The organism is Solibacillus kalamii, from assembly GCF_002174535.1.
GTDB lineage: Bacteria > Bacillota > Bacilli > Bacillales_A > Planococcaceae > Solibacillus > Solibacillus silvestris.
The window spans coordinates 1-214,822 of the sequence record NZ_NHNT01000003.1; the positions used below are offsets into that span (position 1 = coordinate 1).

Genomic DNA, 214,822 nt, shown 5'->3' on the forward strand with positions numbered 1-214,822 from the left:
TCCACGATAATCTTCATTAGTATATACACTTGCTTCGTCTGCTTTTGAGGTCTGTCTTGCACTACAACAAATTGAAACAACTTTGTTGTCTTCAACAATAATAAAACAAGGTTGCTTATAAGCAAAGTCCTCAAAGGTATATGGGAAATAGGGTTTTAAAAGTTCTTTGTTTTCAGTTGTTACTTTAATTGCTTTTGTAGAAGTCTTGTCCTTAAGATCAGGAAACGCATATGTTGGTCCAAAAGATAAATCATTTAATGTCTGATCTAAGGTTATAATCTTTATTACTTCTGCTATATTAGTGGGATTTTTCCTTATAACATGTTCTATTCTCTCTATAATTTCTGCATTTAACGAATTTAAATACCTTACTACACTACCATCTCTGGTAGCACCAATAAATATTAGTGGTGCAACATCAAATGGTGGTTCATTTATCACCGTTATTCTATTATCAGTATTGTGGTTAAATAACACATCCACATGATACCTCATCAACTCTAAATCAGATAACATATACATACCCCCGCTAAAATTTCGTTACTCTAAATATTCAAGGTCCACCTATCATTTTCCTACAGTAGATATATATTTTTTAATTCAAAAATATGATCCTATTACTGGAAAGGCACAATTCTTTTTCAAGAATCGCACCCGTTAGTTGAAGAATTATATTATATTATATTATATTCTTTCCCATATTTTCTCTACGTTTCTTAGCACTTTACCATTAAAAGTTAATTTATATATATCTGGCATATCGAGATTTTGCCAAAAAGAAAAATCATACTGGCTATCAAAGAAATTCATGATTAAAACCATTATATTTCCATGTGTTCCTATAACAACATTTTCACCTTTGTATTTCTCTAATATATTCAAAGTGGTTTCTACACCTCTTTTTTGAGCGACGATGTTAGACTCTCCACCTTCCCATGAAAAACTGTAGTCCTCCCATACTTTTGTTATTGCAAGATTAAAATCGTTGGCTGGGACTGTGGTTAAGGTACGTTCTTTAAAACCATCTAAAATTTCAACTTCTGTATTTATGTATTCTGCTATGCCTTTGACAGTTTGAACAGCTCGTTTATACGGACTTGAAACAACAATACCAATTTCCTCTGTTTTTAATAATTTTGTAACAATTGTTGCACCATCAAAACCTCTTTCCGATAAAGGTCTATTTAATTCATTTGGTGTATATATAGAATGTGCGTGCCTAACAAAATATAAATTAGTCAATTTATCAGCTCCTGTTGTTGTATTAACCTGCCCCATGAGCTTAAGTACCTTGTTTCACAATCCCACATAAAATTTTAACATAAATATCCAGATACCTTTTAAGAAGTTATTCAACAATATGGCCCTATAACGGAAAAACGCGATCTTCTTATTGAAGAATCGCTTGTGGAATAATTAGGAGTATTAAATCTATGCGTTCACAAAGTTAAGTACAAGAAAATTCCAAACATCGCTTAGGGAACTTTATTATTCCATTTTATGTCTATATTGAAAATTGAAAGTTTAATGGGGGCATCATTATGTGGGTCATATTAGGTCTTATCGCAATAATAGCAACTTTTATTAACCTTTATATGTATGCAACAGGCAAAGATTACAAACTTGCGATGGCAATGGGGTTATCATTTACAGCATTAACAGTTTGTGCTGATTACAGTTATCTGAATACATGGATAAAAGTGGAGGATTGGGCAGCTTTATCTGATGTAGTACCAGGTATGTCTAGGGCATTTTGGTTTTTAACAATTGTTTCTATTTTATTAAATATAGCACCTGTACTTTTCGATTTAAAAAACAAAAAATAAATTACCAATAAATCACCTTGAATTAATACAATGATTTTGAGAGATACAGATAGCAGCAACTTATCGCTTTATTTGGCACATTTAAGTTAGGCTATACAAGCTCATTAAAAAAACGTTCGCAAATGAAAGTTTGTTAACATTTCAAACAGCGACAAGCACTGTTAAATCAGTGTTTGTCGCTGTTTTTATTAGAAAATAACGCTCTGAGATATCATTTTAAAAAGAACTTCTCAATTCACTCGATTTGAATGGAGTAACATATAAATAGAATCAGATTGAAAAGATACAAAACTTTTCCAACGAATATTACCTAATAACCAATAGTTTCATGGTAAAATTTTGAAGAGGTGTTTTATGAAAAAAATATTATTAGGTTTAATTTCTTTATTTTGTTTAGCTTCACTAGTTGGGTGTATCAAACAGGTTAAGGAGGTGGACGGTGAATTTTTATTAGGGCAATTCGGTACTGATTGGAAAAAAGAAACTTTTTATTTGGTAGCACCAATTCAATGGACAGGTGAATCCCCGATAACACTAAAATCGATTGAATTCGTTAAAGATTATCCCGACTCGCTTACTACATACGAAGAAGATGGTATAAAGTATGAGATTTTCGGAGCAGAACCATCTATGAAAACTGGTTTATATGATGAATCGTATGGAAGAGAATTAAAAAACATAAACGGTTTAGAAATTAATGGTGAAGGAAAAATTGTTATAAAATTTTTGCTTGGTGATGTAAAAGTAGATAATGCACGCAGATTAAAAATTAAATTTGATAGTAACGGAGAAGAAGTTGAAAAAATTGTTGTATGGAAAACACTTGAACTATTAACAACGGAGACTCGTTAAAAATTATTTATTTTGTTCTCAGCAATCTTTAAATTGTAAAGATTATATATATAAACTAAATCTTAATAAAGTTCCTAAATCAAAGTATGGTGTCAAAAGAAAATCGGTAAACGTTGTTGTAGCAGTGTTTACCGATTTTTTATTGAAACATTGTTTAAACGGGATTTTATGCAAGTCAATGAAGCTTACTAAAGCAGCTTTTATACTTGCTGGGCATAATCTTTAAATTGCATAAAAACTGTATAGCAATTCTTACTTTGATTTGGGAACGTTATTTTGTATGATGTTGTATGCTTTATAGATCTTTATTGCAATAAAGTACGGGATAATTTAAGCAAATTTTAATTTAAATATCCTTTTTTAAAAAACGCTTTAAATTAAAAAAGCCAATTGTTCCACAAGATAGCAATGCAGACATAAACCAATTATCTCCCCAACTTACAACAACACTATATAAACAGGCTATTGCAACAGTTAAGGCCGCATAATTTTTGCGCCATTTCTCAAGTTTAGATTTTTTTTATTACTCAATCTTTATCCCACCTTTGCTCATAAAGTCACCAATAGTGGCATTTAAGAACATTATTAAGATTTAATATAATATATTGATTTAAGGGCACACACCATTTAACTTTTTTTTCGCGAATCCCCTTCACAATTTGTGAAACCCTAGCTGCTGTAAGGTTTAACTCATTGGCTATTTGTTTTTGTTTTAAGCCCTCTGTAAGTAAATTATCTACCTTTAATCCCAGACTGGTTAGCTTGATAATCCGAGTCTGGCACCTACTTCTGCATACTCTATATCTTTTCTTTCTGCATTCCAATTATCCCCTGTTTGTCCGTCCCATATCGCTCCTGTTTCAACGAAACCGACAGACGCAAACAACTTCCGAGCGACTTCGTTTACCATCCAATATGATGTAGCAACTGCATCGGCTTTTCCTTGTGGAAACGACTTTATGTAATCAATAACTTTTATCATTGCTTGTTTGCCAAATCCTTTGCCTTGATGCTTTTTATCAATCATAAAGCGATTAAGTCCATAAGTAGATTTATCTCCATATTTTTCACATAAAAATGCACTTTCCGCCAGTTCGAAAAATCCAATATCGACATATCCTATGACTTCATCATTGTTGCATATAGCGAAAATCATAGGAGGTTTTTCGTCGTTGAGTATCTTTACATAGGCTTTAGCCAAACAATATATACTGGAATCGACATTTCCTTTCTGCTCGTCTGTTATGCTTAACTTCAACACTGCCTCAAAATTATCGTGGGTAATTTTTCTTAATTCAATCATTTTTCTTCCCTACTTCCGAAAATATAAATTCGCTGCATCTGTTGCACTAACCTGCCCCGTTAGTTCAAGTACATTGCTTCACAAAATTAACATAAATAACCAAATGTTTCTTATTGAGAGTTATTCCACAATCTGGCCCTTAATGGAATAACTTTATTATCCCTTATCAGGTTTAATCCACAAGGAAAACCGAAATCCTTCTTTATAGACAGAGAGAGGAAATTCCGGTTCATCTTTTTTATACACGTTTAAACTTTTTTCAAAACGGTACGACTTTTTTATAAAACAAATTAACTTTAATCAAATCCACACAGTTTTTATATCGTTAATTCGGATAGTTCTTGTCTGATTGTACGAATATGGTCTTCCATCAATCCTTTTGCTCGGTCGCTTTCTCCCCGGCTAATCGCTATAAATATCGCGCGGTGTTCTTCTAAAGTCCGGGCATAATTTTTTTTTGAAGATAATCGATGCTTTCTTGTTACTTCGATTGTACTTCGCATATGCGATGCAAAGGATGAAATTAATTGAGCAAGCACACTGTTATTCGCTGCTGCCGCAATTGCCATATGGAAATCCAAATCAGCTTGTATTCCGATTTCTTCATCATCGGTATTTTTCATCGCTTCCAATGTGCGCGCAATTTTTTCGATATCTTGTCCTGTTGCACGTAATGCAGCAAGTGCAGCACATTGAGATTCCAGGATTAGACGTAATTCGAGCATCTCATACAAAGTCGTTTGGTCTGTTTTTAGCGCGACGCTTGTCAATTGCTGTTGAATAATCTGTTGCTCATTGGTTTTTATGAAAGTTCCATCACCATGGCGAATTTCGACAAAATCACTTAGTTCCAGTAGTCGGAGTGCTTCGCGTATCGATGTCCGACTTACACCGTATTTTACTGCAAGCTCGCGTTCCGGCGGCAGTTTCTCCCCCGCTTTTAATATTCCGGTAGAGATTTCAGTCTGGATCTTTTGAATTATAATCTCATACACTTTTTGTTTGTTTGCCGAAGTCACGTTCTTCACACCTTTACTATTTTACTAAAAATAAACTTAAGGCTGGAACAAACGAAATAATGAATACACATACAACCATCACAATAATAAATGGAACGATGGCCCGCATGATTCCTTCAAATTTCGTTCCGGCAATTTTATTTGCCACAAATAAATTTAACCCGACTGGCGGCGTAATGTAACCAATTGCCAAATTCACAATCATAATAATACCGAAGTGAACTAAGTCCAGTCCAAGTGCCGCAGCAACCGGTGCTAAAATAGGCGTCAATATTAAGATCGCCGCCGCTGTTTCCATAAAGGTACCGACAATTAGCAAAATGACGTTGATGATGAGCAATGCAAAAATCCAGTTATCTGTAATACCAAGTAATGATTCAGTAATTTGCATAGGTATACGCTCGCGTGTCAAATAGTAGGCAAAAATAGAGGCGCCGGCAATAATGAAAAGAATCGTTGCACTCATAATCGTTGCCGATGAAAATATATGATATAAATCTTTCAATGTAATTTCACGGTATATAAATACTCCGACAATCAATCCGTAAACAACCGCAACAAGGGCTGCTTCCGTTGCCGTAAAAATACCGCTGTAAATGCCGCCTAATATAATTACTGGCATCAAAAGTGCCAAAATTGAATCTTTAAATGCAATGAAAAATTCTTTGAAATTATGTTTTTCACCACCACCATATCCTTGTATAATCGAAATAACATAAACTAGAATCATTAGCGCAGCCGTAACTAAGATACCCGGAATGATACCGGCCAAAAACAGGTCACTAATCGAAACACCTGCAGTTACACCAAATAATACGAGCGGTACACTTGGAGGGATAATAACACCAATCGTTCCCCCGGCAGCCTGTATCGCTGTGGAAAAATTTTTATCGTACCCTTTTTTGACCATTGCAGGTATCATAATCGCCCCGACAGCTGCCGTTGTTGCAGCAGCACTTCCGGATAATGCCGCAAAAAAGGCACAGGCAACAATGGAAACGAGCGCCAATCCTCCGCGAACCCGACCGAGCATTACTTCTGCCAAGTGGATTAGACGACGTGAAATTCCGCCTGATTCCATTAACTTACCTGCTAACAGGAAAAATGGTACCGCCAGTAATGGAAAAGAATCAATGGAATTAAACATACGCTGAAAAATCGCTACAATAGGCATTTCACTTTGTGTGACAAAAAACAGTGTTGCGGCCATTGCAAGTGCAATCGCAATCGGAACATTAATAAAAATCAACAAGAGTAAAACAATGAAAAGAATCATATCTGCCATTACGATAATTCTCCTTTCAATTGTTTGACGGTTACATAAAACAGATTCACAACGAGAATTATGCCGCTGATCGGAATAACAGAATAGACAATCCCCATTGGAACCTGCATTACAGCTGATGGCTGATCCATTACCCTCATCGACAGTTCATACCCTTTTACGACCATGAGCACGAAAAACACTAAACATACTGCTGCCGCTATCACAATTAAAACCTGTTTCAACAAACCTTCTGTGCGATCAACGAAAAGTTCCATCCCGATATGTGCTCGTTTCGCCAATGCATACGCAGCACCTAAAAAGGTCATCCAGATCATCGAGTACCTGGACAATTCCTCGGTCCATGCAATGGAATAGTTGAAAAAGCGCAAAGTAATTTGACAAAATACAGATACTACAAGTACGACCATTAAGGCAATCAATGCAATATGTACAACTTTATTAATCCCTTCTACTAATTTCACCATATTTTTTCTCCCATCCTACTGCTCACTTAAAATACGCTGCAATAATTGCTGATTTTCCGAACTATCATAAACTTTCATAATCTTGTCTCGGAATGCCCCTGTATCAACTTCTTCAACAACTTCCATTCCGTTTTCCTTAAGTCGCTGAAGTGCCTTTTCCTCCATATCGACAACGAGTTGACGTTCATAGGCACCGATTTTTTCGCCTTCTTCCATGACGATATCACGCAGATCCTCCGGCAGGCGATTATAGGCATGTTCACTCATCATGAATACCGCTGACGAATAGGCATGACTTGTTAACGTCATATACTTCTGATTGGCATCGTACAGTTTATAGCTGTCAATTACTAGAATAGGATTTTCCTGTCCATCCACTACTCCGGATTGGAGTGCTGTCAATGCTTCTGTCCAAGCCATCGGAGAAGGGGTTACACCTAGTTCATTAAATGCGGAGATGAAAACTTTATTTTCCTGTACGCGTAATGATAATCCTTCCAGATCTTCAGGTGTCGCAACAGGTTTTATGCTATTCGTGACATGACGGAAACCATTTTCTCCCCAAGACAGGCCTATGATTCCGATTTCACGCAGTTGAGCAAATAGATCTTCGCCAATATCTCCCTCTAAAATATTGACGGCCGCATCACGGTCATTAAATAAAAACGGTAAATCGAGTACCGCAAAATCTTTGACAAAGTTCATGATAGGTCCTGATGTTGAAACGACAAGGTCAACTGAACCGAGCATGGCCCCTTCGATTAATTCACGCTCAGCACCGAGCTGACTTAATGGAAAAGTCTCGATAATTACCCGCCCGTCTGTACGTTCTTCCACTCGTTCTTTTAACTCTTGCATCGCCAATTCAAATGGATGATCAGCAGCAAGTGAATGTCCCGCATATAAAACATACTGCTCTTTTTCATCGGAAGTGGAGCATGCAGTTAACAGCATGCTCCCAAGGATCAATCCTGCGATGTATAGTATTTTTTTCATCTTTTAATCCCCTAATCAATAAAAATTTTGCCAGGATTCATAATGTTGTTCGGATCGAGTACCCGTTTGATTTCTTTCATCCAAATGTAGGCAGCTCCGTGTTCCTGTTGCTGATACTTGGCCTTGCCGACCCCTACACCATGTTCTCCGGTGCAAGTTCCTCCAAGCGACAGTGCGTATTCAACAACATGTTCATTTAATTCTTTTGCTCTTGCAATCTCTTTCTGGCTTTCCATATCAACCATCAGCAAAATATGGTAATTGCCGTCTCCAACATGGCCGACAATCCCCGCGTCGATTTGCAAACTTTCAATTTTTTCACGGGAATTTTGAATGGCATCAGGCAAGGAATTGATCGGAACAACGACATCTGTGGACATCAGTTTTTTTCCCGGTGCGGAATGAATATATGTATAGGCCAAGTTGTGGCGAAGCTCCCATAATTGATTACGCGCACGTTCATCCTGTTCAAATGCCAGCTCGATACAGCCATTGTCATTCAATAATTCAGTCGCAAAAATGACATCTGACTTCAATCCTGCTTCATTTCCATGAAACTCCAAAAATAATGTCGGTGTTTCGGGGAAATTTGTACCGGAAGCAAAGTTTACTTGTTCGATACTGCGTTTGTCGACAAGTTCAATTCGTGCCATTGGAATTCCCGCTTGTTTTAATGAAACAACAGCATCCACTGCCTGCTGGATCGTTTCAAATGTAGCGCGGCCCGCAATAATTTTTTCCGGTATCCCGTAAACACGTAATGTTAATTCCGTGATGACCCCAAGTGTCCCCTCTGAACCTACCATTAAACCATTCAAGTGATAGCCTGATGATGATTTTGCGGCCAATCCGCCGGTATGGATCACATCACCATTTGCCAACACCACCTCTAAATCACGGACTTGGTCTCGCATAATGCCGTATCGGACAGAAGTTGTGCCGCTCGCATTTGTCGCTGCCATTCCTCCTAATGTCGCATCTGCACCTGGATCGACAGAAAAGAATAAGCCGTATTTTTTTAATTCTTTATTGAGCTGGCTGCGGGTTACCCCTGGTTGGACCTTTACTAGAAAATCATCGGGACGTACTTCTAATACAGCATTCATCATCGATAAATCAAGAGAGATTCCTCCCTTATAAGGAATTACATGACCTTCTAAACTCGTACCAAGACCAAATGGTACTACCGGAATTCGCTGATCATTTGCCAGTGCTACAATTTTGCTGACTTCCTCTGCTGTCTTCGGAAATACTACAACATCCGGTAAATGCGGTTCATGATAAGATTCATCCTTCCCGTGTTGGGTACGTAATACTTCATTCGTTGTGACCTGCTCATGTGATAAAAGTTGCTGCAATTGTTCAATGTAATTCAAACCAATTCCTCCTCACTTTTGTTGTCGGACCTTTGGAGCTTTGGTCCAACCAACTCTTAATAATTAGAATATATTTATTTTTCTAAAAATACAAACTATTTATTTTTTATACTGTATTTTCCATAAAAAAAGAGCTGACGTTTAAATGTCAGCTCCTGTTTTCCCTTCTTATTTCATACCTTTAATTTGTACGTGAATCGTTTCGGGCTCAATACCGAAATGCAATGAAAATTCTTCAGCAATTTCCTTTTGAAGTTCATAGATATAGCTAGGCACATCATAGGAAACAGGCGATTTTAAATAAACACCGATTGTCATTTGGGGTACGCCATCTGTATGAATCTGCGCTATTTCGAATTTTGCCAGTCTTTCCTGCTTTACAAGTACATGATCCAATACATCTGTAAATACAGTACGGGAAATATAGACACTGTTTTGATGAAAATCAGGTTGTACGATCGTCGTTTCTCCGAGCTTTACTTGTGAAGAGGAGAAGATTTCCTTTCCCCGCTGAATCAGGCGTTTAAAAAAGTTCTGTTCTACTTGGCGGTATGGAACAGGCATCACATGTTTGCCCTGAATTTCCCGCACATATTTGGCAATGCGAATTTCCTTTTCTGTACGGATATTATGAACATAATGGAATTCATCGATTTCACCAAGTTGTAACCGGCTTGCAATTCTTTTTGTCATTTTGTCGGAAGTACCGATCAGTAAAATGGACTTCACTTCATGGGACATAATTGCCTGTACGATTTCAGCTTTATGTATATCATCATCCAAAATGGCCCGGCGTACTGCTTTTAATGTATTTTTCTCAAATTTTGCCGACGTTCCCGCGACTTTTTCACCGTTAATAATAAGTATGCCGTCATCAATAATGGCCTCGATTTCATTGTCATATGCAAATTGCAAAGCGCTCGTACTTTTACCTGTCCCGCTTGGCCCGCTTAAAGAATAGATTTTCATGCTGCACCTCTTAATCAATTATTATGCTGTTAATAATATTTCCTGTACCTATATTGCTATTCCACTACGGTTTCGTGCTTTATGTAGTGAATTAATTCTCTTTTCTGATTTCCTCCCCATTATACGTGATGTGTATGATAAAATGGTGCTTACAATTGAAAGTTTTAAGGAGTGTTAAAATTGAATATCCAACCGTCTAAAAAAATGTCATTATTTGTGCCGGCTATATTTGGTGACTTAAAAAAACATGCTAAATTACAAGAGCAAAAAGGAACGGAACTCATTGATTTAAGCCTTGGGAGTCCTGATATCGCTCCTGCAGAGAATTTACGACAAAAAATGTCCGAGCTTACTGCGCTCTCGTCTTCTTACGGCTATACTTTAACGGGTATTCAAACATTTAATGAAGCGGTATGTCGTTATTATAAACGAGTAAACAATGTAGATTTGGATCCGGAAACAGAAGTTGTCCAAACAATTGGTTCTCAGGAAGGTTTAGTCCATCTTCCAGTCGCATTCTGTGATCCCGGTGATATTGTACTTACTACAAATCCTGCCTATGTTGCTTATGATGCGGGGATTCACTTGGCAGGCGCAACACCTTATTATATGCCATTAACAAAGGAAAATCAGTATTTGCCTGATTTAAAAGCCATTCCAGAAGATATTCGTCAAAAAGCAAAATTACTAATTTTAAACTTGCCGGGTAACCCAGTACCGGCCATGCCATCAATCGCGTATTTTGAAGAAGTGGTGGCCTTTGCGAAAAAGTATAATATTATTGTTTTGCACGATGCGGCTTACTCTGAATTTTACTTTAAGGGGGATGCCCCAATCAGCTTCCTTGCCACACCTGGTGCGAAAGAAGTCGGATTGGAAATTAACTCTTTATCGAAAAGCTTCAGTCTTGCTGGGACTCGTATTGCCTACATAGTTGGAAATGCCGAATTAGTGGCGATTATGAAGCAACTGAAATCGAACTTGGACTTTGGTATTTTCGAACCGATTCAGCAAGTAGCGGCTTTAGCATTGGACAATGCCGAACAAGTTACAAGTGTACTGAGAGAAACTTTCTCTGTACGCCATAAAACACTTATGGAAGGCTTAACATCGATCGGCTGGGAAGTTGCACCAAGTGATGGCGGGATGTTTGTATGGGCAAAATATCCTTATGATATTACATGTATCGACTTTGCCTATAAAGCGATCGAACAAACTGGTGTCGTTATGGTACCGGGTACAGTGTTTGGCACAGCCGGTGAAGGTTATATGCGACTCGCATTAGTACAGCCTGTCGAACAACTCCAGGAAGCGGTTAAACGACTGTCTACAATAAAATTATAAACAAAAAGGCGTTGCTGTATGTAATAATCAGCAACGCCTTTTTAATTATTCCATAGCGCTATACGTAATAACACCTTTTTCTTCGATTTCTACACCGTCTAAAAATACAACGGTCGTTTGGAAAATCAGCTGCTCATCTTTACCGCATACCCAGCGTTCGTCTGGAATAATCTCAAATGGGATTATTTCCCCATCTTTTGATCGAATCCCCCCAACTAACTGAAACGAGTGCTTTCCGACAATTGAAAATTCACCATCCATCTCTTCACAAAGGACTAATAATGAAATGTAATCAATTTTATCCTCTTCATCTTCTGTAAGAGATGTAACATAAACGGAACCGTTTAATATGTCACCTTCTACAAGCTCTGTCTTTTCGATGACAGTTTCAACCTTCACGCCATTTTCTTCAAGTGATGTTAGCCATTTGCTTAACATGTATACTCCTCCATTTAAATATGTAATTGATAAAAGATTTTAAAAAGGGAGCGTGTTAAAAGTTTTCGCTTTTAACACACCCCATCTTTACAATTTCCTGTTTTCTTATTTCAATTCTTCATACAGGTTCGTCTCGTCAGATTGGAAACGATTGTAACGTTGTTTAAAGAGTCGATACGTATGTGAAATGAGAACTTTGATTAAAGCATAACCAGGAATACCTAGCACGACACCTGGAACTCCAAATAAAGAACCAGCTGTTAATAATACAAAAATAATCGTAATAGGATGGATACTTAATGATTTACCCATAATTTGAGGGGAAATAAACTTCCCTTCGATTAATTGTACAATTGTCCATACAATAGCTAACTTTACTAACAGCCATGGTGAATTTACAATCGCAATAATTGCTGCAGGAGTTGCGGCAATAGCTGGTCCCAAATAGGGAACAACACTTGTGATCATTGCGAGGAAGCCAAGTAGTAAAGCATATGGCATTCCAATAATTAAAAAGCCGATTGTCATCATGACACCAATACAAAACGATACTAAAATCTGGCCTTGTATGTAAGAGCTAATCTGCTTGTCCATATCATGCAATACATCTCCAATTCGCTTACGCATAAGCGGCGGAAATAGGAGTAAGATGAAGCGCGGCATTTTATCCCCTTCATATAATAAATAAAATGTAATAAACGGCACGATTACGAGCGATAAAATGATACCTGTAACTGTTGACAGGAATCCTGTAATACCAGTCGCAACTCCAGTCGCTAAACTACCTAAAGTTACCTTTACTGTTGTAATAAAACTATCAGTAAAGTCCGTTAAAATCTGATTGTAGTCAAAGTTAATCTTTTCAAAATACTCGCTGAAGTGAGAGTTGTTTAAAAATGCTAATAAATCATTTGCAAGTGCCATTAAAACAACAGGAAATTCCTGTACTAAGTTTGTAAACTGATCACGTAAAAACGGGAAAACCAGTAAGACAAGCAATGTGATCAAAGCAATAACTACAATATACAAAATTAGAATCGCTAAGGCACGCGGCACTTTCCATCTTACTAAAAGCTTCAATGGCGGGCGTAATAAGTAAAACAAGATAACCCCTAATACACCAGGCAATATGATGACTTCAAATAATACATGTAACGGCTCGAATATAAAGGAAATTTTATCGTAAACGAATACCGTACAGCCAACCAATAAGATGATCACTAATAAGAATAATAAATTTTTACCACCTAAAAATCGAATAAATTTAGAAGAGAAAAATCTAGACGTTTCCTGGGGTAAAGAATTCACTTTATTCATTTCATTTTTTCTCTCCAAAAGACCACCTCAATATTTCAACTATATTTAATTTATAATTTATTTTATCATGAAAAACGGATGCACACGTAATGCTTACTCGTTTAAATTTAAAAAATCATGTAAAATTTGCGAATTTTTCGCCACATCAATTTCCAGTACTTCCCCAGCATGTCGGTAGTTGTTAATTTTATAGGTACCTTCTGCTGGAATCGTCATTTTTTCAACATTGATTTCACCGCTCGAAACTGCTTTTAATGCTGTTTTCAGCTGGTCTTTACTTGTTAAATCAGTCGTAATATAACCTTGGGTAGCACCGATAAATTTTGGCAGATTCGCAACATTTTTTGGTGATAAGAATTCATTTTTCAATGCTTCGATTACTTTTTGCTGACGTGCTACACGGCCAAAATCACCTTCAGCATCCCCACGGAAACGGGCATAGCCAAGCAGTTCTTTACCGTTTAAGTTTTGAAGGCCCTTTTCAATCTCTACATAGATTAATCCACCCATCTTTTTTTCAACATCGATTTCGATACCGTTTGGAGCCAAAATATCAATCAATGTTTCAAAGCTTTTAAAATCAATCATTGCATAATGGTGGATCGGTATATCGAACATATTATTTAACGTTTCCTGAAGTAACGGTACCCCACCTAAATAATAGGCCGTATTCAGTTTATACGATTGATAACCGGGAATTTCCGCATAAATATCACGCATAAACGATACGAGCTTCATATCGTTCGTTTTATGGTTCCATGAAAGAACCATCATCGTATCGGAACGCGATTTTTCTTCACCTCGGGTATCTACACCTAAGATTAAATAATTTTCTATAGTCGGATGATTGTCATCTGGTTCAAAGCCTTCTACTTCAATTTTATTACCGCTTGCCAATTCCTTCCCCTTATTAAATTGGATATAGCTATATCCAATTGCACTAATAAGCAAAAGAAATACCACTACGAAGAGTAACCGGCCTTTGCGCATTTTTTTCTTTCGATAGCGGGTTTGACGCGTCTGTTCTTCCATTCCTACAACTTCCTTTCTATTTCTGTGAAGTTTAGACGATTTACATTAAATTTAGTTGCAAATTACTTATAGTATACCATTTTATGCACATTTTCTTCCTAATTAATGAAATGTCAGCATATCTTTTTTTCAATTTTTTGCTATAGAATATTATATGCGCTTACAGGAAGTTTAATAAATTGAATGTCATTCTTATCCATGGTAGAATACAGCATATTTAACTGCTTTATAGAAATTTAAAGTTTAAGGTTGAATATGTTTTTACTGGTTTATGAGGAGTGATACAGAATGGAAAAGGCTACATTTGCAGGTGGTTGTTTTTGGTGTATGGTCAAACCTTTTGATCAATGGGAAGGCATCGAAAAAGTAACAAGCGGTTATATGGGTGGTCATGTGGAAAATCCTACATATGAAGATGTAAAGCGTGGAGACTCTGGACATGTTGAAGTTGTCGAGATTGAATTTAATCCAGAGCTTTTCAGCTATGAAAAATTATTGGATATATATTGGATGCAAATTGATCCAACAGATGCTGGCGGTCAGTTCCAAGATCGCGGTGAGTCGTACAAAACAGTTATTTTTACGCATAGCGATGATCAATATAAGGCTGCACAGAAGTCAAAGAAAGACTTGGCGGAAAGTGGACGTTTCAAAAAACCGATTGTCACTGAAATTCAACAGGCACAAACTTTTTGGCCAGCGGAAGATTACCATCAAGACTATTACAAAAAAGAAGAAGCACATTATCAAGAAGACCGGGCTAAATCAGGACGCGATGAGTTTATTGATACTCACTGGAAGGAAAGTTAAAATTTCAGCATAAAAAGGAACGTACCACTCGAAATTTCGAACGGTACGTTCTTTTTAAGTTAATTTTGATTGAATTAAATAAAAATCTCATTGAAAGCTTTATAAATAAATTTTTTGTAAATTGTCTCGGGAAAGTCTTCTACACCATTTTTGGCAAAAATGATATCACGTTTCGCGGCAACTTCATCTTTCTCATAGTAAGAAGCTAATGCCCGTACAGCAAAGAATTGATAATATTTGGCTAGATCAATGGGATGGTGTAAGTAGTCAGGAATGGTTAAAGCAGTACCGATTTGGAGTGCTTTCGAGTAGTTTTGTAATTTAAATTCCGCATACATCTCTTCACCGATGAAGATAGGATTTTTAAATAAAAATAAGTAATCCTGCAGTTTTGTTTTATAATGGTCAATTTCCGGAACGATTTGTGTGTATTTCTTTTCAACAATGTTCATATAATGCAGCTTGCTGTATAAATAACGTACAGATATCGCCGGATCGTCAGCAAACTCTGATAAAAGCATTAATTTTTCTATGTACTCTTTACATTTATTAATATCCTCATTTGCAATGGATTGAATAAACAACAAATGATAAAAGCGGTCCATGCGATAAAATATTTGCTTCTTTTTTGCCATATTTAATGCCTTTTGTAAATAATGATCTGACATTCTGGTATTATCTACTGCCGAATAGGAAATCGTTAAATTATAGTATAAATCAAGGATTACCATCGGGTCCATCATCAGTTCAAAAGGTTCAATCCGTTTTTCTCCTTGCTTTAATATAGCTAATGTTTCATTGTAGTTACGCTGTTCGATCGCAGCCTGGCATAAATAAAAATAACAGCGAAGCATTCGACTATATGCATGAATCTCTTCGTATTGATCGATAAACTTCCAATATTCATCAAGTGATTTGGCTTTGTTAATCGTACGGTTCATTAAAAAATAAACTTCTCTTAATCGAATTTGTTCATAGTTTGTACCTTGAATTTCCGATAAATACGGTTCGATTTTTTCGATTATTTTTATCGTAAGTGATTGGAGTTCTTCAGGGTCGCGAATGAGCTTTCTACGCTCTACATCTTCTTCGATTGTGGTATACAAATTTCTGAGCATTGTGAGTGTCCCGTCATCTATCAGATAATCGACATCGACATTTAATTGATTGGCAATAAAACGAAGGCTTTCCATTGAAGGTTGTGCTTTACCATTCTCAATTAAACTTAGCATACCTTTCGTTAAACGTTCCCCTACTACCTCTGTTTGAGTTAATTTCTTCTGTTTTCTCAGCTTTTTGATGCGTTCACCTAGTATATTCAATATTTCACCTACACTTCTTAACTGAATATTCTTATTAAACTATGAATACAGAATTTTTACAATATCTTAACTTAAAGTTTAATGATTTAAACGCCAAAATAGTTAAAAAAGAATGTACTGCACTTGGCAATACATTCCTTTAGTATAGTGAGATAGCAATTTCAATGAGTAAATTGAATTTATTCGTTAAAAGTATTTTTCGGTATAAACATTATATCTTTAAAATTTTTGGAAAAAGTTTAATTTTAAATAACATTAGCTCTGTTACTATTTAACAAACTATTATGAATTTGCAATAATCGCCTCAATAAAGGTTTTCCCGTACTTTTCCAGTTTGCTTTCCCCAACACCGCTAACCTCTATAAATTGAGTGCTGTTTTTAGGTTTTCGTACACACATATCTTTTAATGATTTATCTGAAAAAACAACAAATGGAGGCACTTTCTCATGGTCGGCGATTTCTTTCCGTATTTTACGAAGCACTTCAAATAGTGGATCATTAGGCTCGACGGTTGATTCAATAATCCGTGCTTCCTTACGTAATACCTTTTTTTGCCCAAGTAATACTTCTTTTCCCGAATCAGAAATGGATAACGTAGGGAACTGTCCATTATTTACAACAATCAGTTTTTCTGAAATTAAAAATTCGATAAAATTGGCGATTTCTTTCGCATTCATTGCCCGTAAAATGCCATATGTCGGCAACTTTTGGAAGTTGAATTCAAGTACTTTTTTGCTGCGCGACCCTGCTAATACTGAAGCTGTTAGCTGCTTCCCGAATTTTTGCCCCATTCTAACGATACAGGATAATACTTTTTGGGCATCAGTTGTCACATCCAGTTGCGGACGGTTATCTGTACAATTTGCACATCTGCCGCAATCTTGCCCTGCTTCGTCTCCAAAATATTCGATAATATAACTTTGTAGACAACGCTCTGTATGACAGTAATCAATCATGGCATGCAGCTTTTGCAGTTCAAAAGGAATTCGAGAGCGATCTTGTGCCTGATCGATTAAAAAACGCTGCGTTTGTTCGTCGGAAGAGCTGTAAAGTAATATACACTCACTATCCAGTCCATCACGTCCTGCACGGCCGGCCTCCTGATAATAGCTCTCCATATTACGAGGCATATTATAATGAAGCACATAGCGCACATTTGTTTTGTTGATTCCCATTCCAAAAGCATTTGTTGCGACCATTATTTGAACTTCATCATTTAAAAAGCGATTTTGTTCATATGTACGATCTTCCTCAAACATCCCGCCATGGTATTTTCCTGCTGAAAATCCTGCTTTATTCAGCATTTCATAGACCGATTCCACCGATTTTCGAGTTGCCGCATAAATAATACCCGCTTCATTTTCATTTGCCTTCACATATTTTTTTATATAGGCTTCTTTGTTTTCTCCAAGTAAAACAGAAAACGATAAATTTTCACGTGCAAAGCCGGTAATGAAAGTATTTTCCTTTTCAATGGAAAGAAGCTGTTGAATGTCGGCACTCACCTCTTCAGTAGCCGTTGCAGTCAATGCAATAACGGTTGGTTTCTTATCCCATAAATGTAGCAGTTGCTGAATTGAACGGTAACTTGGACGAAAATCATGCCCCCACTGTGATATACAATGGGCTTCATCAATGGCTAATAATGGTACATTTATTTGTGCTAGTTCATTGCAAAAGCGCTCATTTTCAAGTCGTTCCGGTGCAATGTACAGCAACTTGATTTTTCCGCTTTGCACCCCATACATAACATTTTGCACTTCTTCATAACTGAGCGAACTATTTATATAAGCCGCTGAAATTCCGCTGGATACAAGCATATCTACCTGGTCTTTCATAAGAGAAATCAGTGGTGAAATAACAAGTGTCGTTCCTTCCATACATAGTGCTGGAATCTGATAGCAAAGGGATTTACCGCCGCCTGTAGGCATAATAACAAGCGTATCGTTATTATTTAATACATTATCGATAATTTGAGTTTGACCAGGACGAAAAGAGTCATAACCAAAATTTGTTTTTAAATGTTGTAATGCTAGTGAAATCATAATCCCTCCTCAATAACTTCAATTTCTCTATTATACATGCAAATAAAAATTCGTAAAAGGACTTCAAGTTAACATAATATATTTATAGTATTTTAGATAATGTTGGTGAACATAATAAAATCTTCAGTCCCCTTTTTCAATTGTTTTCGATATATTTAGAATAAAACCCTTTCTAAATAGGCAAACAAATTATTTGCATGATTTTCTTCTTTCCTTTATTTCTTAGTGACTTTTTTTGTTTTATAAATTTAATATATACTGTCGGATAATATGTATAATGAAAATGAGAATTGCCGAATTGCAATTCTCATTTTCCAAATATGGCGATAATATAATTTTTACTTTTCGAGTTGGTACAGCCGTCTAAAACAAGATGATTTTCTTCGAACCCTATAGAACTGCATGTAAATTGCTCCGTTTTCAACAGCAATACCTTTGTCTTCATGTTTTAAATTCCATAAATTTTGCCTACAGTTCATTGAATAGCCGGGAGCTGACCTATTAAAAATAAATGGAATGGAGGTACTGTTTCTATTCCCTGCTTATTGGAAAGGTGAACTTTTGGTACCTTTACTTCCAGTCGTTGCTCGCCTTTTAAAAAATTTTCACCGATTACTTTAAAATGCTGCTGTTCTTGTACAAATGTGAGACGCCCGCACCTCTTTTTTTGTCCGTCCTCCCCATTTACAAAATAATAGACCCCTTCTTTTCGCGCATCCTTTACTTAATAACCTTTAATGTGTTCCTATATTTTGTGCAGCGCTTGTACCCCATCATCCGAAGCGGGGTAAATAATTTCCGTATGTATTTAACCCTTACCATAATTGTATTATGTAAACTAAATTTACTTACTTGAATAAAAAAAGTGACTGAACGGATTCAGACACTTTTCCATTATACTGTTTTCTTTCGCTTTTGCATCCCGATGATCGAAAATGACATAAAAGCGAATAATATGACGGTAAACCATTTCTTAATGTAATGAGTACCGGTCATATCATACACAATACCAATGATGAGGCGGACGATCGTACGCATCATAAAATCACCCGATAATACCATTGAACTCCATTCATTCGCTTCAGCCTTAGTTTTTGCTTCATCTATTGGAAGGATTAAACCAATTGGGAATTATGCCTCGTTTCTCTTTTACTATCTGGAAAGCAAAACCCATTAAAAATGTGTGACAACTAATTAATCACGTTTAGTGAGATTCATTTATTTCCGATACGCTGTTATTTAATTTAGCACTAAGACATGCTATAATAGAAACATTGTGTGCAAAAGAGAATTCTCTTTTTTAAGCAATCGAAAATACAACGAAACAATTCAAGGAGGTACTTGCATGATTCAAGTATCAGGTGTAGGTCTACGTTATGGTGACCGTAAATTATTTGACGATGTAAATATTAAATTCACTCCAGGTAACTGTTATGGTCTAATCGGAGCAAACGGTGCTGGTAAATCGACATTCTTAAAAATCTTATCTGGTGATATCGAGGCACAAGAAGGCCACGTATCAATGGGTAAAGATGAGCGTCTTTCAGTATTAAAGCAAAACCACTTCGAATACGATGAATTCAACGTATTAGATACAGTTGTAATGGGTAACAAACGTCTTTGGGAAGTAAAAGCTGAAAAAGATGCAATCTATATGAAACCGGAAATGACAGACGAAGATGGTATGCGTGCTGCTGAACTTGAAGGCGAATTCGCTGACATGAACGGTTGGGAAGCTGAATCTGATGCTGCCACACTTTTAAACGGTTTAGGTATCGGCGATGACTTGCACTACATGATGATGGCTGACTTAGAAGGTTCTGACAAAGTAAAAGTATTACTAGCGCAAGCTTTATTCGGTAAGCCGGACGTATTACTACTGGATGAGCCTACGAACCACTTGGACTTAAAAGCGATTAAATGGCTGGAAGAGTTTTTAATTAACTTTGAAAACACAGTAATCGTTGTATCCCATGACCGTCACTTCTTAAATAAAGTATGTACACATATCGCTGACTTAGACTTTGGTAAAATTCAGCTTTATGTTGGTAACTACGATTTCTGGTATGAGTCAAGTCAATTAGCGCAAAAAATGATGGCAGACCAAAACAAGAAAAAAGAAGAGAAAATTAAAGAATTAAAAGAATTCGTTGCACGTTTCTCTGCAAACGCATCGAAATCTTCTCAAGCAACGTCTCGTAAAAAAATGCTTGATAAGATTGAGCTGGATGACATCCGTCCTTCAAGCCGTAAGTACCCGTTCATCAACTTCCAAACTGGTCGTGAAATCGGGAATGACGTATTAACAGTTGATGGCTTAACAGCTTCACAAGATGGCGAAACATTATTCAAAGACATCCGCTTCTCAATGAACAAAGAAGATAAAATTATCCTTTTAGGTTCACCAAATGCAAAATCTGCATTTATGGATATTTTAATGGGTCGTAAACAAGCAGATGCCGGTACGTATAAATGGGGAGTTACAACATCTCAAAGCTACTTCGAAATGGATCACGACCAATACTTTGGCGGTAACGAAAAGTCATTAGTTGAATGGTTACGCCCTTATTCTCCGGAAGATGAAACTGAATCGTTCTTACGTGGTTTCTTAGGCCGTATGCTATTCTCTGGTGAAGAAGTGAAGAAATCTCCTGCTGTACTTTCAGGTGGAGAGAAAGTTCGCTGTATGCTTTCAAAAATGATGCTTTCAAACTCGAACGTATTATTATTGGATGAACCAACAAACCACTTAGACTTAGAATCAATTCAAGCACTGAATGAAGGTTTAATCCGCTTTAAAGGTGCGATGATCTTTACATCACATGACCACCAATTCATTCAAACAATTGCAAACCGCGTAATCGAAATCCGTGAAGACGGTTCTATTTTAGATAAACCATTAACCTATGATGAGTATCTAGAGTGGAAAGATGCACAAGGTTTAAATTAATAAATGAGAAAGAAGGATGCAGTTAATCTGCCATCCTTCTTTTTATTTAGCTACTTATTCAGTAATCTTATCTTTATAAATAATTTGGAAAAATTATGTAAAAACAAAAAAACTGCGTACTTCTATACGCAGCTTCGGAATTTTTACTATTATAGTTTGATTACATTCGATGCTTGTGGTCCGCGGTTGCCATCAACAACTTCGAACTCAACTTTTTGTCCTTCTTCCAATGTTTTGAAACCTTCACCTTGAATTGCAGAGAAGTGCACGAATACATCGTCTTCCCCTTCTAATTCAATGAAGCCAAAACCTTTTTCTGAGTTAAACCATTTTACTGTACCTTGTTTCATCACTTAATACCTCCAAAAATAAAAGTTAACAATTAAAAAACCAAATAAAAAAACACATATTACAAGAGTACCGATCAACTAACTCGATTACTGTTTGTAATATGTGAAGCCATTGTATTCGGTCAATCTTTCAATTGTTAAATATAGTATATAGATCATAATAATGACTGTCAATTACCATTTGGCAAATTAAGCAAATTTTCAATTTAATGTAGTTATCGTGTAATCGCTTCTGGCGTTAGTACAATAATGCCATGATATATTTGGGCATCATCATCACAGGCTTCACAAAATTCACATTCATCCTCTGACCAAAATGCATAAAATCGTTCATTTTTATGTGCTTCAAACTCATATTTGTTACGAAACTGAGCAAGCAAATGATTCAATGCCATTTGGAATTGCTGCTCTGTATCAAATTGTTTCGTTGATACAATATACTCTTCCCAACCGTCAAATTGCCACCAAGGCTCATAATCTGCCTTCATATAAATAATTTTATACATATACATTATCCTTTCTTTCTCTATATTTTATACACATTTACCCCCATTGTCTAATAATGCTCATCATAATTAGGGGAAGATTGGAAATGATAATATTTGTTCCGCTTTTCAAATCTTTTTACTTTTTAATAGAGCCAAAACTTGTTACGATTAATAAAAAGCCGCCATAATAAGTTCAGGTAATATATGTGGCTTAAAATAATAATTCCGCTAATATTTCTGCGATATTGTAAGAAACAGTGAAACTTTTTTACGTTTCATACGTATCAATAGTATCGAGTAAAGGAGGTATGACAATGCTTGGTCCTATAAATTTTCTAACACGCCATCTAATTAATGTATTGGTTTTTTCGACAGCTGCCACACTAACGTTTGTTAATTTTACCGGCATAACAACGATGCTGGCATTACCTCTTGGAGCAGCAGCATATTTCATCAGTAATAAAATAACATACGCTATTCAGAAAACAACACAAAGTAAAAAAATTGGGCTTTCTAAATCGGAATACAATTTAATCGAAGCACAATTAAAACAGGCCCGTTCACATATTCAGGCATTAAATCAGCAATATGTCAGAGTGCGTTCGGTACGTGCTTTTAAGCAAATAAATGAAATGTCCAAACTAGCAAAACGTATTATCAATATTGTGCAAACAAACCCTCAAAAGTTTTATGCAGTGGAAGATTTCTTCTATGCACATCTTCCTTCAGCCGTACAGCTGTCTGATAAATATACGTTACTGACAAAGGAACAAGTACCTGGTACGGATGTACATTTAGCGTTGGAGGATACACGCAGAACGCTGAAAGATCTCCAAATAACAATGGAATCGGATTTAAAAAGTGCTTTATCTTCGGATATCGAAAACTTAAAAATTGAACTCGACTTTGCTAAATTGTCGAATGAAAAGCGTAAAGATCGATTAAAAATCGGCGGTGAGTAACAAATGAATATGACAAATAATCCATTTGATGCCTTTACAGCAAGTGAAAATGTTGACTTGCAAGTAAGTAAAGAACAATTTGCGGTGAACGTTGCAAACAATGCAGCCTCACCGCTTTTCGCATCATTATCCAATGATATGAAACAACGGGTATTGCAATTAGCCCAAAATTTAGAGCCGAAAAATTACGAAACAGTTCTTTCATTTGGTTTACCTGCACAAGAAGCATTGAAAAAATTTACAACACAAATGCTGCAGTATATTCAGCGCAAAGATGTCCGGAAAGTCGGTGAAGTATTATCCGATTTAATGCAGCATTTAGAAATGATTGACCCGGATGCATTAATCGAACAGGAAAAAGGGTTCTTTGCAAAACTCTTCAGCCGTCCGACACAGTCTATTCAAGAGATTATGACCCATTATAACAAATTGAGTAAACGCATCGACCGCTTGAGCATCCAATTGGAATATAACCAAAATGCGTTATTAAACGATTACCAGTTTTTGAATAAACTATATGCAATAAATGAAGACTATTTCCAGGAAATTAATGTTTATATCGCGACATTGGAAATAAAAAAACAGCATATGCGGGATATCGTCCTACCTTCAATGCAAAAAGAAATTGTAGAAGGTCAAAATCCTTTTAAACAGCATGAATTGAAAGACATTGAAATGCAAATCGAGTGGATTGACCGCCGTATGTATGATCTGGAACTATCGCGGGAAGTGGCAATCCAATATGCACCGCAAATTCGAATGATTCAGCAAACGAATCAAATGTTAATCGAAAAAATTCAAAGTTCGATTATGACGACTATCCCTCTATGGCAGTCCCAAATTGCGATGTTATTAAATATGAACAATCAGCGTCGTGCAATACGATCTCAGGAACGGCTAATGGATGCTTCGGAACAATTGATGCGTAAAAACGGTAAAATGCTGGAAGTGTCCAAAAAAGCGGCGAATCGCCCTGCATTATCCCATAGTGACATTGACAGGTTTAAACAGACCCAGATGCAATTACTGCACGATATTGAAGATACATTACGTGTACATGTAGAGACAGACGAAAAGCGCCATGAAATTGAGCATACAATATTAGAACAGAAATAAAAAAGGTGTGTGAAAAGCCATAATGACTTTTCACACACCTTTTTATTTTTAAGCGAAGTAGTCTTTGTAAAATCCGCCAACTTCACCCGTGTTGTCGATTACAAAAATGAATTCTTCTGTTTCGTTTTTCACTTCATATTCTTTACCTACTGTTAATACGTTTGATACTAAATATTTTGATGCGTCTGTATGTACACACTTTACTGTGCGAATTGTCGGTGCATCTTTCCATTTTAAATGTAGCATGTTGTTCCCTCACTTTTAACTAATATCGATACTCTCCTATTTTATATGATTTTCCTGCCAGTGGAAAGCGCGTTGTAGTAAAAATCAACTTTTCTTGTTTCTTATTTAAATACATAGGCGCCGTACACATTAGAAATTGATTTAATTTATCGCTGTTTCCGGTATTTGATTGAACTACTATTCCATGTTAAACTTTCAAACAGAGGTGGAATTTATGGCATTTGGTAGTATTCCAATGTGGTTTTTCGCAATTGTAATTGCTTTTGCAATTGTATTTATTTTAATAAGCGAATGGAATTCACGAAAATAAGCTCGCATTTGACTGCGAGCTTTTTGCTATTACCTTAATGTTCGTTTCAAAAACTCTTTTGTCCGGTCGTGTTTTGGGTTTACAAGCAATTGTTCAGGAGTGCCTTCTTCTACGATAACCCCTTTATCCATGAAGACAATGCGGTCAGAGACTTCCTTGGCAAACTCCATTTCATGTGTAACGATCAGCATTGTATTTCCTTGGTCCGCCAGGTGGCGCATTACCTTTAATACTTCCCCCACCATTTCAGGATCAAGCGCTGATGTCGGCTCATCAAACAGCATTACATCGGGATCCATCGCTAATGCACGGGCGATAGCGACACGTTGTTTCTGTCCACCGGATAAATGTTTCGGTTTCGCATTTTTATAGGCACTCATACCGACAAGCTCCAAATATTTCATCGCATTTCGTTCTGCTTCCTCTTTTGAACGCTTCAACACTTTCATTTGGCCAACAATACAGTTATTAAGTACATCCAAATTATTGAATAAATTGAACTGCTGAAATACCATCCCTAAATGTGTACGGTACTTTTCAATTTGATGAACGTCATTTAAAATATTTTCACCGTTATAGATAATTTCCCCTGCTGTTGGTGTTTCGAGTAGATTAATGCAGCGTAACAAGGTAGATTTCCCTGAACCTGAAGAGCCGATCAATGTTACGACTTCCCCTTTGTTTACCTGGAAATTTACATCTTTCAATACTTCATGATCACCGAATTTTTTATTTAAATGGTTAATATCAATTACAATTGTCATTTTATTCACCATCCTTATCTAGCTTGTTGCCTGTAATGAGCTCCACTTTATAAGAAGACGGACCGTCCATCTTCTTCTCGAATAATAGTAAGAAGCGAGTTACAGTAAATGTCATTATAAAGTATAAAATTGTCGCGATAAAGAATGCTTCAATATATTTATAATTACTGCCCGCAATTGAGTTTGCAGTAAAGAACAGTTCCACAACCGAAATGACACTTAATACAGATGAATCTTTAATATTCATAACGAACTGATTCCCTGTGGCAGGCAAAATATTGCGTGCTACTTGCGGCAGGACAATATGAATCATCGTTTGCAGGTGATTCATTCCAATCGCCTGTGCAGCCTCAAATTGGCCTTTATCTATTGAGACGATACCACCACGCACATACTCGGCCATATAGGCTCCTGTGTTTAAGCTGATTACGATGGAAGCTGCTAGAAAGCGGTCAATATCAATTCCTAAATAAACGAGACCGTAAAATACGACCATTGCCTGTACCATCATAGGCGTGCCTCTGAAAATTTCCACATAAGCCGTTAAAATAAAATTAACTACTTTGAGAAGCGCCGTTTTAATATTTTTTTTGCGTTGTGGAATTGTGTGTATAATTCCAATAAAAAATCCGATCAGAGTTCCGCAAATTGTCCCGATAATTGCCAATAGAAGTGCAGTCCAAGCACCACGTACGAATAAATCCCAGTTGTTCGTAAACAAGTTCCATGATGATTCTAAAAATGCCATCGCCTTGTCCTCCATTTCTTTCTTTGTTTCTACTATTTATGTATGAAACCATAATTTTAATAGAAAAAGGTTGTCTTCCGTTTGCCGGCAAGACAACCTCATCAAAACTGTTAATGCGACACAAATTATTGTGCTGCTGGTTGATTTGCAATTGCGTCTTCCATTAGTTGTTGACGCTCTTCTTCCGAAATTTCAGCTAATACTTTGTTAATTTGTTCACGTAAATCTGATCCCTTTTTCAAACCTACTGCTACAGCTGTTGACGCTTCGTCTGCTTCGAAGTTTGGCTCAGGCACGATGTATTTAATATTATTCAGTGCCATTTCAGCAGAAATACCTTCTGGACGTTCTGAAACATATCCATCAATCGCACCTGACTGTAATTGCACTCGCATAGCACCAAAATCAGTTGCCGCTACTTGTTTTTGAACACCTTCGATTTGGTCGATTACATTATAATGTGTTGTCGCTTGCTGACCTGTAATTTTTGCACCTGCAAAGTCAGATAACGAAGTTGCATTTGCATATGGACCGTCTTCTTTTACAACAATGACATAGTCACTTGTGTAATAGTTTTCTGTGAAATCAATTACTTCCTTACGTTCAGGCATTGGTGACATACCTGCGATTACCAGATCAATGGCACCTGATTGTAATGATGGAATTAAGCCATCCCAGTCTGTTTTAACAATTTGTAATTCCATGTCCAGACCTTCTGCAATTTTTTTCGCAATTTCCACATCATAGCCTGCTGCATATTCCTTTGAACTTGCAATTTGAACTCCGCCATTGGCATCATCTTTTTGTGACCAGTTAAAAGGGGCATACGCTGCTTCCATACCAATTTTAATAACTTTTTTGTCTGAATCAGAACCGCTTGTAGTACCTTCATCGCTTGAACCACACGCTGCTAACAATAGCATTGTCATAGCAGTCAGTAAAATTAATAGTCTTTTTTTCATAGAAAATCTCTCCTTTTTTGTTAAATTTCGGGGTTAACGTATACAAAAAACGACCTAAAAGAAGAACTTTAGGTCGTTTAAATTATAATTAGCCCGAATCCTCTACAGTTCCCATTTTGAGATAGCACAACTCAACCATCAGGGATATAGATGATTGAGACAGTTCTGCAATTGTTCACTGCAGACCCAGCATTGTAAAATTGAGCATTTACAACACTTCGGCGATATTTCCTTCTCTTATATTTCACAGCCAGCTCATGGCTCCATATAAGACTGTTAAGTATCGCGCCTCTACCTCACGAGAAAGTGAGGTTTTGATATGAAATTGATATGTTTATATTACATTATTGCGACATTTCCGTCAACAATCATTTTTCTGAAAGTTAGCTGTAAAAAAAGCTAATGCGCAATATATAACATACTGCGCATTAGCATAGAAGATACTATTAAGAATTTAATAATAAATCTTCTGGGTTTTCGATCATTTCTTTAACTGTTTTTAAGAAGCCAACAGAATCTTTACCATCGATGATACGGTGGTCATAAGATAATGCTACATACATCATTGGACGAATTTGAACTTCACCATTAACAGCTACTGGACGGTTTACGATTGAGTGCATACCTAAAATACCAGCTTGAGTACCGTTCATGATTGGTGTAGACATTAATGAACCGAATACACCACCGTTAGTGATTGTGAATGATCCGCCAGCCATGTCGTTTAAGCCTAATTTTTTGTCGCGTGCTTTACCAGCTAATTCCGCAATGTTTTTCTCGATTTCAGCAAAGTTTTTCGCATTTGCATCACGAACTACTGGTACTACTAAACCTTCTTCTGTTGATACAGCAATACCGATATCGAAGAAGTTGTTTAAGTGAATTTCATCACCGTTAATTTGTGCATTTACATATGGATATTTCTTTAATGCTGCTACTACAGCTTTTGTGAAGAATGACATGAAGCCTAATTTAATATCGTTAGCTTTCACGAACTCATCTTGTTTACGCTTACGTAATGCCATAATGTTCGTCATATCAATTTCGTTGAAAGTAGTTAACATTGCAGTTGATTGTTTAACTTCTAATAAACGTTTTGCAATTGTTTGACGACGACGGCTCATTTTTTCAACTGTTACACGGTCTGTATCAGCTGCTGGTGTAAAGATCATTGGACCATTGCCTGCTGCTGGTGCTGGAGCTGCTGCTGGAGCCGCTGGAGCTGTACCATGTGCTGCAACGTCTTGTACACGTACACGACCTTGTGGATCAACTGGTGAAATTGCTGCTAAGTCGATACCTTTTTCACGAGCTAATTTACGTGCTGCTGGTGAAGCGATTACACGCTCACCTGAAGTTTCTTCAACTGCAACTGGTGCTGGTGCTGCTGCTTTAGGAGCTTCTTCTTTTGCTGGAGCTGCTGCTGGAGCTTCTTCTTTTGCAGCTGGTGCTGGTGCTTCGCCTTCGCCTGCTTCAACTACTGCGATTACTTGTCCAACTAATACAGTATCGCCTTCTTCAGCTAAAATTTGTTTTAAAACGCCTGCTTCTTCAGAGATAATTTCAGCATTAACTTTATCAGTTTCTAACTCAACGATGAATTCGCCTTTTTCTACGCGATCTCCAACTTTTTTCACCCATTGGGCAATTGTTCCTTCAGTAATTGATTCTGCTAATTCAGGGACTTTAATTTCAGCCACGTTCATATCCTCCTTTAATTACGCTACACATTCATTGTATAGCAAGCCACTTCTATTTTAAATAGAAGCAGCTCTTTTTAAACAAATCATTTATTACTTTTCAAGTGCTTCGTTCACTAATTTAGCTTGTGCTGCTTTATGTGAATCGCCATCGCCTTCAGAAGTAGAGCTCATTGCAGGACGTCCTACATAGCGTACTTTTTTTCCTTCAGCGATATCATATAATGTTTCAAGAACATATGTCCATGAACCTTGGTTTTTTGGTTCTTCTTGTACCCAAACGATTTCTTTAACATTCGGGAAGCGAGCGATAATATCTTTCACTTGTTGTGCAGGGAATGGGTAAATTTGTTCCACACGAATAATGTGTAAGTGATCAAGCCCTTCGCCGTCTTTCACACGTTCTGCTAAATCGATCATTACTTTACCTGTACCAAGTACTACTTTTTCAACCGCTTCTGTGTTTTTGCCTAAACCTTCTTGCTCGATTACTTCCTGGAAGCGACCATTTGCAAGTTGTTCAGCAGTAGCTGCAGCAAGTGGATGACGTAAAAGTGATTTTGGAGAAACCACTACTAATGGACGTACACCTTCTGTACCTAATAAAGCAGCTTGACGGCGTAATAAGTGGTAGTAGTTGCCTGCATTTGAACAGTTTGCTACGAACCAGTTATTTTCTGCAGATAATTGCAGGAATCGCTCCATACGGCTTGATGAGTGCTCTGGACCTTGACCTTCATAACCATGTGGTAAAAGAAGTACGAATCCAGATTTTTGACCCCATTTAGCACGTGCACTTGAGATGAAGTTATCAAACATTACTTGCGCCATGTTTGCAAAGTCACCGAATTGTGCTTCCCATACAGTTAGTACATTTTGGTTTTCTAAATTGTACCCATATTCAAAACCTACTACACCTGCTTCTGTAAGTGGTGAGTTGTAAACTGTAAATGAAGCGTTTGCACCTTCAATATGATGTAATGGTGTAAATTCAGCACCGTTATTTTTGTCATGTAATACTAAGTGACGTTGAGAGAACGTACCACGCTGTGCATCCTGACCAGTGAAACGAACCGGTGTGCCATCTTGCGTAATTGTTGCATATGCTAAAGTTTCAGCATGACCCCAGTCAATTTTACCTTCAGTAAACGCATCACGACGTTTTGCTAAAATTTTACCTAACTTGTTTTGCGGCTCAAAACCATCTGCAAAGACAAGTAAATCTTCATTTACTTTAGCTAAACGCTCAGCATCTACTTTAGTATCGATTTCAGGGAATTCGATTTTTAGTTCTTCCGGCATATTAGGCGTTACATGCTCGTCTTTTTCTGCCATTTCTTTAACATGATCATACGCAGCTTGCATTTCCGCATAAATAGCAGTATCTAGAGCTTTTACTTCATCAGCAGATAAAATGCCGGCTTCTGCTAGTTCTGCACCATACAATGCACGAATCGGTTCATGTTTTGATACTAATTTATATGTTTCAGGGTTTGTTACTGTCGGATCATCCGTTTCATTATGACCGTAACGGCGGTAACCGATTAAGTCGATAACGATATCCTTTTTAAATTTCGCACGGTATTCCGCTACAAAGCGACCAACAGCTGCCACTGTTTCAGGGCTGTCAGCATTTACATGAATAACCGGAATATCATAGCCTTTTGCAGGGTCAGATGAATAAATAGATGAACGTGAATCATGCAACTCAGTCGTGAAACCGATCATGTTGTTCGCGATAATCTGAACTGTACCACCTGTTGTAAATCCTTCTGTTTGAGAGAAGTTGAATCCTTCTGTCACAATCCCTTGACCAGCAAATGCCGCGTCACCATGTAAAATGATACCGAATGCATTTGATGGATCATGTTTAGCCGTTCCTGCTGCAGATACATCATCTTGAGCTGCACGAACAGAACCGATTACAAGCGGGTTCCCTACTTCTAAGTGTGATGGGTTATAGGCTAATTTAACGTTCAATCCAGAATCATGAGTGTAAGATGCACCCATATGGTATTTAACGTCTCCAGTCCAGCCTTTTGTAATTTCTAATTTACCATCTTCAGGGAAGAATAGATCATTTGAAACGTGGGCGAAATCAGAGAACATCATATCGTATGGTTTGTTTAAAACGTGTGTTAATACGTTTAAACGTCCACGGTGGGCCATACCAATTCGAACATTTTTTACACCTTTAGTTTCAGATGATTTAATAATTTCATCTAAAAGGATGATTTGTGTGTCTAAACCTTCTCCAGAGAAACGTTTTTGACCAACAAATGTTTTATGAATGAATTTTTCAAAGTTTTCAATGCGTGTTAATCGCTCTAAAACTGCTTTCTTTTCTTCAGGTGATAACGTTGCTTTAAACGCTCCGCCTTCAACTTGAGCTTCGATCCATGCACGTTCTTCCGCATTTTGTAAATGTGCAACTTCTACACCTATTTTATCTGTATATACAGATTTTAAATAATCAATTGCTTCCTTACCGTTTGTAACACCTGCAGGAACATTTGCAAAAAATACTGATGCAGGAATAGCTTGAAGATCGGCCGCTGTTAAATTGAATACGCTTTCTTCAATGCGTGAAGTGTCTAATTGACGATTTTTTAGTGGGTATAAATCTGCTGCTAAATGGCCGTTTTCACGAATTGATTCTGCCAATTTAACTGCTGCTAATACTTTTTTGTAGTCTCCAGTACCTGTTACTGCTGCAGTTGCAACCGGTTGTTGACCATCTGCAAATACAGGACCACCGTATGCTTGGAATAATTCTACTAGTTCCGGTTCTACTTCTTCAGGAGATTGCAGGAATAAGTCATATTGCTCTAGTACATAACCTAAGTTAGGACCAGAAAACGCTGACCATGGAGAACCTGCAGGTAATACATTGTTCGACATGAAAATAACCTCCAAATTTTGCCTTATGGCTGTTCCAATAATTTACTCAAAAAAGGATAATATTGTATATTACAATACAAAAATTTCCTTCTTTTGTAAGTAGATAAATTAAGTATTCTCTTTTTATCTACTAAATCAAAGCAAATAATATTTTATCATTCTTCCACACGGACTAAAAGCACATTTATAAACGTCGGAAGAACATTTTTTCCATCTCAATCTTACTACTCTTCACAAAAAATACAACTCTTTTTATCAAATTAAGCAATTTTTTTCGTGAACTATTGAAATAGTAATTAGATTGACTAAAATTATTCATTTTTTAAGAAGTTTTAGGTAAAAAAAGGTACCTTTCTGCAATTTACTTTCTACATCAATTTCCACTTCATATTTATCTGCAAGCATTTTTGTAATACTCAACCCAAGTCCAGTACCTGCAACTTTGTTTGTACGTGATGCATCCACCCGGTAAAACCGGTCGAAAATATGCGGTAAATGCTGTTCTGAGATACCGATCCCATTGTCTTCTAACGTAACTAAGATTGTCGATTGTGAATCATTATAATTGATATTCACATTAAGATTCGGAACATTGCTATTATATCGTATACTATTACTCAAAATATTTCTAAAGATTTGCGCTAAGGCATGCTCAGTAATGGCGGCTGCCGACTTTTCACCGGTAACTGTCAAATGAAATTCAGCGGCAGGATACAGCTGCAATAATTCTTCTTTTACTTGTTCGTATACTTGTTCTATATCAGCAGAAGCATGTTCATCCGCTTGCTCCCTACGTGCCAATTGCAATAGTTCTTCTATCATTTTTCTCATACGTGCAATTTCAGTAATAGAAGTATTTAATGATTCTTCCATTACTTCCGGTTCATCTTTACCCCATCGTTTGATTAATGATAGATGGCCTTCAATTACTTGAATCGGTGTTCGCAGTTCATGCGAGGCGTCTGCAACAAATTGCTGTTGCTTTGTAAATGAAATTTCAAGTTCATTCATTAATGTACGGTACATATGAAGTAAATCGCCAATCTCATCTTTTGCCGTATAATCAAATTTAGGCTGTTCAGTAAAACCGTTTTTTCTGACAAAGCTCATTGCGTCACGTAACTGGACAAGCGGTTTCATTAGCATATTCGCCAAGTAGTAGCTGATCATAACCGAAAATAAAATGGCACCAAAACCAATAATAAAAATCGTCGTCAAAATATAATTCATCATCGATTGAAATGCTGCCAACGGATGAATTAATTGCATAATCCCTTGAAATTGTCCGATTTGAACGACTCGGTGGATGATAAAGCTTTCAGATCCAGCAATCGTCTGTTTTTCGATCATCGTCGAAAAGTAATTTTGATTTTGTGGCAGCTGTGCAGCCGGTGCCGCATCATTAATTCGCATTACTTCGATACCATCCAGATTAAATACGCGTACCGTTTGTTCCTGATTTAAAATGGCTTTCATCAGAGCCGTGTTATTCTGCAGTGCCTGTACTGTAACAGTGTTGCCCTGTGATTCAAAGTAGGTTGTCATATCATCGACCGTCCGCAATGCATTTTTCTCTTCATTATGAATAAGCCAAGTTTGCAAAGCGATATACAGTACAACAGATATTAGGGCATAGCTTACAAAGATCGTTACACCTACCGCAAGCATCCACTTTGATTTTAAAGAAAGGTTCAAAAGTTTGTTTTTCATCATCCTCACCCGCGCATCACATAGCCAACCCCACGTACGGTTTCAATGTACGGAGTATGATCTGTTTGCAGTTTTGTACGCAAATGGCGAATATATACATCGACTACATTAGTTTCTACCTCAGTATCAAATCCCCAAACCTCTTCTAAAATACGTTCCCGTGTACATACAAGGTTTCTGTTTTCCACAAGCAATTTCAATAGATCGAATTCTTTTCTTGTAAGTTCGATTTTATTGTTTTCAAATATTACTTCATAAGCATCTACGTCGATTTCCAACTCCCTTAAAATGAGTTGTTTTGATTTTTGGGCAGGCTGCACTCTCCTTAAGATTGAACGGATCCGCGCCAATAATTCTTCTATCGCAAAAGGCTTCACAACATAATCATCTGCTCCCGCATCCAATCCTGAAACGCGGTCCATTACTTCATCACGTGCTGTAATAAGGAGAATCGGTACATTGCTTGTTTTTCGTATTCTTCTACATACTTCAATCCCATTTAATTGCGGTAGCATTACATCGAGCAAAATACAGTCGAATTGTTCACTTACAGCCAATTCCAGACCAGTTCTCCCATCATATGCAACAACCGTTTCAAATTGCTCGTGCTTAAGCTCCAGTTCAAGGAAACGTGCTATATTTTTTTCGTCTTCAATTATTAAAATCTTCTGTTTCATCAGCTTCCCTCTCTATCAGCAATATATATCATAATTAGTGTACCATTTGTATTTTACAAAAAAAAAGAATACGGAGTATATTTCCGTATTCTTGCAAGTGCTAATTGGAAGACTGCTTTGCCTTGTATAATGCTTGATCCGCTAAATCGATAAGAACGTCTAAACTTATACTGTGTTTTGGATAAATCGAAATCCCCATCGAGGCTGTAGGTGAAAAATGGCTACCTCTAATCAACCATCCGATTTGCAGATTTTCTTTAATCCTGTCCATAATGTGAACAAGTTGGACGGAACGTTCTTTTTCGAATATGGACAACCCTGTTAAAACAATGAGAAATTCGTCACCACCCAACCTTATAACAAGGTCTTCATTTCGTACACTGCGAACGAGCGAATTCCCGAATTGAATTAAAAACTCATCCCCAACATCATGTCCGTATATATCATTTACTTCTTTAAAATTATCTCCGTCAAGATATAAAATTGCCAGGCAAGTACCTGTCTCGTCTGCCTCCTTTTTAAGAAGCGGAAAGTCCTTGTACAGTTTCCGGCGATTACCGAGCTGCGTCAAACTATCATGATAGGCTAAATAAGTTAATTTATCTTCCAGTTCCTTGCGCTCGGTAATTTCTCTTGAAACCATGACAATTTCCGTAATTTCATGATGTGACAAAGCGAACGTTAACGTGTAATTCCCTTCCGTCCAAATCGTACTATTATCTTTTTTATACAAAAGCAATTCAATTTTTTGTTCTTGTACTACATCAACTGTTTCCGGGTTCAATGCTTCGTGCCACAGTTCAACACTTTCCGGCTTCAGCAATCGATCGTACGGTAAACCGATAAGCTCTTCTTCCCGGTAGCCAAGTTTCCTTGAATAGGAAGGTGAAGCATATTTAATTTTGCCGTAGCGGTCTGTTACGACAATAAAATCATTTGTGTTTTCAGTAATCGCTCTGAAATTTCGTTCAATTATATATAGCTCGGACATTAATTGTTTTTCAGATGAAATATTATATTGAACCATTAAAAACTGCTCCACTTCCCCGAGTTCATTTTTCAGGGGAATCATAGTAGAGTCCACCCAATATATCTCACCATTCTTTTTACGATTGCACACTTCCTCACGCCAGATTTCTTCTTTACTTGCTTTTTGCCAAAAACTCATCGAAGCTGAATCGGATAGATACGTTGAGTGAAGAATATGATGCGGTTTACCAATTAATTCATCATGCGTAAAGCCTGTATTTTCAATAACCCGCTCATTAATATCGATTATATTTCCATCTACATCTGTAAATATAACGTCAGCCAATGAATTAATCGCATTTTTGAACATTTCCAGACCATGTGAAGCTGTGCGCAATGCCTGTCCTTGTTTAATAAATTCTGTAATTTCCTGCAATATGATAAATACTGCGATATTTTCACCATTGCTTGTCAACGAGGAAAAGGAAGCAGTAAAACAACGCCGCTCATTATGTTTATCGATGAAAAACAGCATTTTCGATTGAACATTTTCTCCCAGCAGAGCCCGTTTTATATAACTATTCAATTTTTTTGCCGTTTTTCTGTCTATAAAAGGCATGTCTAACATAGTGATCCGGGAAGCATCTTTCACTTGAATATTAAACTCTTCCAAAAATGTTGGGTTTGCTTCAAGTAATTGCAGTTCATTGGAAACTAATATCGTGGATAAAAATGAATTAGAAAATATGGAACGCATAAATAAATATTTATCTTCTAAATCAAGGCTCATCGATACTTCTTTCGTCATGGCCAAAATATAATTTTTCCCGTCTTGTATTACTGGAATAGTTGTCGTTCTTTGTTTTCGAACATTCATTTTTTCATAAGTAAAATCTTCAAATTCAACTTGTCTGTTTTGTTCGATTGTTAAATCATAATAGTGAATAATCGTCTTTGCTAAATGGGACGGGATTACCTGTTCGATCGTTTTGCCGCAGGGATTCGTATTAATCAGATTTACTGCAGCATCGTTGACAAAAATATAACGATACTTTCCATCTATTTTTTCCATGAAGAATACCGCATCATTACTTTTTTTGAATAACAAATTCAATAAATCCATTGAATAAATGGAACTCATCATCCTTGTCCCCCCACTATACTGATGTTTACAGAAAGCTTTCTATTTTATCTTTCACAAAAAGTTTGCATTTCTCATATTGAATTTGCTCTTCTGCTAGCTGAAAATGAACCAATTGAATTTTTTCGTCTTGAAGTTCATATTCATAATCCCCCAGTACCGTTGCATTTCCGATTAGTGCCAATTCCCATCTGTCACCATAGTTCTTAACTTCACACTGAACAAAACCTCCGGGATTATAGACGGTTACTTTACTGTTCGTAATAAATCCTTCAATAGAAGCAATAAGTGCAGAGGCAGTCATTGCCGTACCGCAGGCATTTGTAAAGCCTACCCCCCGTTCAAAAGTTCGGACGAATATTTCATCAGGAGATAACGGCTGGACATAGCTGACATTCACTCCATCCGGGCAATATTCATTTTCACTGTTCAAATAGGCAGCGAGCTGTTCTTGGTGTAACGTATTTTCCATATATTTATGATCAACGATTCCGATTAGATGCGGATTTGGTACAGATATCGCTGTAAAAGGAATATCCATTGAAAAAGCAGGAATAATTTCATGGCGCAATTGTTGTCTATTGTCTACCTTCATTGGCAATGATACTAGTTCAAATGAAATGGGTGAGATTTCTACAGAATATGTAGGTAGTTGTTCAAAAATGGATGCTTCTCGTTTTACTTTCAGACAGGCATGCATTGTTTCGATAACCGCTTCATCTACATTTAATTTTTCGCAAACATACCGCGCGACACAGCGTAACCCGTTCCCGCACATCGAAGCTTCCGAGCCGTCCGCATTAATGACACGCATTTTTGCATCTGCAACGGAAGATGGGAGCACGATTAATAAGCCATCCGCTCCCCCATCATTGGAGTGATGACAAAGCTGTTTCGCGATATTCACAAAATTAAATTGTTCATCATATAATGCTTCGTATAAATAAAATGTATTTCCCGAACCATGTACTTTCGTTAATTGGATACTCATATTTTGTGCCTCCACGTTCTCTCTTATTTTATTATATTATACTGTCAAAAAATTCATCTTGTCATTAATAGTTTTTATTGACGCATTTTTCTGAATATATCGACTTTTAGCAGAAAAAAATGTTTTTTTCGAGCTTGAAAGTTGCGACAAGAGAATATATTATAATAAACTGTAGATATATTTCTTATTTCGATATTGTTATTAATTGTCTAGGATAGAGCGAGACATACGAATTATGCATAATAGTTTAACGTCAAATTCTTTTAGGTAAGATCAAGCTCGAAATGACTACTGCCTTATGATAAAGAACCTTTTAGCATTAGAAGATTATTTGCACCATTTCTTTAACAACAGGCTCTACCATTTTCTTCTTAAAAGGAGGCGTTTCACATGTTAAAACAGAGAGAACTTCATGAAACAGCAGAATTATACGAATTATTACGTCATCCGTCTGTGTTTCCATTCGTACGTCAGAAAGCGACTTCAGCAGAAGAGTACTTATTTATGACTAAACAATTGATAGAAGAAGAGCAAAACGGATTAACGATTTCACGTACAATTGTAGATGATTGGGGTGCTCCAATCGGAACAATCAGTATTTTTGATATCCAAGATGGCGCCGGCTTCTTAGGAACATGGATCGGCAAACCATATCAAGGCATCGGTTATAATCAGAAAGCGAAATTAGCGTTTTTAAATGAACTATTTTTCGACTATGATTTCCATACCGTTTTCTTACGCATCCGGGAAGAAAATGCACGCTCACAAGCAGCCGCATTGAAATTACCTTATGTAGTAGATGCCGAGCAAACAAATCCGTCTCTTTACAATGAAATTAATCAAGGTGTTAATAAATTCCGTCTTTTTAAAATTCCTAAAGATCTGTTCTATTTAACAACTGCCAATACGCTCGAGCAAGCAGAAGAACAGGCAATGTAAAAAGGAAACTTACATTTGTGACGTGAACATCATCTTTACGCTTATATGATAAAGGCGTCATAAATATTCCAGAACGAAACAAGGGGCTACCTTAAAAGTATGAACTTTTAGGTAACCCCTTTTTATTGATTATTTTTCATATTGAGTAATTAAGGCAACCATTTCTTTTGGAGTTTTCGGATGTTCGACTTCGAGCATCTGATCAATCATTTCTTCCGCTTTCTGTTCAAGCATTTGTATTGCTTCCATGAATGATTCTTTTGTCAATTGTTCCTCGTCCAATACATGTGCAAAGCCTTGTTTTTTAAACAAGTTGGCATTTAATATCTGATCACCACGGCTTTTTGCTGCAGAAAGAGGAATGAGCAGCATCGGTTTATGCAACGCCAAAAATTCGAAAATCGAGTTCGAACCAGCACGCGATACAACAAAATCGGTTGCATACAGTAAATCCGGTAATTCTGTTGTCACATATTCAAACTGACAGTAGCCTTGCAGATTTTCCAATTTTTTGTCGGCGTTCCCTTTACCGCACAAATGGATAATCTGATACTTCTCTAATAGTGATGGCAAATTTTCACGAAGCGCATCATTAATAATAACAGATCCTAAGCTTCCACCCATTACAAGCAGAACTTTTTTTTCGGCTGTAAATCCACATAACGCCAAACCACGCTCACGATTTCCTTCAAATAGCTGCTGACGGATAATCGAGCCAGTGCAAGTTGATTTGTCGTTCGGTAAATGTTTCATCGTTTCTTTGAAAACCGTAAAGATATGGGACGCGAATGGCAGTGAAATTTTATTTGCTAAGCCAGGTGTCACATCCGATTCATGGACAACAACCGGAATATTTGCCAATTTTGCCGCAATAACGACTGGCACTGAGACAAAGCCACCTTTAGAAAAAATTACAGTCGGCTTAATTTTTTTGATGATCGAAAAGGCTTGTGTAACACCTGCCATCACTTTAAACGGATCTGTAAAATTCTGTACTGAAAAGTATCGGCGCAGCTTTCCGCTCGAAATACTGTGATAAGGCAATGAGGGAAATGCATTTGTAATAAGCTCCTTTTCAATCCCATCATGAGAGCCTATATAATGCACATTATACCCCGCTTCCTGCAATGAAGGGATAATCGCTTCATTTAATGATACGTGACCGGCCGTACCCCCGCCTGTTAAAATAATTGTTTTTTCGTTCATAAACTTCTCCTAACAAAGCAAATGTCATTGCATCTATTTTATGCAACAAGACATTTCAACATGCTTCGATATATATCTTATTTATTTGATGTAACATTTTATTTTCAATGATTATTTTTACTACTCTTTTTATAGTTCCTTTTATATTATTTAATATTTGTTCCTGTTTTGTTATTCTAAAAAAATAATTTTACTGTTTATCACTTCTATTCATGCGAATTATACACCTTTTTTTATAAGGCTTTTAAAAGTATACCGTATATTGTAGCACATTTTGGCACTTTATAAAGCATTTCTCTAAAAATGGGTGTTTTCACATACAAAATTATAAAGGCCAAAAGAAATAATAAATTTCCCTAAAAATATTTCTATTGTTTTAAGTATTCGCTCAATAATAAAATAATACCCGAAATAAAAAAACTACCCTTCTCATGTTGAAAAGGATAGTATCTTCATCAAATTACTTTTTTATAAATTGTTGCGTCCAGATATTACCGTCCTTCACATAGCCAACACCAATATGAGTGAAGTCTTTATTTAAAATATTAGCGCGGTGACCTTCAGAGTTCATCCATGCTTGCACAACTTCTTCCGGTGTTCTTTGGCCTTTGGCGATATTTTCACCAGCTGATTTATAAGCAATGCCCAATGCTTTTAAGCGGTCAAACGGGCTGCCGAATGTTGGTGAAGTATGTGAGAAGTAATTTTTATCTTTCATATCCTGAGATTTTTCACGTGCCGCTGCCATTAATGGGCGGTCAATTTGTAGTGCACTTAAACCATTTTTAGCACGTTCTGCATTTGTTAATGCAACAACTTTTTCTTCAATCGCTAAAATTTGATCTGTAGCTGTCAATTCTTTTTGTTCTTGAACTGGAGCCTGTTCAGTTTTAGGTTGTGTTGCAGGTGTTTGTGACTGTGTTTCTGTCGTTGTTGGAGCAACAACTTTTGGCGTTTCGTTGTTTACAACGTTTGTTGGCTCTTTTTCTACTTTCTTGTTAACCTCTTTAGAAGACTCTTTGCTGACATCTTCTGTTGAAGCCGGTTTTTTAACTGTATTTGTCGACACTTCCTGTTTAACGATTGTCCCTTTTTGAGGTGTCGTTTTTACAAGTTTAAAATAATTATTAAGCTTTATTTTATAGTTATATGTTGATTGAACATGATTAGTAGTTGTTGTTGATTTGCCCCCTTCAATTGCATTAGAGCTTGCATTAGCAACGGGTGCTTGAGTTGCAAAAAGTATTACTGCACAAAATGGTAGAACTAATTTTTTCATTTTGTACGCCTCCTCTCGTGATTTCATCGTAAATGAAAAAACGAAAAAAAAAAGGCCTATAAATTGGTAAACTGTCCACCTACCAACTTATTAGCCTTAAAATCTTATATTTTACTCATAATTTGCGATAAATTTATCCAATTTCCTCAAACATTTCATCTGAAAAGCTATTGACGTATTATGATAGTTAGATAATTTCCAGAGTGTTAATGTTCTCCCCAATGATGACTAAATTCGGTTCCATTTTAATATATTCCGGCAGCCATTGGACCATTCCGTAAGCATACTGGAACAGCATTGGATTTTTGATTCCCTCAATCGGAACATAGCCTTTCATACGATAAACGGTATCCGGTAATGAACGAACCCAGTTTTCAAACTCTTCCTGTGTAAAGCTTGTATCAAATCGTACAAGTCGCGAGCCTAAATTGAAGCTTTCGCCAATACGTGCTGTCACAATATCATCTTTGGATACACGGGCAGTTGACTGGATATTTTGCAATAACTTTAATGGAACACGGCCATTTGTCGTTTGGAGGATGAATGCATTTGCATTAAACCCTTGCAATTCATAGACAACTTGCGCTTGTTCCGATTCCGTTAGTAAGTCCGTTTTATTTGCCAGTAACAGATGAGCATGACGAATTTGTTCCATAAAAAGAGAACGTACTTGTGGAGTAAGGTTTGATCTGTCCAACCATAACCGACTGTCCGCCACCGTCACAATTCCTTTAATATTCAACTTATCCGCAAATAAAGGCGAATAAACCGCATCCAGTGCTTCTACAGGGTGTGCAGCGCCTGTTGTTTCTATAATAAGGACATCAAATTCCTGATCGTGTAAAAGGGACTGGATTTGCGCTTCTGTTTTTTCTGCTCCACTGCAGCAAATACAGCCTTCCAACATTTCCTTCAATGGCACATCCTCTTCTACCGCCTGTGAATCAAATGGAAGCTTGCCTAATTCGTTCATAATAACAGCCGGCTTTAAATTGGCCTCCTTCAACTGGCGAATGACATTGGTTAACATGGACGTTTTGCCGCTCCCTAAAAATCCGCTAAATAAATATACATCCTTCATAAGTTCACTTCCTATAATAATGGGCTGGCAATAAAGTGTTTTTCACTTTTTACCAGCCCGCTTTTTTTTATTCGTTTGTCGTTTCTTCAGGTTTAATATCCAATAATTCTTTCGCTTTTAAGATTTGAGGATCTTCTGTTTTTAGCTTTTCGCTAATTGCATCCATTAAGGCATATGTTGTATCACCTGTTAAAATACCCGTAACTTCTAATTTATTATCTTGCTGATATGCTTTTAATGCAGCTTCAGTTGCTCCATCAAATTGTGTATCAACTTTACCTGGCTCATATCCCAATACTTCCAGGATACGTTCAGCTGTTTTGATGGAAGCATGATTTGCTGCTTTTTCATATTGCTGGTTCGGATCGATATAAGGTAAAGAAGCATAATCCGGGTAGTCAACTTTTACATCTGGTGCAATACCTTTTTCATTCACCCAATTGCCGTCTGGAGTTAACCATTTACCTGTTGTGAATTTTAAGTTTGCCCCGTCTTCCATATAAATGATTTCCTGCATTGTCCCTTTACCAAAGGAATTCAATCCTACAATTTGGGCACCTGCAGATTCTTTTAGTGCACCTGCTAAAATTTCAGATGCAGAAGCACTTCCTTCATCGATTAATACCGTTACCGGAAGATTATACTTAGAACGATTATCCGCAGTCACAATTTGAGGTGCTGCATCTCGTTCTTGAATTTGAACGATTGTTTTTCCTTCCTCAACAAACAAGTTTGAAATGTCGATTGCCGCCTTTAAATAGCCGCCTGGATTTTGACGAACATCTAAAACAATCCCTTTCATACCTTGTTTTTCATATTCAATTAGCAACTTTTCCAGTTCTACTGCTGTGTTTTCACTGAAAGAAGTGATTTGGAAGTGTGCAATACCTTCTTCATCAATATCGCCATACACCGTTTCTACCGGGATATCATCACGCACGATCGTCATATCAAAGCTCTCAGCATCTCCGCGTTGAATTGTCAAAGTGACTTCAGAACCTTTTTCACCACGAATCAGCAACACAGCTTCTGTAGAGCTCATGCCTTTGACGCTTTTCCCGTCAACCGCCAATACCATATCTTTCGGTTGTAAACCGGCTTTTTCGGCAGGCGTATTTTTAATTGGGGAAACAATCATTATATAACCATTTCGTTCTTGGATTTCCGCACCAATTCCTTGAAAACTAGAAGACAGGCTTTCATTAAATGAACTAGCCTCATCTTTATTCATATAATCAGAATAAGGGTCTCCCAATGCATCAAACATCCCGTTGATTGCACCATATACCACTTCTTCTTCATTTATGTCTTCATAATATTTTTGCTGAAGTGCATCATACGCATCATATAGTTTTTTGAATTCCGCCCGTTCCACCGGTTCTTTAACTTCTACAACTTTGTTTTCACCGAATGTTAACGCAAAAATTGTTAAACCGGCTGTACATAAAATTGTCAGGAAAATGACCATTATGAATGCAAATGGTTTCATGCGTAAATATTTTCCTGCCGGTTTAGTAATTTGCTCTTCGTTTAAACCGTTTTGATCCTCATCTCTTTTTTGTTCATCCATTTCAATTTCACCACTCTCATTTTTACACTGTCTGATGTCACACTATACCAATAATATCAGTTTACAAGCGACTAGAAAAGGATAGACGTTAATTTTTTTATTTCGTTTCATATTTAATAGAAAAAAGCAGCGATTTTCGCCATAACGCGGCATCGCTGCTTGATTTATTATTCTGTTTTAGCTTCATTTATAACTTCATTTGGTATATTGATCTCTTTTACTTCATCAAATTTCGAATAGACAATGTTCGCATCATTTTCAATCGTTGTTTCCTGGCCTTCGATATTTGTGACAATCTTGAGGTCCATATCCATTTCTTTTATATCAAATGTATCTTTTGCAACGACAATATTATATTGTGAATCTTCAAAGGTCATGTTCTCAAGAATTTCACCATTAACCTCCATTGATTCACCTAAGCTTGCCCCCATTTGTGAAACTATGAACTGTTTGAACTCATCCCCTTCAATGTTCAGTGTTAACAAATAATTCTCATCGTCCTGTTCAAAGCTGAAATCATCGATAAATTGCTCAAGCTGTTCAAGTTGTTCTGATGCATCTGCCTGGGCACCGGTTTGCGCTATTAATTGTTCATACTGCTCATCCGGCATTTTCAGCCATTCATTCGTATCGCCGTTCAACATGTAAAAGCCGTCTTCTTCGGTCATATACATTTCTATCGGCATATCCATTTTTTCATCGCCCATATCCATCTTAACGGTTCCTTTTGAATACATCGCCATCGGTTTTTGCTGTATATCCATTGCCAAGTTTGAATTGCTTGTAATTTCCATCGTTTGACCTTCCATAACGAAGCTCGTCACCTGATCCATCGTTGTTTCAGCATGAACACTTTTCAAATTTTGCTGGCGCTGCATGGCATTCTCATATACTTGCTGTAATGTTAAATTGGCTTCGCTATCTGTACCTTCAACCGGTTCTGCTGTATCTCCGCAGCCTGCAACTAGTGCAATCGATAATGTAGACATCGCGAATACGTATTGTTTTTTCAAATGATTTCAACCCTTCCTAGATAAACTTCTCCTATCCATACCCTAATTTGGTTTATTAATATCTTTAATTTGGAAATAAGATTAAATGAATTTTATTATGAATTGAAAATATTGTATGGATAGAGTGCATTTTTTAAGGAATGACGGATAAAATAAAAAGTGTCTACAGGCATAGACACTTTTTATTCTTCACCAATTTAACTTAATACCGTATTGTTCATTTAAGAACACATGCAATTCTTTGTAAGTGCAAAGGGCAATGCCGATGACAATTTCGTTTTCATTCATGTCTTTTTCGATTTTGAGGTTGTTATCAAAAATGTGAAAGTTCATCGGCAAAGCTCTAATATCCACACTAATGTTATGTGCGGCTTTGTTGCGCCAATAATTCAGCAACCATAAGTTTTCGAACAATTTTTGTTCGATTAAGCCTAATGCATAAACAGCATATACTTTAGTGCTGTAATTAGAACTCGCCATCGGGATATAAGTTGACTGATCCTTGAAGCTTCGTACTTTCGGCAGCTTTTCCTGAATCAAATGGTTAATGGCATTTTCACAAAACAGACTAACCGTGACAATATTCGCTAACGGATCCACTGTGCTTGAGATTCGATCAATAAATTTCTTTGCTACTTCCTGACTCATCCCCTCACTCCTTTTTACTTTTTTGGCCGTCATCTTATGTGCTTTAAAATTGTCGGTATCTCAGTTTGCCCACAACACAAATTCCATATGCCAAAGATTCGCTAAGAAAATTTTTTGGAATTTTTATACGCCATTCGTTAAGTACTAATGTGCTTTATAGGTATACATAAAAAAACACACCACAATTGTGATGTGCAAGAATAATTCATTATTTCGTGTACATCTACATTCGTCTATTTCCTCAACAATTTAATCTGGCGTTCCATTCTTTTATCTGCTTTATGATCACGAACTACCAAAATTGCATGTATAACTGCCGGAATCCATATTAAAAAACATAGAAAAAAGTTGATTAATGCTTGTATTGGTTTACCGCAAATTAATACAGCTAACGGTGGAAAGAAAATAGCTAATAAATACATCATGATGAGCACCTGCTTAATAATGTTTACTTTTAGCATTAGTCTACCCATTAATTTGTCCAGTATTATAATCATTTTCCTTTACTGAAATGATGTACGGTGCTTTTCAATTACCTTTATATAGAAAAAGTGCCTAACAAGTTATAACCTGTTAGGCACTTAACGTTATAAATTAACTTACAATACGTTGTTATTTTAATCCTGGATTGCCGCTTCCAACGCAATAACCATCATGTCATTGAACGTAGTTTGACGTTCTTCTGAAGTTGTTACTTCACCAGTTAGGATGTGGTCAGATACAGTTAAAACTGTTAAAGCCTGACGACCGAATTTCGCTGCTAATGTGTATAGTGCTGAAGTTTCCATTTCAACAGCTAATACGCCATATTGTGCTAATTTTTCGTTTTGTGCTTCATCAGAATAGAACATATCTGCCGTGAAGATATTCCCTACACGTACGTTTAAATTCGCTTCTTTTGCTGCATTATATGCTTTTAGTAATAAATCAAAGTCTGCAGTTGGTGCATAATCGATAGTTCCGCCGAACACAACTCGATTCATGTTTGAGTCTGTAGATGATGTTTGTGCAATAATAACGTCACGTACTTTCACGTCTTTTTGAATTGCACCACAAGTACCTACACGGATTAATTTTTGTACACCGTATTCTTGAATTAATTCAGTCGCGTAAATTGAAATCGATGGTACACCCATGCCTGTCCCTTGTACAGAAATGCGTTTTCCTTTATACGTACCTGTGTAGCCAAGAATATTACGTACTTCGTTGTATTGTACAACATCTTCTAAAAATGTTTCGGCAATATATTTTGCACGTAATGGATCTCCTGGTAATAGTACAATTTCTGCAATTTCGCCTTTTTTGGCATTAATATGAACGCTCATCAAAAAACCTCTTTTCATCATAATTCTTCTAAATTGTAAACGTTTTCGTATAAACATTCAATCGTTAGACGTCTTGCTTCACAAAAAAATTTGCATACAAAACAATATTTGGACAAAATAACGAATTTTTTACTATGATGCATCATAATTTCACTATACCCCATCTGGCGTATTACATGCAAAACATCACTTATATCGAAAATTTATTTTCATATAAATCCCATAATTGATCAAAAGCACCGATAGTCAAATATTCGTCGGATTGAAATTCAATATAATTCGTAAGTTCTTCAAAGCTATCGGACATTTTAGGAAAGGCGTGATCCAGAAACATGCTTTCAGCAAAACGCACCTTTTCATCCGACCATTCTCCCCCTCTATATGTTAGTGCAAAATGATAAAAAGATTTTTTCAAAATTTCCCCTCCTTTATACATTTTTTCTCAATATATAGTGAAAATTTACCATACATGTAGTAAAATAGTTAAATATAGAATTTTCAGAAAGTGGTGAATTATTTGCGAAATAACAATAAAACTAAACCTATTAAAGAAAAACTAAGGAAAAACCCTAGTAAACCGAAAGCCCTATTTCACTTCTTTCATCTCATACGAGGGAAAATTTTAATTGCTTTCACTATTTTAATGGCAATTATTATTTCTATGCAAATTTTATCGTATATCAATATAACAAACTTGGAAAAAAACTTGCGAGAATTTGCTGCAGAAAATTTAAAACAGCAGATGCATATTAATAATTTAGCTTCCGATATTGCAAAGCTATCAAGCCATGAGCAAACTTACTTAATTACAGGCGATGAAAAATTTCTTCAATTATATGAAGAGTCGAAGGAACGAATACATACAAACTTAACTTCTATTGAAACTTCATTTAAAAATCAGGACGAAGAACTGAAAATCTTAGGCTTAATACAACAGTTTTACACCAATTATTTATCCTTTTCTAAATCGACAATAGAAATCCGTCAAAAATATGGCTTTGAAAATGCCGCTAAACTTTTTGCGAATAGCGGAAGCCAAAATTTTAAAGGATATATTGATGAAAACACAGGGAAACTGATACAAATACTCGAACAGCGTAACGAAAAAACAATTTCGGAATTGGAACAATTTGCTTCCGCCTCTAAAATATCAATTTTTGCCTTATCAGGTTTTGCTGTAATTTTAACCATTTCATTAGGCTATATATTATCTAAATCGATTCGAAGAAATACGAAAAAGATCAATGAATCGATTCTGGAAATTGCACAGGCTGGCGGTGACTTAACACGTCGCGTAAATGTTAAAACAAAGGATGAATTTTCAATTATCGGAAATTCTACGAATATTCTAATCGAATCAATTTCGACATTGGTTAAACGGGTTTCAAACCTTGCTGAGAATGTATCCGGGAGTTCACAGGAATTAATGGCACTCGCAGATGAAAATGCTCGAACAATTGATTTCATTGCTGATTCTACGATGAAAATCGCGAGCGACAGCAGCGACATTCTAAACAGTATTGGAAGTGCCGGCAATGAAATGCAAAAATTGGAACAATCGATGCACGTATTAGACGAAAAAGCACGAGAGGTTCAGCAGGCTGCCTATGAAATGAAAGAAGCCGCGTATCAAGGAAGCAAATCGGTCACCCATTCATCAACCGTCATGCTCGAAATCGAAGAAACAATGGCATCGACCTCGGATACGGTGGAAAAATTGGGGGAAAAATCGAAAGATATCACCTCTATTATAAGTACAATTACAGCGATTTCTGAACAAACAAATTTACTTGCATTAAATGCGGCGATTGAGGCTGCACGGGCCGGTGAACATGGACGAGGATTTGCAGTTGTTGCAGCGGAAGTTCGAAAACTTGCCGAACAATCCCAAAAGGCTGCAAAGGAAGTATCGGCAATTGTAGGTTCGATTCAAACAGAGGTGAAGTCGATTATCGAACAAAACCACACGGGTGTTCAAAAAGTAATTCGTGGAGTGGAAGTGACAAATGAGACGACCGGTTCTTTACAAAATATATTAATGCAAACAGACAAAACTTCTGATATCTTAACACAGATGGTTGCTCAAATCGAACAAACATTAAATAATAGCCATGGTGTGACAACTTCATTTGTACATGTTGCCGCTATTGCGGATAATACTGCTGTCAATACAGAACGCAGTGCAGCTGCCGCATCTAAAGGTTCCGCTTCCATGGAAGAAATCAATGCATCCGCCGTTGAACTAGCTGCTCAAGCGGATCAGCTGCGAAGCGTTGTCAATGAATTCAAAATCTAATTGATAAATTAAAAAAATACAACTCGCTTATGAAATTCCATAAGCGAGTTGCTTTTATTCAAACAATGATTTATATTCACCGTAGCCTTCTTTTTCAAGGTCTTCAACCGGAATAAAGCGCAATGCTGCTGAGTTGATGCAATAACGCAATCCGCCCAATTGTTGCGGACCATCCGGGAATACGTGCCCTAAATGTGAATCAGCTGTTTTACTGCGTACTTCCACACGACGCATACCGTGTGATGTATCAAAATGCTCGGTAACTTCAACTTGTTCAATCGGCTTTGAAAATGATGGCCAGCCACAGCCAGCATCATATTTGTCTTTCGAGCTGAAAAGCGGCTTTCCTGATACAATATCCACATAGATACCATCTTCAAACACGTCATTGTATTCATTACGGAATGGTGGTTCCGTACCTTGATTTTGTGTAACATGATACTGCATCTCTGTTAACTCTTTTAATCGTTGTTCTTTATTCATTTATTTCGACCCCCAGTGTTTTTCAATAAATCCTGCACGTCCAGAACCAACCGAATAGCGTTCATAATGTGCCGGGTTCTTCTTAAAGTAGTGCTGATGATAATCTTCTGCTGCGTAAAATGGCTTTGCTTCCAGAATTTTAACGGCAATTGGTGATTTGAATTTTCCGCTAGCATCCAGTTTTGACTTGGATAATTCGGCAATCTGCTTTTGTACATCATCATGGTAAAAAATCGCCGTTGTGTATGATTCGCCTCGATCATAAAATTGACCGCCCGCATCTGTAGGATCGATCAGTGTCCAATAAAGTTCAACCAGTTTTTCATACGGATAAATTTCCGGATCAAACGTAATTTGGACTGCCTCAAGATGGCCTGTTGTTTCACTGCATACTTGCTCGTATGTCGGGTTTTCAACATGCCCGCCAGTGTAACCGGAAATGACTTCTATAATACCGGGCTGTTGATCAAACGGCTTTACCATACACCAAAAGCAGCCCCCTGCAAATGTTGCTTTTTCATACGCCATTAAAATTACCTCCTGTTTTACTTCGTTTGGTTTGGAATAACTACTTCCAATTCTATTTTATCATTCGCTAAATCGATTTCCTTCGCGCGCACCCGGGAACCACTTGCGATATTGATTCGTGACAGGTCCACATAAATTTCTTCGTCGTTTGGCTTCACCGTAATCCAATTAGGAAAATTAACCGCATCATCAATCATTTTCAGAACGGTTTTCGGAGGGATATTTACCTTGCCGACGTGGACAGCTTCTTGACTCAGAGTGATATTCCCGTTATTAACAACAGGAATGAAGTCCATCTGAATCGGCAAATCGATATTAAAGACAGTTAATGTACTGTATAAATAAATTTTATCGTCCACTGTCAGCTCTACCGGAACCGGTGACTGGTTCATAGCTTCCGATAAATATTGTTTTGCGATTGCTTCGAATTCTTTAGCTGTCGTTTCCACAGTCAATATATTACCCTCAATTGGGAGTGGCGGCTGTTCTGTTGCTTGTTCTACATCAGCAGTTATAAAGTAGAGCAATGTGGCGAATGAAATGAGTACTGCTCCAGCCAATAATAAAAATGCGATTTTCCATTTGTTCATCTTCTCACTCCTCAAATCCTAATAAACCGTCTGACATCTGCTCAATATCACATTGTTGCATTGATTCAATGATGCGTTTTGTCATACGATCATATCCCGTGCTATTCGGATGAAAGAAGTCTACATGATATACCATATCCTCATTTGATACAAATAAATCCTCTACAGAGACAAAACATGCATTTTCATCTGTTGCAGCAAGCTTTTCAATTTCATCATTCCACTCCGATATAATCGGATCGAAAGGTGTAATCTCATCTACTACGATCGAAAAAGGATTATAGAACCCAACTAATATAATCGGTACCTCAGGATTTACTTTACGAATTTCTGCAATAACCTGCTCGTAACGTTTAGCGAATTTTGGTAATTCCTTATCAAACATAGACTTTTTCATTGAAAACAAATTCTTTTTTACAATTTTCATCACATCATTACCGCCGAGCGTAATCGTTACCAAATTTGCTTTTTCCAGCTCTTCATCATAATGGCCATGCTTAAGTAAATTCAATAGTTGATTACTGCGTCTCCCATTTTTACCGCGATTATCAAGCTCTACTTCTTCTACCATCGGCCATTTTTCCAGCTCCTGCTGCAGACGAATCGTATAGCCATAATCTTGGGTTTCATCTCCAACACCCCTTGTTAGCGAATCACCTAATGCTAAATAAAAAACCGGTTGTGCATTTTCTTCCTTACGATCAGACCAGTCTAGTTGAAATACATCATTGATAATATCAAAAAAGCTCGTATTAATTGTTTCTTCGTTTTCGGCTTCTGTTTCTGATATAGACAAATCATTTTGTTCACCGGATGACTTGTCGGACTGTTGTGCTTCTTCTATTTGTGGGTCAATTGTAACGGAGCATGCGGACAAGAAAATGACAGCTAATGATGTGAGTAATAACCGCCACATGCAACTTCCCCCTTTTTACTTTGTTATTTCATTATAAAATATTTTCCTTATCTTTAGGAATGATATGCCTATAAAAATAGTGATATATCAGAAAATACTTTTTATTGCTTTACAAAAAAGGTAATTCTAAAGTTAAAATTCTTTAGAATTACCTTTTACCTATTCTGTATAATAAATAAAGCCGATTGCACCTTCACCCGTATGTGTACTGATAACCGGAGAAGTAAAGGCAACTTCCACTTGTCCTGTATAGCCTGCTGCTTTTACTTGTTCGATCAGCGGATTCACTAGAGTATCCATTGAATTCGCATGTGAGATGCCGACACCTGCTACTTTTTTACCTTGAGTATCCTTTTCAAATTCACTCATCAAATATTTCACTACTTGCTTATAGCTGCGTGGTTTCGCACAAATCGTCACTTCCCCAATATCCAAGTGACCAATTGGCTTAATATTCAGTAAAGAACTAACAACTGCCTTACCTTTTCCGATTCGGCCGCCCTTTACCATATTTTCTAACGTATCCAATGCAACAAAAAGACGTGTGTTTTCACGTACACGATTCACTCCGGCAACAATTTCCTCCACTGTAGCCCCTGCATTACGTAATCGGATTGCTTCACGAAGCTGGAATGCCAATCCAAAAGCAATATAACGTGAATCAATTACAGTTACGTCAGAATCACTCATTTGAGAAGCCTGATTCGCTGACTGATATGTACCGCTCATACTGCCTGTCATATGGATTGATATAATTCTAGATCCATCTTTACCGAGCTCGTCATATAGTTCTTTAAATGCACCAGGTGACGGTTGAGAACTTTTTGGAAGTTCTTTTGCTGTTTTTAATAATTTAATAAATGTATCCGGTTGCAAATTTACGCGATCTGTATACGTTTTTTCATCAATTTGTACTGTTAGTGGTACTACATGAATTCCATGTTCCTGAATTTCCGCGTCTGTTAAATCGCAAGTTGAATCTGTTACGATATGAATTTGACTCAAAGAAAACACATCCTTTTTCTATCTTCCTTACTATTATAAAGAAATCATATTTGTTTACCAATATGACATTTGTCATTGAAGAATGACCCCGTTTATCACGATTTACATATGACATATAGCAGTATAACATCATGACATCCATCTATCACGAATATTTTGGATAGGAACTATACTAATATAAAGGAGCGTGATGACACATGCACAATTTAGACGCATTTGACTATAAAAACTGGAAAGAAGAACTTTGGAATGCCATAACTCATGGTATAGGCCTTGCCATCAGTATACCTATTTGCATCCTATTAATTGTCCATTCAGCTGTAAACGGCACTGCGATACATATAACTTCCTACGCTATTTTTGGCTCTTCATTGATTTTGCTGTTTCTAATGTCGACATTATTACATAGTGTTCCGGAAAAATATAAACGGTTCTTTTCTATACTGGACCATTCTTCAATATATATATTGATTGCTGGTACCTATACCCCGTTTTTACTTATAGCAATCGGGGGCGTGACAGGCATTGTCATGCTATGCATTATCTGGTTTATTGCAATACTAGGCGTTGTGTTCAAATGTCTGTTCATTCATCGATTCGAAAAATTATCGTTGGTCCTATATATTTTCATGGGGTGGCTAATCATTTTCGCCATTCGACCATTATATGAATTTTTGACGTTTGATGGTTTTATGCTAATGCTCATTGGGGGGCTGCTATTTACATTTGGCGCGATTTTTTACGCTTGGACACGCCTTCCTTACAATCATGCAATATGGCATTTATTCGTTATCGCAGGCTGCGGATGTATGGTGGCTTGTATATATATCTACTTGATTTAAAAGAAAAGTACTTTGGGCATAATTCAAAAACGGCACTTTTCTCATGGAGAAAAGTGCCGTTTTTTCGCTATGCTTAAAAATTGATTTCCATTCCGGGACGCTTTCCGCGGGCACTGCCTGAGCCTGTAGTCTCAGGCTTCGTGCTGTTCCTGCAGGAATCGCCCTACATTCCAATCAATTTTTTACTTCTGTCACATCGTCCTTTTTTATAAATTTATTTTTCATAAATACAATACTGGAATGTATATCCTTCATCAGACTCGATTGGGTCGAGGCATGAGATTTGTTTCCAGTTATCGTATGACGGAAAATAAGTGTCCCCTTTAAAACTATGGTTGATGAATGTAATATATAACCGATCGGCAATGGCCATGGACTGCTCAAAAATTTGAGCACCACCAATGATCATCACTTCCGCTTCACCTTCAACAAGCACCAAAGCTTCTTCCAGACTACCTACTATTTCAATACCTTCTGCTGCAAAGTCTTTATTTCTTGTAATGACAATATTTCTACGTCCCGGTAACGGTCGGCCAATTGAATCATATGTTTTACGGCCCATAATCATCGGTTTTCCCATTGTCATTTCTTTAAAGTATTTCAAGTCTCCCGGTAAATACCACGGCAAATCGTTTTGATAGCCAATAACCCGTTTTTCATCATGTGCAACGATTAATGAAATCATCGTAATCCCCCTTTATACCGCAATCGGTGCTTTAATTGACGGATGCGGATGATAGCCTTCCAGCGAAATATCTTCCATTTCAAAATCAAAGATCGATTGCTTTTCTAAATTAAGCTTTAAGGCCGGCAATTGCTTCGGTTCACGTGCAAGCTGTTCTTTTACTTGTTCAAAGTGGTTTGAATAAATATGTGTATCAGCCATACTGTGCACAAACTCGCCTACCTCCAAACCACATTCATGGGCAATTAAATGCGTCAGCAATGCATAGCTCGCAATATTAAAAGGTACACCTAGGAATGTATCAGCACTGCGCTGTGTCAGCATACAGCTTAATTTACCGTCTGCCACGTAAAACTGGAACATCGCGTGACATGGTGGTAAAGCCGCTTTACTGCCTTTTCCTCCCGCATCGATTACATCTTCCGGATTCCAGGCATTCACGATAATTCGACGCGAATCCGGATTATGTTTAATTAAATCAATTGCATCTTGTAACTGATCGATTGATTCACCCTCTGAAGTTGTCCAATTGCGCCATTGTTTCCCGTAAACATTACCCAAATCCCCGTATTTTGAAGCAAATTCATCATCATGCAGCACGCGTTCGCAAAATGTAGAAAGCTCTGTTTGATACTGTACATTAAACGCTTCATCAACAAGTGAGCGTCGTCCAAAATCGCTCATATCAGGTCCGCCGTACTCTTCTGATTCTACCCATTTTTTAAATGCCCATTCGTCCCAAATATGGTTATTATTCTGCAGTAAATAGCGAATATTTGTATCCCCTTTTATAAACCAGAGAAGCTCACTTGCTACAAGTTTGAATGGTACACGCTTAGTCGTTAAGAGCGGAAAGCCTTCTTGTAAATTAAACCGCATCTGATAGCCGAAAACACTGCGTGTCCCTGTTCCTGTACGGTCAGATTTGTCGGTACCGTTGTCCAAAATATATTGCAATAAATTTAAATATGTATGATCTGCATGTGTCATTGTTTTCACTCCTAAAGAATGTTCTTCGTATATTATATAGAGTTATGTTGAGAAAAACACGCCAATCTGCAAAATCGCTCGAAAAGCCTACTTAGAGAATACTTACTGATTCAAATAAAACAATATGTATAAAAAAGAGTACAATAAAAGGCGCTACTCGTCTTTCGTCTGCTGAGTAGCGCCTTTAGTCAAATGTGTCTAAGTCATCGTATAGCTCAATCGTTTGCGTCAATTTTTATGTTGCCTCCCTAAGAATTGTTTTGTTGTTTTCCAGAATTTGAATCATTTGAAGTAAAATTTTTTCCTCAATTTTTTGAGTACCATTTACTTCTTTCGCAATAATTTTTGTTAACTCTAAAATTGTATTTACGTCGAGCTTATGTTTTTCCGCTAATTGGAATGCTCGCCCTAACTGACCGGTTATCATCGGCAGTCCTCCTTTTTACTATAGTATACAAATATTATACCTCGAGTTACATAAAAATTCACCTTTAAATTTTAAATTTTTTGTAAACAGATCAAAAAAATAAAGGGACACCTTTTTGTTGCATAGTAATAATATGATTAATTGTCGGATACTCTATTACCAACCTTAAATAAATAACTTTCACTGTATTTATTACGAAAACAGAACTATATATTTCCCACGTTAATTCTCCTGATATTAATTCCTTTTTTAATTATTTTTATTTTCAAAAGGACAATTTTATTCGTATTTTGATACATTTTCTTTTACAAAAAAAGAGTATAAACAAACGGTTACCGGGAAAAATACGAACAGAAATAGATACTTGAATTTCTTTCGTATGAGTATTTTGCATACAAAAGAATTTCTTTATCTAAAATAAAGGAGATGTTTTACATGGGAACATTATATAGAATTGCCCTTGTACTTGTAATTATTGGGGCAATTAACTGGGGACTTATTGGCTTTTTCAAATTTGATTTAGTCGCATCGTTATTTGGCGGCCAAACTGCCGGATTATCACGAATTATTTACGCACTCGTTGGTCTAGCAGGTCTTGCTTGTATTCCATTGCTAATGAAAAACCTTGATGAAGAGGACACTGCAACCGTTACGCATACAAGAACTTCCAACAGACCGAACTATAACATGGAAGCAGGAAAAGAAGCAGATTTCTCAGAATATTCTAAGCAAAAAAATAAAGACAACAATAACGAGAAATAACTCAACAAATGCAAAAGACCAGGCTCTTTAAAGAGTACCTGGTCTTTTGCATTTACCTTCTCTCCGCATATTCTTTTGCAATTTATAATAAACCCGTTATGATCTTTATCCATCCAAATATAGAGATCCATAATATAATACTTAAGATCAAGCCATTAAATAAACCTAAAAAAATCTGTTTTCCAAGATCACCACTCCCCTTAAATTAAAGGTTGGCAAATCACGGTTTATTTAAGCTTTTAATCGTTTGGTTTCTGTTGGTAATGGATGGAAATGAATATCCCAACAATTTGATTTGACTGCAATTTTCTAGGACTACCATTTAAGCTGTGTATTTTTCGGTCAAACAGAGTAATCGTTACCGATCTTAAGCATTTTTTTCTAAATAGCACCATGTGTATTTGTAATTTGGTTCTTACTTAGAATTCTTAAAATACAGCAAGAAAAACTAAGAGTTCTTAGAAGTATCAATGACAAACTAACTAAGTAGGCGTTTTAACGGCAATAAAAAATTCACAAAGTCTATTACATTTATCGGTACGTGAATTATTTTGTAAGATGCTACCTCTTCGTCTGACTCTTCAAAAGATGATTGCTAACCCCTACTGTAAGATATGCTCCAATGTTTTAAGTCAAAAAAAACACCCGGCAATATATGACGGGTGCAGCTTTTTGCTATGATAACCACTTAGGCGGTGTGTTTTTCGACCAGTAAATCTCGCCAAGGTCATAATGCTTTGAATAGTTGTCTTCAAACGTATGGTAGTGGAAATTGTAATAATAGCCATCAAAAGGACGATTCTCTGTTCGTACATGAAATCGAATTACGTCTGTTTTCGATTGACCGTCAACAATGTGGAAGATTTTTTCTGAATAATCTCCACTCGGTTTTTCGGAAACCGTTAAGTTACGCAGTTTTTCATCGCCAACTCGTTCCACTGTCATTGCAATAGCTTCCTCGATTTTCGGGAAAATATTCGTTTCAAATTGTTGTTCAATAACCGGTCCGACTTTTGTGCCAAATTTTATGTATGATTGTTCTTTTGCAGCTGACACAAAGTCATCGGTCGTTGGCAGCGGTTTTTCATCAACGATAATATCATCCAACTGATAGGCAGCTGAAATATGGTTGTCGCTTGGACGATCCAATACAGATTTATCAAGACGGTCTTCATCAAAATTTGCCCAAATTTCATGCTTTGGTGTAATTAAACCAAACGATAATAACGCGACGGAAACAACGAGAGATTTGTAGATCCATTTCTTCAAGTCTATCACCCACTTTTATTATGTATAATTTTAAAACGCTCTTACTAATATATACGAATATTATAACAAATAGTTTCATCTTTATTGTAATCATTGTACAATAAAAAAGGAAGATATTGTAGGTTATATTAAGGGAGGTTCTAAAAAATGGACATTGTTATGGGTCTTGGATTATTACTAATGCTTGGGTATATGACTTCTTTATGCTTCACGGACTAATAATTTTTTATGTGCCATCCAATAAGATTTGGATGGTTTTTAATTGGAAAATTGGACAAGGGGCCCCCAATTATTGGGGACCCCTTTAGTATTTAATAGATAGATTTATAAATAAATGAAAGTCTCAACCCGATCTTCCGGGGAATTTTTATTTTATTCGGAGTGCATAACTCCAGTTTTAACCGCGGTAAAATTCTACTAATCTCTTCTAACTTAAGCAACATAGTCCCAACCTGCTACTATGTCCTTGCAGCCCTGAAGCTTGCGCCAGTGTGAATAAGTATCTTCAAAAACACTAGCAGAAATGCCAATTCATTTATAGCACTATCTAAAATAGCACAAAAATAATCATAACACATATGTTCGTGTTTGTAAAATTTATTTGGGCCCGTGCAAATTTTCATAATGTCCGCTATACTTGAAAAATCGGAATTTAAAAGGAGTTATGTATAGATGAATGAAGTTGAAACAACATTATCAATCCAAATGAAACGGATGGCTGTTACACTGCTGGATATGCAGCATAGCCGTTTTGTATCTGCAAGTGAGACAATGGATTTATCCGCACTCCAATCTGAAGTGTATAATCAGTTCTTTGAATCATACATAGATGCTACATTGAATAGTCCTAAATCTGTTGCATGTAAATTTTTAGACCGTGACAATGATATTGTTACAAAAATGAACCGTTATGTAGAATATCCGGATGACACACACTTCTTATCACTGGCCAATGATTTATCAAATAAACTGTATCAAATTATGCAGACGGTATCGAACAGTAACGGTTCGGTATTTGTCGCGCATATTGAGCTGATTGGCGAAGATTATATTCTGCTGTTAAAGCTGGATCCTAAAGATGCTGTTCAGATCGACTTGGAAACATTACATTTGAAAACGATCGAAAATATTTTACCTGACGTATCAAGCCGTGTACAAAAGTGTGCACTTATTCGAATGGACTATGATCCGCTTGAAGAAAATGTTTATGTACTGGATAAGCAATCAGATGGCGAACCGGCGAAGTTTTTCATGGAAACTTTCTTGCAGGCTACTCCAATCGCATCCGACAAAAAGAAAACAAAAATGCTCATGAAGGAATTGTATGAGAAAATTGCGGAATCACTTAACGAAGAGCAGACTCCCCACCTTCAAAGAGCGATTGACGAGGAATTTGAACACGGCAAATATATTGAACTCGACGCATCAGTGCATAATATTTATGAAGCGATTGCACCTCCTGAGAATCGGGAAGATTTTGTTGAGCAAGGAGCCAAGCTATTTATCAATGAGTTCACCGACCGCAATCCCGACTTCACGCCTACTTTTGAAGTAAAACGCGATGATTTGCATGTTGTCTATAAATCAGTAGAAGGTGAAATCTTCTTCCGTTACGATAAAGGATTGGACAATATTGATGTTAAGCACGATCAAGTGAGTGGTACGTATACGATTACTGTACGTGACGCGGATACATTTGGATTTACGCTCCACAAAAAACCGCTATAAACTTTTTTTAAAACATTAAAGGGCTGTGTGAATTTTTCACACGGCCCTTTTCGTATATTACTTCGATGTTAATGCAATAAACTCCGCAACATCTTTTTCACAAAGTGCGATTCCTTTTAACCAGAAATCTTCTTTTGTTATGTCTTCACCTAAGTGCTTCATCGCCAACTCTTCAACTGTCATGACAGCCGTATCACGCAATAAGGCCATATACTTTTCTTCAAAGCCTTTCCCTTCTTCTTTTGCTTTCGCATAAATGCTTAATGAGAATAAATAACCGAACGTGTACGGGAAGTTATAGAAAGGTACACCAGTAATATAGAAGTGCATTTTAGAGGCCCAGAAGTGCGGATGTGTTTCGCCTAACCCGCCTGCATGTGCTTCAATTTGCGCTTCTTCCATAAGTTCGTTCAAGCGTTTCGTTGATACAATCCCTTTTTTGCGTTCCTCATAAAATCGAGTTTCAAACAAGTAACGCGCATGGATATTCATAAAGAATGCGACAGAACGCTGAATTTTATCTTCCAGTAATGCAATCTTTTCTTGTTCAGTTGTTGCTTCTTCGACCGCTGCATCTGCCACGATCATTTCAGCAAACGTTGAAGCCGTTTCAGCAACATTCATTGCATAGCGGCGGTTCAATGGATGAACAGGACGCAGTGCATAAGTATGGAAAGCATGTCCCAATTCATGTGCCAATGTTGAAACATTGGACATCGAACCCGAGTAAGTCATGAAAATACGTGATTGCTCAGATAATGGCATTCCTGTACAGAAACCGCCTGGACGTTTATTGTCACGGTCTTCCGCTTCAATCCAGCCATCTTCAAATGCTGTGCGTGCAAAGCTTTCCATTTCAGAACCAAAGCGTCCGAAATGCTTCAGAATAAATTCGGCACCATCATGATAAGACATTGTAGCTGTTGAATCCGTAACCGGCGCATCAAAGTCAAACCAGTCCAATTGTTCTGTACCTAACAGGTTTGCTTTATGCTGCAAATAACCGGCAAATGTCGCCTTACGAGATGTAATGGCACCCCACATAGCATCGATTGTTTCCTGCTTCATACGGTTAATTTGAAGCGGCTCTTTTGTTACCGAGTCCCAGCCGCGCTTTTTATAGACGGCTAATCGGAAACCAGCTAAATGGTTCAATGTTTTCGCGAAGAATTCTTCACGCTCTGTAAACACTTTTTCCAATGCATCAAATGCCGCTTTACGGACAGTTCGGTCTTTATGAGAACTTAAATTATTCGCTTGTCCAACAGAAAGTAATTTCTTTTCGCCATCCACTTCAACTTCCACTTTAATATCGCCGATCAGCATGTTGTAAAGCTGGCCCCAAGAACTGTACCCATCAACACCTAAAGCGGAAATTAGCGCTTCTTCTTCTTCAGATAAGGACTCTTTCGATTTTTCGCGCCATTCCGTCAAGATGAACTCGAATTGAGCTAATTCAGCTGTTTCCAATAATGCTTTAAAAGTTGCCTGATCGATCTTACCCAATTTTTGATTAAAACTTTCTAAAATCGGTGATGAATTTGCGGCTATACCAGATAATTGGCCTTGCAATAATAGTGCCTCGCGATCAGTTGTATCTTGTGCAGTCAAGCAAGAAAGCACTGCCCCTGCCTGAGAAATGTGCAGCATTACCTCTTTGATGCTTTCCAATATCGATTGGATTTCTAATGCAGCATCACTATTTTGTGGAACTTCAAATTTGTCAACTTTCTCTTTTAATACTTCTAGTTTAGGAGTCAAACTTTCAATATGCTCGATTAATTGTGGAGAAGCACTACCACCAGGGAAAAACACATCCAAATCCCAAACTTCAGGATATTTTACATTCACCATTTCATTACCCACTTTCTGAATTGTAGTTCAATTCTTATTTTACTAAAAAGTTAGTTAAAATGCTCGAAAATATTTCGGTTTTTGAAATAAAAAAGCTAGCCTGTATGTCGGCTAGCTACAAGATTATAATATCGGTGATAATAAACGCGAAACGGATTCTCGAACTTTCGTCCATGTTTTGCGTTCATCATATTGCTCCTTCGTTAATTCAAAACTCTCCTCAATATCGGCTTCAAACAGCTTCCTGCATTGTATCGCCAAATCGGCATCATATAGAATGGCGTTAATTTCAAAATTCAGGCTAAAACTTCGTACATCAATATTTGCGGTTCCAATTGTCGCCACTTCATCATCAATGACAATCATTTTTGCATGAAGGAAGCCTTTTTTATAACGATACACTCGACCGCCAACCTCCAATAAATCGCCGCTGTATGCTGAATTGGCTCCATATACAAAAGCATGATCGGTTACTTCAGGCGTCATGATACGCACATCAACACCTGATGAAGCAGCAATTTGTACCGCATGCATAAATGGCTCATCCGGAACAAAATACGGGGATTGAATATAAACATACTTTTTGGCACTTAAAATCATCCGAATATAGCTGTTTTTAATCGATTCAAAATCCGTATCTGGGCCGCTCGACACAATTTGAACAGGTGTATCCGAATCTACTGTAAATGACGGGAAATATCTTTGTTCGATTTCAGTCAGCTCTTCTTTTTTCGCCTGGTACCAGTCGAATAAAAAATGTGCCTGCATGTTGTAGACCGAATTGCCTTCTATTCTCAAATGGGTATCGCGCCAATACCCGATTTCATCATCCAGACAGGCATATTCATTTCCGACATTAAATCCACCGATATACCCGATCCTCCCATCAATAATAATGAGCTTCCGGTGATTTCGGAAATTGATACGCGGATTAAAGAGTTTAAAATAGGATGAAAAATATGCTTCTACCTGTCCACCGGCATCCGTTAACTTTTTCAGATCCTTTTTGCGTAATGTGCGCGACCCTAAATCATCGTACATCATCTGTACTTCGATACCTTCTTTTGCTTTTTTCACAAGTGCGTTAAATATACTTTTTCCGACATCATCCATTTTATATATGTAGTATTGAATATGAATGGTCTGTTTTGCATTTTCGATATCTTCAATAACCGAACGGAATTTCTCTTTCCCTTCTGACATTATTTTGACATCATTTTTCGAACTTAATAAAGAATGGTTATAATCAACGTTCATCTTGATTAACGCTTCATGCTTTTTTGTAATGGCATTGGGAAATTCATATGTTCCATCTTCCAGCGCATTCTTTTGTTCCTGGAATATTTCCAATGTTTCCTCCTGCTGTACTGCATGCCACCGCACAAAATGTTTTTTCTGTAAATTCCTACCGATCAGTAAATATAAAATAAAACCAAAAATCGGTAAGAAAAAGAGTACAAATAACCACGCCCATGTAGATGAGGCGCTTTTCCGGCTGATGAATATTAATACGAGGGCAAACACAATGTTCAAAGCAAACAAGGTGACGGTTAAAATACCAGTGACTGTCATGAAATTCATCTCTTTTCATAATTAATTATAAGAGAAAGCAACTACTAAATGTTATAAATTACTAGTTTTTTCTACTATTTTACTATTCCCTGTAAATATATATTTAAGACACAGAAATGCATATTTTAAAGGAATTCACTCATTAATCGAGTGAGTATTTGCTTTTAGCGTAAAAATGAAAATACCGCTTACCTCAAAAGTAAGCGATAATTTGATACTAGTCTCCATTTTTGCCATTTTGAAACGTTCATAGCGCTGTAATCTCTTCACTTCATTCATTATAGCTCAAACTTCCTTACAATCAATGACTGTTCTAATTAACAGATCGAATAAAAAAGCAGATGCACAATATCTGTACATCTACTTGTGATTTATCCCGCATTAACGGGTAGTAATTTATTTACCTCAAAAGTGTAAGGGTAGAGGCAAGACTCCCACTCTAGACTTAAACATGGCGAAAAGGCAGGCGGGAAATCAACTACCCGTAAAAGCCCGATTGGTTCGGGCCAACACGTTGTTGGTCACACAAGCGTTGTCACAGGACGTGACGGTTTTAGCTTGTGTTCCTTCATTTATTGGGGAATGTACCCCCCACTGATTGAAGTTTCACTTTATCTCATTTTCTTTAAGCTTTTCGATACTTGCTTCCACTTACGTTTTTCTGCAAGCTGTGCATCCGTATTCGCCTTTTTCTCGATATAAGCAAGCTCCCGCTGTAGTTTAAAATAGCTTGTTAAACGTGCAGCATCAAGTTCCCCTTCTTCAACTGCCTGCAAGACAGCACAACCGGGTTCATTTTTATGCTGGCAATCCCGGAATCGGCAGTTTTCCGTAAGCTGTTCAATATCAGAAAAACTTGCATTCAGACTGTCTCCCTGATCCCATAGCTGTAACTCCCGCATTCCTGGAGTATCGATCAGGCAAGCTCCGGATGGTAACACAACAAGTTCCCGATGTGTTGTCGTATGGCGGCCTTTTGCATCATCTTCACGGATTGTAGACACTTTCATTTGTTCTGAGTTTAATAAAGCATTCGTAAGCGTTGACTTTCCGGCACCAGAAGAACCGAGTAATGCCGCTGTTTTCCCTTCCGTTAGTAGCGCATGTAATGGAGCCATTCCTTCACCTGTCTGTGCACTTACCGTTAAAATATCCACACCAAATGCGACCGATTCGATTTCACTCAAAAATGGTGTGACTTCCTTACACAAATCCGATTTTGTTAATACAATAACCGGTGTTGCCCCCGAATCCCATGCAGCTACTAAATAACGTTCTAAACGGCGTATATTGAAGTCATCATTTAAACTCATGACAAGTAAAATGAGATCTATATTTGTCGCCACGATTTGTTCATCGATTTCCAGACCGGCCATTTTTCTTGTGAATTTTGATTTCCGCTCAAATAAATGATGAATTATGGCACGGTCTTCTCCCGGCATTTGTTCAATAATGACGAAATCGCCTACAGCCGGGTAATCTTTTCTTGAAAAGGCATGGTATGCAAAGTTTCCGGATACCGTTGCCAAAAACTCTCCCTGTTCTGTCAGGACACGATAGGAATGTTTATGTTCGAGTATGACGCGTCCAACAAGTTTTGTGGACGTATCAATGGATAAAGTTTGTAGTTGTGTATCAAAAAAAGTGGTGAAACCTAATTGTTGTAAATTCAATAGAATTGCCTCCTAATGGCGTATGATATTTTGTTTTCAGGCAAACAAAAAACCTTATGACCAGCAATTTTGCTCGTCATAAGGTTTCATACGCACAGTAAAGAAGCGTGACTCTTCTATATTAGAAGGCACTATTGTGGCGAATGTCATATGACAAGCATAATTGCATTGTTTCAATCTCATGTAATTTAGTCATATTCATCACCATCTTTCTCCATTAGTTATTCCAACTATAACAATAGATAGAATGTTTTGTCAATACAGTTCGACGGTCTATTACAAAATAATTAACAGTTCGTTCTACTCTGCTGCATTAGCTGATGATTCCATTCATTATTGAATCTTCTCGAATATTATGAAACAATTATTTTATTCGTTATGATCATAACAATAAATAGAAATTATTAAAAAGAGGGATTCTAGATGAACATTCGATTAATACAATGTACTACCGAAAGTTTAGACGCTTTACAAACAATCAGCCGTGATACGTTTTACGAAACATTTCATGAGCAAAATAGTGAAGAGAGTATGACTGCTTATTTGAATGATGCTTTTTCAGTAGAAAAACTGACAGCTGAGATCAAAAATAAACACTCTCTATTTAAGTTACTGTATGTAAATGAAGAGCTGGCAGGTTATTTAAAAATCAATACAGACGAAGCACAGTCCGAACAATTGGGGCAAGAAACTCTGGAAGTGGAACGAATTTATATTTTAAACCGTTTTCAGAAACTTGGTTTAGGGAAAGTATTAATGAACGAAGCGATCAAACTGGCCCATGAAAAGAACAAAAACAAAATTTGGCTCGGCGTATGGGAAAAAAATCTGAATGCCATTGCGTTCTATGAGAAGGCTGGCTTTGAAAAAACAGGCTCTCACTCATTTTTCATGGGTGAAGAAGAACAAAAAGATTTTATTATGACTAAACATTTGTGAGGGAAAATAATGTACATTCCAAAGCAGTATCAATTAACAGATGAACAAAGGATTCGTCAGATTATTAATGAGTATAGTTTTGCGACAGTTGTTTCCCTTCACCAAGGTGTACCGACTGCCACGCATTTACCGCTCTATTTAAGTGAAGACGGGAAGTTTATTTACGGTCATTTTGCACGCGCTAACACCCAATGGAAAGATATTATCGATCAGCAGGTGCTCGCCGTTTTCAATGGCCCGCATAGCTATATCTCTTCTTCCTGGTATGAAACGAAAGATTCTGTACCTACGTGGAATTATGTGGCGGTTCATGTAAAGGGATTTATCGAACTGATGGAGGATGAAGAGGAAATCCGCCTATCCCTTCACCATTTGATTGATAAATATGAAGTGCATAATAGTTCCTATGATGTAAATGCTGTTGATCCGAAATATATGAACGGCTTATTAAAAGGCATTGTGCCATTTAAAATTCGGATTAGTTCAGTTGAAGCTACGGCAAAATTAAGCCAAGGCCATTCTAAGGAACGCCAAAAACTTGTCATCGATGAATTACTAAAACGGAATGACAGTTTTGATGAAGAAATCGCAAAATTAATGATGGAAAATTAATGGATTGTAAAATGTTTGAATTGTTTAAATAGTCTTATATTTTAATTGACACCCATATCCTAATATGGTAAATTTATCTCGAATTCAAGGTATAGAACTTCTTGGGTTTCATAATAGTTGGGAGGAATTTATCATGGTAAAATGGCAAATCGATCAGGCACACTCAACAATTGGTTTTGAAGTCAAGCATATGATGGTATCGAAAGTTAAAGGTCAGTTCACTAACTATTCAGCGGATGTAGAAGTGGATAATTTAGAAGATTTAACATCGGCACAAATTGAAATTACGATCGATACGACAAGTATTAATACAAACAATGAAGATCGTGACAACCATTTAAAATCAGCGGAATTTTTTGATACTGAGCAATTCCCTGACATTAAATTTAAATCGACAAGCATCACAAAAGATGGTGATGACTATAAAGTTTCAGGCGATTTGACGATTAAAGATGTAACGAAACCAGTCGTATTCGATGTAGAATATGGCGGTAAAGGAACAAATCCATGGGGTGTTGAAGTTTACGGTTTTGAAGCGGAAACGAAAATTGACCGTGAAGAATTTGGTCTTACATGGAACGCAGCACTTGAAACAGGTGGCGTATTAGTCGGAAAAGATATTAAAATTAAAGTAGAACTTGAATTAAACCCAGCACAATAATTAGTAAGAAGCAGCCGTAGCTATTATGTATACGGCTGATTTTTTTGTGCAACTTTACATATTTTATAGCGTCAAGTTAGAAAACATTATTTTCCATTTAGGTGTGGGGTGCTATTTTGCGAAATTTTTGGTCTGCCATTACCTTATTCACTTTATGTTTGGCCTTTATCGGCGTTTGCGAGCGATGGGATCGTTTGGAATTCGGGGAGAACTTGATGGCCCATTAGGATTTAAAAAACAGCTTTATTACGAAAGATATGCCGAAAATGCAAATATTCAATGGCTGACCGATGAGATTGTCATTATTAATGGACACAAAATCAATCTAAAAAACGGGGAAACATTAGGTTATAAAATCAAAACGAGGTGAAGGTAATGCAATCGGCAATAATTTTTGATATGGACGGCACTTTATTTCAAACTAATCTTATTTTAGAACCGGCACTCGAGCGTACCTTTGAGTATTTACGCCAAAATAATCTTTGGACAGGTGCTACCCCTATCGATGAATACCGAGAAATAATGGGTGTTCCTCTTGATGTTGTATGGAAGACGTTGTGTCCGAATCATTCGGATAAAATTCGTGAAAAGAGCAATTATTATTTTCAGTCGGCACTTATTGAAGAAATCCGCCAAGGAAACGGTGCACTATACGAAAATGTAATGTCGACACTACAAATATTAAGTAAATCGTATCCCTTATTTATTGCAAGTAATGGTGAAACCGCTTATTTACAAGCGATTATGTCTACTTTTAAGTTAAATCGGTGGATACAAAAGTGCTATAGTATCGACATTATTCCATCAAGAAATAAGTCCCATCTTGTTGAACAAATAAAGCAGGAACAGAATATAGTCAGTGGTTTTGTCGTTGGTGACCGCGCATCAGATATTACCGCTGCAATTGATAACAATCTGCTAGCTATTGCAGTGAACTTTGATTTTGCCCAACATGAAGAAATCAAAAAAGCCCATTATATCATTGCCGAATTTCCGCAACTAATTGACATTTTGAACAACAATCGAATATTGGAGGGAGAACATGAATAATTCGACCAAAAACTCAGATTTACTTAAATTAAGCAGCATATTTGCGATCATTGGGCTGATATTAATTGTTTTTAACGGATCTATTGCCAACTCACTCGGCACTATTTGGATACAATCTCTCGGGGGAATGTCCGATACAAATGAATACATATTTATAAAAACGAGTTATTCTCATGCATCACTTGTAATTGGCGGGATATTTTTGAGCATCAGTTTAATTGCAATGCTTTTCAGCTGGTATCAGCTTAGAAGTTAATAATAGGTTACACGAAAAAAGCATCGATTTAAGTCGATGCTTTTTTTTGTAGATAGAGATGACATTTTATTTGTTATTACTTTTATATTTTTCATGTACGGATGTTTCCTGAACAGGTTCGTCAGGAATACGGTTGTACGATTCTTTCTCGGTATCAACATTCGATTCCTGTTGCTGATTGCCTTCCACGTGACTGCGTTCATTATAAGATTTCATCTCTTCGTCATTACGTTCATCCGGTAACCGGTTATAGGACTCTTTTACGGTTTCAACAGATTTGTCTGTTTGACCGTTCACTTCCACATGACTTCTCTCATTGTAATTCTTCATCTCTTCGTCATTACGTTCATCCGGTAAACGGTTATAGGACTCTTTCACCGTCTCAACAGTTTTTTCATGTTTTGTGTTATCATCTACATGGCTGCGTTCATTGTAGTCTTTCATTTTTGTTTCATCACGCTCATCCGGTAAGCGGTTATATGATTCTTTATTCGTTTTTAGGCTTTTTTTTTCCTCGTTTCCTTCAACATGACTTCGTTCATTATATTTCTCCATTTTCTTATCATCACGCTCATCCGTTAAACGGTTATACGATTCTTTATTTGTTTTAAGCAATAAATCATCTTTCATTGATTCGTTTTGCACATTTACGTGGTTTGTTTCATCAAATTTTTCTACTTTCTCATCTTTACGTTCATCAGGCAAGCGGTTATATGATTTTTTATTTGTTTCAGATTCTTTGTTTCCCATTTTACATTCCTCCTGCTAAATCAATGTCGCTGACAATTTTAGAAGCGTGATAGTCATCTCTTCCCCTAATTAACTACATAAAAACATGTTGAGCTATTGTCCTAGTATTAAACCATTTACAGAATAAAAGTTAAAATTCATACTAAAAACCGCCTTTTCCAACAGTAAAAGGCGATTTTGTGATTGGCTGGAGCATAAATATGAAATGAAATTAAAGGGAATTTAACGTATTTACTTTATCTAAAAAGCATCCTGTTTTTTCCATATGCCCAGTTCTTTCATCTGATTTTAAAAATCGTATAACACGGCTCATCGTAGTTGGAATGACGGATGCGTGATTTTCGCATTCCGCTATATAAAACTCGCATGACACCCATTTCTCCGAAGCCAATGCAACAAATTTCTGCGCATCATCAACCATATCCCCCTCTTCTCCTCCAACTCCTATATAAAGGGGAGCTGCAATAGGTTTTTCAACTTGTTGAATTGTCCGGATAAGTTCATGGTCATTCCACCAAATCGACGGGCTTATGGCTATATATTTATAGAAGCAATCCGGATAAGTTAAGTAGCTCCAAAGCACGAATAATCCACCTAGAGAATGACCATATAGCGAGATTTTTTTATCATCTATTTTATATTTTTCCTGAAGCATCGGCATAATTTGATGCATTATATAATCCATAAATTCTACTGCTCCCCCAGCCGGAAACTCCTGCATCACTTTCCCTCTTCGAACAGGAAAATGATAGTGATCTGCCGGTGCCGTGAAATCATAGAACCGCTGTTTTGGAATATCCTTTTCGAGATGACCGATCCCGACTATAATGGCAGGCTCCACTTTTGTTTTTTTCCGGTTTCGCAACTGATTTGCCAGTGTTTCATACAGCAGTTTACTGTAGCGTGTCCCATCCAAAACTATGATTACCGGAAACCCTTCTGTCGGAGGAGTTTCTTCCGGTTGGTAAATGTCCACAATATAAGAATAGTCATTATAGTTTGATTGCATTTAATTCACCTATTTCATTAAATTGTAAGAAAAACAGACGGGTACATGATGCTCCTGATCAATCATAATCTTAGCGTCAATTTGGAAAATTTTTTTTAATACGTCGGCTTTCATTATTTGTTCGGGTGTTCCTGTATGAAGCACTTCCCCATTTTTCATCGCGATCAGTTCATCGGAAAACCTTGCTGCATGGTTCAAATCATGAAGCACCATTATAATGGTACAGCCCAAAGTTATATTGAGCTGGCGGACTATTTCAAGCACTTCCAGTTGATGTGCCATATCCAAGTATGTTGTCGGTTCATCCAGCAGTAAAATATCCGTCTCTTGCGCCAAAGCCATCGCCAGCCAGACACGCTGACGTTGCCCTCCTGAAAGTGCCGCGATTTCACGATTGCGAAACTCTACCGTATTTGTTACTTCCATAGCCCAATTGATTTTTTCAATGTCTTCTTTTATAAGACGTCCGACACTTTTTCGGTGTGGATAGCGGCCATATGCAATAAGCTCATGTACTTTCAGCTGTCCGGGTGCTGCGGGTGACTGTACTAGTAATGCCATTTTTTTCGCGATTTCCTTCGTCGACATCGTATTCATATTTTCTTCCAGCAGAAAAATTTCACCGCACTCTTTTTTTAAAATCCTGCCGATTGTTTTTAGTAAAGTAGACTTTCCGCAGCCATTAGGTCCAATAATCGTTGTGACCTTGCCAGTTTGAATCTTCACATTTAGATTTTCGATAATTCGTGTATTTTCATAGCCTGTTGTCAAATTTTCTACTTCAAATGCATACAATTTTTCTCATCCTTTCGATTTCACAAGTAAATAAAGGAAATACGGAATACCGACAAGCGATACGACGATCCCAACAGAGAGTTCTACCGGTGAAAAAACCGTTTTTGCTACATAATCTGAAAATACAAGTAAAATTGCCCCTATTAACAGACTTACCGGCATCATATTGCGATGATGAATACCGACTAGCTGTCTAGCAATATGCGGTGCCATTAAACCAATGAATCCAATGCTGCCGGAAACGGAAACACAGGCACTGACAAGTCCGACACTTGCAAGCAATAGTTTAATTTTTTCTCTTTCAAGCGGTATACCCAGACTTATAATCGTCTCTTCCTCCAATTGAAAGTAGTCGAGCAAATAGGATTTCCGGTAAATATAAATACCTAGAATAATCAGCCATGGCATCATCGCACTTACGAAATACCAGTTGGAATTATAGATGGAGCCATTCATCCATATAGCGGCCGCCTGATAATCCCCTTCATCCATTTTCAATGACCAAAAAAGGGTCATGGCACTAAAGCCTGTATTAATAGCAATTCCGGTTAATATCAGCTTTTGCATATCCATACGTCCATGCTTAAATGAAATGACCAGTATAATCGCTGCCGCTATTACTCCTCCTACAAACCCAAAAATCGGAACAAACAATATTTTAATAAGGCTGTTTACCTCTACGTCAATCAATTCGACATGAAAGAAAAACATGAAAATGACGATTGCACAGCCAGCACCCGCATTAATCCCGATAATTCCCGGATCTGCAAGTGCATTTTTCGTAATCCCCTGCAGTACAACGCCCGCCATCGCAAGGCCCATACCGACAAGTGCAGCAGTAATGATACGTGGCAGCCTGAAATCAAATATGACTAAATCAAATTGTTCAGTAGAATCAATCCGCAGTAAAGTCTTAAATACTTCTAGTGCCGTCATTGTAAAGGCGCCGCTCGTTAAATGTATGTACATAGTTAAAAGAAGTAAAAAAAATAACGTTCCGATCATTAATAGCCATTTCATCTTTTTATGCGGCATATTTTTCACCGCCTTTTCGTCGTATTAAGTATAGAAAGAACGGCACTCCAATAAGTGCAGTTACTACTCCAATCGGTGTTTCAAACGGGAAATTGATGTAACGGCTTACGAGATCACAGCCTGCCAGGAAAAATGCACCCATTACAGCCGAACAAGGAATGATGACACGATAGTCAACACCCATGAGCATTCTTACAATATGAGGTACGACTAATCCGACAAATGCAATTTTCCCGACAAGAGCTACAGCAGTACCTGTCAACATAGCAACAGCTAACATGCTTAATACTTTTACAATTCTAGTTTTTTGACCCAATCCGACAGCAACATCTTGACCAAGTGCTGTAATTGTTACAGCGCGAGCCAAGGAAATGGCCAGCAGCAGCCCGATCATTCCAATGGGAACACATAAATAGATTAATTCCATTTCCACCATATGTACTTTCGAGTTATACCACATCGTAACCGTTTGTGAAATTTGGTGATACATCGCGACTGCTGTTCCGATACTGCTGATGAATGTCCCGACTACCGTACCGATTATTGCCAGTCTTACCGGAGAAAGTCCGTTTCTAATAATGGTTGCGAAACCAAATACAACTGCACCGCCAAAAAGTGAACCTAGCATGGATAGGAGGACTAAATTAAAACTTGAAATCCCCGGTAAAAAAACAAAGGCCACCGTAATAAATAAGGCTGAGCCGTCCGTTACCCCCATAATGGATGGAGAAGCAAGGAAATTTCGTGTAACTCCTTGCATAAGTGCACCTGCTGTTGCTAAAAATGCTCCAACAAATAATACAGCAAGCGCTCTTGGTACTCGACCAGACCATATTATTTGGTGATCTATATTTTCTTTGTCGTACCGGATAAATGCATCAATAATCGTTTCAATGGGGATCGATTTTGTACCCATTGAAATCGACATGATTAAAACAACAACAATCAGAACTGGCATTATTATTGAAAATAAAATGAAATGCCGATATGAAAAGTTCAAAAATAAAGGCCTCCTTTTATTGAAAAAGAAAGAGACTGCCCCGAAACCATTCCGGGACAGCTCTTTCACAGAAATGTAGTAGAGTCTGTTCTGACTTCTCTGAAGCTATCGATTGGATAATTCATCCTTATTATTTCAATACGTTTTCATTAAACGCGTCCAGGAAGTTAATTTTTGACCATGCTGTCCCGCCCTGTGCCATTGCATCAATTAGATTAACGTGCACATTATTTGTTTTGGCAGCAGTTGTACTGTTGAATATCGGATTATCTAAAATCTCCTGTAATAATTCAGGTGTCTCTTTATTTTCGTCATCAGCAAATTGAAGGAAAATCATATCCGGGTTCCATTCAGCCAATGTTTCATATGTAATCGTTGTTTGGGCTTCAATAGAATTTAATTCTTTCGGTACGGTAAAACCAAAATCTTCATAAAGTGAAGGGTTTAAATAAACTCCTGCCGGATAGACCGTCAAACCTCCACGTACGCGGATGATTAAAACCTTTTTATCTTTCAGTTCACTGTTGGCAATCGATTCCTTCGTACTAGCTAATTTTGTATCATAGTCTTTCAATGCTTTTTGGGCTTCTGGTTCTTTACCGGCTAATTGTCCAAACAGTAATAAATTTTCTTTCCAGTTTGTAGAAATATGCGAATAAGGGAATGTCGTTGCTATTTTGTTATAATTCGATATTTGCGCTTCATCCCATTTGCTTGTTCCTAAAATCACATCAGGATTCAAAGAAAGCATCGCCTCTGTATTTGGTTCTTTTTTTGATCCGACAACTGTTGCTCCTGCTAAATCCTTTTCTAAGTATTTAGGAACAGCCGTCCCATCCGTAGAAATGACACCCGCAGGTTTTACACCAAGCACAGCTGCATCTTCCATTGCTTCCAGACTTGCTGCAATAATCGTTTCTACTTTTGCCGGTACTTCGTAGTCGCTGCCTAAATAGGATACTTTTTGTGCTATAGCTTCATCTGCAACAGGTTTTTCATCCTTTGATACTTGTTCCGTTTCAGCGGCAGATGACGTATCCACCTCTTCATCTGTATTGCAAGCAGCAAGCATTAAAGCCAATGCCCCTGCACAGATTAATGCACGATGTTTTTTCATTATTCTTTCCTCCTAATTCAATCGATAACGATTATCATTATCACCTTATGTACAATGTCGATAATATCAAAAGAATATTTTTAAGTACATAGAGTTTTTTACAAAAGGAATGGACTTTTGCTCAAACAGTTAAATATTGCTTTCGAAAATTTGTCGGTGTCAGATGATATTGCTTTTTAAAAACTCGGCAAAAATAGAACGCATCCTGGTAACCGATTAGTTCAGCAATGTCCTTAATTGGAATTGTTGTCGTACGAAGTAATTCCCTCGATTGTTTTAACCGGATTTCCGTTAAAAATTGAATGGGTGACATGCCGGTTTGCTTATCGAACAAATAGGCAAGGCGTCGACGGTCACACCCTACCTCTTCCGCAATTTCTGCTATCGTAATAGGTAATGTATAATGTTCGGTCATAAATGTAATGGCTTGGTCCACCACATTATTTGATGTTTGTATTTTTGCATAAATGACGAGAAATTCCATCAGTTGCATAAAAAGGGATTTGCATTTCAGTCTGTTTATATCGCCCGGAATTTTTTCGAAACGGATTAATTGGTGGACTAAATAATCCAATTTATGATGATGACCTGTTTCAATTTTAAAATGACCTATTTCCACTGGAAAGGGGCTGTTTATCATTTCATAATGCAGTACCGTATAATACCATGGTTCTTCACTCGTTACCGTAATATCAATCGCCATATTAGGTCCGGCATGCAGGATAACCCCTTTATGTATAGCGTATACTTCTCCATTTAGCGAAAAATTTGCACTACCCGAAAGAGTAATAACGAGTCCGTTGAAACATGGAGCCGTAGTACGATTGTGATCATGTACATTAGGACCTAAACTTGTTACAAATAAATCTGCATATTGAATCGTTGAGTTGGCAAAATATTTTATTAAATCATTTGTTTGAATGTTCCTCACCCTCTTTATCTTTCAATACCATGGGAATGATAATCATTTTCAATAAAGGTACACTACTATGACTTATAAATTCAACATATTTTTACTACTTGAGTGAATTTATGCAATTTATCATATAATTCTTACTTAAAATAACCCAAAGAAATCTCAATTTACTTAATTAATTCTATTTTCCGAAAATGTAGTTGATAGTTAATACACTTTGATTTATAGTTATTGTATTTTAATGGAATAGAGGTATTGGGTCCGTGTTTTATGTAATCCAGTTTATTCTTGGCGGTACAGTTATGCTGTTAGCTTCATGGTTAAGTAAATCGAATTTGCACTTTTTGTCCGGTATTATAACATTGCTTCCGATCTTAACGTTGCTCAATATGCGGTTGCAAATGAAAAATATGACGGAAGATACTTTTCATATTGTGCAGCAAAACGCCATTTTTGGTGCTGTCGGCATGGTGTTATTTACTGTACTTGTTTTTTACTTGTCCGGTTTATGGAAGCCTAGTTATGCTATTTTAGGAGCACTTTCGGTTTATATCGTTTTCATGGTTGCCGGTAGACCTGTGCTTGCGTTGTTAAACGCTTAGTAACAGTATTGTTATGAATTCCTTAAAAATAAAACGCATGGAGCAGTTACTTTCGTAACCAGCCCCATGCGCTTTTAATTTTATTGATAAAATGGTTTTACTTCATAACCGCTTTGCTCTAAATGATAGCGAATATTTTTATCGACTAAGAAGTGACCTGCGCCGACAACGACAAAGAATGTCCCTTGCTGTTCTTCCAAAACATCAACAAGCTTTGCGGCCATTTCTTCATCACGTTTACCAAACAGCATCTGATTGAATTCGGATGTGTCTCCTTCCATTTCAGTTAAGCTTGCCGCAAACTTTTCCACATCACCTTTGACCCAATTCGTGAACCAGTCTGCCATTAACTGTACATCTTCTTCTGATTGTTCAGTAGGCTCCAAAATACCGTCAAGAGCGGCTACCAATGATTCTTCCTGGGCTTCTGGAGATAAAGCTTCAAACATATCGACTTGTGCATTAACACCTTCTAGCTCATAAATAGGCTTTTGCTGTAAGTAAGCACCTAATAAAAATTGCATATCTACCCCGTGCATCGCCATTTCTTCTGCTGTTAAACCAAATGCTCCATCCATCATCATTATCGAAAAATTATTTGAAAGCAACCAAGGCTTTTGCATTTCCAGTTCTTCCATAGGCACTTCAAGTTGAGTTGCGACTTTTTGAAGTTTCGCATACGTTTCTTGACTTACAACATCTTTAATCGTTCGTCCATCTTTAAACATTGCTTTTTCAATATAGTAATCCATACCGATTGGATCTAATAAGTTCGCTTCAACGAAAAGGCCGTCCGAATCATCGAAGGCTTTCGTTAATTGTTTATGCATAGGATATAAATCAGGTGTTCCTACATGAATGGAACCAAGCAAATACACTTTTGTATCTTCGTCTTCCACTACCCATGCAACACCTTTTGCGCCGGCGTTCGCCTGCTCAAATGTATTCTGTATTAAGCGTACTGCAAAAATAACCGCATGTTGTGTTGTAGCTTTTTTGTCGAGCATCAAGCCTTTTTCCGAGCCTTGTAATACTTTATGTTTCTGCATATATGTAACGGCATCTTCTGCTGTATCTAACTTGTATTGTCCGACAATATTATAAAGACGGTTAATAATATCACCGCGTGTGCCATCGCCTTTTACAGCAACCGGTTTAAATTTTTCGTTTTTATCCAAATTTAAACTTGCAATTTTTTGAGCAGTTAGCTTAATTAATGAATCCAAACGTTCAGCTGTAATAGTAGAACGGAAGCCGTCATAGTACCATTCGATCGGAAAAATACCGAATTTTTCGCCTTCATTTAATGTACCGATTGCCCAGCTGCTTATATCCGGTGTTACTTGCTCCGCTTTAACGGCAGGCATAATCGATGTAAGCATCAATGAAGCCCCCAGCGTTGTAGCCAAAACAGTTTTAGTCATCTTTTTCATTTAAACATCCTCCTGCATTAGAAAGTCATTTCCAATTGGTTTTTTGAAATAAATTATAGATAATGGAGAGATTCAAGGTAAATTCATTTTCCATTAAAATCTAATTCACAAAATAAGTGTAACATAAATTTACTTAATTATAGAATATTTTTACATTTAAATTGTTCGTCTATGTACAACAAAAGCTGTAACTATTGTTTGATATAGATAATTTGACTTAAATAAAAATAACTTTATTTTTCTAAATAATATGAAGCTGATTAATTTTTAATAAATCGGGTATTTTAACAATAGTTACAAGAAAGGTGGTTTCCATTCATGAAGAAATTTGCATTAATTTGCGCATTAAGTACAACTGCATTGTTAGTAGGCTGTGGTGACAGCGAGGAAGCAACCAATTTGCCTGAAAATGCGCCGACAGAACAAAATACAATGAATCAGACAAGTACTGTAACCGAAACTCCGGATGCCCCATTTAACTTTACTCACTTTGATTTGGATATCCAGTATGCGGATGATAAGAGTTATGAAGTGAGTTATGAAAATGAAGCATCTCGCGCAGAAGCACAAATCGAAGATGAAGTGAACAAAACAAAAATTGAAGGTAATGAAGCAACGAACAAATTGGTTCCGATTTTTGAAAGCTTCACATTCGATATCAATTCAGAAAAAGATGCAGTAATTGATGATGTGCTGCAAAAATTTGAACAACCGGACAGCTATTTGGAAGTGGAAATAGAAATTAAATATGCAGATGGTACAGTAAAAGAGTACCACCGTGTAGCACAGCAATAATGATAATGCAGCTGGAACTGAAGTAAATATACCAGTCAATTTTTACGGCCAGCTAAAAAATGCCATTTTTCTTCCCACGGAAAAATGGCATTTTTGTGTTATGTGCGACCCTATTCATTTTTTCTTGCCAAGCTGAATTAAATCATCTTTGCGATTTGCAATGTTTTATATAATACTTTTGCCATTTGCGAGCGTGTCAGTTTTCCATTCGGGTCAAATTCGCCGTTTTTCTTACCATCAAAAATTCCAAACTCATACGCTGTCGCTACAAAATAACGGTCAGACGAAGAAAGCTGTTTAAAATCAGTAAATGGAATTTTTTTATAATCAGGATCTGAAATTTGGACCCCCGCATATTGCAGCATCCGTATTGATAAAACAGCCGCTTCCTGCCGTGTGACAACTTTCCCTGCATTGAAATAGTTACTATTTGGATGCTCAAGTATACCGGTTTCCAACAGTGCCACTATAGAAGTTTCATACCATTTTCCACTGATATCTAGATACGTATAACTTTCGTTTGTCGTAATATTCATCGAACGGGCAATCATTGCCGCATATTGGGCCAAAGTTACTTGGGTATTCGGTTTGTAATAGCCGTTTTCTACCCCACTAACGATTTTACGTTTCGCTAACTGTTCAATTTCATATTGATGCCCATCAGCATGAGTATCAAAAAATTGCACTCGACTATTTACAACTTTAAATTGTGCGGATGTTTTCGTTTTTATTATATTTTTATATGCAATTTTTCTGTATGGCGTTGCTATATACTCCCCATCGTTATCTAGGCGAACAATGGTAGTTGAAGAAGGCAATCCCTTTACTTCTATATCAATATAGGAAGAAAATTCGAAGTTTTCATCATACATACTTGCCGTAAACAGTATAGAATCTTCATTAATTTCTTCAATTGTCATTGTCACAATATCATTATTATTTGTTTTTGGCACCGAATCATAAGGGATTGAAAGTGTAATAGTATCCGATACAGCTATTTTTGTGTTCATATACTGTTTCATTTCGGTAACAGGCATTACTACCGTATACAATTGATCTTTTTTTGAAACTTCTATGTTTGTCGGATAATCGGTTGACTTTTCCTTTTCATCAATATAATAAGGATCCCATCCATATGAAGTTTTGCGTTGTACTTCTTCGATATAAAGTAAATCTCGATAATTGGCTACATAGTTTTGCTGTAAGATCGTCAAACCGTTGTATTTAGCACGCACGGATGCTACTTCTTCCATTGAAGAGCTTGTCGACAGTTTGGAAATTTCATTTATTACTTGTTGTGCGACTGAACGATTGTTTGCTGGTGATATATACGTTTCGAACTCACGCTTTTTCTCACTCATTACTGGTGTGAGCAACATACGAAAATCATATGGCAATAATTGATACGCCTTCATGGCAGTTTCATAACTGTAAATATAACTGCTGTCCAGTACGGATAATTTTTCAAAATCAAGTTGTACTGCTTTCATTTTTGCTATGTTTTCCATATAATTTTGAAGCTGTAAGTATAAATAATTCGGGATTATCGCTTGCTGTGATGTCGTCAGAGAATGGTAATAACGATACGCTTCCTCAATATCACGCAGAAAAGTACTGTTTCGTGCAGAAATGGCAGCCATTTTATCCGAGAACGTCTTCAGATAAGTTTGATGGTTATCAGTACTTCCTAAATAATAAAATAGTGTTGTCGAATTACGAACATAACTTTGCTGATATGTCGATAATGAATAATACGCATTTTTTGCCTCTATTAAATAATATTCGTATGTAGTGCTAAATGGATTAATCTGATCTATGAGGTTTTCCACATTTTCAACCTGCCAGTCATTTGCAGCATCGATGTATGCAGGTGCGGTTATGATGACAGCTGGAGTTGTAAAGAGAGCCAAGTATAATGTTGTTTTTTTCATACGTTTAAACTACCTTCCTATTGTAAACTGATACAATCAGTTTAGCACAAATTACCTATTCATTGTATATTTTTCCATTTTTAATAAATACTCTCATTGCCTACATTTTCATTAAGTTTTATATTTAAATATATTATAATATCGAAAATAGTATTTTTTTATCATATAGTGTAAAATTCGGTTTACAAATTGCTGTTACGAATTCTTACGGATCAATGAAGTGGATTTTATAGAGGGATGGTGGAAATTTAATGGGAAACGATATGAACTATCATAAATTTAACCAATTATTTACAGATCGAAAACTCAATCAAGAAGTGAATAAAGACTTTTTCAATTATTTCACATCTCTTACGAATAATCATCCGAATATTGTTATTGTATTGTCTAAATTCGGTAAAGTACTTTCATTAAATTATAAAAAACTACAAGCATTACTCGGTAAACCGATAATAAATGACGATGATTTTCAACAGTTTATATTCGGTGATAACATAGATTTATTCGAAGATACATTTAATAAAACATTACAAGGCCATACTGAAAAATGTAATATGCAAATAAAAAATATCCATAATCAAACATTATTTCTCGAGTTAACTTTCATTCCAATCCTCATAGAAGAAGATATTGTCGGTATTTATATGATCATTACCGACAATACGGATAAGACGGAGTTGAAACAAGAATTAATGCTGTGGGAAAATCATTTAAACTATGCACAGCAAATAGCAGAAATCGGAAGCTGGGAATATGTTTTCAATGAAGATAAACTGATCTGTTCCAAAAACTTTTATAATATGTTAGGGCTGGATTATCAAAAATATATAAGTATCAATAAGCCATTCAAGCAAATACATCCAGAAGATTTGGACATATCTTTACAATATTTAAAAAAAGCCATCTATGATGGTGAAAACTATACGCATAAAGTTCGAGTATACCATAGGAAAACTAAGGAATTAAAACATATAAAAGTACATGCTGAAGTATTTTTTGAGGAGGGAAAACCAGCTAAAATCTTCGGTATTATTAAGGATGAAACATACCAAACTTTGCTTAAAAAGAAGCTAATAGAGCAAAATGAAGACTATAAATCGATTTTTGATAATCTCACATCAGGTATATGGATGCGTGAAAAAATAGGAGGTAAATTCCTCTTTGCATCGAAAGGGTTGGAGAGTATATTGGAGATCCCCCTCTCTACTCTTTATGAGGATTCAAAAGCGTGGTATAACATGATCCAACCTGTCCATCTTCCGGAATTGGAAAACGGTAAAAAGAAAATGATAAACGGGCAAAGTTTCCAGTGGATTTATCGGATTAATTCTGGAAGCGGCACAACAAAGTGGCTGCTTGAAGAAGTTATCCCCCGCCTAGATGATCATGGCCAGATAACGAATATATTCGGATTAGTCACTGATATTACTTATGAAATCGAAAAAGAACATACAATAAACTATTTATCCAACTACGATAACCTTACAGGACTGCCAAATCAGCAAAGTTTATTTAAAAAAATGGACTTAATGTGCGAGAGTGATGATCCTTATGCCATTCTTTATTTTGACCTTGACCGCTTTAATATCATCAATGATTCACTCGGCTATTTTATCGGGGATGAAACATTAAAGTTTATTGCACAACGTCTTGAAAAAGTAATGCCAAAAGATAGCTATCTAGCTCGTTTGAGCAGCAATGATTTTATTATGATAATAAAAAATTACAATAATAAAAAAGAAGTACTTCAGTATGCCAAAAAAGTAATCAAAAAAATAAGAGAACCTTTTACTATTCAGGATTACGAATTGAATATCTCGACCAGTATTGGCATTACCTTTTATCCAGAAGAAGGCCGTGAAAAATTAACCCTTTTAAAAAATGCTCATACCGCACTTTATAAAGCCAAAAAGGATGGGAAAAGTACTTATAAGCTTTCTTCAGATGAAGGAGATTTATCATCTTATAAAAAGTATGCATTGGATCGAGATATGCGAAAGGCTATTTCAAATGAGGAATTCGAATTACACTTCCAGCCTCAAGTGGAAACAGGCAATGGTTCTCTTTGCGGAGCTGAAGCGTTAATTCGCTGGAACCATAAAGAATGGGGATTAGTTTCCCCTGGAGAATTTATTCCATTGGCGGAAGAAAACCATATGATCAACGGGATTACTGATTGGGTCATTGAAAAGGTGTGCCAGCTTCTTAAAGAATGGAAAGAAAAAGGACTGCCGATCATTCCGATAGCAATTAATGTACCCCCTATCCGATTTATGAAAAAAGGATTGTTTCAACATGTGAAAACACAGTTGGAACATTACGGCATTGATCCGTTCTATTTGGAATTCGAAATTACAGAAGATACATTGCTGAATATAGAATCGAGTGTGTATTCAACGATTCAAAGCTTAAAAGACCTCGGGATTCGAATCGCGGTTGACGATTTTGGTACTGGCTATGCATCTTTAGCTTCGATTCGAAAGTTTAAACCGAATAAAATTAAAATCGATAAAATATTTATTGATAATATTAATAATGAGGACAAAGTAGATAACGGTATTATTTGTGCTACATTGAATTTAGCAAAATCGTTGGAGATGAATGTTGTCGCTGAAGGTGTGGAAGAGTTTGAACAGCTTAAATTCCTCAAGAAGAATGACTGCGATGTAATTCAAGGCTATCTATTTTCCAAACCCGTTAGGAAGGAAATGTTTGAACACATCATGAAAGCAGGTTATTTATCACCGCAAGTTTCATAATCTTTAGTTCCATCCATTAAAACAAATAAACCGAAGCAACTTTTAATAGCTGCTTCGGTTTTTTATGATCTTATTTTGACTCGTTATATGCTTTTAAGAATTCTTTAACTTTTTTGCTGTCTGCTTCCAGTTTTAAACCAGTGTCAATTAAAGGTGAAACTGTTGATACAGCTGGTTTTTTCTTACCTTGGTAGTAGCTGATGAACTCATCTTGATTGATCGAGTGAAGGACTGCTTTACGTAAGTCTGCAGATTTTGCTGTTTCACGACCGCTTGTATTGAACAATAAGTACGATACTGCGTTGCTGTCGGCTGTTTTTAATTGTAAGTTTTCATCGCCTTCAACTACATCTGTTTTCGTTTCAGGAACTGATTGTAATACGTGGATTTCACCATTACGCAATGCTGATAGTGCACTGTCATTATCCTGAATGAAACGAACGCTGATGTTTTCAATTTTCGGTTCATTTTCAGTTCCTGCCTGGTATGCAGGGTTTTTCACGAATGTTGCTTCATAGTCATTTTTCTTCACTAAAATGTATGGACCTGATGCCGCTAAATGATTTGCATAGCTTGCGCCTTCCGTTACAGTCGATTGATCACCGTATGCGATATCCGTGTTCGGGTCATAGCTTGCTACATCAAATGTGTTCACTGCAGATACTGCCGCTTCAGATACAATTCCGCCAGATTGGTGCGCTAAGTAGTTTAATACTTGCGGGAATGGATTTGGCGTTGTTAGTTTTACAACTTGGTATTTCCCTGCTGCATTGTCTACATCTTTTTCATCTGTCACAACTTCAGAAATTGCTGCAGGCAGTTCATCTGATAATTCTTCTAAAACAGACTTGCCATCTGCTGTTTTCACTGATTCCAATGAAGTAATATCCGATACGATTTCAACTGTATCTATATTTTCATGGATTGAATATGTGCGGTGATCCGGAACTGATGTTTCGTCTTTTGCACGGTTTAATGAGAATACAACATCTTCTGCTGAAACTAAATCCCCTGTATCGACTGCTTTTTCCCCTTCCACTTTTGCGAAGTTAATATCATCGCGCAGCACGAAATAATACTCTTCATTGTTTTCGGCTACTGCGTGGTCATAAGAAAGTGAGCCTTCTGATACGACTTCATCTGTATCCGATAAGTTTACTAAACGAACATACATATTTGTGTTTAATGTATTAATCGAGCCATCGTTTGCTTTAACTGGATCAAGGGATGTTAATGAAGCCAATGCTTGGTGAAGGACCAACGTTTCTGAAGCATTTTTCCCTTCATCATTGAATGAAATTGTTTCCCATGCTTGAGCACGTGATTTTGGCAGCCGTACTGTGTCAGGATTTACTTCTGCTTTATAAATACCTTGGAACTTTTGAGAAATATATAATGGTGCAATATAGGCATTGTCGAATACTAAAGCTTGTTCCAGCTCTTTATATTTTTCCTTTGCTTCATCACCTGTTAGCGTACTCGCTTCATCGATTAATTTGTCGACTGTTTCATCTGAAGTACGGCTGTAGTCCCCGCCAGTTTTGAATAATCCGCGTACTGCATAGTCAGGGTTACCTGTTACAGTCGTCCAGCTTGAAATGGCAATGTCAAAGTTGCCCGCATCTTGCTGTGCTGTGAATGAACCGTAATCCGGTTGGATATTCAGTTTCACATCGAAACCGTTCTTCACTAACTGGTCACGTACGATGTTCATGTCCTGCTCAGAAGAAGCCATACCAAGTAATTCGATGACCGGCTTTGCCCCAGCCGTTTCAGTAGTTGCTGAATCATTTTCTTTTACATCCGATTTTGTTTCGACACAGCCTGCTAATGCTACTGCTGCCACTGTTGCTGTTGATGCTAACGTAAATAATTTTTTATTCATGAAAAATTCCTCCAAAAAAGTTAATTAGATTTTGGGTCCAGTGCGTCACGAAGTCCATCGCCGAAAAAGTTAAACGATAAAACAAGCATCATAATACATAGTCCCGGGAAAATCGCTAAATATGAATGTGACTCTAAATAAGTACTTCCAACTTTTAAGATATTTCCCCACTCCGGTATATGCGGTTCAATACCTAACCCGAGGAAACTTAAACTACTAGTTGAAATAACGGCTCCTCCGATTGTTAATGTTGCTTTTACAATCATCGGTGCTAACGCATTAGGGACGATATGCCTAAAAATAATCGAGCGGTCATTTGCCCCTAATGCGCGGGCGGATTCCACAAATTCATAGTTTGAAATTTGAAGTACATTTGCCCGCATTGTCCTCGCATAGGTCGGAATTGCCCCTACACTTAATGCGATAATCAAGTTGGTCGTATTTGCGCCAAATGCGGCAATAATCGCAATCGCCAACAGAATACCAGGAATTGCATATAAAATATCCAATGCACGCATAATAATATTGTCTGTATTTTTTCCGTAATAGCCTGAAATCGCACCGAGCGCCCCGCCTATGATTGCCGGTATTATCGTTGCACAAAAACCAACAATTAATGAAATTTGCGCACCGAATACAATGCGGGAAAATAAATCCCGGCCAAAATTATCGGTACCTAACGGATATTCAAGTGTCGGTGTTTGCAGCAATACCGCATAATTGTTTTCAACTGCAAAGTCATAATCAAAGGTCCATGAGCTGACAACCGATAAACTGAACATGAAAACGATGAAAAACAGGCCAAAAACCGCCATCGTATTACGTAATATTTTATTCCACGTTTTTTGCCATTTCTCCACAGCGGACGGATCTGAATTCCGCGCTTTGCGAATTAGTGTAATGCCTAGCAACAGCGAGAAAAAATTGCCTGTCACTGTTGGAATAAGCAGTACAATTCCAAGCGGCAGCATCCATTTAGGCGCTGTATCAACCGTGACAAACTTCGCAATTAACACAGCTGTTGCTAAATACAGCAATGCTAGTAAGATAAATCCGCCCATAGCAAGAACAAAAGTATCGACTACATATGGTTTGAACAAATTTAATCCTGAAATCAGGATAATGAATATTTGTGTCATAAATGCATAAACAGCAAAAGTATATTCTGCCGTTTTGTTTTTCGTTGCGAGCATAAAGCCGAATCCAGCAGCAAATACATTCCCGACGAAAATGGTTAAAATCAATGGGATACCGAGAAGTCGTGTAAGCTTTGTCAGTTCTCGGTGCTCCGCTAAATCCTTTTTAATAAGCAGTGATATGAGCCATACGTATATTGTTGTACCAATATAAATCGCAAAAAATGCAAGTACATAAGGCCGCCATACACCTTCTGAAAAATTAAAACTATAAAGTAAAAACAGCAATGAAAAAATCGCAGAAAAAGCAATGGTAAACTGTGCATTTACATACTCTTGTGTTATTTTCAACAGCAGTTTTACGTCTGATATAAATTTCACGTCGTTACCCTCTCCTAAGATTTTTTCATTTTCGAACGAATTCTTGGGTCAAAGAAAGCGTATAAAATATCGATCAGCATATTCACAATGGAAATGGTGATCGCAATATAAACAACCCCACCCAAAATTGCCGGGATATCCGGAATAAATTGCTTGTCGACAATATAACTTCCAATACCGCTAATATTAAATACTTTCTCTGTTACTGCAGCACCGCCAAGCATTCCGCCAAACAGCAGGCCAATAACTGTAATAATCGGAATCATCGCATTACGGATCGCGTGCTTAGTAATTACTTTTCGTTCACTTAACCCTTTTGCTTTTGCTGTAATAATATAATCTTCATGGATTACTTCGAGCATACTGGACCTTGTCATACGCGCAATTGATGCTGTTATTGATGTTCCAAGTACAACAATTGGCAGAACGAGTGACATCCAGTTGCTCGGATTATACGTTGCAGGGAACCATTTTAATTCCAGCGAGAACGTCAATATAAAAATCAGCCCTTGCCAGAAACTTGGAATGGATAGTCCGATTAATGCGATTAGCATAAATACATAATCAATAAATGAATTCGGACGCACTGCAGAAACAATACCGACCGGAATCGCTATTGCAATCGCCATCAGTAATGAGAACATTGCGATTTCAAGTGTTACAGGAAATTTGTTTAATATGCTTTGTGTGACATCTTCTTTCCCTGCAAAAGATGTTCCTAAATCAAATGTAAACAGACCTGACAGTGAATGCCAAAGCTGTACTAAGTAGGGCTGATCCAACCCGTATAGCTTATTAAAGTTTTCGACTTGTGCAGGAGTTGCCTCTACCCCCAGTAAATTACGGGCAGGGTCAAACGGTGAAATATACAAAATCGTAAACACAAGCGTTGCTACCCCAATGATAACGAACACACTTTGTAATAAGCGCTCAAAAATAAAGCGAGTAAATGGATTACTCGTAATGAGTAGTAAAGCATACATCAAAATACCAGGAATTATAGTAATCAGTAAAAAGTTCGGACGTTCTAATAGTCTACTAAAATAATTTTTGTAGGAGTTTTCCACTACTCCATTTGCCTCAAGCCTTTTTTTTATTTCTCGCTCCAATTTTTGCTGGGCAAGCGCTTTTGCAGCTTGAATAATAGTTTGCTCATCGACCTTTCGATTGAAAAACTGAGCTTTCGTCCGCTCTTCTACTTCATATTGCCTATGCCACTCGAATACTTTCTCGTCTTCTATTATTTGTCTCTTCACATTCATAGCCTTTTCCGCATACGTTGATTTAGAACGATTCACTAAATAGAGCGGAAATGTGAAAATGTGTACGAGCAGGCCGAGCAATACAAAAGCAAAATAATAACTCTTTTTCGAAGCATTTTTTTGAAAGCTTTCAAAAAATAAATGCTGCATGAAACAAAAGCAGCTCCTTTCTTACCAATTCTCTCCACCCTTAATGTGTAAAGAATTTTCAAACTTTAAATATTGTATAATTCCTACCTGTATAGTAATGTATTATGTAGAACGAACATTCAGAAGTCAATGAAATTATTTTATTTTTATTAAAGGATGAGCATGTTATGAGTAAAAAGTTGCTTCAAGTAAAGGATTTACGTGTATCTTTTATAACTGGCGAGCAAGAATTCGAAGCCGTTAAAGGCGTAAATTTTCATGTAAATGAGGGTGAAACAGTCGGAATTGTAGGAGAATCCGGTAGCGGAAAAAGTGTAACGGCCCGTTCAATTATGCGTTTACTTCCCTCTCCTCCTTCTTTCTTAAAAGATGGAACGATTGAATTCCAAGGGAAAAATCTAATTACCCAAACGGAAAACCAAATGGAAGCGATTCGCGGAAAAGACATTAGTATGATTTTCCAGGATCCGATGACCTCTACGAACCCAACTATTCGTATTGGTGACCAAATTGCAGAAGGTATAATGAAACATCAAGGGCTCTCGAAAAAGGAAGCACATTTAAAAACAATTGAACTATTAAAATTAGTAGGAATAAAAAATAGTGAAGAACGTTATAATCAGTACCCTCATGAATTTAGCGGCGGGATGCGACAACGAGTTATGATTGCCATGGCTTTAGCATGTAACCCTTCCCTTCTTATTGCCGATGAACCGACAACAGCGCTTGACGTAACAATCCAAGCACAGATTTTATCATTGATGAAGGATATGCAGCAGCGATTTGGTACATCTATTATATTGATTACACATGATTTAGGTGTCGTAGCGGGTATGTGTGATCGTGTCGTTGTTATGAAGGAAGGCGAGGTCGTCGAACAAGGTACTACGGAAGAGATTTTTGCCAATCCGCAGCATCCTTATACGAAACGACTGTTGAACGCTTTGCCGAAGCTACATGAACCGAAACAGCCGAAAGAACTGCCAAACTTGTCGCCTGATTTGAATATTAATGTGCCGTTAGTCGAAGTTAAAAATATATCCAAACATTTTGAATTAGCAAAAGGCAATGTATTAAAAGCGGTGAATGATTTATCATTTCAGATTTATCCGGGTGAAACATTAGGGCTTGTTGGTGAATCAGGTTCCGGTAAATCGACAACCGGCCGAACATTGTTGCAACTGCACGAGCCAACAGACGGTGAAGTACTTTATAAAGGCGTACCGGTTAGTCGCTTAACGAAAAATGAGCTGAAAAGTATGCGTCGTCATATGCAAATTATTTTCCAGGATCCTTATTCAAGTTTAAATCCCCGAAAAAAAATATTGGATATTATCGGAGAAGCACTGGATGTTCATAAACTGTCCCCTTCCAAGGAAGCACGCCGGGCACGGGTAGAAGAATTATTGGAGCTCGTCGGTTTAAAAAAAGAACATGCGCTTCGTTATCCGCATGAGTTCAGCGGCGGTCAGCGTCAGCGTATCGGAATTGCACGGGCACTTGCTGTGGAACCTCAATTCATCGTTTGTGATGAGCCGTTATCCGCGCTTGATGTGTCCATTCAAAAGCAAGTCGTTGATTTATTGAAGGATTTGCAGCAGCGATTAGGATTAACATATTTGTTTATTGCACATGACCTGTCGATGGTGAAACATATTAGTGACCGAGTAGCTGTTATGTATGGCGGGAAAATTGTAGAGCTGGCAGAGAGTGAAGAGCTTTACGCCAATCCGCAGCATCCTTATACGAAAATGCTGCTCGATTCGATTCCGATTCCGGACCCGGCAATTGAAAAACAGAAAAAGCGTCGTGTTATGACCGACGAAGAACTGGCAGCGAATCGGTTCGATGTAGAGAACACTGAACTTACCGAAGTTTCGAAAGGTCACTGGGTAGCTATATAAATATTAAAAAGACTTCAAACAAGGTGTTTGAAGTCTTTTGTTTATCATTGTATTCCCAAAATTTTTGTTTATTGAATTGATCCGGTACTTTTCAATCCTGGTACAACAGTTACGTTTACTTTAGCTTTTTTGTATGCTTCCATCCATTCCGCATCGGTCATTCGCCGATTATGAAATACCTTTGCTTTGTAATCAATGCCAAAACCAAGCGGATCGTAGCCGAGATTTTTCATTTCCATAACAAATTGTGTAATTTTTTCTTCTGATTCTTTTTTTAATTCCTTATTATATAATGGCAAATCCTTATTTTTCATGGGCTTTTTCGACTCTGATATCGAACCGTTTAAATTTATTTGCAAATCGAGTTTTATATCATGCTGATCTTTTATATTTACTTTATATTTTGATTTAATTGTATCAATATAGGCGATAAAATAATCACCGTCTTCGTTTATCAGTAAGTTAGCATCCGTATTCCTAGTCAGCATATTATAAATCATTGTATTCAATGGATTCAATTCATAGGGTTCTTTATTTCGTGCGATAAGTAAAGATTTATTTATTTCAAAATGCTCTGCTTCCTTATTCATTTCAATAATGGGTAATACGGAATCAATACCATTTTCCTTCATATTTCTTCTAAATTTAAATAAGTGGGTTGTTACAATATAGGGAGTATTTGTTCCGTTATTTTCAAAATAATTAAAGAGCTCTGGGTATGCCGCTGATTCCCCTTGCGGAACCATTTTAATTACTTCTTCTGCGGTCGGCCTACCCACAGTAATCCAGGAAATCATTTGTATATCGGCTCTTCTCACCAAAAAGTCCAAAATCTCTTTATTTTTATTTTCTTTTACAAGTTCTTCACCTAGAACGATGAGCTTGGAATGCCCAAATTCGAGCTCCTTATCTGAATAGGATTCCATTTTTCGAATCGCTTCAGATAATGATTTGCCATTTTCCACTAAATAGGAGTACTCAGGTTCTGTTGCCTCTTTGAATGAGCCAGTTGGTTCATAGAGCTTTAATGTAACTTTGTACGGTTTTTCCTCATCGTCTGAAGTATCAATGGCAATCATTGCTACAAATACACTTTTGTCAATATCTTTAAAGGCACAGCCCGACAAAAAAAATGTACAAAATATCAAAATTACCATGCTTGCATTAATTTTTGGAGGTAGGTATTTCATTTTTCATCCTCCTCTTAATGTACATAAACACCAGAATCATACTGGGGAATATAAAGACCAGTGCATCATAAAAATAACTCGTATACCGAAACAGCTGGTATTCAGTCAATTCCTTCGCTAGAAATATAGAAATGGCAGTAAAAATGGGAAGCGGTAAAAATTTGCCAATGCTTATATTTTTAAATTTAATTTTTTCCAGCTTGAACACAAATTTCAGAAACTCCATTGATGCATGCCAGTGGATCAGAATACTTAAAAAGGCGATTCCTAGATAAAAAAGTAAAAACATAAACAATACCCGTTCAATAATAAAATAATCCATTTTAATCGAATCGGTCGTCGAAATCCATGGATAGACAAGTTCATTAATTCCTTCAAAACCATTAAAACCAATCGGTACAAAATAAGTTGTAAATAATGTACTCACACATATAAAGATAATCACCATTATCTGCTTAAAACCAAATGTCTGTTTATCCGTAAAATACCGATTGAAGATAAACAAATTCGCGGCACCCAAAAATAAAAAGAAGCAAGCGGAAAATGAATGCCAGTTTGGAAGTTGGTTAATATATAAGACAGCTTCCATAACAAAATCCCAATTAAGGCTCGGGCTGCTATATGCCTTATAAAATATGAAAAGAATCAAGGGGCTGGTGATAATTAAAATCATCTCCACCGTATACAGCACGCGATCAGTTTTCATTAATGCCCCAAAAATCACTGCTAATATAAGCGTCAAGCAAATTTGAACAATCGGCATTTCTGGGCTTAAGTAGCGAATCAGCAAAAATGTAAATGTAATGAGTGTAATGAGCCCGGCTATAAACCAGAGGACTGCAAGAGCAAATACGAAGGGCAGGTAAAACCATTTTGAAGTCGTTTTTTCCAGCAGTTCAGGTAATGTCTTACCGGGATATGAAAGGAAAAATCTTGTATAGATCGTTACAAGGACAACTCCTGCTCCAATCGATAAAATCATCGAAATGACCGTACCTTCTTTATGATAATGTAAAAGAATGGCAGGAACAGATGCAATAATGTTTGCCATCATATTGATGATAATCAAATAGTAATAAAACCGGCTCACGTTTTCTCACCCGCCTCCACCTTGTTTTTCTTCTTCCGATTGAATTTCAGATAAGGCTCCCCGAAGCTGTCGATGCTTACTAAATACATAATAAATGCATACAGACCCAATGTTAATCCAGCCAAACCGAAGATGGTCGCTGCAAGGATAAATATAAGTCGGATCACCCTGATGGAAAATGCCATTTCATTGATCGGAATGACGAAGGTAGAGATCGCTACTGCGGAAACGATAATAATCATAATATCCGATGCAAGAGATGCTTCTGTTACCGCAGACCCTAAAATTAATCCTCCAACAGTTGTAGCAGTCGCACTGATCGTTTTCGGAAGACGGATACTCGCTTCCAGCAGCATTTCCATAAAAAACAGCATGAACAATACTTCCACGAATGAAGAAAATGGAACACCCGTACGACTTCCGGCTATCGTCAGCGCGAGCTCAGTCCTGAATACTTCCGGCGCGAAAGAAGTAATCCCAATATATAGACCGGGTAAAAGGAGACTTATGAATAGCCCTGTATATCGGAGAAATTTAAGAAAAAATGAAATAAAGAATGAATGGTAATTATCTTCCATCGACGTCATGAAATCGAAGAAATATACAGGAGCAATCAAAGCCTGGGGATTTCCATCCACCATTAATATCACCTTCCCTCCAGACAAATTATAGACAATCCGATCCGGACGTTCGGTCACAATCATTTGAGGGAATAATGAAAACATTTTATTGTTTAAATAGTTACTCAGCTGAACGGTAGATGTAATAACTTGCTTATCCACTTGCTGCAGCTTTTCGGTAATGATGTTCAGCACATTTTCATTTACTTTATCTTTATCATATATGATAGCCAATTTATGGTTGTTTACTTGTCCCGTCGTGGTATATTCAACATACAATGTTGGCTGATGGTAATCGGAACGAATCAGATTGATATTGGTTGCGATATTGTCGCTTAGTGCCAGCTGCGAACCATGTATTGTCGTTTCAACGGATGCCGTATTGGCCTGATCATTGAAAGAAAATTTCAAATCGAGCAGATAAAACTTATTTTGTATGAAAATTAGCACATTGCCGTTTAAAACTTCCACAGTCAGCTGTTCTTTCGACTTACTGTCCTGAAATTGAGGCAAAGCTTTCAGATACCGGATAAATTTAGTTTCAGATTGCATTTCAAAATAGGGTTTAATGACAATTTTTTGAAGTAACTCCACATCGATGAGCGGCTTAATATAAAATAGCTCTGCTTTTTTATCGTCATCTTCCAATGTCTTCGTTGTTAATTCATTTGTATCTTTGAATTGTTCATTAATCCATTTAATGTTCTCTGCCGAAGACATAGTATTTCTCCAATCTTAGCTAAACTTTTTTATAGAGTGCCCAAAACGAGAAATACTATTCAACTAAGGTTAATTTTGGCTTAAACCCAACGAAAAAAACCCTCTCTGGTGAGAAGGGTTTCCATAACTTATTGTTTATTCTTTTTTAATAAACGGTATGCATCCATATTAATTGTTTTTATTGGACTTATATCTCCCATAATTTCAACAATATCTTTCAGCAATGGCATTAGGTTTTCTTCAATAAATTCTTTTTTGACCGCATCTGTTACTTCTATTTCCAAGTTATCCATTCGAATTAGCAGTTCATCACACATTATGTGCAAAACTTCCTCTTCACGGTATGTAGGCGTGTCATTCAAAATAAGTTTTGCGCGTAAATCCAAATATTTATACCAGTAATCCCTTAAATCCATTTGCTGCTTGTTTTTATACAATTGGCGCTTATATCCATTTGGATCAATATTATTTGTTAAAACTAGCAATCTTTCCATTTTATACTCGATCGTTGATTGATTTTCTATTATTTGCTGTTGTTCTGCTACTAGAGCTTTTTGTTGCTGTTTCTCTTTAGAATATTTTACAAGTTTCTTAATTCCATAATACAGAGCAACGGCTCCAACGATTAACATCCAGTAATTGATGATAAACCCAATAACTAAAATAATCCCGATCCAAACCCATAATTTATTCATAATTACACTCCCGATACTTACTACAATGAATTAAATTATAGCATCGCCAAAATAGCGCAACAACCGGTAAAATAAGACAGAGCCTGCTACTAAGGGGGTTCCCAAAGTAACAGGCTCATCTATTAGTATGCTACGCGATTTTTCTCGTAAGCAGCAATTTGCTCTTCATATTGGAATGTAAGAGAAATTTCGTCCCATCCATTCAATAACATTTGTTTATAGTATGGATCAATTTCAAATGAATACGTTTTGCCGTAACCTGTAGTAACCTTTTGCTGTTCTAAATTAACTTCAATTGCCTGTGCTTCTGCTAAACCTTTTTCTAAAAGTTCGTCACATTCGCTTTCCGTTAATTTAATCGGTAAAATACCGTTTTTGAAGCAGTTATTATGGAAGATATCCGCAAAACTTGGTGCGATGACAACTCGGAATCCGTAATCAAGGATAGCCCATGGAGCGTGCTCACGTGATGAGCCACAGCCAAAGTTATCTTGTGCCACTAAAATTTCAGCGTTTTTATATTCCGGTTTATTTAATACGAAATCCTCGATTGGATTGCCGTTTTCATCAAAACGCCAGTGATAAAATACGAATTGTCCGAATCCTGTACGTTCGATGCGCTTTAAAAATTCCTTCGAAATAATCTGGTCTGTATCGACGTTTTTACGATCAAGTGGTGCATAGATACTATTTACAATATTAATCGGTTTCATGCTGATCTCTCCTTATGCTTCCTGCTTTTGTAGCTTACGAACATCGACAAAACGTCCGTGAATCGCAGCTGCTGCTGCCATCGCTGGTGATACAAGATGTGTGCGTGCACCTGCACCTTGACGTCCTTCAAAGTTACGGTTAGATGTAGAAGCACAACGTTCACCCGCTGGAATTACATCTTCATTCATCCCTAAGCAAGCAGAACATCCTGATTCACGCCATTCAAAGCCAGCATCAAGGAATATTAGATGTAGACCCTCTTCTTCTGCCTGGCGTTTTGTCGACCAAGAACCAGGAACAACAATCCCGTTAACCCCCGGTGCAAGCTTTTCACCTTTTACAATTTCAGCTGCTGCACGTAAGTCATTAATACGGGAGTTCGTACAAGATCCGATAAATACATGTTGAATTTCAATATCCGTAATTTTTTGGCCTTCTTGTAAATCCATATACTTCAGTGCTTTGTTTAAAGCTGATCTATCTGTTTCATTGTTATAATCAGCAGCAGTAGGAACTGTTTTTGAAACGCCGACACCCATCGCTGGATTTGTGCCCCATGTTACAATCGGCTCGATTTCCTGTGCGTCAATTTCAAGGACAACATCATATGTTGCATCTGCATCCGACGCAAGACTTAACCAATATTTTGCCGCTTCCTCAAATTTATCTCCTTGAGGTACGTGACGGCGACCGCGTAAAAATTCAACCGTCGTCTCATCTGGAGAAATCAAGCCTGCTTTTGCTCCTGCTTCAATCGACATATTACAGATTGTCATGCGCTCTTCCATAGAGAGCTTGCCGATTGCTTCACCTGTATACTCCACGATATGTCCAGTACCAACACCGATTCCCCATTTTGCAATAATCGCTAAAATGATGTCTTTCGCTGTTACACCAACACCAAGTTCACCGTTTACACGGATTTCCATTGTTGGAGGCTTTAATTGCCATAATGTTTGAGTCGATAATACATGTTCTACTTCCGATGTACCGATTCCGAATGCGATTGCGCCGAATGCACCGTGTGTCGCTGTATGGGAATCACCGCAAACGATTGTTTTACCAGGTTGCGTCAGTCCTAATTCCGGTCCAATTACGTGAACGATCCCTTGATCCGGATGGCCGATATCAGCTAATTCTATACCGAATTCTTTTGCGTTTTCCGCAAGTGTCATAATTTGTTTTTTTGCGATCGGATCGTTAATCGTCGGCAGGTTTTTAGTCGGTACGTTATGATCCATAGTTGCGAACGAAAGATCTGTACGACGCACTTTTCGTCCTGCCAGGCGAAGTCCTTCGAATGCTTGAGGACTTGTAACTTCGTGTATTAAATGCAGGTCAATATAAAGTAAGTCCGGCTTTCCTTCTTCACGATGTACGACATGCTGTTCCCACACTTTTTCTATAATATTTTTCCCCATAGTTCTCACCGTTCCTTAACCATATATAGTGTTGATTCAAAACCAACTATTTTTCTCTTTATCTGAATTATTAGTTATATGAAATCATAATGCTGTCTGAGACGAAGCTTGCATCGATTTCGTTTAGTACTTTTTCTGTCCATTCTACTGTTGTTAATGTACGTGTATGTTCCTGGGCTAAATCGGCTGTGTAGTAGCCATCTTCGAATACGGCTGCAACAGCACGCTCGATTTCAGCTGCTTCTTCTTTTAAGCCAAATGAATATTGAAGCATCATTGCTACTGAAAGAATTGTTGCTGCCGGGTTTGCAACACCTTGGCCAGCAATTTCAGGTGCTGAACCATGTACAGGCTCATAAAGTCCAAAATTATCGCCGCGAATTGATGCAGAAGGTAATACACCTAATGAACCCGTAATTACAGAAGCTTCATCACTTAAAATGTCGCCGAATAAGTTTTCTGTAACGATGACATCATAATGACCCGGGTTAGTAATCAGTTTCATTGCCACTGAGTCAACTAAGTTGTGTTCTGTTTCTACATCTGGGTACTGCTTTTTCTTCTCTTCTACAATCTCACGCCATAAACGGGATGTATCCAGTACATTTGCTTTATCTACTGAGCAAAGTTTTCCTCGGCGTAATCGTGCTAATTCGAATGCATTTTCGACAATACGTTCGATTTCTTCACGGGAATACACACATGTATCAATAGCACCTGCGTCTGTTTTTTTACGTGGTTCTCCGAAGTATAGCCCTCCTGTTAATTCACGGACGATCATTAAGTCTACATTTTCCGCAACTTCACGCTTTAATGGAGAAGATGCAAGTAAACTTGGGAATGCTTTCACAGGACGTAAATTCGCAAATAAATCAAAGTGCTTGCGGATTTTTAGTAAACCTTTTTCCGGACGCAATGCTGGCGGGTTGTTATCCCATTTAGGGCCACCTACCGCGCCTAATAAAATGGCATCACTTGCTTCACACATCGCAATTGTCTCTTCCGGTAACGGGTTATTGTACTGATCAATTGCAGCTCCGCCGATTGCCGCGTAGTTTAAATGAAATGTATGGTTAAAACGTTTCCCGATTACTTGTAATACTTTTACTGCACTTGCAACAACCTCTGGACCAATGCCGTCACCTGGTAGTACTGTAATTATCTTTTCCATTTGTAAAACACCTTTCTTTCTACGTGAAGTAACTTGATGTAGAAGCGCCACCAAATAGGATGGCGCTAATGATAATATAAAGAGATTGCAATTAGTTAGTACAATCTGTTAAATCGTAATTGCCTGTTTTTCGCGTACTTGCTGTTGAATCAACTGTCGGTTCACTGCATTTAAATATGCTTTTGCGCTTGCTTCCAGCACATCCTGTGCAGAATCGCGTCCTGTTGATGTGTAGCCATTATATTTTAAATTAATGACCGCTTCCCCAAGTGCATCGCGACCTTTTCCAACTGATTGTACTCGGTAGTCCAAAATATTAACTTTACCTCCAACAAGCTGCTCAAGTGTATTAAAAATAGCTTCGACTGAACCCGATCCTGTTGAAGCAAGTGTTTTCAACTCCCCTTCAGGAGTAATGACTGATGCAGTGGCAGTTGGAATATTTTCTGTACCGTACTGAACTTGGACTGATTTAAGTTCAAATAATGGAACATCTTCTATTGAAACTTGCTGCTCAGTTAAGATTGTTGTTAAATCTTCTTCTGTCACTTCTTTTTTGCGGTCGGCCAATTTTTTAAACTCAGCGAAAGCTTTGTTCAGTTTTTCATCCGACAACTGGAATCCCATTGTTTCCGCACGATCACGGAATGCTGCGCGGCCTGAATGTTTTCCTAAAACTAACGGGATATCATCTTCTCCGATAAGTGCTGGAGAGATGATTTCATATGTCTCAGGATTTTTTAATACACCATCCTGGTGAATTCCTGATTCATGTGCAAATGCATTTTTACCGACAACTGCTTTGTTTGGTTGAATGACTACATTTGTTAAACGGCTTACCATCTGTGATGTACGTTTAATTTCTTTTAAATTCAGTCCTGTTTCAAAACCATAGAAGTCTTTACGGATATGTAGGGCAACACCGATTTCTTCCAATGCGGCATTTCCTGCACGTTCGCCTAGTCCGTTAATCGTACATTCTACTTGGTCTGCACCGTTTTCGATAGCTGCCATAGAGTTAGCAACTGCCATTCCTAAATCGTCATGACAATGTGCCGAAAATTTAATCTTTTCTGCACCGATGACGTTTTCACGTAAATAACGGAATAAAGCGCCGTATTCTTGCGGTGAAGCGTAACCAACTGTATCCGGAATATTTATCGTTGTTGCACCAGCTTTAATAACTTCCTGGCAAATTCGAACTAAAAATTCTTTATCTGAACGGAACCCGTCTTCAGCAGAAAATTCAACAAGTGAGAATTTTTCCTTTGCATACTTTACAGCTGTTACGGCTTGTTCGATTACTTCATCCGGATTTTTCTTTAGCTTATATTCCATATGAATCGGGCTTGTTGCAATAAATGTATGGACATGTGGCTGTTCAGCATGGCGAATTGCTTCCCACACGGCATCAATATCACTTTTCACTGCACGTGCTAAACCTGTGACGATTGAATTTTTCACTGTTTTCGCGATTAATGATACCGCCTCCAAGTCACCTGGAGATGAGGCAGGGAATCCCGCCTCAATAATTGTGACACCTAAACGCTCTAGTTGTTTTGCGATTTCTACTTTCTCTGCAGTATTTAAGTTAATACCGGCCGATTGTTCTCCGTCGCGCAATGTTGTATCAAAAATGTCAATTTTTCTCATATTATTTCACTGTTACCTTTTGTTTTCCTTGGTTGATGAATGGCATCATAGCACGTAATTTTTCGCCAACTTCTTCAATTTGGTGGTTTGCGCCAGCTTCTTTAAATTTTGTGTATTCAGGGCGGCCGTTTTCGTTTTCAGCGATCCAGCGCTTCGCAAATGTACCGTCTTGGATATCAGTTAATACGTCTTTCATACGCGCTTTTACTGATGCGTCGATAATACGGGGACCTGAAACGTAGTCGCCCCACTCTGCTGTATCTGAAATTGAGTAGCGCATTGTCGCCATACCGCCTTCAAACATTAAGTCAACGATTAATTTAAGTTCGTGTAATGTTTCAAAGTAAGCTAATTCTGGTTGGTAACCTGCTTCAACTAATGTCTCGAAACCTGCTTTAACAAGTTCAGTTGTACCACCGCAAAGTACTGCTTGCTCACCGAATAGGTCAGTTACTGTTTCTTCAGCAAAAGTAGTTTCAAGTAATCCGCCACGTGCTGAACCGATACCTTTACCATATGCCAGAGCTAAATCACGCGCTTGACCTGTCGCATCTTGGTGGATTGCGAATAAGCCTGGTACGCCAGCGCCTTCAGTGAATTGACGACGTACTAAGTGACCTGGGCCTTTTGGGGCTACTAGGAATACGTCAACATCTGCTGGTGGTTGAATTTGATCGAAGTGTACGTTGAAACCGTGTGCGAACATTAACGCTTTACCAGGTGTTAAATGTGGTGCGATTTCTGCTTCATATACTGCTTTTTGACGCTCATCCGGAAGTAGGATTTGAATTACATCTGCTTCTGCAGCCGCTTCTGCTACAGATTTTACTTCTACGCCATCTTCTTTTGCTGCATCGTATGATTTACCTGGACGGATACCTACTACTACATCAAAACCTGATTCTTTTAAGTTAAGCGCATGAGCATGGCCTTGTGAACCATAACCGATGATCGCAATTTTCTTCCCTTGTAATACTTGCTCGTTAATTTCGTTTTCATAATACATTTTTGACATTTTCATTTCCTCCAATTAAGTGAATGTTTTTTTATTTTTGAAATACGGGCTTCAGATGACATCTTCCACCCTGTTTGTAAATCCAATGTTGTATAGCTTCTCGGTAATGCTTTTAACGCTTATTTTAAAATCGATAATTGTGGGCTCTCGATTTTTTGTGCTTCACGGATTGCTGCTGTTGCACCAGTACGTGTTAACTCTTTAATGCCATATGGACGAAGTAACTCGATAAAAGCATCGATTTTTTCCGGATGGCCAACTACTTCATATGTCACAACATTTTTCGAAGTATCGACAACCTGCGGACGGAATGGCTCAACGATTGCATTCATCTCCAGGCGCAAGTTGGGTGGTGAAACTACTTTTATAAGAGCCAACTCACGAAGGACGATCGCTTTTTCTGTAATATCGTTTACTTTTAATACATCGATTTGCTTCGAAAGCTGCTTGATTAACTGTTCGATTTTATTTTCATCTTCAACATGGACGATGAACGTCATTTTCGAAAAATTCGGCTGTTCCGTATGACCTACTGTAATCGATTCAATATTGAATTGACGTTTCATTAATAAGCCAGTCACTCGGTTCAATACGCCGCTTTGGTTAATTACTGTTACTGTCAGCACTCGTTTCATGGCTTTTTCACTCCAATCATTTCATGTAATCCTTTACCAGGCGCAACCATCGGGAATACGCTAACAAGTTGCTTCACTCGACAATCAATGACAACCGGCTCATCAGAATTGATCGCTTCGTCAAAGATTGCTTCCGCTTCTGATAAATTGTCAATGCGGTAGCCTTTAATGCCATATGCATCGGCAAGTTTAACGAAGTCCGGCTGGATTGGCATTAAGCTTTGTGAATAACGCTCCTCATAGAATGTTTCCTGCCATTGACGTACCATTCCTAAACAACTGTTGTTAAGGATTACTACTTTTACTGGTAAGTTAAATTCCTTTAGTAATGCAAGTTCCTGATTTGTCATTTGGAAACCAGCATCTCCTACAATTGAGATAACCTTTTTCTCAGGCTTCGCAAACTGGGCACCGATTGCTGCCGGGAAACCGAAGCCCATCGTTCCTAAACCGCCTGATGTTACCCAGTTATGCGGATTATTCAGATGATAATATTGGGCTGCCCACATTTGATGCTGTCCAACATCTGTTGTGATAATCGCTTCTCCATCTGTCAGCTTATGAAGGATTTCAACTGCTTGCTGCGGTAAAATTTCTTCTCCCGCTTCTTCATACCAAAGCGGATATTTATCACGGCTATCATTTAAGTAATGAGTCCATTCCGTCGTATCCGGTCCAGGGAAATCTTTTTTCAACAGGGCATATAATGCTTCTTTCGCATCTGCAACAATCGGAATATCAGTCGGTACATTTTTACCGATTTCTGCCGGGTCGATATCGATATGGATAATCGTAGCGTTCGGTGCAAATGTTGCTAAATTACCTGTTAAACGGTCATCAAAACGTGCACCAATATTAATTAATAAGTCGCATTTTGTAATGGCGTCATTGGCAGTTGCATAACCGTGCATCCCGGCCATTCCGTAGAATTGTTTATGCTGTCCGTGTATACTTCCTAATCCTAGTAATGTATTAACAACCGGTAAATTATATTTTTCAATAAATTCAGTCAATTGTTCACGCGCATCGGCGAATAATACACCTGCACCTGCCAGTACTAAAGGTTTTTTAGCTAAACTTAATGCTTGGATCGCCTTTTGAATCTGCAGGTAATTCGGTTTCGTTGTCGGCTGGTAACCCGGTAAATAAATATCATCAGGAGCTTTGATTTCATCCAGGAATACTGTTTGCGAGATATTTTTCGGGAAGTCAATGACAACCGGTCCTTTACGTCCTGTATTGGCAATATGGAATGCTTCTTTAACAATACGAGGAATATCAGCTACGTCCTGAACTTGGTAGTTATGTTTTGTGATCGGTGTTGTGATACCCATAATGTCAGCTTCCTGGAATGCATCTGTACCGATTACTGATGTAGCTACTTGCCCTGTAAAAATTACTAACGGGATCGAGTCAATCATCGCATCGGCAATACCGGTTACGAGGTTTGTCGCTCCAGGTCCAGATGTCGCAATTACTACACCCGGTTTATTCATAACACGTGCGTAGCCTTCTGCCGCATGGATAGCACCTTGTTCGTGGCGTGTCAAAATGTGACGGATCGGATTGCGGTAAAGAGCATCATAAATTTGTAAAACTGCCCCACCCGGGTAACCGAAAATAATATCTACATCTTGTTCGTGCAGTGCCTGCACTAAAATATCCGCACCGTCTCTCGGTTTTGTTACTTGCTGTTGTTCTTCGGGCTTTTCGATTTCTTGATTTACTGAAACGTTTGCACTCATAGTAATTTCTCCTTCCTTTTTTAAAACTTTGTATGTGAAGTTATTTTTTATAAATTTATAAAAAGAAAAAGCCTCTTTCTCCGCACGCAAAAGAAAACCTCTTACGTAGGGATGAAAAAGACTTTTCATGGTACCACCCTCATTTATAACATCGATGAACATGCGCTTCTAAAAGAAACAGTGTTCACCTAGTTACCTCGCGAACCGCCTGAGCCTCTTTATTTCAAAGTTCCTACTGGAAATTTGCGCAACTAAACAAAGAGAACGGTTCATTAATAACGAGCAATTCGAATATGCCCGGAGCTATCTAATGACAAATGCGTTTAATAGCCCACTCCGAGGGGATGTCGGATATAGTTGTACCGCCGGCTTCCACCAATACCGGCTCTCTGGTAAATACAAGACTCTATATCCTTTAACCTCATCAACGTTTTAAAGTATTCAGATTATATTTTCATTACGCCGCCTTGGGAAGCATTTGTTACTAACGCTGAGTAACGTGCCAACCAGCCGCGCTTAATTTTTGGTTCAAATGGTTTTAAGTTTTGACGACGCTTTTCAAGAAGTTCGTCGGAAACCTGTAAATTAATTGTTCTGCTTGGCAAATCAATTATAATTGTATCGCCATTTTCGACTAATGCGATTGGACCGCCTTCAGCAGCTTCCGGAGAAATATGGCCGATTGAAATACCGCGAGATGCACCTGAGAAACGGCCATCTGTAATGAGTGCGACTTTCGTTCCTAACCCACGTCCTTGAATTGCAGAAGTTGGTGCCAGCATTTCCGGCATACCTGGCCCGCCTTTTGGACCTTCATAGCGAATGACAACTACATGTCCTTCACGTACTATGCCGTCATCGATTGCCTGCTGTGCTTCTTCCTGTGATTCGAATACGATCGCTTCGCCTGTAAAGGTTTTAATAGAAGGATCAACCGCACCGACCTTAATTACCGAGCCTTCAGGGGCAATATTTCCGAACAATACGGAAAGTCCGCCTACAGCACTATATGGATTATCTTTTGTGCGAATGACACGATCATTCGTAATTTCATAGTCTTTCACAAGCTCTCTCATAGAAACACCTGCGATTGTTGGTCTGTCAGGGTGAATTGCCCCTGGAATTTTTGTTAATTCATTAATAATCGCCTGAACACCGCCCGCTTTTGCAATGTCATCCATCGAAATATCCGATGCCGGCATTATTTTTGCAATATACGGAACACGTTCTGCTACTTTATTAATGTCTTCAATGTTGTAGTCAATTTCTGCTTCATTGGCAATCGCCAATGTATGAAGTACTGTATTTGTAGAACCGCCCATTGCCATATCAAGAGCAAAAGCATCATCAATCGCTTCTTTTGTAACAATGTCACGTGGTTTTACATCTTCTTTAATCATGCGTACTAAATGCTTCGCTGCTTCGTAAATTAATTCTTTACGTTTTTCGCTTGTTGCAACAATTGTACCGTTGCCCGGTAATGCTAAACCTAACATTTCCATTAAGCAGTTCATTGAGTTAGCTGTGAACATTCCTGAACAAGAGCCGCATGTTGGACACGCATTGTTTTCAATATCAAGCAGCTCTTCAGCAGTCATCGTACCTGCTTTATGTGCACCGACTCCTTCAAAAACACTCGTTAACGATAATGTTTTCCCTGAAGAAGAAGTACCTGCTTCCATTGGTCCTCCAGATACGAATACAGAAGGAACATTTGTACGAACAGCTGCCATTAACATACCTGGTGTAATTTTGTCACAGTTTGGTATGTAGAATACTCCGTCAAACCAGTGTGCATTAATAACCGTTTCAGCTGAATCGGCTATGATTTCACGTGATGGCAAAGAGTAGCGCATCCCGATATGCCCCATTGCAATTCCGTCATCGACTCCAATAGTATTGAACTCGAATGGAATTCCGCCTGCTTCAATAATGGCCTCTTTTACTACGTCCGCAAATTCTCGTAAATGGACATGGCCTGGAATAATATCAATATAAGAATTACATACACCGATAAATGGCTTCTCTAAATCTCTTGCCTTTACTTTACCTGTAGCATATAAAAGACTACGGTGTGGAGCTCGGTCAACTCCCATTTTAATCATATCACTTCTCATTTTTAAACGCCCCTCAACGTAATGCTTTTACTCTAGTTGTTTTTATATGTTCGATTTTCAATTTAAATTTCAAATATTCGAAATTTTATAATTAGAAAGTATCGAAAGTTTTACACCTTGTAAGCTCACATCAAAATGTCGCTTGAGTGATGTGGTGTACTAAATTGTTGTTATCATAGTACGAAACGAACTAGAACGTCAACACTATTTTTTGAATTTTTTATACAATTCAGAAAGTACAGATTTATTGCAATCGCTTTCATCCTCATTGGTGTTACCTTTTAACTCTTTCGTCACAGTTTTTACAAAAATTGAATTTTTAAAATTTTTTGTACATATTAATTGAGCCTCGTCTTTTTTCGCCACAAAAAAGAACCTAGCGCAATATTAGGCTAGATTCTATAAGTATCGTAATCTATTAGAGTAATAATAATTCAATAGCAAAGTTCAATATGATTAAACTGTGGATTCCTGCAAAAATTAATCCTTGTCGATCCAGTTTCTTCTTTAATGCCATATCCATATTAATCACCCCATTTTTTTAATATCCTAACTATACAACATCCGGCATAATAAATCAAAATATTTTGAATATTTAGAGTTATAATATCGATCACATTTTTTCTTTAGCCATGGCATAATAAGCTTACAATTGAAAAGGAGTGAATTAAAGATGAAAAAAGCATTGATTGTCATTGATTATACGTATGATTTTGTAGCGGATGATGGTAAATTAACTTGCGGTAAGCCGGGACAGGCAATAGAAAACAATATTAGTACTCTAATAGAGCAATTTATTCAACAAAATGATTTAGTTGTTTTCGCCAATGATTTACATGATGAAAACGATCCGTATCATCCTGAATCTAAATTGTTTCCGCCGCATAATATTGCAGGAACAAAAGGCCGGGAACTGTATGGTTCGGTAAAAGATCTATATGAAACATACAAAGATTGTGTTATTTCATTTGATAAAACGCGTTATAGTGCCTTTGCAGGAACAAATTTAGATATTTTGCTAAGGGAACGCGGCGTGGAAGAAGTTGTACTGGTCGGTGTATGCACTGATATTTGCATTTTGCACACAGCGGTAGACAGTTATAATTTAGGCTATAAAATCACAATTCCTGAACATGCCGTAGCAAGTTTTAATGAAATCGGTCATAAATGGGCGCTTGACCATTTCAAATCTTGTTTAGGTGCTTCCATTATTTAATTAAAAAGTAACATTATTTTATTATTCTCTATAAAATGATTTTACTACCATAATTTACGGAACTGCATAAAAACTTCCAGCTAAAAAAATGTTTAAGCTTTTGCATGATAGGAAATAAATAACTAGATGCAATTATAATTCATAATCTTAAACAAAGGAGTTGGAAAGAATGATGAGTTTCATTTGGTTTTTAATTATCGGTGGTATTTTAGGTTGGTTAGCAGGAGTAATTTTAGGTAAGGATGTACCAGGAGGCATTATCGGTAATATTATTGCAGGTATTGTCGGTTCATGGATCGGTAGCATGATTTTAGGTAACTGGGGCTGGAAAGTATCAGACTTCTATGTATTCCCTGCATTAATCGGTGCCATCGTCTTAATCTTTATTGTAAGCTTTATCCTACGCTCAATGCGTAAAGCAACAAATTAAATATTTCTGCATCTAGAATAATTTCCAAAAGTGTGACTTGACGTCACACTTTTTTTATTTGTTTTCATCAAGCGCAATTTGTTTCAACTGATTCCCGTAATCACGGTACTGTTTATAGTAGAATAAGATATTTTCTACGTATTCATCACTATGATTATATTGAAATATCGCTTTTTTCAATTGCCCATCATTTACACCGGCGATTGATAAAAATTTAGCTGCACTGAACACGGCATCTTCAATATCAAAAGGATCAGCTATACCGTCACCGTTTGCATCAACCCCATATCCGCCATATTTTTTAATAACGGCAGGATTCGTTTTATCATGTTCCGGAATTTCCCCCTGCCCTAAGTCTTTGCATGATGGGTGTTGCCAGCCTACAAATGTACAAGGCATAAACTGTAGATGGCCTTCTGCGCCAACCGGTGATATAAGTGTAGACATTGTGGAAAACCGGGTTTCTACGCGATGATGTGCGGCAAGAAGCGTCCATGGAACACCGTATTTTTGTTCTGCTGCAACATATACAGGGATATATTCGATTGGAATTTCCAAATCAAACTGTTCCTGGATTTGCTGATACACCGTTTTTTCCGTAAAAGGCCAACCACGAATTTGCTGCCAACTAAAATAAGCCACAATATAAATTGTTAAAGTGATGGGGATAAGCAGAATAATTGTTAATATTTTTGTTTTCGGGGAGAGAATAGGTTTCTTTTTCTTACTTTTAGCCATAAATGCCACCAATCTATTATACATAATGAATTCATTATCTCTCATTCTACTAAAAAAGCAGGTAATTTTCACTGTTGAAAATTAAAGTGGCAATCGCTAGAATTAGAAATTGTGTAATATTATTAGAGGAGTTGCTATATTATGTGGAAAGATTTTAAAGAATTTGCGATGAAGGGCAATGTTATCGATTTAGCTGTTGCAGTTGTTATTGGTGCAGCATTCGGTAAAATTGTCACATCATTAGTTGAAAATATTATTATGCCGCTTGTCGGGATGCTTACAGGCGGAATCGATCTGACAAACGAATGGAAGTTTGGATCAGGCGAAGCACAAATAGCGTTAGGTGTGTTCGTTCAATCGATTATCGATTTCATTATTATCGCATTTGCTATTTTCATGGCATTACGATTACTGACTAAATTAAACCGTAAAAAAGAAGCGGAAGTTGTGGAAGAATCGACACCGGAACTCGATACAAAAGAAGAACTGTTAAAAGAAATCCGTGACTTATTAAAAAATGAACAAGGCAAATAATAATTTTTATCCTGGAGTACGAAGCGAACGTATTCCGGGATTTTTTGTTTTTTAATTCAATTATTCCCCTATTCTACTTAATACTCGTTTCTCCTATTGTTCCTTTCATCTGTTCATGATAAATTGATGTAATACTCGATTCATTCGAAATGTTTAGTAAATTCATGTAAGGAAGTGTAATCCATGTCACAACGTTCAATTGAAACAAAATTAGTACAGCTCGGAAATTTAAGTGATGCCAAAACAGGTGCGATCAATCCACCGATCTATATGTCGACAGCTTATCAGCATACGGGTATAGGTGAATCGACAGGCTATGATTATACACGAACTAAAAATCCTACTCGTACAATCCTTGAACAAGGAATCGCAGATCTGGAAAACGGCGATGCGGGATTTGCATGCAGCTCAGGAATGGCGGCAGTACAGCTTGTCATGTCATTATTTAAACCGAACGATGAATTAATCGTTCCGGAAGATTTATATGGCGGAACATATCGTCTATTCAAAACATTTGCGGAAAACTACAATATTAAACCGGTATATAACCCATTTACTAACATTGAAGAGGTTGAAAGTTTAATCAATGATAATACGAAAGCATTGTTTATCGAAACTCCGACAAACCCGTTAATGCAGGAAATCGATCTTGTTGCATATGCGGCACTAGCGGAAAAACATAACTTATTGCTAATCGTAGACAATACATTTTACACTCCGTATTTTCAGCGTCCCCTTGAATTAGGTGCACATATTGTTTTACATAGTGCAACGAAATATATTGGTGGACATAATGATGTATTGGCAGGTCTAGTCGTAGCAAAAGGTGCTGAACTATGTGAAAAGTTAGCATTTTACCATAATGGGATTGGTATGGTGCTTTCACCGATGGATTCATGGTTGCTGATTCGCGGACTGAAAACATTGCATTTACGTTTAAAACAGCATGATGCGAATGCAAAAAAAGTTGCGGAATACTTAGCGAATGAACCTCTTGTGACAGATGTACTGTATACAGGAAAAGGCGGTATGCTTTCCTTCCGCGTCAAAGATCGATCAATGGTCAACCCGTTTTTAAAAGGAATCAAGCTGATAACTTTTGCCGAAAGTCTTGGAGGCGTGGAGAGTTTTATTACTTACCCTGCTACGCAAACGCATGCCGATATGCCATATGAGGAACGTGTTGCACGAGGTGTATGTGACCGGTTACTTCGTTTCTCAGTAGGTATTGAAGAAGCAGATGATTTAATCGCAGACTTACAGCAAGTTTTCGATTCGTTACGAGGTGAATTTGCATGACAAACCGCATTGAAACAGCATTAATACACGGGGCAATCCGTGAAGGCTATTCCGATAAAAAAGGCGCTGTCAACGTACCGATGTATTTATCATCGACTTTCCATCAGGAATCGATTGATGAATTTGGTGAATATGATTATGCGCGTTCAGGAAACCCGACACGTGCCGCATTGGAAAAGGCCATTGCCGAACTTGAAGGCGGTAATCGAGGGTTTGCATTTGCCACAGGTATGGCTGCTGTCTCTGCCTGCTTTATGATTTTATCTGCAGGCGACCATATTGTTATTACCGAAGACGTCTACGGTGGTACGTACCGTTTCGTTACAAAAGTATTGCCACGTTACGGCATTACGCATACATTTGTCGACTTCACTGACACGGAAGCAGTAAAAGCAGCAGTACGACCGGAAACGAAATTAATTTATATGGAAACACCTTCGAATCCTACATTAGGTATTACCGATATCCGTGCTGTGGTAGAAATCGCGAAACAACATGGTGCGCTAACGTTTTTAGATAATACGTTTATGACACCGTTGCATCAAAAGCCGCTGGAGTTAGGTGTAGACGTTGTCATTCATTCTGCAACAAAGTTTTTATCGGGGCATTCCGATATAGTAGCTGGTCTTGTTGTAACGAAAGATGAAGCGCTCGGTAATGAAATTTATTTCGTGCAAAATTCATTCGGTTCTGTACTCGGTGTACAGGATTGCTACACACTCATTCAAAATATGAAAACGACTGCTGTACGTTTTAATGAAGAATCACGTGTTGCAATGCGGATCGCCCAATTTTTACACGCACATCCGTTAGTGGAAAAAGTATATTACCCTGGTCTCCCCACTCACCCAGGTTTTGAAATTCATGCGGCACAGGCAACTTCAGCGGGAGCGGTATTATCGTTTAGTTTACCGACCTATGACATTGCTAAAGCTTTTGTTGAAGCGATGAAAATCCCGGTATTTGCGGTTAGTCTTGGTGGTGTTGAATCGATCTTATCGTACCCAGCCAAAATGAGTCATGCGGCAATGGAACCGGAAGAACGCTCAAAACGCGGAATAACAGACGGTTTGCTGCGCTTTTCAGTCGGTTTGGAAAATGAAGATGATCTAATTGAAGACTTTACACAAGCATTGGAGATCGCAAATAAAATCAAGTAAATTTTTGGTCGGTAAAATCTCTTAAAGCAGATTTTATCGGCCTTTTATAATGTCGCTTATTCGTTAATTACCGATAATAAATTGATTTCAAAGCCGCCGTCACAAGACGTAAAGTTATAATCTGTTAATGAACCGGTTACTTCCTCCGTCAATTTATCACATTGATAGTTTTCAATATTTTTACTTCCCCATTCGTCTTCCCTGTTATCAATTTCAATGTTAAAATGCTCGCCATTAAATTTTACAGCCCAATAAATTGGTGCACCCTCGATTGTATAGCGAGTTACTTTAAGTGTCTTTTGTTCCTTATCTTCAACATCCTTCAAAAACTGATGTAATAAATCCGAATTCTCAAGCTGTCCATGTTGATCAATCACTCGATCATTATCTATAGATTCGATTTCCGCCCGTTCCATTGTTTCGAAATGCTGCACGTTATCATTACAACCAGCTAATAGTAGCAACAAACTAAATACAAGTATTTTTTTCATTCATCCTTCATCCCCTTTCTAAAGTTGACGTAAAAAAAGGAAAATAGTTACAATGATATTTTATTTTGAATTCGAGACATTATTCTTGTCATTTTGTCAGTTGAGTAGTAAAGTGATAACTAAGAAAGGACGTGTTCAGATGAAAAGTAATACATTAGGCTCTCTCATTTGGCTGCGAATGATGCGCTTTACCCATGAAAGTAATACCCTTTCGAATGAATTTTTAAAGCAATTTGATTTAACTACGGCGAAATTCGATGTCCTAATGCAAATCTCTTTATTTGAACCGATTCCCCAATCGGAGCTTGCACAAAAAGTGACAGTAACACAAGGTGGAATTTCCCGTATGCTGGCACGACTTGAGCAAGAACAACTGATTATTAGACAGCAAGACTGGAAAACAAAATATATTTCATTAACTGAAAAAGGTACTGAACTTTTAAACAATGCGTTTGACGCCCAACTCGCCTTCCAGACCTCTTTTTTCGATGAAACATTAACGAAGGAAGAGCAAAAAACCCTATATAAATTAATCTCTCGTGTCCAAAAAAATAGCGAAAAGCGCAGTAAATAATAATTGGAGGAATGAACAATGTATACAATTCCAGGACATCATCATATTTCGATGATTACGAAGAATGCACAGCAAAACAACAAATTTTACCGTGATATTTTAGGATTACGCCGTGTTAAAGTGACAGTCAATCAGGATGACACATCAATGTACCATCTCTTTTATGGTGATAAAACAGGCAGTCCGGGTACAGAGCTTTCATTTTTCGAGATTCCTTTAGTCGGGCGGACACACCGAGGCACAAATGCCATTACAAAAATTGGTCTGATTGTACCAAGTGTTGACAGCCTGCTCTATTGGGTAAATCGATTGGATGAATTGGGTGTAAAAAATGATGGTATTACAACTTATGCGAACCGTCCTTCCCTCCTTTTTGAAGATGAGGAAGGTTTGCGTTTGGCACTTATGGCTGCCCCCAATACAAAGATGGAACATTGGGAAACGTATGAAAAATCCCCGATTCCGGTTGAACATCAAATTCAAGGAATGGGTACTGTTGAAATAACTGTGAAAAATAAAGGGAAACTGGTTCGAACATTAACTGAAATCTTTGGCTATGAATTGAAAACAAAGGATGAAACGACTGCCATTCTCCAATCAATCAATGGTGAAATATTTGGGGAAATTTACATTATTGAACAGGACGGATCATCAGAAAAACCTGGTCGCGGCAGTATTCACCATTTAGCCATCCGCGTAAAAAATGATGAAGAATTGGCGTTTTGGGATGAACAAGTAAAAGCGAGAGGATTTATCTCATCCGGCATTGTTGACCGTTTCTATTTTAAAAGCTTATATTTCCGTGAGTCGAACGGAATTTTATTTGAGATTGCGACAGATGGACCAGGCTTTTTACGCGACGGCGATGTGGAGTCGCTCGGGGAACAATTGGATTTACCGGATTTTTTAGAACTTCAGCGTGCGGAAATTACAGCAAAATTAAAGCCAATTTTATAAGGAGGCAAATGAAATGGAACAATATCGAATCAATGAAAAAAACGGGATGGAATTTGGTCTTTATACATTAGGTGACCACATTCCGAATCCTTTAAAAGGTTCACGCATTTCTGCACAGCAGCGAATTCAGGAAATTATCGAAGCAAGTCAATTAGCAGAACAGGCAGGAATCGAAGTATTTGCAGTCGGTGAAAGTCATCAGCAATATTTTACAACACAGGCGCATACAGTCGTACTTGGTGCGATCGCCCAGGCAACAAAAAGCATCAAACTGGCAAGCTCTGCGACGGTATTAAGTGTGGCGGATCCAGTTCGTGTTTACGAGGATTTTGCGACAATCGATTTACTTTCAAATGGCCGTGCAGAAATTGTTGCAGGACGCGGCTCAAGGGTTGGCGCACATGAGCTGTTCGGGGTTAGTCTGCGTGACTACGAAGAAATATTTGAGGAAAAGCTCGCTTTGCTTAAACAGTTAAATGACAATACGGTTGTGAACTATAACGGAAAATTCCGTCCTGCTTTAAAAGATGCACATATTTTACCTCAACCTTTAAATGGCTCGATTCCGATTTGGCGTGCTGTTGGCGGACCTCCCGGAAGTGCGATTAAAGCTGGCTATATGGGAATTCCAATGATGCTGACAACATTAGGCGGACCTTCAATTAACTTTAAAGCTTCTGTTGATGCATACCGTGAAGCGGCAGATCGCAACGGATTTGATGCTGCATCATTACCGATTGCAACGACGAGTCTGTTCTATGTTGCGGAAACGGAAAAAGAAGCGGTTGACGGGATGCACCCGCATTTAAGCGGCGGATTCCAGGCAATTCGCGGTCAAGGCTATCCGCGCTGGCAAGTGGAACAGGCACCTCAAGTGGAAGATGCACTCATGGTCGGTAGTCCGAACCAAATTATCGAAAAGATCCTGTACCAATATGAATTGTTCGGCATGCAGCGTTTCATGGCCCAAATCGATTTTGGCGGTGTGCCGTTTGATAAAGTAATGAAAAATATTGAACTGATCGGTAACGAGATCATCCCTGCGATTAAAAAGTATACTGCGAAATAAAATGAAGCGGTTGGCTCATAATCCAAAATTGCCACTTGTCTCTCGGAGAAAAGTGGCAATTTTTCACTATACATTAATTCGATTTTAAAAAGTCAGGATCCATGTAGGCCGGATTCGGGTATTTGTAGAAGCCTTCGCCTGTTGAAACACCCATTTTCCCTTGATCGATCATTTCACGTTTAATTTTTTCAGCTACTAATTTAGCTCCAGGATCGTGTTCTGCACGCATTAAGTTTAAGTTATATGGTGTTTCCATTCCTACAATGTCATATATTGCAAATGGTCCGCGTGGCGAGCCAGTTGAAACCATCCAGTTTTTATCTATCGTTTGGGGATCTGCTATATCTTTCACCCAAAGTTCCATTGCAGCAGATAAAAACGGTACTAATAAAGAATTAAGAATGTAGCCTGGCTGCTCTTTTTTCAGTACAAACGGAATCATACCGATATTCCGTGCGAAATCTGCCACTTGTTCCACATACTGCCTATCTGTTCCGGGATGCCCCATTACTTCCGCAGTATTGTTTTGCCAAATCGAGTTCGCAAAATGCAGGGCCAGGAACTTTTCCGGACGGCCAGTAAACTCAGCAAATTGACTCGGTAATAATGTTGAGGAATTGGAAGCAAAGACTGTTTTTTCAGGTGCCACTTTCCCGAGCTTTTCATAAAAGTTCTGTTTGATCTCAATACGTTCCGGCACTGCTTCAATAACAAGATCTGCATCTTTTGTCGCCTCTCCTAAATCCGAGTAAAACTTAAGACTGTTAGATGCTTTTTCTGCACGGTCAACGTCTTGAAAATATTCGCCATATGTTGTTTTTAATGTTCCCATCCGCTGTTTTGCTTTAGTAATTGCGTCTTCATTAATATCATAAACACTTACTTCAAATCCGAAAAATGCAGACTGGAAAGCGATTTGGCTTCCTAATACACCGCTGCCCGCAATTGTAACCTTTTTATAATTCATATGGACCTCTCCTTTGTAATAAGCTCAATTACTTTTAATCTGTTCCATTTAAAATGAACGTAATCCATTGAGAGTATTCCCATATTTACAGGAAATGAAAAGGATTACTTCATATATTGACAATGAGTTAGAGTTATTCATGCAATAAAAAAACCGCGAAGGGAATGACTCCTTCGCGGGTTTCAAATTATACAGTTACTTTACTTTTAGGTGCAACACTTTCCCATACCTTTTCGATGCGTTCTTTTGCTGCTTCTTCCACTATAAAGCCAGTGTCCGTTTTTGTTACTTGTGAATCAACGATATAAATTGGACTTGAAATAGTTGTCGCTCCTAAAATAGAAAGTACCGGCTTCAAGGAATATTCCAAAGCCAATAAATGTGCGATTGATCCGCCGATTGCAACTGGTACGACCGCTTTGTTTTCCAGGCCTTTTTGCGGCAGCAAATCAATAAATGTTTTTAAAATGCCAGTATAGGAGCCTTTATAGATCGGTGTGAGGAAAAATACGATATCAGCCTCCCCTACTTTGACAATTTCTTTTGCAATAGCTTCACTCGCATAATTCGCAGTGATTAAATCTTCCGCAGGCAACTGATGAACCTGAATTGTTTCATGCGAAATATTATACTTCTCAAGCAATGATTCAATCGATTGCTGTACGCCTGTTAATCGGGATGTCACACTGTTTCCACCATTAATTAAAATCGCTTTTGTCATGATTCACTCCTCCTAAATATTTTGTAAAGTATAACGGGATGGAACTTGTTTTAAGCCTAAGTTTTCACGTAGCGTTTTGCCTTCGTATTCTTTACGGAATACCCCGCGCTTTTGAAGCACAGGAATGACTAAATCAATAAAATCGGTAAAGCCGCCCGGGAAATACGGAGGCATTAAGTTAAAGCCATCTGCCGCTTCCTGATCTACCCACTCAATTAACTGATCGGCTATTTCACTTGGCGAACCGAATATAATGCGATGACCGCGTGATCCGGCGATACGCAAATACAATTCACGAATTGTCAGGTTTTCACGTTCCGCCAGTTCGATGATCAGCTTCTGACGGCTGCGGTTACCATTTGTCGGAGGGATATCTTTCGGCAATGGGCCATCCAGGTCATGTTTCGACAGATCCACCCCTAAGTAGTCTGCTAAAAAGTCCAAGCCTATTACCGGTGTAATTAACTGTTGCAGTTCTTCATATTTGGCATAAGCTTTTTCTTTCGTTTCCGCTACATAAATCGACACGCCCGGCATGATTTTGATATCATCGCGGTCACGTCCTGCAGCAATTGCCTTGTCTTTCAGTATTTTATAAAATTGTCGTGCATCTTCAAGCGTCTGCTGTGCAGTAAAAATAACATCTGCTTGCTGTGCCGCAAGTGTGGTACCGGCTTCCGATGATCCAGCCTGTACTAAAACCGGTCTTCCTTGAGGTGGACGCGATGAATTTAACGGACCACGAACTGCGTAATATTCACCTTTATGGTTTAACGTGTGCAGCTTCCCTTTTGTAATATATTCACCTGTCTGTTTATTACGTGCCAATGCATCATCTTCATAAGAATCCCATAGACCTTTTACTACTTCCACAAATTCGTCTGCCCGATCATAACGCAGAGAATGATCCAAATGCTGGTCCTTGTTAAAGTTGCTCGCTTCTGCTGAATAGTAACTTGTTACAATATTCCATGCAGCACGCCCCCCGCTTAAATGGTCAAGCGATGAAAACTTACGTGCAATGTGAAATGGCTCATTGTACGTTGTTGAAGCAGTAGCGGTTAAACCGATATTTTTAGTCACCGTTGATAAAACACTTAGTAATGTAAGTGGTTCAAAGCGAACTTGCTCTGCCGGGTGTGAAAGTTCATTAAATGATAAACCATCACTTAAAAACAGCATATCTAATTTACCTTGCTCGGCTTTGACAGCAACTTCTTTAAAAAATTCTACATTCTCGCTTGCGTCAGCCTGTGCATCCGGATGACGCCATGAAGCGATGTGATGCCCTGTACCCATTAAAAATACGCCTAATTTCATTTGTTTTTTTGTCATTTGCGTACCTCCTACACTAACTGTTCTTCGCGTTTAGCTAATATTTCATGAACAAGTGGAATGACCTTTTCACCAATCTCTTCAATGACCTCCAAATGAGGGAAACCACGCAGAAGTACTTTATCAAAACCTAAATCGACAAACTCCACAATGCGCTCAGCTACTTGCTGTGGTGTCCCGACCAGCGCAATCGAATTGCCTGATAAAACTTGCGTTAACCCTGCCCAAATATTCGGGGCAATCACAAAATTATTGCCTTTAGACTCAAGCATTAACTGATGAAGACGGCTTACACCGACCGCTCCATTGTTTACTGTGTTGGCATGTTTTGCTTCCAATACTTCAGGGTCGACTTGGCTAATAATTTTGTTCGCATTTTCGAATGCAGCTTCTTCTGTTTCACCTAATACGACTTGGAATGAAACGCTGTAAGAAAGAGCGCGATTTTTTTCTTTTGCCAATTTAACAACCGAATCAAGCTCTTGTTTTGTCGTTTCCAATGTTTCACCCCAAAGCATATATACGTCAGCCACATCTGTTGCAACTTCTTTTGCAATTGGTGATGAACCACCGAAGAAAATTGGTGGTGCATTTTTAACAGGCAATGGTAAGTTCGCTCCTTTTAATGTGTAAAACTCGCCATTATAATCAAACGTTTCCCCGTTAAACAGGCGTTTTAAAATTTCAATATACTCACGTGTACGCTTGTAACGATCTGAATGTGATAAGAAATCCCCGTCATTTTCAAGTTCTTTTGGTGCGCCGCCTGTTACGACATTGACAAATACACGGTTATTCGACCAGTAGTTGACTGATGAATACTGTTTTGCCAGTTGTGTAGGGGCAGTAGAACCAGGTCGAACCGCAATCAGGAAGTTCAAGTTTTTTGTGTTCGCTGTCAAATGCGATGCCGCAACCAATGAATCCACACAGCTTCCGCCAATCGGTAACAGTAATGTTGAAAAGCCCGCTTTTTCAGCGGCCTGTGCAACTTTTGTAATATACTCCACAGAAGGTTCACGATCAGAATCAACGCCGACGCCTGACCATGTTTGTGCACCTTTGTTTGACGTTTGGTTTCCTACATATTCACTATCACCAGAAGTTGGTGCCATCGTAATAAACTCTACTTTTGTCATTTTAATTCCTCCTTATTTTGTAACCGGTGCACTAGCTACTACTTCATCAGCCGGTAATTCGTTTGTTTGTTGAATAGTGCCTGATTTCAACTGCTCTGCCACTTGTGAAAAAGTTTGTTTTGCCGGAATGTTAATAAACGAAATTTGCTCTTCCTGTGCTTTTTTGTAAGATAATTCGCAGAAAGTTTCAGGTGGTGCTACAAAAGTTGTCACTCCCAGTTCAATTGCCTTACGTAATGTAGCGCCACGGCGTCCTTCAGTTAAATCGAGTGCCGGATTACGCAAGTCTTCTACAGAATGATCCTGCTGAATAATACGTAAAATCGTTCCTTCCACAATCGGTGTTACAATACCTTCATCATTTACTACAACTGCAATCGCCATGTTAAAATCCCCCTGTTATTTTATTATTTGAGCAACTTCGGCCGCTTTCTGTAAGCTTTGCGCCAAGTCGTTTTTAATATCTTCAATATCTTCCAGACCGATTGATAAACGAATCAGACCAGGTGTTACCCCACTTGCCATCTGCTGTTCCGGTGATAGACGAGAATGCGAAGTGCTTGCAGGATGGATGACAAGTGACTTCGAATCGCCAACATTGGCAACATGTGAAAGGAGCTGAACATTATTAATAAATGCCTTCGCCGCCTCTAGACCACCTTTAATGCCGAAACTGAAAATCGAACCTGCCCCTTTTGGTAAATACTTCTCAATTAAATTATTTGGATCATTGCCAGGTAGTGTCGGATAATTTACCCATTCCACTAAATCATGTTCCGCTAAAAATTCAGCTACTGCCTGCGCGTTTACAACATGCTGTCGAACGCGCACTGCCAGTGATTCAAGTCCTTGAATGAAAAGCCATGCATTGAACGGCGATAATGTTGCACCTAGATCATGCCCCAGCTCGAAGCGTGCTTTCGTAATGAATGCTTTTTCTCCAGCTGCTTCAACAAATGAACGGTTGCCGATTAATTCATTCGGTTCAACAAAGCTTGTGAATCGAGGCGCTTTCCATTCAAATTTACCGCCATCAATTATCGCACCGCCTAATGATGTTCCGTGACCTCCGATAAATTTCGTTGTGGAATGCACAACAATATCTGCTCCAAATTCAATCGGTTTTGATAAGTAAGGTGTCGCAAATGTATTATCGACAATAAGCGGTACATCATGACGGTGGGCTACTTGTGCCAATCCTTCAATATCCGCAATTTGCAAGCTCGGATTGCCGATTGTTTCAGTGAATACGGCGCGTGTTTTATTATTGATTGCTGCTTCAACTTCCTGTAAGTCAGATCCTTCTACAAAGCGTACTGTTACACCGAAGCGAGGGAATGTTTTAGAGAACAATGTATACGTCCCGCCATAAAGGGCATTCGTTGCTACAATCTCATCTCCTGCTTGTGCGACAGTCAATACAGCAATTAAGATTGCCGCCTGTCCTGAAGCGACTGCAAATCCTCCGACACCGCCCTCCAGTGCGGCAAGACGCTCTTCAAATACTGCATTTGTCGGATTGGCATTTCGCGAATATAAGTAGCCGCTTTCCTGTAATTTGAAGAGGTTCGCTGCATGTTCTGTGTCATCAAATACATATGAAGTTGTCTGATACAGCGGAACTGCACGTGAGCGTGTTACTGGGTCAACTGTTTGACCTGTATGGAGAGCGATTGTTTCCTGATTGAAAAATGTCATATAAAAGATTCTCCTTTAATAAAGAAATTTTTGCGTGAGTGTAAGCAATTCCTGTTCTGTCAGTTCACCTATTACGGTGTGTACGACTTTTCCGTCCTGTAAAAACAATGTCGTCGGCAATGTTATAATGTTATAGTTTTCTTTCAGCTGCCCTTGACGATCTAAAAGAACTGGAAACGGTAAATCGAATTTCGTTAAATATTGATTGACCAGTCTTGTCGGTTCTTCCACATTGACTGCATAAAGTTCAATGTTATGAGACTGAAGCGTTTCATACGCCGCTTTGAACGCGGGCATTTCCCGTTCACAAGGAGGGCAGTAAGTTGCCCAGAAGTTGATGATGTAACTTCCTTCATCTGGGATGATCAATTGCTCCCCGGAAGAAGTTTGAAGTACAATTTCTTCGGATTTTGCTTCTGCCTTCTGTTTGGAAGTATTTGAAATAATGGCGTAGCTTAGTGCGACAATTAGTACAGAAAATAGTGATAGCTGAATCCATTTTTTCATTTTAGCTCCACCTCGATTTCAGGCATTTCATGTAGTTGGCCATAGCTGACATGGGAAATTACTTTATAAGTACCGGTACCGTCAAAGCTCGTTTCAATCGCATACTTACCATCCCCGATCGGGACTGGTTTCACTGAACCAATGGAATTGCCGGTTGGATTGATCAATTCGAATTCTATTTCAACATCGTTTTCTATCGGTTTCCCGTTGTAGGTTACGGTTGCAGAAATCGTGACGGGTTCAAATGCTGCGAGTTCAGTATTACTGGCATTTATTGTTACATCGAGTGTTTCGTTTGCTTGTGCGCTACAGCCGGCAAGCAGCAGCACAGTAAGTAAAAATTTTTTCATTTGCCATCAGCCTTTAAATTTGTCCAGAACAGCAGGCGTTTTTTTAACTTTTCAAATGCAATCATGACAGCGACAATAATGATACTGTTAAAAATAATGCCCGCCAGTACATAATGATATTGGGAGAAGTCACTGTAATACTGGATGAAAAAGCCCATTCCTGATGAAGCTCCGAACATTTCGGCAATCGTTAAAATCAGAAAGCTCATACCGAGTGAAGTACTGGCACCGCTTAAAATATGAGGTGCACTCGCAGGCAACACGACTTTCAGCAAAAACGTCGGTCCTTTTAAGCCTAGTGATTTAGCATTGTCGAGATAGTGCTTTTCAATCAGCAGTACGCCATGGATCGTCCCTAAAAATACGGGCCAAAATGCGCCGATAAAAATAAGGGACATCGATGCCGTTTGGAAAGTCGGCAAAATCGCAATGACATATGGAATGAACAGTGTTGGCGGAATTGGACTTAGTGCATGAAAGTAAGGCATTAATATTTCACGTGACCGTTTGTTCAATCCGAAAAACAGTCCCCCTACAATACCTGTCACCAATGCTCCGAAGAATCCAGGAATCAGCAATTTCATCGAGCTTACTACACCAGTTACAAGCTCCCCTATTTTTGCTGAAAAGGATTCAATGACCGTTAGCGGCTGCGGGAATATAACCGGGTTAATCCATGTCGCATATTTTGTGACAAGTGCCCAGATGACAATAAATATAATTCCTATCAAAATAGTAAGATTATAGCGTTTAAAAAATGTGAGCATTCCATCCCACCCCTTAAATGTTTTGTTCATTAAATCGAACGAGCTGATCTTTGTAATAAACATCATCCGGATATTGTTCGATTAACTCATTTAATGCTTTTTCGTATAGATCGATATTTACGTAATCATTTACATCAATATCATCCACATTTTCAACATAGCCAATTTCTTTCATCTGTTCCCACATTTGAACTACTTTCTCTCTGCTTGGATCAGAAGAATAATTCGAATGGCTATCGTTTACAATCGTATTAATTACTTTCTCATCGACTTTCATATACTCTTTCGCTGCAGTTACTGCTGATTGCGGATCTTCAATCTTTTTACGTTCCGCGCGAATAAGCGCTTTTAAGAAACGTTTATATGCTTCCCCATCTTCTTCCGCCAACAGTTCTGAGCGCGTTACAACACGACAGCATACATGCCCTTCCTGTAAATCATTGCTCCATGCAACTGCTTCAAGACCCATATCGACCGCCTGTGCGTAGAATGAGTTTGCTGATACTGCAACGTCCACTTTTCCTGACGCTACCGCTTCCAGCAACATGCTGCCTGTTTTAAATTCAACAATTTCCAAATCGTTTTTCCAGTCGATACCTGCATCTTCAAGTGCAGATCTGAAAACAATATCCGATGTAAAGATCCGAATTGTTCCTACTTTTTTTCCTTTATAGCTTTCAAGTGAAGTATATTGCCCCGCATTTTCCTTTTTCGTTAAAATCGGGTGTCCGCCTTCCAAATGGCCTCCGATAATGGAGAAATCCGAGCCGTTTGCGATAAATGTTAATGGGCCAGCTGTACCGAATGTTAAACCGACATCAATTTTACCCGCCTGGAGTGCATTCAGACCATCTGCCGAGTTAGCAAAGCCTACACGATTGACAGAAATATTTTCTTCTTCAAAATAGCCTTCCTGATGAGCAATGTCGACAAGTGTTCCACCAGCAGATTGACTTAAACCGACCGTTATTTCATAATCGCCAGATGCTTCCCCTTTTGAAGTTTGTTCATCATTTCCACATGCTGCGAGTAAGCCTACTGATAAAGCAAGTGAAACGATCCATTTTTGATTTGTTTTTTTCATTTAACGATCCTCCTATATTCCTGCTCCATCTGCTATCTCAGTTCTTAAACTATTGACGATCTGTTCGTTCATCTCGTTTAAAAGAGATTCTCGAAATGCACGGAACTCCATGTTTTCAAATAGTTTTTTACGATCCGTCCCTTTTTTCTCAATCGGTACTTGAATGCTTTTCGTCACCGCCCCGTTTTTCCCGGGAGCAAAGATGACAATCCGATCCGCCAAATAAATCGCTTCGTCAACATCATGTGTAACAAATACTACTGTACGTTTTTGTTCGGCACTAATTTGAACAAGCAGATCTTGCAGTTGAATACGTGTTACAGGATCCAATGCGCCAAATGGTTCATCCATCAGCAGTAAATCCGAGCCGTAGCTTAATGCCCGTGCAATCGCTGCACGTTGTTTCATACCACCGGACATTTGACCTGGATATTTTTTTACGGCATGCCCTAAATGGACAAGGGTCAAATATTGCTCTGCGATATGCGCAAGCTCTTTTTTCGGCATTTTTTTATTTCGCTGTTTTAATGCAAGCATGACATTCGCCTGTGCCGTCAGCCATGGGAATAAAGAATAATCCTGGAAAACGACACCACAGTCAGGGTGCGTTTCCTTTACGGATTTATCGTTTATTTCGATATTGCCATTTGAAAATGGTTCAAGCCCTGCCATCATTCTGAGCAATGTACTTTTTCCGCATCCGGAAGGTCCCATAAATACGAGAAACTCGCCTTCTTTTACTTCAAGCTGAATATTGTTCAGAATTTTTGTCGTCGCATCATAACTGAAATCGATATGCTGGACTTTAATCTTTGTTTTGTATTCGGTACTGTCTTCCGCAGATATAGGGTTTTGTTGTGGCACTGGACGTTCCAATAATTGAACCATGTACTCACTCTCCTAACAGAAATTTTTTACCTAATGATTGGATCGAAGTATCTACCGGAACATGCAATGTCATTGTTCTTAAATTACGCCAATAGCGATCAAAACCATAATGGCTAGCAGTAGCACGACTGCCCATCACTTCGAAAATTTTTGATGTAATTTCAAGCCCTATTTGAGTCGTAAAAATTTTTGCTGTTTGCAGTGCATCATCCAAATTACTGCGATGTTCCGGTGTAATTTTTTCAGGTTGATCCCAAAGTTCCTGTAATATTTGATCCGCTTTTTTTACAACCAAGTTCGCTGCTTCAATCTGTACATAAAACTGGCCGTAATGATGCTGGATAATTGGATCTTCAATCGCCGATGTCTGTGTAATGGCACGCGGTCTAGTTTGTTCTCTTGTATATGTAAGCGCTGATTGAAGAGCACCTTCTGAAATCCCTAAATAGACATGGTTTAAAATAAATGTAGCAATATTCAGACGCAGCTGTGAAAACTCGCTTGCATAAAAGCCTTGCTCCAACACTTCTTCATCATGTACTTCCACATGATCGAACAGGATTGTTCCGCTGTCAGTTTGACGCTGACCCATATTGTTCCAATCGCCTTTTATATCTATACCTATCCGTTTACTAGGAATAACGACCAATAATGGCTCATCCTGCCCTTCCACTAGCGTCGATACTAATAGAACATCCGAATCGACACTGCCAGAACAGAACGTTTTTACTCCGTTTAATACATAGCCTGTCATTGTCTTTTCAGCTTTCAGTTGAATTGCGACCGGGTTGAACGCATTGCCCCAAAAGTAATTATGTTTGGCCGTTTCACGGTAATAAAATTCCTTTTGCTCATGTGACCCGCATAAATGCGGTGTAACGAGATTGATAAAATGATAGCCTAAAACATGTGCAAGTGAACTATCCGCACGTGCAATCGTTCGGACAACTTGAAATACATCATGCCAATTTCCACCTAAACCACCGTATTCTATCGGAATTAAAAGTTTTAAAAGTCCGCTTTCTCGTATTAAATCCCGCTCTGTTTTAGCATTGCCTCCAATTTTATCCCTCTCTACGGCTGTCTGTTTAAACTGTTCGGCAAGCTTTTCAGCGATTTCATCAATATGTGCAACTGCTCCCATAACACCTCTCCTTTACTAGTTATAGAATTTTCTTGCAATTCAGTATTCTTAATTCGTTAGTTTACAGATGCAATTATTTAAAGTCAATAGCCAATTTAAACAATTCTTACTGGAATAGTATGCTTTTAGCGGATTAACGTAAAAAAACATATTTATTTGTATTTATTTAGAAATTAATTATGTGATTTAAGGATGAATTCGAGGTTATAAGAAGAAAAAACCACTATTTACATAGCGGTCTTTTGGTTTTACATTTTTAATAACTCATGACTTGATAATAAACAACGATTTGATAGATCGCTGGCACAATTAAAGCAATCGCCAGTGAGATGACTGCTCCCCACTTCGATTGTGTCATTAAACGAATATTGTCGCTTTTCAAGTGTAGTAAAAATGACAGTGTAAAATATAATGCACTGACTAAAAAGATAGGGGTTACGAATGTGAGCCAAATTCCTGCATTCATTTCATGCATCGATTCCTTCACCTCAATCCCATTATATTTCAATATCTATCTGTTTTATTTCTGTGAATTGAAAATCAATACTTTCGTCGAAAATAAACGTCCATGGCATTGAACAAAAAGGAGGAATTTGGAGTGCATCAATTGTAAAATTTTGAGTAATTTTCCCCGTTTCTGTTATAATACTTATTTCCGTATTTCGGAATTTCAATTGCTGATCTGTTCGGTTATGAATAAGTGTAATAATGAGCTTTTGTTGTTTATGATTAATAGCTGTTCGTATAAGGCAACAGGAAATTCTCTTGTCCTGTTCTTTAGTTTGTTGAAAAACTTGTTCTATTAATAATCGATCCTGAGCTGAAATTGCTTTATCCCAGGCGGGTTCATATTGCAGTTTTTGCATGAACTTCATCCTTCCAATAAATTATTTACGTAAATAAGTAATTAAACAACCTTTCTTCTATAATACATGTTACAGTAGGAAAGAATCTTAAAAGTTAGAAGGCGAAAAATATGATCGAAGTAAAGAATTCCCCGATAAGTGAAGGGGAATATAATCGCGGTATTTTTGCGATTAACGCAATTCCTGAAGGAACGTTATTCCACCAAGCACCGGTACTAAGCTATCCAAATGAGCAGCATGAACATATTGAAAAAACGAATCTTGCGGATTATGCGTTTGAATTTGGCATTGGACGCTCTGCAATCCTTTTAGGCTACGGGATGCTATTTAACCATTCGTATGAGCCGAATGCCACATATGAAATCAATTTCGACAACGAAACATTCGATTTCTTTGCCTATAAAGATATTGAAGCAGGCGAAGAGATTTTTATTAATTATAATGGCGATGTTGATGATAATGACCCGTTATGGTTTAACAGCGAAGAAGAATAACAGGAGGAACTGTCTACAATAATTAGACAGTTCCTTTTTCTATTCCCTCGATAAATCGAATGATATCATCCGTCAGTAATTCGCGTTCTTTTCCTAATGTAATTAGATGACCGCTGTTGTCGTATTTTTTTTTCGTAATAGATTTGCTAATTGCAGTCTTTTCAATTATATCAATGCTTTGGTGGAAAACCGGTTCATCGAGCATACCTTTTGCCAGGAAAAGCGGTTGTTTCAGTAAATGAAGCTGTTTTCCTGTTTTAACGATAAACTGCTGCAGTGCAATCAGTTTTTCGGCAGGTCTTGGAAAGTGATCGTCTAAAAAATCTTGCAGTTCCTGTTCAGAACTTCCTCTATTTTGTAAATACCTCTTGGAATAATAGACAACACGCTGTTCCAAACCTTCCACAGGCCGCTCCAATACTGGTGAAGAAATAATACATAAAGCCTTCACTTCAGGGAATTCATTTGCCAGTCTTATTCCTAGTACACCACCTAATGACTGACCAATTACCGTAATCGCTTCATATTTTTCATCGATTAAAAATTGAACTGCCTGTCTGCTATGTTTCCATATCTGCTCCATAGAACTTGCAAATAATTGTTCCGGTGATGCTCCGTGCCCTGCCAGATTTGGCGCATAACTTGTATATCCTTTATTATGAAGCATTTTTGCCACATAGTGCATCTCTTTCGCATTGCTCGTAAAACTATGTAAAAGCAGGACGGCCTGTTTATGTCCATTTAAAAAAATATCCTCTACAAAATATTTCATGTTGGTCCCCTTTTCATTTGTGACAATATTATAGCATAACAATTCTCTCTTACTGACATTTCCTCAAGTTTAAAAAGCGGAAACAGTGCAAATGTTTTATTGTTCGGCTACAATATGGATTGAGTAAAAAAACCTATGAAAGGAGAATCATATTAATATGAGAACAATATTATTATCGATTCTTGCTGCGTTATTTTTAGCTGTACCGAACGTAGCAGCACATACGTATTTAGACACGACTAACCCAGAAGATGGAGCAGTTGTAACAGAAACATTGCAGGCGATCGAACTTACATACGCCGGGAAAATTGAAGTAGGCAGTACATTTAAAGTCATTTCAAGTAACGGTGAAGAAATAGAAACAGTTTCGATGGATTTAGTCGATGGTGTATTAACGGGTACTTTTGATTCCCCATTACCAAATGATGACTATACTGTTGAGTGGAATAGTATTAGTTCTGATGGCCATCCATTGTCAGGTAAATTCTCATTTACGGTTGATGCACCTGTAGCTGAAGAACCGGTCGAAGAAAAAGTTACAGAAGAAAATGAAGAGCAAGTAGAAGTAAACGAAACGGTAGAAAATAATGCAGCGGAAACGACTGCGGCAGATGAGGAAGAATCATCAAACAATACATTACTATATATCGTTGGAGCCCTTTTACTTCTTATTATAATAGTAAGTATTTTCACGATTGCTAAACGGAAAAATGTAAAATGATGGCATTGACCATTTTTAGTCAATTTTTACTCTATGTTAGTTTAGCTCTTCTTATGGGCTCATTTATCTTGTACTGTATCCCAGAAACAGTTCGTCCGAAAATTGATATTTCTGCAAAGTGGCTCATTGTTAGCGCGGTCATCTTGCCGGTTGTCACATTTGTACCGAATATTCAATTGCTAACAATTTTGACACCACAGTTTGGCTTCATGGAATCAGTGGTTATGCTGCTTATAAAATTTAAAGTTGGCCATTCATGGCTCGCGGTCATTGGCTTTACGTTTATTTTGCTTATAATGATTCGCCAATTTATGAAGAAACCTACGAAGCTTTTAGCGGTCATGTCAATTTTTATTTTAATCGCCATTATGGCGGCAACTGGCTATATTAGTCATGCAGGTTCAATGACAGGCATTGTCGGATCGGCACTGGATTTTGTTCACCTTCTTGCTGTCAGTGTTTGGCTCGGTATTTTACTCATGATGAGTTTTTTCTCAAAAGATGCACTTAACTGGGAAGCCTTTTTAAAATGGTTCTCCCCTGTTGCGCTCGTAGCTTTTACAGCCGTTGCTTTAACTGGTGTCCTGATGACTGACACAATCGTTCCTGGCTATGTGACAAGCTGGTCGAGCAATTATGGACAATTGCTATTCATTAAACATGTTTTGCTCGTACCGTTGACTGTTATTATTTTGGCAAACAGTCTGCTCATTAAATTGAAGTTGAACAAGCCATTGTTTGAACCGCGTACATGGGTACGGATTGAAACGATTTTGCTCATATTGATTTTATTCATTACCGCACTGTATAGTGAGCAACAGCCACCTAGTTTTTATGTACAGGAAATTTCGCCGTTTTTTGAATTGTTCTACCGTAGCTCAATTGAAGCCGGTATGCGCGGGTATTTCCAAATGACAGGTATTGGCTTAGGATTTTTCCTGTTGACTGCACTGTTCATCGGTCTTGTCATCGTAAGTTATATTAAACAGTTGCCGGTCATTGTATCGGCTGCTATGACTTTTGCGGTGACACTATGTTTTTACATGGGCTTTATGTCAATTGTATTTTTCAAATAGTGTCCAAAATAAAGGGTTGTAGTATCAAGTCTGTTACGACTTATACTACAACCCTTATTCATTATGCGAACTTTTTCGTCTTCATCCCAACATAGCGAATGAGTGCCGCGATAATTAATATCACCGTTAATACGATTGTACCGTACTGCATTGTCGAATTATCTGTTTTTACAGCAATACCGATTAGTGCCCAAACGATGACTAGTGGAAAGAAAATATCCTGCGAGATGGCAACGGCCAAATAACCGAGAATAACCGCAACTCCTACAAGTACGAGCGAACCGACCACCTCTGAAATCCCCAAATCGACACCATGATATTTTAAAACATAACTTACATTAGCAATTGTCGCTACGGATATCCAAGCTAAGTAAAATGAAAACGGAAAACGCTCTGAAAGACCTTTTTCTGTATTTTTATACTGCAGGTAAATCGCTATCAGTGTAAATAACAAAAAGAACATAACGATAATGGACAGTATAAACTGTTCATAATGCCAACTGAACAGCCAAGCAATATTAAATATACAGCTGATGATAAATAAAATACCCACTTTTCCTTTAAAACGATTGTCTTTCACTTTGCGGTATATCGTAATCAGCCATATGACAAGCAGTAAATAAATTAACGACCAAATTGAAAATACGTAGCCTGCCGGTGTAAATAACACTTCTAATCGATTCGTAATTTCTGATGCCGTTTGCCCGTTTAATGGCAGGGTATTGGATAGCGCATTTACTACGATTACAGCAATCATGGCTATCCACATTGTAATATACAAGCCCATTTTTCATCATCCTTTTTTCTAGAATTAGGGAACTATACCCTTTTTTAAAAAAGAATAAGCGGTGAAAGGCTATTGCGTTTTAAGGGCAATGTGGTTGTGAATTACGCATATGTTGACTATCACGTCTGTTTTTCAAGTGCAAGTTTGATGCCAAAACCGATTAGAACCGCTCCAGTTAACGTTTCGATCACCGATTGTGTAGCAGGTTTTTTCATGAAATTGCGGATTTTGTTTAATAAAAATACATAGAGCGCAAACCAAATAAATGTTAAAACAATATAGATAATTCCCATTGTCAAAAATGGCCAAAACGGTTCTGCGCCTTTTGATAGGAATTGCGGTAAAAAAGTCAGGAAAAATACTGCTACTTTAGGGTTTGTGATATTTGTAATGAGGCCCTGCTTAAAATAGGAATTGCCTTTAGCTTCAATTTCCGGAATGTCCGTCATTTCCTCCGTATCTGCTTTTTTCGCACGCATGCTCATTAATGTTTTGATACCTAAATAGCATAAGTAGGCTGCTCCAACATATTTCAGCACTGTAAATGCCACGGCAGATTTTACAATAATCGCCGATAGCCCCGCAACCGCTGCAATTGTGTGGACGGTTAATCCCGCGCAAGAGCCGACCATTGTTTGAAATCCGCCCTTTTGTCCGTTAACAATCGTATTTTTCGTAACGATCGCTGTATCAGGACCCGGTAAAATAATGAGCAGTATACACGCAATTATAAAGAACAGAACATTCTCCATTTAATCACCTTCATTTTCTGAATTTTTAAATATGTTAACATAATTCATCGAAATGAAGCTAGGGGAATTTTAATTTTAATGGATTGCTAGTGTGACGTTACTTGTATACATTCTGATGTGACTGATTTTATTAGAAGTCTTTTATATTTATTAGAAAACTTCAAAGGTTTATTAGCATTTTCCGAATGTTTATTTGAAGATCTAAGAGCATTATTAGAACAATTGCCTTATATATTAGAAAATCGGTAACTTATTAGAAGATGTCAAATTGATATTAGATGATTTAAATATTTATTAGAATATTACTAGCGATTCCTTCAATCGTCAGCAAGCAATGCCATTTTCTCGGCAGCTTTCTCTATGATTACATCATCTTTAACCTGACCCCTATAATTGATATACATCACAGTTCGACCCCTTACAAAAAGAAAATCTTTATGAAAAGAATTATCCCTAATCAGCAGACGATCAAAAGCTGTGTGTTTTCTTTCTTTAAAACTTGCAGGATCACTTCCATATGTATGCTTGATTATTAACTCATTAACTAGTGAGCTAACATGGGAATGGAAACGTAGCTTATAAACTTCCGATGAGATTGATGGTTGATATGCATGATTTGGATCGTACCATTCCCCTTCCTGAATAACGCCCATTTCTGTTGAATCATATTGAACAGAAGCAAAAATATTCCACTGTGATGAGTAGGTGCTTCCCAAATCCTCGCCATCGAAGTAAAATGGCTTCCTTTTAAGATGCGGCTGATTTTCAATTGAAGCAAGTCGGACAATTGGCAGCCCTGTATCTTCTTCTGGTAAAGAGGTTGTTTTCATACTCCATATTTGGTAAATCGGTATAAACACAAGAGTTAATGTAATTACTAATACTATGAAACTGTAGACAATACCTGACCGGTAAAAGTTTTCCCATGGTTTTTGTTGATCGTCTAATATCCCAGCTTTAAGTTCATTACGCAAACAATTGATTCCAAATAAGCTTTTACCTATCGGAAGTATTTGTATAAAATTAACGAATAATACTAACAACGGAGCAAGTGTATATCCATCTATCAGTTGTAAAACAGAAATATTTCCGTTTTCGAAAGATTTGACGAAGACCGTAGTGATTAAAATAATTGCAATAAAATTAACTATAAAATTAAATAATGTTTTATTAAAAGCTTTTTTTGCTATTGAGATTTGCTCTTCTCGATTTATTGGAGGTTCATTTGCTTTACGTTCAGTCGGTGCTGCAAATACGTGAAAATTGCGGTCACTCGCAATATAGTCCCAGCCGCTTTCTTCGTATAACCGAATTTTTTCACTTGATATGTATTTGCTTTTTGCAAGTTCCAGCCGGTAATCCATTCGTTTGCGATCACCTTTTTTAAACTTGGCAAAATATGTGCCGATCTCAAAAAAATGCAGCCCTTGTTCGGACATATCGGAAAACCAGCTTTCATGTTCCTTGATACGCCAAGATTGCCCGGGTCTTATTCTGCGTACTATTTCTGCCATTGCTCCACCTCCTCACCTATATGACCTAACAATAAAATAGAAGGGAATGTTTGTAAATAAATAATTAAGACCAGGAAACCATTTCAGCACTCCCTGACGCAATAAAAAAATTGAAAATGTTCACAGCAAAAAGGCAATCCTGACTATGCAGGATTGCCTTTTACACCGCTTGGATCTAACTATCCGCAAGCAGCAATATTTTCTGAGCTGTATTTTCCACTATCACATCCAACTCTGCATATCCGTAATAACGGATATACATTACCACTTTATCTTTTGATGCAACTAATTGTTTCCATTCTTCATCCTCGCGAGTAATAAGATGATCAAAGCCAGGGTGTTTCCTTTCTATGAAACTTTCCCTTTCATCCCCGTATGTATGCCACTCCATCAAGTCAGACATCAATGGTTTAGCGAACGCCTGAAATGTTAAATTGTATATTTCAGTAGAAACGCTCGGTGAGTATGCACCACTTTTATCCAACCACATTTCACCCTTAATTATTCCATTTTCGTCCGTTTCAAACTGCACGGGTGCAAAGATACTCCAATTTGTTGTATAGCGGTTCGCCCAATCAACTTCATCGCTATAAGAATCCTCCCGAGTTAGCTGTGGATTTTGTTCGATATCGGCTAAACGGACAAACGGCAAGTTTTCGTCATTGTTTGGCATCATAAAGGTATCCATCTTTTTCAATTGGTAAAATGGCATTAGGCCGCTTAAAAGAATAATTCCTATAAGGACAACCGAAAATACACTATTTTTTTTCAAACTTTTTTTCCATGGGGCATGGTGATTGATGGCTTTGCCTTCTTTTAAACTTTTTTTCAATTCTTGAATCGCCAGTATAGCTCTTATCGCGTAAAAAACATAGTGAATATAGACGAGAGAAAGGATACTTTGCTGAACGACATATCCTTCAACTAACCGTAAGACCGGGGTTCCATCCAAAAACCACATCGCCAAAAGCATGCCTAGAATCAAGGCTACTCCAAGAGAAATCCATATTAAATAAAATACGAGTTTTTTACTTAGCCGCTGTAACGTAAATGCCTGTTCTGCAGGATCTGTATGGATTTCGGGTGCATTGTTTTCAGTTGGCGAAGAGAAAACATGAAACCATTGATAGCTTGTGACATACTTCCAGCCGTTTTCCTCGTACAGATCAATTTGCTCATAGGTAATTAATTTCCTATCTGTCACCTCAATCCGGTATTCAATTCGCTTCGGGTCACCTTTTTTAAAATGGGCTAAATTTGTTCCCATTTTATGAAGGTGGAGCCCCTGTAACGACATATCCGAAAACCAGCTTTCGTGTTCTCCAATTCGCCAGTAGTTGGTTGGTCGGATTTTGCGCACCATTTTAGTCATCGTTTCCCTCCTCTAATATACTGCTGTCGAAAATTAGAGATTTTAGACGAGCATATTCTATTCTTAATGCATGCTCGCCTTCTTTCGTAATTTCATATATTTTTCGCCGCCCATCGTCTTTTGCCAATGCGATTAATCCGTCTTTTTGCATTCGTGATAGGACACCATATAACGTTCCGGGCCCCATTGTTAAACGGCCTTTTGATACTTCTGTAATGGATTGCATTAACTGATAACCATGATTTGGACGCATTAAAGTCAATAATACGTAATACATTGCTTCAGTCATCGGTCCGCCATTATAAGACATATACATTCCTCCAACTATTATGTCACGCGATATATCGTATAACGTAATAATAATCTACATGAAATTATTTGTAAACTTGTTATTGAAAGCAAAGAAAAAACCACCCCAAATTTTTTGGAGTGGCATGCACTAATATTTATTAAAACATTTTATTCAAGTTTGCCATTTCAATTGCAGACATTGCGCTGTCGTAGCCTTTATTGCCTGCTTTCGTACCAGCACGTTCAATTGCCTGTTCGATATTTTCAGTCGTAACAATACCGAAAATTACCGGAACTCCTGTATCCAAGCCCGCTTTTGCAATTCCTTTTGCTGCTTCGTTACATACATAATCATAATGAGTTGTAGAGCCGCGAATGACCGTACCTAAACCGATAACTGCATCATAATTATTTGTTTCAGCCATTTTTTTTGCTACAAACGGTACTTCAAAAGCACCTGGAACCCATGCTGTATCAATGTTTGCTTCGTCAACACCATGACGTTTTAAGCCGTCAATTGCACCACTTAATAATTTATCATTAATAAATTCATTGAATCGCCCTACGACAATTCCGATTTTCAAATCTGTTCCGAATAATTGTGCTTCAAATGTTTTTCCCATTTTAATTACTCCTTTTTATACCAGTACGGTAGTTAATTTTATATATTGAACTAAGTCTTCGATAGTAATAAATTTCAGGTTATGTTTTTGTGCTATCTTTTTGAGCTGCGGCATGCGGGCCATTGAACCATCTTCGTTCATAATTTCACAGATAACTGCGACTTCATTCGAACCGCATAGCTTCGCCAGATCGACGCCTGCTTCCGTATGCCCGCGACGCTCCAACACGCCTCCCTGTTTTGCAATGAGCGGGAACACATGGCCCGGACGATGAAAATGCTCCGGTTTTGTTGCAGGATCAAGTAATGCTAACATCGTTTTAGAACGCTCAAATGCACTTATACCTGTTGTTGTATGGATATGATCGATACTAATCGTAAAAGCTGTTTGATATGTATCGGTATTGCTTTGCACCATTGGATGAAGGGAAAGCTTTTCTGCAATTGCAGATGAAATTGGTGTACAAATTAACCCTCTTCCATAAAGCGCCATGAAATTAATATTTTCCGGTGTAGCGAATTCTCCTAAAACTAGAAAATCTCCTTCATTTTCACGGTTCTCGTCATCTGATACAATAATAATCTCACCGTTTTTCAATGCATGAATTGCTTCTTCAATTGTATTCATTTTGTCACCACTCCTCTAAAATCCTGTACGTTGCAAAAAGTCCATTGTAATTGTACTTTCCGTTTGATTTTGTAAATGTTTTTTTACATATTTTCCGATTAGATCTGTTTCAATGTTTACAACATCTCCCGGCTTTTTATAGCCTAATACAGTCTGCTCATACGTATGAGGGATTAAGGAAATGGTAATGAATGTGTCTGTCACATCAAAAATTGTTAAACTCGTGCCGTCCACTGTAATTGAGCCTTTCTTGATGCATTCTGCAATCAAATGCTTTTCCATCGCCAGATCAATATAAACTGCATTGGCGACGGGTCTTTTCCGTTGAATTGTTGCAATTCCATCAACATGGCCCGAAACAATATGCCCGCCGAAACGTCCATTCGCCGACATTGCCCGTTCCAGATTGACAGGCATACCTGCTGCTAATTGCTGGAGGCTCGTTGCTTTGACGGTTTCTGGCATAACATCCGCTAAAAATACGGATGACGAGAATTGTTTCACTGTCAGACAGACACCGTTAACGGCAATGCTGTCCCCGAGTTGAACATCGTCTAGAATTTTGTTTGCGCGAATGGCTAGTTCCATCGCTTGTGTGGACTGGCTGATCGATTCAACCGTCCCTAGTTCTTCAATGATTCCTGTAAACATCCTGCTCACCTCTTTTTAAAATTAAAAAAGAACCCCGATTGGATTCGGAGTTCGATGAGAGGAAAATTGAGCATCATCAAATAAGCTTTTTGAAGTTATTTTTCAAAAAACTGCTGACATTGCTTCCTTCTCCCATCCAGACTATAACTGTCGGCTTTGGACTTGCACCAAATCCTGCACACAAAAGTGGCTCACGGGCTTAGAGTTAAACTCATCACCGTCGATTGGGAATTTCACCCGACCCCGAAGGAAATTATTTTTTTCAATAAAATAAAAAATCCCGTCACAAAGGCGCGACAGGAAAAGTGTATAGCAAAAAATCACATTTAAAATCAAATTTTTAAAAAATGTGTTGCCATTCCTTCTCCCATCCAGACTATAACTGTCGGCTTTGGATTTGCACCAAAATCCTGCACACAAAAAGTGGCTCACGGGCTTAGAGATTAACTCATCACCGTCGATTGGGAATTTCACCCGACCCCGAAGGAAATTATTTTATTTGAAAGTTATTGTAACATAAATATTTTAAAAAGCTAATAGTATTTTAGCACCTACTTACTTTTTGTTCCTTCAATCCTTTTACCTCTACCCCTCTATTATTAAAATTTTGAAACTTTACTCAAGGTAATGCGTAGAAGAATATACATAATATTACAGAAAATAGAAAGGAGTTATTAAAGCTGATTTTAAGTGTCTTTCATTTGCTTGGTTGCTTTTTTAGGTTTTATTTTTATAAAATATAGCGTCGGATAATCTTCAGTAATATAACAAAACATTTTTTACGGTAATGGAGGCTTTTATGGCTAATAATTCACAGTCGAATAAATATCTTATCTTTATAGAACTACTGTTTTATGCAGCTTTACCCTATGCAATATGGAAGTTTGGCCGAGAACCTTTTGGTGATTATGCCGCGATGCTGATGTCCACTGTTCCCGGAATAATTTATACTGTTTACCGCTTTGCAAAAGATCGGCAGTTTAATGTGACGGGCTTGTTTATTTTAGGCTCGATGCTTATAGGTACTACGGTAGATTTATTGTCAGGTTCAGCGGAGCAAATGATTTGGAATAATGTTTATTTAGGACTTTTTTACACATTTCTCTATGTAATTTTATTTATTATAAAAAAGCCTTTTCCTTTGTATGTTGCAGTTGATTTTGCCTATTTGCAAGGCTATCCTCGAAAGGACAGTAAAACATTATTCTTTCAAAAAGGGATTTTTAGATGGTTTCAGCTGATTCAGATTGTTTTCATTATTCGAGGACTTGTTATGGCAGGAATTACGGTCTATCTTTTACGGAAATATGGAATTGACAGCTATGGTGACATGCTGATTTATAAACGAGGAGCAAGTTGGGTATTTTCCGGAATTGTCATGGGGATGTTCTTTTACATCAACGTAATTGTTCAAAAGTATACAAATCGATTACAGGAGAAGAAGGATGAAAAGCTGCCGGAACCTGACATTGTGGCGGATTAATTTTTTCTGAAAGGATGATGGAGATGACAAACATTAAAGAATGCCCAAAATGTCGCAGCACGGAATTAGGTAGAGGAAAACACAGCGGGTACAGTGTAATGTCACCTGTTAATAAATTAAGTTTAGGATGCAATATCGAGTACATTATTTGTACCGATTGCGGGTATATTATAGAAGGCTATGTCGTAAAGCCCGAGAAATTTAAAGGAACTTTTTAATTCGATACCACGATTACAAATAGCCCATTGCATATTGCAATGGGCATTGTATTTTCTATTTGTTTATAAAAAATTCCTTCATCCTACTAACTCAGCTTTTACAAAATAATATGCCTTTTGAATCTCCTTTGCATCCGCTGGGTATGTCGTCATCAACTCATCACGTAACTCTTTAAGGCTTTTTGTATAACTTCCTGTAAAGCTATTCATTATCGCTGTCAAAAACACAGGGCTGTAATTTCTTTTCATTCGACTCATAGTAACCACCCCTAATTCAACTGTTTTAGTCGCTCTTTTGCGGCAACCATATTTTTCAATGATGCAATGGTCTCTTGTTCCGTACGAGTTTTCAGACCACAATCGGGATTGATCCAAAATTGTTCTTTTGCGATTACTTTTTTACTATTTTCTATAATAGTTGCCATTTCTTCCACAGTTGGAATACGCGGGCTATGAATATCATATACACCTAAGCCAATTCCAAGTCCATATGGTGTTTCTTTTAGTACTTTTATCAGCTCCCCATGACTTCGTGACGTTTCAATTGAAATTACATCCGCATCCAATGCTTCTATAACATCAATAAAATCGTTAAATTCGCAATAACACATATGTGTATGAATCTGGGTCGTTTCACGCACACCGCTTGTCGCTAATTTAAATGCAGCTACACTCGCATCGATATAAGCCTTATGCAGACTTTTACGGATTGGCATGCCTTCTTTCAAAGCAGGTTCATCTACTTGAATAATATTGATTCCCGCATTTTCAAGTGCCCTTACTTCTTCTCTTAATGCCAGGCCGATTTGATAAGCAACTTCTGAGCGCGCTAAATCATTTCTTACAAATGACCAGTTTAAAATTGTAACGGGTCCTGTCAGCATCCCTTTGACCGGTTTTTCCGTAAGTAATTGTGCCGCACTTACTTCCTTAACTGTCATCGGTTCTATCCATTCAACATCTCCGTAAATAATTGGAGGTTTTACACAACGCGATCCGTACGAAACTACCCATCCATTTTTCGTAAACGCAAATCCGTTTAATTTTTCACCAAAAAATTCCACCATGTCTGTTCGCTCGAATTCCCCATGAACAAAGACATCAAGGCCAAGTTGCTCCTGAATCGCAATCCAACGTGCCGTTTCATTCGCGTTGAATGCTTCATACTCTGTTGTTGTAATTTCCCCTTTTCGCCATAAACTACGGTTTTTCTTAACTTCTGCAGATTGCGGGAAGCTCCCGATTGTTGTTGTCGGATAGTCTGGTAACTGTAAAAAGGCACGTTGTAGCTTACTGCGCTTGTCGTAGTTATCAGTTCGTTTAAATGCTTCCGGTGTTAATTCGTTTACTTGTGCATGTACAGCTTTCTTTTTTCTCGATTCATGAAGTGCCAATGTGCGGATTGCTTTTTCGCTTTCTAAAAATGCCTGGATATGAGGGACTTCGGGCTGAAGAATTTTCCCTTTGATCATTTGCAGTTCCGTTATTTTTTCATTGGCGAATGCTAAAGCATTTAGCAGCTCTGGCACAATGCCATCCTCTCCTGCTGTTGTAACTGGCACATGCTGAAGACTGCACGATGTTTGTAGATAGATTGGTGAAAATGGTACATAGGAACGTATTTCCGCTATTAGTGCCAACTGCTTCTGCAGCTCGGCTCTCCATATGTCCCGACCATTAATAATACCTGCATATAGAACTTTATCTTTTGGAAAACCAAACTTCTTTAACGCTGCTAGATTTTCATTTTTCCCATGAACAAAGTCCAGTCCAAAGCCATCAACAGGCAAATCAATCAATGTTTCATAGTCGGATAACGCTTCAAAATAAGTTGTGCAGATCGTTTCAACTGTCAGTCCGTTTAATACTTGATGATAGAAATGCTGAACTAATGCTATTTCTTCGGACGTAAGGTCTTTTGTAAGGCTTGGTTCTTCAAGCTGGATCGACGTTGCACCACTTGCTTCCAACGACTGAAGCAACTCTTTATATACCATTACCAGCTGCTGAATATAGTGTTGTTTTTGTTCTTGGCCAATACCTTTCGTCAGTTTATAAAATGTAAATGGACCGATAATAGTCACACGAGGGATTATGCCGAATGTTTCGATTGCCTCCTGAATATATTGCGCGTAAACATTGTGTTGCAATGCCAGTTGCTGTCCTTCGTATTCAGGTACAATATAGTGATAATTCGTGTTGAACCATTTCGTCATTTCACTTGCCACCACATTTTCAGCACCGCGCGCCATTGCAAAATACGCTGTTAAATGATGCTGCAATGATAGATGGTCGTATCTAGATGGAATCATATTAAACATAAAGGCTAAGTCAAGCATACGGTCATAGTATGTAAAATCTCCTACCGTTAAAATATCCAGCCCTAAATCCTGTTGCTGCTGAAGTTGAGCGATGCGTAAGTTTTTCATTTCCTGTTCAAAACTTCCTAAAGACAATTGTTCTTTCCAAAACGCCTCTGTTATACGCTTCCATTCACGATTTTGTCCAATATACGGATAGCCAATTACTGCTGTTTTCATAAACAATTCCTCCTTAAATTTGTTACATAAAAACCAAAACCCCTCTTTCAAAATGAAAGAGGGGTGTGAATGTTTAAGAGATTGACAATAAAAACCTTTGCATAATCAAAGGAGTTCTGTCTCACTTTCGCACAAAATCACCACCTATTTCCACGTAGGTATTGGCGTGTACTAGTTTCCGGCAGGTCTCCTGGCTCATCATCAACGTTCTTGTGACCCTTCCCATCAATAGACAGTGGTTGAATATCACGAACTCCGATTTACAGTTGCGGGACAGCACCAGACTTTCACTGGTTTCCCTTTTAAGCTTGTTCTCACAAGCACCGTAACTTACACAGTATGCAATTTCGTATACTATATCATAGAATTTGAGTTTTGAAAATTCTTTTTATTTAGCGTCCTATACGAGGATATGCGGGGTTGAAATGATTTCAGTGGATGCTGTGTGCTTTTTATTAGAAGAAATTTGTTTATTTTAGCACTTCTTCGGATGATTTTAGAAAAGTTGACATACTTATTAGCTAATCTGGAACTGATTTTAGCATATCCTGCTCCTTTATTAGAAAATCAGCAACTTATTAGAAAATCGGTGGATTTATTAGCACATTTAAATTTTTATTAGAAAAGCCCTCACTCAGCAAAAAACTTGCTCAAAAAGCAGCTGCACTTTTTTCGCAAGTTAATCTAACATTTCACTATTATTTTAGACGTTCTTCAATGAGTGCTTCCATATCACTTGCAATCGTTTCATATGGAACACCATCTTCGCCTGTGCCATAGCCTGAATAGTTTTTCACGGCGATTCCTTTTTCATCAACTAGGAAAAATGTATCGGCATGGATAACTTGATCGTTCCCTTCAATCGACTGGACAGGTGTTTTAAATGAGTTTCTGCCAAACTGCTCAATAAATTTTTGATCGTATCCTGTCAGCATATGCCATTTTGATTCATCCACTGGTGTATGGCGCGATAAATATTCTGTCAAACGCGCCGGTGTGTCGTAGTCCGGATCAACGGAAAACGCGACAATTTTATAATCTTCCAGCCCTTTTTTCTCGAGATGATCCTGGACACGGGTCATATTCATTGTCATTGGCGAGCAAATTGTTGTACAGCTTGTGAAGATGAACATTGCAAGCCATGGTTCCCCTTTTAGGCTGTCCAGTGTCACTTCATTGTTCCGGTGATCGGTCATCGTAAACTCGCTAATTTCAAAGTTGGTCGTCGGTTTAAACTGATAATTGCTGCATGCTGTAAGTACAGTTGCTGCCAAGAGCATAAGTGCGAATACTATGTTTTTCGTTTTCATTTCTCTCTCTCCACTCTTTGAACATTACTCTCATCTTACCCAATATTTAGTATATTCTCAATAGTTATTGGAAGAAAGGACGTGTGTCAACATTGTGAAGAGTTTCTCACGCTCTATCTGCAGGATGATGTAATGATACGAGTGCTGTATGAATCGCTTCAAGTTTTGTTTCTATCCGATACAGTAAATAAAAAGATATAAAGATCGGAAACGTTACTTCCTGAAGAATGGCAATCCACTGGTCCATTATAATCCCTCCATTTTTATTTAAAGAAGCCGGCAAAGCATCACACTTCGCCGGCCTTGCTATTAGCTGATCAGTTCAATTGCTGTTACATTACGCTCAACGATACGCGCAGATTTTTTTACATTGAACAAAAATCCGTCTTTCGAAAATACCGCCTGATCAATAATTGTTTGCATCGCTGCATTCACTTCAGCCTCCGTTAAATTCGGCTTCGGATCATTAATATTGATCGTCATCGTGCTTCCTGCAATGTTGGCAAATGTTAATTGTAAAACTTGTGCCATAAGCTCACCTCCTTTTCTTTACTACACTTGATTAAGCTGTAATCGTTTCTTTCTGCGTTTTCACAGATTCGATATAATCGTAATCTGTTAAGCCGACGATTGTTGTCCCAACTGTGTATAGCTGCTGGGCTGTTGCGTTTCTTTCCAAGTTACGGAATGTGGAACTTTTAATCATCGGCTCATTAAATTCATCAAGCCCTATCTGATAATAAACTGTCAACGTCGCAGATAAAAATCCGAATTCATTCATGTTTCTCACCTCCTTGCCCTATATATGTCATGATTTACAGAAAAAAGGGACAATGACGATGAAAAAAATTACAAAAACTTATATAATAGACAATAATGAGGTTTATCACCAATAGATTAGTAGAAGAAATTTCGTAGACAATATTAAGTAATGAGGTGAACATTGTGGGCTTAGATGGCTGGTTTTTATGGTTTATTTTATTTTGGGTTGTAGTATTGATTTCGCTTATGGGGATTGGCGGCTTTTTTATGTTCCGCAAGTTTTTGAAGGCCCTGCCGAAACAGGATGGTAAATCGGATTTAGATTGGCAAAACATATACTTAGATAAAACGATTCATCTATGGGGTGAAGATGAAAAACAATTACTTACCGAGCTTGTTAGTCCTGTACCAGAGTTATTCCGGCAAGTTGCCAAAGAAAAGATTGCCGGTAAAATCGGTGAAATCGCCCTGAATGAACGTGCCACAAAAATCGACTTGGACTTAATTATTCGTGGCTATATTATCGCTTCGCCAAAGCGCGACCATAAGTTTTTACGTAAAAAGCTCGATGAAATGAGAATTGATACGACGAATTATGATCATTTATTTGAGACGTAAAACGAAAAAGACTGTCTTTAAAAGTATAAAACTTTTAGAGACAGTCTTTTTTATGCGATAATATGCGATTTTTCAAGCTTCTTATATTTAATAAGCATACCGATTCGCCACGGCAAAATCATAGAGAACGCCAAGATAAAGAACATACCGGCCAGTTCACCGACATCAAATGTATCGGCAAATATTAATTTCAAAATAATACGTAGTACTAGTAATCCCACTAATATGAATGGAAATGCTTTAGATTGCTTCATATAAATTGCGCCGTCTCGCACTTCAAACTTCGACGTTAAGATTAATACAGATGAAAATAACAAGCCTAGTGCGGCCGCTTCTACTATTTGAATTGGCGCTACACGAAATTCCTCAAAGATAAACATCAGTGCACCTGTTGACATCGCAAAAGGCGGGATGAGTATTTTTTTTGTGGATACCGGCTTTTTTTGTGCACGTAGTCTAATGAACATTACAAATGAACCCATTAAGACTGCCATAATCGTCGAACCAATTAATAAATAGTGAGAAGGTATACTGTCAAACATCATATTCCTCCTCTTGCATGAACGAGTGTAAAGTTAACGTATATACGATTCATGCACCCTTTTTACCTTATATTACTTTCCTTAGTATAGCACGGTCTTATTAAGCAGGGAACTGTTAGAATCCTTTAAAACCATCGAAAATCGGCAAGAGAAGATTAATGATATACGTCAATCCGTCAAAGAACAATAAAATGCCGACCGCAATCATAATATAGCCGCCAACTACTATGATTTTTTGGCTATGTGTGCGAATCCAGTTCATTCGTGAAATGAAGAATGACAATGTAAAGAATGGGATAGCAAAGCCTAAGTAGTATGCTAGCATATACCACATTGCAGAGTCGGGATTCGTTCCACCAAGGGTAATAATCGCTGCCAGTATTGGTCCTGTACAAGGTGTCCATCCCGCTGCAAAAGCTAGACCGATCAGCACCGAACCTAAATATCCGGATGGTCGGTTTTTGAACTGGAACTTGCGGTCTTTCATTAAAAAGTCAATTTGCAGCAGACCAACAATCATTAAACCGAATGCGACAATTAAAATGGCTCCAATTTGACGCAGTAAGTCCTGGTACTGAAAAAAGAAATCTTTCGCTAACGATGTTCCAAATCCAATGGCGATAAATATAATCGAAAATCCAAGCAAGAAAAATAAAGTATGTAAAATTGCGCGTTTTTGCATCATCCCTTTTTCGGCTTTCAGCTCATCGAGTGTCATACCGGTTATGTAGGACAAAAATGCAGGATAGAGCGGTAGCGTACATGGTGAAATAAAACTTAAAAACCCGGCACCGAACGCTAAAAGGATATTTAAATCTGTATTCATGCTGCTTCATTCTCCTTAACATTGATACCTTCATCGTACCAAATTTCCCCATACATTACTTGCTTTTTTAAATGAAAATTTTTTGACAGCATTTTGTGGTTGATTTGAAAGGTAAATGTGCGAAAGTGCCGCGCTAATGATTTAAAAATAAATGCTCTGTCTGCATGATTGGACTGACACTTTAGCACATTTGAGAAAAGAAGGGCGTGTTTTATTATCGAATCATATCAATAATAAAAAGACTGGAATAAATGAACGAGGTAAATAGGACCACAATTGAAATCGTAATTAATTGGAACTTCAGCGACCAGCGCCATACACATTCCTTTGGATAGCTTTTTTTCCATCGGAGAGCTGCCTTAAAGTTAATAAACCAGCAATGCAATGTGATAAAGATGGAAGGAATGGTATACAATGCGATCAACAACAAAGATTGTTGGAATACGTTTGTCGTATATTTTCCGTAATGAATCATGAAGTATGGGAGTACGAACCAGAATACGGATGTAAATACTAATACGACAGCTGCCAAAATATGCAGCCATAAATATTCACTGTGTGTTTGCCTGTAATGTTTTAATGCTGCCTGCATGATAAATCACCTACTTTTTTCACTTACTATTCCCGCTTTTTGTCGAAAATGAAACCGGGAAAATATAGTAAATAGAAAAATTCTGCCTTTATCTCTTAAGATTAAGGCAGAGTTTTTTAAAATGATGAAGATAATTCGAAAATTTCTCTGTTGGACCGTAAATTCCATTCAGGTTCGAAGCGTTTCACAATTGCATTTTTCAGTTTATTCATTGCTTTTTCATTTCCCATTGGATATATTGCAAAATGCACATCGCTCGTCGGCAAAAGCTGTGTTATCTTTGCGTTTACATGACAATGTGTAGACGTTCCATCCCGATAGCAACCTTTTGCATATATGCTGCCAATATGCTGATTAAAACGCTCTTTAAATGTTCTTGCGCAAACACCACAAAACTTCAGTTCATTGTTTGCAATAATCGTATAAATGCCTCGCTGTTTCAATAAATTCTCATCTCCACTGACAATAAAGCGCGAGTAAACCAAGTCACCGTAATTATTTAAAAACTGTCTGTAAATAGGGTTGCCTTCATCTTTCAGAGATTTTAATGCAGCCCCTGCTGGCATATCCAATAAATAATTCTGTTTGTTTACACAGTCTTTTAAATGCTCGTATTTCTTTTGTTTCGTAAGCTCGCCCAACGTTTTTTTATCAAAACTCTCAAATAAGTCGGCAATACCCTGTTCTAGTACAACTATCTCTACTTTAGTGAATTCTATTTTTTCTTCATTTATTTGGATAAACATTAATATTCTCCTTTCAATAAATCCCCTTTTTACAACAATTTCGATATAAAAGATTAAAACCCTCTTTATTTTTCAAATTCTGTATTAGTACACAATTAAACATTGCTTGCTTGCAAAAAAAAGCGATTCGCTCTATTGAACGAAACGCTTTACTATTAAAAATTTACTTTATCAAATACTTCCAAATCAATAATGCGTGCCCCTTGTTTTAAGATGGCGGCTTCTAGCTCGTCCACTGTCGATTGTTTCGCGCCTTTTTCCAGAGTAATAACTACTCGACGTAAATAGGTCGTGTCATCATCAAGCGAGAACACACAGTGCAGAGGCCACACCTTTTTGACCGCCGTCAGAACTCTTATTAAAATTCCGTCCGTATCTGGTAATGCAATTGTAATGGCACAGCTCCCTGTTCGGTAACCCCACGCCTCTTCCAATAGCTCAAATACTTTAGAATGAGGTAAAATGCCGGCAAAGTTCCCTTTTGTATCAACAACCGCCAAATAAGGCAACTGTTTAATCGAATGGAATACTTCAAAAAAAGAACTGTTTTCGTGGACGAATGCATCTGCTTCTTCAGTCAGTGCTTTTACCGGAGCTTTCATATCGCCTTCCTTTAATTTATATTCGAGCACTTCAATTTTATAAATATTTCCGACGAATTTTTCACCTGCTTCATCCAATACCGGGATGCATCTGTAGCCGTTATCATTTAACTGACCGAGCACGTCTTTGATCGGATCCGTCTCTTTTACATAGCTTACATCTTTTTTCTTTACATACCTTTGTTTAACTAACATGGCATTACCTCCTTGATGTACTACTCTTATTTTAAGGGTAGTGATTCAAATACGAAAGCAATTTTTAGAATATTTCGTATTTCCTATTTGTAAATTTCATAATAAATATACGCATACGCTAAATCCAGGCATTTTTGATAGCTAGTTAAACCATTTTCTTTATTATTTACTGAGGCAAAATAGATGGCCTCCAGTTCACTGCTGTTTTTCGGATAATATTCACGGATTTTATAGAAAACCTTTGCACATAGTGTATCGGTACAGTTTTCAGACAGCTGAATAATATAGCCGATTGTCGATTCATCAAGGCGGGTACTCGTGATGATGACATCTTTCATCACTCTCATCATTTCTTCATTGATTAAATGAATAATTTCATTCAACTTCTCTTTTTCAGTCGCCACCACTTTACAATCAACTAGAACGAGCGTATACCCCTCATCTTTCACTGAGTTCAATAGGTATGTACCCGTGAGATGAAACTGTTGTAATGGCGATATAAAGCTTTTATCCAGTTCAAAATCGTTCGTCGTGGATGTTTTAATATATTTTTCCATATAGCGTTTATCGGTTTCAATTTTACGGTAAAAACGTGACTGGTACTGCTCCATCTTTTTTAAGAGGATTTCTTCATTAATCAGCTTGTAGGAACGGGTAATATATTTATAGCATTCCTGCACTAAGTCCTTATGGCTATTCGCTTTCATGGAAAGCAGGAGAACTTTATGCATTACTTCAATTGCACATTCATATCGGCCATTTTCAAATAGAATTTTACCTCTCAGGACACGCACATGGAGATCGATTCGGGAAAACTTTTCAAATGGATACTCTTTAAAATAATCATTAAATAATTTCTCCGCATAATCTACTTTTCCAAGCTGCAATGACATTTCAATATGTGTTATAAAACGGACAAGCAAGAACCGATCATCTTCCGGCTTCCCCATCTTTAAAAAGACAGCAGGTATTTTGCTGATATCCCAAAAGATTTCTTTCGGTAATTGGTCCATTTGGGTTGCAAAATAATTATGCATCGCAAGTGACAGCAATGCATAATTTTCTTCTTCCAATGCCAGGCTGCTCGCAAGTCTGTAATATTTTTTTGCCTGAACAAATTCAATACTGAAAAAATAGCAGTGTCCAATAATTATATAGAGTTGAGCTAAGCACTCCTTAAGATTTTCTTTAAAATGCTCTTCCTGATCCAACAACAGTTGTAAAATCTTCAGATTGCTATTAGCTAAAACAAAAGGTTCACTATCAAAACGTAGAAAGTCACTCATCTTTTCAAAGTTCCCCTCTTCTAGTAATAATTTGAACATTACTCTATACGCCTCATAATGTGCATCCAATGATGTAAATGTTTGTGATCGATAATGGTCAAGCTGCAATGTTTTAAGTTGCTCCCCCATCGTTATATACACCTCCTATTTTTCCAAAGATAATGGCTCGTAAAGTTCTCTTTTAATAATTGAAAATTGGTCCATAAAACGAATGACTTTCTGTTTAAAATTATTATATATTGCTGCATTCTCCTCTAAATACTGGCGCAGATCTTTTATTATTATCGTTTCGATTTGGACGAGTTTTTTTGGATAATGCTCGTATTCATAGAAGCGATCATTAAATAATTGCTTTGAGCTGTTTTCAAATTTCATATATAAATCATATTGTTCTTTTGATAATGATTCGAGTACATCACGCAAAAGATCCAAAAATAAATTGACTGTCATTACCGAAGCCATTAAAGCATTCATATAAGATCCAACCGTTGTTTTTTTCAGTCGTTTTAATTTCGAACTGACAAGGATCTCATTCAATATAAAATTTCGCAACAAAAAAATGAGGGCATACTCGGAATTGATGACCGGCTCTTCCTCAAAATAAAAGTAAATCCAAACATCACTTACACTGTCTTTTGCAAAAGATAAGTGTGTAAAGTCATGGCGGATTAAATGGAAAAAGTATTCAAAATGCTCAAGCTGTTTAAATTGTTCCACCTGTTGCTCAGTTAATATAAATAACGAATTCGATGTATCAAAATCCTTCATCTCCACACCTCATTTACAACCTTTACTACCATTATAATAGTTATTTGTTAAATTTTGTTGTATTTTGTAAAATAAAAAGACATACCCGAAAGAAAGTGACTTTCGGGCATGTCTAAACTAATTAATATGAATTAATATGCTAGGCCAAATAACGCTTTAATATGAGTCATATAGCGGATATTTGAAGCTTCTTTCATTAATGAAGCTGGTAAACCTACTAATTGAGTGTTGTTTGCCCCAACTGTAGCAATACCATCTTTACGACCTAAAGAACCTAAAGTACCTGAGTTAGTAAATTTGAATTCTTTTAAGTCGGCACCTTTAATTTGTGCAAAAATGTTGTAACCTGCAGTTTCACCTTGCTGCCATGCTACTTGAGCAGTTGGCGCATAAGTTGGGCGGTCACCTGGGTTTGGAATATGTGCTGATGCATCACCAATAACAAATACTTCAGGATGTGAAGTAGATTGCAAGAAGTCATTGATTGTTGCTTTACCGCGATCTGCAGCTAAACCAGATTCAGCGACTAATGGAAGCGGAGCAACTCCGCCTGTCCATACTAATGTGTTTGCAACGATTGGCTCACGGTCTTTTAATTGAATGACATTGCCTTCTACGCCAGTAACAGGTGTTGATGTAATGAATTCTACACCGCGCTTCGATAATGACTTAGTTGCACGATCGATTAAGTTTTCCGGGAATACTGGCAAGATTTTTGGACCTGCTTCAACTAGTTTGATTTTAAGGTCTTCAAATTTAACACCGTATTTCGCAGCAACTTTAGGGAAGTGGTCTACGATTTCACCAACAAGCTCAACGCCTGTTAAACCGCCACCGCCGATAACGATTGTAGCATCTGCTTCGTCTTTTGTTGTTGCATATGCTTTAATGCGTGCTTCAATATGCTCGCGAATTGCATTTGCTTCATCTACTGATTTTAATACGAAAGAGTTTTCCTCTAAACCTGGGATTCCGAAGAAACCAGTTTGGCTACCTAGAGCAACAACTAATGTATCGTATTGTAATGTTTTGCCGTTTGAAAGTACTACATTTTTGCTTTCAACGTTAAAGCTGTTTACTTTTGCGATTTCCAAGTTGATGTCATAACCTTTGAAAATCTTTTCAAGTGGTAATGATACAGCACCTTCAGCAATTGTACCGCCAGCTAAACGGTGTAATTCAGTAATGATTTGATGTGTTGGGAATTGGTTTACAACTGTAATACGCGCTTCGTCTTTATTTAAATATTTACGAGCTGTTTGTGCTGCTAATACACCAGCAAATCCAGCACCTAAAATAACGATTTCTTTAGTTACCATATTAAAAATCCTCCAATAAAATTAGATTATACAAATTATTTCATTTGTTTACGTTCAGATGCTACTTGTAAAAATGCATTAGCAAAACGTAATGCCCCTTGAACTTGTGGGTCTTTTAACATTTTTAATAAGCCGAATACACCTACTGTTTCATTGCTGACTTCAGCACGGTCTTTCGCTTCAATCGCTGTCTGTGCCAATGATTTTGCAGTACCAACAACTGGGCTAGCCATTTCTGTTACAGCCGCAACTGTATCATTTTTTAATGTTTCGTCTGTAGCAACACTAGTCGCAAAATCATAAGTTTTTGTTAATAATGTAGTCATCTCAGCCAATTTTGGTAAGTTATCTACTAAAGTAGTTAATGAAGCTTGTACCTCTGGCTTTAGTAACTGATCTAAAACATCTAATTGCTCTTGTGTAACAGCCACTTTTTCTACCTGCTGATTATTCATTTCTGACATAATAACTCTCCTTTGCCATCACTTAATATTATTTTTTTCGAAAATTTCATACCCGATTGTAAAAACTTTCATATACCATTCAATAAGCAACGATAGCACAAAGATTCGTTTGTTACAATTAGAAAACGGAAATAAACGACCGAAAAACTTAATTCAAGAATATTCTGTAATTTTATTATTTAAAAAAATTTAATTTTTATGTATTTAGCTTAATTTTGTGTATTTTATATTAAAAATCCCCTTCATTATTTTCAATATTAAAAGTATTAAAAAAGTTACTTTTCATCATTATTAAAGGTTATTTAATTACTGTAAATGAGGGAAAATAAAAATTCATACCTAGTAAAAGTGTTTCACCCCCCTCCTCTATTTCCCACCCTGTTATTTTTCTAAAAAAACTTTCTCTTTAAACTGTTGATTTGACTCAATAGGAACCTCCACGTTGCTATGAAACGAAAAAGTGCGTACTTTTTTTAATTTTCGAGTGGATCCATAATAAAAAAGCAACAAAATACTTATTCAATTGGAGGATCAATAAATGATTACTAGTTTACAGGATACAATCAAATTAAATAATGGGGTAGAAATGCCGGCAATGGGCCTTGGCGTCTTTCAGGTAGAAAACGATACAACGGCAGAAATCGTTAAAAATGCGATTGAGCTAGGTTATCGCAGCATTGATACAGCTGCTATTTACGGCAACGAGGCGGGTGTTGGCGAGGGCATTAAATTAGCACTGGCCTCTACCGGATTAAATAGAGAGGACTTATTCATCACTTCTAAAGTTTGGAACGCCGGTTTAAATTATGAGGAAACTGTTTCAGCTTACGAAGAGAGCCTGGAAAAATTAGGGCTGGATTATTTGGATCTATATTTAATTCACTGGCCGGGTCAAAATAAATTTGCCGAATCTTGGACCGCTTTAGAGGATCTGTACCTAGAGGGTAAAATTAGAGCAATCGGGGTTTGCAATTTCAATATCTCGCATCTTCAGGTTTTATTGAAAACTGCTCGTGTAACACCAGTCATTAACCAAGTAGAGTTTCACCCGCGTTTACAACAACAATCATTACGTGCATTTTGCACAGAACACAATATTCAATTGGAAGCTTGGGCTCCATTAATGCAAGGCGGGCTACTCGAAGATCCGACAATTGCAAATATTGCTAAAAAGTATGGAAAATCAAATTCACAAGTTATTATACGATGGGATATTGAAAATGGAGTAATCACGATTCCTAAATCAGTTCGTAAAGAACGGATGGCGCAAAATGCCGACATTTTTGACTTTAGTCTCACAGATGAAGAAATGCAGTTAATTAATGCGATGAATTTAGATAAACGTGTCGGTCCAGATCCGGAAGTTTTTGATTTCTAATTTAAATTGAAGAATTGAAAATTGCAGAGACGAAAAGCCTCAAGATTTTAGTACTTGAGGCTTTCATTATTTTTATTAAGATAGTTTTTGCACAGCAATATCATCATCTCGCTGCATAAGAAGAACTTCTTCACCATTCTCTTTTAATTTTTCAATATGTTTCTCTCCCCATGTACAAAGTAAGTTGAGCACCGGCTCCATCTCGTGTCCATATGGGGTTAAAGAATATTCAACTTTCGGTGGTACTTGGTTATACACCTTACGATTAATTAAACCGCATTGCTCAAGTTCGCGTAATTGGGACGTCAGCATTTTTTGTGAAATGCCGGGAATTAATCGGCGAAATTCATTTGTTCGGATTTGACCATGGTGATTGAGGTGACAAAGAATGACTGGTTTCCATTTACCGCCAATGACTTCGAGTGTTGCTTCGACACCAATATTATAAACTTTTTTCATTTTGAAACCCCCAGTATTATCAAAAGTAACTAAAAGTACTGTACATGCTTTTATAGTATGTATGAATAATACTATACCCTATAAAATAAATCAAAGGAGTTATTTTTAATATGTCTACATCAAAAACACCAAACGCCAGATTAACACTTCTTGCGTTAGCAATCAGTTCGTTTGGTATCGGTTCCACAGAATTTATCAGTGTTGGATTGCTCCCGCTCATCACAAATGAGTTTGGGATTACTTTAAGTACTGCCGGATTAACAGTATCAATTTATGCATTAGGCGTTACAATCGGAGCACCCATTTTAACAGTTTTAACATCCCGGCTTGATCGTAAAAAAGTGCTTCTGCTCGTAATGGTTCTTTTTATCGTCGGTAATTTATGGGTAGCGATTGCACCCACATTTACTTTACTGTTGATCGGACGCATTATTTCGGCATTTGCCCATGGGGTATTTATGTCGATTGCGGCGGTTATTGCTGCTGATGTTGTGGCACCTAACAAACGGGCAAGTGCCATAGCTTTTATGTTTTCCGGATTAACTTTGGCAACTGTTAGTGGAGTGCCTTTAGGAACATTCATTGGCCAAGTAACGGATTGGCGTCTGTCATTCATTTTCATCGTCATCATTGGCATAATTGGGTTAATCAGCAATGCGTTCCTTGTACCAAATAATTTAACAAAGAGTGACCCGATTTCATTAAGTGATATCGGAAAAGTATTAAGCAATTTTCGTATGCTGTTAATTTTATTTATTACAGCAATGGGTTACGGAGGCGTATTTGTTGTCTACACATATGTGTCCCCTATTCTTGAAAATCAAATGGGTTATTCCCCTCATGCGATTGTCGTAATATTGGTTGTATATGGTATATGTGTCGCAATAGGAAATACAATCGGTGGTCATTTTGCAAACACTAAACCATTGCGTGCGATATTTATTTTCTTTATTGGACTGGCGTTAACGTTACTTGGTGTATATTTCACATTTGATTCTAAAGTTATGGGGTTCATAATGGTGTTAGCAATGGGGCTTTTTATGTTTATGAATGTGCCGGGCTTACAACTGTATGCCGTTCAGCTATCCGAAAAATATGTGCCGGCAGCCACTGCAATGGCTTCCGCTTTAAATATTTCAGCATTCAATATCGGGATTTTCCTCGGTTCATATATCGGCGGTTTAATTGTTCATTATCAATCACTGGACAATACGCCCCTATACGGATTTTTAATGGTTATCATTGCAGCAAGTATTACGTTAGTTTGGATGATTGTTGAAAATAAGCAAAACGTTTGTACTGCGAATAAATTCACACCAATATCCAAACCTTAATATATTTATTAAAAATGATAGAAACCTCTCCAACATTATTGTATGAGATGGTTTCTATTTTTGTTTATACTTTCTTACGGAAAATATTCTAAATAGAACGCTAACCCGATAAGTTTTTATGTGATTTCCTGAAAATACTTCGGTACACTACATGATATCATCGTTCTTCAGAATTTCTTCACAATTTAAACCATCAAAATTCCGTTTTATTTGCTATGCTTAGATTGAAGGAGCGTTATTTAATGAAAAAGATTATATTTTTACTTATTTTTGCCGTAATTGGCTTCCAAGTTTTTACGAATGAACAAGTTAATGCTCCTGACTTACCTCAGCAGCTTTCACTTGCATCGTATTCCGTTTCAGACGGGGATCTTGTCCTTGTTAACCGGGATGTTGCATTACAGGAGGAACCTGACAATTTAGCCACTATTCCTTATGATATTGCTAAAAATGTAATCGTAAATTCGGAGTATTTTCTTGAAGAACAGGCTATTGCACCTCTCAAGCAATTATTCGATGCTGCAGCGGATGCTGGAATCGAGCACTTTATTATTAATAGTGCCTATCGCAGCGGAACACTTCAGAAACAGCTTTTCGATCAATATGGTGCTGATTACTCGCTGCCTGCCGGCTATAGTGAACATCAGACAGGCTTATCAATCGATATTGGTTCGACTGTCGGCAAAATGGAAAATGTGGCAGAAGGTAAATGGATGGAACAACATGCAGCGGAATTCGGCTACATTCTGCGTTATCCTAAAGACAAAGTCGATATTACCGGGATTGAGTATGAACCTTGGCATTTCCGTTACATAGGCTTGCCCCATAGCATAAAAATGCAGCAGCACGTTTTCGCTTTTGAGGAATATATCTCTTATCTTAAAGAGAAGCAATTTTATAAAATGAAAGTAAATGATACAACTTATTTCGTACAATATACGGATAACAAGACATCTGTTAACACACTTGAATCAAACAATATCAAGGTATCTGGTGATAATGTGAGCGGGTATATTATTACTTCCGTATTGGAGGAAAAATAATCGGTGTCAAGTATTTACTTGGGATTAATAAAAAAATCGACCAATTGCAGATTGGTCGATTTTTATTTTGATCGATTGATTATACTTTAACTTCATGTTCTTTATTATACGTTGCATGATTTTTTCTCGCTTCGAGCACTTTGGATGCCGAAAAGATGAATACCGCCAGCCATATACATACGAAAGTGATGAATTCTGTCAGTGTAAACGGCTCCTTGTATAAAAAAATGCCGAGCATTAAACTAATCGTTGGTGCCAAAAATTGAATAAAGCCCATTAAATAAAGCGGGATTTTTTGCGCACTTTTTGCAAATAGGACAAGTGGCAAGGCTGTTACGATCCCGCCGCCCATTAACAATAGGTTAGTTTTCCAGTCCACATGCATAAAAGCAATTTCCGATGTGTTCATTAAGTAAATATATATAGACACAGCAATCGGTAAAACAAACAATGTTTCGATTGCGAGTCCGCGTGTCGCATCGAGTGGAATTTGCTTTTTAATTACCCCATAAAAAGCAAAAGTTAGCGCCAGCGCCAGTGATACCCAAGGAATTGTTCCTCCTAATATAGCCTGATACCCTACGCCTATTGCCGCAATGATGACAGCTACCGCAGTTGCCCGGGAAATTTTCTCTTTAAAAAAGATCATCCCAAACAATACCGATATAAGCGGGTTAATATAATAACCTAAACTCGTTTGAAGTAAATGTCCATTGTTTACTGCCCAAATGAATATTCCCCAATTCAGCGAAACGAAAACCGATGCTACGAACAGTAGAATAAACTGTTTCTTATTTTTCCATAGCATTTTGATATCTACGATCATTTGTTTATACTGACGGATCAGCAATACAAACAGGACGGTGAATACAAAGGACCAAATTACACGTCCTACTAATATTTCTACACTGCCGACATGCTGCAGCTGCTTCCAGTACAGGGGAATGATCCCCCACATTAAATAGGCGCCGATTGCTAAAAAGACGCCCTTTTTTTGTTCTGACATTGGTGCACCTTCTAATTTTTGATACCCTCATTATAGATGTCCATATTTGAGAAGTAAATAATTGTAGCTTCATAGACCCATTAAATTATTCCACTATACCATTTTGCAGTAAGTACATTTTGTGATATAACCCTTTTTGTGCGATGAGTTGTTGGTGTGTACCGCGTTCGACAATTTCGCCTTTATGCAATACTAGTATTTGCTCTGCATCCTGGATTGTTGAAAGTCTGTGGGCAATTGCTATCGTTGTACGGCCTTTCCGCATTTTTTCCAATGATTGCTGGATGCCGACTTCCGTTTCCGTATCAATCGCTGCCGTTGCTTCGTCAAGGACAAGGATTTTCGGGTTTGTCGCAATTGTCCGCGCAAATGCCACCAGTTGACGCTGCCCGCTTGAAAATGTCGAACCACGCTCTGTTACGTGGCTTCCATAACCATCCGGAAGCGATTCAATGAAATCATTTGCCTGCACAAACTCTGCCGCTTCCTTCACCTTCTGTAAAGTGAGATTTTCATTATATAGTCTGATGTTCGAATCAATCGTTCCGTAAAACAGAAATGGGTCTTGTAGTACTAACCCCATTTTTGCACGTAGCTCCTGTTGTTCGTAATCTTTAATCGACTGGCCGTCAATTAATATTTCACCGCGCTTAAACTCGTAAAAACGCATTAGAAGATTGATAATTGAACTCTTTCCACTGCCGGTATGACCGACTAACGCAACTGTTTCCCCAGGATTGACTGTGAATGAAATATTTTTCAGTACATCTTGCTTGCCGTCATAGCTAAACGACACATTTTTAAATTCGATATGACCTTTTGAAACTTGAACCGGCTTGTTCTGTTGCACTGGTTCAAGTTCTTCATTATCTAACAGCTCAAATACGCGGGATGCCGCTACAATCGCCTGCTGGAACAGTGCGAGACGTTCCATTACTTGATTGATTGGATCAAAGAAACGGTTCATATATGTAATGAACGCATAGACAACGCCGACTTCTACCGCTGTTTCAAATGATGTCCATCCAAAGTAAAATAGCAAAATAACGATCGCTGTAAAGTACACTAAATCAATAATTGGACGAAGCAGAAGACTGTTCATTTTCGTATTGGCCATCATGGACTGGAAATGCTCTTCATTGACACGATCAAATTCATCATTGAAACGTGGTTCTTGACGGAATGCCTGCACAATGCTCATTCCTGATAATGTTTCAGAAAGTTTCGCATTAAGCTCACTGAGTTTCTCCCGCATTCGCATATAGACAACCGAACTCATTTTACGGTATAGCCAAATAATGTACAGAATGACAGGAAGTAAAAGAAGCATATAAAATGCAAGCTTCGCATTCAGGAAAAACATCGCAAAATACACGCCGACAATTAAAAACGCCGCCTGTACAAAGCTGATAAGGACCGACACGAACATATCTTTAATCGCTTCGGTGTCATTTGTAGCCCTGGACACGATTGAACCTGCAGGAACCTGGTCAAAATAGCGCATGCCCAATCGGTGAATTTTAGAAAACACATCAATTCGCAGTTGCTGAATGACCTTCAATGCAAGTTCCTGGAATTTTATATTTTGATAGTATGTGATAACGACATTCAGCAACTGAATTACAAAGTATCCAATACCGAGTGTCACGATTGGAGTCATATCAAAATTGCCGATCATTAAATGATCATCAATATAAACTTTGATCAGATAAGGACCGATAATATCGCCGAGAACGGTTAAAACAAGAAGAAACAGCGCAATGGCCAATATCTTTTTATGTGGCTTCAAATAGGTAAACAGACGCTTTAATACGATGCGCTGTTCTTTACTTGAAATCGTCTCATTCGCCATCATGATCCCCCCCTTGTTCCACTAACTGCTCAAGTTGCTGTAACTGGTACATTTCATAATAACTGCCTTCTAGTGCCATCAGCTGTTCATGGGTACCTTTTTCAATAATTGTTCCTTCATCAACGACAATAATGATGTGTGCCTGCTGGATTGCACTTAGACGGTGCGACGTAATGATCGTTGTCGCATTTTTCCGCTCTTCTTTTAATGCATGCAGAATCGCTTCTTCTGTCCGCGCATCAACCGCAGATAAAGAATCATCCAATATGAGCAGCTCAGGTTTCATTAGCAATGCTCTAGCGATAGAAATACGCTGTTTCTGTCCACCGGAAAGAGATACTCCTCGTTCTCCGACAATCGTGTCATAGCTATCAGTAAAGCTCATAATATCTTCATCAATATTTGCAAGTGCTGCCGCTGCACGAACTTCCTCCATGCTTGCACGTGGATTCGCAAAGGCGATATTGGAATAAAGCGTTGCCGAGAATAAAAAGTGATCTTGCGGTACATAGCCAATCGCCTGACGCAGAGAACTTTTCCTATAATCATTTATATTGTGTGCACCAAATTGAATCGTTCCTTCATATCCTTCAAACTCACGAAGCAACAGCTTTAAAATGGACGTCTTCCCTGCACCTGTTTTACCGACGATTCCAAGTGTTTCGCCGCGCTTCAGCTCAAAATGCACATCCCTTAATGTCGGTGCCGCATCTCCAGGGAAAGTAAAGGATTTCACGTTGAATAAAAGATCCCCGGAAGGATTTTCTTCAATAGCATCCAGCTTGTCATCAATTTCAATTGGGGTATTTAAAATACGTTCAATCCGGTCATACGAAACGCTGCCTCGCTCAACGATATTGAACAACATCCCAATTGCCAGCATCGGCCAGATCAGAATACTTAAATACGTCGTGAACGTAACTAAGTCACCGACCGTCATCGCATCTTCCAATATAAATTTCGTGCCAAATCCAAGACTCAGCATAAAACTTAAACCAACAACGAAGCTAATCGTCGGGTCAAATAATGAATCGACTTTTGCTACGCGCATATTTTTTTCCACCACTTCATCGGAAAGCTTCGTAAAATCCGCAACATCCTGCTGTTGCTGTCCAAACGTTTTCAGTACTTTCATCCCACTGATACTTTCCTGAGTTTTATCGTTTAAGTCGGAAAAGGCAGCTTGGGCATGGCGAAAACGCTCATGAAGCAACTTGCCGTAATAGCTCGTCGATAAAGCGACTAGCGGCATTGGAATGAGCGCAATCAGTGTAAGACGCCAGTCAATGGTAATTGCCATTGCCAAAATTACAAAGCCCCCTGTTGTAAGCGAGTCAAATAATGTTAAAACCCCTCCACCAGCTGTTTGCTGCACTGCACTTATATCATTTGTTGCATGTGCCATTAAATCACCGACACGATTCTTTTGATAAAACGACGGAGACATCTGTGTAAAATGGCGATGGAGCTTTTCACGTAATATCCGCGCCAACAGGTTGGACGAGCCAAAAATCATTTGACGCCAATAATAGCGCAGTATGTACATGGCAATCGCTACACCGATAATGATAGCGAGCCATTTAAACAAACCTGCTTTCGTCAATGTCCGTGCACCGATTTCATCGATTGTGAAGCCGATAATTCTCGGCGGTACGAGCTGCAGGATGGCTACTAATACAAGCATAAAAAGCCCGACTGTGTATTGGTATTTTCGCTCTTTGAAAAACCAACCTAATTTAAGAAATACCTTCATTCTTTCACCCTCTTTTTTACTCAAGTTCCCCCATTTTACCAAATATTTTAATTTTCCGATATATTTTACAAATATTTTTTTCGGATTCCGAATTAATTTTTCGTAAAAAATGTTAAGTCAATCTCTTTTTTATAAAAACATATAATTTTGGCATTCTTTATATGTTTCAATCCAATATTTCGCCTTCTTTTTGTCCATACTAAAATTATAAATCCATTTAGTACGGATTTCTCGTCCAAATATGGATAGCAATTTTTGTTATATGCATTACTGATAAATAAATTGAAGGGAAATTTTAACATGATGAAACAAATATTATTTGCACTGGCTGCTGTTTTTTTGTTATTTGTACCTGGGGTTTACGCACATACGCATCTAGAATCAACCAATCCTGCAGAAGGTGAGACTGTAACAGAAAATATCCAAACAATTGATTTAGCGTATGGGGGCAAAATTGAAGAAGGCAGTACATTTAAAGTTATTGCAAGCGATGGGAAGGAAATGGCGATTCATTCTATTTCAATAAATGAAGGTGTCCTATCCGGAATTATGCTTGATCCCCTTCCAAATGACACTTATACAGTTGAATGGGATAGTATTAGTGAGGATGGACATCCGTTAACGGGTTCGTTTGCATTTAAAGTAAATGCGCCTAAGACGAATAAAGAAGAGGACAGCGCTGCAGATACAACAGAGAAGATTGAAAACGATGTTAATTCACTTGTCGATACATTAAAAGATGAGACGAATTCCGATGAGGAAGATGAAGGATCATTTTGGACACTCATCATTGTCACTGCCCTAATTGTACTAATACTTACTGTGATTACGATGTACAGCTATAAGAGATGGTTAGTTAAGAAAACGAAGAAATAAAACAAATAAAAGAGGTCGGGACAGAAGTAAAGACTCCATTAAATAAGTAGAAAATCTTTATTAAGAAACCGATATTTTATAAAATTGATTGGAATGGAGGGCGACTCCTGCGGGAATAGCGTGACGCCTGAGACTACAGGCTCAGGCCACGCCCGCGGAAAGCGTCCCGAAATGGAAATCAATTTTTACGTTCAGCAAAAAATTGCCATTTTTCTCTCTGAGAAAAATGGCAATTTTGGGTTATATCCCACCCTCTTTTAACAATTTACTGTGCTGTTATTCCGCCATCTACTACAAACTCTGCACCTGTTGAGTAGCTTGACTCGTCTGATGCTAAGAAGACTACTAATTGAGATACTTCTTCTGGTTGTGATACGCGTTTCAGCGGGATATGCTTTGCAAATTCCTCAATAGCTGCTTTTGCATCTTCCTGCATGATCATCGGTGTTGCAATAACTCCAGGGTGTACTGAATTTACACGAATACCCATTGGCGCCAAGTTTAATGCAGCTGCTTTAGTCATACCACGAACAGCAAACTTTGTATCTGTATAACCTACAGCACCACCAACTAAGCCGTTGATTGAAGAAATGTTGACGATTGAACCGCCACCAGCTTTCATCATTGAAGCAGCGACTGCTTTCATTCCTAAGAAAACAGATACTTGGTTAATATTGACGATTTTCATGTATTCATCTAAAGACATTTCCAGCATGTTTTTATTCATCGAAATTCCAGCATTGTTTACTAATACATTTACGGGACCAAATGCTTCTTCTGCTTTCGCAATAACGGTTGTCCAATCTTCTTCAGAAGTAACGTTCTGTTTTATGAAGATTGCATTTCCGCCTAATTCTGCAGCAAACGCTTCCCCTTTTTCTTCATTTAAATCTGTTAAAACTACTCTTGCACCTTGTTCTATAAAAGCCTTCGCATGGGTAGCACCCATACCTTGAGCAGCACCAGTAATAATTGCTACTTTACCTGTTAATCGAGACATTAAAATCACCCTTTCAAAAATATGATAGTTAACTATCACTATCTAAAACTAACAATAACAATGTTTGATCGGTCCGTCAATTTTTAGTAGCTATGAATTGTAAAAACATCTCTTTAATAAGCTTTAACTGCTTTTTAGGATCTAATTTCACAGGTAGATTAGGGTCATGCTCGGTCAAATAGGATTCTACAGTAAAGTAACTTATATTTTGAACAACTGTAAATACATACTCCGGAATATCAATGCCTGCTCGGATCGATTGGTCTTCCTTTCCTTTTTCTGCAATAGAATACAAAACATTAGCCATTTCTCTTCGAATATCTACAAATTCTTTGTATTCGTCCGTCTCTTCAGATATCGGTTTATATGCTTCGAACGCTTTAAAAAACTTCACAAATTGATGCTGCGGGTCATCGATTAACTCAATATAATAAGTTAATATTCGTTCAATCTGTTCATAAGCTGTCAAAGGTTCATTAGCAATTTTCCGGATAGAATTTGTCATTTGACTGGTAATTTCATTATTAATAGCTAAAACGAGTAATTCCTTATTCGCAAAATAACGATAAAATGTAGCGATCCCAATCCCTACTTCATTTGCAACGTCCTGTAATTGAACTTGCTGAATTCCGTTATTTAACATCAATGTTTTTGCTGCCTGAATTATTTGTTCCTTGCGCTGTTGTTTTCTTTGTTCTCTAATGCTCAATAGTATTCCCCTCAATTTTACATATTATAGCTGTATTGTATCATGATAATGTACGCTTATTTTTATGGTAAGATCCAAAAAAATACACCACAACAATTGTATTCAATCGTTGCGGTGCGTGTATTAGCGTAAACGTTCCAAGTCCTGATAATCTTTCATATATGGGCCATCTTCCGCCACAGCTGAATGGTACAGCGCTTTAACGGCGAAGTTTTTTTCCAGTCCCATTTCCGATTTCAGTTTTTTCAGTTCGTCATGCAGTTCGCGATGCTCGTTGATTAATTTCAGCATCGTTGTTTTATTGTATTTCATAAGATATCACTCCGATTAGTTCATCACTTGAATGATGACTACTTTTAAATAATTGAATTCCGGGAAGTTATGCGGCACCGTGAAATCTTCCGGCAACTGGTGCTCTTCTAAAATTTTATAGTGTGCACCATAATCTTTAAACGCTTTGTCGATAAATGTTTTGAACTTTTTCATATTAAAACTTGCATTGTTTGTCGATGCGATAATAACGCCACCATCGTTTGTAATAGTTAACGCATCCTTGAGCAATTTCGGATAATCTTTTGACGTACTGAACGTCATTTTTTTCGTACGGGCAAAGCTTGGCGGATCCACTACAACGACATCGAACTTCAGGCCTTTTCTAGCTGCATAACTGAAATAGTCAAATACGTTCATCACTTTAATATCTTGTGATTCATAGTCAATTCCATTCACACTGAATTGCTCAATTGTTTTCGGCAAGCTGCGTTTTGCCAGATCGACACTTGTCGTACCCGATGCACCGCCTAAAGCAGCGGCAACCGAAAACGCACCTGTGTACGAGAATGTATTTAGCACCGTCTTATCAGTTGAATAGCGGTCACGTAATGCTTTGCGTACATTACGCTGATCCAGGAAAATCCCTGTCATTGCCCCATCATTCAAATCAACCGCAAAATTCATGCCGTTTTCCTGAACGATCAGCGGGAATTCGCCCTTTTCACCTGATACATAATCATCCTGATCGATATATTGACCATTTGTATCAAAGCGTAGTTTTTCATATATCCCGCGTGTATTGACAGCTGCATTCAATGCCTCATAAATGTCCGTACGGAACGAATAAATTCCTTCACTGTACCAGCTCACCATATAAAAGCCGTTAAAGAAATCAATTGTCAAACCGCCAATGCCATCACCTTCACCATTAAACACGCGGAAAGCTGTTGTATCTTCAGAGGCAAAAAAGTCTGCACGTTTTTCAGTAGCTTCACGGATTTTTTTCGTAAAGAACTTCACATCAATCTGCTCTTTTTCTTTACGAGTCAGAACCCAGCCGATCCCTTTATTTTGAATACCGTAATAGCCAGTTGCAATATAGCCGCCGCTTTTATCAACTAAATGAAGAAGACTACCTTCTTCAATTGACGCTTCCGGCATAACAACTGTATCTTTTAAAATCAATGGATTGCCATTTGTTAAATCCTTAATCGCTTTACTATCTACTTGTAGTTCTGTTTTTTTTCTCATGCTTTCATCCTTACTACTGTTTTTCGTTCATAAAAAAGAGAGACTTGTTTTAAATACAAATCTCTCCGTACAATATCAGTTTACTACGAAAGCTTGCGAATAGCTACTCGCATGTTGAGTTGACGCTTACTAGTATTGCTTTTTTAAATCAAGTAGGAGCCATTTAACCCGTACTATTGAAAGTACTATTATTTTCAGGAACTTTTTCAGTTCGGAATTTTAATCCCTATTCTGTTTTGATTAGTAATTTCGATTTCAAGTATTCTGAAATCATTTGAACAGCTACACTTACATTATTCCACTCAGAATACTTGTGCTCTGCTTCTTCTATATTTAAAGCTGTAAAATTTTCTACAACTTCAAATTTCTCTACATCTATGGTAGTTATTTCGTCATCTTTCCCTTTGTAATATAATATCTTGACAGTTAATTCACGCTTGTCAAATATCACCAATATGTATTCTGATATTTCATCATAAGTCATAAATAAATTAACCTTCAAATATTCAGTGCTATTCTCATGCATATTAGTACCCCTTTCTTTTTACCTAAATTCGACATTTTATATGATAATCCTGCTTTGTAGAGCAAAAAATGCGCTTGTGAAGTAATACCCATTGTGTATTTAGTTAATAAGCACTACTCTTTGGGTATCCGAAAATCCCCGGACACTAGTACCGATTTGCGGGAAATAATAGTACCTGTCTTTCAACCATTACTTCGCTGTCCAGTTATTCTTTTACTAATCTTTTCTATTAGGAAATATAAGAAAAAACTCCTCATTAAGATGAACAGGTTTTCTGTCCATATAATGAGGAGCATATATTAAAAGTTACGTTGTTACTTTAAATACGGTTTTCATTTTTTCTATAATACCGCCTGATGAATATGTCAGTACACTTCGTTTATAGAATGACAGACTCAGGAAGTATAGTGTCAATACTGTTCCAACTAAAATAACGAAGCTAATAATTGGTTCAATTGCATTCATATCTGTTGCACCTAAACGCATCGGCATGACCATTCCTGAAGTAAATGGAATATACGAAAATACTTTGATCAGCATAGTATCCGGATTACCCATACCTGTCAGCATTACGTAGAATCCAACGAGTGTCAGCATCATTGCCGGCATCATTACTTGCCCTGCTTCTTCTACTTTTGACACTAGGGAACCGAATAATGCGCCGATTATTAAATACATGAAAATCATTAAGAATAAGAAACCGACTATATACAGGAAGTAGCTTATCGACAGTGAATCAAGCAGATCTGTTACAATTGACCATTTGTTTCCGCCATCTGAGAAGCGAAGCAGTAATAAAAGTCCTCCGAAAAGTATGACGAATTGTGTAAGAGCAACTAAAAATACTCCGACAATTTTTGAACGGAAATGCACTTCTGGCTTCACGCTGACTAATAACATTTCCAATGCACGTGACCCTTTTTCCGAAGCAACATCTGTTGTAATCATTGATAAATATGATGCGACAAAAACATAAATGATAATTCCAATCGCATACGAAACCCAAACGCCCGCCATTTTTTCTTCAGCGGATTTACCGTCATCTGCAGCTTCATTCAATGAATTTAATGTAATGACCGGCTCTGACGACAATAGTAACTGTTGCTGCTCCGGTGATAATTCCATCTGACTCATTGCATACAGCTGACCTGCCTGACTTAATGAACCTTGGAAATCTTGCTGATCATTAAGCGGAAGCGGATCAAATGATTCAATTTTTGCCGCCAGCTTGCCATCTGCATCCGATAATGTAAAGGCCGCATAATAATCGCCATCCTTCAATTTATCTTTGACATCGCCTGCTTCAACATAGACATATTCCACATCATCTGTATCTTGCAGTACTTGCGCTATATCAAAATCAGTTTCATTGATAACTGCGATTGTATCGGCATCTCCAGAGAAAATGAGGTCTTTAATTTCCGACCAGAACATAAAACCGCTTAGCACTACTAAATAAAGCAATGTTGTTAAAATAAAGGATTTTGATGTTATTTTTTGTTTATATAATTTTTTAATAAGCACTTTAAATTTAGACAAGGCCGGCACCTACTTTCTCTTTGAAAATCTCATGCAGTGATAAATAATCTAAACTGAACTTTTCAATATAATTACCGTTTGAAAGCAGTTCGAAAATTTCAGGTGCATATGATTCATCTTCAAGTGTCAGTACTGCCTGTGAGTCCCGTTCCAGTTTGACATAATTCACACCTGGATACTTACTTAATTCTTCAAAGTTTTTATCGGTACGTACCGTCAGTTTCGTTTTACCGTACTGTTTTTTCAGATCAAGCAGCGAGCCTGAAAATAGGGATTCACCGCGCTTTAGTAGACATAAATGGTCACATAGCTCCTCGACATTATCCATTTGGTGACTCGAGAATAAAATCGTCATTCCTTGGTCGCGCAAATACAGGATTGCATTTTTCAGCAGCTCCATGTTTACCGGGTCCAGTCCGCTAAACGGTTCATCAAGAATTAAAAACGCCGGTTTATGAATAAAGCTGGCGATTAATTGGACCTTTTGCTTATTCCCTTTCGATAACGTCTCGGCTTTCACATTTCGTTTTTCTTCCAGATCAAAGCGCTCAATCCAAAAGTCGATATCTTTTTTCAGCTCATTTTTATCCATACCGTGCAGCTCGCCGAAAAAGTAAAGCTGCTCTTCCACTTTCATTTGAGGGAAAATACCGCGCTCCTCCGGTAAATAGCCTAAAAAATCACGGCTTACCGATTTGATTGGCTGCCCATCCCACGTAATCGTACCTTCTGTTGTATCCTGTAAATCCAGAATCATTCGGAATGTAGTCGTTTTTCCAGCACCATTTTGCCCGATCAAACCGAATATTTCACCTTTTTCAATTGTAAAGTTCAATCGATTTACTGCAACGAAATCACGATAGCGTTTCGTCACATCTTTCAGTTGTAACACCATGAGCGTACCTCCTGTTTTTAAGAACTAGCGAATTCCATTATATAGTAATTATTACAATTATTGAATAACTAAAAAATTTATGTATGTGCACTGCTTATAAAAATACTAATCAATTTCATCCGCCAATATGTTTATGTACGAAACAGACGAAGAAAAGATTCATTATTATGTAAAAAACTTAGCAAGGAATACACCCTTACTAAGTTTCGTTAAGGCGTTAAATTAATTTTTCTTTAAAAGCAGGGCTCAGTTCACTCCAAACATCGAATTGATTTCCGTCCAAATCAAAAAAAATGAAATTCTTTCCAGCATGTCCCCGATTTTCAATTTCACCGACTTTTACCCCGATTTGCTTGAAATCATGATGCAATGCCTCTAACGCCTGGAATCCATCAACTTCGAATGTAATTGAGAAACACTCCTTTCCATATTTGTCTATAAAATTGGCCCTTTCGTTCTTTTTTGAATGTACTAGAAAGAAACTTTGATTTGCAAAGTTTAAAATAGCTTTATCTTTGTCTTTATAATTTAAAGTCGCTTCCAAGTTTTTCACATACCATTCAGAAGATCGTTCCACATCCGTTACCGGTATGTAAGTTGTTCCGACTCTCACTAATTTCCCACCCATTTTGTCCCCCCAAGTCCAGTTCTAAGCAATAATTGGCAAGTAGATTTCAACTTCTTCCCCTTTGCTAACAGGATGATAAGTTTCGACAATATAAAGATCAAGATCTCTTTTATAACCTTGCTCTCTTCCCCAGTTCAGCAAATTTTTATGAAGCTCTTCCAGGTCCTCAACGTTTCCTCTTGTCGTAATATAATAGTTATTCTTCTCTATATACTCCATTCCTTGCGGGGGGTTATTTACTCTCACCTTAACAATTAATCCAACATAAAAATTCCCCGTCGTATGATCGTCACTCTTTTTAGGTTCATACAAAGCAATTTCACTTTCAGTCGGAAAGTCAATCTCACTAGAACGGCTTAATAAATGTTTCGCAAGCCTTGGTACTTCAATTCCAAAGTTTGCATACTCCCCACTGCCTTTTAAACCAACCAGCTTGAATTCTTTTTTAATCATTTTAAACATTTACATCACCTCATTTAGCTCTTTAGAAATCTGGTACATTTCATATTGATTCCATATATAATAAATACCAAAAACAATAGCGATTGACAGGATTATTTTTATGGACTGCTTCATTTCATCCTCCTTAAAAGAATTTTTAATTTTAAATAAATTTTACCATATTTTACTAGATAATAAATATTAATTTGAGCAAAAAAAAATGGCTTAGTCCTTGTGAAAGAACTAAGCCATTGAACAGCATATTTTATTTTCTGTAGTAATCAACAATTCCGTTGTAAATAGATTGTGCATAGATTTCTACATACTTGTCATTGATTAATTTTTTACGGTCTTCTGCATTTGAGATGAACCCAAGTTCGACTAATACAGAAGGAATGATCATATTGCGTGTCACATAATACTGTGCTTCTTTTACCCCTCGGTTTTTCATATCCGCATTTTTGACGATTTCATTATTGATATACGTCGCAAGCTTTTTATCCTCTTCATACTGGTCACCTGTTGTAATGCTGTAATACGTTTCCGTACCTTTCGCACTTGTAGATGTCGCTGAATTTACGTGAATGCTTACATAAACTTCACCGAACTTGTCCTTTGTAAATTTCACGCGGTCCTGAAGGGATGGATACGTATCTCCTGAACGTGTAGTAAATACTTTTGCGCCGTTTGCTTCAAGTTTTTGTTTGACAAGATTGCCTACTTTTAAAACGATCGCTTTTTCCGTACTACCTGAGTTCACAGCACCTGGATCTTTACCACCGTGCCCTGGGTCTAAAATAATAATACGGTCTTTGATAGGGCTGCCTTTTTCGTTTACTAGTTTTATATACGATTTGTGCACATATCCTGTATCTTTGCCCGCTGTCACTTTTGCCCAATAGCCATCAATGGAATGAACCGCAATTACTGATCCTTTTGATAACTTTTTAATTGTCGCTGATGATCCTGAAGCCGATTTGCGCATGTTTAAACTTGCAACCGTTACTTTACCCGTTGTGCCGGATGTAACGACAGGATCGTTATTGTCGGAATCCGTTTCTGTTGGTGGTGGATTCACAATTGAACCACCTACATCCGTTGTGCTATTTTTTACAATATAGCCTGGAATTCCGCTTACTGTTGTTAAATAATAACCGTCAATTTCTTTATAGACTGACAATGTTGAGCCGGCAGAAATTTGTCTAATTTTTTTAGATGACGATGTCGGTTTGTAATACAAATTAATAACTGTATTTGTCTTGACAGCTTTTAATGATGGTCCAATGGCACTGCCGTCCTGTTCAAGGAATTTGGCATATGATTTACTTATATAGCCGTAATAACCTTGATAAGAAACTTTTAACCAATTACCTTCCACAGCATACACCGATAACTTACCACCCGTATTTACTCTGCCAATCACTGAACTTGATGTTGTCGGCTTTGTACGAACATTTAAGCCATCTGTTGTTACTGATACAAGACCAATGACTTGTGTCGTATCAACTGACTCAAGCTGTTCGGGTAAGGCAAGTCGGAATTCATCGCTTTTTGCACGCGCGATAAATGATGCAAACTGTGCACGTGTAACCGAGCCCTTCGGCATATATTTGCCGTCACTACCTTTTGTAATCCCATTATAGTAGATTGCTTTAATATACGGAGCATATGTATTCGAACTCGATACATCTGGGAAGTACACCGGTAAATCTTTATAGTCACTTACATTTAAATTAAATGCGATTGATAAAACGTGACTCATTTCTTCACGAGACAAAGTGGCATTAGGAGAAAATTTCCCTGATGTTTTAGTAAATAATCCAAGTTGACGTGCACGTTCGATGTATGTCGATTGTTCAGTCCCGACTTTAACATCAGTGTACGAGGAATTACTTACTTTTAGTGGACTTTTACCTGCAGCAATAACCGCCATTTTCGCAGCCTGTGCACGCGTCACACTCATGTTGGGTTTGTAGTACGTTTTGCCCTTTTCCTGATATCCTTTAATTGCCCCTAGGCTAATTAAATACTGGATCTCGTCGTAAGTGGCATCGGTTGTCGCAACATCTGCAAATACTACTTTAGCTGATGTCGGTGTAACAGCTAGTGTACAAACGAGGAAGATTGCAACAACCAATGTAATCAATTTTTGATTCATTGTTCCCTATCCTTTCATAAGCTGTCCCCCTCATTGTATAGTACAAAACCGGAAAAAAATAGAGGTAAATCCATATTTAATGTCAAAATCTTGTTACAGTCTAGTTACAAAAAGATTACATAGTATAATAATTTAGGTTTGTAAGGTAGAAGTAAAGGGTAAATAGTCTATTTAACATTGTTATAATAGAGCGAATTGTCGGTGTTTTTTATAAGACAAAAAAAGAATCCAGTTCGTAATATTTCGAACAAATGGATCCTTTAAAAATCTATACTTTTTTATGAATTTGTCATTATTTTTTAGAATTTGATTGAAAATTGTTTTGCGATTGCTCGAATCTCTTCTATTTTTTCCGGTTTTAAATAGTCCATCATCTTCGGAACAAACTGTTCGATATCATCTTTTGTAAAAGTACCTTCATCTTGCTTTTTAAAGTTTTCAGCAAGTAATGCTTTTGCTTCCTCCACCTTATCCTCTTTTACGCGTTGTAAAATGAAGTTTGAAAACATTTCCTGCATATTTTTATCCAATTGCATAATGAGTGCCCCCCTATGATTTTAATTTCTTCCTTACTTTAAAATTATAACAATAAATGCATTTAATAATCTATGGGGATCCAGTTCAAATTAAATATAATAACGAAAGATGCATCCTTCGCCATTAATTACAGTGCCCTTCAAAATAAATAAACAGCTTTGCCTATTACTAGTCCTAAAAATCTTTACTTTCGAATAAAATGCACAAATATGTAATTAATGGGGGATAATTCATGAATTCAATTTTTACCTATATTTTTTTAGGCATAACTATGGCCGCTACATTTGGACCTGTTAAGAACGTCCTATTAAATACAGGTTTAAAGAACGGTTTTTTTCATGCCTGGTTTTTTAGTCTTGGTGCCTTAACTACTGATATTGTATACATGTTCGTCGTTTATTTTGGAGTTGGGAAATTTATTGATTCTTTATTATTGCAAACAATACTATGGTCTTTTGGGTGCTTTGTTCTTTTGTATACAGGGATAGAAAGCTTACTCACTCTACATAAAATTGAAATGAACTCTAAAACCGGCAAAATAGTTAGATTGAGACATTCGTTATTAGCTGGATTGTTAATGTCATTGTTAAATCCAATAACAATTCTTTTTTGGCTAGGAATTTATGGCTCTATCCTCGCGAAAACAGCAGGAATCGCTACAGGATTAGACATCATACTAATTAGTGGAGCCATTTTACTTGGCATTATTTTCGTAGATTTTCTCTATTCATCCTTATCCAGTATTGCCCGTAAGTTATTATCCATTAATCTGTTAAAAACTGTAACCGTTATTTCATCTATATTTATGATCGGATTCGGAATCTACTTTGGAAAGCATGCTTTTCAATTGTTATTCTGAATTGGAGTAATTTACACAATTAGCCGAGTGTATAAAATGAACACGAAAGGAAACCATACCTTAATAAATAGAAAAACAAAATTAGTCGAGGTGTGGTAATGGATAAAAATAAGGATCATGTAAGTATATGGTGTATTGTTAGTTTGACTTCTATCCCGCTCATCATGACTTTAGGAAATTCAATGCTTATTCCTGTGCTCCCCATATTAGAAGACAAAGTCGGGATCACATCATTTCAGTCGAGTATGATTATTACTAGCTATTCAGTCGCAGCCATTTTTCTCATTCCGGTAGCAGGCTATTTATCCGATCGCTTTGGCCGAAAAGTCGTAATATTACCGAGTCTAATATTAGCTTTAATCGGAGGGCTGATCGCCGGGTTCGCTTCATGGAAGATGGATGACCCGTACACAATGATTATTATAGGCAGAATCATTCAAGGTATTGGTGCAGCTGGAGCCATGCCAATCGTTTTGCCTCTTGTAGGTGACCTCTATCAAGATGATGATGAGAAAATCAGCTCAACTTTAGGGATAATAGAAACTTCTAATACGTTCGGAAAAGTGTTGAGTCCTATATTAGGCTCAGTATTTGCTGCTATTTTATGGTTTCTTCCCTTCTTTTCTATCTCTGCACTCAGCCTAATTTCCATTGCACTTATTTTTTTCTTTGTAAAAGTACCTAAAGATAAGGATGAGCCTTTAAAATTTAAGCAATTTATACGTAATACGAAAGAAGTTTTCAAGGATGAAGGAAGATGGTTGTATACCGTATTCCTTAATGGAGTCCTTGTTATGCTTATATTATTCAGTATGTTATTTTTCTTATCAGAAAACCTGGAAAAAGTTCATGATATTAAAGGGATTAAGAAAGGTTTTGTACTGGCTATCCCACTTTTACTGCTTTGCATTTCCTCCTATATTTCCGGTCGGAAAATTAAAGGAGATTTATCCAGAATAAAGAAAATTATAGTGGTCTCCTTGATTGCAATGTCTATCAGCATTGTCTTTGTTGGATACACAAGCAAAAAACTAATCCTCTTATTAATTGTAACAAGCATAGTGGGAATAGCTATTGGCGCATTATTACCTGCTCTAGACACCATTATTACAGATAATATAAGAAAAGAATTACGTGGCACTGTTTCTTCATTTTATAGCTCTGCCAGATTTATCGGTGTTGCAGCAGGTCCGCCTATTATGTCACTCGTCATGAAAAACTATCTCAATATTAGCTATATCACTGCAGGTATATTAGGATTAGTTCTTTTATTGTTTGTGTTCAAGTTCATTAAAGTTGATGAAATCGGAAAATCAAAAGAACCAGCATAAAAATATGGACCTAACAGCAACAGCTGCATAGGTCCTTTTTTATTGGATATTTTCATGCGGATTTTAAACTAAATAGAATTAGGGAAATTCCACAGAAAAGACAAATTATACGTGTGAGAGAAATTTTTTCTGCAAGTCCAAGCAATGCTAGTGCTGTTGTCACAATTAAGACGACCGGACCAACTAGGGCAAGTAGCGTATTAATATAAAAGGCTTTTTCTAAATCATTGAATTTAAACATTAATGCAGCAGCCGTTAACTCTATACTTCCGGACATAATTCTTAAAGCAATGATAATAATGAGTGCCTTGTCCATAAATGTAAACACATCCTTGCTAGTATTGTTACCTAACATATGCAACTAACCCGAGAAATATATTTATACAAACACTTTTTCAAATTCTATAATATTTAAGATAATGGTGGATCTATAACACCCAAGCATAGCCTTAATTATTTCAACTATTTAGAAAATATAATTAAATTCAATTTACATAAGATCTATTTCTATTTAAAATTACAATATAGTAAATGAAGGCGGTGTTTAGTTGAAAAAAATACATTATAGCTGGATTATTCTCGCTATATCTTTCTGCTCCATTATTGCCGCCGGAATAGCGATGGCATCATCCGGAGTTTTCTTAACTCCATTTGAACAAGAGTTTGGCTGGAATCGTCAGGTGATTTCCCTAGCCTTTGGAATCAGTTTGTTTTTCTACGGATTTGCGGGTCCGTTCATGGCTGCATTACTCCAGAAATTCGGACTAAAGAAAATGATGCTTGCTTCTATGGGTACATTACTGATTGGCCTTCTTTTAATTTTCCTCATGAATCAATCATGGCAATTGATCATTATTTGGGGCGTTATTATCGGACTTGGTTCCAGTCTGTTTTTAACCGTTTTAAGTCCATACGTAGCGAATCATTGGTTTAAAGAAAAAAGAGGACTTGCGACAGGGATTTTAACCGCGAGTACTGCAATGGGTCAGTTAATACTGCTCCCTGTCTTAGCCACAATTATCGAAAATTACTCGTGGCGTTGGGCAATCGGTTTAATTATAACGATTAGCGTAGTAATGTTTTTCATCATCTTCTTATTCATGAGAAACACACCTAAAGAAATCGGTATCCTTCCATATGGACAGACAGAGGATATAGAGGTCTTGCACGATCAATCAAAAGGCAATCCAATTGTAATCGCATTTAAAGGGTTAGCTGATGCTATACGCGCTAAAGAATTTTGGTTATTAGCAGGAAGTTTCTTTTTCTGCGGTTTTTCAACAAACGGGCTCGTTGGGACACATTTTATTTCCTATTGCATTAGTTTCGGAATCCCTATCGTGACTGCGGCTTCCTTGCTCTCTTTTATGGGTGTTTTTAATATGGTAGGAACGACACTTTCCGGTTGGCTTTCCGATCGTATTGATAATCGTTGGCTTCTGTTTTGGTATTATCTATTTAGAGGCGCTTCACTTGTCTTGCTGCCTTTTGCGTTAATGGAGGGCAATCTTACTTGGATTCTTGTTTTTTCTGTGTTTTACGGATTGGATTGGGTGGCAACTGTACCGCCGACCATCAATCTTTCAAGACAAATTTTTGGGGTACATAAAAGCGCAATTATTTACGGATGGATTTTTGCTTCCCACCAAGTAGGTGCTGCAACTGCTGCCTATGGTGGAGGTATGCTTTATTCCTATTTTAATACTTATACTTGGGCGTTTTTTATGGCTGGCGTTTGCTGCGTAATGGCAAGTTTATTTGTAATTTTAATAAAGAAACAGCCTCGTTCGGTCAACTAAAATAGGGTGCTTTGATTTAAATTCAAAGCACCTTTTTCATGCAAAAAAAGACTAAAATTCACGTAAGGAATGAATTTTAGCCCGTAAAATTATTTAATGTGGTTCAGCAACTCTTTCACAAAATCATATTCTACATATGTTTTGTTCTTTTCCAATAATGCTGGTGCAACGTCAAAATGTTTTAATGCACGATTATGGCCATATTTTGTCTCTCCACGTGTAATTGTGTATGACAATGCACCTTTTGAGATGATTGCGCCATTTCCTGTTGAAGCAACTTTAAAGTCAAGCTCTTCTGCAACAATTCGTAACGGCACCATGATTTTGCCATCGACTTCTTTATAGTCCTCACCTATTATCGCCTGTATTTCAGGTGCGATTTCAGGGTTTACTACTTCTTCTTCAAGTTTTGGGAACACAACAATTTTTTCAGGTGCTGTCTGTGCTGGAATACTCTTTGTTGTAGGACCGTAAAATACAATCGCGTTGTAGTTTTGCAATTCCTTCGCAGGCACTTTTTCGCCTTTTGTGTTGATAATGACTGATTCCTCATTTAAATTCAGCTTTAATTTTCCGTCATCACTTAAGAAGTTTTCATCAAATTGCGCTACCTTAACTGAGTTAGCTGTATCGTCCTTTTCAACAATTACGACTGGTGGTGCATATTGCGGCGGATAAATTAAGATCATCGGCTGATCTGCATAAATGGATAGTGAAATCGTATCACCGATTTTCAGTTTAACTTCATTGCCATGTTCATCAAAAACAAGTGTTTTGTCATCTACATAGAAGTTGAACACATTGTCATCTTGACCGACCGTAAATAATTGGGCATTTTCCCGCTGCTCGACTGCTGTAATGTTCCCTCTGTGCTGGATAAATGTACCTGCTTTTTCCACTTGTTCAGTCCCTTCTGTTGTTGGCTGCTCAGCATAAGCAGATACGGTTCCGAGTAAGAGTACAGATAATGCTAATGGTGCAATTTTTTTCATATCATTCCATCCTTTCGGTAATTTCACTACATTAGTCGATTTAAAGGAAAAAAGGTTACACGTTCTAGTTATTTTTTTGATATAGCAATGTTGTAAGTGCGATATAATCATATAACGTTAATGTACCACGATCGAATTTTTCCAACCACAATGGCTGAAATGCACCTAATCGAATGCCTTGTTTAAGTTGCTCACGTACTGCTTCTTTATCATTAAAAATTTCTTCCACTTTTTGCTGTAACGCCCTGCTTGTGATTGATTGAGCATCCATTCGTGTTATTGGGGTTGGTGGTGCTACCAGTGTTGAAGGTTTTGTTGTCATTTGAAGTGAAGTTTTCAGGAAATAGCTTCTTAACGACTCGGCTATTCCTTCAATTATTTGGTCTTTATTTGATCGGTATAACTTTGCGTCCTGCTCGGAATTGACAAAGCATATTTCTATGATAATGGCCTTTTTCGTTGTGCCATTTAAAAATGTCAAATTTGTACGGTGTTTGGCACCACGATTTTTAAACATTCCCGCTTTCGCAATTTCGGTACTCATCTTTTGCGCAAACGGAGAAATTGCGGGATTCACATAAAGCACTTCTGTCCCAATTCCTTCTTTCTGTTTAATTCGTGCGGAATTAAAGTGAATGCTGACATCGAGTTCGCGTACAGTTGCGTTATGCCGCTTAACTAAATACGCTAAGTTTTGTTTCTGGCTTTTAGATTGTTTATCGATAATTGTAGTGACCTTAATCCCTTTTTGCTGCAATTTATTCTCGAGCTCCTGCACAACCAGAATAGTCTCCTCCCCTTCATCCATGTAACCAGAGGCGCCAGTCCCCTTTCCATAATGGCCTGCACTAATAGTTAGCATCCTAATTCATCTCCTTTTCAATCTATATTTCCAATAGCGGAATGAAAAAGGGACATTTCGATTTTTATTATATTAATATAAAAACCTCACTTTACATGTTGTAATAGATCGCAGAAAAAACTGTATAGCATTTTGAATATTGATTCGTTACAATGGAGTAATTATACATAATGTGTGAGGGTTAGGCATGAAAAACAAACGAATGATTGGATTTTTATTAGTTGTGAGTGGCAGTTTTTTCTGGGGAATCGGCGGAACGATGGCACAACAACTGTTTTCTCTTGGCATTGAAGTAAGTTGGCTTGTATCAACACGCCTTGTCATTGCTGGGATTCTTCTTTTAATTGCCCAGGCAATATTTAAAGATCATGGGCAAATTTTCAAGATTTGGCGGGAAAGACGGGATGCATTCCGCTTACTCGTTTTTGCAATTGTAGGAATGCTGGGAGTTCAGTACACATATATGGCCTCGATTAAAGAAGGCAATGCGGCGGTAGCAACATTATTGCAATATTTGGCACCGGTTATGATTATTATTTGGGTAACAGTGCGTGGCCTATCCAAATTCACGAAAAAAGATGCAGTAACGATTGTGCTAGCTCTTAGCGGAAGCTTCTTTTTATTAACAAACGGTTCACTTTCCGCGTTTGCTGTGCCGCTGCCTGCGATTCTTTGGGGGTTATTGTCCGGCGTGACCCTTGCGTTTTATACGCTTTATGTCATTCCCCTTTTAAAACGATTCGACTCACTTGTCGTTGTCGGCTGGGCGATGCTGCTTGCTGGATTGACAATGAGTTTTGTGCAGCCTCCATGGGATGTGGATGTATCGGTTTTGACTGGCGCAACAGTATTTTATTTAGTAATTGTGATTATTTTTGGCACGATGCTGGCATTCTGGTTTTACATTGAAAGCCTTCAAACTCTTACTGCTAAGGAAACGAGCCTTCTTGGCAATATTGAACCGCTAACTGCTGTTCTGGCAACCGTGTTATGGCTGAAGGAACCGTTCGGTGGATTCCAATGGCTCGGAACTTCGTTGATTTTGGTGATGATGATCTATATAGCATTGAAGGCGGATCGGCAGAAGGTTGAGGATCTGGATGATGCTGAGGATGCGATGGTAGACAATTGACGTTTGATAATGAAAGTGCTCGCATTGAGTGTGCGGGCGCTTTTTTTATTTGTGAGGCTTCGTCGGAATTGCGAAATCTTCCGCAGAATTCGGAAGCGGGTTTAAGATGTTATCGTGGTTATATTAGAACAATTCATAGGAATGTTAGAAAACCCGGGTGTGTGATAAGACACGGTATAATTTCCGGGAAATGTTAGAGGTAGGTTGGTGGCGTTTTGATTTTATTAGAACAATTACAGCGGATATTAGAAAAATCGAACGGGTTATTAGAACAATTCGCCTGGATATTAGAAAACCCATGTTTGGAGTACGATTTCGGGTGAATTTCCGGGCAAGGTTGAGGACAAGTCGATGTTGTTTTGAAGTTTATTAGAACAATCAGTTGGTATATTGGAAATTTTGATAGTGTTATTAGAAAATCAACGGAGGATATTTGAACATTGGAATAGTTTATTAGAACATTGATCGATTATATTAGAAGCTCAGCAATATATTAGAACTTTTTACGATTTATTAGAAGATCAGAGCTAAATATTAGAAAACCAACACCCTAACCAAACATGTTTACCTCATAATAAAAACCAACTAGCATCTGCTAGTTGGTTTCCCCCCTCTAAAGCTTTTCAAGTTCCTTGAATACATTAAATGCGCCTTCACTCTTATTTGAACAAACAACACTCGTCACACCACTTTCCGGATAAAATGCCGAGTGGAAGCTCACGCCCGGGTCATAGCCCATCACATGGTATTTTGATATAATATCATCCCGCTTATCAATCCACACCCCGTAGCCGTAAAATCGGTCATAGTCGTCATCTGTATGAATATATGGCGTTAATAATTGCTGTGTCATCTCTGGATTTAAAAGCTCAAACTTCATCAATGCTTGCCAAAAACGATGCATATCATCCACTGTGATAAATGCTCCGCCGTCTGCACCGCCTTTTACAGGAACAGAGTAAATATTTGATTTCCAAGAACCGTCTTCCTCATCAATATAGCCGAGTGCCGTATTTGAAGGTAGAGCATCCAGTTCAAAGTAGCCTGACTGCTCCATACCTGCACGCTTGAATACGTTTTCCGTCACATACTCATCAAAGCCCTTGCCGCTCACCTGTTCGACGATAAGACCAAGCAGTATATAGCCCGCATTATTATAATGAAAGCGTTCACCTACTGCCAACTTCATCGGTTCATGCTGGAACAACGGCAAAAAATTATGACCGTATCGCATTAGATACATCGGCTGATTCACCCATAAATCCGCAAAGTCCTTCATTACTTCTTCGTCAAAATAATCCGGTATCCCCGCAGTATGTGTTAACAGATGGTGGATAGTGATTCCCTCGTCGAAATGGGGAAACGGCATGTCCAAAACATCGGATAACTTCGATTCAAATGTAAGCTGCTCCTTCTCTACAAGCTGACATATCGCTACTGCTGTAAAGATTTTGCACCCGGAAGCTATACCGAATCGCGTTTGCTCATTATTCAAAGTATGATGTGTACGATTCGAAAAACCGTTACTGTAATGCTGTAATAATTCATTATTTCGTTTTACCAAAACATTTCCTGAAAAGTCAATCTCTTTCATAATTGCAGTTACTTTTTCATTTATCAAATGCATTTTCATCTTGATCCCCTTTAATTTTGAGTGATTTTAGATAAAAACTGGGTAACTAATATATTCCGAATGAGTTTTTCGGAATAACAAAACTTGGCAATTCAATTTTAACATACCCCTAAGTTTTTTTAGCAATAAAAAAGGACTGCCTTTAACAATTAATTGCTGCAGGCCTGTTTCTCTCATATTGAATGACGTCTTATCCCGAATGTATCCATCTCCATAATTATAACCCGATAAGTATTTGCATTTTAAAATTTTTCACCTGACATAGAGGCTGTTTTCTTATTTTTTCAAAAATTCTTTAAGAATCGACGCTAACTTTTCTGGGGCTACTGTATTTATTTCGTGGCCAACTCCTTCAATCTCCTGAAAACACCCATTTGGTATAAGTTTCGCTACCTGATTCGCTGCCCTTTTATTCGCTATATCCTTTTTTCCACATATAACCAGAGTATTGCACTCGTTCTCTTTTAGGGCTTTGCTAAAATTTAATTCCATCATTGAGGTTGAAATCATTCTTGCTGGAGCTAAGTTTCCGAAAAGGAGCTTCTGGCATAAACCGAAAAATAATATTTTGTATTTTCAATAATAATTTTGGCATTTTGTATTGTGGTGCTATTAATACTAGGGATTGAACTTTTTAGGAGTTCAGTTGCATAATTTAATGCCAGAACTGTACCCAGAGAAAATCCGATAAGTATGATCGGCTCGGAAAATTGCTCTATGTAATCAGAGTAAGGAAGCAATCCCCCCTATTATTTATTGTTTGCTTTTTTCATGTTAAAAAACGCATATCCATTACTCTGGAGATGCGTCATTGATTTGTATTACTCACTAAAATCCAAATTACTTGGTTGTTCAGGTAAATGTTCGATATCAAGCATATTCGTTGTCGGTACTTTTTTCGTTACTTCCTCAAAACGGAAGCCATCCGCCCAAACCTTCCCTTGTCCAATAAGCAAAACACCAAAGTAAATCGAAGAACTATCTTCAGGAACATCTAATACGATTGAATAGTGGTTCCAATCTGACGTTCCCTGTATTGACCGGTTGTCCATATTATCAAATTGAATCGTATCTCCCATGGCATTATCAATCCGGAGCCAAGCCCCACATTTAAATACATTCTCTGTTTTTAGGAAACATGAAAGCTTTATTCGTTTTCCCTTATAGCCATGTGCTTGAAAACCTTGCATCATTGTAGCGAAGTGCTGCGCATTTACTTCACCTTTTGAATAGAGCATTCCGGATTTTGTACCTGTATGAAAAACATTTGAATCTACCGTCACTTCATATAATTCAGGGTTAGATCCACTTAAGCTCCATCCTTTAATCTCTTTATTTTCATTCATTTCTTTTTCCTCCTCCAACATTCTTACAGCTTGCATAAGCTTTCGATATTTTCCGGGTGGCAAGGAGTAAATTTCTTTAAATGCTCTTGTAAATGCTTCCTGCGATTGAAAATGAAATAAGAAGGCAATCGTTAATAATGATTCATTTGAATGCAAAAGAAGTATTGCAGCGGTAGCTAAACGCCGCTCACGAATATATTCACCGATTGACTTACCTGTCTCCTGCTTAAAAATACGCAATAGATGGTATTTTGAGTATCCAATAACGGATGGGAAAGTATCGAGTTGAATTTCTTCAGTTAAATTACTTTCAATAAATGCAATGACTCTTTGTGTTACTTCACTGTAATACAACTTGCTCACCTCAAAATTATCATAACGAATGAAGAGAAATTTTTTTTGATAATTCTTGCTAAAGTTTACCATCCATATTTTAACATAAAAACCAGTAGAAAATTCAGCCTATTTAACGATTCATATATGACGAAAACATGATAATTTAAAGTTATCAAAGATTGAGAGAAGGAAAATGTTATGAATATTAAACATGTTACGATGTATGCGTCTAACTTCGATGCAACAAAACAATTTTATTTAAATAAGTTCCAATTCCCTCTAATTTCAGAAGACTCGGACCGCTTTACAATCCATGTTGGAAAAACAACGGTCACTTTCATTGAGGCTTCCTTGAACGAAAAACCATTTTATCATTTTGCTTTCGATATCCCGTCAAATCAATTTGAAGAAGCGAAAGAATGGGCAAAAGAAAAAGTAACATTATCAAAAAATCAAGGTGATGATGAAGTTTACTTTGAAGGAATTGATGCGAACTCCATCTATTTTGAAGATCCAGCCGGTAATATTGTCGAATTTATTTGTCGCCTTTCAGATGCAAAACAAAGTACAATACCGTTTTCGGCTTCATCCCTCCAAAAGATGTCGGAGATGAGTATTGTTGTAAAGGATAAATTAAAATCCGTCTTGGCGTTACATGCATTTTCTATTTTTGAACGTGATCATAAAGAAATTGCGGCTGAAGGTTTAACATTTATGGGGGCACGCAAAGATGCGTCCTATCTGTTATTAGTAAATGAGGGCCGCACATGGTTCTTTTCAAATAAGAATGCTGAAGTTTTCCCAATGGAGGTATTATTATCGGATGGAGTATTGGTTAAAATTGATGAAAATCTGGAATTGGTGAGTTCGAATCTTGGATGAAATGCTTGAAATCTTTTTAAGGAAACGAGCTTGGTTCTACAAGCTCGTTTGGGCAATCAGAACAATATCTTTCATAACTCTATTGACATCGTTGTTATTCTTGACAATAAATAAATGGTCGGCCTCATGTACTGTTGGATCAACAATATCTTCGCCTAGAGATTCTGCCTGTTGTCTAAAAAGCAGTTCCTCGAAATTTGAAATTGATCCCCTAAATATATTTGTGCTTCTTTGACTTTGTTTTACTCTGGAATGAAGTTCATCATCCGATATATCAAAGTGAACCAATATTCGAACAAAAGATTCAGCTGGGAACACTTCCTCTAGTAAATACTTTCGACCTTTGCTACTACGATTCGAATTGGAAATAATAAAATGAAAATCAGTATGTTCTTTAGCATAATCGACAATAAGATTTGATAAAGAATTTTTGAGGGAATTAGGTCCTTGAACCGGGAGTAGTTTTTGATAAAAAGTATTTAAAAATTCCGCGTGATTATCTTGGTCAATTATAATCGAGTTACTTAAATGTTTCTCTAAAGCATGTGCAAATGTAGTTTTCCCAGAATGGGTTTTGCCCACTGTAATAATTACTAATTTTTTCATCATTGTAACCCCTTTAATAGAAGCACTAGCATAATTACTTATTTAATATCTGTTCCCTTTTATTCTCTTCACTTTTAAACATAAACCTTATGCCTTTACCTGCAAGCGGTTCATCTGCATACCTTGGTAAAACATGAAGATGAGAATGAAATATATGCTGGCCCCCAATTTCTCCACAATTCCATCCGAGATTATATCCTTGAGGTTGATACATTTCATCCAAGTAATTTTTCACATCTAGAAGAAGTGCATAGGTTGCATTCCATTCGTCTACTGTTAAGTCAAATGGAGTTGCTCTATGTACTATAGGTATGATGACGCCAGAACCTTCCAGACAAATTCCTTGCTGTTGTGCCTGTTTCAACTGCAGAAACATACAGTATTCATTTCTCAAAATAAGTTTTTGAGTCGGTTCTAATTCTAGATTACAAAATATACAATCTTTCATTCAGATTCTCTTCCTGACAATAATAATTATTTTACGGTTACATTTAATTAAACAGTCGGCCTTAATTCTTTTCCTGTTCAATAAACAGTACATTGTTTTGTCTAGCTATTCGATAGATTTCGCTTTTATCTTCCTGTAGGAAATGGTTGTTCAAAGGAATTCGAATAGAATTGCCGTCTTTTGATATAAAATTGTATTCTTCGTATCTACCCGTGTCGTCGACATAATATTCAAGCGCTACTTCCTTGATTTCAGTCCATTGAAACGATTTTCCATCAAACAAATTATGCGAAACTACTTTTTCTTTTCCTATATATGTATAGCTTAAAATCGATAAATAAAAAACAAAGATCCCGCATGCAATAAAAACCATTAATAGGCTATATGTGAATTTGTTTTGTTTGATCAACGGGATAATGAATCCGATAAATAATAATAAACATCCAGCCACAACTAGGTTGAAATTTAAACCATTCGGAAAAAGCACGATTGCTGAAGAATCATACAAAAATGTTTTGACATAGAAAACAGGAAAGATTAGCCTAACGAAAGGTAAACTGATAATTGTTAATCCAGCAAGCACTAATAAAAGGAGCCGCGGCGAGTAATTGGTCGTAATTTTAATCCCCCCTAATAGTTAATGAAATATATTAGAAATTATAACAAGGAACCGTGCGCCTTCATTTAAATATGCCTAAAAGAATATTATCTTTTATATCCCTTATTTTAATGAAAAAGGACGTGATACTAAAATAGAATCACGCCCTTAATTTACCTGGCATTTTTTAAGGAAATTAAAATAACTGTGTAAACACTTTTTGAATGCTGAATTGTAAAGTTCTTATAGGTTTAAAGGTAATTGCGTGTAATAGGTTAACTGTGATAGCTGTATGCTGCCAGTCATCTTTATAAGACCGGATAATGTTTTTACGAAACCGTGGAACGTCACTGTTTGCATTAATGATAATGAATGGCTCGTGAGACAAATCAAAGGTTTTACCTTCTATCGTCCATTCAACAAACTGAAGAGCAATTGGTTGGCTCATCTTATTTACAACATCAAAGCTAAAATTCATCGCATCTGTTATTTCATTATGACTGATCCCCATAATTTTCATAAAAAGATCCTGGTCATCAAGTAATAAAAGCTTAATGCCAACATCATCGTACATGTACTCATCACCGCGCCATATTGCCCATTGCTCATCTGTCCACGTGTCCGATTTGCTCATGTCGAATGTCTGCATTTCCATCTGGACATCAATTATTTCTTTTGGTGAAATGCTTTCTTCTAAGAGTACGCTCTCCCGTAAACTAAGTGCATAATTTAAATCGACGTCTTCAACTAAATGCTGTGGCGTCCATGGAATGTGGATATGCGGCAATGTCCCAGTTGCATTGTTATGATTTTTTTCGTATATTTTTGAAATGCTGTAGCTGAATTCAAAATTGCCATAATTCTTAGTTGTGACATTGAAATAATCAAGAATACCCATTGTAGGACGGCCAATTACTATGACTTTTGGTGAATGTTTTAAATTTTTTATAAATGTTTCACCAGAGCTTCCACATGTTACATCTGAAAGAATAAATACCTTTTGAGCGTTTCCTTTAGGCTCAAAAATAAAATCCTCATTGTCTTCTACTTTTTTCATGCCAATACCGTAATTTGTTTTAAATTTTTGAATTTCCTTCTCAAGAAAAGCTTTCGTTGCTTCATCAAGCGGCTGCTTTAAGTAATCTGATAATGATTCAATCCATAAATCACAGTTGTTAGCTGTATAATTTGTATACATTGCTTCATCGGGTTGAACGATTTGTGAGGCACGAACGGTTTCATCAATTGTATAGCCAACTAGCGGAAAATAAAAAAGGTCGTTGCCACCGTAGTTTACACGTACATCAAATATAATGTTTTGAATGGAGTTTAAAAGTACTTCATGTTCTTCCATCATTTTTTGAATCGGTTCGCTTTGGCCAAAGTCCGTCAGCTTAATATAAACCGTGTTTTCATCAAGCTGCTTTAAATCATATATTGGCGTATAAGCAGGTCGACTATATTCCGATAAATCGAGCTCATACTGTTCGCCATCTCGCTCATATGTAATATGCTCAACAAATGGAAGCAAATTATTCCATGTTTGACGCTCGAATATGTCGTGTTGTAAATATGTAGAGTAACGGGAAGCAGCAAGGTTAATAGAATCATCGTCGATTGCTATTATTTTATCGCCGACATGCAAGTGCAGCTCTCCTAAAATTTCTGTAACATATAGCGCATCTTCATAGCGACGTACACGAAAACCACGGAATGGCACTTCACTTTTTTTATTTCTGAAAGACAGGTGGCCATCTTTAAAACCATATAAATATTCTTGAATTGTTTGAGTGAACGTTGCATCATCCATGTTGTTTGTTACAGTATAACGCTCAGGATAGTTATACTTCTTTTTGTCTTCGTAACCTGCATAATCATTTTTTAGAATTGAAACAATATCATTAAAAATCTCAGTTTTGGTGTACATGTAATCACTCCGTTATCCTTATTTTTTTTCTGACATTTCTTTTGCATCAACAACGCTGAAGTATCTCACCCTCCCCTGCATTTTGTACAATTAAGTATTAAACCGATGTAAAAAGTAAGCTACTCTATGCTTTTATTTCCCTTATACTGTAAACTCTTCAATTTAAATTAAGCATTGTGCATATGCCCTTTTCAATAATCTTTCCCGCAAGAAACACAACGGTTATCCGTGTCAGTTTCTCCATACATCCGAAGTTCCTTTTCAATATTACATACACGACATTTTTCAAAGCGGATTTGCGGGAGTTTACCGGCTTCAGCCAAGATAACCCATTGTTCTTCATATAATTTTTTAGTCATACCATAGTCAATTAAAACAAGGTGCCCCTCTTCATCCAAACCGTAATTTCCACTATCTTTAAAATCAAAGCCATCCAATTCATGATCGATTACATGGAGTGCAGCTTTTAAATCTTCCGTTATTCTTGAATCCGTCTCCAAATCAATATCGTATGAGCAGTGATTGTTTAAAGGGAGTTGCTCATAAAAAGGCTGAATGACATATTTATCATTCATATAAAGAATGGGCGCGATATGCTTTTCTTACCCCTTCATTCCCAACGTCTGATACATTTCATATTCAATTTTACTTTGAGCATATCCAATAGGATGCAAAAAGGTTTTAATTACAAAGTTTTCAAAACGATAAACTTTTCTTGTTGAGCCGATTCCAATCATCTCAGCTTGTTTAAGCAAATCTTCTATGTGTTCTACTACTGTGGAAATATTCATTTTCTTCATCCCCGAATCATCTATGTATTTAGTTCTCGTGTTTACAGCTACTTCTAAAGATTGGATCTATTATCCTTCATACCAGCATTCATCGAATTCGAGGTTTTAAGTCGTGCCTAAACGAGAAATCGTGGAACTTGGATAGCTAAATAAAAAATAAGCGCTAATTCTTTAAAAAGAATAGCGCATGAAAACTATCCAGAAATTTTTGTTCCCTGATGAAAATGCATCTTCCACTGTCCATCGACAAATTTCCAAATCGAACTCCGTAATGAATGTTGTTTGTTTAACTCATTATAAATCCGATACGTTGCTAGAACGATTTCTTCAGACAGTAAATGTATTTCAAAGTCACTCATCGTCATTTGTACGATTCCAAGAGTCGTTTCGCTAATCTCCTCATCTTTGTACAATACTTTTCCTGAGCTTCCAAATTCAAAAAAATTATCTGCAAGCAAGTTCATTAGCTCCTCTTTTGATGTCCGTATTTCAGGTGCCAACAATTTGTTTTCTAGTTGAAATAACTGTTTTTCTAATACTGACCTATTCTCCAATTTCTAAACACCTTTTCTGTTCATGTTATTGTAAATTGTACTATCCTAATCTGTAACAGGAATAGTAGGTGATTGGCAACCATATGAGTATGCAAGACAACTAAAGCCAGCCTTTTCAAGAATAGGTTTACTCATTGGACTGGCATCAACCGTGAGGAACGAATATCCCTTCTCATAAGCTTTTTGTGCACGAACAGCCAATAGTTTTGAATAATAACCATTTCCTCGGAATTGTGGAAGTGTTGACCCACCCCATAAGCTGGCAAAGGATGAAGTATTCTCTAAATACATCCATGCAGCACTTACAAGCTGGCCGTCGTCATAAATCCCATAAATATATAGTGAGTCAGGACTATTTTGTTTATCTCTCCAAAGTCTTTCTCCAAGCTCTGCATGGGATCCATTCCAGATAGCATCTTCTAGCGCAATAACATCATGGATGCCTTGTTCATCCGTTATTTCCTTTACTACATGCAAATCAAAATTTGTAAGGAAAGGATGACTTTCCGATAATTTTATGACCATCAGTGCTTCTGGATTATCGATCGTAAATCCTTCTTGTTTAAGTATTTCAGTCAAATTATCAGGTTTGTCATAGCTGTACACTTTCCATTCAAAACTCTGCTTAAGGTTACCGAAATAATTTAACTCATTTCGAATCACTTCCCTAGCAGAACTTTCATTTACATTAGAACTTAAAATAAATCCGCCTTCGTTAAATTTTGAAATATGACGAACAACATGGTCGGTTTCTTCTCTTCTAAAACCTGGTGTTACAGCTTCTTGGCGTAGTTCTTTATGAAAAAGTGCAATCCATTCGTATTTATCCATAGCTGATTTCCTTTCAACGCATCAAATATTTTCATTACAAAAAATTGAAGAACTTATATATATAGTAAACTAATTATACATGTTTTTGTTTAGTCTTCCTCAATTTCTTCGGCAAATTTATTGATTCTTTCTAACATTGGCGGATGAGTATAGCGGAACCATTTGACAAGTGCTGGCGGGTTAACTTCACTAAGTCCGGCTTTCGTCAACTGTTGAAATGATGAGACCGCTGCCTCAGGATTTTCTACAAGTTCAATTGCAAATTCATCAGCCCGGATTTCCTGATACCGTGAAATCGCATTGGACAATGGGCTTGAGAAGAAAACGAGAAACGATGAAATTAATAAAAATAATGGCAAGGAGTTCATATTGCCCATATCTTTAATTTTCAAAACTGGTCCATAACGGCGAATCATCCAAGGCATAATCTTTGAGATTAGCCATAGTCCAATAAGTGTCATAAATAAATAGACCGCGATGTTTATATAGATATCCTTCAGCAAGTAATGACCCATCTCGTGTGCCATGATAAAGAGTATTTCATCATCCGTTAATCGGTTTAATGTTGTATCCCATAGTACTATCCGGGAATTTTCGCCGATCCCTGTCACATAGGCATTTAAAGCATTCGTTTTCTCCGACATATTCACTTCATACACATGTTCAGATGGAATATTCGCCTGCTCTGCAAGAGAAAGAATTTTCGTCTCTAACGCTTTATCTTTTAATGGTGAGAAATCATTGTAGATCGGGTCGATCACGACGGGCTGGATGAACATAAGGAAAATTGAAAACGGCACAGTTAAAGCCCATGCATAGAGCCACCATTTTTTCGGGCTTTTTCTGATGAGCCAATAGAGTACCGCTACCATGATTACCGACATCCCTAACTCAAGCCAAAAATCAATTATATTTTCCCGCATCCATGATGAAAAGATCTGCGTACTGATGCCATAGCTTTTGCTAAGCGTATAGCGGAAATAATCCAGCGGAAATTGGATGATGAACAATAGCAAGGACAGGAAAAACAGATACATCGTTGTTCTGAAAATAGACCATTTAAATTGATCAGAACTCCATTTCTCGAACAAACGTGAAATTCCCATAATTAAAATAACGAAGTAAAGCAGCCATTCCAACGGCGTTGTGATAAAGAACAGGAAATTCCTTACTTTTGATAACTCTTCACTTAATAACAACTCCTGCGTTGTAAGAAAAGTGCTTGGATCTGCAGCCGTTCCTTGAAGAGCGGCTGGAATCCCACTATTTTGTCCATGGAAAAAATACAAATACATTGCGACAACATAAAGTCCAAATGCAAAAACAGCCAGTAAACCCCATTTTTTTGTCATTCCTTCTACACCTCAATTCATTCGTTACCATATCCTATTATTGAAATGTGGAAATCATTTCTGCCAAGTTGGTCATACTCCTTTTTTGATGGTTCTATACGTCTTGGAATCTTCATAAATTGGACTCAATCTTAAATTGAATTAACAAGGAGCGCTTAATCATGTTGTTTGCTGTTCATTATTTGGAAAATAAAACACCCGTCCTAAGTCAGTGTCTAGAACGTATTCCTGAGGTAGACGAGGATATAAAAATTAAAGGTCGTAAAGGAAAAGTTTTAAATGTCGTTCAAATTGAAGAAAGTAAATATCATGTGCATGTCCTCTTAGAAAAAATAAATAAAAATCAAGCTGTATTGAAAGACGATAAAAAGAAAAGACGTTGAGGAACATGAGAAAACTAGTGTAACTATTCTAAAAATAAAGTAAAAATATAACAGTTCCCTATATACCTCCCCCTCTGTAAATGCTATAATAACAGTTAAGAACATGACTTTATCTGTTTCTTATCACGGTCTTGTAGCTCAGTTGGGAGAGCACCACCTCGACAAGGTGGGGGTCGCAAGTTCGAGACTTGTCGAGACCATCATTTCAAGTGCCCGTAAACGTTGTTATATCAACGTTTATGGGCACTTCCTTTTTGAGAGACTTTCTACTTTATGCCTGATTTTTTGGATTTGTCCGCAATTTGTCCGCAGGATTTTTTCCATTTATTTAGTGCTACTTTGGATGGCTTTGTGAAAAATGTCTGCAATGTCATTATCTGCATTAGGCAATAGGTGTGCATAGAATTCCAATGTGATTTTAGGGTTGGCGTGACCTAACCGCTTTGAAATTTTAACGATGTCTACACCTTCTGAAATGAGTATTGATGCATGGGTGTGACGAATATCATGAAAACGAATGTTAGGTACTTTTGTACTTTTAATAAGCCGCTTTAAGACCCGAACAACATTTCGTGGATCTTGTAAGGTCCCCGTATTGGTACAAATGACTAAGTCGTTATCTTCATATATCTGACCAACTAATCCCTTCCACTCTTCTTGACGCTGTTTGTGAATCCGTAATCCATGAAGCACAAATTCAGGAATCGGAATTTGACGTTTCGAATTTTTTGTTTTCAATGTCGTAAACATATAACCACTTTTAGGGACATGCGCTAATGACCTGCAAACGTGAATCATCTTTTTATCAAAATCAATGTCACTCCACTGTAACCCTAAAATTTCTCCTCTACGCATGCCTGTATAAATCGCAAGTAAAAATGTTAAATAGTGTCTTTCACCTTTACATTGTTGAAGAAATTGGGAAATTTCATCTAGAGACCATATAGACATCTCTTCATACTTCACAGAAGGTGGATCAGCATCTGCTACTGGATTAACCGAAATCTTCCTCCATTTTACCGCTTGATTAAATGCCTGGCTTAATAACTGATGCATCTTTCGAATATAGCTCGTACTATAGTTCTCTTTTAATTTAAGGTTATAAAAAAGATCAATGTCTGCTGGTGTTATCTTGGCAATTTCTTTCTTAGCAAATGGATTTTCAGCTAAGATGTGCTTCTCTATAATGTATTGACTATTTGTTGCAGACGTTTGTTTAATCCGATTTTTGTAATGGTTTTCAAACCAATTGACAATATACTCCGAAAAAATTTCTTTACTGAGAACTATATATCGATTTTCATCTAACAGCAATTCAATCTTCCGCGCAGCTGCCTCAGCATCCTTCTTTTTAATAAATCCACCTTTGCTTATTTGCTTACGTTTCCCAGTTAACGGGTCATGACCTATATCAATTGCATACGAATACGTTTTACCTCTTTTTCTGATGTGCGCCAATTATTTCATACCTCCAAACTCATTTTTGCACAACAAAAAGTAAACAAGTGGTCTGATATTCAGTTTGACCACTTGCTCAAACTTTTATAATGACAGCGAGTTATTAACGGTTACTTAACCATAAAAAGAACTCATCTCTTAACACTCTTTTACACCTTCCTATTTTTATTAGTGGAAAGTCGTGTCTATTCATGAGTTCATAAGCTGTTGGTTTGGAAATTTTTAAAATTTCACTGATTTCAATGGCAGTTAAGACAATAGGATACGATTCGATATCAGATTGCTTCATACAATTTTCGGAATATTATTCTTCTCCTTTAATTTCAATTTGTGCTTGTTAATTTCGTTCTTTATTTTCAGCTCTTCCTCCCATACTTTTAATAATGCCAATGCATTTTCACGCTTACTTTTTAACTTTCCTAAATCCTTTTTATCCAAAATAAACCCTCCTAAGATTTTTCTCTTAAGAGGGTTTCTAAATAATTTCATTATTTTCATTTGACCAAAATTTTGGCCAAGAACTTTGAAATGGGAATTCTTATTTTAACCAATTATATTTATTTGTGAAAGGTTTACTATGACAAGATTATTCATCCCAGGAGTACTTTTACTTATTCACTTAGACGTTGATATTATTAGATTTGCAGGATTTGTGTGTAAAGAATGTGTAGGTTACGTATAATTTAATTATCTTAATCTATAGGTTACTTCTTCTCGTTCAACTCTTGATACATTTTTATAAATTTCACTTAGTTTTAGTAAAGTCCTAGATACCTTATCAAACCTCATTCGAACTTTTTATAAAAATTCTCATACTTTAATGCTAAAGATTCTTTTTCTTTTCCATCAAAAACAAAGTATACCCCTCTGCTATTTCTTATTTCTATGATAAATCAACGTCCCATTTCATCTGTAAAATATTTTTCAAATACAATACATACACTTTCACAAGGGAAAGGCATAGGCAAAGCAACCTCCTAAAATCTCTCTTCCAACCGATTCATGCCCTCTTTTATCTATCTCCCCGAGAAAAACTGTAACATTAGCTTCTAATTCCTCTTTATTAACTTCTCCGTCGATAGTTACTCAAGGGCAAAACTTTAATTTTTTTATAATTCTCCATGCCTGTGTTGCAGATTCTTTATTTACTTTTACATCCTCATCCTCTTTAGAAGATTTATAAATAAGTTTAGTTAAATATGCGAAATACACAGGATTAGTTTTAAGTTCATTTATTAAAAATCTTGGCTGTAAATGATCAATAATAATTTCAAAATAAGCCTATTCTAAATTATATATTTTCAAATAAACCTCATTTTCTTTATTAACTTCTACAATCTCATATATATTTTTAAATAGGTATAGACTTAGCAGCTTTTTTTGGCTTAGGAGCGCTTTCTACAGCACTCCAAGGTAAATTTGTAATTCAACCTTGGAGAGGCTGGCAAGAACCTTTAAATCTTTATTTAGCTTCATTATTACCGTCCTATAGTCAACTCCAAATATTAATCAAATCTACTGTCGATGAAGTGTAACTATATTCCTCTCCATCAACTTCTATCTCCATTGGAAATGTAAATGCATCTCCTACAAATAAAGCTGTACCACTTTTTAAAAAGGATAATCTAAAAATTTGCAAATCATTTAAGTAAGGAATGCTTTTCTTTAATTGCTCTAGGTCTAGATTATTCCTTATTCTATGCAAGATATAATTATTACATTGCGATAATACCGTTTTTGACAGCTCTCCAGGTCTTTGACTTGCTATTATCATGAAAACTCCAAATTTTCTTCCCTCTTTTGATATTCGCTCAAATATTTTTTTTGGCTGAATATTGTTTACATCATTTTCTTCAGTGATATATCTGTGTGCTTCGTCCAAAAGAAAATGATAAACTTTTTCTATTTGTTGATCCATGTTCTTAATTCTCTTTTGATTCTCAAATATATTTCTCATGATATATGAAGATAAGAATAATAAATCTTGATTTTCATACGAAGAAACATCAAATACTGTTAAAGCTTTATTAAATAAAGTAATTTCTTCAAACCTTTTTATTTTATGAGGATTTGAATCAAATAGTGTATTAGAATATGTTTGTATAATATTTTCTATTCGAGCTATTAAAGTGGTTGAGTGGCTTCTTGCCGCATTGTTACCTTTTGATTCTTCAATAATTAAAGCTAATTCAAGACCGTGTAATAAATGCTTTAAATCGCTTATACAGCAATCTTGAATTTTTAAAAGTTCCTGTAAATATAATGAACATTCATTATATTTTTTGTTGATGTTTGTAAAAATATAATTTTCAATTGCTGCTTTAAAGTTAGCTTCTTGCACCGTATTTCCAAAATTCCCAAACTTAGCATCATAGTTAGATAATTGAGCAGTAATTTGAGCATCATTAACTATATCAAGTAAGTTTATAATTTTGGTTCTTTTAGGTACTGCATCAGTAGATTGATAATTATATAATTCTAAAGCACAGTAAGCGTATATCCATTTATATTTATCTACATTCGAGAATACAAGTGAAGCCATCCTTAAACCATTCATAAGCATTGGTAATTGTACTAAAACTGCAGGATTCACTAGATTTATCCAATCTTCTTAAGTGTAGTAGAAAATTGGCTTAAACCGCTTTATAGTCTGATGAAGCAACTATATTGGCTAAATGTGCTACAAATAGATAAAACATATGCACAAATTCTCAAGCGTTCAGAAAGAATGCTGGCTCAATCAAACGCTTATAACTGGGTATGTCGCAGTGTACATAGTGAATGCCCTATTATTGTTTTATTTAAAAGCTCACTTTCACTAGGGCGTGCTATATTATAAGATATGGAAAGGTAACACTTTTGTACAACTTTTTTTAGAGTTCCTTTAAAGGGTAAGGGACGCACAATTTGCTTGACATGGAACCACTATAGGCATGATGTGAGAAGTATGATAAAAGGCTAATACACGAACAGGTTGACATCATTAATCAAACTTTTAAATAAATTTAAACACATATTTTTGTCTCCTAATTCTTCATATACTTTCATCAATTCTAAATTGCTATCATGTCCTCCACCTTCATTTATAAGATAATTAACCATTTGTTGTTTTGCAGTTCCATTAGCTAAAGCTGCAACTATCCCCAAATATAAGTATTTACTGTTTTTCTTCAGATGGGTCATATCCGGATATCTATTTTCACGCATATGATTAATCAACATATCAATATTACCAAATAAATCCAACATTTTACTAATCAAACATTCATAATGTTCAAGGGCATCCACACAGTACTTAAAATCAAAATCAGTAAAAAATTGTTCCAGTTTTTCTTCAGAATCCAACTCATTAATAAATTTCGTTAAGTCTACTTTTTCTGTGTTAGATAAAATTGGAGTCATATTATATTCTGCTTCTTTTTTCTCTTCTACATCTACTGGTTTCGAAAATCGTTCACATAGCCTGCTATAACTCTGATATTCTGATGAATATAACTCTCTTCCCCAACCTGAATTATCAAGCCCATCTAACTCGTTTCGAATATTCTCAAAAACCTCAGCATGTTCTTTTTTACTATAAAAATCAGACATGGCTAAAATTAGATATACTTCTATTTTCCCATAAAAATAGTACCAGTTAGTTTTTTGATTATAATTATCGAAATAAGCATCAAAATTCATGATACATTCTACAACTTCTGTTAAAGGTAAACCTAAATCAACCATTGTACCTGCAACTTCACGATGCAACTCGTTACTTAAATTTTCAAACTTGATTAACTTTTTATAACAATAGAATGCAATTTCAAAGTTTGTCCTAATTAATACCTTGATTAACATTTCAGATACTCTATTGGCTACATTATTATTGTTTAATGTAATGGCTATATCTATTAGTTTATCAACATATACATACGCTTGTTCTTTTGAAATCCAATGATTTTGAAGTAAAATCTCAAAGGATCCAATTAGTATCTCATCGGCTAAAGTATCTTTTCTGGAATTCATTCTCATAATTCCATGATCGACACCGCTTAATAAAAATTCAAAACTTAAATCTTCATCAAAATCAGATAACAGATAGGATAATATGAACATGGATTCGCTTGTACTCGAGTAATCTATATCTTTGTAATTTTCTTCAGATGTTAACCCTAATAATTCAAAAGCACTAAATAATTCCCTATACACCTTACAATTGGTTTTCTTTATTTGAAAATAAACCATTTGAATATTATCTATTTTCTTATGATTGAGGTAATTAATACAACTCTTAACCGATTTTATATTTTCTTTATTAAATACAAATGCGTTACCAAGTAATAAACGAGAATAATATCCAACAGTTGTATTTTTAAAAAGAGTAGAGGTTGAGAATAATTTCACCATTTTAGCTAAAGAACCAGTCCCATCTAACAATAAAACATACATTTCATAAAAATTGTTGTATGTCATTAAACTTCTATGCAAATTAATTTCCATGCTTTTATTGTTTTTATTTGGCAATGACAAAAATGCAATAACATTATGATGGTTTCTCCAAAATACAGAACTTTCTATTCTTCCTAATTCGGTTACATATTTTTTAATACAACTATTTTCTTCATCCGTCAAATCTTCACCTACATATTTTTTAAACCCATATAATAAGGCCCGATGTAATCCTTCAGTAGCCCTTTGCATGTAAATCCCTGATGCAAAGGGGGCAAGCTTAATATTAAAAATTCATTTTAAATGTGACATATATTCATATGCTGTAGTTCCATATACGCCTTTAAAGTGCTTATTTAGATGGGTTAAATCAACAAAGCCACATTGCGCCACTGCCGAATAAATATCTTTTTTTTGTTCTATTAATTGTTTAGCACGTTCAATTTTGCAGTTAAGAAAGTATTGATATGGTGTAATTCCAGTATGTGCCTTGAACAATCTAATAAACTGAAACTTCGATAAGTTAAGCTCTTTACATACCTCATCAAGTTTAAGTACATGTTCTAAATTAGCATGAAGTATATTCTTTGCTTTTCCAATTAGAGCATTTTCTTTCTTATCTTTTAAATAGAAATCACTTTGAGTTAGGAAACCTGTAAGGGATAAGAATAATTCGCTGCAAAATGCCTCATCTTTTTCGCTTAATATAGCATTAGATAGATTTACTATTCTTTGTTCAAGACTGTAATCATAAACAATAGGGGTTGAAAAGCGTACAATATCCTTTTTCTCAGTAGCTTCTAAAAACAATTGTGGCTCAATATATAGCATCACATAATCAAGGCCTTCCTTATCATGCGCCATTCCGTCATGGGCCTGTTCTGGATTAAAAAGCATCACACCATTTTGATGCGATAATTGTAAGCTACCTTCTAAGTGATAGTGTTGTATTCCACGCAATGTTACTCCTATTGCATACTCTTGGTGAGCGTGCTTTTTATACTTGAAATCAGTAATACTTGCAGCTAACGCAGTAATACCTGCTGCCTTTTTATAGATAAATTTATCCACTTCATTCACCTCTTAAAATACTACACTACTACATCCAGATCATAATTGTAGCATAAAGTAAACTTAGAGCCATTATGACATTAACAAGCCTTGTATGCTTTTGTAAAAAGTTCTTGAGGATGGCACCGAAAAGAACCCAAGTAATAAATGCTAAAAATCCAACGATTGTTATAGCTATAACACTTATTGTCACAGTAGTCGTGTCTGTGTAGTACGGCAAAATGAAACTGGGAATGACAGTCATAGTGAATAACACTACCTTTGGATTTAAAAACTGCGTAAGGAAGCCAGAGATAAAAGTGCCAGTTTTGTTGTCAGTTGTTTCTGATGTATCCATTTTATAAATTTGATAGGCGAGATATAACATATAAATAGTTCCAATAATCTGCATACCCATTAAAATTTTCGGTATGAATGTTATAAGTACTGTATTCAACATTGCAGAAATTCCAAGTAATACGCCAAAAGCAATCGTTGCTCCATACGTATATTCCATTGCCTTTTTAGGTCCATAATTATGTACTGTGGATAATATGACGATATTTGTTGGACCTGGTGTAAAAGTAACAATAAAACAGTAAATGATAAAAGATGTAATATCCAAGATGAAGACTCCTTTCAATGTACTCTCATGAATATTACATCTTTCAGTTAAATGGGGTATAGTACATTATTGCATGCCTGGATGAAACATCTTTATAGTTTACTCTACAAATTTTACTGTGCTTTACTTTAGTGTTATACAACAATCTGGCCCTATAACAGAAGGACACGCACTTTTATACATGCGTGTCTAAAAATTGCTTATAGTTCAATTTCAAAAGTATTTACTGTAATAATCCTGTCTTAGTTTTCCACTTAACTGAGCATAAATCTTTGTTGTCTCACTCTTTTCGTGCCCAAGTAGTTCTGGATGACATCGATTGGCGCACCGTTATTAATCATATGTGTTGCATAGCTGTGTCGTAATTGATGAGGATGTATACTCTTTTTTATTCCAGCTCGATGTGATACGCGCTTAATAATATATCTCAAATTATCAATGCTCATACGCCTTTTAGGCTTCCTGTCCGTAATAAATAAACAAGAATCTTCATCCTCCCGTTCCTCTAAATACCTCTTTAACCAAATGGAACAGCGAGTATTAAAGTAAACTTCTCTTTCTTTGTCACCTTTCCCTTGTACAATGACGGAATTTGTTCGGAAATCAATATCATCACGGTCTAATTTTACTACCTCCCCAATACGGCAGCCTGTCGAATACATAAACTCAAATAGCGCATTTTCCATCGTTGTTTGGCATGCTTCCCTTAAATGTTCAATCTCTAGTTCTGAGAGAAACTTAGGTATTCTTTTACCTAATTTCGGTTCTTTCAATTTAGCAGCAGGATTTTTTAGAATATATCCCTCTTCATGTGACCATCTAAATAGTGATTTAACACAACGAATCCTATGCCCTAAACTAGAAGGCTTTAAGTGATCTCCTGACTGTATTAAATATTCTTTTAATTTTTCTGTACTGAATCCATTCATATCAATATCACCAAAAAACCGCAATAAAAGATTGTATTGAAAACAATATGTTTTTAATGTAAGTGGTGAATAACCCTCGATTCTTTTATCTTGTTGATATTTTTTCCACGCTTCGGATAATAACATCTATCTTTCACTCTCCTACTAAGGTTAAATCTATTATTCTAAATTCTATTATGTTCAGAGAGAGTCTTTTTCATACCGAAATAATCAATAATTTAAGATATTGATTATTTCCGATTTCTTTGTAACCAGTTAAAATCAGAAAAGGGGCCTCTCCCTTTTTCCAGGAAAGCGCCCGATTGTTGCATAAATGGGATATTGTAGGTGTCAAACACTAGCTGTGAGATATATTCTAAGTTTTGTTTCATCACTATTGCAATTCCTAAATTGGTTAAATAACTTGTCAGTCAATAACTAAGTTCCATCAACCTCATTATTATAGACATTCCATGTACTGCAAGAAACTAAACAATAAATTATCACCCCTCAAGCATCTTACATCATACCCACTGTTCTAGGAAATCGCCCATATGTCTGCTTTCTATTTTTATGTTTGATTATTTATTCTATTTTCTCCCCATGCACACATTTTGTCTAATATCTCTCTTAAAGACTCTCCTGTATCTGATAGAGAGTATTCCACTTTTGGTGGTATTTGATGGTAGACATAACGATTTATGATTCCGTCACTTTCTAACTCCCTTAATTGCTGAGTCAACATTTTCTTGGTTATTTGAGGGATGGATTTTTGAAGTTCACTGAACCTCATTTTCCCACTTTTTAAGTGACATAATATAAGTGCCTTCCATTTTCCACCGATAACCTCTAAGGTAGCTTCAATTGGAATATTATAATGAATTCTTTCCATTCACTTCATCCTCTTTTTTCCATTTATTTTAGGTTACTTGATAGATACTAGGGTACAATAAAGTAACTACTATTAAAATTGGTACCAAAATATTATACTGTTTTTATTATTAAAAAGGGAGAGATATATATGACATATCCACGAACATTTTCACATATCGGAATTTCTGTTCCGGATTTAGAGGTAGCTGTAAAATTTTACACTGAGGTTATGGGATGGTATATCATAATGGAACCGTCTGAAGTAATGGAAGATGATAGTGCTATCGGTATTATGTGTAAAGATGTATTCGGCACTGGCTGGGGACAATTTCGTATTGCTCACTTAGCGACCGGTGACAGAATAGGCATCGAAATGTTTGAATTCAAAAACAATGAAAAGCCAGAAAATAATTTTGAATACTGGAAAACAGGTATTTTCCACTATGCAGTTCAAGATCCGGATGTAGAAGGACTTGTAGGAAAAATTGTTGCTAATGGTGGAAAACAACGTATGCCAATTCGTGAATATTATCCAGGAGAAAAACCGTATCGTATGGTTTATTGTGAAGATCCATTTGGAAACTTAGTAGAAATTTATAGCCATAGTTATGAATTAACCTATTCACAAGGAGACTACTAAGTCCCCTATTTGAGGAGTTGAAAACGATGAAAGCATGGATAATGAGACAGCCCGGCAGTATAGATGAAATCGTATGGGAAGAAATTGAAGATGCCCAAGCCCCCGGTGAGGGACAATTGGTTGTAAAGGTGATTAGCACGGCTCTAAATCCAGTTGATTATCAAATGATACAGTCTGGTAGTCCGAACTGGATTTATCCGCATTATACCGGAGTTGACTTAGCTGGAGAAGTTGTAGAAGTTGGCCAAAATGTAGTTGGATTCAATATTGGAGATCGGGTGGCTTGCCATACTGATTTAAACAAGAAAGGAGCATTTGCAGAGTACACAGTTGTCGATGCGCTTGCTACAGCAAAAATTCCAAAAGGTGTATCTTTTAATGATGCAGCGGCAATTCTGTGTTCGGGCATGACTGCTTATGAAACGATTTTTCAGAAATTCAATCATGTACAGAAACAAACAATCTTAATTCACGGTGGAGCTGGAGGAGTAGGCGGTATTGCTATTCAATTAGCGAAAGAACTAGGTTTAAAGGTTTTTACGACAGCGTCATCTACTAATCATTCGTGGGTCAAATCTCTTGGTGCAGATATAGTAATTGATTACCGAACGGAAGATGTGACAAAACGAATCTTAGAAGAGACGAATGAGGATGGGGTTGATTTGATATTTAATACAATCAGTTCTGCAGAAGCCACAGAAGACTTACAACGCTTAGCATTTTCTGGACAATTGGCTTATATTGCGGGCAAGCCCGACTTATCAGTCATAAAACCCTTCTCTCTCTCTCCATCCATCCACGAGGTAGCTTTAGGAGCAGCCCACAGAAGTGGTTCCATCCGAGCGAAAGAAAACTTAGCTTTTATGGCTAACGAATTAATGCAAAGAGTGAAAAAAGGAACACTCAATCCGATGGTAAATGAAGTTCTACCGAGAGAAGAATTGCCTACTGGCTTGAAGAAACTAAAAGATCGTCATGTTCGAGGGAAAATCATTATTAGAATGCAACCATAATCATACATTCAAAAGGCCGCCAATTGGCGGCCTTCTTATGGCGCTAACGCACCCGTTAGTTCATTAAGAAAAGTAATTCTTATTAAAGATTCGAGCACGATGCTAAAAACTGCATTTTTCTGACACTACTAAATAGAAGTTCTTCAATAATATGGCCCTTTAACGGAAAAACGCGATCTTCTTATTGAAGAATCGCGCCCGATTGTTGAAGATCATTTTTCAACTATAGCCCCGTTATTGAAGTATAGGAACGATTATATAATTCAGGTTTAAGCCCTCAAATTATATTTTTCTAAACAAACAAACAATAAAGTCTTCGAGACCAAATTCATTCTGATTTAAATTATTATGCTGCATATCACGGATCTCAATTTCTTGGAAATCCGAAAAAAGTATTTGTAATTTTTCTTTGGAATATCCTAAACCACCGTGTAAACTTCGATCAATATAATATTGTTGATCGGACAGTGATGCCCCACCGTACTTTCCATTTTCTTTGAATGCACTGATAGAAAAATAACCATTATTCTTTAAATATTTGTTGATAAATTGTATGTAAGATACTCTTCGATGAGGAGATAAATGGTGAAAACAACCAGAATCATATATGTAATCAAACCCTTTTGATTCCAGCTTTAAATTAAAGATATTTTCACAAATAAATTGAATGTTTACATTTTGGACATTAGCTTGCTCCTTTGCCCACTCAATTGCTTGTTGTGATAAATCTACAGCGGTTACATTAAAACCTTTTTGAGCTAAATAAATAGCATTTCGCCCATTCCCACAGCCAATTTCAAGTACGTTATGTGGCTTTATAGTTTCTTTTTCAATATATTTTACTAAATGTTCATCTGGTCTATCACAAAAAAAAGGTACATTTCTTTCTTTATCTTTATAAAATGTATCCCAAAATTCTGTTGGCTCTCTTAATAAAGAATCTAGTAATTCATATAAATCCTCATTATTTTTAACTAACATTTAACACCCTCCTTATGTAATTTAATTGTAATATAAAGGGAGTTTTGTATTGTTACACTATGTTTAAATAAAGATTAAATACCTTTATCTACCGTAGTGAAAAGTGCCTCAATAATGGAATTAAACACGTCTAGTATTCATCTTATCTGAATAGAACAATCAGGAGATAGTAACATATGGTAATGAATAAAAAAAGCTTATAAAGCATTTTGAGAATATTTACATTAGAGGGTAAAAAATATATTATTACATTTATTACAAATATTACATATAAAAACAAAACCATGTTTGATAACTTTTTGAGTGTTATTCAACAATATGGCCCTATAACGGAAAAACGCGATCTTCTTATTGAAGAATCGCGCCCGATTGTTGAAGATAGTTATTCAGTGTCTCCATACTTTCAAATGGGAATTATAATGACTTATATATACTATATACAATAAAAATTACAAAGACGATTATAATTAATACTCCGATTTCTTTGATACTCATCCCAGTAGTATTAGGCATACCTGCTTGTGTGCGATTAAGATTATCATTGAAATTTCCAGCAGGATTCTTTTTTTGTTCTTCTTGATATAAACGCTCTCTTTCCTGTTCTGGTGTTTCTTTTCTAGACATCTAAACACCTCCTAAGTTGTTATATTAGTATTTCTAGCAGAGTTCAATAAATTCCTTTAAACCTTCCCAAAGCATCGTTTAGTAATACTGCATAAAAGACTTTTATTCCACAATCTGGCCCCTAAATGCACAAAAGAGCCTTTCCTTATTCAAGGAAAGCGCCCGATTGTTGTATAAGGGTGGCATCAGATTTATACATAAACACTGATTTAGATAATACATATTTATTATCTCTTTTTAAGAAGATTCAAATGAAAAATTGATAAAGAACATGGAATTCAAAGATCAGTAGTTGAATGTTTAAAAAATGCTTTTTTTAATATTTTTTGCGTTAACCAAAATTGCACAGATGATGCCTAATATCATCATTAAAGATATATGATCTCTAATGGATATCCCTCGAAAAGCTATAACACAAAATAGTATTCCAACTAAGCACCCACTAAAAATATAACTAACAAAATTATAAAATTTGTTTTTTATTTTAAAGTCTAAAATAAAAGAAACACTTGCACCAACAACAAATAATGGGAGGACATAAAGGCTATAACCAAATAGGCTAATAAAAAATTCATCATAGTTGGGTGGATTATGTAAAAAATAAATATAATTAAATGCTAAAGCTGCTGAAACTAACAATGAATTAACAATTGTTGTAAATATTTTTTGTTTAATAAATTTCATTCTCATCAACCCCTTATAGTTTACATCTTAAACTATTTTTTAACATAAACCGAAAACCCTCTCTAATGTATATTTCGTATCGTTATAAAACCGCATTTTTCTATTGCTATTCCATAGAAAGTTATTCAACAATATGGCCCTATAATTGAATAAAGCACTTTTCTTATTCAATAAAAGCGCCAGATTGTTGTAGTTCGTTATATAGTGATTTTTCCAATTTTATAGTATATCCTTTTTATTTTAAGGGGGAATTATTTGGAAAAGAGAAATAATAGGAGACCAAAGAAATCAAAAAAAGAAAAACTTATTTGGGCATTAATTATATTGGTAATAGTTATAGTTGGTTATGGATATATGTCGTCTATCTTGAAACAAAAATATAGTGAAACCGCTTTAATTGATTCAATTGAAATAGCTGCTTCAGATTATAAAAAAGATAAATATTCTAAAGGAACGATTACCTATAATTCTGAGGATATTACAGAGAATAAAAAAATTATACTTTCGGAAGAAAATATAGCTAAATTATTAACCCAATTTGAAAAAACAACTGTTACAGGTATTAAAAGAAAAGATATAGATGCTTTAAATTTGAAGAATTCCTACACTATTGAATTTGACTCTAATTACGGAGATGATCTTGTCTTATTTGTAGGTAGAGATGAAATTTCTCAAAATGTTATTTTAGATTTTATGGCTTTTGAAAAAAAATTAGCGGATAAATATCTTGTGCAAGATGAAGAAACATTTTATTTAATTGAAGAATTGGTGAAACAAGCTCCTTAGATTTAAGGGACTTGTTTTTAATTGTACTAATTATTAAGAGAACTTAATTACATTTTTTTTCGAGAGTTCTAGTTGGGAGCTACAGATAATACAGTGGGTTATTGTTGCTCCACAATATGGCCCGTTTGTTGAATAAAGCAAAGGTCAAATTTAAGTACTTATATCCTGACGGTGAAAATTAATGATTTTACAGAGCTGATTATTTATGAACATTGAGTTACATTAAAAATCCATCTGTTTTTAAATTAGTAATAACTTATACAGAGGCCTCTACCTATATAGACATAAACTTATAATACAGATAATACAGGAAAACAAAAAAAGAGTAATACAAACCACTTGTTAACTCTTTTGTCCGCAATTTGTCCGTAGAATTATTTTTTTGTGCTTATTTTATTTAACTGAATTAATTTATCCTCTCTTAAAAACCTTATTAAAACAGGCTTATTTAACTTAATTGAATTTAGTTTGACGCGGTTTATTTGGCCTGATTAATTCGACAAGGTGGGGGTCGCAAGTTCGAGACTTGTCGAGACCATCATTTATTCCGCCTGTAAACGTTGGTATATCAACGTTTACGGGCTTTCCTTTTTTTGAAGACATCCTAGCTTACGCCGAAATTTTTGGATTTGTCCGCAATTTGTCCGCAGGATTTTTTCCAATTATTTAGTGTTACTATGACTTATGTTTACCATAATGTTCAACTTTAGGAGCAATAGGAGTATTTCCTTCTAACATCCTCGAAACATTTCGGTTATTAAACTCCTTTGCAAAGCTTGAATTTGCTACAGACTTCCAAAATTCTTTTCTGAAATCATCAAAGGAATTGAATTGTTTGTCTAATAGTTCAACGTTAAAAAACTTTCTCAAATATGGTTTTGGGAAGCTTTATTTGGAGGTGGGGCAATTACCAAAAGTATTAATGTTGCGCATAACTTATAGTAACTTGAGTACCTTTTTTGTTAGATTGGATTGTACTCTGAAGTTCAAGCACTCGGCAAATATCTTCGATGATTCGTAGGCCCGTACCCTTTTCCTCCACATTAAATCCAATCCCATTATCCTTAAAGATAATTGAGCTTTTTTGCAAAGTAATTTCTAATGTATCACACGCTGCATGACGCAATATATTTTGGAAGATATTATCAAATAATCGGTGCAACCAAATTTCATTACTCCTCCAATGGAATTCAGTTGAAGAATCGTTTGACACAATAGATATTTGGTTGACTTTATATAAAAAATTCCACTTTGATATGATTGTATTTATAAGTCTTGAAACATCTACTTTTTCCATAATTACATATGAATTATCAACACGAGATATGCGCTCAAAATCATATTCATCGGATAACTTTGAAATATAGTTTATTTGTTCGTTTAGTGAATTGAAAATATCCTGATGTTGTGAAAAATCATTTTCTATAGTGTAAAGTTGTAATCGCATAGCTGTTAAGGGCGTATTAATATCATGGCGTAACTGAGTTAAAAGTTCTTGTTTCATTTGCTCTTGTTGCTTTATTTCAATTTCCTTCGAAATTGTCCGGTCAATGAGAAGGTTTACTGCCTTGGTTAAATCCCCTAATTCATCATTTTTAGAGTAAGGAATCTTTAGAAGTCTCTTCTTGTCGTCACTCGCCAACTCCATAATGGTTTGGTTTAATTCATTGATTCGCTTAATCAATGAATTAATCGATTTAGAGAATAAAATAGCCAAAGTAAAGAAACTGACGATAAATAATCCTAGCATAACTGGATAGGCTTTGGATTCAAAAAAGCGGGTTTCTGTATCATTTGAAAAATGATTGTAAATTACGGTTACAATAACATTAATCACTACTACAGAAAGAGGAACACTGAATATAACTGACAATAGCAATAATTGATATTTCTTTTTTAGTTTCATTGTTTAACATGGGTATTCATACGATACCCTTCTCCATATACATTTTGAATAATCATACCATCTGTATCATCAATCTTATTGCGTATCTTTTTGATATACACGTTAATTAAATTGGAATTACGATCCTCTAGCTGCCAAAGGTAATCCATGAATTGTTCTTTAGATAAAATAAAGTTTGCGTTTTCATAGAGATAAAAGAATATTTTCTTTTCAATGGCTGTAAATTCGACTTCTTTATTATTTTGATTATTAACGACACGCATATGAGTAACATCAATTGATAAATGCTGTATTTGTTTGTGAATTCCATAAAAAGTAACTAATTTATTTTTTATTCGTATTAATAATTCCCTCGGATCAAATGGCTTCACCATGTAATCTTCTCCAATTTCAAGCCCTCTTAATTTACTATCAATGTCACTTCTAGCAGTTAAAAATATAATAGGAATATTAAGCCCTAACTGATTAATTCGCATTGAAATCTGATATCCGTCCTCGCCTGGTAACATGATATCCATAATGACAATGTCCACTTGCTTAATAATTGTATATAAGGAAGCGCCATTTTCTAGCCAAATTACTTTATAGCATTCTTTTTGAAGTATATTCTCTAATAAACTTCCAATCATTTTATCATCTTCTACAAGTAAAATTGTAAACAACGTTTTAGTTCCTTCCTAACTAATTTTTGACCATCTCTTGCATGAATTTTTGAGTTTCTTCGTAGATTTTAGTTGGGTGATACAAGTAAATACTATGCTTGCTTTTTATTTGAATTACACTTGAAGCGTCTAACTGCTTCGCAAAATCCTGATAGTCTTTTAGTGATGCTTTAGCAGCTTCTGAATTTTTATTGAGGTAAGCATCAATAAATAAGATAGGGGTTGTTTTTGGAACAGGTAATGCTATAGACCTTTTGCTGTTATCTACAGAATTTAGCATTTCTTGTTTCATATCATTGTTGATTCCCTGTTTATTTGAAATCGCCTTAAATATATCTCTTTCTTTCGAAGTTAGATAATCTTTCTCTAATACGGCATCGTTATATGCTAAAATCGGAAACACCCTTTGAAATCCTAATTCACTAAATACGTTTCCTGCTTTCATAAAAGTCTTTTCTGCTAAGCCCACAGGATGTTTTATATATTGAGATGGCAAACCAATATCTAACGCCACGATCGCTTTTACTTCATTTGGATATTTCTGCGCCCAATAGATAGCTTCAATTCCTGAAATAGAGTGTGGTAATAAAATATAAGGGGGCTTATTTCCGCCTTTAATTAATGCCTTCCTAGTTTGTTCTAATATTACATCAATATCTCGGTCGTCGTTAAATACATCACTATACCCATATCCTGCTCTTTCCACAACGGCGATTTTATCTTCTTTTGAAAACTTATGATACAAGCTTTTCAATTCATACATAGGTGCTGCTACTGCTGAGCCAGCCATAAATACAAATGTATCTGCGCCATTACCTTCAGAATAAACATTAATCTTCTTCCCGTTAAAATCGATTAGTTTGCCCGTATTATTCTCTAATAAAGCTGTCTCTTTATTCTCTTTGTACTTATGGAAGCTATATACAGAGCCGATAAGCACAATCAATAAAATGAGAAAACTTATCGAAAACCACTTCATAATTTTTTTCATTTTCTACTTGCCCCTTTCAATTATAGTTACAAGTTTAAAGTAGAAAAATATAATTCTTATAAACTTTTGAAAAAATTTTGAATGAAGCAGCCGCAATACTAAAATTTTGTGGACTCATTAAAAAGTCACGAATGTTTTTAAATCAACATTTCGTGACTTTCCTAATGAGCTTTTTTATATGCTATCCAGCAGTGTTTTCATTCGCTGAGTTTGTTCTTCACTTAGCATAAAATATTGTATATATATTACCGCTATTGCTTCTGTTTTTGTTTCACCTATTAACTGCGGCCACTTTTGATATCGATAACTACGAACAATAGCCCATTCACGTAAATATTTTTAAATGGTTTCTGGTTCGTTAACATTCATTGCTTGATCAAGTAGTTTAAATTCTATCCCCATGAGTGCATATTGCTCGGATTTTTCAGGATAGTTTTTAATCCATTCTGCGTCATTATTATCAAAAGTCCACAAATTTTGTTTGAATATATGAAATGATTCATGTAGTAAGAAGGGAAAAAAATCAAAATACAATTCTGGGTTATTCATCACTTTTGGATAATATTTATAATACATAATTTCTTGATCTTTTAACTGAAGAGTCCCAGAATTATTAGGCATCCATGTTTTTAAGTTCCTTGGTGGCAAAAGACTGATCCTATAAATTTTGGGCAACCCAAGAGATTTAGGTACAATAATTTCTTTAGAAAAAAAATCATTGTCCATTGGAACATTTACGACATAAGCTGTTTTTTGTAAAATCCCTTGATCCTTATTGGTCTTTATTAGCATAAGCGGTTGAGTTTGAAATGAGTATTTATCAGTCCATAACGGGTCTTCGGACTGTTCAAATTGCTTATAAATACTTGATAATTCTGCTAGCATCTTTTGATCAATCTCAGGTAATGATTCATAGGTTGTATTAAACATCTTATTAGATACAATTGAAAGCAAAAAAACAACAAGTAATACAGTTGGTATGTATAACCACATAAAGTACGCTACACCCGTAATTTATATTGAAGGGCATGTTAGTGGTGATGAAAACCACCTGATTTCGGCTACAGTAAATTCAGATAAAGGTTACAAAGTAATGGATATCCGTTAATCATTAATATAAGCACAATAAAGTGCACCCCAAAAGTTAGAATCAAAATCTAACTTTTGGGGTGTTTTATAATGGTTAATTATGTTGTTTAATGGAAAGTGTATTACTAAAAATACAACTTTGTTCTTCAAGGTTGTCACATTAGAAGAAATGCTTGCTTTTAAATATAAAAACAAGCATCTTTTTAATGAAAATCCATTTTGGAAGCTCTTTAAAGGAAAAGGACACGGCTATCACCATGTCCCTTCATATTATACATTAGCCTCTTCCAGCTTGAAAAGAAGGATATTTCGTCATACCACCATCAACAAATAGTGTTATACCTGTTATATAGCTTGCTTCTGATGATGCCAAAAATGCTGCTGCAGATGCTACTTCTTCTGGTTTACCGATGTAACCCATAGGGATCATGCTTTCAACATCTGCACGTTGCACTGGATCAGCAAATTTTTCTGCATTGATTGGCGTGTTCATTGCACCTGGTCCAATGTTATTAACACGGATCCCTTTTGGTGCATATTCAAGGGCTAATGTTTCGGACATTAGTTTAATACCGCCTTTACTTGCTGCATAGTGAACAAATAATGGCCATGGAATCATTTCGTGAACACTAGACATATTAATAACATTACCTTTAATATCATTTTCAACAAAACACTTAATTGCTTCACGGCTTCCTAAGAAAGCACCTGTTAAATTGGTATCGATTACTTTGTTCCAATTCTCAAGTGATAACTCGTGAGAAGGTGATGGGCTTTCAACACCAGCGTTATTGATCATAACGTCCAAAGTACCAAATTCTTTGATTGCAGTTTGAACAAGATTCACTACATCTTCTTCTTTTGTTACATCACCTTGAACGATAATAGCTTGTCCGCCTGCTTCTTCTACATCTTTTTTTACCTCTACTGCTTCCGCTTCATTTTTGTAATAGTTGATTACAACCTTTGATTGCTCTTTTCCAAACCGAATGGCCATTGCGCGTCCTAGACCCGTTGAACCACCAGTGATAACGACTACTTTATCTTTTAAGTCAGTATACAAAATATTTCCTCCCATATTTTTATTTATTAATACGTACCACTATTAACTTTTCGCCATTCCGAGAAACACTCCACCTAAAACAATTAGTATTATCCCAATTGAAATGGATATAAGCTGACGTTTTGTCTTCTTTTCTCCTATTATGAAAATGCCGCCAAGAGTTGAAATTACGATTCCCATTTGTGATAATGAGAAACTTGTTGCAACCCCTACTTTAGGTTGGGAAATGAATAAGAACATATTCCCAGCTGCCCAGATCAGACCAGGAATAATATTACGAATTGCGTATTTATTAAAAGGTTTATGCTTATAAGTAAGTATAAGTCCACCAATTACCATGCCAATGGCTTGTGGAAATAAAGCGGCCCAGCCACTTACATTAAATAAACGAGCTACCACTACATAAACCAAGTAACCGATTGTGGAAATAATCAATGTAATAATCCCTTTTTTAAATTGCCCCGATTTCTCTTCGTTTTTCTCACTTTCCAGTGTTGTTAACACGATACCAATCACAATGAAAATAAGGGCTAATACACCTAAAATAATCGTTTTTGTCGTTGACCATTCACGGAAAACGATTACACCAAACAAAGCTGTGGACACTAACTGCATACCAGTAGAAATTGGCATCGTTTTTGAAACGCCAATATAGTTAATTGATTTTAACTGATTACTTTGTCCAAGTGCCCAAAACAAACCAGAAACTATTCCTACAATAAAAATAAGTGGTGTTAATGGTGGGTGAACTACTATATAAATAATAGTTGAAAAAATCAGTGCGCCAATTGTAGTCCCAAGCGTTTGAGTATATGGACCTCCACCTAACTTAACATTGAATAAGACAATACTACCCCAGAAAATGGCAGGTAGTATTGCCAAAAGGATATCCATTTGATGCTAACCTCCTTTCTCTAGGCCTTTCCTTATCTTTTGCTAAATTAGACATGTTATGTACAATAAGCCTAGACTTTTTTTGTTAATAATTATTCCTCATATTTCCGATCATTATTCCGATATTTTTAAGCAAGTATTTGAAAATAAAGTGTTCTAGCTATTGAAGTAATATTTTCATCACCCTTTTCAACACAAAAAATCGCATCCAATTTTGTTCAAAAATATTCTTACCATATAAAAAAGCACCTTCAAATGTTAGATTTGTGTCTAACATTTGGGGTGCAGTTCAATTTCAGAAAAGCGGCTAATTACAAATGCTACTGAAATTTTTCAAGACAATGGAGATACTAGTGATTATACTAACAATCCAAATGAGGAGTTTATCCTTGATGAAGATAATTTAAATACTGAAAATCAATAATATTTGTACATATGCTAATTTCTTCACACCATAAGTAAGTGCGGTTTTAAATATAAAAAAAACTAAGGCCGATTTTCTTTCAATAGAAGATCGGCCTTTATAAATCATATTCAGTTTATTTCATGTATTTTTACTACTGCGCAGTTAATCCACCATCGATAACGAATTCTGAACCTGTTGAGTAGCTAGACTCATCGGAAGCCAAGAACAATACCATATTTGATACTTCTTCTGGTTGTGCTACTCGTTTTAATGGAATGTGTTGAGAGAATGATTCTACAGCTGCTTTTGTATCTTCTTGTACTACCATTGGCGTCGCAATAACGCCCGGGTGTACAGAGTTTACGCGAATGCCCATTGGTGCTAGGTTAATTGCAGCCGCTTTTGACATCCCCCGTACTGCGAATTTTGTATCTGTGTAACCTATAGCACCAGCAACTAAGCCGTTCATTGAAGAAATGTTCACGATTGAACCGCCGCCTGTTTTCATCATAGAAGCTGCTACAGTTTTCATACCCAAGAATACAGATACTTGGTTAATTTCTACGATGCGACGGTATTCTTCTACTGTAACATCAAGCATATTTTTCGCCATAGTAATACCGGCATTGTTTACTAATACGTTTACTGGACCGAACGTTTCTTCTGCTTTTGCAATAACTGTAGCCCAATCTTCTTCAGATGCTACGTTTTGTTTCACGAAGATGGCATTTTCACCTAATTCAGCTGCGAATGCTTTCCCTTTTACCTCATTTAAATCTGTCAGAATAACCTTTGCGCCATTCTCTATGAATAATTTTGCGTGTGCCGCACCCATACCTTGTGCTGATCCTGTAATAATTGCTACTTTACCTTCTAATCTCTTCATTAAAAATTCCTCCTCAATTTTAATTTAATTCCATAAACCTGCTTTTTCTAACTTTTCCTTACCTTTATAAGCGATAATTACTGTCACAATGTTAATAGCTAACATCGCTAAAATTGTATATAAACCACCTGAATAACTTCCAGTAAATTGGAATATATAACCGTATGCAGGAATTGCAACGATTGATGCGATTGCTAAACCTAGTGAAACAGTTGAGTAAATTTGACCGTATTCTTTATTTCCAAATAAGCTTGAAGTTAAAGATGGTGCGATGATACCGATACCACTTGTAACGAATGCAAATAGAATGAGAGCTACAAAAATCATAACTGAACTAGATGCTGCGTATAAGAATATAAATACCGAAGCCATCCCCAAAATCATCGATAGAATAGTCGTATTTTTTGTTCCAATTTTATCGTTTAAAACTCCGATAATAAGAGAAGCGAATACTACACCTAACATATAAACACCCATAGCTGAACCAGCGAACTCTTGAGAGAATCCTTTAGTAACGATATACGTAGGGATGTGCATCATGAAACTTGCGATAGCTGTAATTAAGAAGAAGAACGTTAATAAAGCATAAAACGCAGAAGATTTCTTAGCATTTGCTAATGTAACCCCTTTATCTGTTGCAGTGTTATTTGCTGATTGATCTCCGCCTTCTGTATCACCAGCGCCGTAAGGATATAACCCTTTTTCTTTAGACATTTTTTTGATAAATACTACAGTTGCAACGATAACAAAAATTATTGCAGCAACACCAACTGCTACATATGAGAATCTCCAACCTTCAGAAACGATTGTTTTACCAACGATAGGTTGTACAATTGCTCCTATAACACCACCAGTAGCGGCTAAAATACCAAGAGCTAAACCACTACGTTTTTTAAACCATTGATTGATTAATACTGGACCTAAAATAACTGTAATGAACGTACCACCAACTGCTAGTGGAAGGGCAAAAATATACCAGCCCCATACAGAATTCATAAAGCTGAATGCAACGAATGAACCTGCTTGTAAGATAATTGCAATAATAATTAACATACGAATATCATATTTCGCAACTAGCTTTCCAGCGAATGGCAGGAATACTAATGTTACTATAGCAGATATACTTAGATATAATGATAAGTTACCCATTCCTATGCCAAGCTCGTTTGATACCGGAGTTAAGAAAAGACTTGCAGAGTTATTTAATGCCCCTTTCGAAACTCCGATGATAATACATAGGCCAACAAGAATCCACCATGCGTAATGGATTTTAGATTGTTTTCCCTCCATTTTTATCCCCCTTTGGAATTAATTATTTTATTTCCATAATCCTGATTTTTCTAATTTTGTTTTGCCTCTATAGGCAAAAATTACAGCAACTATATTAATAACAAGCATTACTAAAATTGCATATAATCCTCCTGAATAACTTCCTGTAAATTGGAAGATATAACCGTAAGCTGGAAGTGCGACGATAGCAGCAATTGCTAAACCCAAAGAAGCTGTTGAATAAATTTGGCTATATTCTTTATTTCCAAATAAGCTAAGTGCAAGGGACGGTACAAGAGTACCAATGCCACTTGTTACAAACGCAAATAGGATCAGTGCGATAAAGATGACTGCGGAACTAGAATTTGCGAACAATAGCAAGGAAACGGAAATTAAACCGCAAATCATAGACAGTATTGTTGCTTTCTTCGATCCTAATTTGTCATTTAAAATTCCAATAACGAGTGCACCAAAAACAACACCTAACATATAAATACCCATTGCTTTAGCAGCAAATGTTTGTTCAAACCCGCTATCGACTAAGTAAGTTGGTATGTGCATGGTAAAACTTGAAATGGAAGTCAGGAAAAATAAAAATAACATCAATGTATAAAAAGCAGAAGATTTTTTCGCATCCACAAAAGACACGCCTTTATTTTGAATGTTATCAAAAGCTTTTTGACTTTCCTTATCGCCTTCTGTAATCCCATAAGGATAATGCCCTTTATTAGGGTTCATTTTCTTTATAAACAGAAGTATAACCGGTACAGCTATAACAATGGCTGTGATTCCGATAGCCAAATAGGCAAATCTCCACCCCTGGTTTGCGATTAGATTTCCAACAATTGGTTGGGAGATTGAACCGAACAATCCGCCTGTTGCAGTTAGAATACCCAGAGCTAGGCCATTTCTTTTTTTAAACCATTGACTAATTAAAACAGGGCCTGCAATGACTGTGATGAATATACCACCAAATGCCAATGGGACTGCAAATAGATACCATCCCCACACAGAATTCATAAAACTAAAAGCGATATAAGCGCCTGCTTCACAAATTATGGAAATGATCAATATTAACCGGATATTGTATTTTGCTATCAATTTTCCGCCAAAAGGCAAATACAACATTGTGATAATTGCAGAGACACTAAAATATAAAGATAAATCTCCCATACCAATGCCAAGTTCATTTGAGATGGATGGTAAGAAAAGACCAGCGGAATTGTTTAATGTCCCTTTACCGATTCCTAGAAGAATACAAAGACCAATCAGTACCCACCAGGCGTTATGAATTTTACCGCTCATTCTTATCCTCCACATTTATAAAAAGCAAGACCTTTATTTAGTTCGTCATCTCTCTAAAATCCGGGATAGTCGGGTTACTTAAATAATGTCCGCCTTCTACTTTAATAGTTTGTCCTGTTATGAACTTTGACTCATCCGAAGCTAAAAATAGGACCGTGTTACCAATATCGTCTGGCTCTCCGTGATAAGGAAGCTGGTTGTATTTCCCAAAAGTATCCAATAATGCTTGTGACATATTGTTTTTTGCTGCAGGCGTTAAAATAAGACCGGGTGCAATAGCATTACAGCGAATACTTTGTTTTCCGTATTGTGTTGCAATATACTTAGTTAAATTAACTACTCCAGCTTTTGAAGCTCCATAAGCAGCTCGTATTGAGTCCCCTGCGAAAGCAGCCATTGAAGCTGTATTGATAATTGATCCTCCACCATTTTCAATCATATTAGGAATGGCAAATCTACTTCCAAGTAATACACTTTTTAAATTTAAATTCATTAATCGATCCCATTCTTCAAGATCCATATTTACAACATCTAGGTCCTTCTTTAAATTTGATGAGCCTACGTTATTAAACAAAACTGTTATTTTCCCATAATGTTTAATTGTAAATTCAACAGCTTCTTTAATAGATTCTTCCTTTCCTGCATCTAGGAAAATACCTACTGCTTCTCCACCATTTGCTTCAATATCTTTTGCCGCTTTTTTTGCCCCTTCGATACTGTAATCTGCTATGACTACTTTTGCCCCTTCTTTTGCTAAAAGTTGCGCTGAAGAAAGACCAATACCTGAAGCGCCACCTGTTACTAATGCGACTTTCCCTTTTACTCTATTCATTCATACCATCCTTTTTATCGTTGTTTTGGAAATAATAAAATACAGAATTAAAATATGTTTGTAATAGGTAGGATTAAATCCCACCAATTCATTCAACTAACAATATCTAAAAACAAGCCGGTTGGTTAATTCGTTTTAACGTAATTTCGTCGAACCACCATCAACCATGATAGTTTGTCCAGTAATATAATCAGAGTCGCTACTTGATAAGAAAACCGCTACTCTTCCAATATCCCCTTCTGGATCGCCCATTCTTCTAAGTGGAATATTATTTATCATGGCTTCGTATAATTCAGGGGAACTTTTGCTCCACTGTTCGACCCCCGCTGTTAGTGCAATCGGGGCGATGATATTGACATTAATTCCTTCAGGTCCCCACTCATTGGATGCAACTCGTGATATTGCTCTGATTGCTTCTTTCGCTGCTGCATAGGAAGTTTGTGTTGGTTGACCGTTAAGTCCTGCACCAGAAGCAAAGTTTATTATTTTTCCTCTTGTTTTCTTTAGTTCAGGATAAGCTGCTTGCATGAAATGGAAAGTCGGGTAAAACCCTGTTCCAAACGATAAATCAAAAAGCTCTTGTGTTGTTTCTACAAATAGTGCTTGCTTGGAAGCGTGTGCATTGTTGATTAAAATATCTAACTTTCCAAATTTATTAACTACATCACTTACAATTTGTTCTACATTTTCCTTTTTTGAAATATCTGCAATAAGCAGCATCCCCTCATTATGCTGATTAATTTCGGCTAATGTTTTTTGACCCATTTCTTCGTTGATATCTACTATTGCAATATGAGCCCCTTCTTTTGCTAAGGCCAGAGCCATACCTCTTCCAATACCTGAAGCACTCCCTGTGATAATTGCTACTTTTCCTTCTAATCTCATATTGATGCCCCCTAATTTATTTTGCTTTTTCAATTGATCTAGCTCCCTAAAATTTCTGTATTTATAAAATACATTTTAGGTTTTGCTAAAATCGGCTTATTAATACAAAAACCTGTACATTTGTAAATAGAAAGTCATTTTAATCTTCTATTTATTTCTGATTCAATTATCTCGAATTCAAGGTAATCGACCTATATATATTCTCATTCATTAACAAAGAATCTACTGAATCATCGCCATTTATGCTATTTCCTCAGCAGCTTTATTACTTCAAAATTAAAATCAGCTAGGATAACATTTGCACCTTCCTTGTAAAATGCGCAGTGACAAAACCAATTTCTAAATTTCTTCGTTAATAAGGTAGTCATATTTTCTATTCTTTCTGTCCTGTAACCTACCTTTCATTGGCATCAGAATATAAAAGGATATAAATAATACTGTACGTATGATAGAATCCATCCTACCAAAGAATGGGCTACCTAAGTAGTGCAGCATATCTAAAAAGATATTATTAGCGCTGAATTACTGCAGAATTTAAGCACAATCATTATGTTATGTTAGTAGTCCTGAAAAGTAGTAGGCCATGAAAACATTTTTCAGTAATTTAGATTATGGCTTATTCTATAACATTGAATATTTATTTATATCTAAAATAATTAGACGCTTAATTATTAACGACTAAATAATACTAAACTGTTACTAAAAAAGCAATAATAACGTAAAATTTTGTGACATTTATCTGGCGGTATATTTTCCCTAGTAGGGATTATTCCAGTAGATCCTTATGGTTATATTGAGAAAACTGCAATATTTTTAGCTAAGAATAGAGAGTGATCCGGTGGGATGGTTGACTTATTGAAACAAAATGGATCGATTATATTACGGGTTATTAATGGCTGCGACAACTTTTAGTAGACGAGAGGGGACGAGTCAAAGAGTGTTCCTTGGAATTATTTAGACACCAATGGACTCGGAAGATTTGCTGAATGGAAATGTAGCATTAGTCTTGGCAGCAGGCAGAAGATCATTTCTTCTATATTATAGGAGCCATGCTTATTATTACTGGCAGATTTCCACCCCAATAATATGGTATAGTAAGAATAAAGTGATCTCTCCGATTTATTCTCGGGGATTCTATTTTGGAAAGTGAGGAATTTCACGTGCAGGAGGAAACCATTTTTGAGATTATACATAATATGGATAAAATGACAAACAATCTGATTATTCAGTGGAATAAGGGTTTCAATAAAGGTTTGGGAGTAACGCATGTTCTAATTCTTGGTCATTTAAAGGTAAATGGAAAAAGTCGTCCTTCTGATATGGCAAAAGCGCTCGGATTAACACCACCTACAGTTACACATTTAACCGAAAAGTTAGTAAAAATGGAGTTAATTACCCGCTCCATTGATGAAAATGACCGCCGAATCATTTATTTGGAAATCACATATGATGGTGAAATGATTTTAAAAGAGGCCAATGAATCAGGGCAGTTATTAAGGAAGAAAATATTTGAAAAACTAACGGATGAAGAAAGACAACAAATGTTGCAAATCTACAAAAAACTTAATAAATAGCGATGAGAAAGAACTACGTTTAGTAGCTCTTTTTTATTTTATGGTGGTATCGAAATATAGAGACTCTGATGGTATAAAGGTTGTCAATAAGAAATGGCGGTCCTTTTCGAAACATTACTTGTATGATGCTTTTTGATGAATCGCACCGCAAAGACAATAGCTACAACTCCAATGATTACATAAAACAGTTTTTTATATTGTTGTGAAATAGAGATAATCCCATAAGAAAGAAAGGCTAATACAAGGCCATAGATCATATTGCCAATTGTAGTAGCAGAGATGAAATACGAATATGTACTTGGTTTAATTTAATTAAATTTATTTATTATTTCAGAAATTGAGTGAATGATAATGTCCGGTCTATCCATATGTATAGTGGGGCTTGAATTTTTTGCAAATACAATTTTGCTATTGCTAGAAAGGTTTCCCTGTCTACTAATAAGTTCTTGCCATTTTTCTTCTAAAATTCTTAATTCTTCCTCTGGCAGCCCGCCTTGTAGTCCCAACTTAATGCAACGCTTTGTATAAAGATGGTCTTATTTGAAAGTCTAATAATCTCTGTCGAATTTCTTTAGGAAATGATTTTTGCTTTTCAGAAAGAGTAGGGTTTAATAGTATCCCTAATTGCTCTTGTTTCATCGATGAATAAGATTTACATTTCTCTAACCAAACTTCATCAGAGTCAGTTTCATCCAATATAGGTAAACCTAATTCGTCTAATTCCTGTAAATCTACAGAGGTTGAATCCACCAAAACCATTCCTGCAACCATTTTAGGATAACTTTTAGCAAAATGTTGTACGCACAATCCCCCATAGGAATGACCAACCAATACAATTGGTTCCGTAATTTCAAGTACTGATATTAAATCAAGTAATTCCTTAACGACTGCTCCAGTATTACGGACTTCACTCCCTATTTCACTTTCTCCTAGTCCAGGTCTATGCACAATTACTACTCTATTGGTTTTACTTAAGGTCTTGGTAATGTTGTACCATTCATCAAATGAACAGCCTAACCCCGTTAGTATGATAATCGTTTTCCCTTTGTCCCCTTTACTAAGCACCTCCATCTTTTTTTGTTTTATTTTTATAAATGAAATAATAAATATTCCCCCTAATTATCATTTTTCCACTTTAATTTCCCGTTAGTCCAAGTATAAATCTTCACTTTCACATTATAAATCACAAATTTTTCAATGTGTTTTATTCAACAATATGGCCCTATAACGGAAAAACGCGATCTTCTTATTGAAGAATCGCGCCCGATTGTTGAAGATCGTTATTCAAATAAAGCCCCTGTTAGTGGAATAAGCAATCCTGTTTTTACGGTTACATCAGCTCAGTAGAATATCTGTTCCATACTGTACCAATTTTAGATTCCTTGCCAAAGATTGGGATGTAAAATTATCCCATGAAGTGCTATAAAGTGCAATTCGCCCTTGTTTTTTTACCTCTGCAGCCCAAGCTGTTGTAACATCTACACCATAACCTCTTCCACGATAATCTTCATTAGTATATACACTTGCTTCGTCTGCTTTTGAGGTCTGTC

General features: G+C 36.9%; 216 protein-coding genes, 1 tRNA gene, 2 pseudogenes and 4 riboswitches. Of the genes and pseudogenes, 51 read left to right on the forward strand and 168 right to left on the reverse strand.

The features are described 5' to 3' along the window. The coding region (locus CBM15_RS06970; RefSeq protein ID WP_087616610.1) for a GNAT family N-acetyltransferase at positions 1-516 on the reverse strand (516 nt) is incomplete at its 3' end. 168 nt (positions 517-684) lie between these two features. Next, on the reverse strand, positions 685-1,278 hold the full coding sequence (locus CBM15_RS06975) for a histidine phosphatase family protein (RefSeq protein WP_239534664.1): 594 nt from the start codon (positions 1,276-1,278) through the stop codon (positions 685-687). A 263-nt stretch (positions 1,279-1,541) separates the two neighbouring features. On the opposite strand from CBM15_RS06975, the gene CBM15_RS06980 reads away from it, so the two are divergent. Both CBM15_RS06980 and CBM15_RS06985 read left to right on the forward strand, forming a co-directional pair. Continuing rightward, a complete protein-coding gene (locus CBM15_RS06980) occupies positions 1,542-1,826 on the forward strand; it encodes a hypothetical protein (protein WP_087616614.1) in 285 nt (94 codons plus the stop codon). A 354-nt stretch (positions 1,827-2,180) separates the two neighbouring features. Beyond that, positions 2,181-2,678, forward strand: coding sequence for a hypothetical protein (locus CBM15_RS06985; RefSeq protein WP_087616616.1), 498 nt, complete (start codon positions 2,181-2,183; stop codon positions 2,676-2,678). 757 nt (positions 2,679-3,435) lie between these two features. Here the strand turns inward: CBM15_RS06985 and CBM15_RS06990 are convergent. From CBM15_RS06990 to CBM15_RS07020, 7 genes are all read right to left on the reverse strand, one after another. After that, positions 3,436-3,981, reverse strand: a complete 546-nt coding sequence (locus tag CBM15_RS06990; protein WP_087616618.1) for a GNAT family N-acetyltransferase — start codon at positions 3,979-3,981, stop codon at positions 3,436-3,438. Between the two features lie 317 nt (positions 3,982-4,298). Then, complete coding sequence (locus tag CBM15_RS06995) at positions 4,299-5,000, reverse strand: FadR/GntR family transcriptional regulator (RefSeq protein ID WP_087616620.1); 702 nt, start codon at positions 4,998-5,000, stop codon at positions 4,299-4,301. A 16-nt stretch (positions 5,001-5,016) separates the two neighbouring features. Further along, the gene (locus tag CBM15_RS07000; RefSeq protein WP_087616622.1) at positions 5,017-6,285 is read right to left on the reverse strand and encodes a TRAP transporter large permease; all 1,269 of its coding nucleotides are present in this window, start codon (positions 6,283-6,285) and stop codon (positions 5,017-5,019) included. Further along, complete coding sequence (locus tag CBM15_RS07005) at positions 6,285-6,752, reverse strand: TRAP transporter small permease (protein ID WP_087616624.1); 468 nt, start codon at positions 6,750-6,752, stop codon at positions 6,285-6,287. The genes CBM15_RS07000 and CBM15_RS07005 overlap by 1 nt, the downstream gene beginning before the upstream one ends. Before the next feature lie 15 nt (positions 6,753-6,767). Further along, positions 6,768-7,748, reverse strand: coding sequence for a TRAP transporter substrate-binding protein (locus CBM15_RS07010; protein WP_087616627.1), 981 nt, complete (start codon positions 7,746-7,748; stop codon positions 6,768-6,770). An 11-nt stretch (positions 7,749-7,759) separates the two neighbouring features. Beyond that, complete coding sequence (locus tag CBM15_RS07015; protein ID WP_087616629.1) at positions 7,760-9,124, reverse strand: FAD-binding oxidoreductase; 1,365 nt, start codon at positions 9,122-9,124, stop codon at positions 7,760-7,762. A 168-nt stretch (positions 9,125-9,292) separates the two neighbouring features. Beyond that, on the reverse strand, positions 9,293-10,093 hold the full coding sequence (locus CBM15_RS07020) for an ATP-binding protein (protein ID WP_087616631.1): 801 nt from the start codon (positions 10,091-10,093) through the stop codon (positions 9,293-9,295). A 204-nt stretch (positions 10,094-10,297) separates the two neighbouring features. On the opposite strand from CBM15_RS07020, the gene CBM15_RS07025 reads away from it, so the two are divergent. Beyond that, positions 10,298-11,437: an aminotransferase class I/II-fold pyridoxal phosphate-dependent enzyme gene (locus tag CBM15_RS07025; RefSeq protein ID WP_193433770.1), complete on the forward strand. Its 1,140-nt coding sequence runs from the start codon at positions 10,298-10,300 to the stop codon at positions 11,435-11,437. Between the two features lie 45 nt (positions 11,438-11,482). On the opposite strand, the gene CBM15_RS07030 is transcribed toward CBM15_RS07025, so the two are convergent. The 3 genes from CBM15_RS07030 to CBM15_RS07040 form a co-directional block, all read right to left on the reverse strand. Beyond that, on the reverse strand, positions 11,483-11,875 hold the full coding sequence (locus CBM15_RS07030; protein WP_087616634.1) for a cysteine synthase: 393 nt from the start codon (positions 11,873-11,875) through the stop codon (positions 11,483-11,485). Between the two features lie 105 nt (positions 11,876-11,980). After that, a complete protein-coding gene (locus CBM15_RS07035; protein WP_193433767.1) occupies positions 11,981-13,192 on the reverse strand; it encodes an AI-2E family transporter in 1,212 nt (403 codons plus the stop codon). A gap of 93 nt (positions 13,193-13,285) precedes the next feature. Next, positions 13,286-14,224: an LCP family protein gene (locus tag CBM15_RS07040; RefSeq protein ID WP_087616638.1), complete on the reverse strand. Its 939-nt coding sequence runs from the start codon at positions 14,222-14,224 to the stop codon at positions 13,286-13,288. A 288-nt stretch (positions 14,225-14,512) separates the two neighbouring features. Here CBM15_RS07040 and msrA (CBM15_RS07045) point away from each other — a divergent pair, with 288 nt between their 5' ends. After that, positions 14,513-15,034 (forward strand): peptide-methionine (S)-S-oxide reductase MsrA, encoded by a 522-nt coding sequence (msrA, locus tag CBM15_RS07045; protein ID WP_087616640.1) that lies wholly within the window; start codon positions 14,513-14,515, stop codon positions 15,032-15,034. A 74-nt stretch (positions 15,035-15,108) separates the two neighbouring features. Here the strand turns inward: msrA (CBM15_RS07045) and CBM15_RS07050 are convergent, their stop codons facing one another. The 3 genes from CBM15_RS07050 to CBM15_RS19250 form a co-directional block, all read right to left on the reverse strand. After that, complete coding sequence (locus CBM15_RS07050; protein ID WP_087616643.1) at positions 15,109-16,356, reverse strand: helix-turn-helix domain-containing protein; 1,248 nt, start codon at positions 16,354-16,356, stop codon at positions 15,109-15,111. Positions 16,357-16,638: 282 nt separating this feature from the next. Next, on the reverse strand, positions 16,639-18,402 hold the full coding sequence (recQ, locus tag CBM15_RS07055; RefSeq protein WP_087616645.1) for a DNA helicase RecQ: 1,764 nt from the start codon (positions 18,400-18,402) through the stop codon (positions 16,639-16,641). A gap of 894 nt (positions 18,403-19,296) precedes the next feature. Next, positions 19,297-19,440, reverse strand: a complete 144-nt coding sequence (locus CBM15_RS19250) for a hypothetical protein (RefSeq protein WP_158100192.1) — start codon at positions 19,438-19,440, stop codon at positions 19,297-19,299. Positions 19,441-19,747: 307 nt separating this feature from the next. Here CBM15_RS19250 and CBM15_RS07060 point away from each other — a divergent pair, with 307 nt between their 5' ends. Beyond that, positions 19,748-21,352 (forward strand): ABC-F family ATP-binding cassette domain-containing protein, encoded by a 1,605-nt coding sequence (locus CBM15_RS07060; RefSeq protein WP_087616647.1) that lies wholly within the window; start codon positions 19,748-19,750, stop codon positions 21,350-21,352. Positions 21,353-21,501: 149 nt separating this feature from the next. On the opposite strand, the gene CBM15_RS07065 is transcribed toward CBM15_RS07060, so the two are convergent. Together CBM15_RS07065 and CBM15_RS07070 are read right to left on the reverse strand one after the other, a co-directional pair. Then, positions 21,502-21,702, reverse strand: coding sequence for a cold-shock protein (locus CBM15_RS07065; RefSeq protein ID WP_008407248.1), 201 nt, complete (start codon positions 21,700-21,702; stop codon positions 21,502-21,504). 215 nt (positions 21,703-21,917) lie between these two features. Beyond that, positions 21,918-22,208 carry a DUF1033 family protein gene (locus CBM15_RS07070; RefSeq protein WP_008407249.1) on the reverse strand — a complete coding sequence of 97 codons (291 nt, stop codon included), beginning with the start codon at positions 22,206-22,208 and terminating at the stop codon, positions 21,918-21,920. Positions 22,209-22,504: 296 nt separating this feature from the next. On the opposite strand from CBM15_RS07070, the gene CBM15_RS07075 reads away from it, so the two are divergent. Continuing rightward, positions 22,505-23,152: a 5-bromo-4-chloroindolyl phosphate hydrolysis family protein gene (locus CBM15_RS07075; protein ID WP_008407250.1), complete on the forward strand. Its 648-nt coding sequence runs from the start codon at positions 22,505-22,507 to the stop codon at positions 23,150-23,152. Between the two features lie 3 nt (positions 23,153-23,155). Then, positions 23,156-24,268: a toxic anion resistance protein gene (locus CBM15_RS07080; protein WP_087616649.1), complete on the forward strand. Its 1,113-nt coding sequence runs from the start codon at positions 23,156-23,158 to the stop codon at positions 24,266-24,268. 48 nt (positions 24,269-24,316) lie between these two features. On the opposite strand, the gene CBM15_RS07085 is transcribed toward CBM15_RS07080, so the two are convergent. The 10 genes from CBM15_RS07085 to dapF form a co-directional block, all read right to left on the reverse strand. Further along, positions 24,317-24,514 (reverse strand): DUF6501 family protein, encoded by a 198-nt coding sequence (locus tag CBM15_RS07085; RefSeq protein WP_008407253.1) that lies wholly within the window; start codon positions 24,512-24,514, stop codon positions 24,317-24,319. 339 nt (positions 24,515-24,853) lie between these two features. After that, the gene (locus CBM15_RS07090) at positions 24,854-25,588 is read right to left on the reverse strand and encodes an amino acid ABC transporter ATP-binding protein (protein ID WP_087616651.1); all 735 of its coding nucleotides are present in this window, start codon (positions 25,586-25,588) and stop codon (positions 24,854-24,856) included. Between the two features lies 1 nt (position 25,589). Beyond that, complete coding sequence (locus tag CBM15_RS07095) at positions 25,590-26,336, reverse strand: amino acid ABC transporter permease (protein ID WP_087616653.1); 747 nt, start codon at positions 26,334-26,336, stop codon at positions 25,590-25,592. Between the two features lie 125 nt (positions 26,337-26,461). Beyond that, positions 26,462-27,298 (reverse strand): transporter substrate-binding domain-containing protein, encoded by an 837-nt coding sequence (locus tag CBM15_RS07100; protein ID WP_087616655.1) that lies wholly within the window; start codon positions 27,296-27,298, stop codon positions 26,462-26,464. A 114-nt stretch (positions 27,299-27,412) separates the two neighbouring features. Beyond that, positions 27,413-27,600: riboswitch (Lysine riboswitch) on the reverse strand. A gap of 144 nt (positions 27,601-27,744) precedes the next feature. Beyond that, positions 27,745-28,998 (reverse strand): 2-oxoglutarate dehydrogenase complex dihydrolipoyllysine-residue succinyltransferase, encoded by a 1,254-nt coding sequence (odhB, locus tag CBM15_RS07105; RefSeq protein ID WP_087616657.1) that lies wholly within the window; start codon positions 28,996-28,998, stop codon positions 27,745-27,747. 93 nt (positions 28,999-29,091) lie between these two features. After that, on the reverse strand, positions 29,092-31,899 hold the full coding sequence (locus CBM15_RS07110) for a 2-oxoglutarate dehydrogenase E1 component (RefSeq protein WP_087616659.1): 2,808 nt from the start codon (positions 31,897-31,899) through the stop codon (positions 29,092-29,094). Positions 31,900-32,214: 315 nt separating this feature from the next. Next, positions 32,215-33,609 (reverse strand): sensor histidine kinase, encoded by a 1,395-nt coding sequence (locus tag CBM15_RS07115; protein WP_087616661.1) that lies wholly within the window; start codon positions 33,607-33,609, stop codon positions 32,215-32,217. 5 nt (positions 33,610-33,614) lie between these two features. Then, a complete protein-coding gene (locus CBM15_RS07120) occupies positions 33,615-34,286 on the reverse strand; it encodes a response regulator transcription factor (protein ID WP_087616663.1) in 672 nt (223 codons plus the stop codon). A 100-nt stretch (positions 34,287-34,386) separates the two neighbouring features. Continuing rightward, a complete protein-coding gene (locus CBM15_RS07125; RefSeq protein WP_239534666.1) occupies positions 34,387-36,396 on the reverse strand; it encodes a diguanylate cyclase domain-containing protein in 2,010 nt (669 codons plus the stop codon). A 28-nt stretch (positions 36,397-36,424) separates the two neighbouring features. Further along, positions 36,425-37,387, reverse strand: a complete 963-nt coding sequence (gene dapF / locus CBM15_RS07130; RefSeq protein WP_087616667.1) for a diaminopimelate epimerase — start codon at positions 37,385-37,387, stop codon at positions 36,425-36,427. Between the two features lie 390 nt (positions 37,388-37,777). Between dapF and CBM15_RS07135 the strand changes: the two genes are divergently transcribed. Continuing rightward, on the forward strand, positions 37,778-38,326 hold the full coding sequence (locus tag CBM15_RS07135) for a GNAT family N-acetyltransferase (protein ID WP_008407274.1): 549 nt from the start codon (positions 37,778-37,780) through the stop codon (positions 38,324-38,326). Between the two features lie 129 nt (positions 38,327-38,455). Here the strand turns inward: CBM15_RS07135 and CBM15_RS07140 are convergent, their stop codons facing one another. The 9 genes from CBM15_RS07140 to CBM15_RS07180 all read right to left on the reverse strand — a co-directional run bounded on the left by CBM15_RS07140 (position 38,456) and on the right by CBM15_RS07180 (position 46,863). After that, positions 38,456-39,532 (reverse strand): undecaprenyldiphospho-muramoylpentapeptide beta-N-acetylglucosaminyltransferase, encoded by a 1,077-nt coding sequence (locus CBM15_RS07140; RefSeq protein ID WP_087616670.1) that lies wholly within the window; start codon positions 39,530-39,532, stop codon positions 38,456-38,458. Between the two features lie 460 nt (positions 39,533-39,992). Beyond that, entirely contained in the window at positions 39,993-40,811 is an 819-nt protein-coding gene (locus CBM15_RS07145; RefSeq protein WP_087616672.1) for a CAP domain-containing protein, read from the reverse strand. Positions 40,812-40,998: 187 nt separating this feature from the next. After that, on the reverse strand, positions 40,999-41,892 hold the full coding sequence (locus tag CBM15_RS07150) for a CobW family GTP-binding protein (protein WP_087616674.1): 894 nt from the start codon (positions 41,890-41,892) through the stop codon (positions 40,999-41,001). 67 nt (positions 41,893-41,959) lie between these two features. Continuing rightward, on the reverse strand, positions 41,960-43,462 hold the full coding sequence (locus CBM15_RS07155) for a lmo1851 family serine protease (protein WP_087616676.1): 1,503 nt from the start codon (positions 43,460-43,462) through the stop codon (positions 41,960-41,962). A gap of 167 nt (positions 43,463-43,629) precedes the next feature. Further along, complete coding sequence (locus CBM15_RS07160) at positions 43,630-44,475, reverse strand: DUF6612 family protein (protein ID WP_087616678.1); 846 nt, start codon at positions 44,473-44,475, stop codon at positions 43,630-43,632. A 189-nt stretch (positions 44,476-44,664) separates the two neighbouring features. Then, complete coding sequence (locus CBM15_RS07165) at positions 44,665-45,123, reverse strand: RND transporter (RefSeq protein WP_087616681.1); 459 nt, start codon at positions 45,121-45,123, stop codon at positions 44,665-44,667. A gap of 233 nt (positions 45,124-45,356) precedes the next feature. Continuing rightward, a complete protein-coding gene (locus CBM15_RS07170) occupies positions 45,357-45,584 on the reverse strand; it encodes a YqaE/Pmp3 family membrane protein (protein ID WP_420820143.1) in 228 nt (75 codons plus the stop codon). Between the two features lie 156 nt (positions 45,585-45,740). Continuing rightward, complete coding sequence (gene deoD / locus CBM15_RS07175) at positions 45,741-46,448, reverse strand: purine-nucleoside phosphorylase (protein ID WP_087616683.1); 708 nt, start codon at positions 46,446-46,448, stop codon at positions 45,741-45,743. A 190-nt stretch (positions 46,449-46,638) separates the two neighbouring features. Continuing rightward, on the reverse strand, positions 46,639-46,863 hold the full coding sequence (locus CBM15_RS07180) for a YozE family protein (protein WP_087616685.1): 225 nt from the start codon (positions 46,861-46,863) through the stop codon (positions 46,639-46,641). A 93-nt stretch (positions 46,864-46,956) separates the two neighbouring features. Here CBM15_RS07180 and CBM15_RS07185 point away from each other — a divergent pair, with 93 nt between their 5' ends. Continuing rightward, positions 46,957-48,744 carry a methyl-accepting chemotaxis protein gene (locus CBM15_RS07185; protein WP_087617000.1) on the forward strand — a complete coding sequence of 596 codons (1,788 nt, stop codon included), beginning with the start codon at positions 46,957-46,959 and terminating at the stop codon, positions 48,742-48,744. A gap of 54 nt (positions 48,745-48,798) precedes the next feature. On the opposite strand, the gene msrB is transcribed toward CBM15_RS07185, so the two are convergent. The 5 genes from msrB to CBM15_RS07210 all read right to left on the reverse strand — a co-directional run bounded on the left by msrB (position 48,799) and on the right by CBM15_RS07210 (position 52,266). Further along, positions 48,799-49,227: a peptide-methionine (R)-S-oxide reductase MsrB gene (gene msrB, locus CBM15_RS07190; RefSeq protein WP_087616687.1), complete on the reverse strand. Its 429-nt coding sequence runs from the start codon at positions 49,225-49,227 to the stop codon at positions 48,799-48,801. Beyond that, positions 49,228-49,755 (reverse strand): peptide-methionine (S)-S-oxide reductase MsrA, encoded by a 528-nt coding sequence (gene msrA / locus CBM15_RS07195; RefSeq protein ID WP_087616689.1) that lies wholly within the window; start codon positions 49,753-49,755, stop codon positions 49,228-49,230. A gap of 17 nt (positions 49,756-49,772) precedes the next feature. Beyond that, on the reverse strand, positions 49,773-50,345 hold the full coding sequence (locus tag CBM15_RS07200) for a YpmS family protein (RefSeq protein ID WP_087616692.1): 573 nt from the start codon (positions 50,343-50,345) through the stop codon (positions 49,773-49,775). 4 nt (positions 50,346-50,349) lie between these two features. Further along, on the reverse strand, positions 50,350-51,261 hold the full coding sequence (locus CBM15_RS07205; protein ID WP_087616694.1) for a GDSL-type esterase/lipase family protein: 912 nt from the start codon (positions 51,259-51,261) through the stop codon (positions 50,350-50,352). Between the two features lie 159 nt (positions 51,262-51,420). Further along, a complete protein-coding gene (locus CBM15_RS07210) occupies positions 51,421-52,266 on the reverse strand; it encodes a DegV family protein (RefSeq protein WP_014823813.1) in 846 nt (281 codons plus the stop codon). A 197-nt stretch (positions 52,267-52,463) separates the two neighbouring features. Here CBM15_RS07210 and trhA point away from each other — a divergent pair, with 197 nt between their 5' ends. Next, positions 52,464-53,108, forward strand: coding sequence for a PAQR family membrane homeostasis protein TrhA (gene trhA / locus CBM15_RS07215; RefSeq protein ID WP_087616696.1), 645 nt, complete (start codon positions 52,464-52,466; stop codon positions 53,106-53,108). Positions 53,109-53,322: 214 nt separating this feature from the next. Here the strand turns inward: trhA and CBM15_RS07220 are convergent, their stop codons facing one another. From CBM15_RS07220 to CBM15_RS07230, 3 genes are all read right to left on the reverse strand, one after another. Further along, positions 53,323-53,793: a dihydrofolate reductase gene (locus tag CBM15_RS07220; RefSeq protein WP_087616699.1), complete on the reverse strand. Its 471-nt coding sequence runs from the start codon at positions 53,791-53,793 to the stop codon at positions 53,323-53,325. 12 nt (positions 53,794-53,805) lie between these two features. Further along, complete coding sequence (locus CBM15_RS07225; RefSeq protein ID WP_087616701.1) at positions 53,806-54,783, reverse strand: thymidylate synthase; 978 nt, start codon at positions 54,781-54,783, stop codon at positions 53,806-53,808. Between the two features lie 235 nt (positions 54,784-55,018). Further along, the gene (locus CBM15_RS07230) at positions 55,019-55,210 is read right to left on the reverse strand and encodes a hypothetical protein (protein ID WP_008407303.1); all 192 of its coding nucleotides are present in this window, start codon (positions 55,208-55,210) and stop codon (positions 55,019-55,021) included. A 435-nt stretch (positions 55,211-55,645) separates the two neighbouring features. On the opposite strand from CBM15_RS07230, the gene CBM15_RS07235 reads away from it, so the two are divergent. After that, positions 55,646-55,972 carry a DUF378 domain-containing protein gene (locus CBM15_RS07235; protein ID WP_008403624.1) on the forward strand — a complete coding sequence of 109 codons (327 nt, stop codon included), beginning with the start codon at positions 55,646-55,648 and terminating at the stop codon, positions 55,970-55,972. A 675-nt stretch (positions 55,973-56,647) separates the two neighbouring features. On the opposite strand, the gene CBM15_RS07240 is transcribed toward CBM15_RS07235, so the two are convergent. Beyond that, positions 56,648-57,241, reverse strand: coding sequence for a YpjP family protein (locus CBM15_RS07240; RefSeq protein WP_087616703.1), 594 nt, complete (start codon positions 57,239-57,241; stop codon positions 56,648-56,650). A gap of 672 nt (positions 57,242-57,913) precedes the next feature. On the opposite strand from CBM15_RS07240, the gene CBM15_RS07245 reads away from it, so the two are divergent. Next, positions 57,914-58,969: a nucleoid-associated protein gene (locus CBM15_RS07245; protein ID WP_087616705.1), complete on the forward strand. Its 1,056-nt coding sequence runs from the start codon at positions 57,914-57,916 to the stop codon at positions 58,967-58,969. A 57-nt stretch (positions 58,970-59,026) separates the two neighbouring features. Here CBM15_RS07245 and CBM15_RS07250 read toward each other — a convergent pair whose 3' ends face one another. From CBM15_RS07250 to rsgA, 4 genes are all read right to left on the reverse strand, one after another. Continuing rightward, a complete protein-coding gene (locus CBM15_RS07250; RefSeq protein ID WP_087616707.1) occupies positions 59,027-60,823 on the reverse strand; it encodes a M3 family oligoendopeptidase in 1,797 nt (598 codons plus the stop codon). 123 nt (positions 60,824-60,946) lie between these two features. Then, positions 60,947-62,395 (reverse strand): cardiolipin synthase, encoded by a 1,449-nt coding sequence (cls, locus tag CBM15_RS07255; RefSeq protein ID WP_193433768.1) that lies wholly within the window; start codon positions 62,393-62,395, stop codon positions 60,947-60,949. A gap of 135 nt (positions 62,396-62,530) precedes the next feature. After that, the gene (locus CBM15_RS19255; RefSeq protein ID WP_158100193.1) at positions 62,531-62,674 is read right to left on the reverse strand and encodes a hypothetical protein; all 144 of its coding nucleotides are present in this window, start codon (positions 62,672-62,674) and stop codon (positions 62,531-62,533) included. Between the two features lie 332 nt (positions 62,675-63,006). Further along, positions 63,007-64,068 carry a ribosome small subunit-dependent GTPase A gene (gene rsgA / locus CBM15_RS07260; protein WP_087616711.1) on the reverse strand — a complete coding sequence of 354 codons (1,062 nt, stop codon included), beginning with the start codon at positions 64,066-64,068 and terminating at the stop codon, positions 63,007-63,009. Positions 64,069-64,491: 423 nt separating this feature from the next. Between rsgA and paiA the strand changes: the two genes are divergently transcribed. From paiA to CBM15_RS07290, 6 genes are all read left to right on the forward strand, one after another. After that, positions 64,492-65,007: a spermidine/spermine N(1)-acetyltransferase gene (gene paiA, locus CBM15_RS07265; RefSeq protein WP_087616714.1), complete on the forward strand. Its 516-nt coding sequence runs from the start codon at positions 64,492-64,494 to the stop codon at positions 65,005-65,007. Between the two features lie 9 nt (positions 65,008-65,016). After that, positions 65,017-65,619, forward strand: a complete 603-nt coding sequence (locus CBM15_RS07270) for an FMN-binding negative transcriptional regulator (protein ID WP_087616716.1) — start codon at positions 65,017-65,019, stop codon at positions 65,617-65,619. Between the two features lie 133 nt (positions 65,620-65,752). After that, a complete protein-coding gene (locus CBM15_RS07275) occupies positions 65,753-66,280 on the forward strand; it encodes a YceI family protein (RefSeq protein WP_087616718.1) in 528 nt (175 codons plus the stop codon). 25 nt (positions 66,281-66,305) lie between these two features. Further along, on the forward strand, positions 66,306-66,650 hold the full coding sequence (locus tag CBM15_RS19510) for a DUF5412 family protein (protein WP_239534668.1): 345 nt from the start codon (positions 66,306-66,308) through the stop codon (positions 66,648-66,650). A 5-nt stretch (positions 66,651-66,655) separates the two neighbouring features. Continuing rightward, positions 66,656-67,330 carry an HAD hydrolase-like protein gene (locus CBM15_RS07285; RefSeq protein WP_087616720.1) on the forward strand — a complete coding sequence of 225 codons (675 nt, stop codon included), beginning with the start codon at positions 66,656-66,658 and terminating at the stop codon, positions 67,328-67,330. After that, on the forward strand, positions 67,323-67,586 hold the full coding sequence (locus CBM15_RS07290; RefSeq protein WP_087616722.1) for a translation initiation factor 2: 264 nt from the start codon (positions 67,323-67,325) through the stop codon (positions 67,584-67,586). The genes CBM15_RS07285 and CBM15_RS07290 overlap by 8 nt, the downstream gene beginning before the upstream one ends. 66 nt (positions 67,587-67,652) lie before the next feature. Here the strand turns inward: CBM15_RS07290 and CBM15_RS07295 are convergent, their stop codons facing one another. The 7 genes from CBM15_RS07295 to CBM15_RS07325 all read right to left on the reverse strand — a co-directional run bounded on the left by CBM15_RS07295 (position 67,653) and on the right by CBM15_RS07325 (position 74,223). Next, positions 67,653-68,336 (reverse strand): hypothetical protein, encoded by a 684-nt coding sequence (locus CBM15_RS07295; protein WP_087616725.1) that lies wholly within the window; start codon positions 68,334-68,336, stop codon positions 67,653-67,655. Between the two features lie 211 nt (positions 68,337-68,547). Next, positions 68,548-69,345 (reverse strand): alpha/beta hydrolase, encoded by a 798-nt coding sequence (locus CBM15_RS07300; RefSeq protein ID WP_087616727.1) that lies wholly within the window; start codon positions 69,343-69,345, stop codon positions 68,548-68,550. Positions 69,346-69,354: 9 nt separating this feature from the next. Further along, positions 69,355-70,140, reverse strand: a complete 786-nt coding sequence (locus tag CBM15_RS07305; protein WP_087616729.1) for an ABC transporter ATP-binding protein — start codon at positions 70,138-70,140, stop codon at positions 69,355-69,357. Positions 70,141-70,146: 6 nt separating this feature from the next. Next, on the reverse strand, positions 70,147-71,175 hold the full coding sequence (locus tag CBM15_RS07310) for a FecCD family ABC transporter permease (protein ID WP_087616731.1): 1,029 nt from the start codon (positions 71,173-71,175) through the stop codon (positions 70,147-70,149). Next, positions 71,165-72,175: a FecCD family ABC transporter permease gene (locus tag CBM15_RS07315; RefSeq protein ID WP_087616733.1), complete on the reverse strand. Its 1,011-nt coding sequence runs from the start codon at positions 72,173-72,175 to the stop codon at positions 71,165-71,167. Before CBM15_RS07315 ends, CBM15_RS07310 begins: the two co-directional genes overlap by 11 nt. Before the next feature lie 130 nt (positions 72,176-72,305). Continuing rightward, positions 72,306-73,295: an ABC transporter substrate-binding protein gene (locus CBM15_RS07320; protein WP_420820145.1), complete on the reverse strand. Its 990-nt coding sequence runs from the start codon at positions 73,293-73,295 to the stop codon at positions 72,306-72,308. A gap of 118 nt (positions 73,296-73,413) precedes the next feature. Continuing rightward, positions 73,414-74,223: an AraC family transcriptional regulator gene (locus CBM15_RS07325; RefSeq protein ID WP_087616737.1), complete on the reverse strand. Its 810-nt coding sequence runs from the start codon at positions 74,221-74,223 to the stop codon at positions 73,414-73,416. Between the two features lie 248 nt (positions 74,224-74,471). On the opposite strand from CBM15_RS07325, the gene CBM15_RS07330 reads away from it, so the two are divergent. After that, entirely contained in the window at positions 74,472-74,810 is a 339-nt protein-coding gene (locus tag CBM15_RS07330; protein WP_014823793.1) for a GlpM family protein, read from the forward strand. An 80-nt stretch (positions 74,811-74,890) separates the two neighbouring features. Here the strand turns inward: CBM15_RS07330 and CBM15_RS07335 are convergent, their stop codons facing one another. Further along, positions 74,891-76,243: a TraB/GumN family protein gene (locus CBM15_RS07335; RefSeq protein WP_087616739.1), complete on the reverse strand. Its 1,353-nt coding sequence runs from the start codon at positions 76,241-76,243 to the stop codon at positions 74,891-74,893. A 318-nt stretch (positions 76,244-76,561) separates the two neighbouring features. On the opposite strand from CBM15_RS07335, the gene CBM15_RS07340 reads away from it, so the two are divergent. Beyond that, positions 76,562-77,038 (forward strand): YusW family protein, encoded by a 477-nt coding sequence (locus CBM15_RS07340; RefSeq protein WP_087616741.1) that lies wholly within the window; start codon positions 76,562-76,564, stop codon positions 77,036-77,038. Positions 77,039-77,175: 137 nt separating this feature from the next. Here CBM15_RS07340 and CBM15_RS07345 read toward each other — a convergent pair whose 3' ends face one another. Further along, positions 77,176-78,969: an S-layer homology domain-containing protein gene (locus tag CBM15_RS07345; protein ID WP_087616743.1), complete on the reverse strand. Its 1,794-nt coding sequence runs from the start codon at positions 78,967-78,969 to the stop codon at positions 77,176-77,178. Positions 78,970-79,220: 251 nt separating this feature from the next. Between CBM15_RS07345 and CBM15_RS07350 the strand changes: the two genes are divergently transcribed. Beyond that, positions 79,221-81,728 carry an EAL domain-containing protein gene (locus CBM15_RS07350; RefSeq protein WP_087616746.1) on the forward strand — a complete coding sequence of 836 codons (2,508 nt, stop codon included), beginning with the start codon at positions 79,221-79,223 and terminating at the stop codon, positions 81,726-81,728. 70 nt (positions 81,729-81,798) lie between these two features. Here CBM15_RS07350 and CBM15_RS07355 read toward each other — a convergent pair whose 3' ends face one another. The 3 genes from CBM15_RS07355 to CBM15_RS07365 are packed head-to-tail and all read right to left on the reverse strand — an operon-like array spanning position 81,799 to position 86,542. Then, on the reverse strand, positions 81,799-83,613 hold the full coding sequence (locus CBM15_RS07355; RefSeq protein WP_087616748.1) for an ABC transporter substrate-binding protein: 1,815 nt from the start codon (positions 83,611-83,613) through the stop codon (positions 81,799-81,801). A 20-nt stretch (positions 83,614-83,633) separates the two neighbouring features. Further along, positions 83,634-85,130: an ABC transporter permease gene (locus CBM15_RS07360; protein WP_087616750.1), complete on the reverse strand. Its 1,497-nt coding sequence runs from the start codon at positions 85,128-85,130 to the stop codon at positions 83,634-83,636. A gap of 14 nt (positions 85,131-85,144) precedes the next feature. Next, entirely contained in the window at positions 85,145-86,542 is a 1,398-nt protein-coding gene (locus CBM15_RS07365) for an ABC transporter permease (protein ID WP_087616752.1), read from the reverse strand. A 167-nt stretch (positions 86,543-86,709) separates the two neighbouring features. Between CBM15_RS07365 and CBM15_RS07370 the strand changes: the two genes are divergently transcribed. Continuing rightward, positions 86,710-88,446 (forward strand): ABC transporter ATP-binding protein, encoded by a 1,737-nt coding sequence (locus CBM15_RS07370; RefSeq protein ID WP_087616754.1) that lies wholly within the window; start codon positions 86,710-86,712, stop codon positions 88,444-88,446. A gap of 68 nt (positions 88,447-88,514) precedes the next feature. Here CBM15_RS07370 and CBM15_RS07375 read toward each other — a convergent pair whose 3' ends face one another. The 12 genes from CBM15_RS07375 to ilvD form a co-directional block, all read right to left on the reverse strand. Further along, positions 88,515-89,636, reverse strand: coding sequence for a Ger(x)C family spore germination protein (locus CBM15_RS07375; RefSeq protein ID WP_087616756.1), 1,122 nt, complete (start codon positions 89,634-89,636; stop codon positions 88,515-88,517). After that, a complete protein-coding gene (locus tag CBM15_RS07380; RefSeq protein ID WP_087616758.1) occupies positions 89,611-90,726 on the reverse strand; it encodes a GerAB/ArcD/ProY family transporter in 1,116 nt (371 codons plus the stop codon). The genes CBM15_RS07375 and CBM15_RS07380 overlap by 26 nt, the downstream gene beginning before the upstream one ends. After that, a complete protein-coding gene (locus tag CBM15_RS07385; RefSeq protein WP_087616760.1) occupies positions 90,723-92,066 on the reverse strand; it encodes a spore germination protein in 1,344 nt (447 codons plus the stop codon). Before CBM15_RS07385 ends, CBM15_RS07380 begins: the two co-directional genes overlap by 4 nt. 128 nt (positions 92,067-92,194) lie before the next feature. Continuing rightward, positions 92,195-92,761 (reverse strand): ABC transporter substrate-binding protein, encoded by a 567-nt coding sequence (locus CBM15_RS07390; RefSeq protein ID WP_087616762.1) that lies wholly within the window; start codon positions 92,759-92,761, stop codon positions 92,195-92,197. 122 nt (positions 92,762-92,883) lie between these two features. Continuing rightward, on the reverse strand, positions 92,884-93,474 hold the full coding sequence (gene leuD, locus CBM15_RS07395; RefSeq protein ID WP_087616764.1) for a 3-isopropylmalate dehydratase small subunit: 591 nt from the start codon (positions 93,472-93,474) through the stop codon (positions 92,884-92,886). Between the two features lie 12 nt (positions 93,475-93,486). Further along, entirely contained in the window at positions 93,487-94,896 is a 1,410-nt protein-coding gene (gene leuC / locus CBM15_RS07400) for a 3-isopropylmalate dehydratase large subunit (RefSeq protein WP_087616766.1), read from the reverse strand. A 70-nt stretch (positions 94,897-94,966) separates the two neighbouring features. After that, positions 94,967-96,067: a 3-isopropylmalate dehydrogenase gene (gene leuB / locus CBM15_RS07405; protein ID WP_087616768.1), complete on the reverse strand. Its 1,101-nt coding sequence runs from the start codon at positions 96,065-96,067 to the stop codon at positions 94,967-94,969. Positions 96,068-96,175: 108 nt separating this feature from the next. Then, positions 96,176-97,720 carry a 2-isopropylmalate synthase gene (locus CBM15_RS07410; RefSeq protein ID WP_087616770.1) on the reverse strand — a complete coding sequence of 515 codons (1,545 nt, stop codon included), beginning with the start codon at positions 97,718-97,720 and terminating at the stop codon, positions 96,176-96,178. A gap of 1 nt (position 97,721) precedes the next feature. Next, positions 97,722-98,735, reverse strand: a complete 1,014-nt coding sequence (gene ilvC, locus CBM15_RS07415) for a ketol-acid reductoisomerase (protein ID WP_008403679.1) — start codon at positions 98,733-98,735, stop codon at positions 97,722-97,724. 119 nt (positions 98,736-98,854) lie between these two features. Continuing rightward, positions 98,855-99,370 (reverse strand): acetolactate synthase small subunit, encoded by a 516-nt coding sequence (ilvN, locus tag CBM15_RS07420; protein ID WP_008403681.1) that lies wholly within the window; start codon positions 99,368-99,370, stop codon positions 98,855-98,857. Further along, entirely contained in the window at positions 99,367-101,115 is a 1,749-nt protein-coding gene (ilvB, locus tag CBM15_RS07425) for a biosynthetic-type acetolactate synthase large subunit (RefSeq protein ID WP_087617003.1), read from the reverse strand. The genes ilvN and ilvB overlap by 4 nt, the downstream gene beginning before the upstream one ends. A 446-nt stretch (positions 101,116-101,561) precedes the next feature. Further along, positions 101,562-103,232, reverse strand: a complete 1,671-nt coding sequence (gene ilvD / locus CBM15_RS07430; protein WP_087616771.1) for a dihydroxy-acid dehydratase — start codon at positions 103,230-103,232, stop codon at positions 101,562-101,564. A gap of 673 nt (positions 103,233-103,905) precedes the next feature. Between ilvD and CBM15_RS07435 the strand changes: the two genes are divergently transcribed. Together CBM15_RS07435 and CBM15_RS07440 are read left to right on the forward strand one after the other, a co-directional pair. Next, positions 103,906-104,448 carry a cysteine hydrolase family protein gene (locus CBM15_RS07435; protein WP_087616773.1) on the forward strand — a complete coding sequence of 181 codons (543 nt, stop codon included), beginning with the start codon at positions 103,906-103,908 and terminating at the stop codon, positions 104,446-104,448. Between the two features lie 169 nt (positions 104,449-104,617). Continuing rightward, entirely contained in the window at positions 104,618-104,878 is a 261-nt protein-coding gene (locus tag CBM15_RS07440; RefSeq protein ID WP_008403685.1) for a GlsB/YeaQ/YmgE family stress response membrane protein, read from the forward strand. 54 nt (positions 104,879-104,932) lie between these two features. On the opposite strand, the gene CBM15_RS07445 is transcribed toward CBM15_RS07440, so the two are convergent. Next, complete coding sequence (locus tag CBM15_RS07445; protein WP_087616775.1) at positions 104,933-105,616, reverse strand: lytic transglycosylase domain-containing protein; 684 nt, start codon at positions 105,614-105,616, stop codon at positions 104,933-104,935. A 141-nt stretch (positions 105,617-105,757) separates the two neighbouring features. Between CBM15_RS07445 and mscL the strand changes: the two genes are divergently transcribed. The 3 genes from mscL (at position 105,758) to metC (ending at position 108,609) form a co-directional block, all read left to right on the forward strand. Beyond that, the gene (mscL, locus tag CBM15_RS07450; protein WP_087616777.1) at positions 105,758-106,150 is read left to right on the forward strand and encodes a large conductance mechanosensitive channel protein MscL; all 393 of its coding nucleotides are present in this window, start codon (positions 105,758-105,760) and stop codon (positions 106,148-106,150) included. Between the two features lie 183 nt (positions 106,151-106,333). Beyond that, a complete protein-coding gene (locus CBM15_RS07455) occupies positions 106,334-107,449 on the forward strand; it encodes a methionine biosynthesis PLP-dependent protein (RefSeq protein ID WP_087616779.1) in 1,116 nt (371 codons plus the stop codon). Then, on the forward strand, positions 107,446-108,609 hold the full coding sequence (gene metC / locus CBM15_RS07460) for a cystathionine beta-lyase (protein WP_087616781.1): 1,164 nt from the start codon (positions 107,446-107,448) through the stop codon (positions 108,607-108,609). Before CBM15_RS07455 ends, metC begins: the two co-directional genes overlap by 4 nt. A 56-nt stretch (positions 108,610-108,665) precedes the next feature. Here metC and CBM15_RS07465 read toward each other — a convergent pair whose 3' ends face one another. Beyond that, positions 108,666-109,100 (reverse strand): DUF4362 domain-containing protein, encoded by a 435-nt coding sequence (locus tag CBM15_RS07465; RefSeq protein WP_087616783.1) that lies wholly within the window; start codon positions 109,098-109,100, stop codon positions 108,666-108,668. 139 nt (positions 109,101-109,239) lie between these two features. Here CBM15_RS07465 and CBM15_RS07470 point away from each other — a divergent pair, with 139 nt between their 5' ends. The 3 genes from CBM15_RS07470 to CBM15_RS07480 are packed head-to-tail and all read left to right on the forward strand — an operon-like array spanning position 109,240 to position 111,700. After that, the gene (locus CBM15_RS07470) at positions 109,240-109,674 is read left to right on the forward strand and encodes a MarR family winged helix-turn-helix transcriptional regulator (protein ID WP_087616785.1); all 435 of its coding nucleotides are present in this window, start codon (positions 109,240-109,242) and stop codon (positions 109,672-109,674) included. A gap of 18 nt (positions 109,675-109,692) precedes the next feature. Further along, positions 109,693-110,631: a ring-cleaving dioxygenase gene (locus CBM15_RS07475; protein WP_087616787.1), complete on the forward strand. Its 939-nt coding sequence runs from the start codon at positions 109,693-109,695 to the stop codon at positions 110,629-110,631. A 13-nt stretch (positions 110,632-110,644) separates the two neighbouring features. Then, positions 110,645-111,700 carry an LLM class flavin-dependent oxidoreductase gene (locus CBM15_RS07480; RefSeq protein ID WP_087616789.1) on the forward strand — a complete coding sequence of 352 codons (1,056 nt, stop codon included), beginning with the start codon at positions 110,645-110,647 and terminating at the stop codon, positions 111,698-111,700. A gap of 73 nt (positions 111,701-111,773) precedes the next feature. Here the strand turns inward: CBM15_RS07480 and CBM15_RS07485 are convergent, their stop codons facing one another. The 14 genes from CBM15_RS07485 to CBM15_RS07550 all read right to left on the reverse strand — a co-directional run bounded on the left by CBM15_RS07485 (position 111,774) and on the right by CBM15_RS07550 (position 123,166). Next, a complete protein-coding gene (locus tag CBM15_RS07485; protein WP_087616791.1) occupies positions 111,774-112,667 on the reverse strand; it encodes a 3-hydroxyacyl-CoA dehydrogenase in 894 nt (297 codons plus the stop codon). Between the two features lie 187 nt (positions 112,668-112,854). Then, the gene (gene ssuE / locus CBM15_RS07490) at positions 112,855-113,388 is read right to left on the reverse strand and encodes an NADPH-dependent FMN reductase (RefSeq protein ID WP_087616794.1); all 534 of its coding nucleotides are present in this window, start codon (positions 113,386-113,388) and stop codon (positions 112,855-112,857) included. Between the two features lie 12 nt (positions 113,389-113,400). Beyond that, positions 113,401-114,723, reverse strand: coding sequence for an LLM class flavin-dependent oxidoreductase (locus CBM15_RS07495; RefSeq protein ID WP_087616796.1), 1,323 nt, complete (start codon positions 114,721-114,723; stop codon positions 113,401-113,403). An 11-nt stretch (positions 114,724-114,734) separates the two neighbouring features. Continuing rightward, entirely contained in the window at positions 114,735-115,862 is a 1,128-nt protein-coding gene (locus CBM15_RS07500; protein ID WP_087616798.1) for an LLM class flavin-dependent oxidoreductase, read from the reverse strand. A 12-nt stretch (positions 115,863-115,874) separates the two neighbouring features. Then, positions 115,875-116,246 carry a chemotaxis protein CheY gene (locus tag CBM15_RS07505; RefSeq protein WP_087616800.1) on the reverse strand — a complete coding sequence of 124 codons (372 nt, stop codon included), beginning with the start codon at positions 116,244-116,246 and terminating at the stop codon, positions 115,875-115,877. A gap of 15 nt (positions 116,247-116,261) precedes the next feature. Next, entirely contained in the window at positions 116,262-117,560 is a 1,299-nt protein-coding gene (locus tag CBM15_RS07510; protein WP_087616802.1) for an O-acetylhomoserine aminocarboxypropyltransferase/cysteine synthase family protein, read from the reverse strand. Between the two features lie 15 nt (positions 117,561-117,575). Continuing rightward, positions 117,576-118,067, reverse strand: a complete 492-nt coding sequence (locus CBM15_RS07515) for a redoxin domain-containing protein (RefSeq protein WP_087616804.1) — start codon at positions 118,065-118,067, stop codon at positions 117,576-117,578. After that, entirely contained in the window at positions 118,064-118,417 is a 354-nt protein-coding gene (locus CBM15_RS07520; RefSeq protein WP_087616806.1) for a FixH family protein, read from the reverse strand. Before CBM15_RS07520 ends, CBM15_RS07515 begins: the two co-directional genes overlap by 4 nt. Continuing rightward, positions 118,414-119,184 carry an ABC transporter permease gene (locus CBM15_RS07525; protein ID WP_087616809.1) on the reverse strand — a complete coding sequence of 257 codons (771 nt, stop codon included), beginning with the start codon at positions 119,182-119,184 and terminating at the stop codon, positions 118,414-118,416. The genes CBM15_RS07520 and CBM15_RS07525 overlap by 4 nt, the downstream gene beginning before the upstream one ends. Before the next feature lie 13 nt (positions 119,185-119,197). After that, positions 119,198-120,268 carry an ABC transporter substrate-binding protein gene (locus tag CBM15_RS07530; protein WP_087616812.1) on the reverse strand — a complete coding sequence of 357 codons (1,071 nt, stop codon included), beginning with the start codon at positions 120,266-120,268 and terminating at the stop codon, positions 119,198-119,200. Between the two features lie 12 nt (positions 120,269-120,280). Further along, entirely contained in the window at positions 120,281-121,156 is an 876-nt protein-coding gene (locus CBM15_RS07535; protein WP_087616814.1) for an ABC transporter ATP-binding protein, read from the reverse strand. Positions 121,157-121,160: 4 nt separating this feature from the next. Beyond that, positions 121,161-122,300: an acyl-CoA dehydrogenase family protein gene (locus CBM15_RS07540; protein WP_087616817.1), complete on the reverse strand. Its 1,140-nt coding sequence runs from the start codon at positions 122,298-122,300 to the stop codon at positions 121,161-121,163. 256 nt (positions 122,301-122,556) lie between these two features. Beyond that, positions 122,557-122,775, reverse strand: a complete 219-nt coding sequence (locus tag CBM15_RS07545) for a hypothetical protein (protein ID WP_087616819.1) — start codon at positions 122,773-122,775, stop codon at positions 122,557-122,559. Between the two features lie 22 nt (positions 122,776-122,797). Further along, a complete protein-coding gene (locus tag CBM15_RS07550; protein ID WP_087616821.1) occupies positions 122,798-123,166 on the reverse strand; it encodes an SLAP domain-containing protein in 369 nt (122 codons plus the stop codon). 110 nt (positions 123,167-123,276) lie between these two features. On the opposite strand from CBM15_RS07550, the gene CBM15_RS07555 reads away from it, so the two are divergent. Then, on the forward strand, positions 123,277-123,660 hold the full coding sequence (locus tag CBM15_RS07555) for an SET domain-containing protein (RefSeq protein ID WP_008403724.1): 384 nt from the start codon (positions 123,277-123,279) through the stop codon (positions 123,658-123,660). 22 nt (positions 123,661-123,682) lie between these two features. Here the strand turns inward: CBM15_RS07555 and CBM15_RS07560 are convergent, their stop codons facing one another. Next, the gene (locus CBM15_RS07560; RefSeq protein ID WP_087616824.1) at positions 123,683-124,432 is read right to left on the reverse strand and encodes an alpha/beta hydrolase; all 750 of its coding nucleotides are present in this window, start codon (positions 124,430-124,432) and stop codon (positions 123,683-123,685) included. Between the two features lie 157 nt (positions 124,433-124,589). Here CBM15_RS07560 and CBM15_RS07565 point away from each other — a divergent pair, with 157 nt between their 5' ends. Beyond that, on the forward strand, positions 124,590-125,153 hold the full coding sequence (locus tag CBM15_RS07565) for a copper resistance CopC family protein (RefSeq protein WP_087616826.1): 564 nt from the start codon (positions 124,590-124,592) through the stop codon (positions 125,151-125,153). Between the two features lie 68 nt (positions 125,154-125,221). Continuing rightward, complete coding sequence (locus CBM15_RS07570; protein ID WP_158100194.1) at positions 125,222-126,229, forward strand: copper resistance D family protein; 1,008 nt, start codon at positions 125,222-125,224, stop codon at positions 126,227-126,229. 61 nt (positions 126,230-126,290) lie between these two features. Here the strand turns inward: CBM15_RS07570 and CBM15_RS07575 are convergent, their stop codons facing one another. The 8 genes and pseudogenes from CBM15_RS07575 to ribE all read right to left on the reverse strand — a co-directional run bounded on the left by CBM15_RS07575 (position 126,291) and on the right by ribE (position 132,846). Then, positions 126,291-127,016 (reverse strand): TspO/MBR family protein, encoded by a 726-nt coding sequence (locus CBM15_RS07575; protein ID WP_087616831.1) that lies wholly within the window; start codon positions 127,014-127,016, stop codon positions 126,291-126,293. Between the two features lie 119 nt (positions 127,017-127,135). Further along, positions 127,136-127,768: a LysE family translocator gene (locus CBM15_RS07580; RefSeq protein ID WP_087616833.1), complete on the reverse strand. Its 633-nt coding sequence runs from the start codon at positions 127,766-127,768 to the stop codon at positions 127,136-127,138. A 317-nt stretch (positions 127,769-128,085) separates the two neighbouring features. After that, positions 128,086-129,282: a DUF2812 domain-containing protein gene (locus tag CBM15_RS07585; protein WP_087616836.1), complete on the reverse strand. Its 1,197-nt coding sequence runs from the start codon at positions 129,280-129,282 to the stop codon at positions 128,086-128,088. Positions 129,283-129,457: 175 nt separating this feature from the next. Then, positions 129,458-130,654, reverse strand: coding sequence for a DUF2812 domain-containing protein (locus CBM15_RS07590; protein WP_087616838.1), 1,197 nt, complete (start codon positions 130,652-130,654; stop codon positions 129,458-129,460). Then, on the reverse strand, positions 130,647-130,964 hold the full coding sequence (locus CBM15_RS07595; protein WP_079526987.1) for a PadR family transcriptional regulator: 318 nt from the start codon (positions 130,962-130,964) through the stop codon (positions 130,647-130,649). The genes CBM15_RS07590 and CBM15_RS07595 overlap by 8 nt, the downstream gene beginning before the upstream one ends. 139 nt (positions 130,965-131,103) lie before the next feature. Next, positions 131,104-131,568, reverse strand: a complete 465-nt coding sequence (gene ribH / locus CBM15_RS07600) for a 6,7-dimethyl-8-ribityllumazine synthase (RefSeq protein WP_087616841.1) — start codon at positions 131,566-131,568, stop codon at positions 131,104-131,106. Between the two features lie 18 nt (positions 131,569-131,586). Then, positions 131,587-132,195: pseudogene (gene ribB, locus CBM15_RS07605) on the reverse strand (3,4-dihydroxy-2-butanone-4-phosphate synthase); the annotation flags it as partial. Between the two features lie 15 nt (positions 132,196-132,210). Further along, positions 132,211-132,846: a riboflavin synthase gene (ribE, locus tag CBM15_RS07610; RefSeq protein WP_087616845.1), complete on the reverse strand. Its 636-nt coding sequence runs from the start codon at positions 132,844-132,846 to the stop codon at positions 132,211-132,213. A 120-nt stretch (positions 132,847-132,966) separates the two neighbouring features. Further along, a riboswitch (FMN riboswitch) is annotated at positions 132,967-133,101 on the reverse strand. Positions 133,102-133,201: 100 nt separating this feature from the next. Further along, positions 133,202-133,338, reverse strand: a riboswitch (FMN riboswitch). 307 nt (positions 133,339-133,645) lie between these two features. Between ribE and CBM15_RS07615 the strand changes: the two genes are divergently transcribed. After that, the gene (locus CBM15_RS07615; protein ID WP_087616847.1) at positions 133,646-134,329 is read left to right on the forward strand and encodes a VC0807 family protein; all 684 of its coding nucleotides are present in this window, start codon (positions 133,646-133,648) and stop codon (positions 134,327-134,329) included. Between the two features lie 296 nt (positions 134,330-134,625). On the opposite strand, the gene CBM15_RS07625 is transcribed toward CBM15_RS07615, so the two are convergent. The 6 genes from CBM15_RS07625 to CBM15_RS07650 all read right to left on the reverse strand — a co-directional run bounded on the left by CBM15_RS07625 (position 134,626) and on the right by CBM15_RS07650 (position 139,178). Then, positions 134,626-134,805 carry a hypothetical protein gene (locus tag CBM15_RS07625; protein WP_087616852.1) on the reverse strand — a complete coding sequence of 60 codons (180 nt, stop codon included), beginning with the start codon at positions 134,803-134,805 and terminating at the stop codon, positions 134,626-134,628. Positions 134,806-134,816: 11 nt separating this feature from the next. Further along, positions 134,817-137,087 (reverse strand): 5-methyltetrahydropteroyltriglutamate--homocysteine S-methyltransferase, encoded by a 2,271-nt coding sequence (gene metE, locus CBM15_RS07630; protein WP_087616854.1) that lies wholly within the window; start codon positions 137,085-137,087, stop codon positions 134,817-134,819. Between the two features lie 163 nt (positions 137,088-137,250). Then, a riboswitch (cobalamin riboswitch) is annotated at positions 137,251-137,430 on the reverse strand. A 355-nt stretch (positions 137,431-137,785) separates the two neighbouring features. Continuing rightward, complete coding sequence (locus CBM15_RS07635) at positions 137,786-138,397, reverse strand: SCO family protein (RefSeq protein ID WP_065215875.1); 612 nt, start codon at positions 138,395-138,397, stop codon at positions 137,786-137,788. Between the two features lie 106 nt (positions 138,398-138,503). Further along, on the reverse strand, positions 138,504-138,644 hold the full coding sequence (locus CBM15_RS07640; RefSeq protein WP_008403759.1) for a YvrJ family protein: 141 nt from the start codon (positions 138,642-138,644) through the stop codon (positions 138,504-138,506). Between the two features lie 62 nt (positions 138,645-138,706). Beyond that, the gene (locus CBM15_RS07645; protein ID WP_014823744.1) at positions 138,707-138,928 is read right to left on the reverse strand and encodes a DUF2922 domain-containing protein; all 222 of its coding nucleotides are present in this window, start codon (positions 138,926-138,928) and stop codon (positions 138,707-138,709) included. 31 nt (positions 138,929-138,959) lie between these two features. Continuing rightward, entirely contained in the window at positions 138,960-139,178 is a 219-nt protein-coding gene (locus CBM15_RS07650) for a DUF1659 domain-containing protein (protein ID WP_065215874.1), read from the reverse strand. Positions 139,179-139,342: 164 nt separating this feature from the next. On the opposite strand from CBM15_RS07650, the gene CBM15_RS07655 reads away from it, so the two are divergent. Beyond that, entirely contained in the window at positions 139,343-139,777 is a 435-nt protein-coding gene (locus CBM15_RS07655; RefSeq protein WP_008403766.1) for a DUF2621 domain-containing protein, read from the forward strand. Positions 139,778-139,827: 50 nt separating this feature from the next. Here the strand turns inward: CBM15_RS07655 and CBM15_RS07660 are convergent, their stop codons facing one another. The 9 genes from CBM15_RS07660 to CBM15_RS07700 all read right to left on the reverse strand — a co-directional run bounded on the left by CBM15_RS07660 (position 139,828) and on the right by CBM15_RS07700 (position 147,117). Then, on the reverse strand, positions 139,828-140,319 hold the full coding sequence (locus CBM15_RS07660) for a CcdC family protein (RefSeq protein WP_014823743.1): 492 nt from the start codon (positions 140,317-140,319) through the stop codon (positions 139,828-139,830). Positions 140,320-140,434: 115 nt separating this feature from the next. Next, positions 140,435-141,145 carry a cytochrome c biogenesis CcdA family protein gene (locus CBM15_RS07665; RefSeq protein ID WP_008403768.1) on the reverse strand — a complete coding sequence of 237 codons (711 nt, stop codon included), beginning with the start codon at positions 141,143-141,145 and terminating at the stop codon, positions 140,435-140,437. Positions 141,146-141,359: 214 nt separating this feature from the next. After that, positions 141,360-141,737: a hypothetical protein gene (locus CBM15_RS07670; RefSeq protein ID WP_087616856.1), complete on the reverse strand. Its 378-nt coding sequence runs from the start codon at positions 141,735-141,737 to the stop codon at positions 141,360-141,362. A 116-nt stretch (positions 141,738-141,853) separates the two neighbouring features. After that, positions 141,854-142,483, reverse strand: coding sequence for a GIY-YIG nuclease family protein (locus CBM15_RS07675; protein ID WP_087616858.1), 630 nt, complete (start codon positions 142,481-142,483; stop codon positions 141,854-141,856). A 155-nt stretch (positions 142,484-142,638) separates the two neighbouring features. Continuing rightward, on the reverse strand, positions 142,639-143,280 hold the full coding sequence (gene cbpA, locus CBM15_RS07680) for a cyclic di-AMP binding protein CbpA (protein WP_087616860.1): 642 nt from the start codon (positions 143,278-143,280) through the stop codon (positions 142,639-142,641). An 83-nt stretch (positions 143,281-143,363) separates the two neighbouring features. After that, positions 143,364-144,695 carry a dehydrogenase gene (locus tag CBM15_RS07685; RefSeq protein ID WP_087616862.1) on the reverse strand — a complete coding sequence of 444 codons (1,332 nt, stop codon included), beginning with the start codon at positions 144,693-144,695 and terminating at the stop codon, positions 143,364-143,366. A gap of 15 nt (positions 144,696-144,710) precedes the next feature. Then, positions 144,711-145,334, reverse strand: coding sequence for a serine protease (locus CBM15_RS07690; protein ID WP_087616864.1), 624 nt, complete (start codon positions 145,332-145,334; stop codon positions 144,711-144,713). A 131-nt stretch (positions 145,335-145,465) separates the two neighbouring features. Then, positions 145,466-146,653 carry an NAD(P)/FAD-dependent oxidoreductase gene (locus CBM15_RS07695; protein ID WP_087616866.1) on the reverse strand — a complete coding sequence of 396 codons (1,188 nt, stop codon included), beginning with the start codon at positions 146,651-146,653 and terminating at the stop codon, positions 145,466-145,468. Positions 146,654-146,688: 35 nt separating this feature from the next. After that, positions 146,689-147,117 carry a helical membrane plugin domain-containing protein gene (locus CBM15_RS07700; protein ID WP_014823738.1) on the reverse strand — a complete coding sequence of 143 codons (429 nt, stop codon included), beginning with the start codon at positions 147,115-147,117 and terminating at the stop codon, positions 146,689-146,691. Between the two features lie 538 nt (positions 147,118-147,655). Between CBM15_RS07700 and CBM15_RS07705 the strand changes: the two genes are divergently transcribed. After that, positions 147,656-148,495: an aldo/keto reductase gene (locus CBM15_RS07705; protein ID WP_087616869.1), complete on the forward strand. Its 840-nt coding sequence runs from the start codon at positions 147,656-147,658 to the stop codon at positions 148,493-148,495. 75 nt (positions 148,496-148,570) lie between these two features. Here CBM15_RS07705 and CBM15_RS07710 read toward each other — a convergent pair whose 3' ends face one another. Further along, positions 148,571-148,954 (reverse strand): winged helix-turn-helix transcriptional regulator, encoded by a 384-nt coding sequence (locus CBM15_RS07710; RefSeq protein ID WP_008403779.1) that lies wholly within the window; start codon positions 148,952-148,954, stop codon positions 148,571-148,573. A 110-nt stretch (positions 148,955-149,064) separates the two neighbouring features. Here CBM15_RS07710 and CBM15_RS07715 point away from each other — a divergent pair, with 110 nt between their 5' ends. Next, positions 149,065-150,288, forward strand: a complete 1,224-nt coding sequence (locus CBM15_RS07715) for an MFS transporter (protein ID WP_087616871.1) — start codon at positions 149,065-149,067, stop codon at positions 150,286-150,288. 242 nt (positions 150,289-150,530) lie between these two features. Next, complete coding sequence (locus CBM15_RS07720) at positions 150,531-151,331, forward strand: M15 family metallopeptidase (protein ID WP_087616873.1); 801 nt, start codon at positions 150,531-150,533, stop codon at positions 151,329-151,331. Positions 151,332-151,410: 79 nt separating this feature from the next. On the opposite strand, the gene rarD is transcribed toward CBM15_RS07720, so the two are convergent. The 3 genes from rarD to CBM15_RS07735 all read right to left on the reverse strand — a co-directional run bounded on the left by rarD (position 151,411) and on the right by CBM15_RS07735 (position 155,942). After that, complete coding sequence (gene rarD, locus CBM15_RS07725; protein WP_087616875.1) at positions 151,411-152,337, reverse strand: EamA family transporter RarD; 927 nt, start codon at positions 152,335-152,337, stop codon at positions 151,411-151,413. An 85-nt stretch (positions 152,338-152,422) separates the two neighbouring features. Continuing rightward, positions 152,423-154,192: an ABC transporter ATP-binding protein gene (locus CBM15_RS07730; protein WP_087616878.1), complete on the reverse strand. Its 1,770-nt coding sequence runs from the start codon at positions 154,190-154,192 to the stop codon at positions 152,423-152,425. Next, positions 154,179-155,942 (reverse strand): ABC transporter ATP-binding protein, encoded by a 1,764-nt coding sequence (locus CBM15_RS07735; protein WP_087616880.1) that lies wholly within the window; start codon positions 155,940-155,942, stop codon positions 154,179-154,181. Before CBM15_RS07735 ends, CBM15_RS07730 begins: the two co-directional genes overlap by 14 nt. A gap of 300 nt (positions 155,943-156,242) precedes the next feature. Here CBM15_RS07735 and CBM15_RS07740 point away from each other — a divergent pair, with 300 nt between their 5' ends. Beyond that, positions 156,243-156,818: a copper resistance CopC family protein gene (locus tag CBM15_RS07740; protein WP_087616882.1), complete on the forward strand. Its 576-nt coding sequence runs from the start codon at positions 156,243-156,245 to the stop codon at positions 156,816-156,818. Between the two features lie 265 nt (positions 156,819-157,083). On the opposite strand, the gene CBM15_RS07745 is transcribed toward CBM15_RS07740, so the two are convergent. The 11 genes from CBM15_RS07745 to CBM15_RS07800 form a co-directional block, all read right to left on the reverse strand. Next, entirely contained in the window at positions 157,084-157,818 is a 735-nt protein-coding gene (locus tag CBM15_RS07745; RefSeq protein ID WP_087616884.1) for a glucose 1-dehydrogenase, read from the reverse strand. A gap of 76 nt (positions 157,819-157,894) precedes the next feature. Then, positions 157,895-158,527, reverse strand: coding sequence for a TetR/AcrR family transcriptional regulator (locus tag CBM15_RS07750; RefSeq protein WP_087616886.1), 633 nt, complete (start codon positions 158,525-158,527; stop codon positions 157,895-157,897). Between the two features lie 123 nt (positions 158,528-158,650). After that, on the reverse strand, positions 158,651-158,839 hold the full coding sequence (locus CBM15_RS07755) for a hypothetical protein (RefSeq protein ID WP_008403793.1): 189 nt from the start codon (positions 158,837-158,839) through the stop codon (positions 158,651-158,653). A 15-nt stretch (positions 158,840-158,854) separates the two neighbouring features. Beyond that, positions 158,855-160,051, reverse strand: a complete 1,197-nt coding sequence (locus CBM15_RS07760; protein ID WP_087616888.1) for a class I SAM-dependent rRNA methyltransferase — start codon at positions 160,049-160,051, stop codon at positions 158,855-158,857. 226 nt (positions 160,052-160,277) lie between these two features. Next, positions 160,278-160,577: a trypsin gene (locus CBM15_RS07765; RefSeq protein ID WP_087616891.1), complete on the reverse strand. Its 300-nt coding sequence runs from the start codon at positions 160,575-160,577 to the stop codon at positions 160,278-160,280. Positions 160,578-160,883: 306 nt separating this feature from the next. After that, on the reverse strand, positions 160,884-162,116 hold the full coding sequence (locus CBM15_RS07770) for an ABC transporter permease (RefSeq protein WP_087616893.1): 1,233 nt from the start codon (positions 162,114-162,116) through the stop codon (positions 160,884-160,886). Further along, a complete protein-coding gene (locus tag CBM15_RS07775) occupies positions 162,109-163,011 on the reverse strand; it encodes an ABC transporter ATP-binding protein (RefSeq protein WP_087616895.1) in 903 nt (300 codons plus the stop codon). The genes CBM15_RS07770 and CBM15_RS07775 overlap by 8 nt, the downstream gene beginning before the upstream one ends. 217 nt (positions 163,012-163,228) lie before the next feature. Further along, positions 163,229-163,639, reverse strand: coding sequence for a VOC family protein (locus CBM15_RS07780; protein ID WP_087616897.1), 411 nt, complete (start codon positions 163,637-163,639; stop codon positions 163,229-163,231). 21 nt (positions 163,640-163,660) lie between these two features. Beyond that, positions 163,661-164,101 carry a GyrI-like domain-containing protein gene (locus CBM15_RS07785; protein ID WP_087616900.1) on the reverse strand — a complete coding sequence of 147 codons (441 nt, stop codon included), beginning with the start codon at positions 164,099-164,101 and terminating at the stop codon, positions 163,661-163,663. Between the two features lie 244 nt (positions 164,102-164,345). Next, positions 164,346-166,238, reverse strand: a complete 1,893-nt coding sequence (locus CBM15_RS07795; RefSeq protein ID WP_087616903.1) for an N-acetylmuramoyl-L-alanine amidase — start codon at positions 166,236-166,238, stop codon at positions 164,346-164,348. A gap of 299 nt (positions 166,239-166,537) precedes the next feature. Then, a complete protein-coding gene (locus CBM15_RS07800; RefSeq protein WP_087616905.1) occupies positions 166,538-166,774 on the reverse strand; it encodes a hypothetical protein in 237 nt (78 codons plus the stop codon). Between the two features lie 233 nt (positions 166,775-167,007). Here CBM15_RS07800 and CBM15_RS07805 point away from each other — a divergent pair, with 233 nt between their 5' ends. Further along, a complete protein-coding gene (locus CBM15_RS07805) occupies positions 167,008-167,634 on the forward strand; it encodes a LysE family transporter (RefSeq protein WP_014823720.1) in 627 nt (208 codons plus the stop codon). Between the two features lie 98 nt (positions 167,635-167,732). Beyond that, positions 167,733-168,965 (forward strand): MFS transporter, encoded by a 1,233-nt coding sequence (locus CBM15_RS07810; protein ID WP_087616907.1) that lies wholly within the window; start codon positions 167,733-167,735, stop codon positions 168,963-168,965. A 52-nt stretch (positions 168,966-169,017) separates the two neighbouring features. Here the strand turns inward: CBM15_RS07810 and CBM15_RS07815 are convergent, their stop codons facing one another. Next, complete coding sequence (locus CBM15_RS07815) at positions 169,018-169,281, reverse strand: YqhV family protein (protein WP_420820144.1); 264 nt, start codon at positions 169,279-169,281, stop codon at positions 169,018-169,020. 232 nt (positions 169,282-169,513) lie between these two features. On the opposite strand from CBM15_RS07815, the gene CBM15_RS07820 reads away from it, so the two are divergent. Then, positions 169,514-170,764: an MFS transporter gene (locus CBM15_RS07820; protein WP_087616909.1), complete on the forward strand. Its 1,251-nt coding sequence runs from the start codon at positions 169,514-169,516 to the stop codon at positions 170,762-170,764. An 89-nt stretch (positions 170,765-170,853) separates the two neighbouring features. On the opposite strand, the gene CBM15_RS07825 is transcribed toward CBM15_RS07820, so the two are convergent. Together CBM15_RS07825 and CBM15_RS07830 are read right to left on the reverse strand one after the other, a co-directional pair. Further along, positions 170,854-171,756 carry a stalk domain-containing protein gene (locus tag CBM15_RS07825; RefSeq protein WP_087616911.1) on the reverse strand — a complete coding sequence of 301 codons (903 nt, stop codon included), beginning with the start codon at positions 171,754-171,756 and terminating at the stop codon, positions 170,854-170,856. A 64-nt stretch (positions 171,757-171,820) separates the two neighbouring features. Beyond that, on the reverse strand, positions 171,821-172,618 hold the full coding sequence (locus CBM15_RS07830; RefSeq protein WP_087616913.1) for an N-acetylmuramoyl-L-alanine amidase: 798 nt from the start codon (positions 172,616-172,618) through the stop codon (positions 171,821-171,823). 187 nt (positions 172,619-172,805) lie between these two features. Here CBM15_RS07830 and CBM15_RS07835 point away from each other — a divergent pair, with 187 nt between their 5' ends. Continuing rightward, on the forward strand, positions 172,806-173,750 hold the full coding sequence (locus CBM15_RS07835; RefSeq protein ID WP_087616915.1) for an EamA family transporter: 945 nt from the start codon (positions 172,806-172,808) through the stop codon (positions 173,748-173,750). A gap of 613 nt (positions 173,751-174,363) precedes the next feature. On the opposite strand, the gene CBM15_RS07840 is transcribed toward CBM15_RS07835, so the two are convergent. Together CBM15_RS07840 and CBM15_RS07850 are read right to left on the reverse strand one after the other, a co-directional pair. Further along, complete coding sequence (locus CBM15_RS07840; RefSeq protein WP_087616917.1) at positions 174,364-175,383, reverse strand: serine hydrolase domain-containing protein; 1,020 nt, start codon at positions 175,381-175,383, stop codon at positions 174,364-174,366. 821 nt (positions 175,384-176,204) lie between these two features. Then, positions 176,205-177,083, reverse strand: a complete 879-nt coding sequence (locus tag CBM15_RS07850) for a helix-turn-helix domain-containing protein (protein WP_087616923.1) — start codon at positions 177,081-177,083, stop codon at positions 176,205-176,207. Positions 177,084-177,263: 180 nt separating this feature from the next. Here CBM15_RS07850 and CBM15_RS07855 point away from each other — a divergent pair, with 180 nt between their 5' ends. Further along, positions 177,264-177,947 (forward strand): VOC family protein, encoded by a 684-nt coding sequence (locus CBM15_RS07855; protein WP_087616925.1) that lies wholly within the window; start codon positions 177,264-177,266, stop codon positions 177,945-177,947. Positions 177,948-177,983: 36 nt separating this feature from the next. On the opposite strand, the gene CBM15_RS07860 is transcribed toward CBM15_RS07855, so the two are convergent. The 9 genes from CBM15_RS07860 to CBM15_RS07895 form a co-directional block, all read right to left on the reverse strand. Continuing rightward, positions 177,984-178,553, reverse strand: a complete 570-nt coding sequence (locus tag CBM15_RS07860) for an AAA family ATPase (protein ID WP_087616928.1) — start codon at positions 178,551-178,553, stop codon at positions 177,984-177,986. Positions 178,554-178,587: 34 nt separating this feature from the next. Beyond that, on the reverse strand, positions 178,588-179,001 hold the full coding sequence (locus CBM15_RS07865; protein WP_087616930.1) for an HIT family protein: 414 nt from the start codon (positions 178,999-179,001) through the stop codon (positions 178,588-178,590). Positions 179,002-179,062: 61 nt separating this feature from the next. After that, positions 179,063-179,509 carry a hypothetical protein gene (locus CBM15_RS07870; protein WP_140405555.1) on the reverse strand — a complete coding sequence of 149 codons (447 nt, stop codon included), beginning with the start codon at positions 179,507-179,509 and terminating at the stop codon, positions 179,063-179,065. Positions 179,510-179,795: 286 nt separating this feature from the next. Beyond that, positions 179,796-181,526: a S41 family peptidase gene (locus CBM15_RS07875; RefSeq protein WP_087616933.1), complete on the reverse strand. Its 1,731-nt coding sequence runs from the start codon at positions 181,524-181,526 to the stop codon at positions 179,796-179,798. Positions 181,527-181,717: 191 nt separating this feature from the next. Then, positions 181,718-182,101 (reverse strand): hypothetical protein, encoded by a 384-nt coding sequence (locus tag CBM15_RS19520; protein WP_239534669.1) that lies wholly within the window; start codon positions 182,099-182,101, stop codon positions 181,718-181,720. A gap of 27 nt (positions 182,102-182,128) precedes the next feature. After that, positions 182,129-182,317: a hypothetical protein gene (locus tag CBM15_RS19525; RefSeq protein WP_239534670.1), complete on the reverse strand. Its 189-nt coding sequence runs from the start codon at positions 182,315-182,317 to the stop codon at positions 182,129-182,131. A gap of 194 nt (positions 182,318-182,511) precedes the next feature. Beyond that, complete coding sequence (locus CBM15_RS07885; RefSeq protein ID WP_087616935.1) at positions 182,512-182,871, reverse strand: nuclear transport factor 2 family protein; 360 nt, start codon at positions 182,869-182,871, stop codon at positions 182,512-182,514. Between the two features lie 45 nt (positions 182,872-182,916). Beyond that, positions 182,917-183,702, reverse strand: coding sequence for a GNAT family N-acetyltransferase (locus tag CBM15_RS07890; RefSeq protein ID WP_087616937.1), 786 nt, complete (start codon positions 183,700-183,702; stop codon positions 182,917-182,919). Positions 183,703-183,791: 89 nt separating this feature from the next. Continuing rightward, the gene (locus tag CBM15_RS07895) at positions 183,792-185,054 is read right to left on the reverse strand and encodes a M48 family metallopeptidase (protein WP_087616940.1); all 1,263 of its coding nucleotides are present in this window, start codon (positions 185,052-185,054) and stop codon (positions 183,792-183,794) included. Between the two features lie 161 nt (positions 185,055-185,215). On the opposite strand from CBM15_RS07895, the gene CBM15_RS07900 reads away from it, so the two are divergent. Further along, positions 185,216-185,437, forward strand: a complete 222-nt coding sequence (locus tag CBM15_RS07900; RefSeq protein WP_087616942.1) for a hypothetical protein — start codon at positions 185,216-185,218, stop codon at positions 185,435-185,437. Positions 185,438-185,564: 127 nt separating this feature from the next. Then, positions 185,565-185,637, forward strand: a tRNA-Val gene (locus CBM15_RS07905). Positions 185,638-185,761: 124 nt separating this feature from the next. Here the strand turns inward: CBM15_RS07905 and CBM15_RS07910 are convergent. The 3 genes from CBM15_RS07910 to CBM15_RS19260 all read right to left on the reverse strand — a co-directional run bounded on the left by CBM15_RS07910 (position 185,762) and on the right by CBM15_RS19260 (position 187,333). Beyond that, positions 185,762-186,895 carry a site-specific integrase gene (locus CBM15_RS07910; RefSeq protein WP_087616945.1) on the reverse strand — a complete coding sequence of 378 codons (1,134 nt, stop codon included), beginning with the start codon at positions 186,893-186,895 and terminating at the stop codon, positions 185,762-185,764. Between the two features lie 103 nt (positions 186,896-186,998). Further along, positions 186,999-187,184, reverse strand: a complete 186-nt coding sequence (locus tag CBM15_RS07915) for a helix-turn-helix domain-containing protein (RefSeq protein WP_087616947.1) — start codon at positions 187,182-187,184, stop codon at positions 186,999-187,001. Beyond that, positions 187,181-187,333: a hypothetical protein gene (locus CBM15_RS19260; RefSeq protein ID WP_158100195.1), complete on the reverse strand. Its 153-nt coding sequence runs from the start codon at positions 187,331-187,333 to the stop codon at positions 187,181-187,183. The genes CBM15_RS07915 and CBM15_RS19260 overlap by 4 nt, the downstream gene beginning before the upstream one ends. 923 nt (positions 187,334-188,256) lie before the next feature. On the opposite strand from CBM15_RS19260, the gene CBM15_RS19685 reads away from it, so the two are divergent. Further along, the gene (locus CBM15_RS19685; RefSeq protein WP_420820146.1) at positions 188,257-188,430 is read left to right on the forward strand and encodes a DUF3987 domain-containing protein; all 174 of its coding nucleotides are present in this window, start codon (positions 188,257-188,259) and stop codon (positions 188,428-188,430) included. On the opposite strand, the gene CBM15_RS07920 is transcribed toward CBM15_RS19685, so the two are convergent. The 6 genes and pseudogenes from CBM15_RS07920 to CBM15_RS07945 form a co-directional block, all read right to left on the reverse strand. Continuing rightward, entirely contained in the window at positions 188,388-189,488 is a 1,101-nt protein-coding gene (locus tag CBM15_RS07920) for an ATP-binding protein (protein ID WP_087616949.1), read from the reverse strand. The genes CBM15_RS19685 and CBM15_RS07920 overlap by 43 nt on opposite strands. Positions 189,489-189,853: 365 nt before the next feature. Beyond that, positions 189,854-191,578, reverse strand: coding sequence for a Rossmann-fold NAD(P)-binding domain-containing protein (locus tag CBM15_RS07925; RefSeq protein ID WP_087616951.1), 1,725 nt, complete (start codon positions 191,576-191,578; stop codon positions 189,854-189,856). Positions 191,579-191,620: 42 nt separating this feature from the next. Beyond that, positions 191,621-192,397 (reverse strand): AraC family transcriptional regulator, encoded by a 777-nt coding sequence (locus CBM15_RS07930; RefSeq protein WP_087616953.1) that lies wholly within the window; start codon positions 192,395-192,397, stop codon positions 191,621-191,623. A gap of 28 nt (positions 192,398-192,425) precedes the next feature. Beyond that, entirely contained in the window at positions 192,426-193,001 is a 576-nt protein-coding gene (locus CBM15_RS07935; protein WP_087616955.1) for a LysE family translocator, read from the reverse strand. A gap of 213 nt (positions 193,002-193,214) precedes the next feature. Then, positions 193,215-194,056: pseudogene (gene xerA, locus CBM15_RS07940) on the reverse strand (site-specific tyrosine recombinase/integron integrase). A 424-nt stretch (positions 194,057-194,480) separates the two neighbouring features. After that, the gene (locus CBM15_RS07945) at positions 194,481-194,801 is read right to left on the reverse strand and encodes a winged helix-turn-helix transcriptional regulator (protein ID WP_087616957.1); all 321 of its coding nucleotides are present in this window, start codon (positions 194,799-194,801) and stop codon (positions 194,481-194,483) included. Positions 194,802-194,930: 129 nt separating this feature from the next. On the opposite strand from CBM15_RS07945, the gene CBM15_RS07950 reads away from it, so the two are divergent. Together CBM15_RS07950 and CBM15_RS07955 are read left to right on the forward strand one after the other, a co-directional pair. After that, positions 194,931-195,422, forward strand: a complete 492-nt coding sequence (locus CBM15_RS07950) for a lactoylglutathione lyase family protein (protein WP_087616959.1) — start codon at positions 194,931-194,933, stop codon at positions 195,420-195,422. Between the two features lie 26 nt (positions 195,423-195,448). Continuing rightward, entirely contained in the window at positions 195,449-196,435 is a 987-nt protein-coding gene (locus CBM15_RS07955) for a zinc-binding dehydrogenase (RefSeq protein ID WP_087616961.1), read from the forward strand. A 282-nt stretch (positions 196,436-196,717) separates the two neighbouring features. Here CBM15_RS07955 and CBM15_RS07960 read toward each other — a convergent pair whose 3' ends face one another. The 3 genes from CBM15_RS07960 to CBM15_RS07970 all read right to left on the reverse strand — a co-directional run bounded on the left by CBM15_RS07960 (position 196,718) and on the right by CBM15_RS07970 (position 198,724). Beyond that, positions 196,718-197,416: a class I SAM-dependent methyltransferase gene (locus CBM15_RS07960; RefSeq protein WP_087616963.1), complete on the reverse strand. Its 699-nt coding sequence runs from the start codon at positions 197,414-197,416 to the stop codon at positions 196,718-196,720. Between the two features lie 414 nt (positions 197,417-197,830). Continuing rightward, the gene (locus CBM15_RS07965) at positions 197,831-198,040 is read right to left on the reverse strand and encodes a DUF6366 family protein (RefSeq protein WP_087616966.1); all 210 of its coding nucleotides are present in this window, start codon (positions 198,038-198,040) and stop codon (positions 197,831-197,833) included. A gap of 300 nt (positions 198,041-198,340) precedes the next feature. Then, positions 198,341-198,724 carry a hypothetical protein gene (locus CBM15_RS07970; RefSeq protein ID WP_087616969.1) on the reverse strand — a complete coding sequence of 128 codons (384 nt, stop codon included), beginning with the start codon at positions 198,722-198,724 and terminating at the stop codon, positions 198,341-198,343. 255 nt (positions 198,725-198,979) lie between these two features. Between CBM15_RS07970 and CBM15_RS07975 the strand changes: the two genes are divergently transcribed. Next, positions 198,980-199,510, forward strand: coding sequence for a zinc ribbon domain-containing protein (locus CBM15_RS07975; RefSeq protein WP_087616972.1), 531 nt, complete (start codon positions 198,980-198,982; stop codon positions 199,508-199,510). 675 nt (positions 199,511-200,185) lie between these two features. Here the strand turns inward: CBM15_RS07975 and CBM15_RS19645 are convergent. From CBM15_RS19645 to CBM15_RS08035, 12 genes are all read right to left on the reverse strand, one after another. Further along, positions 200,186-200,380: a hypothetical protein gene (locus CBM15_RS19645; RefSeq protein ID WP_338057545.1), complete on the reverse strand. Its 195-nt coding sequence runs from the start codon at positions 200,378-200,380 to the stop codon at positions 200,186-200,188. A gap of 49 nt (positions 200,381-200,429) precedes the next feature. Further along, positions 200,430-201,416 carry a sensor histidine kinase gene (locus CBM15_RS07985; protein ID WP_087616975.1) on the reverse strand — a complete coding sequence of 329 codons (987 nt, stop codon included), beginning with the start codon at positions 201,414-201,416 and terminating at the stop codon, positions 200,430-200,432. Continuing rightward, positions 201,413-202,078, reverse strand: a complete 666-nt coding sequence (locus tag CBM15_RS07990; RefSeq protein WP_275584006.1) for a response regulator transcription factor — start codon at positions 202,076-202,078, stop codon at positions 201,413-201,415. Before CBM15_RS07990 ends, CBM15_RS07985 begins: the two co-directional genes overlap by 4 nt. Before the next feature lie 19 nt (positions 202,079-202,097). Then, positions 202,098-203,069, reverse strand: coding sequence for an alpha/beta fold hydrolase (locus tag CBM15_RS07995; RefSeq protein ID WP_087616977.1), 972 nt, complete (start codon positions 203,067-203,069; stop codon positions 202,098-202,100). Between the two features lie 339 nt (positions 203,070-203,408). Beyond that, on the reverse strand, positions 203,409-204,062 hold the full coding sequence (locus CBM15_RS08000) for a hypothetical protein (RefSeq protein WP_087616979.1): 654 nt from the start codon (positions 204,060-204,062) through the stop codon (positions 203,409-203,411). Between the two features lie 373 nt (positions 204,063-204,435). Continuing rightward, complete coding sequence (gene gdh / locus CBM15_RS08005; protein WP_087616982.1) at positions 204,436-205,221, reverse strand: glucose 1-dehydrogenase; 786 nt, start codon at positions 205,219-205,221, stop codon at positions 204,436-204,438. Positions 205,222-205,263: 42 nt separating this feature from the next. Further along, the gene (locus CBM15_RS08010) at positions 205,264-206,115 is read right to left on the reverse strand and encodes a RhaT/GlcU family sugar-proton symporter (RefSeq protein ID WP_087616984.1); all 852 of its coding nucleotides are present in this window, start codon (positions 206,113-206,115) and stop codon (positions 205,264-205,266) included. Positions 206,116-206,672: 557 nt separating this feature from the next. Beyond that, complete coding sequence (locus CBM15_RS08015; RefSeq protein ID WP_008403908.1) at positions 206,673-207,407, reverse strand: glucose 1-dehydrogenase; 735 nt, start codon at positions 207,405-207,407, stop codon at positions 206,673-206,675. Between the two features lie 24 nt (positions 207,408-207,431). Further along, positions 207,432-208,697, reverse strand: coding sequence for an MFS transporter (locus tag CBM15_RS08020; RefSeq protein WP_087616986.1), 1,266 nt, complete (start codon positions 208,695-208,697; stop codon positions 207,432-207,434). A 27-nt stretch (positions 208,698-208,724) separates the two neighbouring features. Next, positions 208,725-209,981, reverse strand: coding sequence for an MFS transporter (locus CBM15_RS08025; RefSeq protein WP_087616989.1), 1,257 nt, complete (start codon positions 209,979-209,981; stop codon positions 208,725-208,727). Between the two features lie 37 nt (positions 209,982-210,018). Next, positions 210,019-210,813 (reverse strand): SDR family NAD(P)-dependent oxidoreductase, encoded by a 795-nt coding sequence (locus CBM15_RS08030; RefSeq protein WP_087616992.1) that lies wholly within the window; start codon positions 210,811-210,813, stop codon positions 210,019-210,021. A gap of 135 nt (positions 210,814-210,948) precedes the next feature. Beyond that, a complete protein-coding gene (locus CBM15_RS08035; RefSeq protein ID WP_087616994.1) occupies positions 210,949-211,698 on the reverse strand; it encodes an SDR family NAD(P)-dependent oxidoreductase in 750 nt (249 codons plus the stop codon). A gap of 1,139 nt (positions 211,699-212,837) precedes the next feature. On the opposite strand from CBM15_RS08035, the gene CBM15_RS08040 reads away from it, so the two are divergent. Beyond that, positions 212,838-213,272: a MarR family winged helix-turn-helix transcriptional regulator gene (locus CBM15_RS08040; RefSeq protein ID WP_239534671.1), complete on the forward strand. Its 435-nt coding sequence runs from the start codon at positions 212,838-212,840 to the stop codon at positions 213,270-213,272. Positions 213,273-213,779: 507 nt separating this feature from the next. Here the strand turns inward: CBM15_RS08040 and CBM15_RS08050 are convergent. Then, positions 213,780-214,343, reverse strand: a complete 564-nt coding sequence (locus tag CBM15_RS08050) for an alpha/beta fold hydrolase (protein WP_239534672.1) — start codon at positions 214,341-214,343, stop codon at positions 213,780-213,782. 264 nt (positions 214,344-214,607) lie between these two features. Further along, positions 214,608-214,822 (reverse strand): GNAT family N-acetyltransferase (locus CBM15_RS08055; RefSeq protein ID WP_162287366.1); only part of this gene is annotated, 215 nt, incomplete at its 5' end.

Excerpts from the sequence above, each read along its gene's own strand:
- CBM15_RS07625 (WP_087616852.1), bottom strand. The coding sequence starts at position 134,805 with ATGAGTCGAATGAAAAGAAATTACAGCCCTGTGTTTTTGACAGCGATA.
- CBM15_RS07370 (WP_087616754.1), top strand. The coding sequence starts at position 86,710 with ATGAGTAAAAAGTTGCTTCAAGTAAAGGATTTACGTGTATCTTTTATA.
- leuD (WP_087616764.1), bottom strand. The coding sequence starts at position 93,474 with ATGAAACCGATTAATATTGTAAATAGTATCTATGCACCACTTGATCGT.
- CBM15_RS07700 (WP_014823738.1), bottom strand. The coding sequence starts at position 147,117 with ATGTCAGAAATGAATAATCAGCAGGTAGAAAAAGTGGCTGTTACACAA.
- CBM15_RS07090 (WP_087616651.1), bottom strand. The coding sequence starts at position 25,588 with ATGACAATTGTAATTGATATTAACCATTTAAATAAAAAATTCGGTGAT.
- CBM15_RS07230 (WP_008407303.1), bottom strand. The coding sequence starts at position 55,210 with ATGATAACCGGTCAGTTAGGGCGAGCATTCCAATTAGCGGAAAAACAT.
- CBM15_RS07715 (WP_087616871.1), top strand. The coding sequence starts at position 149,065 with ATGTCTACATCAAAAACACCAAACGCCAGATTAACACTTCTTGCGTTA.
- leuB (WP_087616768.1), bottom strand. The coding sequence starts at position 96,067 with ATGGAAAAGATAATTACAGTACTACCAGGTGACGGCATTGGTCCAGAG.
- CBM15_RS07615 (WP_087616847.1), top strand. The coding sequence starts at position 133,646 with ATGGCTAATAATTCACAGTCGAATAAATATCTTATCTTTATAGAACTA.
- CBM15_RS07965 (WP_087616966.1), bottom strand. The coding sequence starts at position 198,040 with ATGTCTAGAAAAGAAACACCAGAACAGGAAAGAGAGCGTTTATATCAA.
- CBM15_RS07900 (WP_087616942.1), top strand. The coding sequence starts at position 185,216 with ATGTTGTTTGCTGTTCATTATTTGGAAAATAAAACACCCGTCCTAAGT.
- CBM15_RS07805 (WP_014823720.1), top strand. The coding sequence starts at position 167,008 with ATGAATTCAATTTTTACCTATATTTTTTTAGGCATAACTATGGCCGCT.
- CBM15_RS07960 (WP_087616963.1), bottom strand. The coding sequence starts at position 197,416 with ATGTTAGTTAAAAATAATGAGGATTTATATGAATTACTAGATTCTTTA.
- CBM15_RS07795 (WP_087616903.1), bottom strand. The coding sequence starts at position 166,238 with ATGAATCAAAAATTGATTACATTGGTTGTTGCAATCTTCCTCGTTTGT.
- CBM15_RS07295 (WP_087616725.1), bottom strand. The coding sequence starts at position 68,336 with ATGGGAAACAAAGAATCTGAAACAAATAAAAAATCATATAACCGCTTG.
- CBM15_RS07020 (WP_087616631.1), bottom strand. The coding sequence starts at position 10,093 with ATGAAAATCTATTCTTTAAGCGGGCCAAGCGGGACAGGTAAAAGTACG.
- CBM15_RS07200 (WP_087616692.1), bottom strand. The coding sequence starts at position 50,345 with ATGAACAAATGGAAAATCGCATTTTTATTATTGGCTGGAGCAGTACTC.
- CBM15_RS08035 (WP_087616994.1), bottom strand. The coding sequence starts at position 211,698 with ATGAGATTAGAAGGAAAAGTAGCAATTATCACAGGGAGTGCTTCAGGT.
- CBM15_RS07205 (WP_087616694.1), bottom strand. The coding sequence starts at position 51,261 with ATGTGGCGGTTATTACTCACATCATTAGCTGTCATTTTCTTGTCCGCA.
- CBM15_RS07030 (WP_087616634.1), bottom strand. The coding sequence starts at position 11,875 with ATGTTAAGCAAATGGCTAACATCACTTGAAGAAAATGGCGTGAAGGTT.
- CBM15_RS07650 (WP_065215874.1), bottom strand. The coding sequence starts at position 139,178 with ATGAATGAATTCGGATTTTTATCTGCGACGTTGACAGTTTATTATCAG.
- CBM15_RS07835 (WP_087616915.1), top strand. The coding sequence starts at position 172,806 with ATGAAAAACAAACGAATGATTGGATTTTTATTAGTTGTGAGTGGCAGT.
- CBM15_RS07080 (WP_087616649.1), top strand. The coding sequence starts at position 23,156 with ATGAATATGACAAATAATCCATTTGATGCCTTTACAGCAAGTGAAAAT.
- CBM15_RS07290 (WP_087616722.1), top strand. The coding sequence starts at position 67,323 with ATGAATAATTCGACCAAAAACTCAGATTTACTTAAATTAAGCAGCATA.
- CBM15_RS07515 (WP_087616804.1), bottom strand. The coding sequence starts at position 118,067 with ATGAAAAAATGGATTCAGCTATCACTATTTTCTGTACTAATTGTCGCA.
- mscL (WP_087616777.1), top strand. The coding sequence starts at position 105,758 with ATGTGGAAAGATTTTAAAGAATTTGCGATGAAGGGCAATGTTATCGAT.
- CBM15_RS07735 (WP_087616880.1), bottom strand. The coding sequence starts at position 155,942 with ATGAAGGTATTTCTTAAATTAGGTTGGTTTTTCAAAGAGCGAAAATAC.
- CBM15_RS07985 (WP_087616975.1), bottom strand. The coding sequence starts at position 201,416 with ATGAAACTAAAAAAGAAATATCAATTATTGCTATTGTCAGTTATATTC.
- trhA (WP_087616696.1), top strand. The coding sequence starts at position 52,464 with ATGCACAATTTAGACGCATTTGACTATAAAAACTGGAAAGAAGAACTT.
- rarD (WP_087616875.1), bottom strand. The coding sequence starts at position 152,337 with ATGTCAGAACAAAAAAAGGGCGTCTTTTTAGCAATCGGCGCCTATTTA.
- CBM15_RS07860 (WP_087616928.1), bottom strand. The coding sequence starts at position 178,553 with ATGAAAAAATTAGTAATTATTACAGTGGGCAAAACCCATTCTGGGAAA.
- CBM15_RS07270 (WP_087616716.1), top strand. The coding sequence starts at position 65,017 with ATGTACATTCCAAAGCAGTATCAATTAACAGATGAACAAAGGATTCGT.
- CBM15_RS07580 (WP_087616833.1), bottom strand. The coding sequence starts at position 127,768 with ATGGAGAATGTTCTGTTCTTTATAATTGCGTGTATACTGCTCATTATT.
- CBM15_RS07695 (WP_087616866.1), bottom strand. The coding sequence starts at position 146,653 with ATGGTAACTAAAGAAATCGTTATTTTAGGTGCTGGATTTGCTGGTGTA.
- CBM15_RS07505 (WP_087616800.1), bottom strand. The coding sequence starts at position 116,246 with ATGGCGATTGCAGTTGTAGTAAATGATGAAGGTATTGTAACACCGATT.
- CBM15_RS07010 (WP_087616627.1), bottom strand. The coding sequence starts at position 7,748 with ATGAAAAAAATACTATACATCGCAGGATTGATCCTTGGGAGCATGCTG.
- CBM15_RS07710 (WP_008403779.1), bottom strand. The coding sequence starts at position 148,954 with ATGAAAAAAGTTTATAATATTGGTGTCGAAGCAACACTCGAAGTCATT.
- CBM15_RS07165 (WP_087616681.1), bottom strand. The coding sequence starts at position 45,123 with ATGAGTCAGGAAGTAGCAAAGAAATTTATTGATCGAATCTCAAGCACA.
- CBM15_RS07970 (WP_087616969.1), bottom strand. The coding sequence starts at position 198,724 with ATGAAATTTATTAAACAAAAAATATTTACAACAATTGTTAATTCATTG.
- CBM15_RS07855 (WP_087616925.1), top strand. The coding sequence starts at position 177,264 with ATGAATATTAAACATGTTACGATGTATGCGTCTAACTTCGATGCAACA.
- CBM15_RS07635 (WP_065215875.1), bottom strand. The coding sequence starts at position 138,397 with ATGAAAACGAAAAACATAGTATTCGCACTTATGCTCTTGGCAGCAACT.
- ribE (WP_087616845.1), bottom strand. The coding sequence starts at position 132,846 with ATGTTTACAGGAATCATTGAAGAACTAGGGACGGTTGAATCGATCAGC.
- CBM15_RS07800 (WP_087616905.1), bottom strand. The coding sequence starts at position 166,774 with ATGCAATTGGATAAAAATATGCAGGAAATGTTTTCAAACTTCATTTTA.
- CBM15_RS08030 (WP_087616992.1), bottom strand. The coding sequence starts at position 210,813 with ATGAATAGAGTAAAAGGGAAAGTCGCATTAGTAACAGGTGGCGCTTCA.
- CBM15_RS07070 (WP_008407249.1), bottom strand. The coding sequence starts at position 22,208 with ATGTATAAAATTATTTATATGAAGGCAGATTATGAGCCTTGGTGGCAA.
- CBM15_RS06990 (WP_087616618.1), bottom strand. The coding sequence starts at position 3,981 with ATGATTGAATTAAGAAAAATTACCCACGATAATTTTGAGGCAGTGTTG.
- CBM15_RS07535 (WP_087616814.1), bottom strand. The coding sequence starts at position 121,156 with ATGGTTCAATTATTGGAACGTCCAGTGCCACAACAAAACCCTATATCT.
- CBM15_RS07145 (WP_087616672.1), bottom strand. The coding sequence starts at position 40,811 with ATGAAAAAATTAGTTCTACCATTTTGTGCAGTAATACTTTTTGCAACT.
- CBM15_RS07720 (WP_087616873.1), top strand. The coding sequence starts at position 150,531 with ATGAAAAAGATTATATTTTTACTTATTTTTGCCGTAATTGGCTTCCAA.
- CBM15_RS07595 (WP_079526987.1), bottom strand. The coding sequence starts at position 130,964 with ATGTCTTATAATGGCGGACCGATGACTGAAGCAATGTATTACGTATTA.
- CBM15_RS07575 (WP_087616831.1), bottom strand. The coding sequence starts at position 127,016 with ATGGGCTTGTATATTACAATGTGGATAGCCATGATTGCTGTAATCGTA.
- msrA (WP_087616689.1), bottom strand. The coding sequence starts at position 49,755 with ATGGCGTATGAAAAAGCAACATTTGCAGGGGGCTGCTTTTGGTGTATG.
- CBM15_RS19255 (WP_158100193.1), bottom strand. The coding sequence starts at position 62,674 with ATGAATGAAGTGAAGAGATTACAGCGCTATGAACGTTTCAAAATGGCA.
- CBM15_RS07945 (WP_087616957.1), bottom strand. The coding sequence starts at position 194,801 with ATGGAAAGAATTCATTATAATATTCCAATTGAAGCTACCTTAGAGGTT.
- CBM15_RS08000 (WP_087616979.1), bottom strand. The coding sequence starts at position 204,062 with ATGTGGTTATACATACCAACTGTATTACTTGTTGTTTTTTTGCTTTCA.
- CBM15_RS07350 (WP_087616746.1), top strand. The coding sequence starts at position 79,221 with ATGGGAAACGATATGAACTATCATAAATTTAACCAATTATTTACAGAT.
- CBM15_RS07520 (WP_087616806.1), bottom strand. The coding sequence starts at position 118,417 with ATGAAAAAATTTTTACTTACTGTGCTGCTGCTTGCCGGCTGTAGCGCA.
- CBM15_RS07245 (WP_087616705.1), top strand. The coding sequence starts at position 57,914 with ATGAATGAAGTTGAAACAACATTATCAATCCAAATGAAACGGATGGCT.
- CBM15_RS07950 (WP_087616959.1), top strand. The coding sequence starts at position 194,931 with ATGACATATCCACGAACATTTTCACATATCGGAATTTCTGTTCCGGAT.
- CBM15_RS07690 (WP_087616864.1), bottom strand. The coding sequence starts at position 145,334 with ATGAAGGATTTTGATACATCGAATTCGTTATTTATATTAACTGAGCAA.
- CBM15_RS07875 (WP_087616933.1), bottom strand. The coding sequence starts at position 181,526 with ATGTACACCAAAACTGAGATTTTTAATGATATTGTTTCAATTCTAAAA.
- CBM15_RS07275 (WP_087616718.1), top strand. The coding sequence starts at position 65,753 with ATGGTAAAATGGCAAATCGATCAGGCACACTCAACAATTGGTTTTGAA.
- CBM15_RS07100 (WP_087616655.1), bottom strand. The coding sequence starts at position 27,298 with ATGAAAAAAAGACTATTAATTTTACTGACTGCTATGACAATGCTATTG.
- CBM15_RS07440 (WP_008403685.1), top strand. The coding sequence starts at position 104,618 with ATGATGAGTTTCATTTGGTTTTTAATTATCGGTGGTATTTTAGGTTGG.
- CBM15_RS07285 (WP_087616720.1), top strand. The coding sequence starts at position 66,656 with ATGCAATCGGCAATAATTTTTGATATGGACGGCACTTTATTTCAAACT.
- CBM15_RS07110 (WP_087616659.1), bottom strand. The coding sequence starts at position 31,899 with ATGTCGAACAATGTATTACCTGCAGGTTCTCCATGGTCAGCGTTTTCT.
- CBM15_RS07040 (WP_087616638.1), bottom strand. The coding sequence starts at position 14,224 with ATGGAAGAACAGACGCGTCAAACCCGCTATCGAAAGAAAAAAATGCGC.
- leuC (WP_087616766.1), bottom strand. The coding sequence starts at position 94,896 with ATGGGGAAAAATATTATAGAAAAAGTGTGGGAACAGCATGTCGTACAT.
- CBM15_RS07065 (WP_008407248.1), bottom strand. The coding sequence starts at position 21,702 with ATGAAACAAGGTACAGTAAAATGGTTTAACTCAGAAAAAGGTTTTGGC.
- CBM15_RS07480 (WP_087616789.1), top strand. The coding sequence starts at position 110,645 with ATGGAACAATATCGAATCAATGAAAAAAACGGGATGGAATTTGGTCTT.
- CBM15_RS08015 (WP_008403908.1), bottom strand. The coding sequence starts at position 207,407 with ATGAAGAGATTAGAAGGTAAAGTAGCAATTATTACAGGATCAGCACAA.
- CBM15_RS07125 (WP_239534666.1), bottom strand. The coding sequence starts at position 36,396 with ATGAGTTCCATTTATTCAATGGATTTATTGAATTTGTTATTCAAAAAA.
- CBM15_RS06985 (WP_087616616.1), top strand. The coding sequence starts at position 2,181 with ATGAAAAAAATATTATTAGGTTTAATTTCTTTATTTTGTTTAGCTTCA.
- metC (WP_087616781.1), top strand. The coding sequence starts at position 107,446 with ATGACAAACCGCATTGAAACAGCATTAATACACGGGGCAATCCGTGAA.
- deoD (WP_087616683.1), bottom strand. The coding sequence starts at position 46,448 with ATGAGCGTTCATATTAATGCCAAAAAAGGCGAAATTGCAGAAATTGTA.
- CBM15_RS07445 (WP_087616775.1), bottom strand. The coding sequence starts at position 105,616 with ATGGCTAAAAGTAAGAAAAAGAAACCTATTCTCTCCCCGAAAACAAAA.
- ilvB (WP_087617003.1), bottom strand. The coding sequence starts at position 101,115 with ATGAGTGCAAACGTTTCAGTAAATCAAGAAATCGAAAAGCCCGAAGAA.
- CBM15_RS07310 (WP_087616731.1), bottom strand. The coding sequence starts at position 71,175 with ATGCCGCATAAAAAGATGAAATGGCTATTAATGATCGGAACGTTATTT.
- CBM15_RS07555 (WP_008403724.1), top strand. The coding sequence starts at position 123,277 with ATGATCGAAGTAAAGAATTCCCCGATAAGTGAAGGGGAATATAATCGC.
- CBM15_RS07500 (WP_087616798.1), bottom strand. The coding sequence starts at position 115,862 with ATGACAAAAGTAGAGTTTATTACGATGGCACCAACTTCTGGTGATAGT.
- recQ (WP_087616645.1), bottom strand. The coding sequence starts at position 18,402 with ATGATTTCACTAGCATTACAACATTTAAAAACAAATTTTGGTTATGAC.
- CBM15_RS07340 (WP_087616741.1), top strand. The coding sequence starts at position 76,562 with ATGAAGAAATTTGCATTAATTTGCGCATTAAGTACAACTGCATTGTTA.
- CBM15_RS07455 (WP_087616779.1), top strand. The coding sequence starts at position 106,334 with ATGTCACAACGTTCAATTGAAACAAAATTAGTACAGCTCGGAAATTTA.
- metE (WP_087616854.1), bottom strand. The coding sequence starts at position 137,087 with ATGAAAACAGCAGTAATTGGCTATCCGTATATTGGACAAAATCGTGAA.
- CBM15_RS07075 (WP_008407250.1), top strand. The coding sequence starts at position 22,505 with ATGCTTGGTCCTATAAATTTTCTAACACGCCATCTAATTAATGTATTG.
- CBM15_RS07170 (WP_420820143.1), bottom strand. The coding sequence starts at position 45,584 with ATGCTAAAAGTAAACATTATTAAGCAGGTGCTCATCATGATGTATTTA.
- CBM15_RS07640 (WP_008403759.1), bottom strand. The coding sequence starts at position 138,644 with ATGGACCAGTGGATTGCCATTCTTCAGGAAGTAACGTTTCCGATCTTT.
- CBM15_RS07915 (WP_087616947.1), bottom strand. The coding sequence starts at position 187,184 with ATGAAGCAATCTGATATCGAATCGTATCCTATTGTCTTAACTGCCATT.
- CBM15_RS07150 (WP_087616674.1), bottom strand. The coding sequence starts at position 41,892 with ATGAAGGATGTATATTTATTTAGCGGATTTTTAGGGAGCGGCAAAACG.
- CBM15_RS07355 (WP_087616748.1), bottom strand. The coding sequence starts at position 83,613 with ATGAATAAAAAATTATTTACGTTAGCATCAACAGCAACAGTGGCAGCA.
- CBM15_RS07335 (WP_087616739.1), bottom strand. The coding sequence starts at position 76,243 with ATGAAAAAGATGACTAAAACTGTTTTGGCTACAACGCTGGGGGCTTCA.
- CBM15_RS07560 (WP_087616824.1), bottom strand. The coding sequence starts at position 124,432 with ATGAAATATTTTGTAGAGGATATTTTTTTAAATGGACATAAACAGGCC.
- CBM15_RS07550 (WP_087616821.1), bottom strand. The coding sequence starts at position 123,166 with ATGCAAAAACTGCAATATGAACCCGCCTGGGATAAAGCAATTTCAGCT.
- CBM15_RS07590 (WP_087616838.1), bottom strand. The coding sequence starts at position 130,654 with ATGACTAAAATGGTGCGCAAAATCCGACCAACCAACTACTGGCGAATT.
- CBM15_RS07890 (WP_087616937.1), bottom strand. The coding sequence starts at position 183,702 with ATGGATAAATACGAATGGATTGCACTTTTTCATAAAGAACTACGCCAA.
- ilvC (WP_008403679.1), bottom strand. The coding sequence starts at position 98,735 with ATGTCAAAAATGTATTATGAAAACGAAATTAACGAGCAAGTATTACAA.
- CBM15_RS07730 (WP_087616878.1), bottom strand. The coding sequence starts at position 154,192 with ATGATGGCGAATGAGACGATTTCAAGTAAAGAACAGCGCATCGTATTA.
- cls (WP_193433768.1), bottom strand. The coding sequence starts at position 62,395 with ATGACAGTCACTGGTATTTTAACCGTCACCTTGTTTGCTTTGAACATT.
- CBM15_RS07995 (WP_087616977.1), bottom strand. The coding sequence starts at position 203,069 with ATGAAAAAAATTATGAAGTGGTTTTCGATAAGTTTTCTCATTTTATTG.
- CBM15_RS07235 (WP_008403624.1), top strand. The coding sequence starts at position 55,646 with ATGGGAACATTATATAGAATTGCCCTTGTACTTGTAATTATTGGGGCA.
- CBM15_RS06980 (WP_087616614.1), top strand. The coding sequence starts at position 1,542 with ATGTGGGTCATATTAGGTCTTATCGCAATAATAGCAACTTTTATTAAC.
- CBM15_RS07685 (WP_087616862.1), bottom strand. The coding sequence starts at position 144,695 with ATGGGGGAGCAACTTAAAACATTGCAGCTTGACCATTATCGATCACAA.
- CBM15_RS07530 (WP_087616812.1), bottom strand. The coding sequence starts at position 120,268 with ATGAAAAAAACAAATCAAAAATGGATCGTTTCACTTGCTTTATCAGTA.
- CBM15_RS07085 (WP_008407253.1), bottom strand. The coding sequence starts at position 24,514 with ATGCTACATTTAAAATGGAAAGATGCACCGACAATTCGCACAGTAAAG.
- CBM15_RS07220 (WP_087616699.1), bottom strand. The coding sequence starts at position 53,793 with ATGATTTCATTAATCGTTGCACATGATGAAAAACGGGTTATTGGCTAT.
- CBM15_RS07840 (WP_087616917.1), bottom strand. The coding sequence starts at position 175,383 with ATGAAAATGCATTTGATAAATGAAAAAGTAACTGCAATTATGAAAGAG.
- CBM15_RS07540 (WP_087616817.1), bottom strand. The coding sequence starts at position 122,300 with ATGGGAGCAGTTGCACATATTGATGAAATCGCTGAAAAGCTTGCCGAA.
- CBM15_RS07545 (WP_087616819.1), bottom strand. The coding sequence starts at position 122,775 with ATGCATGAAATGAATGCAGGAATTTGGCTCACATTCGTAACCCCTATC.
- CBM15_RS07435 (WP_087616773.1), top strand. The coding sequence starts at position 103,906 with ATGAAAAAAGCATTGATTGTCATTGATTATACGTATGATTTTGTAGCG.
- CBM15_RS08010 (WP_087616984.1), bottom strand. The coding sequence starts at position 206,115 with ATGGATATCCTTTTGGCAATACTACCTGCCATTTTCTGGGGTAGTATT.
- CBM15_RS07760 (WP_087616888.1), bottom strand. The coding sequence starts at position 160,051 with ATGAGAAAAAAAACAGAACTACAAGTAGATAGTAAAGCGATTAAGGAT.
- CBM15_RS07135 (WP_008407274.1), top strand. The coding sequence starts at position 37,778 with ATGTTAAAACAGAGAGAACTTCATGAAACAGCAGAATTATACGAATTA.
- CBM15_RS07140 (WP_087616670.1), bottom strand. The coding sequence starts at position 39,532 with ATGAACGAAAAAACAATTATTTTAACAGGCGGGGGTACGGCCGGTCAC.
- CBM15_RS07785 (WP_087616900.1), bottom strand. The coding sequence starts at position 164,101 with ATGTTTAAAATGATTAAAAAAGAATTCAAGCTGGTTGGTTTAAAAGGC.
- CBM15_RS07565 (WP_087616826.1), top strand. The coding sequence starts at position 124,590 with ATGAGAACAATATTATTATCGATTCTTGCTGCGTTATTTTTAGCTGTA.
- CBM15_RS19525 (WP_239534670.1), bottom strand. The coding sequence starts at position 182,317 with ATGAATATTTCCACAGTAGTAGAACACATAGAAGATTTGCTTAAACAA.
- CBM15_RS07000 (WP_087616622.1), bottom strand. The coding sequence starts at position 6,285 with ATGGCAGATATGATTCTTTTCATTGTTTTACTCTTGTTGATTTTTATT.
- CBM15_RS07810 (WP_087616907.1), top strand. The coding sequence starts at position 167,733 with ATGGATAAAAATAAGGATCATGTAAGTATATGGTGTATTGTTAGTTTG.
- CBM15_RS07780 (WP_087616897.1), bottom strand. The coding sequence starts at position 163,639 with ATGGGTGGGAAATTAGTGAGAGTCGGAACAACTTACATACCGGTAACG.
- CBM15_RS07120 (WP_087616663.1), bottom strand. The coding sequence starts at position 34,286 with ATGAAACAGAAGATTTTAATAATTGAAGACGAAAAAAATATAGCACGT.
- CBM15_RS07485 (WP_087616791.1), bottom strand. The coding sequence starts at position 112,667 with ATGAATTATAAAAAGGTTACAATTGCGGGCAGCGGTGTATTAGGAAGC.
- CBM15_RS07410 (WP_087616770.1), bottom strand. The coding sequence starts at position 97,720 with ATGAGAAAAATTGACATTTTTGATACAACATTGCGCGACGGAGAACAA.
- CBM15_RS07705 (WP_087616869.1), top strand. The coding sequence starts at position 147,656 with ATGATTACTAGTTTACAGGATACAATCAAATTAAATAATGGGGTAGAA.
- CBM15_RS07345 (WP_087616743.1), bottom strand. The coding sequence starts at position 78,969 with ATGAAAAAAACAACATTATACTTGGCTCTCTTTACAACTCCAGCTGTC.
- CBM15_RS07225 (WP_087616701.1), bottom strand. The coding sequence starts at position 54,783 with ATGACACATGCAGATCATACATATTTAAATTTATTGCAATATATTTTG.
- CBM15_RS08020 (WP_087616986.1), bottom strand. The coding sequence starts at position 208,697 with ATGGAGGGAAAACAATCTAAAATCCATTACGCATGGTGGATTCTTGTT.
- CBM15_RS07740 (WP_087616882.1), top strand. The coding sequence starts at position 156,243 with ATGATGAAACAAATATTATTTGCACTGGCTGCTGTTTTTTTGTTATTT.
- ribH (WP_087616841.1), bottom strand. The coding sequence starts at position 131,568 with ATGGGAAAAACATTTGAAGCACAATTATTCGGAACAGATTTGAAAATC.
- CBM15_RS07665 (WP_008403768.1), bottom strand. The coding sequence starts at position 141,145 with ATGAATACAGATTTAAATATCCTTTTAGCGTTCGGTGCCGGGTTTTTA.
- CBM15_RS07300 (WP_087616727.1), bottom strand. The coding sequence starts at position 69,345 with ATGCAATCAAACTATAATGACTATTCTTATATTGTGGACATTTACCAA.
- CBM15_RS07495 (WP_087616796.1), bottom strand. The coding sequence starts at position 114,723 with ATGACAAAAAAACAAATGAAATTAGGCGTATTTTTAATGGGTACAGGG.
- CBM15_RS07095 (WP_087616653.1), bottom strand. The coding sequence starts at position 26,336 with ATGGCATTTTTAGAATCATCATGGAACTTGTTTACGAACAACTGGGAT.
- CBM15_RS07115 (WP_087616661.1), bottom strand. The coding sequence starts at position 33,609 with ATGAAAAACAAACTTTTGAACCTTTCTTTAAAATCAAAGTGGATGCTT.
- CBM15_RS07675 (WP_087616858.1), bottom strand. The coding sequence starts at position 142,483 with ATGTTTATCCAAATAAATGAAGAAAAAATAGAATTCACTAAAGTAGAG.
- CBM15_RS07475 (WP_087616787.1), top strand. The coding sequence starts at position 109,693 with ATGTATACAATTCCAGGACATCATCATATTTCGATGATTACGAAGAAT.
- CBM15_RS07775 (WP_087616895.1), bottom strand. The coding sequence starts at position 163,011 with ATGGTGTTACAACTGAAAGATGTGACGAAACGCTATCGTGATTTCGTT.
- ssuE (WP_087616794.1), bottom strand. The coding sequence starts at position 113,388 with ATGACAAAAGCGATTTTAATTAATGGTGGAAACAGTGTGACATCCCGA.
- CBM15_RS07005 (WP_087616624.1), bottom strand. The coding sequence starts at position 6,752 with ATGGTGAAATTAGTAGAAGGGATTAATAAAGTTGTACATATTGCATTG.
- CBM15_RS08025 (WP_087616989.1), bottom strand. The coding sequence starts at position 209,981 with ATGAGCGGTAAAATTCATAACGCCTGGTGGGTACTGATTGGTCTTTGT.
- CBM15_RS08050 (WP_239534672.1), bottom strand. The coding sequence starts at position 214,343 with ATGGAGGTGCTTAGTAAAGGGGACAAAGGGAAAACGATTATCATACTA.
- CBM15_RS07025 (WP_193433770.1), top strand. The coding sequence starts at position 10,298 with ATGTCATTATTTGTGCCGGCTATATTTGGTGACTTAAAAAAACATGCT.
- CBM15_RS07815 (WP_420820144.1), bottom strand. The coding sequence starts at position 169,281 with ATGGACAAGGCACTCATTATTATCATTGCTTTAAGAATTATGTCCGGA.
- CBM15_RS07755 (WP_008403793.1), bottom strand. The coding sequence starts at position 158,839 with ATGAAATACAATAAAACAACGATGCTGAAATTAATCAACGAGCATCGC.
- CBM15_RS19520 (WP_239534669.1), bottom strand. The coding sequence starts at position 182,101 with ATGAATGATAAATATGTCATTCAGCCTTTTTATGAGCAACTCCCTTTA.
- CBM15_RS07470 (WP_087616785.1), top strand. The coding sequence starts at position 109,240 with ATGAAAAGTAATACATTAGGCTCTCTCATTTGGCTGCGAATGATGCGC.
- CBM15_RS07745 (WP_087616884.1), bottom strand. The coding sequence starts at position 157,818 with ATGTCTCGATTAACAGGTAAAGTAGCAATTATTACTGGTGCTGCTCAA.
- CBM15_RS07525 (WP_087616809.1), bottom strand. The coding sequence starts at position 119,184 with ATGCTCACATTTTTTAAACGCTATAATCTTACTATTTTGATAGGAATT.
- ilvD (WP_087616771.1), bottom strand. The coding sequence starts at position 103,232 with ATGAGAAGTGATATGATTAAAATGGGAGTTGACCGAGCTCCACACCGT.
- CBM15_RS07465 (WP_087616783.1), bottom strand. The coding sequence starts at position 109,100 with ATGAAAAAAATACTTGTATTTAGTTTGTTGCTACTATTAGCTGGTTGT.
- dapF (WP_087616667.1), bottom strand. The coding sequence starts at position 37,387 with ATGAGTATCCAATTAACGAAAGTACATGGTTCGGGAAATACATTTTAT.
- paiA (WP_087616714.1), top strand. The coding sequence starts at position 64,492 with ATGAACATTCGATTAATACAATGTACTACCGAAAGTTTAGACGCTTTA.
- CBM15_RS07390 (WP_087616762.1), bottom strand. The coding sequence starts at position 92,761 with ATGAATAAATTATGGGTTTGGATCGGGATTATTTTAGTTATTGGGTTT.
- CBM15_RS07830 (WP_087616913.1), bottom strand. The coding sequence starts at position 172,618 with ATGCTAACTATTAGTGCAGGCCATTATGGAAAGGGGACTGGCGCCTCT.
- CBM15_RS07660 (WP_014823743.1), bottom strand. The coding sequence starts at position 140,319 with ATGTTTGACAGTATACCTTCTCACTATTTATTAATTGGTTCGACGATT.
- CBM15_RS07035 (WP_193433767.1), bottom strand. The coding sequence starts at position 13,192 with ATGAATAAAGTGAATTCTTTACCCCAGGAAACGTCTAGATTTTTCTCT.
- CBM15_RS07155 (WP_087616676.1), bottom strand. The coding sequence starts at position 43,462 with ATGGATGAACAAAAAAGAGATGAGGATCAAAACGGTTTAAACGAAGAG.
- CBM15_RS07645 (WP_014823744.1), bottom strand. The coding sequence starts at position 138,928 with ATGGCACAAGTTTTACAATTAACATTTGCCAACATTGCAGGAAGCACG.
- ilvN (WP_008403681.1), bottom strand. The coding sequence starts at position 99,370 with ATGAAACGAGTGCTGACAGTAACAGTAATTAACCAAAGCGGCGTATTG.
- cbpA (WP_087616860.1), bottom strand. The coding sequence starts at position 143,280 with ATGTTAGTTAAACAAAGGTATGTAAAGAAAAAAGATGTAAGCTATGTA.
- msrA (WP_087616640.1), top strand. The coding sequence starts at position 14,513 with ATGGAAAAGGCTACATTTGCAGGTGGTTGTTTTTGGTGTATGGTCAAA.
- CBM15_RS07925 (WP_087616951.1), bottom strand. The coding sequence starts at position 191,578 with ATGCAAAGGGCTACTGAAGGATTACATCGGGCCTTATTATATGGGTTT.
- CBM15_RS07865 (WP_087616930.1), bottom strand. The coding sequence starts at position 179,001 with ATGAAAGATTGTATATTTTGTAATCTAGAATTAGAACCGACTCAAAAA.
- CBM15_RS07895 (WP_087616940.1), bottom strand. The coding sequence starts at position 185,054 with ATGACAAAAAAATGGGGTTTACTGGCTGTTTTTGCATTTGGACTTTAT.
- msrB (WP_087616687.1), bottom strand. The coding sequence starts at position 49,227 with ATGAATAAAGAACAACGATTAAAAGAGTTAACAGAGATGCAGTATCAT.
- CBM15_RS07510 (WP_087616802.1), bottom strand. The coding sequence starts at position 117,560 with ATGACATTTTTCAATCAGGAAACAATCGCTCTCCATACAGGTCAAACA.
- CBM15_RS07670 (WP_087616856.1), bottom strand. The coding sequence starts at position 141,737 with ATGCAGGCAGCATTAAAACATTACAGGCAAACACACAGTGAATATTTA.
- CBM15_RS07765 (WP_087616891.1), bottom strand. The coding sequence starts at position 160,577 with ATGCATGAGAATAGCACTGAATATTTGAAGGTTAATTTATTTATGACT.
- CBM15_RS06975 (WP_239534664.1), bottom strand. The coding sequence starts at position 1,278 with ATGGGGCAGGTTAATACAACAACAGGAGCTGATAAATTGACTAATTTA.
- CBM15_RS07385 (WP_087616760.1), bottom strand. The coding sequence starts at position 92,066 with ATGTCTTCGGCAGAGAACATTAAATGGATTAATGAACAATTCAAAGAT.
- CBM15_RS07585 (WP_087616836.1), bottom strand. The coding sequence starts at position 129,282 with ATGGCAGAAATAGTACGCAGAATAAGACCCGGGCAATCTTGGCGTATC.
- CBM15_RS07375 (WP_087616756.1), bottom strand. The coding sequence starts at position 89,636 with ATGAAATACCTACCTCCAAAAATTAATGCAAGCATGGTAATTTTGATA.
- CBM15_RS19250 (WP_158100192.1), bottom strand. The coding sequence starts at position 19,440 with ATGCGTACGATCGTCCGCCTCATCATTGGTATTGTGTATGATATGACC.
- CBM15_RS07060 (WP_087616647.1), top strand. The coding sequence starts at position 19,748 with ATGATTCAAGTATCAGGTGTAGGTCTACGTTATGGTGACCGTAAATTA.
- CBM15_RS07250 (WP_087616707.1), bottom strand. The coding sequence starts at position 60,823 with ATGGTGAATGTAAAATATCCTGAAGTTTGGGATTTGGATGTGTTTTTC.
- CBM15_RS07825 (WP_087616911.1), bottom strand. The coding sequence starts at position 171,756 with ATGAAAAAAATTGCACCATTAGCATTATCTGTACTCTTACTCGGAACC.
- CBM15_RS19510 (WP_239534668.1), top strand. The coding sequence starts at position 66,306 with ATGTATACGGCTGATTTTTTTGTGCAACTTTACATATTTTATAGCGTC.
- CBM15_RS07365 (WP_087616752.1), bottom strand. The coding sequence starts at position 86,542 with ATGCAGCATTTATTTTTTGAAAGCTTTCAAAAAAATGCTTCGAAAAAG.
- CBM15_RS07955 (WP_087616961.1), top strand. The coding sequence starts at position 195,449 with ATGAAAGCATGGATAATGAGACAGCCCGGCAGTATAGATGAAATCGTA.